The sequence below is a fragment of the Stenotrophomonas sp. LARHCG68 genome (assembly GCF_052871705.1).
In genome coordinates, this window is the sequence record NZ_JBIXJV010000003.1 from 449,283 (window position 1) to 644,871 (window position 195,589).

198 protein-coding genes, 14 tRNA genes and 1 other RNA gene (1 of these 213 running past the window's edge) are annotated in these 195,589 nt (G+C 66.7%); 69 read left to right on the forward strand and 144 right to left on the reverse strand.

Annotated features, from left to right (window positions below):
• The 4 genes from ACIPR8_RS13140 to murU all read left to right on the forward strand — a co-directional run.
• Nucleotides 1-1,205 carry the 3' portion of a M20 family metallopeptidase gene (locus ACIPR8_RS13140; protein ID WP_446541319.1) on the forward strand. 289 nt of this gene lie to the left of the window's left edge, so the window shows 1,205 of its 1,494 coding nt (coding positions 290-1,494); its start codon lies beyond the left edge, outside the window; the stop codon is at nt 1,203-1,205.
• Nucleotides 1,206-1,276: 71 nt separating this feature from the next.
• Entirely contained in the window at nt 1,277-1,549 is a 273-nt protein-coding gene (locus ACIPR8_RS13145; protein WP_313253911.1) for a GlsB/YeaQ/YmgE family stress response membrane protein, read from the forward strand.
• A 61-nt stretch (nt 1,550-1,610) separates the two neighbouring features.
• Complete coding sequence (locus tag ACIPR8_RS13150; RefSeq protein ID WP_446541320.1) at nt 1,611-2,621, forward strand: aminoglycoside phosphotransferase family protein; 1,011 nt, start codon at nt 1,611-1,613, stop codon at nt 2,619-2,621.
• The gene (gene murU / locus ACIPR8_RS13155) at nt 2,618-3,331 is read left to right on the forward strand and encodes an N-acetylmuramate alpha-1-phosphate uridylyltransferase MurU (protein ID WP_446541321.1); all 714 of its coding nucleotides are present in this window, start codon (nt 2,618-2,620) and stop codon (nt 3,329-3,331) included. Before ACIPR8_RS13150 ends, murU begins: the two co-directional genes overlap by 4 nt.
• A gap of 217 nt (nt 3,332-3,548) precedes the next feature.
• On the opposite strand, the gene hda is transcribed toward murU, so the two are convergent.
• From hda to ACIPR8_RS13170, 3 genes are read right to left on the reverse strand one after another with little or no spacing between them, the layout of a single operon-like run.
• Nucleotides 3,549-4,253, reverse strand: a complete 705-nt coding sequence (gene hda / locus ACIPR8_RS13160) for a DnaA regulatory inactivator Hda (protein ID WP_192286490.1) — start codon at nt 4,251-4,253, stop codon at nt 3,549-3,551.
• Complete coding sequence (locus ACIPR8_RS13165; RefSeq protein WP_132864744.1) at nt 4,250-5,425, reverse strand: AI-2E family transporter; 1,176 nt, start codon at nt 5,423-5,425, stop codon at nt 4,250-4,252. Before ACIPR8_RS13165 ends, hda begins: the two co-directional genes overlap by 4 nt.
• Entirely contained in the window at nt 5,422-6,555 is a 1,134-nt protein-coding gene (locus tag ACIPR8_RS13170; protein WP_446541322.1) for a DUF2066 domain-containing protein, read from the reverse strand. Before ACIPR8_RS13170 ends, ACIPR8_RS13165 begins: the two co-directional genes overlap by 4 nt.
• A 97-nt stretch (nt 6,556-6,652) precedes the next feature.
• Between ACIPR8_RS13170 and purM the strand changes: the two genes are divergently transcribed.
• The 6 genes from purM to ACIPR8_RS13200 all read left to right on the forward strand — a co-directional run bounded on the left by purM (nt 6,653) and on the right by ACIPR8_RS13200 (nt 11,012).
• Nucleotides 6,653-7,711, forward strand: a complete 1,059-nt coding sequence (purM, locus tag ACIPR8_RS13175; RefSeq protein ID WP_132864746.1) for a phosphoribosylformylglycinamidine cyclo-ligase — start codon at nt 6,653-6,655, stop codon at nt 7,709-7,711.
• 29 nt (nt 7,712-7,740) lie between these two features.
• On the forward strand, nt 7,741-8,184 hold the full coding sequence (locus ACIPR8_RS13180) for a hypothetical protein (protein ID WP_446541323.1): 444 nt from the start codon (nt 7,741-7,743) through the stop codon (nt 8,182-8,184).
• Nucleotides 8,185-8,227: 43 nt separating this feature from the next.
• Nucleotides 8,228-8,836, forward strand: coding sequence for a DUF2238 domain-containing protein (locus ACIPR8_RS13185; protein ID WP_446541324.1), 609 nt, complete (start codon nt 8,228-8,230; stop codon nt 8,834-8,836).
• On the forward strand, nt 8,833-9,492 hold the full coding sequence (gene purN, locus ACIPR8_RS13190) for a phosphoribosylglycinamide formyltransferase (RefSeq protein ID WP_446541325.1): 660 nt from the start codon (nt 8,833-8,835) through the stop codon (nt 9,490-9,492). Before ACIPR8_RS13185 ends, purN begins: the two co-directional genes overlap by 4 nt.
• Nucleotides 9,493-9,558: 66 nt before the next feature.
• The gene (locus tag ACIPR8_RS13195) at nt 9,559-10,335 is read left to right on the forward strand and encodes a DUF3108 domain-containing protein (RefSeq protein WP_446541326.1); all 777 of its coding nucleotides are present in this window, start codon (nt 9,559-9,561) and stop codon (nt 10,333-10,335) included.
• 2 nt (nt 10,336-10,337) lie between these two features.
• On the forward strand, nt 10,338-11,012 hold the full coding sequence (locus ACIPR8_RS13200) for a DUF3108 domain-containing protein (protein ID WP_446541327.1): 675 nt from the start codon (nt 10,338-10,340) through the stop codon (nt 11,010-11,012).
• 122 nt (nt 11,013-11,134) lie between these two features.
• On the opposite strand, the gene ACIPR8_RS13205 is transcribed toward ACIPR8_RS13200, so the two are convergent.
• From ACIPR8_RS13205 to ACIPR8_RS13215, 3 genes are read right to left on the reverse strand one after another with little or no spacing between them, the layout of a single operon-like run.
• Entirely contained in the window at nt 11,135-11,443 is a 309-nt protein-coding gene (locus tag ACIPR8_RS13205) for an EF-hand domain-containing protein (protein WP_132864752.1), read from the reverse strand.
• Entirely contained in the window at nt 11,440-12,714 is a 1,275-nt protein-coding gene (murA, locus tag ACIPR8_RS13210) for a UDP-N-acetylglucosamine 1-carboxyvinyltransferase (protein ID WP_446541328.1), read from the reverse strand. Before murA ends, ACIPR8_RS13205 begins: the two co-directional genes overlap by 4 nt.
• A gap of 41 nt (nt 12,715-12,755) precedes the next feature.
• On the reverse strand, nt 12,756-12,986 hold the full coding sequence (locus tag ACIPR8_RS13215) for a BolA family protein (protein WP_446541329.1): 231 nt from the start codon (nt 12,984-12,986) through the stop codon (nt 12,756-12,758).
• A gap of 53 nt (nt 12,987-13,039) precedes the next feature.
• Here ACIPR8_RS13215 and ACIPR8_RS13220 point away from each other — a divergent pair, with 53 nt between their 5' ends.
• The 16 genes from ACIPR8_RS13220 (at nt 13,040) to ACIPR8_RS13295 (ending at nt 25,747) form a co-directional block, all read left to right on the forward strand.
• A complete protein-coding gene (locus ACIPR8_RS13220) occupies nt 13,040-14,041 on the forward strand; it encodes a KpsF/GutQ family sugar-phosphate isomerase (protein WP_446541330.1) in 1,002 nt (333 codons plus the stop codon).
• A gap of 58 nt (nt 14,042-14,099) precedes the next feature.
• On the forward strand, nt 14,100-14,645 hold the full coding sequence (locus ACIPR8_RS13225) for a KdsC family phosphatase (RefSeq protein WP_132864756.1): 546 nt from the start codon (nt 14,100-14,102) through the stop codon (nt 14,643-14,645).
• Nucleotides 14,645-15,211 (forward strand): LPS export ABC transporter periplasmic protein LptC, encoded by a 567-nt coding sequence (gene lptC, locus ACIPR8_RS13230; RefSeq protein WP_132864757.1) that lies wholly within the window; start codon nt 14,645-14,647, stop codon nt 15,209-15,211. The genes ACIPR8_RS13225 and lptC overlap by 1 nt, the downstream gene beginning before the upstream one ends.
• The gene (gene lptA, locus ACIPR8_RS13235) at nt 15,189-15,716 is read left to right on the forward strand and encodes a lipopolysaccharide transport periplasmic protein LptA (RefSeq protein WP_132864758.1); all 528 of its coding nucleotides are present in this window, start codon (nt 15,189-15,191) and stop codon (nt 15,714-15,716) included. The genes lptC and lptA overlap by 23 nt, the downstream gene beginning before the upstream one ends.
• Entirely contained in the window at nt 15,716-16,435 is a 720-nt protein-coding gene (gene lptB, locus ACIPR8_RS13240) for an LPS export ABC transporter ATP-binding protein (RefSeq protein ID WP_192286500.1), read from the forward strand. The genes lptA and lptB overlap by 1 nt, the downstream gene beginning before the upstream one ends.
• Before the next feature lie 42 nt (nt 16,436-16,477).
• On the forward strand, nt 16,478-17,911 hold the full coding sequence (locus ACIPR8_RS13245) for an RNA polymerase factor sigma-54 (protein ID WP_446541331.1): 1,434 nt from the start codon (nt 16,478-16,480) through the stop codon (nt 17,909-17,911).
• 59 nt (nt 17,912-17,970) lie between these two features.
• Nucleotides 17,971-18,285: a ribosome hibernation-promoting factor, HPF/YfiA family gene (hpf, locus tag ACIPR8_RS13250; protein WP_132864761.1), complete on the forward strand. Its 315-nt coding sequence runs from the start codon at nt 17,971-17,973 to the stop codon at nt 18,283-18,285.
• Nucleotides 18,286-18,309: 24 nt separating this feature from the next.
• On the forward strand, nt 18,310-18,762 hold the full coding sequence (locus ACIPR8_RS13255) for a PTS sugar transporter subunit IIA (protein ID WP_446541332.1): 453 nt from the start codon (nt 18,310-18,312) through the stop codon (nt 18,760-18,762).
• Nucleotides 18,759-19,709, forward strand: a complete 951-nt coding sequence (gene hprK, locus ACIPR8_RS13260; protein ID WP_132864763.1) for an HPr(Ser) kinase/phosphatase — start codon at nt 18,759-18,761, stop codon at nt 19,707-19,709. The genes ACIPR8_RS13255 and hprK overlap by 4 nt, the downstream gene beginning before the upstream one ends.
• Nucleotides 19,706-20,584, forward strand: coding sequence for an RNase adapter RapZ (gene rapZ, locus ACIPR8_RS13265; RefSeq protein ID WP_446541333.1), 879 nt, complete (start codon nt 19,706-19,708; stop codon nt 20,582-20,584). The genes hprK and rapZ overlap by 4 nt, the downstream gene beginning before the upstream one ends.
• 76 nt (nt 20,585-20,660) lie before the next feature.
• Entirely contained in the window at nt 20,661-21,053 is a 393-nt protein-coding gene (locus ACIPR8_RS13270) for a PTS sugar transporter subunit IIA (protein WP_446541334.1), read from the forward strand.
• Nucleotides 21,046-21,315 carry an HPr family phosphocarrier protein gene (locus ACIPR8_RS13275; protein WP_132864766.1) on the forward strand — a complete coding sequence of 90 codons (270 nt, stop codon included), beginning with the start codon at nt 21,046-21,048 and terminating at the stop codon, nt 21,313-21,315. The genes ACIPR8_RS13270 and ACIPR8_RS13275 overlap by 8 nt, the downstream gene beginning before the upstream one ends.
• 46 nt (nt 21,316-21,361) lie before the next feature.
• The gene (gene ptsP, locus ACIPR8_RS13280) at nt 21,362-23,080 is read left to right on the forward strand and encodes a phosphoenolpyruvate--protein phosphotransferase (protein WP_446541335.1); all 1,719 of its coding nucleotides are present in this window, start codon (nt 21,362-21,364) and stop codon (nt 23,078-23,080) included.
• Nucleotides 23,081-23,198: 118 nt separating this feature from the next.
• Nucleotides 23,199-24,560: a magnesium transporter gene (gene mgtE, locus ACIPR8_RS13285; RefSeq protein WP_132864768.1), complete on the forward strand. Its 1,362-nt coding sequence runs from the start codon at nt 23,199-23,201 to the stop codon at nt 24,558-24,560.
• A gap of 114 nt (nt 24,561-24,674) precedes the next feature.
• Nucleotides 24,675-24,941 (forward strand): hypothetical protein, encoded by a 267-nt coding sequence (locus ACIPR8_RS13290; RefSeq protein WP_446541336.1) that lies wholly within the window; start codon nt 24,675-24,677, stop codon nt 24,939-24,941.
• 71 nt (nt 24,942-25,012) lie between these two features.
• Entirely contained in the window at nt 25,013-25,747 is a 735-nt protein-coding gene (locus ACIPR8_RS13295) for a tetratricopeptide repeat protein (protein ID WP_446541337.1), read from the forward strand.
• A gap of 84 nt (nt 25,748-25,831) precedes the next feature.
• On the opposite strand, the gene ACIPR8_RS13300 is transcribed toward ACIPR8_RS13295, so the two are convergent.
• Genes ACIPR8_RS13300 through ACIPR8_RS13310 form a run of 3 tightly spaced genes read right to left on the reverse strand, consistent with a single transcriptional unit; the run spans nt 25,832 to nt 27,828 of the window.
• Nucleotides 25,832-26,782, reverse strand: coding sequence for an aspartate carbamoyltransferase catalytic subunit (locus tag ACIPR8_RS13300; protein WP_132864771.1), 951 nt, complete (start codon nt 26,780-26,782; stop codon nt 25,832-25,834).
• 19 nt (nt 26,783-26,801) lie between these two features.
• Complete coding sequence (gene ruvX / locus ACIPR8_RS13305; RefSeq protein ID WP_446541338.1) at nt 26,802-27,269, reverse strand: Holliday junction resolvase RuvX; 468 nt, start codon at nt 27,267-27,269, stop codon at nt 26,802-26,804.
• Nucleotides 27,262-27,828, reverse strand: coding sequence for a YqgE/AlgH family protein (locus tag ACIPR8_RS13310; protein ID WP_192286508.1), 567 nt, complete (start codon nt 27,826-27,828; stop codon nt 27,262-27,264). Before ACIPR8_RS13310 ends, ruvX begins: the two co-directional genes overlap by 8 nt.
• A gap of 77 nt (nt 27,829-27,905) precedes the next feature.
• On the opposite strand from ACIPR8_RS13310, the gene ACIPR8_RS13315 reads away from it, so the two are divergent.
• Nucleotides 27,906-28,442, forward strand: coding sequence for a DNA-3-methyladenine glycosylase I (locus ACIPR8_RS13315; protein WP_446541339.1), 537 nt, complete (start codon nt 27,906-27,908; stop codon nt 28,440-28,442).
• Nucleotides 28,443-28,768: 326 nt separating this feature from the next.
• Here ACIPR8_RS13315 and ACIPR8_RS13320 read toward each other — a convergent pair whose 3' ends face one another.
• Both ACIPR8_RS13320 and ACIPR8_RS13325 read right to left on the reverse strand, forming a co-directional pair.
• Nucleotides 28,769-29,899, reverse strand: a complete 1,131-nt coding sequence (locus ACIPR8_RS13320; protein ID WP_132864775.1) for a PilT/PilU family type 4a pilus ATPase — start codon at nt 29,897-29,899, stop codon at nt 28,769-28,771.
• A gap of 114 nt (nt 29,900-30,013) precedes the next feature.
• A complete protein-coding gene (locus ACIPR8_RS13325) occupies nt 30,014-31,051 on the reverse strand; it encodes a type IV pilus twitching motility protein PilT (protein WP_132864776.1) in 1,038 nt (345 codons plus the stop codon).
• Between the two features lie 97 nt (nt 31,052-31,148).
• Here ACIPR8_RS13325 and ACIPR8_RS13330 point away from each other — a divergent pair, with 97 nt between their 5' ends.
• From ACIPR8_RS13330 to ACIPR8_RS13350, 5 genes are all read left to right on the forward strand, one after another.
• Nucleotides 31,149-31,811 (forward strand): YggS family pyridoxal phosphate-dependent enzyme, encoded by a 663-nt coding sequence (locus ACIPR8_RS13330; RefSeq protein ID WP_446541412.1) that lies wholly within the window; start codon nt 31,149-31,151, stop codon nt 31,809-31,811.
• A gap of 18 nt (nt 31,812-31,829) precedes the next feature.
• Nucleotides 31,830-32,675: a pyrroline-5-carboxylate reductase gene (proC, locus tag ACIPR8_RS13335; protein WP_446541340.1), complete on the forward strand. Its 846-nt coding sequence runs from the start codon at nt 31,830-31,832 to the stop codon at nt 32,673-32,675.
• 25 nt (nt 32,676-32,700) lie between these two features.
• Nucleotides 32,701-33,159 (forward strand): DUF4426 domain-containing protein, encoded by a 459-nt coding sequence (locus ACIPR8_RS13340; protein ID WP_132864779.1) that lies wholly within the window; start codon nt 32,701-32,703, stop codon nt 33,157-33,159.
• Nucleotides 33,160-33,428: 269 nt separating this feature from the next.
• Nucleotides 33,429-34,802 (forward strand): phosphatase domain-containing putative toxin, encoded by a 1,374-nt coding sequence (locus ACIPR8_RS13345; RefSeq protein ID WP_446541341.1) that lies wholly within the window; start codon nt 33,429-33,431, stop codon nt 34,800-34,802.
• A 73-nt stretch (nt 34,803-34,875) separates the two neighbouring features.
• Nucleotides 34,876-35,283, forward strand: a complete 408-nt coding sequence (locus tag ACIPR8_RS13350; protein ID WP_132864781.1) for a hypothetical protein — start codon at nt 34,876-34,878, stop codon at nt 35,281-35,283.
• Nucleotides 35,284-35,349: 66 nt separating this feature from the next.
• Here the strand turns inward: ACIPR8_RS13350 and ACIPR8_RS13355 are convergent, their stop codons facing one another.
• The 5 genes from ACIPR8_RS13355 to ACIPR8_RS13375 form a co-directional block, all read right to left on the reverse strand.
• Nucleotides 35,350-37,302, reverse strand: coding sequence for an alpha/beta hydrolase (locus ACIPR8_RS13355; protein ID WP_446541342.1), 1,953 nt, complete (start codon nt 37,300-37,302; stop codon nt 35,350-35,352).
• Nucleotides 37,299-38,324 carry a lipoprotein N-acyltransferase Lnb domain-containing protein gene (locus ACIPR8_RS13360; RefSeq protein WP_446541343.1) on the reverse strand — a complete coding sequence of 342 codons (1,026 nt, stop codon included), beginning with the start codon at nt 38,322-38,324 and terminating at the stop codon, nt 37,299-37,301. Before ACIPR8_RS13360 ends, ACIPR8_RS13355 begins: the two co-directional genes overlap by 4 nt.
• A 305-nt stretch (nt 38,325-38,629) precedes the next feature.
• Complete coding sequence (locus ACIPR8_RS13365; RefSeq protein WP_446541344.1) at nt 38,630-39,049, reverse strand: GNAT family N-acetyltransferase; 420 nt, start codon at nt 39,047-39,049, stop codon at nt 38,630-38,632.
• 293 nt (nt 39,050-39,342) lie between these two features.
• The gene (locus ACIPR8_RS13370; protein ID WP_446541345.1) at nt 39,343-39,768 is read right to left on the reverse strand and encodes a hypothetical protein; all 426 of its coding nucleotides are present in this window, start codon (nt 39,766-39,768) and stop codon (nt 39,343-39,345) included.
• Nucleotides 39,769-39,874: 106 nt separating this feature from the next.
• On the reverse strand, nt 39,875-40,294 hold the full coding sequence (locus ACIPR8_RS13375; RefSeq protein WP_446541346.1) for a VOC family protein: 420 nt from the start codon (nt 40,292-40,294) through the stop codon (nt 39,875-39,877).
• Nucleotides 40,295-40,445: 151 nt separating this feature from the next.
• On the opposite strand from ACIPR8_RS13375, the gene ACIPR8_RS13380 reads away from it, so the two are divergent.
• Nucleotides 40,446-40,613, forward strand: a complete 168-nt coding sequence (locus tag ACIPR8_RS13380) for a hypothetical protein (RefSeq protein WP_446541347.1) — start codon at nt 40,446-40,448, stop codon at nt 40,611-40,613.
• Nucleotides 40,614-40,779: 166 nt separating this feature from the next.
• On the opposite strand, the gene ACIPR8_RS13385 is transcribed toward ACIPR8_RS13380, so the two are convergent.
• The 15 genes from ACIPR8_RS13385 to ACIPR8_RS13455 all read right to left on the reverse strand — a co-directional run bounded on the left by ACIPR8_RS13385 (nt 40,780) and on the right by ACIPR8_RS13455 (nt 52,838).
• Nucleotides 40,780-41,418, reverse strand: a complete 639-nt coding sequence (locus tag ACIPR8_RS13385; RefSeq protein WP_446541348.1) for a DUF6988 family protein — start codon at nt 41,416-41,418, stop codon at nt 40,780-40,782.
• 321 nt (nt 41,419-41,739) lie between these two features.
• A tRNA-Val gene (locus ACIPR8_RS13390) sits at nt 41,740-41,814 on the reverse strand.
• 63 nt (nt 41,815-41,877) lie between these two features.
• Nucleotides 41,878-42,231 carry a PilZ domain-containing protein gene (locus tag ACIPR8_RS13395; RefSeq protein ID WP_192286521.1) on the reverse strand — a complete coding sequence of 118 codons (354 nt, stop codon included), beginning with the start codon at nt 42,229-42,231 and terminating at the stop codon, nt 41,878-41,880.
• Complete coding sequence (locus ACIPR8_RS13400) at nt 42,228-43,187, reverse strand: DNA polymerase III subunit delta' (protein ID WP_446541349.1); 960 nt, start codon at nt 43,185-43,187, stop codon at nt 42,228-42,230. Before ACIPR8_RS13400 ends, ACIPR8_RS13395 begins: the two co-directional genes overlap by 4 nt.
• Entirely contained in the window at nt 43,180-43,848 is a 669-nt protein-coding gene (gene tmk / locus ACIPR8_RS13405) for a dTMP kinase (protein WP_446541350.1), read from the reverse strand. Before tmk ends, ACIPR8_RS13400 begins: the two co-directional genes overlap by 8 nt.
• The gene (gene mltG / locus ACIPR8_RS13410) at nt 43,845-44,906 is read right to left on the reverse strand and encodes an endolytic transglycosylase MltG (protein WP_446541413.1); all 1,062 of its coding nucleotides are present in this window, start codon (nt 44,904-44,906) and stop codon (nt 43,845-43,847) included. Before mltG ends, tmk begins: the two co-directional genes overlap by 4 nt.
• Before the next feature lie 70 nt (nt 44,907-44,976).
• Nucleotides 44,977-46,332 carry an aminodeoxychorismate synthase component I gene (locus ACIPR8_RS13415; RefSeq protein WP_446541351.1) on the reverse strand — a complete coding sequence of 452 codons (1,356 nt, stop codon included), beginning with the start codon at nt 46,330-46,332 and terminating at the stop codon, nt 44,977-44,979.
• Nucleotides 46,333-46,485: 153 nt separating this feature from the next.
• A complete protein-coding gene (gene fabF, locus ACIPR8_RS13420; RefSeq protein WP_446541352.1) occupies nt 46,486-47,748 on the reverse strand; it encodes a beta-ketoacyl-ACP synthase II in 1,263 nt (420 codons plus the stop codon).
• Between the two features lie 130 nt (nt 47,749-47,878).
• A complete protein-coding gene (acpP, locus tag ACIPR8_RS13425; RefSeq protein ID WP_132864793.1) occupies nt 47,879-48,118 on the reverse strand; it encodes an acyl carrier protein in 240 nt (79 codons plus the stop codon).
• Between the two features lie 149 nt (nt 48,119-48,267).
• A complete protein-coding gene (gene fabG, locus ACIPR8_RS13430; RefSeq protein WP_132864794.1) occupies nt 48,268-49,011 on the reverse strand; it encodes a 3-oxoacyl-ACP reductase FabG in 744 nt (247 codons plus the stop codon).
• Nucleotides 49,012-49,100: 89 nt separating this feature from the next.
• Nucleotides 49,101-50,045, reverse strand: a complete 945-nt coding sequence (fabD, locus tag ACIPR8_RS13435) for an ACP S-malonyltransferase (RefSeq protein ID WP_446541353.1) — start codon at nt 50,043-50,045, stop codon at nt 49,101-49,103.
• An 82-nt stretch (nt 50,046-50,127) separates the two neighbouring features.
• Nucleotides 50,128-50,910, reverse strand: coding sequence for a serine/threonine protein phosphatase (locus ACIPR8_RS13440; RefSeq protein WP_132864796.1), 783 nt, complete (start codon nt 50,908-50,910; stop codon nt 50,128-50,130).
• A gap of 62 nt (nt 50,911-50,972) precedes the next feature.
• A complete protein-coding gene (locus tag ACIPR8_RS13445; RefSeq protein WP_132864797.1) occupies nt 50,973-51,938 on the reverse strand; it encodes a beta-ketoacyl-ACP synthase III in 966 nt (321 codons plus the stop codon).
• 88 nt (nt 51,939-52,026) lie between these two features.
• Nucleotides 52,027-52,224, reverse strand: coding sequence for a 50S ribosomal protein L32 (gene rpmF / locus ACIPR8_RS13450; protein ID WP_132864798.1), 198 nt, complete (start codon nt 52,222-52,224; stop codon nt 52,027-52,029).
• 104 nt (nt 52,225-52,328) lie between these two features.
• Complete coding sequence (locus ACIPR8_RS13455; protein ID WP_313254264.1) at nt 52,329-52,838, reverse strand: YceD family protein; 510 nt, start codon at nt 52,836-52,838, stop codon at nt 52,329-52,331.
• Nucleotides 52,839-52,953: 115 nt separating this feature from the next.
• On the opposite strand from ACIPR8_RS13455, the gene ACIPR8_RS13460 reads away from it, so the two are divergent.
• On the forward strand, nt 52,954-53,526 hold the full coding sequence (locus ACIPR8_RS13460; protein ID WP_446541354.1) for a Maf family protein: 573 nt from the start codon (nt 52,954-52,956) through the stop codon (nt 53,524-53,526).
• Nucleotides 53,527-53,558: 32 nt separating this feature from the next.
• Here the strand turns inward: ACIPR8_RS13460 and ACIPR8_RS13465 are convergent, their stop codons facing one another.
• The gene (locus ACIPR8_RS13465) at nt 53,559-55,403 is read right to left on the reverse strand and encodes a glycosyltransferase family 39 protein (protein ID WP_446541414.1); all 1,845 of its coding nucleotides are present in this window, start codon (nt 55,401-55,403) and stop codon (nt 53,559-53,561) included.
• Nucleotides 55,404-55,441: 38 nt separating this feature from the next.
• On the opposite strand from ACIPR8_RS13465, the gene ACIPR8_RS13470 reads away from it, so the two are divergent.
• From ACIPR8_RS13470 to ACIPR8_RS13485, 4 genes are read left to right on the forward strand one after another with little or no spacing between them, the layout of a single operon-like run.
• Nucleotides 55,442-56,395, forward strand: a complete 954-nt coding sequence (locus ACIPR8_RS13470) for an AAA family ATPase (protein ID WP_446541355.1) — start codon at nt 55,442-55,444, stop codon at nt 56,393-56,395.
• Nucleotides 56,396-57,352 (forward strand): DUF58 domain-containing protein, encoded by a 957-nt coding sequence (locus ACIPR8_RS13475; protein ID WP_446541356.1) that lies wholly within the window; start codon nt 56,396-56,398, stop codon nt 57,350-57,352. It abuts the gene before it with no gap.
• Nucleotides 57,349-59,310, forward strand: coding sequence for a transglutaminase family protein (locus ACIPR8_RS13480; protein WP_446541357.1), 1,962 nt, complete (start codon nt 57,349-57,351; stop codon nt 59,308-59,310). Before ACIPR8_RS13475 ends, ACIPR8_RS13480 begins: the two co-directional genes overlap by 4 nt.
• Complete coding sequence (locus ACIPR8_RS13485; RefSeq protein ID WP_132864802.1) at nt 59,307-59,834, forward strand: Slp family lipoprotein; 528 nt, start codon at nt 59,307-59,309, stop codon at nt 59,832-59,834. The genes ACIPR8_RS13480 and ACIPR8_RS13485 overlap by 4 nt, the downstream gene beginning before the upstream one ends.
• 69 nt (nt 59,835-59,903) lie before the next feature.
• Here the strand turns inward: ACIPR8_RS13485 and ACIPR8_RS13490 are convergent, their stop codons facing one another.
• The 5 genes from ACIPR8_RS13490 to dnaX all read right to left on the reverse strand — a co-directional run bounded on the left by ACIPR8_RS13490 (nt 59,904) and on the right by dnaX (nt 64,612).
• A complete protein-coding gene (locus ACIPR8_RS13490; RefSeq protein ID WP_446541358.1) occupies nt 59,904-61,202 on the reverse strand; it encodes a hypothetical protein in 1,299 nt (432 codons plus the stop codon).
• Between the two features lie 59 nt (nt 61,203-61,261).
• Nucleotides 61,262-61,612: a histidine triad nucleotide-binding protein gene (locus ACIPR8_RS13495; RefSeq protein WP_132864804.1), complete on the reverse strand. Its 351-nt coding sequence runs from the start codon at nt 61,610-61,612 to the stop codon at nt 61,262-61,264.
• A 51-nt stretch (nt 61,613-61,663) separates the two neighbouring features.
• Nucleotides 61,664-62,263: a recombination mediator RecR gene (gene recR, locus ACIPR8_RS13500; RefSeq protein ID WP_132864805.1), complete on the reverse strand. Its 600-nt coding sequence runs from the start codon at nt 62,261-62,263 to the stop codon at nt 61,664-61,666.
• Nucleotides 62,264-62,354: 91 nt separating this feature from the next.
• Nucleotides 62,355-62,675: a YbaB/EbfC family nucleoid-associated protein gene (locus ACIPR8_RS13505; RefSeq protein WP_132864806.1), complete on the reverse strand. Its 321-nt coding sequence runs from the start codon at nt 62,673-62,675 to the stop codon at nt 62,355-62,357.
• A gap of 5 nt (nt 62,676-62,680) precedes the next feature.
• Complete coding sequence (gene dnaX, locus ACIPR8_RS13510) at nt 62,681-64,612, reverse strand: DNA polymerase III subunit gamma/tau (RefSeq protein WP_446541359.1); 1,932 nt, start codon at nt 64,610-64,612, stop codon at nt 62,681-62,683.
• Between the two features lie 139 nt (nt 64,613-64,751).
• Here dnaX and ACIPR8_RS13515 point away from each other — a divergent pair.
• The 4 genes from ACIPR8_RS13515 (at nt 64,752) to ACIPR8_RS13530 (ending at nt 69,033) form a co-directional block, all read left to right on the forward strand.
• Nucleotides 64,752-64,844 (forward strand) — tRNA-Ser (locus ACIPR8_RS13515).
• Nucleotides 64,845-65,153: 309 nt separating this feature from the next.
• A complete protein-coding gene (locus tag ACIPR8_RS13520) occupies nt 65,154-66,110 on the forward strand; it encodes a hypothetical protein (protein ID WP_446541360.1) in 957 nt (318 codons plus the stop codon).
• Nucleotides 66,111-66,181: 71 nt separating this feature from the next.
• Nucleotides 66,182-68,545: a GH92 family glycosyl hydrolase gene (locus tag ACIPR8_RS13525; RefSeq protein WP_446541361.1), complete on the forward strand. Its 2,364-nt coding sequence runs from the start codon at nt 66,182-66,184 to the stop codon at nt 68,543-68,545.
• Entirely contained in the window at nt 68,542-69,033 is a 492-nt protein-coding gene (locus tag ACIPR8_RS13530; protein WP_446541362.1) for a GNAT family N-acetyltransferase, read from the forward strand. The genes ACIPR8_RS13525 and ACIPR8_RS13530 overlap by 4 nt, the downstream gene beginning before the upstream one ends.
• A 6-nt stretch (nt 69,034-69,039) precedes the next feature.
• Here ACIPR8_RS13530 and ACIPR8_RS13535 read toward each other — a convergent pair whose 3' ends face one another.
• On the reverse strand, nt 69,040-69,357 hold the full coding sequence (locus tag ACIPR8_RS13535; protein ID WP_446541363.1) for a DMT family transporter: 318 nt from the start codon (nt 69,355-69,357) through the stop codon (nt 69,040-69,042).
• A gap of 313 nt (nt 69,358-69,670) precedes the next feature.
• On the opposite strand from ACIPR8_RS13535, the gene ffs reads away from it, so the two are divergent.
• Nucleotides 69,671-69,767, forward strand: an RNA gene (ffs, locus tag ACIPR8_RS13540) — signal recognition particle sRNA small type.
• A 27-nt stretch (nt 69,768-69,794) separates the two neighbouring features.
• On the opposite strand, the gene ACIPR8_RS13545 is transcribed toward ffs, so the two are convergent.
• The 3 genes from ACIPR8_RS13545 to ACIPR8_RS13555 are packed head-to-tail and all read right to left on the reverse strand — an operon-like array spanning nt 69,795 to nt 71,687.
• Nucleotides 69,795-70,172, reverse strand: a complete 378-nt coding sequence (locus ACIPR8_RS13545; RefSeq protein ID WP_446541415.1) for a nuclear transport factor 2 family protein — start codon at nt 70,170-70,172, stop codon at nt 69,795-69,797.
• Nucleotides 70,169-70,936 carry an MBL fold metallo-hydrolase gene (locus tag ACIPR8_RS13550; protein ID WP_446541364.1) on the reverse strand — a complete coding sequence of 256 codons (768 nt, stop codon included), beginning with the start codon at nt 70,934-70,936 and terminating at the stop codon, nt 70,169-70,171. The genes ACIPR8_RS13545 and ACIPR8_RS13550 overlap by 4 nt, the downstream gene beginning before the upstream one ends.
• Before the next feature lies 1 nt (nt 70,937).
• Nucleotides 70,938-71,687, reverse strand: coding sequence for a 3-deoxy-D-manno-octulosonic acid kinase (locus tag ACIPR8_RS13555; protein WP_132866158.1), 750 nt, complete (start codon nt 71,685-71,687; stop codon nt 70,938-70,940).
• 22 nt (nt 71,688-71,709) lie between these two features.
• Between ACIPR8_RS13555 and ACIPR8_RS13560 the strand changes: the two genes are divergently transcribed.
• Complete coding sequence (locus tag ACIPR8_RS13560) at nt 71,710-72,756, forward strand: glycosyltransferase family 9 protein (RefSeq protein WP_446541365.1); 1,047 nt, start codon at nt 71,710-71,712, stop codon at nt 72,754-72,756.
• A gap of 61 nt (nt 72,757-72,817) precedes the next feature.
• Here the strand turns inward: ACIPR8_RS13560 and ACIPR8_RS13565 are convergent, their stop codons facing one another.
• Entirely contained in the window at nt 72,818-73,216 is a 399-nt protein-coding gene (locus ACIPR8_RS13565; RefSeq protein WP_446541366.1) for a DUF6165 family protein, read from the reverse strand.
• Nucleotides 73,217-73,808: 592 nt separating this feature from the next.
• Here ACIPR8_RS13565 and ACIPR8_RS13570 point away from each other — a divergent pair.
• A complete protein-coding gene (locus ACIPR8_RS13570; RefSeq protein WP_446541367.1) occupies nt 73,809-75,269 on the forward strand; it encodes an MFS transporter in 1,461 nt (486 codons plus the stop codon).
• A 296-nt stretch (nt 75,270-75,565) separates the two neighbouring features.
• Here the strand turns inward: ACIPR8_RS13570 and ACIPR8_RS13575 are convergent.
• Together ACIPR8_RS13575 and ACIPR8_RS13580 are read right to left on the reverse strand one after the other, a co-directional pair.
• Nucleotides 75,566-75,656, reverse strand: a tRNA-Ser gene (locus ACIPR8_RS13575).
• Complete coding sequence (locus ACIPR8_RS13580; protein ID WP_132864871.1) at nt 75,635-75,871, reverse strand: hypothetical protein; 237 nt, start codon at nt 75,869-75,871, stop codon at nt 75,635-75,637. The genes ACIPR8_RS13575 and ACIPR8_RS13580 overlap by 22 nt, the downstream gene beginning before the upstream one ends.
• Between ACIPR8_RS13580 and ACIPR8_RS13585 the strand changes: the two genes are divergently transcribed.
• Nucleotides 75,854-76,558: a PP2C family protein-serine/threonine phosphatase gene (locus ACIPR8_RS13585; RefSeq protein ID WP_132864872.1), complete on the forward strand. Its 705-nt coding sequence runs from the start codon at nt 75,854-75,856 to the stop codon at nt 76,556-76,558. The genes ACIPR8_RS13580 and ACIPR8_RS13585 overlap by 18 nt on opposite strands.
• Before the next feature lie 17 nt (nt 76,559-76,575).
• Here ACIPR8_RS13585 and dnaQ read toward each other — a convergent pair whose 3' ends face one another.
• The 3 genes from dnaQ to ACIPR8_RS13600 are packed head-to-tail and all read right to left on the reverse strand — an operon-like array spanning nt 76,576 to nt 78,244.
• A complete protein-coding gene (gene dnaQ, locus ACIPR8_RS13590) occupies nt 76,576-77,301 on the reverse strand; it encodes a DNA polymerase III subunit epsilon (RefSeq protein WP_313254034.1) in 726 nt (241 codons plus the stop codon).
• Between the two features lie 8 nt (nt 77,302-77,309).
• Nucleotides 77,310-77,762, reverse strand: coding sequence for a ribonuclease HI (gene rnhA / locus ACIPR8_RS13595; protein ID WP_132864874.1), 453 nt, complete (start codon nt 77,760-77,762; stop codon nt 77,310-77,312).
• A gap of 17 nt (nt 77,763-77,779) precedes the next feature.
• Nucleotides 77,780-78,244: a hypothetical protein gene (locus ACIPR8_RS13600; protein ID WP_446541368.1), complete on the reverse strand. Its 465-nt coding sequence runs from the start codon at nt 78,242-78,244 to the stop codon at nt 77,780-77,782.
• Nucleotides 78,245-78,444: 200 nt separating this feature from the next.
• Between ACIPR8_RS13600 and gloB the strand changes: the two genes are divergently transcribed.
• Both gloB and ACIPR8_RS13610 read left to right on the forward strand, forming a co-directional pair.
• Nucleotides 78,445-79,209: a hydroxyacylglutathione hydrolase gene (gene gloB, locus ACIPR8_RS13605; protein ID WP_446541369.1), complete on the forward strand. Its 765-nt coding sequence runs from the start codon at nt 78,445-78,447 to the stop codon at nt 79,207-79,209.
• The gene (locus ACIPR8_RS13610; protein ID WP_313254042.1) at nt 79,206-80,393 is read left to right on the forward strand and encodes a lytic transglycosylase domain-containing protein; all 1,188 of its coding nucleotides are present in this window, start codon (nt 79,206-79,208) and stop codon (nt 80,391-80,393) included. Before gloB ends, ACIPR8_RS13610 begins: the two co-directional genes overlap by 4 nt.
• 244 nt (nt 80,394-80,637) lie before the next feature.
• Here ACIPR8_RS13610 and ACIPR8_RS13615 read toward each other — a convergent pair whose 3' ends face one another.
• From ACIPR8_RS13615 to ACIPR8_RS13690, 16 genes are all read right to left on the reverse strand, one after another.
• Nucleotides 80,638-82,608, reverse strand: a complete 1,971-nt coding sequence (locus ACIPR8_RS13615; RefSeq protein ID WP_446541370.1) for a peptidyl-prolyl cis-trans isomerase — start codon at nt 82,606-82,608, stop codon at nt 80,638-80,640.
• 130 nt (nt 82,609-82,738) lie between these two features.
• Nucleotides 82,739-82,815: transfer RNA gene (locus tag ACIPR8_RS13620), tRNA-Asp, on the reverse strand.
• Between the two features lie 63 nt (nt 82,816-82,878).
• A tRNA-Asp gene (locus ACIPR8_RS13625) sits at nt 82,879-82,955 on the reverse strand.
• Nucleotides 82,956-83,036: 81 nt separating this feature from the next.
• A tRNA-Asp gene (locus tag ACIPR8_RS13630) sits at nt 83,037-83,113 on the reverse strand.
• A gap of 27 nt (nt 83,114-83,140) precedes the next feature.
• A tRNA-Val gene (locus ACIPR8_RS13635) sits at nt 83,141-83,215 on the reverse strand.
• 12 nt (nt 83,216-83,227) lie between these two features.
• On the reverse strand, nt 83,228-83,500 hold the full coding sequence (locus ACIPR8_RS13640) for an HU family DNA-binding protein (RefSeq protein WP_132862574.1): 273 nt from the start codon (nt 83,498-83,500) through the stop codon (nt 83,228-83,230).
• Between the two features lie 206 nt (nt 83,501-83,706).
• The gene (gene lon / locus ACIPR8_RS13645; protein WP_313254047.1) at nt 83,707-86,160 is read right to left on the reverse strand and encodes an endopeptidase La; all 2,454 of its coding nucleotides are present in this window, start codon (nt 86,158-86,160) and stop codon (nt 83,707-83,709) included.
• A gap of 140 nt (nt 86,161-86,300) precedes the next feature.
• Nucleotides 86,301-87,590 (reverse strand): ATP-dependent Clp protease ATP-binding subunit ClpX, encoded by a 1,290-nt coding sequence (gene clpX, locus ACIPR8_RS13650; protein WP_132862572.1) that lies wholly within the window; start codon nt 87,588-87,590, stop codon nt 86,301-86,303.
• 127 nt (nt 87,591-87,717) lie between these two features.
• On the reverse strand, nt 87,718-88,344 hold the full coding sequence (clpP, locus tag ACIPR8_RS13655; protein ID WP_132862571.1) for an ATP-dependent Clp endopeptidase proteolytic subunit ClpP: 627 nt from the start codon (nt 88,342-88,344) through the stop codon (nt 87,718-87,720).
• 67 nt (nt 88,345-88,411) lie between these two features.
• Nucleotides 88,412-89,707 carry a trigger factor gene (gene tig, locus ACIPR8_RS13660; protein WP_446541371.1) on the reverse strand — a complete coding sequence of 432 codons (1,296 nt, stop codon included), beginning with the start codon at nt 89,705-89,707 and terminating at the stop codon, nt 88,412-88,414.
• Between the two features lie 181 nt (nt 89,708-89,888).
• Nucleotides 89,889-89,973, reverse strand: a tRNA-Leu gene (locus tag ACIPR8_RS13665).
• A gap of 111 nt (nt 89,974-90,084) precedes the next feature.
• A tRNA-Lys gene (locus tag ACIPR8_RS13670) sits at nt 90,085-90,160 on the reverse strand.
• Between the two features lie 110 nt (nt 90,161-90,270).
• A tRNA-Lys gene (locus ACIPR8_RS13675) sits at nt 90,271-90,346 on the reverse strand.
• A gap of 79 nt (nt 90,347-90,425) precedes the next feature.
• Nucleotides 90,426-90,502, reverse strand: a tRNA-His gene (locus ACIPR8_RS13680).
• Between the two features lie 37 nt (nt 90,503-90,539).
• A tRNA-Arg gene (locus tag ACIPR8_RS13685) sits at nt 90,540-90,616 on the reverse strand.
• 45 nt (nt 90,617-90,661) lie between these two features.
• Nucleotides 90,662-90,738, reverse strand: a tRNA-Pro gene (locus ACIPR8_RS13690).
• A gap of 139 nt (nt 90,739-90,877) precedes the next feature.
• Here ACIPR8_RS13690 and ACIPR8_RS13695 point away from each other — a divergent pair.
• Complete coding sequence (locus tag ACIPR8_RS13695; RefSeq protein ID WP_132862569.1) at nt 90,878-91,639, forward strand: Bax inhibitor-1/YccA family protein; 762 nt, start codon at nt 90,878-90,880, stop codon at nt 91,637-91,639.
• Nucleotides 91,640-91,933: 294 nt separating this feature from the next.
• Here the strand turns inward: ACIPR8_RS13695 and ACIPR8_RS13700 are convergent, their stop codons facing one another.
• From ACIPR8_RS13700 to grxC, 3 genes are all read right to left on the reverse strand, one after another.
• On the reverse strand, nt 91,934-92,938 hold the full coding sequence (locus ACIPR8_RS13700; RefSeq protein WP_192286549.1) for an isocitrate dehydrogenase: 1,005 nt from the start codon (nt 92,936-92,938) through the stop codon (nt 91,934-91,936).
• 132 nt (nt 92,939-93,070) lie between these two features.
• On the reverse strand, nt 93,071-93,463 hold the full coding sequence (locus ACIPR8_RS13705; protein ID WP_192286550.1) for a carboxymuconolactone decarboxylase family protein: 393 nt from the start codon (nt 93,461-93,463) through the stop codon (nt 93,071-93,073).
• Nucleotides 93,460-93,750, reverse strand: a complete 291-nt coding sequence (grxC, locus tag ACIPR8_RS13710; protein ID WP_446541372.1) for a glutaredoxin 3 — start codon at nt 93,748-93,750, stop codon at nt 93,460-93,462. The genes ACIPR8_RS13705 and grxC overlap by 4 nt, the downstream gene beginning before the upstream one ends.
• 152 nt (nt 93,751-93,902) lie before the next feature.
• Between grxC and ACIPR8_RS13715 the strand changes: the two genes are divergently transcribed.
• The 5 genes from ACIPR8_RS13715 to ppx all read left to right on the forward strand — a co-directional run bounded on the left by ACIPR8_RS13715 (nt 93,903) and on the right by ppx (nt 101,564).
• Nucleotides 93,903-95,558: a M48 family metalloprotease gene (locus ACIPR8_RS13715; protein WP_446541373.1), complete on the forward strand. Its 1,656-nt coding sequence runs from the start codon at nt 93,903-93,905 to the stop codon at nt 95,556-95,558.
• Nucleotides 95,559-95,671: 113 nt separating this feature from the next.
• Nucleotides 95,672-96,361 (forward strand): phosphate regulon transcriptional regulator PhoB, encoded by a 690-nt coding sequence (phoB, locus tag ACIPR8_RS13720; protein ID WP_132862564.1) that lies wholly within the window; start codon nt 95,672-95,674, stop codon nt 96,359-96,361.
• 90 nt (nt 96,362-96,451) lie between these two features.
• Complete coding sequence (gene phoR / locus ACIPR8_RS13725) at nt 96,452-97,792, forward strand: phosphate regulon sensor histidine kinase PhoR (RefSeq protein WP_132862563.1); 1,341 nt, start codon at nt 96,452-96,454, stop codon at nt 97,790-97,792.
• Nucleotides 97,789-99,867, forward strand: coding sequence for a polyphosphate kinase 1 (gene ppk1 / locus ACIPR8_RS13730; RefSeq protein WP_192286553.1), 2,079 nt, complete (start codon nt 97,789-97,791; stop codon nt 99,865-99,867). The genes phoR and ppk1 overlap by 4 nt, the downstream gene beginning before the upstream one ends.
• Before the next feature lie 170 nt (nt 99,868-100,037).
• Entirely contained in the window at nt 100,038-101,564 is a 1,527-nt protein-coding gene (gene ppx / locus ACIPR8_RS13735) for an exopolyphosphatase (protein ID WP_192286554.1), read from the forward strand.
• A 33-nt stretch (nt 101,565-101,597) separates the two neighbouring features.
• Here ppx and ACIPR8_RS13740 read toward each other — a convergent pair whose 3' ends face one another.
• From ACIPR8_RS13740 to ACIPR8_RS13755, 4 genes are read right to left on the reverse strand one after another with little or no spacing between them, the layout of a single operon-like run.
• A complete protein-coding gene (locus ACIPR8_RS13740) occupies nt 101,598-103,661 on the reverse strand; it encodes a prolyl oligopeptidase family serine peptidase (protein ID WP_446541374.1) in 2,064 nt (687 codons plus the stop codon).
• Nucleotides 103,662-103,719: 58 nt separating this feature from the next.
• The gene (locus tag ACIPR8_RS13745) at nt 103,720-105,540 is read right to left on the reverse strand and encodes a hypothetical protein (RefSeq protein WP_446541375.1); all 1,821 of its coding nucleotides are present in this window, start codon (nt 105,538-105,540) and stop codon (nt 103,720-103,722) included.
• Nucleotides 105,541-105,553: 13 nt separating this feature from the next.
• On the reverse strand, nt 105,554-106,468 hold the full coding sequence (locus ACIPR8_RS13750; protein WP_192286557.1) for an ABC transporter ATP-binding protein: 915 nt from the start codon (nt 106,466-106,468) through the stop codon (nt 105,554-105,556).
• A 28-nt stretch (nt 106,469-106,496) separates the two neighbouring features.
• Entirely contained in the window at nt 106,497-106,907 is a 411-nt protein-coding gene (locus tag ACIPR8_RS13755; RefSeq protein WP_446541376.1) for a GntR family transcriptional regulator, read from the reverse strand.
• Nucleotides 106,908-107,101: 194 nt separating this feature from the next.
• Here ACIPR8_RS13755 and ACIPR8_RS13760 point away from each other — a divergent pair, with 194 nt between their 5' ends.
• From ACIPR8_RS13760 to lpxH, 3 genes are read left to right on the forward strand one after another with little or no spacing between them, the layout of a single operon-like run.
• Nucleotides 107,102-108,238, forward strand: a complete 1,137-nt coding sequence (locus tag ACIPR8_RS13760) for a glycosyltransferase family 4 protein (protein ID WP_192286558.1) — start codon at nt 107,102-107,104, stop codon at nt 108,236-108,238.
• Nucleotides 108,219-108,761: a phosphatase PAP2 family protein gene (locus ACIPR8_RS13765; protein WP_192286559.1), complete on the forward strand. Its 543-nt coding sequence runs from the start codon at nt 108,219-108,221 to the stop codon at nt 108,759-108,761. Before ACIPR8_RS13760 ends, ACIPR8_RS13765 begins: the two co-directional genes overlap by 20 nt.
• A gap of 46 nt (nt 108,762-108,807) precedes the next feature.
• A complete protein-coding gene (gene lpxH, locus ACIPR8_RS13770; protein WP_192286560.1) occupies nt 108,808-109,557 on the forward strand; it encodes a UDP-2,3-diacylglucosamine diphosphatase in 750 nt (249 codons plus the stop codon).
• 120 nt (nt 109,558-109,677) lie between these two features.
• Here lpxH and ACIPR8_RS13775 read toward each other — a convergent pair whose 3' ends face one another.
• From ACIPR8_RS13775 to ACIPR8_RS13805, 7 genes are all read right to left on the reverse strand, one after another.
• A complete protein-coding gene (locus tag ACIPR8_RS13775) occupies nt 109,678-110,112 on the reverse strand; it encodes a hypothetical protein (protein WP_446541377.1) in 435 nt (144 codons plus the stop codon).
• A 177-nt stretch (nt 110,113-110,289) separates the two neighbouring features.
• Entirely contained in the window at nt 110,290-111,159 is an 870-nt protein-coding gene (locus tag ACIPR8_RS13780) for a ferritin-like domain-containing protein (RefSeq protein ID WP_446541378.1), read from the reverse strand.
• Between the two features lie 75 nt (nt 111,160-111,234).
• Nucleotides 111,235-112,701, reverse strand: a complete 1,467-nt coding sequence (purF, locus tag ACIPR8_RS13785) for an amidophosphoribosyltransferase (protein WP_132862551.1) — start codon at nt 112,699-112,701, stop codon at nt 111,235-111,237.
• Nucleotides 112,702-112,734: 33 nt separating this feature from the next.
• Nucleotides 112,735-113,448, reverse strand: a complete 714-nt coding sequence (locus ACIPR8_RS13790; RefSeq protein WP_446541379.1) for a CvpA family protein — start codon at nt 113,446-113,448, stop codon at nt 112,735-112,737.
• A gap of 57 nt (nt 113,449-113,505) precedes the next feature.
• Complete coding sequence (locus ACIPR8_RS13795; protein ID WP_192286563.1) at nt 113,506-114,507, reverse strand: SPOR domain-containing protein; 1,002 nt, start codon at nt 114,505-114,507, stop codon at nt 113,506-113,508.
• Between the two features lie 66 nt (nt 114,508-114,573).
• Entirely contained in the window at nt 114,574-115,848 is a 1,275-nt protein-coding gene (gene folC, locus ACIPR8_RS13800; protein WP_446541380.1) for a bifunctional tetrahydrofolate synthase/dihydrofolate synthase, read from the reverse strand.
• A gap of 332 nt (nt 115,849-116,180) precedes the next feature.
• Nucleotides 116,181-116,825: a histidine phosphatase family protein gene (locus ACIPR8_RS13805; protein ID WP_132862547.1), complete on the reverse strand. Its 645-nt coding sequence runs from the start codon at nt 116,823-116,825 to the stop codon at nt 116,181-116,183.
• Between the two features lie 258 nt (nt 116,826-117,083).
• On the opposite strand from ACIPR8_RS13805, the gene ACIPR8_RS13810 reads away from it, so the two are divergent.
• Nucleotides 117,084-117,941: a hypothetical protein gene (locus ACIPR8_RS13810; protein ID WP_446541381.1), complete on the forward strand. Its 858-nt coding sequence runs from the start codon at nt 117,084-117,086 to the stop codon at nt 117,939-117,941.
• A gap of 93 nt (nt 117,942-118,034) precedes the next feature.
• Here the strand turns inward: ACIPR8_RS13810 and ACIPR8_RS13815 are convergent, their stop codons facing one another.
• Nucleotides 118,035-120,200, reverse strand: a complete 2,166-nt coding sequence (locus tag ACIPR8_RS13815) for a S46 family peptidase (protein WP_313254087.1) — start codon at nt 120,198-120,200, stop codon at nt 118,035-118,037.
• A gap of 136 nt (nt 120,201-120,336) precedes the next feature.
• Here ACIPR8_RS13815 and tdh point away from each other — a divergent pair, with 136 nt between their 5' ends.
• Entirely contained in the window at nt 120,337-121,371 is a 1,035-nt protein-coding gene (gene tdh / locus ACIPR8_RS13820) for an L-threonine 3-dehydrogenase (protein ID WP_165931098.1), read from the forward strand.
• Between the two features lie 235 nt (nt 121,372-121,606).
• On the opposite strand, the gene ACIPR8_RS13825 is transcribed toward tdh, so the two are convergent.
• From ACIPR8_RS13825 to ACIPR8_RS13850, 6 genes are all read right to left on the reverse strand, one after another.
• Entirely contained in the window at nt 121,607-122,359 is a 753-nt protein-coding gene (locus ACIPR8_RS13825) for a TorF family putative porin (protein WP_192286568.1), read from the reverse strand.
• Between the two features lie 117 nt (nt 122,360-122,476).
• Nucleotides 122,477-123,520 carry a sulfate/molybdate ABC transporter ATP-binding protein gene (locus ACIPR8_RS13830; protein ID WP_323438096.1) on the reverse strand — a complete coding sequence of 348 codons (1,044 nt, stop codon included), beginning with the start codon at nt 123,518-123,520 and terminating at the stop codon, nt 122,477-122,479.
• Nucleotides 123,521-123,529: 9 nt separating this feature from the next.
• Nucleotides 123,530-124,450: a sulfate ABC transporter permease subunit CysW gene (gene cysW, locus ACIPR8_RS13835; protein ID WP_446541416.1), complete on the reverse strand. Its 921-nt coding sequence runs from the start codon at nt 124,448-124,450 to the stop codon at nt 123,530-123,532.
• A 17-nt stretch (nt 124,451-124,467) separates the two neighbouring features.
• Nucleotides 124,468-125,304, reverse strand: coding sequence for a sulfate ABC transporter permease subunit CysT (cysT, locus tag ACIPR8_RS13840; RefSeq protein WP_446541417.1), 837 nt, complete (start codon nt 125,302-125,304; stop codon nt 124,468-124,470).
• Between the two features lie 24 nt (nt 125,305-125,328).
• On the reverse strand, nt 125,329-126,351 hold the full coding sequence (locus ACIPR8_RS13845; protein ID WP_446541382.1) for a sulfate ABC transporter substrate-binding protein: 1,023 nt from the start codon (nt 126,349-126,351) through the stop codon (nt 125,329-125,331).
• Nucleotides 126,352-126,363: 12 nt separating this feature from the next.
• Nucleotides 126,364-127,890 (reverse strand): OprO/OprP family phosphate-selective porin, encoded by a 1,527-nt coding sequence (locus tag ACIPR8_RS13850; protein ID WP_446541383.1) that lies wholly within the window; start codon nt 127,888-127,890, stop codon nt 126,364-126,366.
• A gap of 65 nt (nt 127,891-127,955) precedes the next feature.
• On the opposite strand from ACIPR8_RS13850, the gene kbl reads away from it, so the two are divergent.
• Complete coding sequence (kbl, locus tag ACIPR8_RS13855) at nt 127,956-129,170, forward strand: glycine C-acetyltransferase (protein ID WP_313254101.1); 1,215 nt, start codon at nt 127,956-127,958, stop codon at nt 129,168-129,170.
• A gap of 148 nt (nt 129,171-129,318) precedes the next feature.
• Here kbl and ACIPR8_RS13860 read toward each other — a convergent pair whose 3' ends face one another.
• From ACIPR8_RS13860 to ACIPR8_RS13875, 4 genes are all read right to left on the reverse strand, one after another.
• Nucleotides 129,319-129,606, reverse strand: coding sequence for a hypothetical protein (locus ACIPR8_RS13860; protein ID WP_132862539.1), 288 nt, complete (start codon nt 129,604-129,606; stop codon nt 129,319-129,321).
• 84 nt (nt 129,607-129,690) lie between these two features.
• Nucleotides 129,691-130,503 carry a pseudouridine synthase gene (locus ACIPR8_RS13865; RefSeq protein ID WP_446541384.1) on the reverse strand — a complete coding sequence of 271 codons (813 nt, stop codon included), beginning with the start codon at nt 130,501-130,503 and terminating at the stop codon, nt 129,691-129,693.
• A 27-nt stretch (nt 130,504-130,530) separates the two neighbouring features.
• Nucleotides 130,531-131,034, reverse strand: a complete 504-nt coding sequence (locus tag ACIPR8_RS13870; RefSeq protein ID WP_192286573.1) for a hypothetical protein — start codon at nt 131,032-131,034, stop codon at nt 130,531-130,533.
• A gap of 180 nt (nt 131,035-131,214) precedes the next feature.
• Complete coding sequence (locus ACIPR8_RS13875) at nt 131,215-132,318, reverse strand: OmpA family protein (protein WP_192286574.1); 1,104 nt, start codon at nt 132,316-132,318, stop codon at nt 131,215-131,217.
• 383 nt (nt 132,319-132,701) lie between these two features.
• Between ACIPR8_RS13875 and ACIPR8_RS13880 the strand changes: the two genes are divergently transcribed.
• Together ACIPR8_RS13880 and yczE are read left to right on the forward strand one after the other, a co-directional pair.
• Nucleotides 132,702-133,727: a zinc-binding alcohol dehydrogenase family protein gene (locus ACIPR8_RS13880; RefSeq protein WP_446541385.1), complete on the forward strand. Its 1,026-nt coding sequence runs from the start codon at nt 132,702-132,704 to the stop codon at nt 133,725-133,727.
• A 101-nt stretch (nt 133,728-133,828) separates the two neighbouring features.
• Entirely contained in the window at nt 133,829-134,449 is a 621-nt protein-coding gene (gene yczE / locus ACIPR8_RS13885) for a membrane protein YczE (RefSeq protein ID WP_192286576.1), read from the forward strand.
• A 40-nt stretch (nt 134,450-134,489) separates the two neighbouring features.
• Here yczE and ACIPR8_RS13890 read toward each other — a convergent pair whose 3' ends face one another.
• Nucleotides 134,490-136,469 carry an LTA synthase family protein gene (locus ACIPR8_RS13890; RefSeq protein ID WP_446541386.1) on the reverse strand — a complete coding sequence of 660 codons (1,980 nt, stop codon included), beginning with the start codon at nt 136,467-136,469 and terminating at the stop codon, nt 134,490-134,492.
• A gap of 252 nt (nt 136,470-136,721) precedes the next feature.
• Here ACIPR8_RS13890 and ACIPR8_RS13895 point away from each other — a divergent pair, with 252 nt between their 5' ends.
• The 3 genes from ACIPR8_RS13895 to ACIPR8_RS13905 all read left to right on the forward strand — a co-directional run bounded on the left by ACIPR8_RS13895 (nt 136,722) and on the right by ACIPR8_RS13905 (nt 140,328).
• Nucleotides 136,722-138,752: an oxidoreductase gene (locus ACIPR8_RS13895; protein ID WP_446541387.1), complete on the forward strand. Its 2,031-nt coding sequence runs from the start codon at nt 136,722-136,724 to the stop codon at nt 138,750-138,752.
• A 397-nt stretch (nt 138,753-139,149) separates the two neighbouring features.
• Nucleotides 139,150-139,608, forward strand: a complete 459-nt coding sequence (locus ACIPR8_RS13900) for a cell wall hydrolase (RefSeq protein WP_132862532.1) — start codon at nt 139,150-139,152, stop codon at nt 139,606-139,608.
• 102 nt (nt 139,609-139,710) lie between these two features.
• Complete coding sequence (locus ACIPR8_RS13905; protein ID WP_192286579.1) at nt 139,711-140,328, forward strand: glutathione S-transferase N-terminal domain-containing protein; 618 nt, start codon at nt 139,711-139,713, stop codon at nt 140,326-140,328.
• A gap of 78 nt (nt 140,329-140,406) precedes the next feature.
• Here the strand turns inward: ACIPR8_RS13905 and msrA are convergent, their stop codons facing one another.
• From msrA to msrB, 3 genes are read right to left on the reverse strand one after another with little or no spacing between them, the layout of a single operon-like run.
• Nucleotides 140,407-141,141 carry a peptide-methionine (S)-S-oxide reductase MsrA gene (gene msrA / locus ACIPR8_RS13910; protein ID WP_446541388.1) on the reverse strand — a complete coding sequence of 245 codons (735 nt, stop codon included), beginning with the start codon at nt 141,139-141,141 and terminating at the stop codon, nt 140,407-140,409.
• Nucleotides 141,142-141,155: 14 nt separating this feature from the next.
• Nucleotides 141,156-142,919, reverse strand: a complete 1,764-nt coding sequence (locus ACIPR8_RS13915) for a cytochrome c biogenesis protein DipZ (RefSeq protein ID WP_446541389.1) — start codon at nt 142,917-142,919, stop codon at nt 141,156-141,158.
• Between the two features lie 33 nt (nt 142,920-142,952).
• Nucleotides 142,953-143,456: a peptide-methionine (R)-S-oxide reductase MsrB gene (gene msrB / locus ACIPR8_RS13920; RefSeq protein WP_132862528.1), complete on the reverse strand. Its 504-nt coding sequence runs from the start codon at nt 143,454-143,456 to the stop codon at nt 142,953-142,955.
• A gap of 144 nt (nt 143,457-143,600) precedes the next feature.
• On the opposite strand from msrB, the gene ACIPR8_RS13925 reads away from it, so the two are divergent.
• Complete coding sequence (locus tag ACIPR8_RS13925; protein WP_132862527.1) at nt 143,601-144,320, forward strand: response regulator transcription factor; 720 nt, start codon at nt 143,601-143,603, stop codon at nt 144,318-144,320.
• On the forward strand, nt 144,317-145,807 hold the full coding sequence (locus tag ACIPR8_RS13930; RefSeq protein ID WP_446541390.1) for a sensor histidine kinase: 1,491 nt from the start codon (nt 144,317-144,319) through the stop codon (nt 145,805-145,807). Before ACIPR8_RS13925 ends, ACIPR8_RS13930 begins: the two co-directional genes overlap by 4 nt.
• A 27-nt stretch (nt 145,808-145,834) precedes the next feature.
• Here ACIPR8_RS13930 and ACIPR8_RS13935 read toward each other — a convergent pair whose 3' ends face one another.
• The 8 genes from ACIPR8_RS13935 to ACIPR8_RS13970 all read right to left on the reverse strand — a co-directional run bounded on the left by ACIPR8_RS13935 (nt 145,835) and on the right by ACIPR8_RS13970 (nt 154,692).
• Complete coding sequence (locus tag ACIPR8_RS13935; protein ID WP_446541391.1) at nt 145,835-146,896, reverse strand: suppressor of fused domain protein; 1,062 nt, start codon at nt 146,894-146,896, stop codon at nt 145,835-145,837.
• Nucleotides 146,897-146,985: 89 nt separating this feature from the next.
• A complete protein-coding gene (locus ACIPR8_RS13940; RefSeq protein WP_446541392.1) occupies nt 146,986-147,474 on the reverse strand; it encodes a hypothetical protein in 489 nt (162 codons plus the stop codon).
• A 132-nt stretch (nt 147,475-147,606) separates the two neighbouring features.
• On the reverse strand, nt 147,607-149,487 hold the full coding sequence (gene prpE / locus ACIPR8_RS13945; RefSeq protein ID WP_446541393.1) for a propionate--CoA ligase: 1,881 nt from the start codon (nt 149,485-149,487) through the stop codon (nt 147,607-147,609).
• A gap of 200 nt (nt 149,488-149,687) precedes the next feature.
• Entirely contained in the window at nt 149,688-150,308 is a 621-nt protein-coding gene (locus tag ACIPR8_RS13950; RefSeq protein WP_446541394.1) for an RluA family pseudouridine synthase, read from the reverse strand.
• Between the two features lie 50 nt (nt 150,309-150,358).
• Nucleotides 150,359-152,068 carry a hypothetical protein gene (locus ACIPR8_RS13955; RefSeq protein ID WP_446541395.1) on the reverse strand — a complete coding sequence of 570 codons (1,710 nt, stop codon included), beginning with the start codon at nt 152,066-152,068 and terminating at the stop codon, nt 150,359-150,361.
• A 43-nt stretch (nt 152,069-152,111) separates the two neighbouring features.
• Complete coding sequence (locus ACIPR8_RS13960) at nt 152,112-153,086, reverse strand: glycosyltransferase family 2 protein (RefSeq protein WP_446541396.1); 975 nt, start codon at nt 153,084-153,086, stop codon at nt 152,112-152,114.
• Nucleotides 153,087-153,096: 10 nt separating this feature from the next.
• A complete protein-coding gene (locus ACIPR8_RS13965) occupies nt 153,097-154,083 on the reverse strand; it encodes a malate dehydrogenase (RefSeq protein WP_446541397.1) in 987 nt (328 codons plus the stop codon).
• Between the two features lie 114 nt (nt 154,084-154,197).
• Nucleotides 154,198-154,692, reverse strand: a complete 495-nt coding sequence (locus ACIPR8_RS13970) for a peptidylprolyl isomerase (RefSeq protein WP_132862520.1) — start codon at nt 154,690-154,692, stop codon at nt 154,198-154,200.
• 221 nt (nt 154,693-154,913) lie between these two features.
• Here ACIPR8_RS13970 and typA point away from each other — a divergent pair, with 221 nt between their 5' ends.
• Both typA and ACIPR8_RS13980 read left to right on the forward strand, forming a co-directional pair.
• Entirely contained in the window at nt 154,914-156,743 is a 1,830-nt protein-coding gene (gene typA, locus ACIPR8_RS13975; RefSeq protein WP_192286591.1) for a translational GTPase TypA, read from the forward strand.
• A gap of 5 nt (nt 156,744-156,748) precedes the next feature.
• Nucleotides 156,749-157,222: a DUF2127 domain-containing protein gene (locus ACIPR8_RS13980; protein ID WP_132862518.1), complete on the forward strand. Its 474-nt coding sequence runs from the start codon at nt 156,749-156,751 to the stop codon at nt 157,220-157,222.
• An 81-nt stretch (nt 157,223-157,303) separates the two neighbouring features.
• Here the strand turns inward: ACIPR8_RS13980 and ACIPR8_RS13985 are convergent, their stop codons facing one another.
• From ACIPR8_RS13985 to tuf (ACIPR8_RS14200), 44 genes are all read right to left on the reverse strand, one after another.
• Nucleotides 157,304-158,677 carry a class II 3-deoxy-7-phosphoheptulonate synthase gene (locus tag ACIPR8_RS13985; RefSeq protein WP_446541398.1) on the reverse strand — a complete coding sequence of 458 codons (1,374 nt, stop codon included), beginning with the start codon at nt 158,675-158,677 and terminating at the stop codon, nt 157,304-157,306.
• A 31-nt stretch (nt 158,678-158,708) separates the two neighbouring features.
• A complete protein-coding gene (locus tag ACIPR8_RS13990; RefSeq protein WP_446541399.1) occupies nt 158,709-159,224 on the reverse strand; it encodes a disulfide bond formation protein B in 516 nt (171 codons plus the stop codon).
• A gap of 145 nt (nt 159,225-159,369) precedes the next feature.
• Nucleotides 159,370-159,756 carry a 50S ribosomal protein L17 gene (gene rplQ / locus ACIPR8_RS13995; protein WP_132862515.1) on the reverse strand — a complete coding sequence of 129 codons (387 nt, stop codon included), beginning with the start codon at nt 159,754-159,756 and terminating at the stop codon, nt 159,370-159,372.
• A 196-nt stretch (nt 159,757-159,952) separates the two neighbouring features.
• Nucleotides 159,953-160,951, reverse strand: a complete 999-nt coding sequence (locus ACIPR8_RS14000; RefSeq protein WP_132862514.1) for a DNA-directed RNA polymerase subunit alpha — start codon at nt 160,949-160,951, stop codon at nt 159,953-159,955.
• 54 nt (nt 160,952-161,005) lie between these two features.
• Nucleotides 161,006-161,635 (reverse strand): 30S ribosomal protein S4, encoded by a 630-nt coding sequence (gene rpsD, locus ACIPR8_RS14005; RefSeq protein ID WP_057633112.1) that lies wholly within the window; start codon nt 161,633-161,635, stop codon nt 161,006-161,008.
• 14 nt (nt 161,636-161,649) lie between these two features.
• Entirely contained in the window at nt 161,650-162,042 is a 393-nt protein-coding gene (gene rpsK, locus ACIPR8_RS14010) for a 30S ribosomal protein S11 (protein WP_054657227.1), read from the reverse strand.
• 13 nt (nt 162,043-162,055) lie between these two features.
• Nucleotides 162,056-162,412 carry a 30S ribosomal protein S13 gene (gene rpsM, locus ACIPR8_RS14015; protein WP_054663350.1) on the reverse strand — a complete coding sequence of 119 codons (357 nt, stop codon included), beginning with the start codon at nt 162,410-162,412 and terminating at the stop codon, nt 162,056-162,058.
• A 349-nt stretch (nt 162,413-162,761) separates the two neighbouring features.
• Nucleotides 162,762-164,117 carry a preprotein translocase subunit SecY gene (secY, locus tag ACIPR8_RS14020; protein WP_132862513.1) on the reverse strand — a complete coding sequence of 452 codons (1,356 nt, stop codon included), beginning with the start codon at nt 164,115-164,117 and terminating at the stop codon, nt 162,762-162,764.
• A gap of 7 nt (nt 164,118-164,124) precedes the next feature.
• Entirely contained in the window at nt 164,125-164,568 is a 444-nt protein-coding gene (rplO, locus tag ACIPR8_RS14025; protein ID WP_132862512.1) for a 50S ribosomal protein L15, read from the reverse strand.
• A 6-nt stretch (nt 164,569-164,574) separates the two neighbouring features.
• Complete coding sequence (gene rpmD / locus ACIPR8_RS14030) at nt 164,575-164,766, reverse strand: 50S ribosomal protein L30 (protein WP_005408214.1); 192 nt, start codon at nt 164,764-164,766, stop codon at nt 164,575-164,577.
• Entirely contained in the window at nt 164,759-165,301 is a 543-nt protein-coding gene (gene rpsE / locus ACIPR8_RS14035; protein WP_132862511.1) for a 30S ribosomal protein S5, read from the reverse strand. The genes rpmD and rpsE overlap by 8 nt, the downstream gene beginning before the upstream one ends.
• A 158-nt stretch (nt 165,302-165,459) precedes the next feature.
• Entirely contained in the window at nt 165,460-165,813 is a 354-nt protein-coding gene (rplR, locus tag ACIPR8_RS14040) for a 50S ribosomal protein L18 (RefSeq protein WP_132862510.1), read from the reverse strand.
• A 33-nt stretch (nt 165,814-165,846) separates the two neighbouring features.
• Entirely contained in the window at nt 165,847-166,374 is a 528-nt protein-coding gene (gene rplF, locus ACIPR8_RS14045; protein WP_446541400.1) for a 50S ribosomal protein L6, read from the reverse strand.
• Between the two features lie 15 nt (nt 166,375-166,389).
• On the reverse strand, nt 166,390-166,788 hold the full coding sequence (rpsH, locus tag ACIPR8_RS14050) for a 30S ribosomal protein S8 (protein WP_132862508.1): 399 nt from the start codon (nt 166,786-166,788) through the stop codon (nt 166,390-166,392).
• A gap of 217 nt (nt 166,789-167,005) precedes the next feature.
• Nucleotides 167,006-167,311, reverse strand: coding sequence for a 30S ribosomal protein S14 (rpsN, locus tag ACIPR8_RS14055; RefSeq protein ID WP_132862507.1), 306 nt, complete (start codon nt 167,309-167,311; stop codon nt 167,006-167,008).
• An 18-nt stretch (nt 167,312-167,329) separates the two neighbouring features.
• Nucleotides 167,330-167,872: a 50S ribosomal protein L5 gene (rplE, locus tag ACIPR8_RS14060; RefSeq protein WP_132862506.1), complete on the reverse strand. Its 543-nt coding sequence runs from the start codon at nt 167,870-167,872 to the stop codon at nt 167,330-167,332.
• Nucleotides 167,873-167,883: 11 nt separating this feature from the next.
• Entirely contained in the window at nt 167,884-168,201 is a 318-nt protein-coding gene (gene rplX / locus ACIPR8_RS14065; protein ID WP_132862505.1) for a 50S ribosomal protein L24, read from the reverse strand.
• 16 nt (nt 168,202-168,217) lie between these two features.
• A complete protein-coding gene (gene rplN / locus ACIPR8_RS14070) occupies nt 168,218-168,586 on the reverse strand; it encodes a 50S ribosomal protein L14 (protein WP_019186153.1) in 369 nt (122 codons plus the stop codon).
• Nucleotides 168,587-168,599: 13 nt separating this feature from the next.
• Nucleotides 168,600-168,869 (reverse strand): 30S ribosomal protein S17, encoded by a 270-nt coding sequence (gene rpsQ, locus ACIPR8_RS14075; RefSeq protein WP_132862504.1) that lies wholly within the window; start codon nt 168,867-168,869, stop codon nt 168,600-168,602.
• A gap of 11 nt (nt 168,870-168,880) precedes the next feature.
• On the reverse strand, nt 168,881-169,066 hold the full coding sequence (rpmC, locus tag ACIPR8_RS14080) for a 50S ribosomal protein L29 (RefSeq protein WP_054657204.1): 186 nt from the start codon (nt 169,064-169,066) through the stop codon (nt 168,881-168,883).
• Nucleotides 169,066-169,479 (reverse strand): 50S ribosomal protein L16, encoded by a 414-nt coding sequence (gene rplP, locus ACIPR8_RS14085; protein ID WP_057629593.1) that lies wholly within the window; start codon nt 169,477-169,479, stop codon nt 169,066-169,068. Before rplP ends, rpmC begins: the two co-directional genes overlap by 1 nt.
• A gap of 5 nt (nt 169,480-169,484) precedes the next feature.
• Nucleotides 169,485-170,219 carry a 30S ribosomal protein S3 gene (gene rpsC, locus ACIPR8_RS14090; protein WP_132862503.1) on the reverse strand — a complete coding sequence of 245 codons (735 nt, stop codon included), beginning with the start codon at nt 170,217-170,219 and terminating at the stop codon, nt 169,485-169,487.
• An 18-nt stretch (nt 170,220-170,237) separates the two neighbouring features.
• Complete coding sequence (rplV, locus tag ACIPR8_RS14095; protein ID WP_132866034.1) at nt 170,238-170,573, reverse strand: 50S ribosomal protein L22; 336 nt, start codon at nt 170,571-170,573, stop codon at nt 170,238-170,240.
• A 12-nt stretch (nt 170,574-170,585) separates the two neighbouring features.
• Nucleotides 170,586-170,855, reverse strand: a complete 270-nt coding sequence (gene rpsS, locus ACIPR8_RS14100) for a 30S ribosomal protein S19 (protein WP_132862502.1) — start codon at nt 170,853-170,855, stop codon at nt 170,586-170,588.
• Nucleotides 170,856-170,861: 6 nt separating this feature from the next.
• Nucleotides 170,862-171,689, reverse strand: coding sequence for a 50S ribosomal protein L2 (gene rplB / locus ACIPR8_RS14105; RefSeq protein ID WP_132862501.1), 828 nt, complete (start codon nt 171,687-171,689; stop codon nt 170,862-170,864).
• A gap of 10 nt (nt 171,690-171,699) precedes the next feature.
• Nucleotides 171,700-171,999, reverse strand: coding sequence for a 50S ribosomal protein L23 (gene rplW, locus ACIPR8_RS14110; protein ID WP_132862500.1), 300 nt, complete (start codon nt 171,997-171,999; stop codon nt 171,700-171,702).
• Nucleotides 171,996-172,601 (reverse strand): 50S ribosomal protein L4, encoded by a 606-nt coding sequence (gene rplD, locus ACIPR8_RS14115; RefSeq protein ID WP_054668595.1) that lies wholly within the window; start codon nt 172,599-172,601, stop codon nt 171,996-171,998. The genes rplW and rplD overlap by 4 nt, the downstream gene beginning before the upstream one ends.
• A 12-nt stretch (nt 172,602-172,613) precedes the next feature.
• Entirely contained in the window at nt 172,614-173,264 is a 651-nt protein-coding gene (gene rplC, locus ACIPR8_RS14120) for a 50S ribosomal protein L3 (protein ID WP_132862499.1), read from the reverse strand.
• 11 nt (nt 173,265-173,275) lie between these two features.
• Complete coding sequence (gene rpsJ, locus ACIPR8_RS14125; protein WP_010341589.1) at nt 173,276-173,587, reverse strand: 30S ribosomal protein S10; 312 nt, start codon at nt 173,585-173,587, stop codon at nt 173,276-173,278.
• 383 nt (nt 173,588-173,970) lie between these two features.
• A complete protein-coding gene (locus ACIPR8_RS14130) occupies nt 173,971-176,721 on the reverse strand; it encodes a M14 family zinc carboxypeptidase (RefSeq protein ID WP_446541401.1) in 2,751 nt (916 codons plus the stop codon).
• 288 nt (nt 176,722-177,009) lie between these two features.
• Nucleotides 177,010-178,200, reverse strand: coding sequence for an elongation factor Tu (gene tuf, locus ACIPR8_RS14135; RefSeq protein ID WP_192286596.1), 1,191 nt, complete (start codon nt 178,198-178,200; stop codon nt 177,010-177,012).
• Nucleotides 178,201-178,253: 53 nt separating this feature from the next.
• Nucleotides 178,254-180,395 carry an elongation factor G gene (gene fusA, locus ACIPR8_RS14140; RefSeq protein ID WP_192286597.1) on the reverse strand — a complete coding sequence of 714 codons (2,142 nt, stop codon included), beginning with the start codon at nt 180,393-180,395 and terminating at the stop codon, nt 178,254-178,256.
• A gap of 138 nt (nt 180,396-180,533) precedes the next feature.
• Nucleotides 180,534-181,001, reverse strand: coding sequence for a 30S ribosomal protein S7 (gene rpsG, locus ACIPR8_RS14145; protein ID WP_192286598.1), 468 nt, complete (start codon nt 180,999-181,001; stop codon nt 180,534-180,536).
• 10 nt (nt 181,002-181,011) lie between these two features.
• Nucleotides 181,012-181,386, reverse strand: a complete 375-nt coding sequence (rpsL, locus tag ACIPR8_RS14150; RefSeq protein WP_004145320.1) for a 30S ribosomal protein S12 — start codon at nt 181,384-181,386, stop codon at nt 181,012-181,014.
• Between the two features lie 230 nt (nt 181,387-181,616).
• On the reverse strand, nt 181,617-185,843 hold the full coding sequence (gene rpoC / locus ACIPR8_RS14155) for a DNA-directed RNA polymerase subunit beta' (RefSeq protein WP_192286599.1): 4,227 nt from the start codon (nt 185,841-185,843) through the stop codon (nt 181,617-181,619).
• 90 nt (nt 185,844-185,933) lie between these two features.
• Complete coding sequence (rpoB, locus tag ACIPR8_RS14160; RefSeq protein WP_446541402.1) at nt 185,934-190,124, reverse strand: DNA-directed RNA polymerase subunit beta; 4,191 nt, start codon at nt 190,122-190,124, stop codon at nt 185,934-185,936.
• Between the two features lie 346 nt (nt 190,125-190,470).
• Nucleotides 190,471-190,836: a 50S ribosomal protein L7/L12 gene (rplL, locus tag ACIPR8_RS14165; protein WP_192286600.1), complete on the reverse strand. Its 366-nt coding sequence runs from the start codon at nt 190,834-190,836 to the stop codon at nt 190,471-190,473.
• A gap of 63 nt (nt 190,837-190,899) precedes the next feature.
• Nucleotides 190,900-191,430, reverse strand: a complete 531-nt coding sequence (gene rplJ / locus ACIPR8_RS14170; RefSeq protein ID WP_132862492.1) for a 50S ribosomal protein L10 — start codon at nt 191,428-191,430, stop codon at nt 190,900-190,902.
• A gap of 580 nt (nt 191,431-192,010) precedes the next feature.
• The gene (gene rplA, locus ACIPR8_RS14175) at nt 192,011-192,709 is read right to left on the reverse strand and encodes a 50S ribosomal protein L1 (RefSeq protein ID WP_132862491.1); all 699 of its coding nucleotides are present in this window, start codon (nt 192,707-192,709) and stop codon (nt 192,011-192,013) included.
• A gap of 4 nt (nt 192,710-192,713) precedes the next feature.
• Nucleotides 192,714-193,142 carry a 50S ribosomal protein L11 gene (gene rplK / locus ACIPR8_RS14180; protein ID WP_054663281.1) on the reverse strand — a complete coding sequence of 143 codons (429 nt, stop codon included), beginning with the start codon at nt 193,140-193,142 and terminating at the stop codon, nt 192,714-192,716.
• A gap of 202 nt (nt 193,143-193,344) precedes the next feature.
• Entirely contained in the window at nt 193,345-193,905 is a 561-nt protein-coding gene (gene nusG / locus ACIPR8_RS14185) for a transcription termination/antitermination protein NusG (RefSeq protein ID WP_132862490.1), read from the reverse strand.
• 10 nt (nt 193,906-193,915) lie between these two features.
• Nucleotides 193,916-194,323: a preprotein translocase subunit SecE gene (gene secE / locus ACIPR8_RS14190; RefSeq protein ID WP_132862489.1), complete on the reverse strand. Its 408-nt coding sequence runs from the start codon at nt 194,321-194,323 to the stop codon at nt 193,916-193,918.
• Between the two features lie 50 nt (nt 194,324-194,373).
• Nucleotides 194,374-194,449 (reverse strand) — tRNA-Trp (locus ACIPR8_RS14195).
• A gap of 108 nt (nt 194,450-194,557) precedes the next feature.
• The coding region (gene tuf, locus ACIPR8_RS14200; protein WP_446541403.1) for an elongation factor Tu at nt 194,558-195,589 on the reverse strand (1,032 nt) is incomplete at its 5' end.

Below are 195,589 nucleotides of genomic sequence, written 5' to 3' on the forward strand. Positions count from 1 at the left end.
ACGGCCACCTGGACAAGCAGCCGGAAATGACCGGTTGGGACGACGACCTCGGCCCGTGGAAGCCGGTACTGCGCGGCGACAAGCTGTACGGCCGCGGTGGCGCCGATGACGGCTACGCCATCTTCGGCTCGCTGGCCGCCGTGCTCGCCCTGCAGGAGCAGGGCCTGCCCCACGCCCGCTGCGTGATCCTGATCGAAGCCTGCGAAGAATCCGGCTCCTACGACCTGCCGGCCTACGTCGACCACCTGGCCGACCGCATCGGCCAGCCGTCGCTGGTGGTCTGCCTGGATTCGGGCTGCGCCAACTACGACCAGCTGTGGTGCACCACCTCGCTGCGCGGCCTGACCGGCGGCAACTTCTCCGTGAAGGTGCTCAACGAGGGCGTGCACTCCGGCGATGCCTCCGGCGTGGTGCCGTCCAGCTTCCGCCTGCTGCGCCAGCTGCTGTCGCGCATCGAGGACGAAAAGACCGGGCGCATCCTGCTCGACGGCCTGCACACCGAGATCCCGGCCGAACGCCTGGAGCAGGCCAAGCGCGCCGCCGAGGTGGTCGATACCGCCATCTTCGACAAGTTCCCGCTGGTCGATGGCCTCAAGCCGATGAACGACGACCTGACCGAGCTGGTGCTCAACCGCACCTGGCGCCCGGCGCTGTCGGTGACCGGCATTGGTGGCATGCCGCCGCTGGAATCGGCCGGCAACGTGCTGCGCCCTGAAACGGCGGTGAAGCTGTCGCTGCGCCTGCCGCCGACCGCCAACGGCAAGGCCTGCGGCGAGCTGCTCAAGGAAGCGCTGCTGCGTGACCCGCCGAACGGCGCGCACGTCAGCCTGGACCTGGAAAAGGCCTCCACCGGCTGGAATGCGCCGGCGATGGCGCCGTGGCTGGAGAAGTCCATCGACGACGCCAGCCAGGCCTTCTTCGGCAAGCCGGCCATGTACATGGGCGAAGGCGGCTCGATCCCGTTCATGGGCATGCTGGGCGAGAAGTTCCCGGGCGCGCAGTTCATGATCACCGGCGTGCTCGGCCCGCACTCCAACGCGCACGGCCCGAACGAGTTCCTGCACATCCCGATGGGCAAGCGCGTGACCTCGTGCGTGTCCAAGGTGCTGTTCGACCACCACGCGGCCAGCCTGCGCGGCGAGACCAGCGGCTCCAAGGTGCATGCCGACAGCGGCACCCGCCACGGCGGCCACGGCTGCTGCTGAGCCCGGCCGGCTTGATGACGGACGCAGCCCGGCCTTGCTAGGCTGCGTCTTTCCTTCTGGCAGGCACGCACATGAGCGGACTGTTTGGCAGTGACAGCTGGCTGTACATCATCCTGATCGGCTTCTTCGTCGGCCTGCTGGGGCGGTTCTTCATGCCCGGCAACAACCGCATGGGCTGCCTGCTGACCATCGTGCTCGGCATTGCTGGTGCCGTGTTCGCTGGCTGGTTCGGCCGCGAGATGGGCTGGTACTCGGCGGGACAGCCGGCCGGCTTCCTCGGCGCCATCATCGGTGCAGTCGCCATCCTCGCCCTGCTGCGGCTGATCAGCGGCAACAAGCGCTGAGCCTTCCCGCCGCATTCCCTGGTTCCCGGCGTCGCAAGGCGCCGTTTTGACGCACCCGTCCATGACCGATCCCGCTACCGACCCGCTGCGCGCGCAGCAGCGCCTGCACTGGGCACGTACCGCCCTGGGCGATGCCGATGCCGCGCTGGAGCGCGCCTCGGTCGACGCCGGCTTCCGCAGCTACTGGCGTGCCACCGGCGCACGCGGCAGCCACATCGTGATGGATTCGCCGCCTGGGCTGGAAGACGTCACGCCCTGGCTGCGCATGCATGACCTGCTCGCCCCGCATGGCGTGCGGGTGCCGCAGGTGCTTGCCCGCGACGTCGACAACGGCTTCCTGCTGCTGGAAGACCTCGGCGTGCCCACCCTCGCCCGCCACATCAACGAAGACAACGCCGATGCCTGGTTCGAGGCGGCCTTCGACCAGTTGATCCGGCTGCAGTCGATCCCGGTCCCGGAGGGGCTCGGCGTGTTCGGCGAAGCGCTGTTGCAACGCGATGCCGGCCTGTTCGACGAATGGTTCCTGCGCAAGCACCTTGGCCTGCAACTGGACTGTGCAGAGGTCGACCGGCTTCAGCGGGTCCAGCGCCGCCTGATGGACAACGCGCTCGACCAGCCGCAGGTGCTCACCCACCGTGACTTCATGCCGCGCAACCTGATGCCGGTCGGCGACACGCTGGCGGTGCTGGATTTCCAGGACCTGGTGCGCGGGCCGATCGCCTACGACCCGGCCAGCCTGTTCAAGGACGCGTTCCTGAGCTGGCCGCTGGCACGCGTGGATGGCTGGCTGGCGCGCTACCACGCCCGCGCGCAGGAAGCCGGCCTGCCGGTGCGACCGTGGCCGTTGTTCCTGCGCGATGCCGACTGGATGGGCGTGCAGCGCCACCTCAAGATCCTGGGCCTGTTCGTGCGCCTGCGCGACCGCGACCACAAGCCGCACTACTACGCCGACGCACCGCGCTTCCTCCGCTACCTGGACGAAGTGCTGCCACGCCATCCGGAGCTGGCCCCGCTGCACGACCTGTTCGAGCGCCGCATCAAGCCTGCCCTGGCTGCCAAGGGCGAGGCATGAAGGCGCTGATCTTTGCCGCCGGCCTGGGCGAACGCATGCGCCCGCTGACCGACCACACGCCCAAGCCGCTGCTGCCGGTCGCCGACACACCATTGATCGAATGGCACCTGCAGCGCCTGGCCGCATTGGGGATCGACGAGGTGGTGATCAACACCAGCTGGCTGGCCGAGCAGTTCCCGCAGCAGCTGGGCGATGGCAGCCGCTGGGGTCTGCGCCTGCATTTCAGTTACGAAGGCCCAACGCCACTGGAGACCGGCGGCGGCATGTGCAACGCACTGCCCCTGCTCGGCGATGCGCCGTTCATCGCGGTCAATGGCGATATCTGGAGCGATTTCGATTTCGCGCGGTTGCCGTCCACGCTGGCGGGCCTGGCGCACCTGGTGATGGTCGACAACCCCGAGCATCATCCGCGCGGCGATTTCATCCTTGGCCAGGACGGCCAACTGCGCGACGACGGTGATGCCCCACGGCTGACCTTCGCCGGGATCGGCCTGTACCGGCCGTCACTGCTGCAGGACTGGCAAACCGTGATTGGTGATGTCCAAGGCAGCGACGCGGTGCCACCACGTTTCAAGCTGGCGCCGTTGCTGCGTGCGGCGATGGCGCTGGAAGCGGTCAGCGGCCAGCACCATGCCGGTGCCTGGACCGATGTGGGTACGCCGCAGCGGCTGCAGCAACTGGATGCGCGGCTGCGCGGCACTGGCGGCTGAGACTCGCGTTGCGGCAGTGGCGTGGCAGAGCGCTTACCCCTCCCCTTCGCTGCGCGAAAGGCAGGGGGCAAGAGCGGGTTTCGCTGCCATCTGTTCGACCGCGCGAAATCACCTCATCCCTTTCGCACAGCGAAGGGGAGGGCTGGGGAGGGGTGCGCGCTCCAACGACCAATAGAACAACAACACGGGAGTTCCATCCCAGCCCAGGCGGCCGGGCTTACTCGCCGCTACCCGCTTCCAGCACGCGCTTGAGGAACGGTACGGTGATGCGCCGCTTGGCCGCCAGCGATTCGCGGTCCAGTTTCTCCAACAGCGTCACCAGCCCGCTCAGGTCGCGGCCGGTGCGGTTCAGCAGCCAGTCCAGCGTGGCCTCATCCATCACCAGCCCACGCCGCACCGAACGCTCGCGCAGCACCGCCGCGCGGCCTTCGTCGTCGAGCGGGTCGAGCATGATGCGCCCGCATTGCGACAGCCGCGAGCGCAGGTCCGGCAGCACCAGCCCCAGCGCGTCGGGCGTGCAGCGCGCGGTGTACAGCAGGGTCACATCGGCCGCGCGCGCGCGGTTGTGGAACTCGAACAGGGTGACTTCCTGCTCGCGACGGCCGGCGATGTACTCCAGCCCGTCCAGCGCCACCACGTCATGGCCTTCCAGGGCTTCCAGCGCCTCGTCCAGGCGCTTGCCGGCCGCCTGCAGCGGCAGGTAGGCCGGGCGACGCCCGGCTTCCAGCGCGGCGGCACAGGTGGCCAGCGACAAATGCGTCTTGCCGGTGCCACCGGCACCGGCAAGGAATATCCAGTCGTGGCTGCTGCCGACGGCAAGCGCGCGCAACTGGGCCAGCGCGCCATCCGGCGCGCCGATGAACGTCTCGAATCGCTGGTCAGGCGGATAGCGCAAGGCCAGCGGCAACTGCGGCACACTCACTTCGGTTCTACATCCTTCGACACGATGGCCAGTTCCGTCGGGGCATCACTGCTCCGCGGGTCCAGCACGATCGTCGGCCCATGGCCTGCGTACAACTCACTCTGGCGATAACGTTCGTGCGCGTAGCGCAGCAGCACGTTGATCACGGCTGCCGCCGGCAGGGCCAGCAGCATCCCCAGGAAACCAAACAACTGGCCACCGGCCATCACCGCGAAGATCACCGCCACCGGGTGCAGGCCGATCTTGTCGCCGACGATACGTGGGGTCAGCACGTAGCTTTCCAAGAGCTGGCCGACGGTGAACACCACGCCCACCAGCACCAGCAGCTTCAGGTCGAACCCCTGCGCCTGCACCAGCGCGGCCAGCACCGCCATGACCACGCCGGTGGTCGCGCCCAGGTACGGGATGAAACTGATCAGGCCAGCCACGATGCCGATCAGCAGGCCCAGCTTGAGCCCCACCACCGACAGGCCCACCGCATACACCACGCCCAGCGCGATCATCACCGCGATCTGCCCGCGGATGAACGCCCCGAGCACCTCGTCCGATTCCTTGGCCAACCGCGAGACGGTTTCGATGTGGTTGCGCGGGATCACCGACGCCACCCGCTCCACCAGCTTGTCCCAGTCACGCAGGAAGTAGTACGCCAGGATCGGCAGCAGCGCCAGGTTGACCACCCAGGCCACCATCGCGAAACCCGAGCGCGACAGGTAGCCGAAGAAGGTGCTGGCCACGCCGCCGGCCTGCTGCCAGTGGCTGCGGATCCAATCGATCAGGCGGTCCGGGTCCAGCCAGCCCATCAGCTCAAGGCCGGTCTTGGCCTCGATCCACGGGATCGCCGTGCCCATCAACCAGGCCTGGCCCTGCGGCAACGCGGCCACCAAGGTGGTGATCTGGCGCTCGATCATCGGCACCAGGATCAGCAGCGCCAACACCAGCAACAGCACCATCAGCGCGAACACCATGACCACCGCGGTATTGCGCGAGCGGCCACGTGCCTCCAGCCGGTCCACCAGCGGGTCGCCCAGCCAACCCAGCATCAGCGCGACCACGAACGGGGTCAGGATCGGCGCCAGCAGCCACATCACCCACAAGCCGAACGCGGAGAGCACCATCCATTTCAGGCGGCGCAGGAACAGTGCGATTTCTGCTTCCGGGGTTTCGGTGCTCATCGAATGCGGTACTCGCCCTGCTTGCTGCCGGTGTCGGTGCCTTCGGTCGCATCGCCGTCCTGGACCGCCTGGCCAACCGGCTGCAGCGGCGAATTCTGGCCCAGCATGCGGTTCAGGCCCGGCAGGCCGGTCATCAGCTCCACGTCCAGCTCCAGCCGGTCACCGTTGGCCTGGACCGGGATGATCGACTTGACCACGGCCGCGCCCTGCAGCGCGGAGGCCGCCCGCAGGTAGTCGTCGGCACCGCGGATGCCGTTGATCGCGATGCGGTACGTGCCCGCCGCGCCGGCCACCGGGGCCTTGGCATAGCGACGCACCAACGCATCGGCGGCACCGTCGGCGCCACCGGCCATCGCGCGGCGGGCATCGCCATCACGGGTGGTCCACTTGGACAGTTCGCGGCCGTTGTCGACGAACACCCAATCGGCCTGCCAACCGCCACCGCCGGCGCGGTAGAGCTTGCCCACCAGCTGCATCGGCGGCGCGTAGCGCGCCGAGGCGCGTGCGACCGCGGTGGTGTCCTGGCGCCAGATCGCGCCGACCAGCGCCTGCTCGGCGGCGCCGCCGGCCGGCAGTCCCAGCCGGTAGCCGCGCTCGATCGCGCGGTCCAGCAACGGGCGGGCCGCATTGGCCTGCTGGGTGCCGACCAGGCGCGGGCCGCTGCCATCGTCGATGGCCAGCCAGATCACCGGCTTGGGCCGTGGCTGCGGCCAGACCGGCAGGCCCAGCGCGGCGACCAGCCCGTCCACATCGTCCTGGCGGAAGCGCGCGACCAGCATGGTCCGGTAGCTCGGCGCACCGCTGGCGCCGACGCTCTGGTCCTGGCGGTAGTCGTAGCTCTCGACCATGTCCTTGGCGCTGCGCAGCGCCTGCGCCACGCCCGGGCGGGTCATCGCGGCGCGGTCACCGGACAACTTGCCCAGCACCGCGCCCAGCGCGCGCGCCAGCGCACCGCCGCGGTCGGCGTCGCTCTGGCTGTTGACCGGCACTTCGGCCTCGTAGGTGCCGCTGGCATTGGCGACGTCCCCTTCGGTACGCATGCCCGACTGGGCCAGCGCACCGCCGCCCAAGGGCAGGCAGAGCGCCAGAAACAGGATTGTGACCAGGCTGCGACGCATTGAATATTCCATTGCTCGACGGTTCCGGGGGGAATTGTTGCCCGAATGGGGCCTTCGCGCCAACGTGGCCTGTTAAAATCGACCGTTCACCCCGCCAGCGCAGCCGACCGTGACCAGCACCCCGACTTCCGCCAACTCTCCCCTCACCTACCGTGACGCCGGTGTCGACATCGACGCGGGCAATGAACTGGTGGAGCGCATCAAGCCCTTGGTCAAGCGCAGCTTCCGCCCGGAGGTGATGGGCGGGCTGGGCGGCTTCGGCGCCCTGTTCGACCTGTCCAACAAGTACCGCGAGCCGGTGCTGGTGTCCGGTACCGACGGCGTCGGCACCAAGCTGAAGCTGGCCCAGCAGCTGGGCCGCCATGACACGATCGGCATCGACCTGGTCGCCATGTGCGTCAACGACGTGCTGGTGCAGGGCGCCGAGCCGCTGTTCTTCCTGGATTACTTCGCCACCGGCAAGCTGGACATCGACACCGCCGCCGCGGTGGTGGGCGGCATCGCCAATGGCTGCACCGAAGCCGGTTGCGCCCTGATCGGAGGCGAAACCGCCGAAATGCCGGACATGTACGCTCCGGGCGAATACGACCTGGCCGGTTTCACCGTCGCGGCCGTGGAAAAGAGCGAGCTGAAGGACGGCTCGGCCGTGCAGCAGGGCGACGTGCTGATCGGCATCGCCTCCTCCGGCCCGCACTCCAACGGCTACTCGCTGGTCCGCCGCATCTACGAGCGTGCCGGCAGCCCGGCCGAGCTGGTGCTGGAGAACGGCGTGAAGCTGGTCGATGCGCTGATGGCGCCGACCCGCCTGTACGTCAAGCCGCTGCTGTCGCTGCTCAAGGAACACGGCACCGCCATCCACGGCATGGCCCACATCACCGGTGGCGGCCTGACCGAGAACATCATCCGCGTGGTACCCGAAGGCCTGGGCCTGGACATCGACGCGCGCAGCTGGACGCTGCCGCCGGTGTTCCAGTGGCTGCAGCGCGAAGGCAACGTCGCCGACAGCGAGATGTGGCGTACCTTCAACTGCGGCATCGGGTTCGTGCTGCTGGTGCCGGCCGACCAGGTCGCCGCCATCAACGCCTCGCTCGACGCCCTGGAACTGGCGCACTGGCAGATCGGCGAGGTGGTCGCGGCCACCGGCACCGAACGCGTGCGCATCGGCTGAAGCCCCTCCCGACCCACAAGGTGCCACTCATGGACGCAGTGAACGCCCCCGTTCCGCCGCCACTCGACCTGCCCGCAGAGGACGCCAACCACCTGCGCCTGCTGTCGATCTTCCACTACGTGCTGGCGGGGTTCACCGGCTTGTTCTCGCTGTTCCCCGTCCTGCACCTGGTGCTGGGGCTGGCCATGGTGTCGGGCAAGTTGCCGGTGGACGCGAGCAACCCCAACGCGGAGCTCGAGCCGCAGCTGGTCGGCTGGTTCTTCGTCGCCTTCGCCGGCATCTTCATCACCTGCGGGCTGACCCTGGCCGGCTTCATGGTCTACGCCGGGCGCTGCCTGGCGCAGCGCCGGCGCCATACCTTGTGCCTGGTGGTGGCCGGCATCTCCTGCATGATGATGCCGTTCGGCACGGTCCTCGGTGTATTCACCCTGATCGTACTGTTGCGCCCCCAGGTCAAGGCGGCCTTTGCTTGAACCCTGTCCTGTCGCTGCCTTCCCCGCTGCGGGGCCGCCTCGCATGAACACCGCGAAGAAACTCGCCTTCGGCGCCGTGCTGGCGGTGTTCCTTGCCACCTGGATAAAGCCGTTGTGGCCGCTGGAGCAGTCACTGCACAGTTCGCTGACCATCCTTGGCCTGGCCGGCCTGTGGTGGGTGGACCGGCGCTGGCGCCTGGGAAATGGCGCCTTCATGGCGATCTGCGGCTTCATCGCCATCCATTGCATTGCCGCCCGCTGGCTGTACTCCAACATTCCCTATGACCAGTGGCTGCAGTCGCTGGTGGGCTGGTCGCCGGACGCCGCCTTTGGCTGGAAGCGCAACCATTTCGACCGGTTGATCCATTTCCTGTACGGGGTGTGCTTCACCCCGGCGCTGGTCCAGCTGGTCCGCCATGCCTGGCCGCGGCTCCGTTTCGGGCACGCCTTCACCCTCGCGGTGATGACGATCATGTGCTCGAGCCTGGTCTACGAGTGGTTCGAATGGGGCATCGCGCTGGCGCTGTCCCCCGACGCGGCCGAGGCCTACAACGGCCAGCAGGGCGATCCCTGGGATGCCCATGCCGACATGCTGCTGGCCACGCTGGGCAGCCTGCTGGTCTGGCCGTTGGCCCGCAAGGCGCTTGCATGAACACCCGTTCACGCATCGCCGTGCTGGCGTCCGGTCGCGGCAGCAACCTGCAATGCCTGCTGGACGCCATTGCCGGCGGCCAGCTGGATGCCGAGATCGTCGGCGTGCTGTCCGACAAACCGGCCGCGGCCGCCCTGGGAAAGGTACCGCCAGCCCTGCGCTGGGCACGCTCGCCGCGCGAATTCGACAACCGCGAGGCCTTCGACGCCGCGCTGGGGGATGCCCTTGCCGCCTGCCGGCCCGACTGGGTCATCTGCGCCGGCTACATGCGCATCCTCGGCGCCGCGTTCGTGGAACGCTTCCAGGGCCGCCTGGTCAACATCCACCCGTCGCTGCTGCCATTGCACAAGGGCCTGGATACCCACGCCCGGGCAATCGAGGCCGGGGATGCCGAGCACGGCGCCAGCGTCCACTTCGTGGTTCCTGAACTGGATGCCGGCAACGTCATCGCCCAGGCACGGGTACCGGTGCTGGCCGGCGACAGCGCCGAGCAGTTGGCCCGGCGCGTGCTGGCGGTCGAACACCCACTGCTGCTGGCAACCGCCCGGCTGCTGGCCGCCGGACGCGTAGCTGAACAGGGAGGCATCATCCAGCTGGATGGTCAGTCCCTGCTCAGCCCGCTACGCCTAGATTCCGACGGCACGCTGGCTGGCTGATCCCGACATGGCGCTGACCCGCGTGCTGGCATGATCCCTCCCTCCCCTTTCGCCTGACGGCTGCGCATGACCCTCAAACCCTTCAAATGGCTGGTGTTGGGCTCGTTGCTGGCGACCGCCGGAGGTCAGGCGCAGGAACAGGCGCCGGTCCCGCCGACGGTCGTCGCGCTGCCGGCGATGGAATGGACCCCGCCGCCGCTGGAGCCCTTCGTGGCCACCTACCAGGCCTTCTACAAGGGCAAGGAAGCCGGCGACGCCACCATGCGGGTGGTGCGCGGCGAAGGCACGCAGTGGCGCGTGGACATGGGCGTGCATGGCAAGCGCGGCTTCGCCAGCGTGCTCGGCCTGAACCTGGAGCAGAGCACCGTCTTCAACAACGAAGGCAACGTGTACACGCCACTGAGCCAGAGCACGGTCAAGAAGGCGTTGTTCCTGGGCAAAAAGGTCACCGGCACCTACAACTGGCAGACCGGCACCGCGCAGTGGCAGGGCGACCTGAAGAAGGAACGGCAGCAGCCGATCCCGCTGCAGCGGGGCGACCAGAGCGCGCTGCTGCTCAACCTGTCACTGATGCGCGATGCCATGCCCGGCAAGACACTGCAGTACCGTTTCGTCGACGTTGGCCGGGTACGCCAGCACGAGTACCGCGCCGCCGACGCCACCGAGAACGTGCAGGTCGGCGAGCTGAGCTACGACGCGCTGCGCGTGTACCGCACCAACGGCGGCAACGACGAGATGATCATGTGGATCGCAAACGGCGTGCCGACGCCGGTGCGTATCCTGCAACGCAAGGATGGGCAGGATGAGATCGACCTGCGCCTGATCGAATACACAGGAGCCTGAGCATGAAGACCCTCTTCCGTATCGCCGCCGCCTCGGTGCTGGCCATCGCCAGCCTCCCCGCCCTGGCGCTGGAGCCGTTCACCGCCAACTACCAGGCCAGCTACATGGGCATGCAGGCCAATGGCGTGATGACCCTGGCCAGCGAGGCGAACAACCGCTGGCGCTACAGCCTGCAGATCAAGAACCCGATGGCCGACCTGAGCCAGAGCACGGTGTTCGAGGAACAGGGCGGCACGCTGCGCCCGCTCTCCAGCCATGACCGCTCGGTGCTGCTGATCAAGCGCAAGCAGGTGGACGCGCGCTATGACTGGAACACTAACCAGGCCACCTGGACCGGTGACGTGAAGGCCGACCGCAGTGGCCCGATCAGCCTGCGCGCCGGTGACATGGACGCCCTGCTGATCAACCTGGCGATCGCCCGCGACCTTGCCGCCGGCAAGCCGCTGACCTACCGCATGGTCGACGACGGCCGCATCAAGCCGATGACCTACCGCGTCATCGGCAAGGAAAACGTCACCGTCGATGGCCGCTCGCAGGAAGCCACCAAGGTGTCGCGCGTGGACGGCAACAAGGAGCAGATCGCCTGGATCGTCCCCGGCATGCCGGTGCCGGCGCGCCTGCTGCAGCGTGAGAACGGCAAGGACGCGCTGGACCTGACCATCCGCTCGATCCACTGAGTCGTGCCCGCGGCTGGCCCCTCGGGGGCCGGGCGCAGGTCGCACCGCACGGTGACGACCGCCGCCCGGTCACCGCGACATGCAGAAATGCAAAAAAGAAGCCTCCTGTCCGGAGGCTTCTTTCATTCGGCGGCGTCCTTCTTGAACACCGTGCGGCAGTCGCGGCGGAATTCCTCACCGCTGCTGCGCCACACGAAGCTGCGGCATTGCCGGTTGCCTTCCTCGGTGTCCTTCACCTGCACGGCGTAGAAGGCCTGGAAGAACTCCTCGCCACTGACCTGGCCATCGCCATTCCAGTCCATCTGCTCCTTTTCCACGCCACGGGTGATCGCCACGCCGCTATACCAGCCCCAGCCCAGCCAGGCCAGGGCCATCAGCACCAGGACCAGCAATGCCTTGCGACGCGGGGTGAAACGGCCCTTGAGGATCATGACACGCGCCGGATGCTGGCACCGAGGGCACCGAGTTTTTCCTCGATGTTCTCGTAGCCACGGTCAAGGTGGTAGATGCGGTCGATGGTGGTGTCGCCCTCGGCCAGCAGGCCGGCCAGGATCAGCGAGGCCGAGGCGCGCAGGTCGGTGGCCATCACCGGCGCACCGCTCAGCCGCTCGGCGCCGCGGACGATGGCGGTATGCCCTTCCACCTGGATGTCCGCGCCCAGGCGCAGCAGCTCGTTGACGTGCATGAAGCGGTTTTCGAAGATCGTTTCCTTGATCACGCCCACGCCGTCGGCCACGCAGTTCATGGCCATGAACTGGGCCTGCATGTCGGTCGGGAAGGCCGGGTGCGGCGCGGTGGTGATGTTCACCGCCTTGGGCCGCTTGCCGTGCATGTCCAGGGTGATGGTGTCCTCGGTGGTGCTGATCTCGGCACCGGCCTCGACCAGCTTCTGCAGCACCGCGTCCATCGTGTCCGGGCGCGCGTTGCGCACGACGATGCGGCCGCCGGTCATCGCCGCGGCGACCAGGAAGGTGCCGGTCTCGATGCGATCCGGCAGCACCGCGTGGCGGCCGCCGTGCAGGCGCTCCACGCCCTCGATCACCAGCCGTGCGGTGCCGATGCCCTCGATCTTCGCGCCCAGCGCGATCAGGCAGTACGCCAGGTCGGACACCTCCGGCTCCATCGCCGCGTTTTCCAGGACGGTGGTGCCTTCGGCCAGCACCGCGGCCATCAGCACGTTCTCGGTGCCGGTGACGCTGACCATGTCGAACGTATAGCGACCGCCCTTCAGGCGACCGTCGACATGCGCCTTGATGAAACCGTTCTCGACGTTGATGTGCGCACCCAGCGCCTGCAGGCCCTTGATGTGCTGGTCGACCGGACGCGAGCCAATGGCGCAGCCACCCGGCAGCGACACTTCGGCCTGCCCGAACTTGGCCAGCAGCGGCCCCAGTACCAGGATCGAGGCACGCATGGTCTTGACCAGCTCATACGGCGCGACGTGCTGGTCCACGCTGCGCGGGTCCACCACCACCGCGCTGCCGCGCGACAGCGTGCCCTGGTCGATGGTGACCTTGGCGCCCAGCTCGCCGAGCAGCTTCACGGTGGTGATCACGTCGTGCAGGTGCGGCACGTTGGTGATTTCCACCGGCGCATCGGCCAGCAGGGTGGCGCACAGGATCGGCAGGACGGCGTTCTTGGCGCCGGAGATATGAACCTCACCGTTCAGCGCCTTGCCGCCGGTGACTACGATTTTTGCCATGGATGTGGAAGCCGGAATAGGGGAAATGGAGGTGCGCCGGCTCAGCCGGCTTCACCCGGGGTAACGGTCTTGAGCGCCAGCGCGTGGATCGCGCCGCCCATCAGGTCGCCCAGCGTCGCATAGACCATGCGGTGGCGGGCCAGCGGCAGCTTGCCGGCAAAGGCCTCGCAGACCACCGTCGCTTCGAAGTGAACGCCGTCTTCACCCTGCACGTCGGCACGGGCGCCGGGCAGCCCGGCTTGGATAAGGTTTCGGATGGTCTCGGCGTCCAAAGCGCTTTCCTAATAAAATGAACGTCCATTCTACTATTCCGAGTGGCGCCCGCATGGCTGCTTCCCCGCTTTCTCTCGATACCCTGCGTGATACCGACCTGGTCGCCAGTGGCCGGCGCGTGTTCGAGATCGAACGTACCGAGCTGGACCGCGTGGGGGGCCGCATCGGCGCCGAGTTCGCCGCCGCCTGCCGGCTGGTGCTGGCCTCCCCGGGACGGGTGGTGACCACCGGCATGGGCAAGTCCGGGCATATCGCGCGCAAGATCGCCGCCACCCTGGCCTCCACCGGCACCCCCTCCTTTTACGTGCACCCCGGTGAAGCCGGGCATGGCGACCTGGGCATGATCACCGAGGACGACGTGGTACTGGCGCTGTCCTACTCCGGCGAGTCGGACGAAGTGCTGATGCTGCTGCCGGTGCTCAAGCGCCAGGGCAACCCCCTGATCTCGATGACCGGCCGGCCCCAGTCCAGCCTGGCCAAGGCCGCCGACGTGCACCTGGACGTGAATGTGGACCACGAGGCCTGCCCGCTGGCCCTGGCCCCGACCTCCAGCACCACCGCCTCGCTGGCGATGGGCGACGCGCTGGCCTTGGCCCTGCTCGACGCGCGCGGCTTCACCGCCGACGATTTCGCCCGCTCGCACCCGGCCGGCAGCCTGGGCCGGCGCCTGCTGCTGCACATCACCGACGTGATGCACAGCGGCGCGGACCTGCCCAGCGTGCCCGAGGACGCCAGCCTGAGCCAGGCGCTGATGGAAATGAGCCGCAAGCGCCTGGGCATGACCTCGGTGGTCGATGCCGACGGCCGCCTGGTCGGCCTGTTCACCGACGGTGACCTGCGCCGTGCCCTGGACACCGACGTGGACGTGCGCACCGCCGGCATCGCCCAGGTGATGACCCGCGGCCCGCGCACCATCGGCGCCGACCAGCTGGCCGTGGAAGCAGCACGTTTGCTGGAGAAGCACAAGATCAACGGCCTGATCGTGGTCGATGGCGACAATCGCCCGGTCGGCGCCCTGAACATTCATGACCTGTTGCGGGCAAAAGTGGTTTAAACCCCGCACAATCCCCCATCTACCCCGAAATGCCCGCCGCAACGGACCTTGCCCGCTGATGCCCTATTCCCCGCTCGACCACTTCCCCGCCCCGCTGCACGCCGTGGCCGCACGTATCCGGCTGGCCTGCTTCGACGTGGATGGCACGCTGACCGACGGCCGCCTGTACTACGACCATGCCGGCAACGAGAGCAAGGCGTATTACGTGCAGGACGGGCTTGGGCTGAAACTGCTGCAACAGCACGGCATCCATCCGGTGTTGATCACCGCCCGCAACAGCCTGTCGGCCCAGAAGCGTGGTGCTGACCTGGGCATCGACACCCAGATCGCCGTCGGCGACAAGCTGGCCAGCGTGCGGGCGTTGTGCGAGCAGCACGGTATCGGCCTGGACCAGGTGGCCTTCCTCGGCGACGACCTGCCGGACCTGGCCCCGCTGGGCGCGGTCGGGCTGGCCGTTGCCCCGGCCGACGCCCACCCGTGGATCGCCGAACGCGTGCACTGGCAGACCCGTGCCGCCGGCGGCCGGGGCGCGGCGCGCGAGCTGTGCGACGCCCTGCTGGCGGCGCAGGGCAAGGTGGAAGCCGTGCTGGCGAGGTACGCCTGATGAACTGGCGCACCGTCCTGGGCGTCGGCCTGTTCATCGCCGCGCTGGTCACCGGCATTTCGGCCTGGCGCCATCGAACCGTGGCCGGCCCGGAACAGATCAGCGAGAACGTCAACGACTTCGTGCTCTCCAACTTCGAGATCATCAGCCTGGACGAGGAAGGCAAGGAGTCGGCCACGCTGCGGGCACCGGCGATGCAGCGCAAGCGCGCCGACCAGACCTCGACCATCACCCAGCCGCTGTTCCTGCTGCCCGATGATGCGGGCAACCACTGGGAGTTGCGCGCCGATACCGGCTGGGTCAGCCCCAAGGGCGAGGAGCTGCGCCTGCGCGGCAACGTGGCCGGTGACAGCCCCAAGGACGGCAAGACCCCGCCCACCACCTTCCGCACGACCTCGCTGGATATCTTCCCGAAGCAGAACCTGGCCCGTACCGAAGCCCAGGTCACCCTGACCCGGCCGGGCCTGAGCCAGACCGGCGTCGGCTTCCAGTCCAACCTGAAAACCCAGCAGTACTCCCTCCAATCCCGAGTCAAGACCCGCTATGAACCCAATGCTGCCCGCTAAGCTCGCGTCGATCACCCTGCTCGCCGCCCTGCTCGCACCTGGCCTGGCGTGGGCCAAGAGCTCGGACCGCAACCAGCCGATGACGATCGACTCCAACAACAACGACTGCAACTTCAGCGACAACGGCAAATGCCAGTTCCGCGGTGACGTGGTGATCGTCCAGGGCACGCTGGAGATCCACGCCGACAGCGCCGACGTGATCCAGCGCAACGGCGAGACCGAGCGGGTGATCCTGACCGGCAAGCAGGCCACCCTGAAGCAGCAGATGGATGACAACACCTGGATGAACGCCCGTGCCGACAACATGGACTACAACATCAGCAGCGAAGTGATCATCCTCACCGGCAACTACAACGTCGAGTCCGAGCGCGGCACCAATGCCGGCCAGCGCATGGTCTACAACACCCGCACCGGCGCGATGCAGAGCGGCGGCGACGGCACCCGCGTGCGTACCGTCATCCAGCCCAAGGCCAAGGCACCGGCCGCGCAGGGAGACAAGAAGTAATGCTCGTCGCCCAAGGCCTGCGCAAGCGCTACAAGAACCGCGAAGTCGTCAAGGACTTCGGGCTCACCCTGGAAGCCGGCGAAGTGGTCGGCCTGCTCGGCCCCAACGGCGCCGGCAAGACCACCTGCTTCTACATGATCGTCGGGCTGGTCGCCGCCGATGCCGGCAGCATCGTGCTCGATGGCCAGGACATCACCGCCGACCCGATGTACTCGCGCGCCAAGCTGGGCGTGGGCTACCTGCCGCAGGAGCCCTCGGTGTTCCGCAAGCTGAGCGTGGCCGACAACATCCGGCTGGTGCTGGAGCTGCGCGACGACCTCGACGCCGAGGGCCGCGAGCGCGAACTGTCGGCGCTGCTGGAAGAACTGCAGATCAGCCACGTCGCCAGCCAGGCCGGCGCCAGCCTGTCCGGTGGCGAGCGTCGCCGCTGCGAGATCGCCCGCGCGCTGGCGGCCAAGCCGCGCATGATCCTGCTCGACGAACCCTTCGCCGGCGTCGACCCGATCTCGGTCGGCGAAATCCAGCGCATCGTCACCCACCTCAAGCAGCGCGGCATCGGCGTGTTGATCACCGATCACAACGTGCGCGAGACCTTGGGAATCTGCGACCGGGCGTATATCCTCGCTGAAGGCAGCGTTCTCGCGCAGGGGGCACCGGAACAGCTGCTGGCCAACACCGACGTTCGCCGCGTCTACCTGGGAGACGCGTTCACCCTCTGAGCCTGCGGCCAACGTCACGCCCTTCCCCGGACGGAACCCGGCATGAAAGCTCGGCTGCAGACATCGATGGGACAGAGCCTGGTCATGACGCCCCAGTTGCGTCAGGCCATCCGGCTGCTGCAGATGTCCAGCACCGAGCTCGAACTGGAGCTGGTCGAGGCGGTGGAAACCAATCCCCTGCTGGAATGGGCCGAGAACGGCGACAACGCTGGCGACGACGAGGCCGCGCCGGGCGCGTCCAGCGATGAAGCCCCGGCCGACCTCGGCCAGGGCGACATCAGCGACGATGGCGACAGCTGGGAAGGCCGGGATGAGGACTGGAGCAGCGGCCACGGCGGTTCCTTCGACGAGGACGGCGACGGCGACAGCCGCGAACAGGCCGCCGAAGCCGACACGCTGGCCGACCACCTGCTCTGGCAGTTGCACCTGTCCCACATCAGTGCCCGCGACCGCGCCATCGGCGTGGCCCTGATCGATGCACTGGACGAGGACGGCTACCTGCGTGAGCCGCTGCCGGGCATCGCCGAAACCCTGCTTCCCGATATCCATGCCGACGAGGACGAAATCCTCGCGGTGCTAAGCCAGATCCAGCGCTTCGACCCGGCCGGCGTGGGCGCGCGCTCGCTGGGGGAATGCCTGTCCCTGCAACTGGATGCCCTGCCCGCCGACACCCCGGGCCTGGTGCTGGCCCGCGGCATCGCCGCCGGCCCGCTGGAGCGCCTGCCGCGCGCCGGCATCCCCGGCATCGCCCAGGAACTCAAGCAGCCCCTGGACGCGGTCGAGCAGGCCGTGCAGCTGCTGCGCTCGCTGGACCCGCGCCCGGGCAAGCAACTCGGCGAACTGACCTCGGACACCTACGTGGTGCCGGACTGCGTGATCTGGCGCCAGCGCGGCATCTGGCGTTGCGCGCTGGCCGGCCACGCCGGCCCCCGGGTGGTCATCCACCGCGGCTACGAACAGTTGATCCGCCGCTGTGGCGATGCCGACGCCAGCTACCTGCGCGCGCAGCTGCAGGAGGCCCGCTGGCTGCTCAAGAGCCTGGAGGCGCGCGGCGAAACCCTGCTGCGCGTGGTCGGCAGCCTGCTGCACCACCAGGCCGGCTTCCTGGAATTCGGCGAACAGGCCCTGCGCCCGTTGACGCTGCGTGAAATCGCCAGCGAACTGGACCTGCACGAATCCACCATTTCCCGCGCCATCGCCCGCAAGTACGTGCGCACCCCGCGCGGCACCCTGCCGCTGCGCGCGTTCTTCGCCTCCGGCATCGATACCGAGGGTGGCGGCGAGGCGTCCAGCACCGCCATCCAGTCGATGATCCGCAACCTGATCGATGGCGAAAACCCGCGCAAACCGCTTTCTGACGCGAAGCTGGCTGAGCTGCTCAAGACCAGTGGAATACCGGTGGCGCGGCGCACCGTGGCGAAGTATCGTGAAGCCATGAACATTTCTGCCTCCCACGAACGCGTCCGCATCGTCTGAAGCTTTCGCTGGCTGGGCAGAGGGTTCATGAGGCAACCCCGAACCACAGGAGGAATCCGATGCGTATCGAGACGTATGGCCAGCAGATCGAAGTCACTCCCGCCCTGAAGGAGTACGTGGAAACGAAACTGGAGCGGGTGGGACGACACGTCGACCAGCACTGCGAGATACGGGTGCAGCTGTCCACTCGCAAGCCTGACTTCCTCGTCGTCGCCACGGTGAATCTGCCCGGGCGCACCCTGCATGCCGACGCCGCCGGCTCGACCATGTATGCGGCCATCGACGTCCTTGCCGACAAGCTGGACCGGTTGGTCATCAAGCACAAGGAAAAACATCTTCCCCACGCATCGCATGCACTGCGCGACAATGGCTGACAGCAGCCACTCTCCGCACCAGACATGCCGTTGACCGACCTGATGGCGGCCGTGAGTACCCAGGTACTCGCGGCCGCTGATCGAGACAGCACCCTTCTTGCCGCCTCGCGCCTGCTGGCCTGTCGCGAAGCCGGCGCAGACAGCCTTTTTGACAGCCTGCGCGAGCGTGAACGCGTCGGCAGCACCGCCATCGGCCATGGCATCGCCATCCCGCATGGCCGCTCCCCTACCCTGCAACGGCCCCGTGGCGCCTTGCTGCGCCTGCAGCAGCCGGTCGATTTCGGCGGCGACGAGGGCGTGGACCTGGTCTTCGCCATGGCCGTACCCGAGCATTACACCCACCAGCACCTGATGCTGCTGTCCGAGCTGGCCGAGCTGTTCTCCGATGCCAGCGTCCGCCAGGCCCTGCGCGATGCGCCCGATGCCGAGGCACTGCAGCAGATCATCACCCAACCGCCACAGGCGCCCCGCGGATGAATACCAGCATCACTGCCCAGGAACTGTTCGACCAGCAGCGCGAGAAGCTCGACCTGCGCTGGGTGGCCGGACGCGAAGGCGCACGCCGCGAACTGGAGGCGGGCAACACCGTGTCACGGCGGCCGTCGCTGGCCGGCTACCTGAATACGATCTACCCCAACAAGGTCCAGATCCTCGGCACCGAGGAGCTGACCTGGCTGGATTCGCTGGACGCGCGCCAGCGCTGGGAGGTGATCGAACGGATCATCCAGGCCCACCCGATGGCGCTGGTCATCACCAAGAGCCATGGCTGCCCGGAAGACCTGCGTGCGGCCGCGGACGAATCCCAGACCCCCCTGTGGGTCTCGCCCAAGCGTGGCCACGAGCTGCTCAACCACCTCAGCTACCACCTGGCCCGGACCCTGGCGCCCCGCATCACCCTGCACGGGGTGTTCATGGAGATCTACTCCATCGGCGTGCTGATCACCGGCGAGGCCGGCTCGGGCAAGAGCGAGCTGGCACTGGAACTGCTCTCGCGCGGGCACCGGCTGGTCGCCGACGATGCCCCGGAGTTCACCCAGATCGCCCCGGACGTGCTCGACGGCACCTGCCCGGAACTGCTGCAGGACCTGCTCGAGGTCCGCGGCCTGGGCGTGCTCAATGTGCGCCAGATGTTCGGTGACACGTCTGTAAAGAAGAACAAGTACCTTCGCCTCATCGTCCACCTGACCAAGCCGATGACCGAACCCAGCGCCTATGGCTACGAACGCCTGACCGGCGATTCCGGCAAGCGCCACGTGCTCGACCTGGACGTGCCGCTGATCACCCTGCCGGTGATGCCCGGCCGCAACCTGGCGGTGCTGACCGAGGCCGCCACGCGTCTGCACATCCTGCGCACCAAGGGCATCGACCCGGCCGCCATGTTCATCGCCCGCCACAGCAACCTGTTGGAGCAACGCAGTCCATGAGCGCCTTACCGTCCCCGGTGCTGGTCATCGTCAGCGGCCTGTCCGGCTCGGGCAAATCGGTCGCCCTGAAGACCTTCGAGGACCTGGATTACTACTGCTCGGACAACATCCCGGTGAACCTGCTGCCGGAATTCGTGCGCGGGGTGCTCGGCCAGCGCAATGACAGCAGCCCACAACGACTGGCCATCGGTATCGACGTTCGTGGGCGCAGCGATCTGAGCCAACTGGGGAAGTGGCGCCAGACTGCCAATGAGTACGGCATCGATGCCCGCCTGCTGTTCTTCGAGGCCGACGACGACACCCTGCTGGCGCGCTATGCCGATACCCGCCGTCGCCACCCGCTCAGCCACCTCGGGCTGTCGCTGCCCGAGGCGATCATCCGCGAACGCGAGCTGACCGCTCCACTGCGCCGCGAAGCCGATGCGGTGATCGATACCACCCGGCTCAACGTGCACCAGCTGCGGCGCCGGGTCATCACCGAATTCGCGCTGAGCCAGCAGAGCAAGCTCTCGCTGCTGTTCGAGTCCTTCGCCTACAAGCGCGGCGTGCCGGCCGAGGCCGACTTCGTGTTCGATGCGCGCGTGCTGCCCAACCCGCACTGGGACCCGGAACTGCGCTCGCTGACCGGCCGTGACCGCGAGGTGCGCGAATACCTGGATGCCCAGCCGGAGGTGGTGCGCTATGTCGCCCAGCTGCAGGACCTGCTGGACACCTGGCTGCCCAAGCTGGGCAACGAGACCCGCGCCTACGTGACCGTGGCCTTCGGCTGCACCGGTGGCAAGCACCGTTCGGTGTACCTGGCCGAGCGCCTGGCCCGGCATGCCCGCGAACAGGGCTGGCCGGACGTGGCCACCTTCCACCGCGAGCAGGATTGAACCCCGTACTGAACGGCACACAGAAGACAGGTTTCGACGCTATCGCGGACTCATGGTGACCTGTTAACGTTCAGGGATGACCTGCGGCATTCTCCTCGTGACCCATCCCGGCGTCGGCACTTCCCTGCTGGAAGTGGCGACCACCCTGTTGCGGCAGTTGCCGCTGAAGACCGAAGCCTTCGAAGTCCCCTTCGATGCCGACCTCGACGCACTGCTGCCCGCGGCCTCGGCCGCGATGCGACGGGTCGAGGGTGACGAAGGCGTGCTGGTGCTGACCGACCTGTACGGCGCCAGCCCCAGCAACCTGGCCAACCAGCTGGTCCGGCTGGGCACCCCGGCCAGGCGCGTCTCCGGGTTGAGCCTGTCGATGCTGCTGCGGGCGATGAACTATCCGGAACAGGGATTGGACCAACTGCCCGCCACTGCGGCGGCGGGCGCTCGCAATGGAGTCATCGTCGACGATGCTTGAGAAAGAACTCACCGTATCCAACCGCCTGGGCCTGCATGCCCGCGCGACCGCCAAGCTGGTGCAGGTGGTATCGGCCTTCCGCGCCAATGCCACGCTGGTGGCCAAGGGCCGCGAGGTCAATGCCAAGAGCATCATGGGCGTGATGCTGCTGGCCGCCGGCCAGGGCACCCCGGTCACCGTCCGCGTCGATGGCGAGGACGAAGGTGCCGCGCTGGAAGCCATCACCGCCCTGTTCGAACGCCGTTTCGACGAAGACAACTGATGCGCGCGCTGCCGCCTCCCGCCGACACGCCAAGGGGCCTGCTGCCATGACCCGGCTGCACGGGCTGGCGGCGTCGCGTGGCACGGCCCTGGGACGTGCCCGTGTCCGCCTGCCGCACGTGCAGGAAACCGGCGAGAAGCGCATTGCCGCATCGGCCGTCGAACAGGAACTGGAACGCCTGCACCGCGCCACCGATGCGGCGCGCGCGGAGATGCGTGAACTGCGCAGCCGCCTGCAGGGCGCCCTGCCCGCCGAGGTCGGTGAGTTCCTCGACCTGCACGCCATGCTGCTGGACGACCCCGAACTGCTTACCGCACTGGATGAACTGGTGCGCGGCAAGCGCTACAGCGCCAGCCATGCGCTGCGCGTCCAGCGCGACCGCCTGGCGCAGGTGTTCGAGGGCATGGAGGACGCCTACCTCAAGAGCCGCATCGACGACCTGGACCACGTCATCGGCCGCATCCATTCGTTCCTGCACAAGCGCGCCACCCATGTGAAGGGGCTGGCCGGGGAGATCCTGGTCTGCGAGAACGTGGCCCCGTCCGAACTGGCCCAACTGCAGTCGCAGGGCGTGGTCGGCATCGTCAGCAGCGGCGGCAGCGTGCTCTCGCATAGCGCCATCCTGGCCCGCAGCCTGCACATGCCACTGGTAGTGGGCGCCAGCGCCGTGTTGAACAAGGTCAACGACGGCGACGTGATGATCCTGGATGGCGGCAGCGGCGAGATCGTCATCGAGCCCGCCTCCTCCGACCTGCGCCAGTACCGTGCGCGCCAGCGCGAGCTGGCCCGCGAGCAACGCGAACTGGGCCGCCTGCGCGCCAAGCCCACCCGCACGCTGGACGGCGAGGAAATCACCCTGCTGGCCAACGCCGAATCCCAGGACGACGTGGCCCAGGCGCATGCGCTGGGCGCACGCGGGCTGGGCCTGTACCGCACCGAATTCCTGTTCCTGCAGCGCAACCACCTGCCGGACGAAGAAGAACAGTTCCGCGCCTACCGCGACACCGTGCTCGGCATGAGCGGCCGGCCGGTCACCATCCGCACGCTGGACCTGGGTGCGGACAAGGCCGATCGCACCGGCCTGGTGATGGGCAACGAGGAGAACCCGGCGCTGGGCCTGCGCGGCGTGCGCCTGTCGCTGGCCAACCCCAAGGTCGCCGACACCCAGCTGCGCGCCATCCTGCGCGCCTCCGGCTACGGGCCGGTGCGCATCCTGGTGCCCATGGTCAGCAGCCGCGAGGAGATCATGGCGGTGCGCCGCCGGTTGTCGCGACTGGCCGCGCTGCTGCGCAACGATGGCCATGAAGTGGCCGAGAACATCCCGGTCGGGGCGATGATCGAGGTGCCTGCGGCAGCCATCGGGCTGGAATGCTTCATCGACCAGGTCGATTTCCTGTCGATCGGCACCAACGACCTGGTGCAATACCTGCTGGCCGCCGACCGCAACAACGAGGCGGTCAGCGAGCTGTACTCGCCGCTGCATCCGGCGGTGCTGCGGCTGCTGTGGCAGGTGATCGAGACCGCGCGACGCCACCAGACCCCGGTGGCGGTGTGCGGCGAGATCGCCGGTGACGCGCAGATGACGGCAATGTTGCTGGCGCTGGGCCTGACCGAGTTCAGCCTGCACCCCGGCACCCTGCTGGAGGTGCGCCGCGCCATCCGCGAAGTGGACCTCACCGGCCTGCGCGCGCAGGCACCGCAACTGCTGGCCGCCCGCGACCGGCGTGGCATCGAGCGCTGGATCAACGGCAACGCCCGCGACTGATTCCGATGCCCCGGCACCTGTGCATCGGCACGCCGTGCACGCGATAATGACGGGCTCAACACCGCCGATGCCGCATCCTTGCCCCGGATAGCGGCCTTTTCATTCCCGGGAGCAGCGCATGGCCGAAGCGGTACGCCACGACAAGACCGCACGACAGCTGCGTCTGCTTTCCGATGCGCTCGACAGCGGCCGGCTTGGCCCCGTACGCCGCCTGGTCAACACCCTTTCGCCGGCCGAGATCGGCAACCTGCTCGAATCGCTGCCGCCGGGCAAGCGCGAGGTGGTGTGGGGGCTGGTCGACGCCGAAGATGACGGCGAGGTACTGGTGCACGTCGGCGACGACGTGCGCGAGAGCCTGCTGGCGGACATGGACCCGGACGAGATCATCGCCGCGGTCGAAGACCTGGACATCGACGACCTGGCCGACCTGGTCGAGGACCTGCCCGACACCGTCATCGACGAAGTGCTCAAGTCGATGGACCGCGAGAACCGCGAGCGGCTCGAGCAGGTACTGTCCTATCCGGAAGACACCGCCGGCCGCCTGATGAACCCGGACGTGGTCACCGTGCGTGCCGACGTCAACGTCGACGTGGTGCTGCGTTACCTGCGCCTGCGCGGCGAGCTGCCGGACCATACCGACCACCTGTTCGTGGTCAGCCGTCGTCACCAATACCTGGGCCGGTTGTCGTTGGCCTCGCTGGTGACCCACGAGGACACCACCCCGATCAACCGCCTGATCGACGACGAGCAGCCGGCCATCGACGTCGGCGAGAGCGCCGACGAAGTGGCCCGCCAGTTCTCCGACCACGACTGGGTCTCGGCACCGGTGGTGGATGACAACAACATCCTGATCGGCCGCATCACCATCGACGACGTGGTCGACATCATCCGTGGCCAGGCCGAGCACCAGGTGCTGGGCGCGGCCGGCCTGGACGAGGACGAGGACCTGTTCAGCCCGGTCTGGCGCGCCATGCGCCGGCGCCTGATGTGGCTGTCGATCAACCTGTGCACCGCGTTCCTGGCCTCCAGCGTGGTCGGTCATTTCGAAGGCACCATCGACAAGCTGGTGGCACTGGCCGTGCTGATGCCGATCGTCGCCGGTCTTGGCGGCAACGCTGGCACCCAGGTACTGGCGCTGATGGTGCGCGGCCTGGCGCTGGGCCAGGTGGGCGCGTCCAACGCACGCACCCTGCTGTGGAAGGAACTGCGCGTCGCGCTGCTCAACGGCCTGCTGCTCGGCTCGATCCTGGGCCTGATCGTGCTGGCCTGGTTCCACATGCCAGGGCTGTCATTGGTGATCGCTGTGGCCCTGACCTGCAACCTGCTGTTCGCCGCCTCGGCCGGCGTGCTGGTGCCGCTGACGCTCAAGCGGCTGGGCTTCGACCCGGCGCTGGCCAGCGGCATCTTCCTGACCGCCGTGACCGACACGATGGGCTTCTTCACCTTCCTTGGTCTGGCCACGCTGGTGCTGCTGCATTGATTGCAGCAGGGCGTCGTACATCCGCGACGCCCCGGCGACCTGGCTGCCCGCGACCTCCCGGATGGCGTGAAGCCTGACGTACTACACTCCGCAGCCCATCCGCAGGCACCGCCCATGACCACCACCGTCACCGATTACTACCAGCCCGGCTGGCGCGACCAGAACCATGCCTGCCCGGCCTGCGAATGGCAGGGAAGCTCGCGGCAGATGGAGATGGAGCTGCACGACGAGCAGACCGAATACACCTGCCCGCAGTGCGAGTACCCGCTGCTGGTGGTGATGCACCCGTCGCTGCAGGAGGTCAAGGCCGCCGCCGATGCGGGCAACGAGGAAGCCCAGCAGCAGTTGGCCATCCTGGCGATGGCACCGCACGACAGCTGAGGCGAACCACTGGCAACGGCGACCACGGCGTGCAAAGCTCGCCGGCAACGCCACTGCACCGGGGGGGGGGTATGCGCCTGTTGTTGATCGTCACGCTCGGACTGTGCTGCAAGCTCGCCTTCGCACAGACCGAAACCGGCCCGTGGAAGCTGACCACCGCGCCGGTCGCCCCGCGCCCCGCCGAGCCGGGCCTGGGCAGGGAGTTACGGGCATCGGTCCAGCAATCGGTCGAGCAGAGCCTGAAAGGTGACAACGCGCAGGCGCGCGTTGCGTTGCTGGAGGTCGCCCAGCACTGCGATGCCTATCGGGCGGTCGCCGGGCGACATGCGGTGAGCTTCCGTACCCAACGACAGTACGAGCTGTACCTGGCCGACCACAACGACGGCACGCCGCTGGACTGGCTGGACATGGCCTGCGCCGATGCCTACAAGCAGCTGGCCTACATCGCCGTGGAGTACCACGACACCGACCAGGCCATGCAGTGGCTGGACCAGGCCCAGGCAACTGCCCCGTATGAGGCCGACGTGCTGACCGAACGCGGCATCGCCTTCAACCAGCGCAAGGACTGGCGTGGTGCGCTGGCCAGCTACCAACAGGCGCTGGAACTGACCCGCAGCCATCCCGAGGCCGCGCATCTGCAGGCATTGGCGCTGCGCGGCGTGGGGTTCTCGCTGATCGAGCTGGGCGACCTGCCGTCGGCACAATCCCATTACGAGCAATCGCTGGAACTGGAACCCGACAACCCGGTCGCGCTGCAGGAGCTGACCTACATCCAGCAGCTGCGGGAGCGTGCCGGCGGGAAGTGACGCCTAAGGTTGGGGGCGATCAACGGTGGAGCGGATGGAATCCTGGCTTCGCAGCCGAAACCGCTCCTGCTGCGGCAGCCGGCATCAACCCAGCAGGGTTTCCAGCACCGCCATGCGCACGGCCACGCCATTGGCGACCTGGCGCAGCACCCACGACTGCGGGCCATCGGCCACTTCGTCGGTCACTTCCACGCCGCGGTTGATCGGGCCCGGGTGCAACACCGCCGCGTCCTTGCCGGCACGCTTCAGGCGCTCGTTAGTCAGCCCGTACTGCGCGTGGTACTGCTCCAGCGACGGCACCAGCCCTTCTTCCATGCGCTCGCGCTGCAGGCGCAGCATCATCAGCGCATCGGCACCTTCCAGCAGCGCGTCGAAGTCCTGTCCGACCACGCAGCCCTTGAGGGTTTCATCATCGGGCAGCAACGACTGCGGGCCACACACGCGGATCTCGCCCACGCCCAGCGTGCGCATCGCGTGCAGGTCGGTGCGGGCCACGCGCGAGTGCTTCACGTCGCCGACGATCACCACCTTGAGCTTGGAGAAGTCCGGCCCCTTGGCCTGGCGCAGGGTCAGCATGTCGAGCAGGCCCTGGGTCGGGTGCGCGCTGCGACCGTCACCGGCGTTGACCAGCGCGGTGCCCTCGCCGGCCGCGGCGGCCAGCGCCGCCACCGCGCCGTCGTCCGGATGGCGGATGACGAAGCCGCGCACGCCCATCGCTTCCAGGTTCTTCAGCGTGTCGCAGGCGGTTTCCCCCTTGCGCGTGGACGAGGTGGAGGCATCGAAATTGAGCACGTCCGCGCCCAGCCGCTGCGCGGCGAGCTGGAACGAACTGCGGGTGCGCGTGGACGGTTCGAAGAACAGCGTGCACACCGCGGTGCCGGCCAGCACCGCGCGCTTGTTGCTGATCCGGCCCACCGCCGCGTCACGGATCTGGCCGGCGCGGTCGAGCAGCTGCAGCAGGGTCTCTCGGGGCAACCCTTCCAGGGTCAGCAGGTGGCGGAGGCGTCCTTGGTCATCGAGTTGCGCAGCAGTCATGGCGGGAGATCTTCGGCAGTCAGGAAATGGGGGTGGCGTCGTGCGGGGCCGACAGCCAGCGCTCGATGATGACCGCGGCGGCCACGGCATCGAGGTTGGCGGCATCGCGGCGGCGCTTGCGGCCTTCGGCACGTTCGATGGCAAAGCGATGCGCGGCCTCGACCGAGCTGGAGCGCTCGTCGACCAGCAGCACCGGCAACCTGTAGCGCTGCTGCAACTGCCGGGCGAAGGCATGCGCGCGCTTGCGGTTGGGCTGGTCCTCGCCTTCCAGGGTCAGCGGGTCGCCGACGATCAGGCCCTGCGGCCGCCACTCCTTGTGCAGGCGGTCCAGCGCGGCCCAGTCCGGTCCGTTGGCATGCACCTCGACCACGGCGATGGCGCGTGCACCGACGCCGAAGGCGCTGCCGATGGCCACGCCGATACGGCGCGAGCCGACGTCGAAGCCGAGTACGGTGCTGTCGGTGGACAGGCGGGCCGGCTCAGGCACGGCCGCTGTACCCGGTCAGGCGGAACAGGTCCACGCCGATCCGCGCGGCGGCCAGCTGCCAGCGTTCTTCCAGCGGCGTGGCGAACAGCAACGCCGCATCGGCCGGAACGGTCAGCCAGCTGTTGTCGGCCAGTTCCTGTTCCAGTTGTCCGGCGCCCCAGCCGGCGCACCCCAGGGTCACCAGCGCATTGCGCGGCCCCTGGCCGATGGCCATGGCCTCGAGGATGTCGCGCGAGGTGGTCAGGTACAGGCCGTCGGCAACGGTCAGGCTGGAATCCCAACCGCGCGCGTCGTCATGGATGACGAAGCCACGCTCGGTATGCACCGGCCCGCCATTGAGCACCGGCACCGCGCGCAGGTCACCGTCGTCGCAGTCGATCTCCATCTGTTCGAAGACCTCGCCCAGCGTGAAATCGGAGGCCTGGTTGACGACCACGCCCATGGCGCCGTTCTCGTCGTGCTGGCAGATCAGCGCGACGCTGCGCGCGAACGTGCCATCGGCCAGGGACGGTAGGGCGACCAGCAGGTGGTTGGACAGGGGCAGGGACAGCGCGGACATGCCCCAATTCTACCGATTACAGCCGCCTGCCGCTGTGTAATGGCGATAATCGTGGCTTCCCCGCTTGGGAGATGCCCATGACCTATTACTGTGATTTCGCTCCGGGCCACCCTGTACATGGCCCCTACCACGACCATGAGTACGGCTTTCCGCAGCACGCGGAAAGCGAGCTGTTCGAGCGCCTGCTGCTGGAGATCAACCAGGCCGGGCTCAGCTGGGAAACCATCCTGCGCAAGCGCGAGGGGTTCCGTGCCGCCTACGACGGCTTCGACGTGGACACCGTGGCCGCCTACGGCGAGGCCGACGTGGCGCGCCTGATGGGCGATGCCGCGATCATCCGCAACCGGCTCAAGGTGCAGGCCGCCATCCACAACGCGCAGGTGATCCAGGGGCTGCGCCGCTCCCATGGCGGCTTCTCGGCCTGGCTGGACGCGCACCACCCGTTGAGCAAGGCCGAATGGGTGAAGCTGTTCAAGAAGACCTTCCGTTTCACCGGCGGCGAGATCACCGGCGAGTTCCTGATGAGCCTGGGCTACCTGCCCGGTGCGCACCACGAAAGCTGCCCGGTGCATGCGCGCGTGCTGAAGCTCAAGCCGAAGTGGCTGCAGGGCTAAAGACCGGGTAGGAGCGGCTTCAGCCGCGAAGCGGGGATGGGTTGGAAAGCGCCTACCCCCTTCCCGGCCATCCCCTTTGCTTCGCGGGGAGATCGAGCGAAGAGCACCCCTCCCCAACCCTCCCCTTGCTGCGCAAAGGGAGGGGGCTGTCGCTGCGATCGATCAGGCGGCAGCAACACCATTTTCTGCGCAGTAATGCGGCCTCTCCCCCCCCCTTTGCGCAGCAAGGGGAGGGCCGGGGAGGGGTACGCCGTTCGCGCAATATTCCAAAACAAAAAGGCCAGTCCCGCTTCCGCAGGACCGGCCTTTCCACTCGCCTCCAGCCCTCAACGGACCTCGGCGATCTCCACACCATCCAGACCCTGCGACAGGGTCTTGGCATCGCCCCCCTGGGAGAGCTTGATGCGCAGGCGCACCTCGTTCTGCGAGTCGGCGTAGCGCAGTGCGTCGTCGTAGCTGATCTCGCCGGCCTGGTACAGCTCGAACAGGCTCTGGTCGAAGGTCTTCATGCCCAGTTGCACCGAGTCCTTCATCACTTCCTTGAGCTTGTGGATCTCGCCGTCGCGGATGTAGTCCTGCACCAGCGGCGTGCCCAGCAGGATTTCCATCGCCACGCGGCGGCCCTTGCCGTCGGGCTTGGGCACCAGCTGCTGCGCGACCACGCCCTTGAGGTTCAGCGACAGGTCCATCAACAGCTGGTTGCGACGGTCTTCCGGGAAGAAGTTGATGATGCGGTCCATCGCCTGGTTGGCGTTGTTGGCGTGCAGCGTGGCCAGCACCAGGTGGCCGGTTTCGGCGAAGGCGATGGCGTGGTCCATGCCCTCGCGGGTACGGATTTCGCCGATCATGATCACGTCCGGCGCCTGGCGCAGGGTGTTCTTCAGCGCCGCTTCCCAGCTGTCGGTGTCGATGCCCACCTCACGCTGGGTGACGATGCAGCCTTCGTGCTTGTGCACGAATTCGATCGGGTCCTCGATGGTGATGATGTGGCCGCTGGAGTTCTGGTTGCGGTAGCCGATCATGGCCGCCAGCGAGGTCGACTTGCCGGTGCCGGTGGCGCCGACGAACAGGATGATGCCGCGCTTGGTCATGGCCAGCGTCTTGATCACCGCCGGCAGGTTCAGCTCCTCCACGGTGGGAATGCGCGTCTCGATGCGACGCAGCACCATGCCCACCTGGTTGCGCTGGTAGAAACAGCTCACGCGGAAACGGCCCACGCCGGACACGCCGATGGCGAAGTTGCACTCGTGGGTTTTCTCGAATTCCTCGCGCTGGGCCGGCGTCATCACGTTCAGCACCAGGTCGCGGCTCTGCTGGCTGGTCAGCGGGGTCTGGGTGATCGGCGACAGCTTGCCGTTGACCTTCATCGACGGCGGCATGCCGGCGGTGATGAACAGGTCCGACGCTTTCTGGTGCGCCATCAGCTTGAGGAACGAGGTGAAATCAATGGTGCTCATGGCATGCTCCCTCGGAGCCAATAAGGGTGGTCACGAAACAGGGTTGCGACGACTGGAGGCAGGTTGCGGCCGGTGCCATGCACCGTTGCCGGGCCCCTGCCCCGCCTTGCCTGCTTACTCGAACAGCCGCTTGTCCTTGGCGTATTCCTTGGCCTGATTGCGGGTGATCAGGCTGCGCTTGACCAGGTCCTGCAGGTTCTGGTCCAGGGTCTGCATGCCCACCTGCTGACCGGTCTGGATGGACGAATACATCTGCGCCACCTTGTCTTCGCGGATCAGGTTGCGGATGGCCGGGGTGGCCACCATGATTTCGTGCGAGGCGATACGGCCGCCGCCCACCTTCTTCAACAGCGCTTGCGAGATCACCGCGCGCAGCGATTCGGACAGCATCGAGCGCACCATCGGCTTCTCGCCGGCCGGGAACACGTCGATGATACGGTCGATGGTCTTGGCCGCCGAGCTGGTGTGCAGGGTGCCGAACACCAGGTGGCCGGTTTCCGCGGCGGTCAGCGCCAGGCGGATGGTTTCCAGGTCACGCAATTCGCCGACCAGGATGATGTCCGGGTCTTCACGCAGCGCCGAGCGCAGGGCCTCGTTGAAGCCGTGCGTGTCGCGGTGCACTTCGCGCTGGTTGATCAGGCACTTCTGCGAGGTGTGCACGAATTCGATCGGGTCCTCGACGGTGAGGATGTGGCCGTATTCGTTCTTGTTGATGTGGTCGATCATCGCCGCCAGCGTGGTCGACTTGCCCGAGCCGGTCGGCCCGGTCACCAGGATCAGGCCCTGCGGCTGCTCGATCAGCTGGCGGAAGATCGGCGGGCAGCCAAGGTCTTCCAGCGTGAGCACTTCGGAGGGAATGGTACGGAACACCGCACCGGCGCCGCGGTTCTGGTTGAAGGCATTGACGCGGAAGCGCGCCAGCGACGGGATCTCGAAGGAGAAGTCGACCTCGAGGAACTCTTCGAAGTCGCGCCGCTGCTTGTCCGACATGATGTCGTAGACCAGCGCGTGCACCTGCTTGTGGTCCAGCGCGGGAATGTTGATGCGACGGACGTCACCGTCGACACGGATCATCGGCGGCAAGCCGGCCGAGAGATGGAGGTCCGAGGCCTTGTTCTTGACCGAGAACGCCAAAAGTTCAGCGATATCCATACGCCGCTATGTCCCCTGCGTTGCGAGTATCTGGAAGGTGTTTCCCCTGGCGGGCAGTATAGCCTTCCCGCGTAAGAGGTTGATGTCTTTGCAAACCGTGTCCCTGGCCTCACTCCAGCAGCAGATCGACGCTGTTTCCCGGCCTGGCCAGCCGGTCCGCCTGCTGGCCGTTTCCAAGCTGCAGCCGGCCGCGGCGATCGCCGCGCTGGCCGCACAAGGTCAGCGCGCGTTCGGTGAAAACTACGTGCAGGAAGCGGCCACCAAGATCCAGGAGCTGGCCGCGCTGGCGCTGGAATGGCACCTGATCGGCCACCTGCAGTCGAACAAGGCCGAGGTGGCCGCGCGCAGCTTCCACTGGGTGCAGACCGTGGACCGGCCCAAGCTGGTCGAGGCCCTGGCACGGCACCGGCCGCCGGCGCTGCCGCCGCTGAATGTGCTGATCCAGGTGAACATCGACGACGAGGACAGCAAGCACGGCTGCCAGCCGGCACAGGTCCCGGCGCTGGCCGAGGCCATCGCCGCGCACGCGCGGCTGCGCCTGCGCGGCCTGATGGCCATCCCGGCCCCGTTCCCCGAGCACGACAGGCGCCAGGCCGCCTTCACCCGCATGCGCGGCCTGTTCGACGCGCTGGCCGCCCGCCATGCCCACGTGGATACTCTGTCGATGGGCATGAGCAGCGATTTCGCCGAGGCCATCGCCGCCGGTTCGACCATGGTGCGGGTGGGTACCGCGCTGTTCGGCCAACGCCCGACTCCCTGATCCAACCGAGATTCCACGATGACCAGCACGCCGCACGCCGCCCTTCCCGACACCGACATCGCCTTCGTGGGCGGCGGCAACATGGCCCGCAGCCTGATCGCCGGGCTGGTCCGGCGCGGCATGCCGGCCACCCGCATCCACGTCGCCGAGCCGGTGCAGGCGCTGCGCGAGGCACTGCAGCAGGACTTCGGCGTGAATGTCCACGAGGACGCCGCCGGTGCCGCCGGCCAGGCCGGGCTGTGGTTGATGGCGGTCAAGCCGCAGGTGATGCGCGCGGTCTGCGGCGAGCTGGCCGCCCACGCGGCGGCACGGCAGCCGGTGGTGGTCTCGATTGCCGCCGGCATCACCGCCGGGCAGCTGGACCGCTGGCTGGGCGGCGACCAGGCGGTCGTACGCGCCATGCCCAACACCCCGGCCCTGCTCGGTGCCGGCGTGACCGGGCTGTTCGCCAACGCACGCGTCTCGGCCAGCCAGCACGCGCAGGCCGAACAGGTACTGGCCAGCGCCGGGCGCACGGTGTGGATCGACGAGGAAGCCAGGATGGATGCGGTGACCGCCGTGTCCGGCAGCGGTCCGGCCTATGTGTTCCTGCTGGCCGAGGCGATGGAGGCGGCCGCGCTCGAACAGGGCCTGCCCGCCGAGGCCGCGCGCACGCTGGTGCTGGATACCGTGCTCGGTGCCGCGCGCATGCTCACCGAAGCCGGCGAGGCGCCGGCCGAGCTGCGCCGCCGCGTCACCTCGCCGGGAGGCACCACCCAGGCCGCCATCGAGACCTTCCAGGCCGGCGGCTTCGAAGCACTGACCGCCCGCGCCATCGACGCGGCCACCCGACGTGGCCGCGAGCTCTCCGCCGCCAACGACTGACCCCACCGCCCACCCGGAGGTCCGCATGTCCCGGTTCCCGCTGCTGCTGTTGTCCGCCGTGCTGTCATTGGCCGCCTGCTCGGCGCAGGAAACCCCGCGCCCGGCCTCGCCGGTGCAGCCACAACCGGGGCATGCCGACCTGGGCAGCCTGCGCGTGCACTACAACCTGCTGCCCACGCTGGCCATGAACGAGGCGGTCGCCCGCAGCTACGGCGTCAACCGCGAAGCCGACCGTGCCCTGCTGGTGGTCGCGCTGCGCCAGCTCAGCAACGGCGAGGAGCTGCCGGCCGGCGGCAGCGTGCAAGCCACCGCGACCGACCTGTCCGGCCAACGCCAGCAGGTGCTGCTGCGTGAAGTCCGGACCGGCCCCTATACCGACCTGATCGGCGTGCTCGATGCCCATCCCCGCGACCAGCTGCGGCTGGAACTGCAGGTGGCTGCGCCAACCGCGCAGGGGACGGTGCGTTTCGCGCGAAATTTCTGAATCCGGCCGAAACCGGAAATGTGACGTCGGGGCCGGCCGGATGACATTGGCAGGACAAGGCCATGACCTATCGGCCAGCCACCTTTTCCCTTCCACATCAATTGGATAGCAGGGCTTTCGGACAACACCCGGCGCCCCCTCCCTATTCACGGATGTTGATGCGCGTCAACACAAAGTCAAATTGACAGGGATTTGAGGCAAACCATACTGCCCGCCTTTCCCTCTTCCGCCCGCGCCCGCCGGATGCGGTCTGCGTCGGACAAGGTTCCATGACCTCCCCTGTTCAAACTGCTGTCCCCTCGTTGCTGCAGCTGGAAGGCTGGGGCATGAGCCGTGGCCGCCGTACGGTGCTGGCCCACCTCGACCTGACCTTGGACCGCCCCGGCATCGTGGTGCTGATGGGTCCCGGAGGCACCGGCAAGTCCTCGCTGCTGCAGGCGCTGTCGGGCCAGCACAACGCCCACGGCGAACGCTGGGGGCGGCTGCTGTTCAACGGCGCACCGCTGGAGGCCGCGCAACGGCCGCCGGTGCTGGTCCACCAGCAGCCACGCGAACTGGGCTTCAGCGTGCAGGAAAACCTGGCCGCCGCGCTGCGCCAGCATCCCGGGGGCAGCCAGCACATCCTGCGCGAGGACATCGTCGCGCGCCTGCAGGCACTGGCCGCCGACGCCTTGGTCGAGCACCTGTCGCACAGGGTCATCGACCTGCCGCGCGTGCTTGCCCGCCAGTTGGCCATCGTCCGCGCGGCCTTCAGCGGCAGTCCGCTGCTGCTGATCGACGAGCCCACCAGCGAGCTGGAGCCACACGAAGCCGAGGTCGTGCTCGGCCTGATCGAGCGCCTGGGCCGTGACCATGCCTGCCTGGTCACCCTGCACCACCAGGGCCAGGCCCGTCGCATCGCCTCGCGGGTGATCCTGCTGGCCGGCGGCCACGTGCAGGTGGATGCCGACACGGCCGCCTTCTTCAGCAACGCCATGCAGCACCCGGTACTGGCGCAGTTCCTGCGCACCGGCAGCTGCCATGTGCCGGCGCCGGACGCGCGCGCCGAGGAACTGGCCGACAACGTGCCCCCCCCTGCCCCGCTGCAGGTCGCTCCCTCAGCGGAGGTTGCGCCGCCACCCGCTCCGGCACCCGTCGTGCAACCGGTCAGCCTGCCGGCGACGCCGTCGCGCCGTGGCCCCAATGGCTTCCATTGGCTGGTACCCGGCAAGCTCGCCGGTTGCCCGATGCCGGGCGTGGTATTCGCAGCCGACCACGACCTGGCCCTGCTGCGCGGCATGGGCGTCACCGTGCTGGTCAACCTGACCGAAAACCCGATGCCCGACGCGCTGCTGGCCCCGCACGGCCTGCGCAGCTACCACCTGGGCATCGCCGACCGCGGCGCGCCGCCGCTGCTGTGGGCCAAGCTGCTGCTGGCCAAGATCGAGGTGATGCTGCGCGAGGGCGAAGTCGTCGCCGTGCATTGCCTGGCCGGGCTCGGCCGCACCGGCATGGTGCTGGCGGCATGGCTGGTCCGCGAAGGGCTCACCGCCGACGAAGCGCTGCGCCGCCTGCGCACCCTGGAACCGGGCTTCGTGCAATCGCGCGAGCAGGAAGACCTGCTGCACGCCCTCGAAGAAAACCTGCTGATCCGCGCCTGCTGACCCTCCCTTTCCGCACGCGGGCCTCCCCGGCCCGCGCGCATTGCGTTTGCCTCCCCCTCAAGGAACCACCCCCATGTCCCTCGATACCACCCTGCAACAGGCCGTTGCCTCCGTTCCCGAATGCGTGGCCGCCGGTTACGTCGACATCAGCTCCGGCATGCTGCTCTCGGTCCGTACCGTCGATTCGCATCCGCGCGAAGTGCTGGACCTGGTCGCCGCCGCCACCGCCGACCTGTACCAGGGCCCGAACATCCGCAGCATCGAGCAGATGTTCCGCCGCGCCCGCGGCCTGCAGGAGCAGGAAGGCGCGCATTACTTCCAGGAAATCATCGTCAACAGCGAGAACCTGATCCACATCTTCATGCGCGGCAAGCGCTACCCGGACTACGTGATGGTGTTCGTCTGCCGCCGCACCGCCAACCTGGGCATGGCACTGACCCGCTCGCGGCTTGCGATGCCGGGCATCGAAGCGGCCATCTGACCCGCTTGCGCAACGAACAAGGCCACCTCGCGGTGGCCTTGTTCGTTGATGCCGGAGGTGGCGCGCTCAGTGCTGCACGCCGTCCACCTCGCGCAGGTCCTCGCGCAGGATGCGCCGTACTTCCAGCACCGCCTCCGGGGTTTCCTGCACGCTGTGGCCGGAGATCACCACCTTCTCCGACAGCGCGCCGTCCAGGTGCGCGCTCCAGTACGGCACCAGCCCGTCATCGGACTGCGCGGTGGGCACGTCGGCTTTGCGCTGGGCGATGATCGAGTGGTACTTCAGGCCCGGCGCGATCGGCAGGTCCGCCGACTTCTGGATGAAGGGGTCGCTGGCCTTGAGGTTCTCGATGCTGTTGCCGACCTGCGGTTCCTTCGGCTTCTTGCCGGCCTCGCCGGGCTCCTGCAGCTCCAGGAACACTTCGCCGAACTTGCCCAGGATGGTGAACGGCAACCGGACCAGCCGGCCGATCATCCGCCCCAATCTGTTGCCCGCCGCATCGGTGCCCTTGTGCGGGGACGCGATGAAGATCGCCCGCTCCACGTTCGGCTGCGGGGTGAAGTTCAGCAGCGGCCCGAGCCGGCCCTGCACCCGCGTCAGCCGCTCGCCCTCCAGCTTGAAGCGCTGCACCGCGTCGTTCCACAGCACATCGCCGGAACTGCTGAGCATCAGCCGCGCGATCACCCCGCCCATGCTGTGGCCGATGAACACCATGTCATGCGTGGCCGGCGCGGTGCCGTTGGGGTCGAAGTGCTTCAAGGTCTGGTTGAACGCGTTGCTCACCGTGTACCGGTTCAACGCAATCGGTGCGTTGGTCGGGTAGTACACCGACCACACCTGGTAGTGCCGCCGCATCTCCGGGTCGCCCATGATCTCGTTGGCCAGGTTCACCCAGGCCTCCGGGCTGCTGGCCAACCCGTGCAGCATGAAGATGATGCGGCGGTTCGGGTCGTACGGCTGCATCAGGTAGATATGCGGCTCGCGGATGCCCTCGCCGCGTCCAAACAGCGTGCGCAACGACTCGGTGGCGAACCCCGATTGGGCAAGCCACACGCCGTAGGCGGCGGTGAAGTTCGCCGCCAGCGGCACTTCCTGGCCGCGCAGCATGATGGTGCTGGTGAGGTCGGGCGAGTACGCCTCCAGGCGGATGTCGCGTGTGGCCAGTACTTCCTCCAGCGTGTCACCGCTAAAGTACAGCAGCGTGGTCGCGTTGATCGCCGGCATCTCGCTGAACACCGGCAGGGTCGGCCCGCCCTCGCCTTCCACCGGCACCGCCAGCGGCGCTTTCTCCAGCACCACCACCAGCTCGGCGCCGAAACCGTCGCGACGGTAGGAACTGCGCAGGCCGGCAAAGCTCACCGACGAGGCGGCCACCAGCTGGCTGGGGATGCCGGTCAGGTTGAGCTGGTCGAACTCGCTGCGGATGGTCCAGCGGTCCACCTGCACCGGCTTGGTCAGGTCCTCGCCTTCCAGCGCCCGCGCCTTGCTGCGCTGGAACACCACCGACGAGGCCTGCTCGGTGGCGTAGTTGTAGTAGTCACGCACCTGGGTGAGGCGGTCTTCCAGTGCCCGTTGCGCCGGCGTGCGGCCGCTGAAGAACAGGTACGCATAGGAATAGCGCGCCGTTTCCAGCCAGGCATCCAGTGCCGCGGGCGACAGCTCCGGCGGCTGCCCGGGCTTGGACTTGGGCGTGACCGCCAGCGCCTCCTGCATCCACAGCTCGGCCAGCGTCGAGAGCCGTTGCTCGGTCTGCAGCCCGTCGATGGTCGCCACGGTCTGCCGGCAGGCCGGCAGGTCCTTGCCGCAGGCACTGGCGGTCAGGCCGATCACCGACAGCGCTTCCTGCGACAGCGCGCTGAGCTTGCCGTCGGTCAGGATGTCACCGCGCTTGAGTGCCACGTGGTCGGTGGCGGTGACCGACTTCATCTTCACCATCGCGCAGCCGCTGGACAGCAGCAGCGCCGCGACCGCCATCACCGGCAGCAGCCGGCGCATCCATGCTTGCGCAGTGGGACTCATGGAACGTTTCCTTGGGGGGAGATACCGGGTACGCCCTGGCGTATCCGTGCCGAGAAATCGGGGCCATCATCGGCCTGGCGTGCCCGCTGGGTGATGCGGCCAAGCCGGTGCAGGTGCTCGTAGGGAACACCCGGGGTCAGCCCGCCGACATCCTGCGCATATTCGGCCAGGTAGCCGGAGGCCAACAAGCGGTAATCCAGCGGCAGGCCCGGCACGATGCGGCGCATCAGCTCGAACACCACCGTGGTGCAGTTGCTGGTAAGCGTGTTGTAGAACGCCGGGGCCTGCTCCAGCGCCTGCCCGCGCTCCACGTAGAAGCGCAGCAGCTCGCGCATCTTCTCCGGTGTCAGCCCCTGCAACCGGTACAGGTAGACATCCTCGCCGCGCACGTTGCTGCGCACCTGCACGATGTCGCGCTCGTCCGAGGCCACCAGCACCGCCTCGAACTTGCGGAAGAACCCGCCCAGCGCCGAGAACGACTCCCCCTGCTCCTTGCGGATCTCCAGCGAGAACACCAGCTGCCGGCCATCGGCGAAGCCGAAGGACACCAGCGTGTGGGCGATGGCCGGGCCCATCCAGTAGGACAGGATCATGTCCACCGACTGCACCTGCGACAGGTCGTACTCGCGCCGCTCCCAGCGCACGTCGTAATCGGTCTTGCTGCGCCACTGGAAGTCGCGCACGTTGTCGATCACCAGCCGATCGCCCTCGATGCGCGCGTGCAGCGGCTGGGCCACGTCGTCGGCCCAGTCACGATCCTGCTGCGGGGTGATGGTCGACCACCACGCCAGCATCAGCGCGAACACCCCGCCGAACACCGCCAGCGAATGCCAGCGCCGCCGGGGCGAAAAACCGGCGCGCACCGCCCATACGCTGGGCACGCACCACACCAGGATCGCCACTACCCGCGCCACCACGCTCCCGGGGAACTGGTACCACAGCGCGAAGCCGCCCCAGATACCCACCAACAGGCAACACAGCGCCAACATCGCTCCGCCCACACCACCCAACACGCGGCGCATGCGCTGCTTCCCTTCCTGGACCACACCCACCTCCGCACGACCGTGCACTGGCTATCGGCGGCTACCCACCGCCCTGGAATACCCTGCCCGCCAGGCCAGGGACACCGGCCCCTCGCGGGCGGGCGTAAAGATAGCCTGCTGAATGCGGAAAGCCGAGTGAAACCGCCCAGGGCCCTGCCCGCCGAACGGGAACCGGCGTCCCTGACCCGGAGGCCGGGACGAAACAACGGCCATTCCCCTCGCAGCGCAGCCCGGATAAACCCGGCGCACCGGGACCGGCAATCCCGCCACGCACCTCGCCCCGGTTAGCGCCGCAGGTACGCCATTCCCACCGAACGCGGGGCGGTGAGGACAAACCCGAACTGCGCATACAGGTCCTGCGCCTGCCCATCTGCGATCAAGCTGACATAGCCACTGGCCGGCACCTCGGCTTCGACGTACTTCATGATCTCGCCCATGATCCGCTTGCCCAGCCCCTGCCCCTGGTGCGCGGGCAGCACCGCGATATCCACCACCTGGTAGAAACAGCCGCCATCACCGATTACCCGCCCCATCCCGATCACCTCATCGCCGTGCAGCACCTGTACCGCGAACAAGGTATTGGGCAAGCCGCGCTCGGCCGCCGCATCGCTCTTGGCACTCAACCCGGCACCCACCCGAAGCGCGCGGTACGTCTGCACCGAAGGCGTCTGCAGCAGGCAGGAATAGGAAGCCGAAGGATTCATTCATTGCACTCGCGATGGGGGAATACGGGGCTGCAAGTAGACGCCGACTGGCGCCTGAAGTCGATGTGACGCCGGTGGGGCGCCAAGCTGAGCGCCCAGCGCCACTCGTTCGAGGGAACGCACGGCACCCGGACGCTCGACGTTCCGAGCACGCGGCCTGCAAGTCAGAGTGGGTGCCTCGCACCCGCATGCGTCATGGCGCCCCTGCGCTTACCGGCTACGCCACCCGCCGACGCTGGCCAGGCGGTTTCAACACGACAGTCCGCCGCAGACCAGCAGGGTGACGCCGCATTTCAGTGGATATTCGGCCCTTGGATCCCGTCCTCCAGCCACGCCTCGATCTGCGGCAACAACGCCACAACGGAGGCCGCCAACTGGTCGTACTGGCTTTGCTCACTGCCGAAAGCCTTGAAGCTGAAGCCGCGGAAATCCTTGTGCTGCTCGGTATCGATCAGGCGCTTTCTCGACAGCGGGTCCGTCTCGAATACCCTCTTCGGCGCTTCGCCGGACTCCGGATCAACCCAAGCGGCGGGAACGCGGCTGAACTCCAGGATGAAGCTGCCGCCATACGTCCAGTACTGGATCGACAGGAAGTCGCGGTGAGCGTCACTGGCGCGAACGAAGTGAGCCACGCCGCTGCCGCCGAAGCCGAGTTGGCGCAATGCGGGCAGCAGGACGTTCTTGATTGAAATGGCCATCAGTTGGCCGGGGGTTTTCACGCAGTCGCATCCCTTCATGAACCATTGCCGCAATCAGACCCCGGTACAGGCGCCTTTGCCAACATGAACCTGGCTCTGACCCCTGTTCCCGGAAACAAATCGCCCCTCAGTTTTCCGACGGCCCCTTCAGCTCGATCGTGTTCCCGTCCGGGTCGAGGAAGTACAGCGAAAGGCCATCGCCCTCGGCACCGAAATTGACCTCGGCCTTGCCCACCGCCGAGACGCCGTGCTGTTCAAGGTGAGCGACAAGACGGGCCTCATCGAACGGCTCGATGCGCAGGCAAAGATGATCGACATTCCGCCCCTCCTTCCCGGCCGCCGCGCCACCGCGCGACCCCAGCGGACCGTCCAGGCTCACCAGGTCGATCATCGACGCACCGGCACGCAGGTGAACAAGCCCCAGATGCTCACGCCGCCGGACAACCTCGCAGCCGAGTACGGCCCCGTAGAAACCAATGCTCCGCTCCAGGTCACCCACCCGGAACACCACGTGATCGATTCGCTGCACGACAAAGGGGTTTGGCATGGAAGGCTCCTGTGGGGGCCATTCTGCACGGTTCCAGTTCGGAACGTCATTCAGCAAGACATAGTTCTGTCCAACGTCCTCAACCCTCTCCAGCACACCGAGCAGCCTGCGTCGTTCGCAGGGACTCGAGCAGATACCGGCAGGTCATTACATGCGCGCGGACGCGGCATTCAAGATTCTTCCATATCAGCACGTCCGCGTCGGCGAAGTTGGCAAGAAACAGACGAATAATGACAACGCGGCAGTCATTGCGCGTGGTCGTCACAAATTCGCGACCAAAGCGCCGCCGGAGTTGAAGGTGGCGCGCAACGGCGAATAGCGCACGATGTAGAAGGGGATCGGCTGGCGAGTGCCCCCGTGAACAAAACCCCGGCAGCGGAAGCGACATAGGAAATCGCGAAACCGCGTCTAGCCAAAATTGGTCACGGTCAAGATGGACAGAAGTTTCGCAACGTTGCCAAGGCGCTGCCGGGGCCTTTCCTATTCTAGGCTTGGTGCATGCAATCTGACATCGCATTGCGTGTCGCTAGAAGCTGGTTGCTCCTAACTGGTTCGTTGGCGACGTGGGCAAGCAACTGCGCGGCAATGTAGGAGAGCGAGTTTGTTGTTCTGAGCATCCAAGCCAACAACTCAGGTTCAAAGCCGTCAAGCGATCTGACCATAAGCCTCAAACCACCATGCGTATATGAATTCAGAGCATCCCACGCTCGCTCTTTCAACGCCGACAGCGATTGTGCAAGCACGCGCTCCGCAGGCGACGCGGCCAGTTCCTCAAGCATTTTGTGGACATTGGGAAACTCAGCCGGCTCTTTCCGAGAATTGCTACCCGGCTGTGACCCGAACGAATCAATCCATTTATCGGGCGCAGCGTAGAACACCCATGACCCTCGCAGCACGGCCTCATATTGCAAACGCACAAGCGCCAAAGCTGACGTTGGATTGTCAACGGATAAGAGGTGCTGAAAAGCAGAACCATGCTCTAACGCAATGCGTCCATAGGAGAATGCAGCATTGTTGCGCGCACTGGGTGGAATAGCGCGCTCTGCTTCACCTTGCAATACGATGCGCAGCGCATTGTGAAAGGTGTCAGACCTATCAAGCAGCACGGCAATGTCTTTGATCACGCTAGCTACCTAAGTAGTACCCGCAGGAAGTTCTAATGCCAAAGTTCTATTCGCAGACATTCACCAAGAACAGCGGTCAAAGTCAGGTTGTGGAAGAACTCTGCTCTGCCGCCGCGGTTTTCGTCGCGCGACGAATACGGACGCGACGATTAGGTAGCAGCAAGCCCGCACTCCCCAGAAGACGTGCGGAACCCAACCCTCACCGATAGCCCGAAGTCGCGCTCTACATCGACAACACCCAGCAGAGCACTGGCTCCGATCTTGTATCGTAGATCCCGGGCAACAAAAAAGCCGGCACTGGGCCAGCTTCTTCTATTCGCTTGGTGGGCGGTACAGGGATCGAACCTGTGACCCTTGCCGTGTGAAGGCAATGCTCTACCGCTGAGCTAACCGCCCGTGTTGCGAGCCGCTCATTATAGGGGCTTGAGCGAGCACGTCAACGGTTTTCACAAACAATCTTCACATCGTCTGCGTGGGCTTGTCCGAGCCCGAGGTGCCGGCCAGCAGCGTCTCGATCTTGTTGCGGATGCCCTCACCGTCCACGCCGTCGGCCAGCTGCACGCCGATGCCGGCCTGGCGGTTGCCCTGCGCGCCCAGCGGGGTCACCCAGACCACCTTGCCGGCCACCGGCAGGCGCTCGCTGGAGTCCGGCAGGGTCAGCAGCAGGAACACTTCATCGCCCAGGAAATAGCGCTTGGGCGTGGGCACGAACACGCCGCCGTTCTTCACGAACGGCATGTAGGCGCTGTACAGCGCGGCCTTGTCCTTCACTGCCAGCGACAGGATGCCCTGGCGTGCGTTCATCGCACTCATCGATTGGTCCCCTTGGATTGCATCTGGTTGGCCGCGTTCCACGCCAGCAGCAGCTCTACCACGGCGAGGTCGGCGCGCACCGTGGTGCGCAGCAGGTCGCGGGTGCGGTTGGCCGCATCAAACCAGGCGGCCAGCTTGTTCAATCGCGCCGGATCGGTCAAGCCGTCGGCAGCCTTCTTCAGGGCCAGGTCGGCGGCATGGCGCAGGCGCAGGTCGGCGTGCTCGTCGCCGGTCCAGCGCTGGGCCAGTTCGACGCTGCCCAGCTTGCCCAACGACAGCTGCTCCAGCTCGCTGGCCACCTGCCGGCGCAGGGCCATGCCCTCGCCCTGCAGCCACCGGTCGGCCAGCGCCGGGTGGCCGCGCGCGGCTTCCAGCGCCTCGCGCGAGACGCCCTCGGTGTAGCCGCGCGCCTGCAGCCAGGCCAGCGCTTCCTCGCGCGGCGGCAGGCGGAACTCCAGCCGCTGGCAGCGGCTGCGGATGGTCTGCGGCAGCCGTGCTGGGTCGGCGCTCACCAGCCACAGGTAACGGCCGGGCGCCGGTTCTTCCAGCGTCTTGAGCAGGGCGTTGCAGGCGGCGCGGTTGATTGCATCGGCCGGATCGACGATCACCACCTGCGCCACCCCGTACTGCGGGGTCAGCGCCAGCTTCTGCGAGATCTCGCGGATCTGCTCGATGACGATCTCGGTGCGCAGCTTGTCGCCGGTCTTGTTCGGGATGAACGAGGTCAGCTGCAGGTCCGGATGGGTGCCGGCGGCGATCAGCTGGGCATTGCGCTGCCGGGCGGCGGCATCGACGCCATGCCCAAGCACGTGCTCGGCCAGCTTCAAGGCCACCGCGCGCTTGCCCATGCCCGCCGGCCCGCACATCAGCAGGCCGTGGCCCAGCCGCCCGGCGTCGAGCGCGGCCACGGTCTGGTCATAGGCGCGTTGCTGCCAGGGGGCGAAGGGCTCACTCATGCACGCGCTCCTGTTCAAGCCAGTGGCTGACCGCGCCGCGCACCTGGGCGGCGACGGCGGCCTGGTCCTGGCTGGCGTCGATCAGGCTGAAACGCTGCGGGTCGTTCTGGGCGCGCTGGCGGAACTGCGCACGCACGCGCTGGAAGAAGTCGTCCTGCTCGGTCTCGATGCGGTCCGGCCACAGGTCGCGGCCATTGGCGCGGGCGCGGCCGACGGCCACGTCCACGTCCAGCAGCAGGGTCAGCCCCGGCTGCAGGCCAACGGCGCGCTTTTCCAGGTCGGCGATCCACTGCGGGTCCAGGCCGCGGCCGGCGCCCTGGTAGGCGTAGCTGGAATCGGTGAAGCGGTCGCTGACCACGAACGCGCCGCGCTGCAGGGCTGGCCGGATCACCTGCCGCACATGCTGGGCGCGCGCGGCGAACACCAGCAGCAGCTCGGCTTCCGGCGATAGCGGCTCGCCGGCGATCTCCGCATCCGGCGTCAGCACCAGCCCGCGGATGCGCTCGGCCAACGGCGTGCCGCCCGGCTCGCGGGTCAACACCACTTCATGGCCCTGTGCCCGCAGCAGGTCGCGGATGGCGTTGATCGCCGTGGTCTTGCCGGCACCCTCGCCGCCTTCCAGGCTGACGAAACGCGGATGCCGGAGCAACGCTTGGTTCATTGTTGTACTGCCTCGTTGTTCTTCCCGCGCAGCCGCTGCAGGTAGCGTGCGACCGCGGCGTTGTGTTCGGCATAGGTGGCCGAGAACGCATGCGCGCCACTGCCGTCGCCCACGGCGACGAAGTACAGCGCATCCCCTGCCGCCGGCCGGGCGGCGGCGTGCAGGGCATCACGGCCCGGCATCGCGATCGGCGTCGGCGTCAGGCCGGCGCGCGTGTAGGTGTTGTAGGGCGTGTCGGTGGTCAGGTGCACCTTGCGGATGTTGCCGTCATAGGCGCTGCCGATGCCGTAGATCACGCTCGGGTCGGTCTGCAGGCGCATGCCCATCTTCAGGCGACGGGCGAACACCCCGGCAATCTGCGGGCGCTCGCTGGCCAGGCCGGTTTCCTTCTCGATGATCGATGCCAGCGTCAGCAGCTCGTACGGCGAGCTGAGCGGCAGGTCATCGACACGGTCGGCCCAGGCCGCGGCCAGTTCCTTCTCCATCGCGGCATGGGCGCGCTGGAGCACGTCCACGTCGGTATCACCGCGCTGGTAGACGTAGGTTTCCGGCAGGAAGCGCCCTTCCGGGTGCTGGTCCGGGAAGCCCAGCGCCGCCATCAGCTCGCTGTCGCTCATCTCGGTGGTGGTGTGCCGCAGCGGGTCGGCGCGGTTGAGCGCGGCGCGCAGCTGGCGGATGTTCCAACCCTCGACGATGGTCACCCGGTACTGCAGCACCTTGCCCTGGCGCATGTTGCGCAGCAGGGCCTCCGGGGTGGGTGCCGGTTCCAGTGCGTACTCGCCGACCTTGATCTTGCCGGCCGCATCCAGCTCCCGCGCCAGCCACTGCCATTGCAGGTCATGGCCTTCGTCGATGCCGGCCGCGCGCAGCTTGCCGAGCACGGTACTGAACGAATCGCCGGAAGCGACCACCACGCTGGGCTGGCTCGGGGTCAGCGGGGTCACGGCGAAATCCACCTGCCGCACCCACACCAGCGCTACACCCGCAGCGCCGGCCAGTGCCACCAGCAATACCACCACCGCCAGCACTGCCAGACATCCGCGCTTGGCACCCGCCATGGTCACCCCGATCAATTCAATCCGGTGCGCAGGATACCGCGTGGCCGGCAACGCCGGCCAAAGGCAGCCTTCATTCGACCGGATCCAGCGCCCGCAGCAGGCCGCGTGCCTTGGCCCGGGTCTCGTCCAGCTCCTTGGCCGGGTCCGAATCGACCACGATGCCGGCGCCGGTGCGGAACGTCGCCGCCGCGCCCTGCACCTCGGCGGTGCGGATCAGGATGTTCAGGTCCATGTCGCCGTCCCGGTTCAGCCAGCCGAAGGCACCGGTATAGGCCCCGCGCGCGGTCTGTTCCAGCTCGGCGATGATTTCCATGCAGCGCACCTTCGGGCAACCGGTGATGGTGCCGCCCGGGAAAGTGGCGGCGATCACCTCGCCCGGCGTCACCTCCGGACGCAGGCGGGCGCGCACGTTGCTGACGATGTGGTGGACATGGGCGTAGCTCTCCACCGTCATCAGTTCATCGACCTCGACGCTGCCGGCCGCGGCGATGCGGCCCAGGTCGTTGCGCTCCAGGTCGATCAGCATCACGTGTTCGGCACGTTCCTTCGGGTGGCCGACCAGCTCCTGGATGCGCGCGGCATCGTCGTCCCCGGCGAACCGCGGGCGGGTGCCGGCGATCGGCCGGGTCTGCACCACGTCACCGCTCACCGATACCAGGCGCTCCGGCGAGGAGCTGACCACCGCCCGCCCGGCGGCGACGAACAGGCCGGCGAATGGCGCCGGGTTGGCGGTGCGCAGGCGCGCATACAGCGCCTCCGGCGGCAGTGCCGCGTCGAAGTGCGCCTGCCATCGCCGCGACAGGTTCACCTGGAACACGTCACCGGCATGCAGGTAATCAATCACCCGGCGCACGCCATCGGTGAAACGCTGGCCGGCGTCTTCTGTGATGTCCGCCGGTGCCTGCCAGCGCGGCAGCGGCGCCAGCGCGGTGACGTCCTGCAGGTGCTGCTGCAGGTCGGCCAGCAGCCCGGCATGGTCGTCCTCGGCCACCGCCACGCAGCGCCCGCTGTCGCGCTCGCGCAGGATCGCGGCGGGGCAACGCAGGGCCACGGCGGACGGCAGGCCATCGGCGCGCGCCGGCAGGTTCAGGATCGGCTCGACCTGCCCGGCCAGTTCGTAATCCAGCAGCAGCGCCCAGCCGCCGCGGAACGGGAATTCAGCGAACAACGGCGCGCGCGCGGTGCGCAGTGCCTGCCAGTGCTGGTCAAGGACGTCGAGGAAGGTGCCGGCCAGCACGCTGCCGTCTTCACGATGCACCTGGCCATCGGCCTCCAGCCGCAGCTGCCCGCCGTCGGCGATCAGCAGCATGTCCCACTGGCCCTGCTTGCCGGCAGCGGTGGATTCGAGCAGGACGGGATAGCGATGCGGCGCGAGCCGATGCAGCCCCAGCAGGTCGGTGTCGGCGTGCAGGGGGAGGATGTGCATCGTGGGCCCGAAATGTCAGAAATGCAGGCTATTCCCTTCTCCCGTCTGCAGGAGAAGGTGCCCGGAGGGCGGATGAGGGGGAGCTGCTAAAGCCCTTAAAAAAGACGCCCTCACCCCAACCTCTCTCCCGCTTGCGGGAGAGGGGCTTAAAGCTTAGATGCGCTTGAACACCAGCGTGCCGTTGGTGCCGCCGAAGCCGAAGCCGTTGGACATCACCACGTCCACCTGTGCCTTGCGGGCCACGTTCGGCACGTAGTCCAGGTCGCAACCTTCGCCCGGCTCGTCCAGGTTGATGGTCGGCGGGATGATGCCGGTCTCCAGCGCCATCACCGAGAAGATGGCTTCCACGCCGCCGGCCGCGCCGAGCAGGTGGCCGGTCATCGACTTGGTGGAGCTGACCAGCAGCTTGTAGGCATGCTCGCCGAAGGCGGTCTTCATCGCCATGGTCTCGCCCAGGTCGCCCAGCGGCGTGGAGGTGCCGTGCGCGTTGAGGTAGCCCACCTGCTCCGGGGTGACGCCGGCGTCCTTCATCGCCGCAACCATGCAGCGGGCGGCGCCTTCGCCGTTCTCGCTCGGCGCAGTCATGTGGTACGCGTCGGAGCTTGCGCCGAAGCCAGCCAGCTCGCAGTAGATGCGTGCACCGCGCGCCTTGGCGTGCTCGTACTCTTCCAGGATCAGGATGCCGGCACCGTCACCCAGCACGAAGCCGTCGCGTTCCTTGTCCCACGGGCGCGAGGCCTTTTCCGGCGTGTCGTTGCGGGTGGACATGGCCTTCATCGCGCAGAAGCCGCCCAGGGCGGTCGGCGAGGACCCCCGCTCGGCGCCACCGGCGACCATCACGTCGGCATCGCCGTACTGGATCATGCGCATCGCCGTGCCGATGGAATGGTTGGACGTGGCACAGGCCGACACCGCCGAGAACGACGGCCCCTTCAGGCCGGTGATGATGCTCAGCTGGCCCGGCAGCATGTTGATGATGGTCTTGGGCACGTAGAAGGGCGAGATCTTCTTGCCCTCGTGGAACTCGATGGTCTGTTCCTCGATGCCCAGCAGGCCACCGATGCCGGCGCCGACGATGGCGCCGATGCGCTCGGCATTGGCCTCGGTGATTTCCAGGCCCGAGTCATGCAGCGCCATGAAGGCGGCACCCAGGCCGTAGTGGATGAACGGGTCCATCTTCTTGGCATCCTTGCCACTGACCCTGAACTTGCCGAACAACGGGTTGTCGGCGGTGATGTCGAAATCCTTGACCTCACCTGCGATCTTGGTGGTGAAACGTTCCAGATAGGCATCTGCAACGTTCGTCAGCGGGCCAATGCCCGAGCGGCCATTGATGATGCCTTCCCAGCTGCTGGCCAGATCATTGCCCAGCGGCGACACCATGCCCATGCCGGTAACGACGACGCGACGACTCATTGCGGATTCTCCTGGCCCCGTTCACGGGGGCGGGGGTTGAAGCGGTGAAAAGCACAGGGCCGCATCCGCGGCCCCATGGATTTGCAACGCGGGCGGAAGTTCATGCCGGCCGCGTTCTGTCAGGCGCGAATTACGCCTTGACGTGCGCCTTGACGTAGTCGATGGCAGCCTGGACGGTACCGATCTTCTCGGCTTCTTCGTCCGGGATTTCGCACTCGAACTCTTCTTCCAGCGCCATCACCAGCTCGACGGTGTCCAGCGAGTCTGCACCCAGGTCATCGACGAACGATGCGCTGTTGGTGACTTCTTCTTCCTTGACGCCAAGCTGCTCGACAACAATCTTCTTGACGCGTTCTTCGATGGTGCTCATTGGATATCGCTCCAGATGGAGTAGTGGTTCAAAAGACGCCACCACGTGGTGATGGCCGTGGGATAGTGTAGTGGAAAGCGCCGGGCCGATGCATTCTGGCAAAAAACCCCGGCGATCAACCACTTGGGTGCAGTCCCTGCACCACACGCTTACGGCATGTACAGCCCGCCGTTGACGTGGAGGGTTTCGCCGGTGATGTAGCTGGCCGACGGGCCGGCCAGGAAGCCCACCGCCTTGGCGATGTCCGCCGGCTCGCCGAGGCGGCCCAGCGCGACCTGGCCGAGCATCGCCGCCTTGGCATCCTCGGGCAGGTCCTTGGTCATGTCGGTATCGATGAAGCCCGGGGCGACCACGTTCACGGTCACACCACGGCTGCCGATTTCCTTGGCCAGCGACTTGGAGAAGGCAATGATGCCGGCCTTGGCCGCGGCGTAGTTGGCCTGGCCGGCATTGCCGGTCACGCCGATCACCGAGGCGATGTTGATGATGCGGCCCTTGCGCGCCTTCATCATGCCGCGCATCACCGCCTTGGAGGTGCGGTAGACGCTGGTCAGGTTGGTGTCGAGGATGGCCTGCCAGTCCTCGTCCTTCATGCGCATCAGCAGGTTGTCGCGGGTGATGCCGGCGTTGTTCACCAGGATGGTGATGGCGCCGAACTCCTTGCTGACCGCCTCGATCAGCGCGTCCACCGCGCCGGGCTCGGTCACGTTCAGGGCGCGGCCGTGGCCGCCCTGCGCGGCCAGGCGTTCGCCGATGGCGGCGGCGCCGGACTCGGTGGTGGCGGTGCCGATGACGGTGGCGCCCTGGGCGGCCAGTTCGTCGGCGATGGCGGCACCGATGCCGCGGCTGGCGCCGGTGACGAGCGCGATTTCACCCTGCAATGGCTTGCTCATGCGGTTTCTCTCTTCTTTCAGGCGGCGCCGCGGTGGCGGCAGCCGTTCACGGCCGGACGCAGGTTGCGCCCGCCCTCATGCCCATGGGATCAGTTGGCCCACTCTTCCAGCGCACCGGCGAAATCGGCCGGGGTCGCCAGCGAGCGGCCTTCGATGGTCTTGTCGATGCGCTTGACCAGGCCGGTCAGCACCTTGCCCGGGCCGCACTCGGCCACGCGGCTCATGCCACGGGCGGCCAGCGCCTGCACGCAACCGGTCCACTGCACCGGCTGGTACAGCTGCTGCACCAGCGCCTGGCGGATGGCATCCACGCCGTCATGCACCTTGGCATCGACGTTCTGCACCACCGGCAGCTGCGGCGCGCGCCAGTCCAGCCCGGCCATCACTTCGGCCAGGCGGTTGGCGGCTTCGCGCATCAAGGGGGTGTGCGAGGGCACGCTGACGGCCAGTTTCACCGCCTTGCGCACGCCCTTCTCGGCCAGCAGCGCCAGCGCGCGGTCGACCGCGTCGGCATCGCCACCAATGACGATCTGGCCCGGGGAATTGAAATTGGCCGGCACCACGACCTGGCTGCCCGCCGCTTCGGCGCAGACCTCCAGCACCATAGCGTCCTCGGCACCGAGCACGGCCGCCATGGCGCCGACGCCGGCCGGGGCCGCGTCCTGCATCAGCTGGCCGCGCAGACGCACCAGGTGTGCGCCTTCACGCAGCGACAAGGCACCGGCAGCGACCAGCGCGGTGTATTCCCCCAGGCTGTGCCCGGCCAGCACGGCCGGCTTGGCACCGCCCTGTGCGTTCCACAGGCGCCACACCGCGATGCTCGCCGCCAGCAGTGCCGGCTGGGTGAACTCGGTGCGGTTGAGCTGCTCTTCCGGGCCGCCCTGCGACAACGCCCACAGGTCCACGCCGGCGCCATCGGACGCCTCGGCGAAGGTTTCGCGGATGTGCGGGTGCAATTCAGCCAGTTCGGCCAACATGCCCAGGGACTGGGAGCCCTGGCCGGGGAACACGAAAGCGAGTCGGGAATCAGTCACGCGGTCATCTGCTGCACTTCGAAGCGGGGCATCATAAGCGCGAACCTGCCCGCTCGTCTGTACTGAAGCGTATGCAGGGTGCTCAGCCGAGCATGCCCAGCAGGTCGACCTGGCCGTCGATCAGCCAGTCCACGCAGACCACCGTCAGCAGCACCAGGCCCAGCGAAGTGGCCGCGTGCAGGGCGAAAATGGCCTGCGCCAGCACCCGGCCGGACCGGCCCGCCCGCTTCAACAGGCGCGCCAGTGACTGCAGCCGCGTGGTCACCTCGTTGGCCTGCTCGACCACCGGCCCCTGCGCCCGCTCCATCGCCTCGATCAGCAGGTCCTGCAGGACCTCGCCGCGGTGGTCGTAGTACTTGGCCACTCCGTAGCCGAACATCAGCCAGTCGCGCGCCTGCGCCGTGGGCAGGTCCATCACTTCCAGCGGGTCCTCCTCGAAATCGAGGAAACCGACGTTCTCGCCGTCCCAGGTCATGTTGCGCGGCAGCGGCTGGCCCAGGTAGGCCCCGCGCGCATGCGCGTCGGCAAGGGTGGCCATGGCGGCCTTCACCAGCCGGTCGCGGCCGGCATCATCGGCATCGCGCATGCATTGGTTGAAGGAGTCGCCGGTATGCTCCAGCAACAGGGCCGCCCGTCCCTCGCCGATGACGGCCGGGACGTTCACCCCCTGCTCGCGCAACTCGGCCAGGCGGCGCGCCTCGATGTCACGCGCCTGCTCGCCACCCCGGTGCGGCGGCGGCCGCAACGCGTCCATGCCGAAACGATGGGCGACAAGGTTCAGCAGGCCAAGGGCGAATGCCCGGCTGCCTTCACCGTAGTACTTGAGCCACGCACGCTGGCCCTCGATAAGAATGGCTTCTGCCATGACGCAACCTCCCGGATCACCCGTGCCGCCGCCTCACGCCGCGGCCGGCACGCAAACCGTGATCAGTAACGCAGCAACGCCGAACCCCAGGTGAAGCCGCCGCCGAAGGCCTCCAGCAGCAGCAGCTGGCCACGCTCGACCCGGCCGGAGCGGATCGCCGCATCCAGTGCCAGCGGCACCGAGCCGGCCGAGGTGTTGCCATGCTTGTCCACGGTCACCACCACCTGGTCCATCGACATGTCCAGGCGCCTGGCCGTGGCTTCGATGATGCGCAGGTTGGCCTGGTGCGGGATCAGCCAGTCCAGGTCGGACTTGTCCAGGCCGTTGGCCTGCAGGGTTTCATCGACGACCGAGTCCAGCGCCTTGACGGCGTACTTGAACACGTCGTTGCCCTTCATGTTGATCTTGCCGGGCTTGTCCAGGCCGACCGACACGCCGATCGGGTTCCACAGCAGCTCCTTCTTGCTGCCGTCGGCATGCAGGTGGGTGCTGAGAATGCCGGTGTCTTCGTCGGCCTTGAGCACGACGGCGCCCGCGCCATCGCCGAACAACACGCAGGTGGTGCGGTCGTTCCAGTCGACGATGCGGGTCAGGGTTTCCGCACCGATCACCAGCACATGCCTGGCGTCGCCGCTGCGGATGAATTTATCGGCCACGCTCAGGGCAAACAGGAAGCCCGAACATGCCGCATTGACGTCAAACGCCGCCGAGCCGGCCGCGCCGAGGCGCGCCTGGATCAGACAGGCGGTGGACGGGAAAATGATGTCCGGCGTGGTGGTCCCCACGACGATCATGTCCAGCTGCGAAGCCTCGATGCCGGCCGCCTCCAGCGCACGCACCGCGGCGTGATAGCCGAGATCGCTGGTGGTTTCGCCTTCGGCAGCGATATGTCGCTCACGGATACCCGTTCGCGACTGAATCCACTCATCGGTCGTGTCCACGATCTTGGTCAGATCGTCATTGGTCAACACTTTCTCGGGCAAGTAACTACCAGTGCCCGCGATCCTCGAGTAGATCCGCTTGCTCATGCTGTTTCCTGTTGCGCGAAGCCGCCCGAAGGCGGCCCCGGAAGAATCGGTGCAACCGCCGCCACGCGTACGTGGCGGCAGTCACGAATCAATCTTCTTCGACGACCGAGGACGACTTGGTCGTGATCACCTTCTTGCCACGGTAGAAACCGTCGGCGGTGATGTGGTGGCGCAGGTGCACTTCACCCGTGGTCGGGTCGGTGGACAGCTGCTTGGCGCTCAGGGCGTCGTGCGCACGACGCTGGCCGCGGCGGGACGGGGTAACACGGGATTTCTGCACAGCCATGGGATTGCTCCAAACTCGGTTCGTTTGCTTCGTCGTTTAATTGCACGGGACGCCAGCGTCCTGCACTACTCGCTTTCGCCGCAGCCGCCGACGATAACCGGCCGCTATTGTTTCTTCAGCGCCGCCAATGCCGCGAACGGATTGGCCTTGCTCTGTTCCTCTTCGGTCGCCGGCCAGTCACGTTCGACCGCCTCGCTCCCCGGTGCCAGCGCCACCACCGGCACCGCCAACACCAATTCATCCTCGACCAGTTCCAGCGGCTGCAGGTTGCCATCTTCCGGCACCAGCAGCGCTTCGTAATCCGGCGGAAGCGCCGATTCCTCTTCCTCGTCGCGGATCAGGCCCAGTCGCTGGCGGATCGCCACCGGCAGCAGGAAACGCTGCATGCTGCGCTGACAGATCAGCGGCAGCTCGGTATCGATGGTCAACTCGACATAGGCTACCTTCAACACCTCGTCGCGCCCAAATTCCAGTGCGTAATGGCACTGCCCTTCGGCATCGGCAACAAGGCCCTGCAGGCGGGGCAAATCGGACAAGGGCACCTGGCCGTCGAAGCACCTGCGTGCTGCGACCATCCGCCAAGCATCCAGCAATTCGGGCACGTTCGCGGACATAAGCTGCAGAATGTTAAGGACCAGGCCCGCCGCTGTCAAACCCGGCGGCAAGGAATCATTGTCACCACGGGCTGGTCGCAGCAGACTGCCACGCCCGGATCCGCCATTTTCCCACATGACCGACCTGATCCTCGCCTCCACCTCCCGCTACCGGGCCGAATTGCTGTCCCGGCTGCGGCTGCCGTTCAGCTCCATCGCCCCCCAGGTGGATGAAACCCCGCTGGCCGGGGAGGCACCGGCTGCGCTGGCCGCCCGTCTGGCGGCGGCCAAGGCGCAGGCCGTGGCGGCCGGACACCCGGGCGACTGGGTGATCGGCTCGGACCAGGTCGCCGAACTGAATGGGGCGCCGCTGGGCAAGCCAGGCGCCGTCGACGACGCCTGCGCGCAACTGGCCGCCATGTCCGGCCAGGAGGTGCGCTTCCATACCGCGCTGTGCCTGGACAATGGCCGCGAGCAACTACAGGCCATGGACGTCACCCGGGTCCGGTTCCGCGCCTTGAACCGCGAGGAAATCCGCCGCTACGTCGACGCCGAGCAACCATTGGACTGCGCCGGCAGCTTCAAGTGCGAGGGATTGGGCATCAGCCTGTTCGAGGCCATCCATTGCAGCGACCCGACCGCACTGGTCGGCCTGCCGCTGATCGCCCTGTCACAGCTGCTGCGGCGCGCCGGCTACGCGCTGCCCTGATCGCCGGCAGCGCAAGCACCCGGGAGAGCGCCCTACTCCACCACGAACGGCTGTTCGGCCCATTCCTCGACGCTGCCGTCCTTGCCGTGCAGGCGCATGCCCAGCCAATGCCGGCCCGGCGCCAGCGGGCGGGTATCCACCCTGGCGTCGAAGCCCACCGCCGGATGGTGCGGGTCATTCGTACCCGGCCACGCCTGGCGGATGTCGAAGACCCGTCCATAGACGGCATCACCGACACTGTGCCCGTCCACCAGCAGCTCCACGCGGTCCAGCCCGACACCGTCCTTGAATGCCCACCCCTGCACGTCGACCACGCCGCGCGCGACCGACGCACCGGCCGCCGGTACATCCACCCAGGCCATCGCCGGGGTGACGCACGGCCCCTCCTGGCGGGTTGCCGGTAGCCGGAACAGCAGGAACCGCTGGAAACCATGGTCCAACGACACCACCCGAGGCGGCGGCAGCGGCCCGACCAGTTCGCAGACCGCGTGATAGCGGGCCAGCAGGTCGCGGTAGCGCTGGTCACTGGGAGCCAGCACCAGCAACTGCGGGTTGTCGCGATGACCATCGCTGACCAGGCCCCACAGGGCCAGCTGCGCGGTACGCCCATGACGATCATTGAGCGGATGCGGCAGCACCTGGATGGACGGATCGTCCAGGCCGAACCCCAGCTCGGAACCCACCTTGAAACTGCCGGCCAGGACCGTGGTGTCGGCCGGCATGTGCTGCAACTCTTCGCGCACGGCCGCGGCCAGCGGTGACCAGCCGGCGAAATTGCGCGGGTAGTACTTGCTACCCGCCATCTCCTGGCGCAGGCCGGGCATGGACACGACCAGGTAATACCCCAGCGCGATGACCAGGCCGATCGCCGCCGTCACCCATACCGCGCGCCGCCACGCCTTCGGCCAATGCGTCAGCAGCACCGGCACCCCGACCAGCAGGGCCAGATATCCGGGTAGCGGCCAATGGAAGCTGATCCGCTCGGCATCGGTGAAGAAGCCCAGCAGGAAGATCAACGCCGTCGAGGCGGCGCCCACCAACGCGAAGTAGCGCCACTGCACGTGATGGAACCCACCCGTAGCCTTGCGTACGCCGCTGATGCCCACCATCACCATGGCCACGAACAGCACCGGCGTGACCATCAGCGGCTGTATCAGCAGGAACAGCAGACCCTCGCTGCTGAACACCCAGGGGTGGCGCTCGATGATCTGGAACTTCAGGCCAGCATCCTGGTTTTCCAGGTTCCACGCCATCAATGGCAGCCATGCCACGATGCCGGTGGCCAGCGCGATCCAGATCCGGGGATCACGCAATACACGCCGCCCTTCCGGCAACAGCACCAGGGCAATGAATCCCACGATGATCACGCCGAGGAACCGATAGTGACTCAGGGCCCCCACCACCAGGCCCAGCGCGAGCAGCAGCGCACCGCCGGCATCCACGCCGCGCAACAGCCGCGCACCCGCCCCGAGGCAGAGCAATGCCGCGATGGCCATCGGCACATCCGGCACCGCCAGGATGCCCAGCGTGGCCGACATCGGCATCAGCAACGCCAGGCAACCGGCCTGCCAGCCGATCCGCCCGCCGAACCAACGCCCGGTGATCCACGCCACCATCCACGGCAGCAATGCACCCAGCGCCAGGAATGGCAGGCGCACGCCGAGACGATGCCCGCCGGCCACTTCCACGCCCAGTCGCGTCAGCCAGGCCGTCAACCCCGGCAGGTCCGAATAGGCCGCCGCAAGATGCTGGCCTTCCTGCCAATAGAACGCTTCGTCGACGAACAACGGCAACCGTGACGCCACCAGGACCTTGACCGCCGTGGCCAACACCCACAACGTCAGGAACATGATGTAGGCGCGGCGCTCCCCCCTGATAGGCACTTACACTTCCTCAAAGTTGCAAGAATCGAGAGATGACCATGAGTCTGGCCACACCCGGAATGCTAACCGATGTCACGTTGCCCTCCCTGCACAAGGCGCAGGAACAGGTCAACGCCCTGCTGCTGGGCAAGGCGCAGGAAGTACGGCTGGCGTTTGTCGCCCTGTTGTCCGGGGGACACCTGCTGATCGAGGATCTGCCCGGGCTCGGCAAGACCACGCTGGCCCACGCCATGGCCTCCACGCTCGGCCTGCAGTTCCAGCGCGTGCAGTTCACCTCGGACCTGCTGCCGGCCGACGTGCTGGGCATCTCGGTCTACGACGCGCAGAGCCGCAGCTTCCAGTTCCATCCCGGGCCGGTGTTCTGCAACGTCCTGCTGGCCGATGAGATCAATCGCGCGCCGCCGCGCACCCAGAGCGCGCTGCTCGAAGCGATGGCCGAGCAGCAGGTCACCCTGGACGGCGTCACGCATGCATTGCCGGATCCCTTCTTCGTGATCGCCACGCAGAACCCGGTGGACCTGTCCGGCACCTTCCCGCTGCCCGACTCGCAGCTGGACCGCTTCCTGCTGCGCCTGACCCTGGGCTACCCGAATGCCCAGGCCGAACGCGCGCTGCTCAGTGGCGGCAGCCGCCGTGACCTGATCGCGCGCACCACGCCCCGCCTGTCCGACCAGGACATCCTGCAACTGCGCGAGGCGGTGGAACAGGTGCACGCCAGCGACGCACTGATCGACTACGTGCAGGCGCTGCTGACCCGCAGTCGCCAGCATCCGGGGGTGAAGGTCGGCCTGTCGCCGCGCGCCGGCATCGCGTTGTTGCGCGCGGCCAAGGCGCATGCGCTGCTGCTGGGCCGCGCGCATGTGGTGCCCGAGGATGTGCAGGCCTTGTTCATCGCCGTGGCCGGGCACCGGCTGGTCGCCGAGGCCGAGTCCTCGTCCGGCCCGACCCTGGCACGCGCCATCCTGCACAGCGTCAAGGTCGATTGAATGATCGACCGCCTGCGGCAGCGCCTGCAGTCACTGCAATGGCTGGCGCGCCCACGCCACCCCGAAGCGCTGCCGGTGCAACTGGACCGGCGCCGCATCTACGTGCTGCCGACCCGCTTCGGATTGTTCCTGGCCGCACTGCTGGCGGTGATGCTGCTGGGCGCACTGAACTACAACAACAACCCGGCGCTGCTGCTGGCCCTGGTGCTGGCCACCACCGCCATGGCCAGTGCCGTGTACGCCCACCTGCAGTTGTCCGGCCTCCGCCTGGAGGCGATGTCCGCCGAGCCGGTGGCGGCCGGCACCCCCATCCAGTTGCGGCTCGCGCTGTCACGCAGCGACAGCCGCAGCCGACGTGCGCTGCAGCTCGACCACGAACAGGTCCACGGCAACGCCAGCCTGGCCCAGGACAGCCAGGCCGAGGCCGACCTATGGCTGCCCACCACCGCGCGCGGCTGGATGGACCTGTCGCGCATCCGCGTCTCCACCACCCAACCGCTTGGCCTGGTACGTGCGTGGAGCTGGTTCTGGCCCGAAGCACCGCTGCTGGTCTATCCCACGCCCGAAGCCAACCCGCCGCCCCTACCGGATACCGGCAACCATTCCACGCGCACCCGGGTGCATCCGCAGGGCGACGAACTGCAGCAGTTGCGGCCCTATCGTGCCGGTGATGCACGCCGGACCATCGCCTGGAAGCACTCCGCACGCCGCGACACGCTGCTGGTGCGCGAGTACGAGCGCCCGGCCGGCACCGAACTGGTACTGGACTGGCAGCAGCTGCATGCACTGCCCCATGAGCGCCGCATCTCCCGCCTCGCACGCTGGGTGAACGATGCCGAACGCGAGGGCCGCCGTTACCAGTTGCGCCTGCCCGGCACCCCACCGATCGGCCCGGCCAGCGGCGATGCCCATCGCCACCTGTGCCTGCGCGCCCTTGCCCTGCTACCGCCCGCATGAAGCGCGACAACGCTCCTGACGCCAGCAACACCGCACGCAGCGGGGCGATGCTGACCACCGCCCTGGCCCTGTTGCCACTGTTGCTGCAGTTGCCTGGCGCGCTGGCAGGCGTGATCGCCGCGGCGGCGGTGATCGTGGCGGCGCTGTCCTGGCGGCATGCCTCGCCGCTGGTGCTGCGCCTGTTGCTGGTCGCGGCCATGCTGGTGGCGATCTATTGGCAGATGGGGGCTCGACCAGGTCGGGACACCGGTTGCGCATTGCTGGCGGCGATGCTGGCCATCAAGTCCAGCGAGCTGCGCAGCCTGCGCGATGCACGCAGCCTGATCGGCTTCGCGCTGTTCGCGCCCTTTGCCGCGTTCCTGCTCGACCAGAGTCCGACCACCCTGTTGCTGGCCGTGGCCGCAGTGACCAGCGCACTGCTTGCCCTGCAGCGGCTGGCCGATGAGGAAGCCGGCATCGCCCCCTTGCCCGTGACGGCCCAACTGCGCACGGTAGGCCGCCTGATGGCGCTTGCCCTGCCACTGGCGATGGCGGCGTTCTGGCTGGTGCCGCGCCTGGGCAGTCCGCTCTGGGGCATTCCCGAACGTGCGGTGGGCCGCCCCGGCCTGTCCGACAGCATGGACCCCAGCGCTTGGCTGGACTTGATGGCCGACGATGCGCCCGCCCTGCGCGCACAGTTCTTCGGCGCCACGCCCGCGCCCGAACAACGCTACTGGCGGGGGCCCGTGCTCAGCCGGTTTGACGGCCGCCTCTGGGTCCGGGCGGACGCTCGGCGCGACGCAGCGCCACCGCGCTTCAATGCCGATGCCACGCGCTGGGACTACCAGATCGAGTACGAGCCCACCGACAACCGCCAGCTCGTCGCCCTTGATCTACCCACCCACGCGCCGGAAGACGCGGAGATGGACGCCGAGTTCTCGCTCACCAGTGCCCGCCCGCTGTCCGCACTGACCCGCTGGCGACTGCAATCCTCGACCTCCCCGGTTTTTGCCGACGCACTCTCGCCCGGCGGGCGCCGGATGAACCTTCAACTGCCCGATGGCTTCAACCCTCGGACCCTCGCCCTGGCCCGGCAATGGCGCAGCGAGGCCGGCACCGATGATGCTGCCATCGTGCAGCGCAGCCTGGACTGGATCCATCGCGAGTTCGCCTACACGCTGTCCACGCCCTTGCCCGGGCGCCACAGCGTGGATGAGTTCCTGTTCGACCAGAAGCAGGGTTTCTGCCAGCACTTCAGTTCGTCCTTCGTGGTGTTGATGCGCGGCGCCGGCATCCCGGCCCGCGTGGTCACCGGCTATGCGGGGGGCGTACGCAACCGCTTCGGCGACTACTGGGTAGTCCGGCGGCTGGATGCCCATGCCTGGGCCGAGGTATGGCTACCCGAACGCGGCTGGGTGCGGGTGGACCCCACCGCCGCGGTCGCCCCGGAGCGCATCTACGACACCCTGGAAGACCGCCTCGCCCTTGATGGCGCTGCTGCTGACGGACTGGACCTGGCCGGTCGCTGGGACAGCATCGTGCAGTTCGGGGACTGGATGCGCCGTGGCTGGAACACCGCCTTCCTTTCCTTCGATGCCCAGCGCCAGCAGCACCTGCTGCGCCCCTTCGGCGTGGGGGAACTGTCGCCCTCGCAACTGGTTGCCTTGTTCTCCGGCTTCGCCGTAATCGCCATGGGAGGCATGGCCTGGCTGCTGGCACGCGGCGAGCGCCAGCGCGACCCGCTGCTGCGCGCCTGGCACCGGCTGGGCCGGCGCTATGCCCGCCTCGGCCTGGCCCGCGAGCCCCACGAGCCGGCCGGCGATTGGGCGCGCCGGGTGGAACTCCGCTACCCGGGCAGCGGTCTGATGGCACTCAGCAAACGTTTCGCCGACGCACGCTACGCTGGCGTCCTGTCCGACCACGTTTCATTATTGCGGGACCTGCGCAGGCACCGCCCGAAACCCGGAGCATCACCATGAACACCCGCATTGCCCTGATTGTCGCCGCCAGCCTCACGCTGGCCGCCTGTGCCACCGCTCCCAAGCCGCTGCAGGGGCAGTTCAGCACGGTTTCCCCGCGTGATTCGGTGGCGCAGAAGCAGACCGGTACGCCGGTGCGCTGGGGTGGTCGCATCATTGAAACCCTGCCGAGCCAGGGCGAGACCTGCTTCCAGATGATCGCCCGTCCGCTCACCGGTACCGGTCGCCCGAGCAGCACCTCCTCCGACGCCAGCGACGGCCGCTTCATCGCCTGCCGCGCCGGCTTCTACGACCCGGCGGTGTTCGAGCCGGGCCGCGACGTGACCTTCATCGGCCGCATCGATGGTTACCAGACCACCAAGATCGGCGAGTACGACTACCCACTGCCGAAGATCAACGCCGACGTGGTCTACCTGTGGCCGGTGCAGCGTGAAGTGGAAGTGGTGCCTGCCTACCCGTACGGCCCGTGGGGCCCGGGTTGGGGTCCCGGCTGGGGCTGGGGTTGGCGCGGCGGCTGGTGGTAAGACGCCCAGCGCTCACGGCAAACAGGAAACGCCGCCTCCGGGCGGCGTTTTTCGTGGCGGCAGGAGAACTCACTCCTGCCGGCGGATCGTCCAGTCGCCCTCGCGGGCATCAGGCCGCAGCACCCAGCCAGGCTTGAGGGTGAGCTCCCATCCCTCGCCCGCCCAGCCCTCGGCCGTTTGCCGTGCCCCGGCATGGGCCACTGACAGCCGCTTCCAGTCGCTGGACAACAGCCCGTCACCACGCACGTCCAGCACGCCCCAGTCGGCTGCCGCGCGGATCACCCCGTACACCGCACCCTGCGGTGGCAGCGGCGTCACCCGGTTCGGATCGAAACTGAAGCTGGCACCGTTCACCGGTACGCCCAGTACCGGGCCATCGACCAGCCGCGCACGCAGGGCCGCCACCACCTCGGCCTGCTGCCTGGCACGGGCGGCCTCCTCGGCCTCGACCTCGGCCAGCCCATGGCGCGCGCCAGCACGCCGGAACGCGGCGTCATCGGCGTCGATGGGTACCCCCAGGCCGACCGCAAGCAGCTGTGGCAATCCGTCCTTCCGGTTCCAACGGGTGCGCCAGTCCGGCGCGGCCCGGTCCAGCAGGACACCGTAGGCAGGCCCGGTGTAGTAGGCGAAGGAACGGGCATAGGCGGTCACGCCGTCGCCGCGGCGCAGGTGTTCGGCAAGGTGCGCTTCCCGCGCCGCATCCTGCGCGAGGATGCGGCCGGTGTACTCGGCGATGCCCTCATGGCGCTCCATCGCATCCTCGGCAGCGCGCGCCTCCGGGAAACGCGCCTGCCGCCAGCCCCGGAAGGTCAAGGCATCACGGCTGGCCCGTTGCCGCTGCGCCGCGTCCGTTGCCTCCATCGCGGCACGCAGCGCACGCAGCTCCAGCCGCAGGGCCGTACGCCCCTGCGCCGTCTCCAACTGGTCCTGATCGGCATGGGTGGCCGGCAGGCCGATCTGCGCCTGGATGCGGTGCCAGGCCTCGTGCATGAAGAGGATGGACTGCGCCACCGGATCTTCCGGCAGCGGCAGCATCAACATCGTCCAGGTACGCCCATTCCAATCCACCGCGGTGTTGGCCACCGGCACCTTGTCGGGCAAGCGGCCACGGAAGAGCGCGCCCTCGCGCTCCAGCGCGGCATCCACGCCGTCCATGTTGGCAATGAACTGGCGGCTGGCCGGGTCGGCCAACAGCACCGGCCCGCATAGGCTCACGCCCCAGGTCTTGCCATCATCGGCCGTACACAGCTGCTGCATGCGCTGGAAGGCCGCGCTGGCGACGGATGCCTCCGGCAAGCCGTGTGCGAATGCTGCCGACGGGAACAACACGAACAGCAGGCCAATGCGCCTGCAGATGCCTCCAGCCACCGAACACCCCCCCATGGCGGAACCGTGTTCCGCGCGTCGTCAAACCCAACGATGTCGGCTCACGCCGCGCCGAAATGCCCCAGCGGCGCGCCGGCCAGCAGATGCAGGTGGATGTGGAACACCGTCTGGCCGGCATCTTCGCGGCAGTTCATGACGATGCGGTAGCCGTTCTGCGCGAAGCCTTCCCTGCGCGCGTACTCGGCAGCAGCCAGGGCCAGCTTGCCCACCAGGTGCGCCTGCGAGGGCTGCAGGTCATCCAGGGTCGGGATGACGTCGTTCTTGGGAATGAACAGGACATGCACCGGTGCCTGCGGGGCGATGTCCTTGAAGCCCAGCACCTCGTCGTCTTCATAGACGATGTTGGCGGGAATCTCGCGGCGGATGATCTTGCCGAAAATCGTATCGGTCATGCGACGGCTCACTGGCGTTGAACGGCCTACAGCTTACCGCCCCGCCGTGGCTTATTCGCTGATTTCGCTGCGGCTGCCAAAGGCGTGCGACAAGGTGCCGCGGTCCACGTACTCCAGCTCGCCCCCCAGCGGCAGGCCCTGCGCCAGGCGGCTGGGCCGCACCTTGTTGCGGCGCGCCAGCTGCGCCAGGTAGTGCGCGGTGGCCTCGCCTTCGACGGTGGAATTGGTGGCGATGATCAGCTCGGTGACCTCGCCTTGCGCCAACCGGGCTTCGAGCTTGTCCAGCCCCAGCTCGCGCGGGCCAATGCCGTCCAGCGGCGACAGCCGCCCCTGCAGCACGTAGTACACGCCGCGATAGCTGGTGGCGTGCTCGATCGCCAGCCGGTCGGCCGGTGATTCGACCACGCACAGCGTCTGCCGCTCGCGGCTGCTGCTGGCGCAGACCGCACACACCGGGGTTTCGCTGAAATCCCGGCACTGCTCGCAGTGGCCGATCTTCTCGATGGCCTCGGCCAGCACCTCGGACAAGCGCTGGCCGCCGTCGCGTGCGCGCTCCAGCACGTGGTAAGCCATGCGCTGGGCCGTCTTCTGGCCGACGCCCGGCAACACACGGAAGGCTTCGATCAGTTGTTCCAGCAGCGGCAGGCTCATCGCGACAGGCTCTCTTCAAAACAAGCGCGCGAAGCCCGGAGGCTTCGCGACGCGGGTAACGCAGGTGCCGGCCCGGCCGGCGCCAGCATCATCAGAACGGCAGCTTCATGCCCGGCGGCAGCTTCATGCCGGCCGTGGCCGAACCCATGCGGCTCTGCGATTCGGCGTCGATCTTGTTGGAGGCATCATTGAAGGCGGCGGCGATCAGGTCTTCCACCATCTCCTGGTCGGACAGCACCGACGGATCGATGCGCACCTTGCGGCACTCCTTGGTGCCGGTCAGCGTCACGCTGACCATGCCACCACCGGCGCTGCCGGTGACTTCCAGCTTGGCGATTTCTTCCTGGGCCTTCTGCAGGTTCTCCTGCATCTTCTGGGCCTGCTGCATCATTTGGGCGATATTGCCGCGCATGGTTCTTACTCTTTGAAGGGACGGATGGAGTCGGCCACGACCCGGGCGCCCTGCTGGATCAGCTGCTGCACCTGGGGGTCGGCCATGAAAACGGCTTCGGCCGCGGTTTGCTGCTCACCGCGCTGGCGATCAGCGCGCTCGTGCAACGTCTCGGCCTGGACGTTGCCGGTTTCAATCACGATCTTCGGAGTGCTGCCCAAGGCCTGCGACAAGGCCTGCGCCAGCGTCGCCAACGCGCGCTCGGACTGCAGGTACTCAAAGCCCGGCAGCAGCGCCAGCTTCAGCACGCCGTTCTGGAAGCTGACGAACGCCGCGTTGGCCGCCAGTTCGCGCGACGGGCCGGACAGGCCGCTGTCGACGATCAGGTCCAGCCATTGTTCGGCGCTGTCCAGGGCGCGCCCAGTGCCGGTGGCCGCCGGCCTGGCGGCCGGGGCGATCTCGATTCCGCTCGGGCGCGCTGGCGCGGTCGGGGCCACCGGAACCGCCGGCGCGGCCTGACGTACCGGGGCTTCCTCGACCGGTTCGGACATCGCCATTTCCGCCGCCATCGCCTCGTCACGCGCGGCGGCTTCGGCCGCCTCCACCGCCCACGGCGGCAGGTCGTCATCGGCTACCTGCGACTTGGCCGGCGGCGCCGGCTCGGATGCGGCCACGACCGGCGCGACCGGCTTCACCGGTGCCACAGCCACGTCGGCCACGGCTGCAGGCGGTGCCACCGGCACCACGGGCTCAGCAACCGGCTTGGACGCAGTCACTGGCGCGGCAACGGCCGCGGCCGTCACACCGCTGCCCGTCGTTGCGGCACCGACCTGTTCCCCAGTGCCCTGCCCCGAGCCTTCCGGCACGGCCGGTACCGCGCCGGCCGGACGGAACGCCAGCATGCGCAGCACGGTCATTTCAAAACCGGCACGCGGGCTGGGCGCCAGGTGCAGGTCGCGACGGCCGCCCAGGGCCATCTGGTACCAGAGTTGCACTACTTCCGGGCGCAACCGCTGGCCGAAGGCCACCGCATCCACGCCCTCGCCCGGCACCACGGTGCCCGGGACCAGCTGCTGTACCTGGATGCGGTGCAGCGCCTCGGCCAGCGCGTCCAGCACGCCGCTCCAGTCCGGCGAGAAATCAGCCAGCGCCGCGACCACCTGCAGCAGCCGCGTGCCATCACCATCGGCCAGTGCGTCCAGCATCGCCGCCACCTGGGTGCGGTCGACCGTCCCCAGCATGGCGCGCACCACGTCATCGCGCAGCGCGCCACCGGCATAGGCGATGGACTGGTCCAGCAGCGACAGGCCATCGCGCAGCGAGCCATCGGCTGCACGCGCCAGCTGCACCAGGGCGCTGTCGTCGAACGCGATCTCCTCGGCGGTAAGGATGCGGGTCATCTGGCCGCGGATCTGCTCCTCGTCCAGGCGCTTGAGGTTGAACTGCAGGCAGCGGCTGAGCACGGTGACCGGCAGCTTCTGCGGGTCGGTGGTGGCCAGCAGGAACTTCACGTGCTCCGGTGGCTCTTCCAGCGTCTTGAGCAGGGCGTTGAACGCCGCCTTGGACAGCATGTGCACTTCGTCGATCAGGTAGACCTTGTACTTGCCGCGCGAGGGCATGTATTGGGCGTTCTCGATCACTTCGCGCACGTCATCCACGCCGGTATTGGAGGCGGCGTCGATTTCCAGCAGGTCGATGTAGCGGCCGGCGTCGATGTCCAGGCAGGCCCGGCATTGGCCGCACGGGTCGGCGCTGGTGCCCTGCTCGCAGTTCAGCGACTTGGCGAAGATGCGGGCAATGGTGGTCTTGCCGACACCGCGGGTGCCGGTGAACAGGAAGGCGTGGTGGACGCGGCCACTGTCGAGCGCATTGCTCAGCGCGCGGACCACGTGTTCCTGGCCCACCAGCTCGGCAAAACGCTTCGGACGCCACTTGCGGGCAAGGACGAGATAGGACATCAGGCAACCGTCTTCATCTGAAGCCCCATTGTGCCATGCCCACCCTGTCCGCCAGCACCCTGTTCAGGGGGTGCTTGTGGCCGGCGGCCAGTCCCTATAGAATCTGCGCCCCTGCTGAGGCATTACAGCGGCAGGATCCGGAGAGGTGTCCGAGTGGTTGAAGGAGCACGCCTGGAAAGTGTGTAAGCGTCTAAACCGCGCTTCGGGGGTTCGAATCCCCCTCTCTCCGCCAGATAACTGAAAAAGCCGTCCCTTGTGGGCGGCTTTTTCAGTTATGGGGCGGACAGCATGGGAGTTGAGAGCACCAACGGGTTCGACCGCCGGCGCAGCCGGTGGGACGGCGCAGCCGCCCGAAGGGTGAGGTGCGTAGCACCGAATCAATCCACCTCTCTCCGCCAGACAATAAAGAAAAGCCGCCCACTGGGCGGCTTTTCTTTTGCCCCAGGGAAAGCATGTGCTCCAGTCCTCTGGACTCGACCGAATTTGCCGGGCGCGGCGCCTTCAAGCACTAATAGGACGACCCACCGGACTGGGGATCACCATGCAGCACAAGACAGATTTCCTTCTCAGAGTCGGAAACCGATGGCGTGCGGCCCGCACGCATTATCGGGATCAGCTGATCAAGGAACTCTCCGCCATGTTTGATCAGTTCCATGACCTCGGATTGGCTGACCCGCATTTCTCCCAAAGATTGGCCACGGGCGGAGACAGTGAACACCAACAGCGCCTGGCAGAAATGCTGCTCGCCAAACACCTCCTGGACCGTGGGTTCACCCTTGCAAGCACCCATACGGGCCCAGACTTCAAAGCCACCAAAGACAACATCTCAGTGTGGATAGAACTTGTAACGCCTGAACCACGTGGAATCGCCCCGAATTGGCTCTCCATCGGGGACGACAACGGTGTATCGAGCTACCCGCACACGGAAATCGCCTTGCGCTATACGAGCGCACTCAAAGAAAAGCATGAAAAGCTGACGGGTTCAGCCCGAAATCAAGCAGGCTATCTGGGGAAAGGGATCGTCGGCAGCTCGGACCCGTACGTGATCGCCATCAACCAACACCTCCTGCAGAACTGTTTCCGTACATTGAATGGCATCAGCCAGATTCCGACGGCCTGCGAGGTCCTTTACTCGGTTGGTGCCCAGCGATTTCACATGGATAGGGCCACCGGCAGAATAGTCGACGCGGATCACTCCCACCGTCCGAGCCTGCACAAGGAGGGCCTGGATGGAAAAGTGGCATTCATCCCCGCGGACAACTTCCTCAATGCCACCTACAGGTCGGTATCAGCAGTAATGGCGCTGGATTTACAGGAAGAAGCCTTGATCACCACCGACCCCGGAACACCGAAAAAGGAGCACCTGGCGGCAGTCATTCATAACCTGCACGCGCTCAACCCGGTTCCCCCGCGATTCCTGCCTGCGCAGGAGCACTGGGTAGCGAAAATGTCCGAAAACGCTCTAGAGCTCCTCAAAGTTCACGGCATCCCTGCGTGATGCACCGCCAGATGTCGTTCCAACTTTGGCGTGCTAGTTTTTGAATTTAGACCGATCTAAAAAGGTGCAGGATGAAGAAGCTCGGCAGAACCCTGTTGGCACTGGCAACCCTTGCGGGCGCATTCACCGCCGCGCCCTCGCTATCCCGGGCCGCAGCTCCTGATGCCGGCCAATCGGCCTACGCCGCCGTCGACCCGTTCATCGGCACCGGTGGCGAAGGCCATACCTATCCGGGCGCCACGGTGCCTTACGGCATGGTCCAGCTCTCACCGGATACCCGCATCCAGTCGCGCAAGGACGGCTACGGCTGGGCGGCAGGCTACCGTTACGACGACAGCACCATCGTCGGCTTCTCGCACACGCATTTCTCAGGCACCGGCCATTCCGACCTGGGCGACCTGCTGCTGATGCCGACCACCGGCGCGCTCACGCTTGAACGCGGCAACCCCGACCAGCCGGGCAGCGGCTATACCTCGCGCTTCAACCATGACAGCGAGACCGCACAGCCCGGCTACTACTCCGTGACACTGGACGACTACAAGGTGCGCGCCGAACTCACCGCCAGCGCGCGCGTGGGCATGCACCGCTACAGCTTCCCGGCCGGCCAGCCTGCGCACGTGCTGCTGGACCTGCGCACCAGCATGTACGACTACCCGGGCAAGATCCTGTGGTCGCGCATCCGCGTGCGCCCCGATGGCACGGTCACCGGCTTCCGCGAAACGCGCGGCTGGGCGCCGGGCCGGCAGCTGTACTTCGCGCTGCGCTTTTCGCAGCCGCTTGCCGGCCATCAGTTGCATGACACCGAGCAGGACGTGGCCTACAAGGGCTTCCCGCCGCCGGCCGAAAAGAACCCGGCGCAGCGCGCGCAGATCGAAGGGCGGCAACTGGTCGCCGCTTTCGACGTGGCGCCGAATGCCGGCACGCCGCTGCTGGTCAAGGTGTCGATCTCGCCGGTCAGCGAAGACAACGCCATCGCCAACCTCGATGCCGAAGCACCGGGCTGGGACTTCGATGGCATGCGCGCGGCAGCCAGGCAGCAATGGAGCACCGCGTTGGGCGCGGTCGATGCCCAGGGCGACGCCGCGCAGCGCACCCGCTTCTATACCGCGCTGTACCACACCCTGCTCGGCCCGACGCTGTTCATGGACAGTGATGGCCGCTACCGCGGGCCGGACAATGCGGTGCACCAGGCAAAGGGTTGGACGAACTACTCGACCTTCTCGCTGTGGGACACCTACCGTGCCCTGCATCCGCTGACGACGTTGCTGCAGCCACCGCAACGCACCAACGACTTCGTCAACTCACTGCTCGCCTCGCGCCGCGAAAGCCCGTACGGCGTGCTGCCGGTGTGGTCGTTCCACGGCCTGGAGACGTGGTGCATGATCGGCTACCACGCGGTGCCGGTGATCGCCGATGCCTACATGAAGGGCATCCGCGGGTACGACACCGATGAAGCCCTGCAGGCCATGGTCGCCAGCGCCAACTACGGCCCGTACGACGGCATCGCGCAGTACCGCGAACTGGGCTACGTGCCGATCGACGAGGAAGGCGAAGCGGCCAGCAAGACACTTGAATACGCCTATGACGACTGGAGCATCGCGCAGGTGGCGCAGGCGATGGGCAAGGACGCGGTGGCCGGCGAGTTCAGCCGGCGCGCGGCCAACTGGAAGCACGCCTTCGACCCGGCCACCGGCTTCATGCGTGCACGCCAGCGCGACGGCAGCTTCCGCGAGCCGTTCGATCCCAGTGCCAGCGGCTACGGCAGCGATTACACCGAAGGCAATGCCTGGCAGTACTCGTGGTACGTGCCGCAGGATGTGGCCGGGCTGGCGGCAGCGCACGGCGGCCGCGAGCGCCTGCTGCAACGGCTGGACGCGGTGTTCGAGGCCAAGGTGGACCCGGCGATCTTCGCGCACATGGAGGACATCACCGGCCTGATCGGCTGGTACGCGCACGGCAACGAACCCAGCCACCACGTCGCCTACCTGTACGCCTACGCCGGCCAGCCGTGGCGCAGCCAGGCACGCCTGAAGCAGATCATGGACAGCCAGTACGCCGCGCGCCCCGATGGCCTGGCCGGCAATGACGACCTGGGCCAGATGTCGGCCTGGTACGTGTTCACCGCGCTGGGCTTCTACCCGGTCACGCCGGGCAGCAACCAGTACATCCTCGGCCGCCCGTTCCTGCCGCGCGCCACGCTGAACCTGCCCAACGGCAAGCAGTTCCGCATCGTTGCCGATGGGCTGGATGACGCGCACACCTATGTGGGCGGCGTCACCCTCAACGGCAAGCCCATGGACCGCGTATTCCTGACCCATGAAGAGATCCTGGCCGGCGGCGAACTGCAGTTCCGCATGCAGGCCGAGCCGAACACGCAGTGGCCTTCCGCGGCGGCCATCGCGCCCTATTCCCAGTCCGGCCCGGTGATTCGATGAACCCACCCGGCACCGCCACCACCCGCGCGCCTGTCCACGACGTGCGCGCTTACCGCGCGGCCGACGCTGCAGCCTGCCTGGCGTTGTTCGACGGCAATACGCCCGACTACTTCGCCCCCGGCGAACGTGCCGACTTCGCGCGCTTCCTGGACGCGCTGGCAGGTGAACACGGCTATCTGGTGATTGAAGCCGCGGGCCGGGTCGTGGCCTGCGGTGGCCTGACCCTCAGCCCGGACGGCACGGCGGGCTTCTGCTGGGGCATGGTCGCGCGCCAATGGCAGCGGCAAGGGCTGGGCCGGCAGCTGGCGCTGGCGCGCCTGCAACAGGCACACCAGCACCCGCAGGTACGCCAGGTGGTCCTGAGCACCAGCCAGCACACCGAGGCGTTCTACGCCGGGCTGGGCTTCCGCGTGACCGGCCGCGTGGCCAATGGCCACGGCCCCGGCCTGGACGCGGTGGACATGCGACTGCTGCTGGACGAGCGCTGAGCCGCCTCAGCTGCTGGACAACTTCATCAGCACCAGGCCGCTGACGATCAACACCGCCGCGCCGATACGCATCGCGCTGACCTGCTCGCCCAGGAAGGTGATGCCGATGACGAATGCACCGACCGCGCCGATACCGGTCCAGATGGTGTACGCCGTGCCCAGCGGCAGGGTGCGCATGGCCGCGGCCAGCAACCAGAAGCTGGCGATCATGCCGACGAGGGTGATGACGCTGGGGACCAGGCGAGTGAAACCATGGGACTGCTTCATCGCCAATGCCCAGACGATTTCCAGCACACCCGCGACCAACAGATAGATCCAAGCCATGACAGGGCTCCTTGAAGGGGCCAGGCCGTCCTGGATGGGTTCCCGCGATGGGGGAGGTCGTCCTCCGTTGTGGGGCGCATTCTAGCCAAGCCGGCCGGCGATGGCCGTCAACGCGGCGTCACGGGTTACACGGGGTTTACACACGGATCTGGCCGCGCAGCCCCGGCATGGGCTACAATCGCCGCGCACGACAGGACCTGCTCCAGTTTGTGTCCGGTCCGTGAGCTGCGGCGGCTGATGATCCCATCGCCCCAACACTTTCTGGATTGCGAATGGCCGCGCATTGCGCGGCCAAACCGTCTCTATGGTGGCCCCGTCGGCCCCTCGCGACGCTAGGTCGAAAATCCCGCCAGGGCCGGAAGGCAGCAACGGTATCGATCGACGCGGGCGCCGAGGTCAGCCGGCGGGGCCACCGCCTTTTTGCGGGGTTGCCGCGCTCAGCGCGCGGGCGTGGCCTGGTGGAAGCACAGCCGCCAGCGCGAACCGTGCCGCCGCCACAGCGAGCTGCGCTCGGCCCACGCGTCTGCCTGCCCGGCGTGGCGATAACGGCTGCGATAGCGCACCTGGGCAAGAAGCAGTGCCACCACGAAGTCCTTCGCCTCGATATCCACCTGCGCGCCTTCGGCGGGCAGGTGCCGCAACATCTGCGTGCGCGTGTAGCAGCGGCCGGACTGGCCGACCTCGCTGAAGTCTTCGTCCAGCAGGGCTTCCAGCCGTTGCCGGTCAGCCCGCACCTCGGCGGTATGCAGCGCCCGCTCACGCATTTCCAGCTCGGTGGCCAACGCCGCAGAGGTGGACAGGCCGTGCATGCTCAGGGCAAGGTCGCAGGATCGACCTGCGGACCGCTGCAATCGGCCAGTGCAATGCACTCACCCGGCTCCGCCACCCGATGCCCGCGTGCGCGCAGCGCCTGGCCATCAGCGGCGCTGGCGTAGTGGTAGAGCACCATGCGCGCCTGCGTGGCCGCGTCGTACTCCCGCTCCAGGTCGTCCACGCCGGTGTGCGATGGGTTGCCGTGCAGCCCGCAGTCGTGGGCGATCAATTCGTTGTCGCCGGCATACCGGGCCAGCATCTCCGGGATTGGCCGGGTGTCGCCACTCCATACCAGTGCGCCGGGCAGGCGCAGGCCATAGGCGGTCTCCGGCCAGTGGTGGCGCACCGGGAATGCCTCCAGCCGCACGCCCTGGTGCCAGAACGCGTCCCCGACCACGATCAGCTGGAACGCATCCCAGAAATTGGCACCACCTTCGGCCAGCACGTTCGGGTAGTCACCGATGCGCTTGTGCAGCAGCGGCACCACCGTGGCCGGCACGTACACACGCACCTTGCCGCGCCGCTGCCGGTTGAAGAAGGCATCCACGAACAGCCGCTCGAAGCCGGCCACATGGTCCAGGTGGACATGGGTGATGAACAGCGCCTCCGGCAGCGCGCCGTAGTGCGCGCGGTAGGCGGTCAGCCCCTCGCCACCGCAGTCGATGGTCAGCCATGGCTGGCCGTCGCGCTCGATCACCGCCATCGGCGAGCCCAGTTCCACCGCCGAGGCATTGCCGACGCCCAGGAAACGTACTGCCCAACTCATCTCACACGCCCCGGTTCCAGGCCAGATCGTAGGCACGGCGCAGCCGTGCATAGTCCTTCTCGACATCCTCGCGGCTGCGCTCGCCGCGCAGCTTGAGCAACGAACGCAGCAGGCGCTTGAGGTTGCGCTCGCGCCAGCGCGTGGCCGGAATGCGCAGCACGCCACGGTCGAAATCGATCAACCAGCCACGGCCATTGGCGTCGAACAGGATGTTATGGGCATTCAGGTCGGCATGGTCCAACCCGGCCCGGTGGAAACGGGCGATCAGCCGCCCGGCTTCTTCCCAGGGGGCGCCACGCCCGGCCACCTGCGCGCGGTCGGCCAGCGAACGCACGTCCTCCAGGCGCTCCATCAGGATCGCCGCCCGGTAACGCACGCCATCGCGCATGTAGAACGCGGCCAGCGGCTGCGGCACCGGCAGCTTGTGCGCGATGAGCTTCCGCATCAGCCGGAATTCGGCGAAGCTGCGGGTGCGGTCCGGGCCCTGCCACAGGTAACGGTCACGGCTGAACTTGGCCGCCACCCCACCGCGCAGGTAGTTGCGCAGTACGCAATGCCCGAACGGCGCATCCACGAACCACGCGCCGCCACGCCCGCCCTCGCCCACCGGCCGTGCCTTGTCGCCCCAATGCGCAGGGGAAAACAGCGTCGGCTCGGCTTGCCGCAGGCGTTGGCGGTCGAACAGAATGGCACCGTATCCACGACCTTCGCGGCACGGCGTCAGAGCTTCAGTGGCGTCGAATGCGACCATTCTTAGCGAGTCTAACAACACCATGCCTGCAACGTCCTCCCCACTGTGCCTCTTGCGCCTCTCGGCGCTGGGAGACGTGACCCATGTGGTGCCGCTGGTACGCACCCTGCAGCAGGGCCTGCCGGGCACGCCACTGCACTGGGTGATCGACAAGGCCGGCCACAAGCTGCTCGACGGGCTGCCGGGCGTGCATTTCCACGTCTACGACAAGAACACCGGCCTGGCTGGAATGCGTGCGCTGCGTCGCGAATTGCCGGAGGGGCGCTTCGAGGCCCTGCTGCAGATGCAGGTGGCGCTGCGTGCCAACGTGCTGTCGGCCTTCATCCCGGCCCGGCGCCGCATCGGCTACGACAAGTCACGTTCGAAGGACCTGCACGGGCTTTTCATCAACGAGCGCATCCCCGACCGCCCCGGCATCCACGTGCTCGATGCGATCGGCAGCTTCTGCGAGCCGCTGGGCCTGAAGCAGACCGAGGTCAACTGGGACCTGACCACGCCGGCCGACGCCCATGCGTGGGCCGCCGCGCAATGGCAGGACGATGGCCGCCAGGTGCTGATGATCTCGCCCTGCTCCAGCCACCAGCGCCGCAACTGGTACGCCGAGCGCTACGCCGCGCTGGCCGACCACGCCGCTGCCCAAGGCTGGCGGGTGGTGCTGTGCGGCGGCCGCAGCGACCTGGAACGCGACACCACCGACGCCATCCTCGCTGCGATGCAACACCCGGCCCTGGACCTGGTCGGCAAGGACACGCTCAAGCAGTTGCCCGCCCTGCTCGCCCGCGCCAACCTGCTGGTCACCCCGGACTCGGGGCCGATGCATATCGCCAATGCGGTCGGCACCAAGGTGCTGGGCCTGCATGCGGCCAGCAATCCGGCACGCAGCGGCCCCTATTCGGACCGCCGCTACTGCGTGGACCGTTACGACGACGCCGCCCGCCGCTACCTGCACAAGCCGGCCAGCGCGCTGAAATGGGGCACCAAGATCGAGTTCGACGAGGTGATGTCACTGATCACCGTCGAGGACGCCATCGCTGCCTTCGAGCGTTACCGCAGCGACCATGGCCACTGATCCGCCCAACGAAAAGGCCGCCCCCAGGGCGGCCTTTTCAATTGGCGCGGCTTCCTCCGGCTCAGCCGGCGCGGTAGTCCTGGTAGGACTTCTCTTCCACGTAGCTGGAGCCCAGCGCTAGGTTGATCGCCTTCTTGATCCGGGCGCGCTCGTCGTTCTGGAAGTAGACGCTGCGCGCCAGCTGCACGAAGCCGTCGTCGAAGGACTGCGCCTTCTCCTTCAGGCGGATGTCGTCCTCGATGTCCCACAACCGCTCGTTGACCCCCTTGAGCTCGCTGCGCAGCGCAGCGATGTCCTGCGCCGCGGCCGGGTGGGCCGCCCAGGTGCGGTCCAGCGCTGCCAGTTCATTGCGCACATTGGCCAGCTTGGCCACATCGCTCATCCGCTCGGACTTGATCTGCAGGATCGAGATCTTGTCGAGCAGCTCGCCAAAGGAAACGGGGACCAGGATTTCAGACATGGGGCACACCTGCGAAACGTGGCGCACAGTGTAGCCGCGCATGGCATCGCAGTGCCCCTCCCTGCTCCTCGGCCCGACCGCCGCCCGGCGTACCAGAGGCATTTGCCGCCCTTTTCCTGCACGGGCGGCAGGTCCCCGCAGCATCGCGGCATGCGTCCGGCGGTCCGCATCCACGCATTGCGGCACATCGTCGGGCGATGCTGCATTGCGGCGACGCGGGCCGCTGTGCACACGCCATTCCGGCCACGCGGCAGCGAACTTGGTAACGGCTGAAAGTCTTCGTTGACAGTGCCGACAAACGCTCTGTACAACCGTCGCCGGCTGGCTCGGACGGGCAATGCCATGACTGCACGCGGGGAAATCGGGGAACCGGGGGAGGTCGGCCAATGGCCTGACGGCCGCCACCGTCGCTTCCGACACCCGCCGCGTGGGTCGAGTCCAGATCATGCAGCTGGCCTTGCATCGCCCCACGGCACCGGGCACGCAATGTCCGCTGCACCCCTGCATGTGTGACGGACCGCGCCGGCAACTCCCGCAGGGGAAGCCGCACAGCACCGGGACACCTGCCCTCCTCTGCCGCGATGACTACTCCATGAGCCAAAAAACCCGCTGGTCCCAGTTTGCCGTCCTCATCACGGTGTTCTTCTTCTGGGGCTTCGTCGCTGCCAGCAACGACATCCTGATCCCGGTCTTCAAGAACGCCTTCCACCTGACCCAGGCACAAAGCCAGTACGTGGCGCTGGCCTTCTACGTCGCCTATACGGTGGGCTCGCTGTTCTACTTCTTCACCTCCAAGCTGATCGGCGCCGACGTGCTCAACCGCATCGGTTACAAGAACGGCATCAGCCTGGGCCTGTTGATCTCGGCCGTCGGCACCCTGCTGTTCTACCCGGCCGCCAACCTCGGTTCGTTCGGCCTGATGCTGTCGGGCCTGTTCATCGTCGGCCTGGGCTTCTCGCTGCAGCAGATCGCCGCCAACCCGCTGGCGGTGGTGATGGGCAACCCGGCCACCGGCGCGCAGCGGCTGACCCTGGCCGGTGGCATCAACAATTTCGGCACCACCATCGGGCCATTGCTGGTGAGCTTCGCCATCTTCGGCAGCGTGGCCTCGGGCAACACCGAAGCCAGCATCGAAAGCGTCAAGACGCCCTACCTCGTGCTCGGTGGCGTGTTCGTGCTGGTGGCGCTGCTGCTGAAGTTCTCGCCGCTGCCCAACCACATCGACCTGGATGCGCTGGCGGCCGACGAGGCCCAGGACAGCGACAAGCTCATCCACAAGCGCTCGGCATTCTCCTACCCGCAGCTGGTGCTGGGGATGATCGCGATCTTCCTGTACGTCGGCGTCGAGGTGTCCACCATCGCCAACCTGCCGGCCTACCTGGAATTGCCGGTCGACCAGGGCGGCCTCGGGCTGGACGTGTCGGTGATCGCCCCGTTCGTGTCGCTGTACTGGGCCAGCCTGATGATCGGCCGCTGGAGCGGCGCGGCCGGCGCGTTCGACGTCGGCAACAACGTCAAGCGCTGGCTGACCCTGCTGTTGCCGTACATCGCCTTCGGCCTGTTCCTGGCGGTCAATGCCATCGCCCGGCATGAGATCTCGCAGTTCTACGGCTACGCTGGCGTGATCGTGCTGATGATCCTGGCCACCCTGGCCAGCAAGGGCAACCCGGCGCGCATGCTGCTGTACTTCGCGCTGTGCGGCATCGCCGCGCTGCTGGTGGGCATGTTCACCACCGGCATGACCAGCGTGATCGCCTTCATCAGCGTAGGCCTGTTCTGCAGCACGATGTGGCCATGCGTGTTCACCCTGGCCATCACCGGCCTGGGCCGCAACACCAACGAGGGCAGCAGCCTGCTGATCATGATGATCATGGGCGGCGGCGTGGTCAGCTTCGCGCAGGGCGCGCTGGCCGACCGCATCGGCATCCATTACAGCTTCGTCGTCGGCGTGCTGTGTTTCTGCTACCTGGCGTTCTACGCGCTGCGCACCGTCGGCATCCTCAAGAAGCAGGGCATCGACCTGGACAAGCTGGCCGCCCAGGGCGGGCACTGACCGGCACGGCCCCGCGTGGAATGCCACCGGGTTGCACGCGGCCAGGTACCACCGCGCGATGAGGAAGGCCGCCTTCGGGCGGCCTTCTTCTACCTGGCGGATAGGGGATTGATTCGACGCTGCGCGCCTCACCCTTCGGGCGGCTTCGCCGTCCCACCGGCTGACGCCGGCGGTCGAACCCCGGCGGGGCTTCTCATCCCCCCGCGATCCCTCTCGCATGTTCCAGCCCCGGGCGGATACGACCCGAACGATGCCTCATGAAAAAAGCCGCCCGGAGGCGGCTTTTTTCATGTATCTGGCGGAGAGGGGGGGATTCGAACCCCCGAGGCGCTATAAACGCCTGCCTGATTTCGAGTCAGGTACATTCAACCGCTCTGCCACCTCTCCAGATGGTCCCGGCGAGCCGGGCTGCGAATGATAAGGGGCTTCGGCCAAGCCGACAAGCGCTTTTTCATCATCGAACCGATCAACGCCACGTCCGGCAACCTTTCCCGCAGCTGGCTGGCCCCCTGCCGCCGCTTGCCGTACACGTCCATGAACGCGATGATGCGGATTCTCCATACGCCGCGCCCTTCCGGGCACCCATGATCGAATTCGGACACCTCAGCCACGTCGGCCTGCGCCGCCAGCTCAATGAAGACACCTATTACGGTGACGGCGAGCTGGGCCTCTGGCTGGTCGCCGATGGCATGGGCGGGCATGCCTGTGGCGAGGTCGCCAGCGCGCTGGCACGCGAGACCATCGTGCGCGAAGTACGCAACGGCACCGCGTTGGCCCAGGCCATCCGCATCGCCGACGAGGAGATCATCCGCACCTCGCGCCGCCGCAACGACAGCCTGCCGATGGGCACCACCGTCGTGGCCGCGCGCGTGCAGGGCAACCGCTTCGAGGTGGCCTGGGTCGGCGACAGCCGCGCCTACCTGTGGCGCGACGGCAAGCTGGGCCAGCTCAGCCAGGACCATAGCTACGTGCAGGAGCTGATTGCCCAGGGCACGCTCACCGCCGAGCAGGCCCGCGCCCATCCACACCGCAATGTCGTCACCCAGGCGCTCGGCGTCACCGATCCGGCCCACCTCAACGTCGCCACCATGACCGGCGAGCTGCGCCCAGGCATGCAACTGCTGCTGTGCAGTGACGGCCTGACCGAGGAAGTGGACGACCGCAGCCTGGCCGAAACCCTCGGCCACGCCGACTGCAGCGCGCAGGAATGCGTGGACATGCTGGTCGCCGCCGCGCTGGATGGCGGCGGCTCGGACAACATCACCGCCATCCTCGTCCGCTGCCACTGAGGCAGCGGCTCCCGGCCTCAGGCCGGTTCGGGTTCCGGCGCGCGTTCGCCATCCCACCAGGCGTGACCAGCCTTCTTGCGGAGCTTGGCCAGGCGCGCCTCATGCGCCTCCAGCTCAGACGCCGTGGCCACCACCTGTGGCCGCGGCAACAGCACCGAAGCGTCGAAGGCCTGCATCGTGCCGGCGGCACTGGCCTTCTCCGCCTCGGGCTGGCCGAAGCCGATCTCTTCCTGGCCGGAGGTCAGCGCGATGTAGACGTCGGCCAGGATCTGGGCATCGAGCAGGCCGCCGTGCAGTTGGCGGTGCGAGTTGTCCACGCCCAGGCGCTTGCACAGCGCATCGAGTGAATTGCGCTGGCCCGGGAAGCGTTCGCGCGCCATCGCCAGGGTGTCGGTCACCGTCACCCGCTCGCTCAGCCGGCCCTTGCCGGCCAGCACCATCTCGTTCTCCAGGAAGCCCATGTCGAACGAGGCGTTGTGGATGATCAGCTCGGCGCCGTCCACGTAGGCCAGGAACTCATCGACGATTTCGTCGAAGCGCGGCTTGTCGGCCAGGAAGTCCAGGCTCAGGCCGGTCACTTCGGCCGCACCGGCCTCGAAGTCGCAGTCCGGCTTCATGTAACGGTGGAAGTTGTTGCCGCTGGGACGGCGCTCCAGCAGCTCCACGCAGCCGATTTCGACCACGCGGTTGCCTTTCTTCCATTCCAGGCCGGTGGTTTCGGTATCAAGGATGATCTGGCGCATGGCCTACCTCAGTTGCTTGCGGCGCCATCGCGCACGCGGATTGCTGCATCGCGGGCCAACTGGTCCACGCGTTCGTTGTCAGGGTCGCCATTGTGGCCCTTCACCCAGCGCCATTCGATCTGGTGCCGCTGGGTGGCGGTGTGCAGGCGCTCCCACAGGTCGCGGTTCTTCACCGGGTCGCCGCCGGCGGTCTTCCAGTTGCGCCGCACCCAGCCCGGCATCCACTCGGTGATGCCCTGGCGCACGTACTGCGAGTCGGTCTGCAGCATGATGTTGCACGGCTCGCTGAGTGCCTCCAGCCCGGCGATGGCCGCCATCAGCTCCATCCGGTTGTTGGTGGTGTGCGCTTCGCCGCCGCTCAGTTCCCGCTCGTGCGCCTTGTAGCGCAGCAGGGCCGCCCAGCCGCCCGGCCCCGGGTTGCCGAGGCAGGCGCCGTCGGTATGTATTTCGATTGACTTCATGTAGTTCCGTAAGTTGTTCAGGTCACGACCGGCCGCGACCAGCCTGCACGGCTGGCCTTGATCGGCCCGATCAGCGCCTCGGTGCGCTTCTCCGCCTCCAGCACGCACAAGGCGCGCAAGGCCGGCAGCCCGCTGCCCGGGGCATCGGCGGCCTGGCTCCACAGCGGCCCGTAATACTGCACGGTCTGGCAACGGATGCCATGCCGTTTCAGCAGCACGCGGCTGCGCGCCATCGAGGCCGGCCGCGCGCCCTGCCACTGCCAATGTGCCCGGTACGGGCTGTAGCGGTTGAGCAGCGTCATCCACAGGCGTCCGCCGGGCATCAGCACCCGCGCGCACTCGGCCAGCAAGCGGTCCAGGTCCTCCGAGGCCGCGTGCTGGATCACGATCGCGTTGAGGCCTTCGGCCGGCAATGGCAGCGGCAGTCCGCAATGCAGGTCGCCGAACCAGTGCCCGCCGTTGCCCTCCCGGTGCAGGCGCAATCCACGTCCCGCCGGACCGTTTTCGGGCCGCCATGCCGCATTGGGGGACAGCCACAGCCAAGGCTGTGAAGGCACGCCGTGCAGGCGCTGGAGCAGGTGCCGGTGCTCCCAATCCCGCATCGCCTGCGCCCCGGCCATCTCAAACCAGGGCGAGACTGCAGCTTGACGGGGGGACGGGGCGGCAGGCATTTTCCAATTCTATGCGACTGACCGCCCTGCCTGCATTCCAGGACAACTACATCTGGGCGCTGCAAACGCCCGACGATCGCGCCGTTTTCGTCGACCCGGGCGAGGCCGGGCCGGTGCTGGAGGCTGTCGCCCAGGGCATGCAGCCTGCTGCCGTCCTGCTCACCCATCACCACGACGACCACATCGGCGGGGTGGCCGAACTGCGCAGGCAGTGGCCGCGCCTGAGGGTGTTCGGCCCCGTGGATGAACGCATCGGCCTGGAACATGAACAGGTGGCCGATGGCGACCGGGTACAATTGTCCGGCTTCGACCTCTCGGTGATGGCGGTACCCGGCCACACCCGAAGCCACATCGCGTACTTCGGCCACAACCACCTGTTCTGTGGCGACATGCTGTTCAGCCTGGGCTGTGGGCGCATGTTCGAAGGTACGCCCGCCCAGATGCTGGCCTCGCTCAAGCGCCTGGCCGCCCTGCCCCCGCAGACATGGGTCTGCTGCGGGCATGAGTACACGCTGGCCAATGCCGTGTTCGCGCGGCATGTCGATCCCACCAACGCGGCATTGCAACGCCGCCAACAGGAAGCCTTGGACATGCGCAGCCGTTCCCGTCCCACCGTTCCCGCCGTACTGGCCAACGAACTGCAATGCAATCCCTTCCTGCGCACGGGCGAAGCCGTCATCCGTGACGCCGTCGCCGCCCACCTGGGCCAGTTCCCGGCCGACGAGGTGGACGTATTCGCCGGATTGCGGCGCTGGAAAGACGGTTTCCGCGCGTGAAGCGGGGCAGCCTCTCCCTGGTGCTCGGGCTGTTGCTCGGCGCCAGCGCCGCCGCCAGCGCCCAGTCGCTCCCCGCCGGCCTGAGCCAGAACCTGGCCACTGCCGCGGCCCTGCCGCTGGACCCGGACTCCCTGCCGCCTGCCACCACCCGCAACGGCCGCGAGATCTTCAGCAACTTCCGCGAAGGCCTGGCCGCACCGCAATGCGATGCCGAAGCCACCAGCCCGCGCTGGCGCAAGCAGTTCGCGCATGCGCCGAGCCGGCTGGGCAACATCGACGACGACGCCCTGCCGCTGTTCGGCTACGTGGTCGATGAACTGCGCAGCGCCGGCCTGCCCACCGAGTTCGCCCTGATCCCGTTCGTCGAGAGCGGTTACCGCCCGGGCGCCCGCAACAGCAGCGGTCCGGCCGGCCTGTGGCAGTTCATCGCCACCACCGCGCGCAACCACCGCGTGCCGATGGAAGGCGGCTACGACGGTCGCCTCTCGGCGGTGGACTCCACCCGTGCCGCGGTCCGCTACCTGAAAACCCTGCACGGCATGTTCGCCGGAGACTGGGAGCTGGCGGTGATGGCCTACAACGCCGGCGAATACCGCATCCTGCAGGCCCTGCGCCGCGGCGGCATGAACGCACAGAATGCCGACGCCAGCGCCCTGCCCGGCCTGTCCCCGATCACCTATTCCTACGTCGAGAAGCTGCATGCGCTGGCCTGCGTGCTGGAGCAGGCCGAAGGCGAACCCGACCTGATGGCCGCCCTGGATCGGCCGGTTCCGATCCTCAAGGGGCACACCCTGCCAGCCAACACCTCGCTGGCGGCCTGGTCGGCGCAGAACGCGCTGGACCCGGCCCGCATCGCCCGCCTCAACCCGGCCCTGACCGCCGCCCGCTCCGGCACCGCCGTACTCGCGCCGGCCCTGGCAGGCGGCGCCGTGGACGTCCCGGTGCTCGCCGCCGCCGAGCCTGCGCCCGCCGCAGCACCAGCACGCAACGCGCCGGCCGCTCCGCGCGCGGTTGCTTCGGCCAGCAGCAGCGCACGCCGCCACACGGTCCGCAATGGCGAATCGGCCTGGTCGATCGCCCGTCGCTACGGGATCCCGGTCAAGGCCTTGTTGTCGTTCAACAACCTCGATGCGCGCGCCGTCCTCAAGCCCGGCATGGTGCTGCGTTACGAAGAAGCGCGATAAGCCGCGCCCCTCCGATTGCAGAACGCCCGGCAACGCCGGGCGTTCTTTTGTCCGGCGGAGCGCCCTTGGGCGCGAAGCGGATCATCCCTGATCGAAAGCAGCGCCTTGCGGACACGGCAATGCGTTTACCCGCCTCGGCAGCCGCGGCGGCCTCGCGGTTGAAGCCGCTCCTGCGACAGGCGTGCAGGCCCCACAAAAAAGCCCGGCCATTGGCCGGGCTTTTCGTCTTCATCCCTTCAGGGAATCAGAGCTGCGATTCCTGCACCTGCACCTTGAAGCGCTTGCGCATGCCATCGACGTAGGCCTTGGCCGCAGCGGCACCATCAATCTGGCTGAGCTGCTGCTTGAGCATGGCCTGCTGCTGTTCCGGCACTTCGGCGGGGTTGCCCGGGGTCACCTTGGTCACCGCGAACAACGCATAGCGACCATCCTCGAGCGCGACCTTGCCGTAGCTGGGCTTGTCGGCAGTCGGCGGCGCAGCGCTGAACACGGCACGGTTGGCGACAGCGCTGGGCATCGGCGCGTTGCGCGGCAGGCCGGGGATCGGCATCAGCTGCAGCTTCTCCGCCTCGGCCAGCGCCTGCAGGGTTTGCCCGCCGTTCAACTTGGCCAGCAGTGCATCGGCGGCCTTGTTCGAAGCCTCCTCGACGCGGTGCTCACGCACCGCAGCGATCACCTGGTCACGCGCCTTGTCCAGCGGAATGGCCTGCTCCGGCGTATGCGCGGTAACGCGGATCATCACGCTGTGGTTCGGCGCCAGTTCGATCGGATCGCTGACAGTGCCATCCTCGACCAACGCATCGGAGAACGCCGCCTTCAGCACCGCCGGGTTGGTGGCGATGCCGCTGGCGGTGGCACGGCTGAACGGCGCAAGGGTCTGCACCGGCAGCCCCACCTCCTTGGCCGCCGGCTCCAGCGCGGTCGGATTCTTGTAGACCAGGTCCACCAAGCGACCGCTCAGGTCGTTGAACGCACGCTCGGTGTCGGCCTGCAGCTGCTCGGCCGCCAACTGGTCACGCACTTCCTCGAACGGACGGCCTTCGCCACCCTTGATCTCGCGCAGCTTCAGCACGTGGTAGCCGAACTCGGTCTTCACCGGCCCGACCACGTCGCCCGCCTTCATCGCGAACAGCGCATCTTCGAACGGCTTGACCATCACGCCCTTCTCGACCCAACCCAGGTCACCACCGGTGTCCTTGGAACCGGGATCCTGCGAATTGGCCTTGGCCAGTGCGGCGAAATCGGCCCCCGGCCGCTTGGCCTCGGCGGCCAGCTGGGTGGCCTTGGCCTCGGCGGCCTTCTGCGACGCCTCGTCGCTGCCGGCGCTGATCAGGATGTGCGAAGCCAAACGCTGGTCCGCCGACACGAAACGTGCCTTCTCGTCCTCATAGCGCTTGCGCAGCGTCGCCTCGTCCGCAGCAGCAGCTGGCGGCATCGCCGCCGCGTTGAGCTCCACGTATTCCAGCGACACCGTCTCCGGCTGCAGGAACTGCTTGGGATGGGTGTCGTACCACTGCTTGATCTCGGCATCGCTGACCGCGGCGGTGTCGGCCTCCGGGGCCGGCAGCAGCGCGAACTCGGTGTCACGGGTTTCACCCAGCAGCTTCAACAGGCGCTCGCTTTCGCCCTTGGTGGTGAACCCCGACTGCGCCAACGCATTGGGAATGATCGACTGCTGCAGGCTGGTACGCACCAGCTGCTCGAACATCGCCGGCGTGCGCGGCGGGTTGCCTTGCGCCAGGGTCAGTCGGTACTGGTCGCCATCGAACTTACCGTCGCGCTTGAACGCGTCGATGCTGTTGATGTAATCGCGCACTGCGGCGTCACCGACGACGATATGCGCATCTTCGGCGGCCAGGCGCACCACCTGCTCGTCGATCAGCTGGTCGAGCACGGCGCGCTTGCTTTCGGTGGTCTCGAACTCACGCGGGTCGAAGTTGTCGCCCTGCATTTCGCGCGCCTGCATGCGCGCCTGTTCGAAACGCGTCCGGAAGTCCTCGACGCTGATCTCGTGGTGGTTCCACAGGAACGACATCGGCCACCACGACGGCGCCGAGCGCCACCACGACGGCGGTGCCGATACCTTGGCCACGTTCTGTGCGCCGACGCCACCGAGGTAGCTGTTGTCGATCACGAACAGGAACGGGATCATCAGCAGGCCCATGATCACGGTAACGATCCAGCCTGAGGTCTTGTCGCGAAGTTTCTGCAGCATGGGAAAAATCAGGGCCTATTGGCGAGCCGGGCAGTGTAACCCGCTTCCCCCTTGACTCCCAAACAAGCCCTCCGCAGGCGGGCGGCCAAAGAAAAAGCCCCCGGCTTGCGCCGAGGGCTTTTGAGACAACTGGCGGAGCGGACGGGACTCGAACCCGCGACCTCCGGCGTGACAGGCCAGCATTCTAACCAGCTGAACTACCGCTCCACGTTTTGACCCGTCCACCGCCGGAAACCCGACGATGCGCGCTCCGGGGAGCGACTTGATTAATGGCGGAGCGGACGGGACTCGAACCCGCGACCTCCGGCGTGACAGGCCAGCATTCTAACCAGCTGAACTACCGCTCCGCATTAACTTTTTTAGTTTTCCTTCAACCAAAGTGGTTTCGAGAAAACAAGGCCCCCGATCGCTCAGGGGCCGGTATGAAGTGGCGGAGCGGACGGGACTCGAACCCGCGACCTCCGGCGTGACAGGCCAGCATTCTAACCAGCTGAACTACCGCTCCACTTTCAAACTTTTCGTTGGTGCTTATTGGTGGGTGCTGAGGGTTTCGAACCCCCGACCCTCTCCTTGTAAGGGAGACGCTCTACCACTGAGCTAAGCACCCCCGGTGAGCCGCTTAGTTTACAGCGTCCTTCAGGGCTTTACCAGCCTTGAAGGCAGGATTTTTTGCAGCGGCGATCTTGATCTCTTCGCCGGTCTTCGGATTGCGGCCGGTGCGCTCGGCGCGCTCGCGAACCTGGAACGTACCGAAGCCCACCAGAGTCACGGCATCGCCCTTCTTCAGGGCCTTGGTGATCTCGGCGATGACAGCGTCAACTGCACGGCCAGCCTCGGCCTTGGACAGGTCAGCAGCAGCGGCAACGCCATCAATCAATTCGGTCTTGTTCATTCTGTAAAACTCCCTTTGCGGCAAATCCGCGGAATAGTTGGGTGGGTCGCTGCCGCTATGGCAAGGCAACGACCGGAGATCCTGCATTCACACCACATCGCAGAACAGCGTGTGCGCGAGTGGCACTTTTATACCAGCGCCCCCCTACCCACGCAAGCTGAAAAGCCAATAACGGCGCGGGTTTCGGGGGGTTTTGCGTTCACATTTCAATGCTTGACGCGCGCACTCGGAGCTGCCTTGGACTTGCCACGGACAGTGACACGCTGCGCAGTTTTACGCGTCTTCTTCGGCGCCAGCGGCGACTCCAACGCGATGTCCAGCACCTCGTCGATCCACTTCACCGGGACGATCTTCAGATCGCGGGTGACGTTGGCCGGGATATCCGCCAGGTCCTTGCGGTTCTCATCGGGGATGATCACCGTGCGCACGCCACCGCGCAGCGCGGCCAGCAGCTTTTCCTTCAGGCCACCGATGGCGGTGACGCGCCCGCGCAGGGTGATCTCGCCGGTCATCGCCACCTCGGCCTTGACCGGCACCTTGGTCAGGGTCGACACCAGCGAGGTGACCATCGCGATGCCGGCGCTCGGGCCGTCCTTCGGGGTGGCACCGTCGGGCACGTGCAGGTGCACGTCGTGCTTCTGCAGGAAGTCCACGTCGATGCCCAGCGCCTGGGCACGCGCACGCACCACCGACAGCGCCGCGGTCGCCGATTCCTTCATCACGTTGCCGAGCTGGCCGGTCAGCGTCACCGCGCCCTTGCCTGGGATCAGGGTGGACTCGATCTGCAGCAGGTCGCCGCCGACCTCCGTCCAAGCCAGGCCGGTGACCAGGCCGATCTCGTTGGCTTCCTCGGCGCGGCCGAAGTCGAAGCGACGCACGCCCAGGTACTTGTCCAGGTTCTTGCCGTCGACCACGACCAGCGCCTTGGCCTTCTTGGCGCCCTTCCTGGCCTTCTTCTCCACCTGCGGGCCCGCCAGCGCGATCTCCTTGACCACCTTGCGGCAGATCTTGGCGATCTCACGCTCGAGGTTACGCACGCCGGATTCGCGCGTGTAATAACGCACGATGTCGCGGATGGCGTCCTCCTCGACCGACAGTTCCTCGGTCTTCAGGCCGTTGGCCTTGAGCTGCTTGGGAACCAGGTAACGCATGGCGATGTTGAGCTTCTCATCCTCGGTGTAGCCGGGGATGCGGATCACCTCCATGCGGTCCAGCAGCGGGCCCGGGATGTTGAGCGAGTTCGAGGTCGCCACGAACATCACTTCGCTCAGGTCCAGGTCCACTTCCAGGTAGTGGTCGTTGAAGGCGTTGTTCTGCTCGGGGTCGAGCACTTCCAACAGCGCCGAGGACGGGTCGCCACGGAAATCCATCGACATCTTGTCGATCTCGTCGAGCACGAACAGCGGGTTCTTGCTGCCGACCTTGTTGAGGTTCTGGACGATGCGGCCCGGCATCGAACCGACGTAGGTACGACGGTGGCCACGGATCTCGGCCTCGTCGCGCACGCCGCCCAGCGACATGCGCACGAACTTGCGGTTGGTGGCCTTGGCGATGGACTGGCCCAGCGAGGTCTTGCCCACGCCCGGCGGCCCGACCAGGCACAGGATCGGCCCCTTCATCTGCTTCACGCGCGACTGCACGGCAAGGTATTCAAGGATGCGGTCCTTGACCTTGTCCAGGCCGTAATGGTCGGCGTCGAGCGTGTCCTGGGCGACCTTCAGGTCCTTGCGCACCTTGGTGCGCTTCTTCCACGGCACGCCCAGCAGCCATTCCAGGTAGTTGCGCACGACGGCCGCTTCGGCCGACATCGGCGACATCTGCTTGAGCTTGTTGAGCTCGTTCTTCGCCTTGGCCTCGACGGCCTTGGGCATGCCGGCCTCGGCGATCTTGCGGGCCAGCTCGTCCAGCTCGCCCGGCGCGTCGTCCAGGTCACCCAGTTCCTTCTGGATGGCCTTCATCTGCTCGTTGAGGTAGTACTCGCGCTGGCTCTTCTCCATCTGCGACTTCACGCGGCCGCGGATGCGCTTCTCCAGCTGCTGCACATCGATCTCGCCATCGACCAGGCCGACCAGCATTTCCAGCCGGTCACCGACCTGCAGCGTTTCCAGCAGCTTCTGCTTGTCGGCCAGGCGCACGCCGATGTGGGCGGCGATCGTGTCGGCCAGGCGCGCCGGCTCCTCGATGCCGGCCAGCGTCTGCAGCAGCTCCGGTGGCAGCTTGCGGTTGGTCTTGACGTACTGCTCGAACAGCGACATCAGCGAGCGGGCGATCGCCTCGATCTCGCGCGGCTCGCGCGACTCGTCCGACTCCAGCTCCACGCCGTGGCCCTGCAGCGCGCCGTCCTGCTCGTAGACCTTGTCCACGCTCACGCGCGACAGGCCCTCGACCAGCACCTTGATGGTGCCGTCGGGCAGCTTCAGCAACTGCAGCACCTGGGCCAGCGTGCCGACGGTGTACAGGTCCGCCGCCGCCGGGTCGTCGGTCTCGGCCGACTTCTGAGCCAGCAGCAGGATGCGCTTGTCCGCCTCCATGGCGCGTTCCAGCGCCTGCATGGACTTGTCGCGTCCGACGAACAGCGGAATGACCATGTGCGGGAACACCACCACGTCGCGTAGCGGCAGGACCGGCAGGTCGAGGACTTCGAGTTGGGACTGCGCCATGGCGGGCTCCACTGAATTCGGGGAAGGCTGAATAAAAAAGCCGATGGCCCCGTTATGGGGCCATCGGCTGGGGGTTGCAAGAGGCGGAAAATCCCGCAGCTGAACCACAGAATCCCGGTTCAGCCCCCTCTGAGACTGGCTCAGTCGCCGGACGCGGCCTTGGCCGGTGCCGGCGGGGTCTGGTAGATGATGTACGGCTCGGACTTGTTCTCGATGACCGACTCATCCACCACCACCTTGCTGACGTTTTCCTGCGACGGCAGGTCGTACATGGTGTCCAGCAGGACCGACTCGACGATGGTACGCAGGCCACGGGCACCGGTCTTGCGCTTGAGCGCCTTCTTGGCGATGGCCGACAACGCGTCCGGACGGAACTCCAGCTCCACGTTCTCCATCTCGAACAGCTTCTTGAACTGCTTGGTGATGGCGTTCTTGGGCTCGGTCAGGATCTTGATCAGGGCCGGCTCGTCCAGCTCCTCCAGGGTTGCCACGACCGGCAGGCGGCCGACGAACTCCGGGATCAGGCCAAACTTGATCAGGTCTTCCGGTTCGACTTCGGCCAGCACCTTGCCCACTTCCTGCTTGCGCTCGGCACTCTTGACCTTGGCACCGAAGCCGATGCTGCTGGTTTCCGAGGAACGCTGCTGGATCACCTTGTCCAGCCCGGCGAACGCGCCGCCGCAGATGAACAGGATGTTCTTGGTGTCCACCTGCAGGAATTCCTGCTGCGGGTGCTTGCGGCCACCCTGCGGCGGGACGCTGGCCACGGTGCCTTCGATCAGCTTCAGCAGCGCCTGCTGCACGCCTTCGCCGGACACGTCGCGGGTGATCGACGGGTTCTCGCTCTTGCGCGAGATCTTGTCGATTTCATCGATGTAGACGATGCCCTGCTGCGCCTTCTCGACGTCGTAGTCGCACTTCTGCAGCAGCTTCTGGATGATGTTTTCCACGTCCTCGCCCACGTAGCCGGCTTCGGTCAGCGTGGTGGCATCGGCCATGGTGAACGGCACGTTGAGCAGGCGCGCCAGCGTTTCGGCCAGCAGCGTCTTGCCCGAACCGGTCGGGCCGACCAGCAGGATGTTGGACTTGGACAGCTCGACGTCGTCGCTCTTCTGACGGCTCTCGATGCGCTTGTAATGGTTGTACACGGCCACCGCCAGCGTGCGCTTGGCACGGTTCTGGCCAATGACGTACTGGTCGAGCACTTCGAGGATCTCGCGCGGCTTGGGCAGCGAGCTGCGTGCCGACTGCGCCTTTTCCTCAAGCTCCTCGCGAATGATGTCGTTGCACAGCTCCACGCATTCATCGCAGATGAACACGCTCGGGCCCGCGATCAGCTTGCGTACCTCGTGCTGACTCTTGCCGCAGAACGAGCAGTACAGAATCTTGCCGCTGCTGTCCCCGGAACGACCTTGCCGGTCTTCGCTCATGCTTCGCTTACCCAGTTGCTTCCCCCTCTGAACAGGGGGTTCGATTTCGAGAATAGCACAGGGCCGGATGGACGCCAGTCCAGTTCCGACCCTGCAAAAAATGCCGTATTTTCGGCCACTTGCACCGTTACCCGGCCTGGATCGACTCGTCCGGACGACGCTCCAGCACCTGGTCGACCAGACCATAGGCTACCGAGTCGGCCGCACTCTTGAAGTTGTCGCGCTCGGTGTCGCGCGCGATGGTCTCCAGCGACTGGCCGGTGTGCTTGGCCAGCACCTCGTTCAGGCGCGAACGCAGGGTCAGGATTTCACGGGCATGGATGTCGATGTCCGTGGCTTGGCCCTGGAAGCCGCCCAGCGGCTGGTGGATCATCACCCGCGAGTTCGGCAGCGCATAACGCTTGCCGGCCGCACCGGCCGCCAGCAGCAGCGCGCCCATCGAGGCGGCCTGGCCGACGCAGATGGTGCTCACGTCCGGCTTGATGTACTGCATGGTGTCGTAGATCGCCATGCCGGCGGTGACCACGCCACCGGGCGAATTGATGTAGATGCTGATGTCCTTTTCCGGGTTTTCCGCTTCCAGGAACAGCAACTGCGCCACCACCAGGTTCGCCATGTGGTCGTCGATCGGGCCGACCAGGAAAATCAGGCGCTCCTTGAGCAGGCGCGAATAGATGTCATAGGCGCGCTCGCCACGGCTGGTCTGCTCGACCACCATCGGAACCATGTTCAGGGCTTTGGCTCGGTTGTCCATTTCGTGAGGCACCTATTCTTGAGAAGTAACCCCCGCGCCGGAGCGCGGGGACGGAACGCCCGCCGGTTTACTGGCGGATGGCTTCCTGGAACGACAGCGCCTGCTCGGTGTGCTGGGCACGCTCGGCGATCCAGTCGATGACCTGCTCTTCCATCACGCGGTTCTGCAGGCCAGCCATAAGCTGGGGATCATTACGGTACATCTCAATGACCTGTTCCGGCTCTTCGTAGGTCGAGGCGATCAGGCGCATGGTTTCGTTCAGGCGCTTCGGGTCCAGGCGCAGCTCGTTCTTGCGGGCCACCTCGCCGACCAGCAGGCCGACCAGCACGCGCTTGCCGGCCGCATCCTTGAAGCCTTCATGGGCATCGGCCGGTACATCGCCCGGGTTGCCGCCCTGGCGGCGGATGGCATCGATCTGCTGGGCCAGCATCGAGCGGGCTTCACCCTCGACCAGGCGCGGCGGCAGCTCGACCGAGGAATAGGCGGCGATCAGCTGCTCGCCGACTTCGCGGCGCAGACGGTTCATCAGCGCGCCCTTGAGCTCGCGCTCCAGGTTGGAGCGGATGTCCTTGCGGAACTGCTCCAGGTCGCCGTTCTTCACGCCGAAGCTCTTGATGAAGGTGGCGTCCACTTCCGGCACGTCCTGCTCGGACACTTCCACGGCCTTGACCGTGACCTTGACCGACTTGCCGGCCAGCGCCGGCACGCGCCAGTCAGCCGGGAACTCGACGTCCAGGACCTTTTCCTCGCCCTTGGCCAGGCCGACCAGGCCCTTCTCGATCTGGTCGAACATCATGCCCTGGCCGATGATGATGGTGCCCTTCTCGGTGCCTTCTGCCGGCAGGCGCTCGTCACCGGCCTGCGACCAGGTTTCCAGGCCGACCAGGTCACCTTCCTGGGCGCCACGGGTGACCGGCTTCCAGGTACGGCGCTGCTGGCGCAGGTTCTCGATCATCTGGTCGATGTCGGCGTCGGTGATCTCGGCGGTGTGGCGGACCACGGTCAGCTTGGTCACGTCGACGTCACCGAAATCCGGGATCAGCTCGACGGTGGCCACAAAGTCGAACTCGCCTTCGCCGGCCTTGTCGATGCGCGGGTTGCCGGCGATGCGCAGCTCGTGCTCGCGCAGGGCGGCGTCGAAGGTTTCACGCAGCAGGCCGTCCATCGCCTCGGCGCGCACCTGCGGCCCGAAACGCTGCTCGATCACCTTGGCCGGCACCTTGCCCGGGCGGAAGCCCTTGATACGCGCGGTACGCGCGATTTCGCCCAGACGCCCGTTGATGTGGGTCTGCAGACGGTCGGCCGGCAGCGAGAAGCTCAGGCGGCGTTCCAGGTTGCCGGTGGATTCGATCGAAGCTTGCATGTTGACTCCTGCCACCGGTGGCGACGGCCCCCGGCACGATGTGGTGGTTGAAACGATCCCAGGCGGCGGATTTCCGCCGCAGCCCTCTAGTTTGGCCGATAACGGCCGGCACCGCCAGCAGTGGGGGGCCATTCAGGGCGGCAGGAAGCGCGCCCGGCGGCGGGCGCGGTGAACCGGGCAATGGTGCGAAAGGGGGGACTCGAACCCCCACGCCTTGCGGCACTGGAACCTAAATCCAGGGCGTCTACCAATTCCGCCACTTTCGCAAGGCCGGTTCAGGGGCGCCATTGTTGCAGGCCAACCCCGAAAGCGGAAGCCGGGACGAACGCGGCAACCGGCAATAAAAAAGCCACCGGATTGCTCCGATGGCTTCAATTTGGTGGGCTGTCAAGGATTCGAACCTTGGACCTATTGATTAAGAGTCAACTGCTCTACCAACTGAGCTAACAGCCCTGAAACTTCGGCGCGAATTGTACACCAGCGGTGTTTTTCGCACCAGCCCGAAAACACGGGGCTTACACTTAAAGAAAAAGCCACCGGATCGCTCCGGTGGCCTTTCAAAATGGTGGGCTGTCAAGGATTCGAACCTTGGACCTATTGATTAAGAGTCAACTGCTCTACCAACTGAGCTAACAGCCCTGAAAATCAGGAGGCGAATCTTAACGCATCCTTCTTTTTTTTGAAACCCCGAATTTCACCTCGGTGCTTCTTCATTCAGTGGGGTGGCTGAGGGGATTCGAACCCCCGACCACCGGAATCACAATCCGGTACTCTAACCAACTGAGCTACAGCCACCACTGAAACAACAACCTTGCCTACCGCTTGCGCCGATTGGCGCGCCCGACAGGAATCGAACCTGTAACCGCCGGCTTAGAAGGCCGGTGCTCTATCCAGTTGAGCTACGGGCGCTCAAGACCGGATCGTCGCACTCCGGTGCGCCTTGAGTGCATCGGATGGTCGGGGTAGAGGGATTCGAACCCCCGACATCCTGCTCCCAAAGCAGGCGCGCTACCAGACTGCGCTATACCCCGGCGGTGAATCTCTCCGGTGCCCCGGAAAGGTCGGCTATTGTCGGAACTGAAGCCGGATCTGTCAACGACAATTTTCACTTTCGTCGATACAGGTATGCTGGGCGGGATAAACCCTCCTCACCCAGCCATGGAGCATTGCATGCGCAGCGGCAATCCGGCCCTTTCCGAATCCACCTTCCTCGACCTTGGCAGCGGCACCGTCGTCTCGCGCGGCGCCGATGCGATGACCATCAACGGCACCGTCAACAAGACCGGCATCCTGCTGCTGCTGGCCGTGCTGACCGCCGCCTTCGCCTGGAACGGCACGATCAGCGACAGCGGCGAACTGCTGCCGGCCGCCAAGCTGTACCTGTGGGGCGGCATGATCGTCGGCTTCATCCTGTCGCTGGTGACGATCTTCAAGAAGACCTGGGCACCGGTCAGCGCACCGCTGTACGCCCTGGCCGAAGGCCTGTTCCTGGGCTCGATCTCGGCCATCTACGAGGTGCGTTTCAACGGCATCGTGTTCCAGGCCGTGATCCTGACCTTCGGCACCCTGTTCGCGCTGCTGTTCGCCTACCGCAGCGGGCTGATCAAGGCCACCGAGAACTTCAAGCTGGGCGTGGTCGCGGCCACCGGTGGCATCGCGCTGGTGTACCTGGCCACGATCGTGCTGGGCTTCTTCAACATCCAGATCCCCTACATCCACCAGTCCGGCCTGATCGGCATCGGCTTCAGCCTGTTCGTGGTGGTGATCGCGGCGCTGAACCTGGTGCTGGACTTCGACTTCATCGAAAGCGGCGTGGAAGCCGGCGCCCCGAAGTACATGGAGTGGTACGGCGCGTTCGGCCTGATGGTCACGCTGGTGTGGCTGTACATCGAGTTCCTGCGCCTGCTGTCGAAGCTGCAGTCGCGCAACTGAGCCGACCGTCATGCTGGAATCGAAGGGCGCCGCGAGGCGCCCTTCTTGTTTGTGTTTTCCTGCATTGATGGGGTGAGGACTGGCTTGTTGTCCGTGTATGCGGGGTTGTTTGCAGCGAAGAACTTCACCCCTCCCCTACCCTCCCCTTCGCCTTCGGCGAAAGGGAGGGGGCAATAGCGTCGGTTTCGCCGAAAGGGAGGGGGCTAATGCGTTGGCTTTGGTGGCGGACAGGCAAAAAGAAACGGAGCGCTTGCGCGCTCCGTTCTGATTGAACCACAAGCGTTGGCCGGTGGATCAGATGCGGCTGGCGATGGCCTGGGCGAAGCCCATGGTGGTGCCGGTGCCGCCCAGGTCGCCGGTCAGCGAATCCTTGGCTTCCATCGTGGCGACGATGGCCTTGCGCAGGCGCTCGGCGTTTTCCGGCTGGCCGACGTGGTCCAGCATCTGTGCAGCGGCCAGCATCAGCGCGACCGGGTTGGCCTTGCCCTGCCCGGCGATGTCCGGCGCGGTGCCGTGCACGGCTTCGAAGATCGCCGCGTCCTTGCCGATGTTTGCACCCGGGGCCAGGCCCAGGCCGCCGACCAGGCCGGCGCACAGGTCGGAGATGATGTCGCCGAACAGGTTGGTGGTGACCAGGATGTCGAACTGCTCCGGACGCATCACCAGCTGCATGCAGGCGTTGTCGACGATCATTTCCTGGAATTCGATTTCCGGGTACTGCGCGGCGACTTCACGGGCGACGTTCAGGAACAGGCCCGAGGTCGACTTGATGATGTTGGCCTTGTGCACGGCGGTGACCTTCTTGCGGCCGGTGCTCCTGGCCAGCTCGAAGGCGTAGCGCACGATGCGCTCGGAACCCTTGCGGGTGATGCGGGTGCCGGAGAACGCGGTCTCGCCGTCGGCGGACACTTCCTGGCCTTCGGCCAGGTAGGCGCCTTCGGTGTTCTCGCGCACCGTGATCATGTTGATGTTCTCGTAGCGCGACTTGGTGTTCGGGAACGAGATGGCCGGGCGCACGTTGGCGTACAGGTCGAACTGGCGGCGCAGGGCCACGTTGATCGAGCTGAAGCCGCCGCCCACCGGGGTGGTCAGCGGGCTCTTCAGAGCGACCTTGTTGCGGGTGATCGATTCCAGCGTGGCAGCCGGGATCAGCTCACCGTGCTTTTCCAGCGCGACCAGACCGGCGTCCGCATCTTCGTACTGCAGCCCGGTGTTGAGCTTGTCCAGTACGAACAGGGTGGCGTCCATGATTTCCGGGCCAATGCCATCGCCGCGGATGACGGTGATTGTCTGCGTCATTTGTTAGGTATTCCGAACAGGGAGGAGTGATAGCGCCATCCGGCTGCCCGGATACCGGCGCGTATGAAACAGTTTCAACTGTCAATTATGCCTGATCCGGCCCCCTCCCCCAACTGGACCATGGTCTGGGGTTCAGCCGTGGTCGTGCCCGGCCGGGGCCTCGGCGGCACCGCTCTCCAGCTGGTCCAGGAAGTCCACCGCGCGGCGCAGGTGCGGGATGACGATCGACCCGCCGACCACCAGCCCGACCGAGAAGGTCTCGAAGAACTCCTCGCGGGTCACCCCGGCCTCCTTGCACTGGGCCACGTGGTAGCTGATGCAGTCGTCGCAGCGCAGCACCAGCGAGGCGACCAGGCCGAGCAGCTCCTTGGTCTTCACGTCCAGCGCGCCGGCCTGGTAGGTCTGGGTGTCCAGCGCGAAGAAGCGCCGCACCACCTGGTTCGGCTCGGCCAGGATGCGCTGGTTCATGCGCTGGCGGAACTCGGTGAACTCGGCCACACGGTCCTTGTCGGTGGGCTGGCTCATGCGCCCTGCCCCGCCAGCAGCGGCTCCAGCTTGCCGGCGCGATGCAGGGCCATCATGTCGTCGTAACCGCCCACGTGGACCTCGCCGATGAAGATCTGCGGCACGCTGGTGCGACGGGTCAGGGACATCATCTTCTCGCGCTCGGCCGGGTCCAGGTCGATGCGGACTTCGGTCCAGGACTGGCCCTTGCTCTGCAGGAAGTTCTTGGCCGCCACGCAGTACGGGCAGACCGCCGTGGAGTAGATGGTGATCTCCGGCGCGCCTGCGCCATTGGCTTGGTTGCTCACGAGGAAACTCCCGACAGGAAATGTTGTCTGTATATGGTAGCTGGCGACTGGATTTTCCACGCCACCGACAGAACACTGCGGATTAACCTGTGCTTCACACCGCGGCACCCGTTCCCCGTCATCCTCCGCCCTGCCCCTTCCGGAGCTCCCGCTTGCGCACGCTTCTGCTCGCCACCGCTGTCACCCTGGCCCTGGCCACACCGCTGTCCCGGGCCGATGACACCAAGTTGCCGGACATCGGCTCATCGGCCGGCGAGCTGCTGACCCCGGCCCGGCAGGCCGAGTACGGCGGGATGATGCTGCGCGAGCTGCGCAACTACGGTTACCTGCTGGACGACCCGCTGGTGGACGACTGGCTCAACACCATGGGCCGGCGGCTGGGCTCCAACAGCGCCCAGCCGCAGCAGAAGTACACGTTCTTCATGATGAAGGACCGCCAGATCAACGCCTTCGCCACGCTGGGCGGCTATATCGGCATGAATGCCGGGCTGGTGCTGACCGCCGAGCGCGAGGACGAGGTGGCCGCGGTGCTGTCCCACGAGATCGCCCACGTCACCCAGCAGCACGTGCTGCGCGGGGTGGAGCGCGCCCAGCGCGACCAGATCCCGATCCTGCTGGGCATGCTGGCGGCGGTGATCGCCGCCCAGCAGGCCGGCGGCAATTCCTCCGGCGACGCCACGATGGCCGCGATCACCTCCGGCATGGGCCTGATGCAGCAGCGGCAGATCAACTACACCCGCTCCAACGAGTCCGAGGCCGACCGCCTGGGCATCCGCACCCTGGCCCGCAGCGGTTACGACGTGGATGCGATGGCCGGCTTCTTCGAGCGCATGTCCGCGGCCATGCGTGGCAACGAGGGCGGCTACTCGACCCCGGACTTCCTGCGCACCCACCCGGTCAACACCACCCGCATCAGCGAGGCCAAGTCGCGCGCCGAGCAGATGAAGAAGGACACCCTGCTGCTGACCACGCAGACGCCGACCGGGATCCACCAGGAACGGGTCAACCCGGCCATCCCCGATACCACCGGCGACCCGCTGTCCAGCAGCGGCAACCCGCTGCTGCCCTCCGGCCTGCAGCTGTCGCTGCCCAGCAGCAGCCTGCCGCGCGGGGCCACCGGCCAGTTCGACTGGGCCCGCGAGCGACTGCGCGTGCTCAGCGCCACCACGCCCTCGGAGCTGATCCGCGAATACGAAGGGCTCAAGCGCAGCCAGAAGAACGGCCTGACCGACGCCCAACGCTACGGCGTGGCGATCGCCCGCCTGCGCGACGGCGGCACCGCGGCCAAGCAGGCCCTGCAGGAACTCCAGCAGCTCGACGGCGAGTACCCCGACAACCTCTGGATCGAACTGGCGCTGGGCGAGGCGGAGTCCCGCAACGGCCAGTTCGCCCAGGCCAATGCCCGCTTCGACGCACTGACCAGGCGGCTGCCGCAGAACCGGCCGGTCGCGCTGACCTATGCGCGGGTGCTCAACGAACAGGGGGGCGAGGACGCCGGCAAGCGCTCGCAGGCGATGCTGCGGCCGTTGCTGGCCCGTTCCGGCGACGACCCTGTGTTCCAGGCCACCTTCGCCCGGGCCAGCGAACTGGCCGGCGACACCACCCGGGCCAGCGAAAGCTACGCCGAGGCCGCCTACCTGAACGGCCGTCCGGAACAGGCCCTGATCCAGTTCCAGGCCCTGCTCAAGCAGCCCAGCCTGGATTACGTCACCCGGGCCCGGGTCGATGCCCGGATCGAGTCGATCATGCCGACCGTGCTGGAAATGCGCCGGCTGGGCCAGCGTGACCCGGAGATGTCACGCAACTGACCGATGCTGCACGGGCGCCAACCGGCACGCCGCCCGCGCTGTCACAAACCCGTCATCAAACCGTAGTCTACTGGGCGCATTCCCGCTTGATGGGCACTAACGGTAGGCACGACGTGCAGAAACGCATCCTGATTGTCGATGACGAACCCGCGATCCGTGACATGGTCGCCTTTGCCCTGCGCAAGGGCGAGTACGAACCGGTGCATGCCGGTGACGCCCTCGAAGCCCAGACCGCCATCGCCGACCGTGTCCCGGACATGATCCTGCTGGACTGGATGCTGCCCGGCACCAGCGGCTTGGAACTGGCCCGGCGCTGGCGCAAGGAAGCGATGACGCGCGATGTGCCGATCATCATGCTCACCGCCCGCGGCGAAGAGAACGACCGCGTCGGTGGCCTGGAAGCCGGCGTGGACGACTACGTGGTCAAGCCGTTCTCGGCACGCGAACTGCTGGCGCGGATCCGCGCGGTGATGCGCCGCACCCGCGACGACGATGAGGACGGCAGCGTGTCGGTGGGCACCATCCGCATCGACGGTGCCGCCCACCGCGTATTCGCCGGCGACGTGCCGGTGCCGATCGGCCCCACCGAGTACCGCCTGCTGCACTTCTTCATGACCCACCCCGAACGCGTCTACACGCGCTCGCAGCTGCTGGACCATGTCTGGGGCGGCAGCGTCTACGTGGAGGAGCGCACCATCGACGTGCACATCCGCCGCCTGCGCAAGACGCTGGAACCGTTCGGTGCGGAAAACATGGTGCAGACCGTTCGTGGCGCCGGCTATCGGTTCTCCGCTTCGATCTGAGCGGTGATGCGGCCGGCAGGCCGTGCCATGCGCTTGATGCTATAACCCGGGTTCATCCGCATGAACCCTCCGCGCCACCCCGAGAACGCAATGCCCCGCCAATTCCGATCCGCCTGGTTGAAGACGCTGGCCACCGTGGCCGTGCTGTTGCTGCTGGCCGGATTGCTGGGGACGTGGACCGGTCATCCGGCCCTGTGCGTGGCGGTGGCGGCGCTGCTGGTCCTGACCTGGCACTACTGGCGACTGCGCCAGGTGCTGCTGCGCCTGACCGCACGCCAGCGCTGGGAGACCAGCAATGGGGTGGGCGTCTGGAACGAGCTGGACCGGCTGCTGTACCGCAACCAGCAGGAGATGCGCGTGCGCAAGCGGCGCCTGATCGAGATGCTGCGCAGCTATCGCGCAGCCGCCGCCGCGCTGCCCGACGCGGTGGTGGTGGTGGACCGCAACACCCAACGCGTGCAGTGGTTCAACGAAGCGGCCACCAGCCTGCTCGGCCTGCAGCACCCGGCCGACATGGGCGCGGCACTGGTCGAGCGCCTGCAGCCGCTGCCGTTGGCGCATTGGCTGGCCGGCGGCCGCAACGCCGAGCCGATCCTGGATGCCAATTCGCCGGTCGACCCGGGCATCCGCCTGCACCTGCGCCTGATCCCGTACTCGGACCACCACTGGCTGCTGGTGGCGCGCGACGTCACCAAGCTGCTGCACCTGGAACAGGTACGCCGCGACTTCGTGGCCAACGTCTCGCATGAGCTGCGCACGCCGCTGACCGTGGTGCATGGCTACCTGGACATGATGGACCCGGAGGACTTCCCCGATACCGGCCCGATGCTGTCGGAGATGCGCAAGCAATCCCAGCGCATGGCGCAGCTGGTCGAGGACCTGCTGACCCTGTCGCGGCTGGAATCGCAGCAGCACACCGAGCTGGAGACGGTGGCGATGACCTCGATGCTGGCCTCGCTCAAGCGCGAAGCCGAAGCGCACAGCCAGGGCCGCCACACCATCACCGTCGAGGACCAGGCCGGGGTGGACCTGGCCGGTTCCAACAAGGAACTGCACAGCGCCTTCTCCAACCTGCTGACCAATGCGGTGCGTTACACGCCCGCCGGCGGCAGGATCAGCCTGACCTTCGCCCGCGAGGGCAAGGGCGCGGTGCTGGCGGTCACGGACACCGGCTACGGCATCCCGGCCAACCACCTGCCGCGGCTGACCGAGCGCTTCTACCGCGTGTCCAGCAGCCGCTCGCGCGAAAGCGGCGGCACCGGGCTGGGGCTGTCGATCGTCAAGCACATCCTCGGCCTGCACCAGGCCCGGCTGGAAATCCGCAGTGAAGTGGGCCAGGGCAGCACCTTCGCCTGCCATTTCGATGCCGAACACGTACGTCCGCGCAGCAACTCCCCCTCGATCTCGTCCACGGAAGACTTCCCGGCATGAACCCGCCCTCCCCCGCCCCCGTCGCTGCCCCCGAACTGTTGCGAGATCCGGCGCTGTACATCAACCGGGAGTTGTCGCAGCTGGACTTCAACTTCCGCGTGCTGGCCCAGGCGAAGGACGAGCAGGTGCCGCTGCTCGAACGCCTGCGCTTCCTGTGCATCTCCTGCACCAACCTGGACGAGTTCTTCGAGATCCGCGCCGCCGCCGTGCGCCACGCGCAGGAGTTCGGCCTGCCGCCGGCGCCGGACGGGATGAGCCCGCAGGCCATCCTGAGCGCCATCCACGACCGTGCCGCCGAACTGGTGGACCAGCAGTACCGCTGCTGGAACGAAGTACTGCGCCCGGCACTGGCCGAGGCCGGCGTCGGCATCCTCGCGCAGAAGGCATGGACCGCGCGCCAGCACCGCTGGCTGCGCGCCTACTTCCGCAACGAGATCATGCCGGTGCTGTCGCCGCTGGGCCTGGACCCCTCGCACCCGTTCCCGAAGATCCTCAACAAGTCGCTGAACATCGTGGTCGTGCTGAAGGGCACCGATGCCTTCGGCCGCGCCGGCCACCTGGCGCTGGTACGCGCGCCGCGCTCGTTGCCGCGCATCATCCAGCTGCCCGAGTCGCTGGGCGGCCCGCAGAACTTCGTGCTGCTGTCGGCGGTGCTGTCGACCTTCGTCGACGAACTGTTCCCGGGCATGGAAGTACAGGGCGCCTACCAGTTCCGCGTCACCCGCAACTCCGAGCTGGTGGTGGACGAGGAGGAAGTGGAGAACCTGGCGCTGGCGCTGCGTGATGAACTGGTCGACCGCGGCTATCGCCCGGCGGTGCGCCTGGAGATCGCGCACGATTGCCCGAAGCCGATCATGCAGACGCTGCTGCAGAACTTCGGCCTGTCGGAGAACGCGGCCTACCGCATCAATGGCCCGGTCAACCTCAACCGCGTCATCCAGGTCTATGACCTGCTGCAGCGGCCGGACCTGAAGTACCCGCCGATGAGCCCGCGCGTGCTCAAGACCTCCGAAGGCATCTTCGAGATGGCCGCGCGCAACGACATCCTGCTGCACCACCCGTTCGACTCCTTCAGCACCGTGCTGGAGCTGATCCGCGAGGCGGCGGTGGACCCGAACGTGCTGGCGATCAAGCAGACCCTGTACCGCACCGGCAAGGACTCCGGGATCGTGGAAGCGCTGATCCTGGCCGCGCGCAACGGCAAGGACGTCACCGTGGTGGTGGAACTGCGCGCGCGCTTCGACGAAGAGGCCAACCTCGGCCTGGCCGACCGCCTGCAGGATGCCGGCGTGCAGGTGGTGTACGGCGTGGTCGGCTACAAGACCCACGCCAAGATGCTGCTGATCGTGCGCCGCGAGGGCCGCAAGCTGCGCCGCTACGTGCACCTGGGCACCGGCAACTACCACAGCGGCACCGCCCGCGCGTACACCGACCTGAGCCTGATCAGCGCCGATCCGGACATCGGCAACGACGTGCACCTGCTGTTCCAGCAGTTGTCCGGGCTGGCGCCGAAGATGAAGCTCAAGTGCCTGCTGCAGTCGCCGTTCACCCTGCACGCCGGCCTGATCAAGCGCATCGAGCGCGAGACCCGGCTGGCCCAGGAAGGCAAGCCGGCACGCATCATCGCCAAGATGAACGCACTCAACGAGGCGCAGGTGATCCGCGCGCTGTACGCCGCCTCACAGGCCGGCGTGCAGATCGACCTGATCGTGCGCGGCGCCTGCACCCTGCGCCCGGGCGTGGAAGGCGTCTCGGACAACATCCGGGTGCGCTCGATCGTCGGCCGCTTCCTGGAGCACAGCCGCGTGTACTGGTTCGGCAACAACGGTGCGCCGGAGCTGTACTGCGCCAGCGCCGACTGGCTGGAGCGCAACCTGCTGCGCCGCGTGGAAACCTGCTTCCCGATCCTGGACAGCGACCTGGCCAAGCGCATCTACCGCGAAGTGCTGCAGAACTACCTGGACGACAACCTCAACGCGTGGGACCTGCAGGCCGACGGGCGTTACCTGCAGTGCCAGCCGGCCCCCGGCCAGCCGCCGCATTCAGCCCAGCAGGCCCTGCTCGAAGCGCTGTAAGGCAGGGACCGGGGAAGCAGGAACGAGGAGTGGAGGGCCGCTGCTGCAGCGCCCTCCGGCGACATCGTCGCGCCCGCGCGGGCGGCGGCAGTGATCGGGCGAGCGGTGCGCCGCCTGTTTTTTCCCGTTCCTCACTCCTCTTCACTCCCTCCTGCCAGTACCATTCCGCCATGCCCCAGTCCTCAACGACCCCACCGCCCCTGCAGGACGGCGACCTGCTGGCCGCCATCGACCTCGGCTCGAACAGCTTCCACATGGTCATCGCGCGCTACCTGCTCGGGCAGCTGCGCGTGGTCGATCGCCTGCGCGAAACCGTGCGCATGGCCGACGGCCTGGACGGCAAGGGCGGCCTGTCCGCCGACGCCCGCCAGCGCGCGCTGGAATGCCTGGCCCGGTTCGGCCAGCGCATCCGCAACATCCCGCCCTACCGGGTGCGTGCGCTGGCCACCAACACCGTGCGCCAGCTGCGCTCGCCGCTGTCCTTCCTGATGCCGGCCGAGACCGCGCTGGGCCACGCCATCGAAGTGGTCAATGGCCGCGAGGAAGCCCGCCTGATCTACCTGGGCGTGGCGCATGCGCAGCCCCCGAAGCCGGGCCAGCACCGGCTGGTGATCGACATCGGGGGCGGCTCGACCGAGTTCATCATCGGCGAAGGCATGCAGACCCTGGAGCGCGAAAGCCTGCAGGCCGGCTGCATCGCCAGCACGCGACGCTTCTTCCCCGGCGGCAAGCTGAGCAAGAAGCGCTGGAAGGACGCACTCACCGAGATCGGCGCCGAGTTCCAGCCCTTCGCCAACAAGTACAAGGCGCTGGGCTGGCAGGAGGCGCTGGGCTCGTCGGGCACCCACAAGGCGATCAGCGAGATCTGCGCGGCGATGAAGCTGAGCAAGGGCGCGATCACCGCCGAGGCCCTGCCGCAGCTGCGCGAGGAACTGCTGCGCGCCAAGCACATCAACGACATCAACCTGCCGACCCTGTCCAGCGAGCGCCGCCCGATCATCGCCGGCGGCGTGCTGGTGCTGGAGGCGGCGTTCCAGTCGCTGGGCCTGCAGAAGCTGCTGGTCAGCAAGGCGGCGATGCGCGAGGGCATCCTCTACGACATCATGGGCCGCGCCAGCGACAACGACCCGCGCGACGAATCGGTGGCGGCGCTGACCCAGCGTTACGCCATCGACACCACCCAGGCCCTGCGCGTGGAAGCCACCGCGCAGCGCCTGTTCGAGCAGGTGGCCGAAAGCTGGAAGCTGGATTCGGACGATGCCCGCATGCTGGGCTGGGCCGCGCGCCTGCACGAGCTCGGCCTGATGATCGCGCACAGCGGTTACCACACCCACGGCAGCTACGTGATCGAGAACTCGGACATCTCCGGCTTCTCGCGGCAGGAACAGCAGATGCTGGCGGCGCTGATCCGCACCCATCGCCGCGGCGTGTCCAAGGCCGCGTTCGATGCCCTGCCCGAGCGCCTGCTGCTGCCGGCCAAGCGTACCGCCGCCCTGCTGCGGCTGGCGGTGCTGCTGCACCGCGCGCACGAGCCGGACCCGATCCCGACGCTGGAGCTGTCGGTGGACGGCAACACGCTGTCACTGGTCCTGTCCAAGGACTTCATCGACGCACGGCCGCTGCTGCGCGCGGACCTGGTCGGCGAAGCCGAAGGCATGCTTGGCCTGGGCATCAACTTCCGGCCGTTCGTGGCCTGACCTGCCGCACGCGGCGGACGGAAGCCAACGGGCTCATGGCGAGGGCGCCGGTTGCGCCAGGGCCGCGAACTCCGGCCCGGCCACCCGCAGGTTCTGCCGCAGGTAGGCGCGCAGGCGCTGGCCGGCGGGTTCGGGCACCGGCCCACCCAGATGCCGCTGCAGCATCGTTTCCATCGCGAACAGGTAGGCCTCGCGGGGGATCGGGTCGACCGGCGAATGCCCGCCTTCCGGGTCGACCAGCAAGGTGACCGGGGTGGCCTGCGCCTTCAGCGTGGCCACGTAATGGGTGACCTCGCGGATGGCCACGGTGCGATCCACGGCCCCGGCCATCACCAGCAAGGGCCGGCGCATCCGCGCCGCATTGGCCGATGGTGACTGCGCGTGCAACCGCGCCTGGGTCGCCGGCTCGGTGGCATCCAGTGACAGTGCGCGCAGCGTCTGCCGCAACGAACGATCGGGCAGGTCCCCTTGCTCGCCGGACATGACCAGCCAGCGCATCGCCCAGCCCAGGTCCGCGGGCGGTGCGCCAGCCACGCCGACCTTGAACAGCTCCGGCTGGAAGGTCAGCCCCAGCAGCGTGGAATAGCCGCCGAAGGAATGGCCGACGATGCCGACGCGCTGGGGATCGCCGATGCCCTGCGCCAGCAGCCAGCGCACGCCGTCGACCACGTCCTGCTGCACGCGGCCATTGCCGTAGTCGCCCTGCGGCGCGAACGTGTACGCGCGGCCATGGCCGGTGGAGCCGCGGAAGTTGGACTGGAACACCACGTAGCCGCGATTGGCCAAGAACTGCGCCACGCCATCGAAGCCGGGGCGGAAGTGGCTGATCGGACCGCCATGGACCTGTGCGACCAACGGCGCCCGCGCCGGATCCACGCCCGGCGGCAACAGCACGAAGCCATGCACCTGCATGCCATCGGAGGCGCGGTAGGACACCGCAACCTTGCGCGAGAGCTGGCTTTCCGGCGGTGCCTGCCCGGCCACCGCGGGCGCATCGAGGATGCGCCGCAGCCCGCCGCGCCGTGCGTCGTACAGGTACCACTGCGGGTCGCGCAGGGTCGCCGCGCGCGCGGACACCAGCCACGTCGAGGATGCGCCGGCGGCCTGCACGCCGATGTCGCGCCCCGGCAACTGGCGGGCGATGGCCGCCAGTACCGGCGCCGCCGCGCCGATGCCTTGGGTGGTGGCCACGGTGCTGCGGTAACTCGCCGCCACGGGCTGCTGGCTGGCCGGATCGAGCACGACCTCGTCCAGGTCGGCCTCGTGGCGCGGATCCTCGTGCAGCGTCCGCAGCGTGTCATCGGCCTCCAGGCGCAGCACGCGGCGGAAGTTGCCGCCGGGGTTGCCGTCCAGCAGTAGGCTGCCGTCGTCCATCGCCGCCAGCAGGTTGACCCGTTCCAGCGGCTGCAGCCGCAATACCGCCCGCAACCGGCCATCGGGCTGCACCCGGTACAGGGCGTCGTGATCGCCATCGAAGCGCGCCAACGCCACGATCCGCCCGGCCGCGTCCAGCGCGACGTCGTGGACCCAGTGCGCGTCTTCGCGCAGCACGCTGCGCTTGCCCTGCGCGTCCATGCGGACGATCCGCCAGCGCTCGCCATCGCCGGCCACCACGCGCTCGCGCAGCAACACGGCCGCCGGCTGCGAAGGATCGACCTTCATCACCTGGCGCTGCTCCACGCCGCCCAAGGGGGTGCGCATGCCGCCGGCCGAATGCACCGGCACCATTGCCAGCGAACGCGGTGCACGCAGGAACAACCAGCGGCCATCGCGTGACCAGGACAGTTGCCGCGCCTGGGTACGGCCCACCAGAACCCTGGCCGCACCACCGGCGGTGGGCAGCACCATCAGGCTGCGCGTCTGGCCCTGTTCGCGCAGCCAGGCCACCTGGTCACCGCCCGGCGACAACCGCACGGCGGCGAGTGCACGGTCTTCCAGGAACGCCGCGCGTGGCAGACGCGCTGCGGGCGCCAGCGCGCGTTGCGCGGTGGCGGCGCTGTGCAACGTGGGGTCCTGGACTGCCGCCGGCACGTCCACGGCCACGCTCATCAGCACAAGCAGCGCCAGCGCCGCGCAGGCGTCACGGAACTTGCTCATCATCATTCTCCATGGGTTTCCTGCCCGTTTCCGCACCACGGGAACGGCACCGTTGCGTTCAGGCGATGGCCGCGTGCGTCGACGCAGCGGGTACCGGCAGCGGTTCGCGGCGCGGATACATCAGCCACAGACTGACCAGCGCCGGCAGGCCGACCACGCCGCACAGCAGTACCCATGCCCAGCGTTCGCGCGGCGAATGCGATTGCCGTGCGCTCACCCAGATCGCACCCAGCAACGACGCCAGGCAACCGGCCAACGCCAGCCACACCATTCCGGTTGGAACCGGCTGCGGGGGCGCACGCAGTGGATCCGGCGCCGCATACAGGTCCTGCGCACCGAGGCACAGCGTGCGCAGCACCGGCGACAGCCACCAGATGCGCGCCGGATAGGCCGGTGGCAGGTCGACCTGCAGCGCGCGGCGGGCGACCGGATGCACGCGCCCCTCGCCGTCGACGCGCAGCACCTGCTGGAACGGTTGCTGCAGCTCGCTGGACCACACGCCCCAGGTGTAGGTGAACGACACCAGGTAGCCATCCAGCAGCTCGATCATGTCCACCCGGCTGAGGTTGCCCACCGCCGCCGGCATCGGCACGCGCAGCAGCGGCTGCATCCGGTCCAGGCCGTTGGCCGCTTCGCGCCCGGGATAGAAGTAGGCCGCGCGGTCACTGAGCGCCATCACGTTGTCCCCGGCCGGTGCGGGCGGGCTGGCCATCACCTCGCCCTGCGGCAGACGCACGCGTTCGAAGATGCGCTGCTGCTCGCTGTCGTACTGGTAGGCCGCATTCGCGTTGAACAGGTAACCGTCGTCGTACTGCAGCGTCGGTGCCGGGAACGTCGCCTGCGCGGGACCCGCACCCAGCACACCGCGCGCGCGGCCGTCCAGCGTGCCGTAGCCCACGAAGCGCATGCCGTCGTGCGTGAACACCCAGCGCACCCTGTGTTCGGCGTCGTCGAACTCCATCGGCGCCACGTTGGTCAGCTCGCCCCGCCGCGGCAGGCTGCGCAGCGGGTAACGGGTGACCACGTCGGACAGGGCGATCTGTTCACGCCACAGCGCCGCGTCCGGGTCGCGGCTGTCGGCGATGCCGGACAGCAGGATGTCCTTGCCCTGAGCACGTTCGGCCTCGATGTAGCCGCCCTTCGGCGGCACCGGCATGTTGAGCGGATGCGTGCCGGAAAGCGTCCAGGTCATCTCCACGGCGAAGCCCAGCATCCAGATCAGGAAGTAGGCCCCGACCTGCACCGGCAGCGCGGTCAACACCACCGCGGCGAAGCTGCGCGGCGGTGCCACCGGATCGGGGCGGAAGGCGATCGCCACCAGCACCACCAGCAGCGCCAGGATCGACAGCTGCACCGCGAGCATCATCACGCCGGAGGCCTGCGCGAACATCAGCAGCACCGGCAACACCACCACCGCGAACGAATGACGGCGGTTGGCGACCATCGCATAGGCACCTGCGGCGTAACCGATCAGGCCGATCAGCCAGGCCGCGACCGGCAGCATCCAATGCCGCAGGTCCACCACCCGCGCGGTCATCGTGTCCTGGTACAGGGCCACCAGCGCGATCGGCAGCGCCATCGCCACGAACAGCAGCACGGCGCCGGCGCCCCCCAATGCCGCGGCGATGCGCAGGCGGTGCATCGGCCGGTGCAGCAGGCTGAGCCACTGGTTCGGCCGGCGGTAGCTGCCCATCTGGTACAGGCCCAGCAGGGTGCCCGATACCGCATAGGCCACGCTGAAGACCTGGTAGACCTGCAGCGGCTGCTGCGCCAGGTCGACCAGCCGGGTCAGGAACCCGAGGATGCCCGCATGCACCACCGCCGCGGCGATGGTCCACAGGCGAAAGCGCTGCAACTCGCTCTTGAACAGATCGATCATGATCGTGGGCTCCTCAGGCCGCCGCGGGGGCGGCATGGTTCTTGGCCAGGAAGGCATTGACGGCACGGTCCAGGCTGACCGCCATCGACTGCACGTTGCGTGCGCCGCACGCGCGCAAGAAGCGCTCGAAGCCTTCGTCCTGGTCGAGCACCAGGTAGTGGTGCAGGCCATCCAGGCGCTGCACTTCCAGCAGGCCCGGCACGGTGCGCGGGTCCGGCCCCTTGAACGGGACATCGGCGACCCAGTGGCTCACCCGCGCGGTGAAGTCCTCCGGGGCGGACATGTGCTTGAGCTGCCCGCGCTCGAGGATGATCAGGTTGTCGGCGACCCGCTCGATCTCCTCCATCTGGTGCGAGCAATAGATCACCGTGCAGTCATCGGCCGCATTGCTGTAGAGCAGCGACTCCAGGAACGCACGCTTGGCGACCACGTCCAGGCCCAGCGTCGGCTCGTCGAGCACCAGCAGTTCCGGCCGCTGCGCCAAGGCCAGCGCCAGGTTGAAGCCGGCGCGTTCGCCGCGCGAGAGCTGGCCGATCTTCTGTTCCGGCAGCACGTGGTAGTGGCCGATCACGCCATCGAAGGCCTGCTGGTTCCAGCGGCGGTACTGGTGGCGCTGCATCGCGGTCACCTGCGACACCCGCATCCAGCCCGGCAGGGTGTGCTCCTCGTTGACGAAGCCGATCCGTGCGCGATCGGCCGGGGTCAGCTGCTGGCTGTCCTTGCCCAGGATGCACGCCTGCCCGCTGCTGGGGGGCATGAAGCCGAGCAGGACCCGGAACAGGGTGGACTTGCCGGCGCCATTGGCACCGACGATGGCATGGATGCGCCCGCGCGGGATGGCCAGGTCGAGCCGGTCCAGCGCCAGCTTGCGGCCGTAACGCCTGCTCAGCGCCCGGGTTTGGATCACGTAGTCGGTGTCGGTGTGCATGTCGGTTCCAATGCCGCGCCGGGGCGGCTCAGGCGGTCTTGCGGGAGGCCAGCTGCTGCAGTTCGTGGGCCAGGCGGGCCTCCACGGCTTCGTCCGGGAAGCCCAGCGGGATCACGTCGTTGATGAAGCGGCCGATGGCCTCGTCGAGCCGGCGCTCACGCTCGGCATCGGACAGGCGCTGGCGGGGCGCAGCCACGTACAGGCCCATGCCCTGCCGGGATTCCAACCAGCCCTCGGTGGTCAGCTCGGCGTAGGCCTTGGCCACGGTGTTGGGGTTCACCATGAGTTGCTGGGCTAGGCCGCGCACGCTGGGCAGCTGCGCACCGGGCGCGAGCGCGCCGGTGGCGATCTTCATCCGTACCGCGTCCACGATCTGGCGCCCGATCGGGCGGGGATCGCCGGTGGCGATCTGGATCATCAATGCCTGGGTGCGTGCCATGTCCTTGTCCATCAACTGTACTAGTTGAAATAGTACAGTTAGATCAGCCGGTGCCGTCAAGCCCCGTCCGACGAAACGCCCGCAGGACGACCCGAACCGGTGCCCGCGGCGACGAACGTCATGGGCCAGTCATCCACACGACACGCATTGGTCACCGCCGGTGCCCACGCTGTCGGCAAAACGGAGGCACTGCCATGCGCTATGCGATCGTCACCGAGACCTATCCGCCGGAGGTCAACGGCGTGGCCTTGACCGTGCAGAGCCTGGAACAGGGCCTGCGCCGCCGCGGCCATGACGTCGAACTGGTCCGGCCACGGCAGAACCAGGACCCACCGGCCGCGTACGAGCTGCTGGTGCGCGGTGCGGCATTGCCGCGCTATCCCGGCCTGCGCTTCGGCCTGCCCGCCCCGCAGCGCTTGGCCCGGCAATGGCAGCAGCAGCGCCCCGACGCGATCTACATCGCCACCGAAGGCCCGCTCGGCTGGTCGGCGATGCGCGCCGCACGCCGGCTCGGCATCCCCGTCGCCTCCGGGCTGCATACCCGCTTCGACGAGTACCTGCAGGACTACGGCGCGGCATGGCTGCAACCGGTCGCGCTGGGCTGGATGCGGCGCTTCCACAACCAGGCCGATGCGACGCTGGTGCCGACCAACGAACTGCAGCAGTTCCTGGCCGCGCAGGGCTTCTCGCGGGCACGCCTGCTGGCACGCGCGGTCGACGGCAGCCAGTTCGACCCGCAACGCCGCGATGCCGCCCTGCGCGCGCAGTGGGGCCTGCCGGACGATGGACTGGCGGTGATCCATGTCGGTCGCATCGCCGCGGAAAAGAATCTTGGGCTGGCGGTGAAGGCGTTCCGCCGCATCCAGCAGGTCAAACCGGACGCACGCTTCGTCTGGGTCGGCGATGGCCCGCTGCGCGAGAAGCTGGCCAGCGAGAACCCGGACTTCATCTTCTGCGGCATCCAGCGCGGCGAGGCATTGGCACGGCACTTCGCCAGCGGCGACCTGTTCCTGTTCGCCAGCCGCAGCGAAACCTTCGGCAACGTCACCCTGGAAGCCATGGCCAGCGGCGTGGCGACGGTTGCCTTCAATTACGGTGCCGCGCGCGAACACCTGCGCAGCGGCCATAGCGGAGTTGCCGTGGAGAACGAGGAAGGCTTCATCAACGCGGCCGTGCAGCTGGCCGGTGATGAGGAGATGCGCACCACCCTGGGCGCCAACGCCAACCGCGCGATGCAGCGGCTGCACCCGGAGCAGGTGGTCGCCGAATTCGAAGCCCTGCTCGATGAACTTGCCCTGCGGAGACGTGCCCATGTCGTTGCTGCCGCCTGAAGGTATCGCCGCCCGCGAGGCACGCTGGTGCCGCCGCGCCAACCGCTACGGCCGCCGCCGTGGCATCCGCATCGTGTTCTCCACGCTGAGCCGGCTGGGCGATGGGGTGTTCTGGTACATGCTGATGGGCGCCCTGGTGCTGGCCGATGGCCTGGACGGCCTGCAGGCCTCGATCCACATGGCCATCACCGGGGCCGTCGCACTGACCCTGTACAAGGGCCTCAAGCGCTGGACGCGCCGCCCGCGCCCGTTCGCCGCCGATGTACGCATCCGCGCCTGGGTCGCGCCGCTGGACGAGTACAGCTTCCCCTCCGGCCACACCCTGCATGCGGTGTCCTTCACCGTGGTGGCGCTGGCCTACTACCCGTGGCTGGCACCGCTGCTGGTGCCGTTCACCGCAGGCGTGGCGATGTCGCGCGTGGTACTGGGCCTGCACTACCCCAGCGACGTCCTGGCCGCCACCGGCATCGGCCTGCTGCTGGGGACCGCCTCGCTGCAGCTTTCGCCGCTGCTCGCTGGCTGAGGCCGGCGTGCGCGCGTGGCCGCCGCGCACGCCCTACAATGCGCGCATGACCACGTTGTTCATCTCCGATCTGCACCTGGACCCCAGCCGTCCAGCCATCACCGAACTGTTCCTGGCCTTCCTGCGCGATGAAGCCCGGCAGGCCGAGGCGCTGTACATCCTGGGCGACCTGTTCGAAGCCTGGATCGGCGATGACACGCCCTCGGCCGCCGCCGATGCGGTGGCCACGGCGCTGCGCGGGATCAGTGATGCCGGCGTGCCGGTGTACTTCATCCGCGGCAACCGCGACTTCCTGGTCGGCAACGACTACGCGGCACGTGCCGGCATGCGCATCCTGCCGGACCCGGCGGTGATCGAGCTGTATGGCAAGCCGGTGATGCTGCAGCACGGCGACCTGCTCTGCACCGACGACGTCGCCTACCAGGCCTTCCGCGCGCAGACCCGCGATCCGGCGTTCATCGCGCAGTTCCTGTCGCAACCGCTGGAAGCCCGCATCGCCTTCGCACAGAAAGCGCGCGCGGCCAGCCAGGCGCGCCAGTCGGAGATGAAGCAAGGCGACCGCGCGCAGTTCGAGACCGTGACCGACGTGGCCCCGGCCGAAGTGGCCGCCACGTTCCAGCGCTATGGCGTGGACACGATGATCCATGGCCACACCCACCGCCCTGCGATCCACACCCTGCAGGCCGGCGATCACGCCTGCACGCGCATCGTGCTCGGCGATTGGTACGAACAGGGTTCGGTGCTGCGCGTGGATGCCGACGGCTACCGGCTGGAAGCGTTGTTCGCATCCCCCTGATGCGATAGCGCCGGGCTCTGCTTGGCCGTGAGCGTCGCCGCCCACGTCCAAAGCCCCCCTCCCCTTTCCCGTGGCAAAGGGAGGGGGCAAAGCATCACTCAGGTGGCGTGATAGCAGGCGTCAGGGCGCTTCCACCGGCACGGCCGGATCGCGGGCGCAGCCTTTGAAGGTGTCCTTGCCCAGCACGAACTCAGCCGTGAACGGGTGGCTGAGGTCGGACATGCCGTCCGAACAGGTCGCCCGTTCGATGGTCAGGCGGAATGCGTTGTCGCCCTCGCCGCCCTGCACCTGCAGCAGCCCGTCGACCAGGCTGCGCGTACCTTCGAAATGACGCGGCGCGTCCTGCGTCTCCGGCGTGGTGTAGTCCAGCGTGCCGCCTTCCACGCGCACGCCCCAGAACGGCTCGGTGCCCGATGCCTGCAGCACCTGCGGGAAGTCAGTGCCTGCCGCGACGACCGGCTCTGCCGCCGGGGCCGGGGCTGGCGCGGGGGTTTCAGCCACCGGCGGCGCCGGCTGGCTGCAAGCGGCCAACGTGGCCAGAAGCACGAGTCCCATGTATGCCTGCTTCATCCATTTTCTCCTTGGTGGGCAGCGGTGAAGGTGGCTACCTTCGCATCCCAGCCTGTGACGGCACGTGACTGGCGTCAATCGGACGGGCGCTGAAATCCTGCTTCATCGGGCGATGCCCCCAGCCGGCGGGTGACGGGATTCCTCCCCGTCCGCACGCCAGCCTCAGCCGGCCTGCTCGACCAGGTTGGCCAACTCGTCCTCGTCGAAGCCGGCCAGCAGGCGGGCCTCGATGTTGAACGGGCCATGCAGGTAGCCACCGGCGTACTCGCGCAGCAACTGCTTGAAGCGCGCGCGTGGCTCGACGCCGGCGCGTTCGCAGTACCAGCGGTACCAGCGCGAACCGGCGGCGACATGCGCCACTTCCTCGCGCAGGATCACTTCCAGCACGTCGGCGGTGGCCTCGTCGCCGAGCGAACGCAGCTTGGTGATCATCGCCGGGGTGACATCCAGGCCGCGCGCCTCGAGCACGCGCGGCACCAGGGCCATGCGCGCCAGGCCGTCATGCGCGGTCTTCTCGCACATTTCCCACAGCCCGTTGTGGGCGGGGAAATCGGCGTAGTCATGGCCATGCGCCAGCAGGCGCTCGCGCAGCAGCATGAAGTGGCGCGACTCGTCATCGGCGCAGCTCACCCAGTCGGCGTGGAAGCTGCCGGGCAGCCCGCGGAAGCGATACACCGCATCCCAGGCCAGGTCGATGGCGTTGAGTTCGATGTGGGCGATGGCATGGATGAAGGCCGCCCGCCCTTCCACCGAGCCCAGGCCACGGCGCGGCAGGTCACGCGGATGCACCAGCACCAGCTGCGACGGCCGGCCCGGCATGCGGATCGGCTCGGGATCGGGGGCGTGTGCGGGCAGCTTCAGGGTGCCGCTGCGAAAACGCGCGGCGTAGTGCTGGGTGAGCGCGACTTTCTCTAGCGGGTCGGCGGCGGCCAAGCAGATGCAGGCGGCGTCGAGCAGTGAAAAACCGGCAGCTTCGGGCGGTGGCAGGAATGGTGTGCCTGCAACTGCAGGCTGTGCTTGTTGCGGGTTCATGGGTGCTCGCATGGTGCCGCTTCTGTTCTGCCCTCTCCCCAACCCCTCTCCCGCAGGGAGAGGGGCTCAAGCGGGTCAGGCGCGGCGCAGCGTCTTGGCTTCGTCCGAACGCAACTGCTGGATGCGCTCGAAGTAGCCCGGCTCGATGCCGGTGACGTAGTGGCCGTTGAAGCAGGAGGAGTCGAACTCCTTCAATTCCGGGTTGCCTTCGCGCACGGCCGCTTCCAGGTCTTCCAGGTCCTGGTAGACCAGCCAGTCGCAGCCCAGGTGCTGCTCGATCTGCTCGACGCTGCGCTGGTTGGCGACCAGTTCCTCCACCGCAGGCATGTCGATGCCGTAGATGTTGGGGTGGCGCACCGGCGGTGCGGCGCTGGCCAGGTAGACCTTGCGTGCACCGGCGTCGCGCGCCATCTGCACGATCTGCTGGCTGGTGGTGCCACGCACGATCGAGTCGTCGACCAGCAGCACCACGCGGTTGCGGAACTCCAGGTGGATCGGGTTGAGCTTGCGGCGCACCGACTTCACCCGCTCGCCCTGGCCCGGCATGATGAAGGTACGGCCGACGTAACGGTTCTTGACGAAGCCCTCGCGGTACTTCACGCCGAGCACGTTGGAGATTTCCAGCGCCGCATCGCGCGAGGTGTCGGGGATCGGGATGATGGTGTCGATGTCGTGGTCCGGGCGCAGGCGCAGGATCTTCTCGCCCAGCTTCTGGCCCATGCGCATGCGCGCCTTGTGCACCGAGACGTTGTCGATCATCGAATCCGGGCGCGCGAAGTACACGTACTCGAAGATGCACGGGGTCTGCTGCGTGTTGGTCGCGCAGATCTCGGTGAACAGCTCGCCGCGTTCGGTGATCACCACCGCTTCGCCCGGGGCCACGTCACGCACGCGCTCGAAGCCGAGCACGTCCAGCGCCACCGACTCGGAGGCCACCACGTACTCGTCGCCTTCGGCGTGGCTGCGCTTGCCCAGCACCAGCGGACGGATGCCGTGCGGGTCGCGGAAGGCCACCAGGCCCAGGCCCAGCACCACGCTGACCACCGCATAGCCGCCCTTGCAGCGACGGTGCACGCCGGCCACGGCGCGGATCGCCGCTTCCGGGGTGAGCATGCGCTGCGCGTCCAGCTCGTAGGCGAACACGTTCAGCAGTACTTCGCTGTCCGAATCGGTGTTGATGTTGCGGCGGTCGGCCTCGAACACCTGGCGACGCAGTGCCTCGGTGTTGATCAGGTTGCCGTTGTGCGCCAGCGCGATGCCGTACGGCGAGTTGACGTAGAACGGCTGCGCCTCGTCGGTGCCTTCCGAGCCGGCGGTGGGATAGCGCACGTGGGCGATGCCGATGCGGCCCTGCAGCAGCCCCATGCGACGCTCGTCGAACACGTCACGGACCAGGCCGTTGCCCTTTTCCACGCGCAGGCGGGTGCCGTTTGCGGTGGCGATACCCGCGGCATCCTGGCCGCGATGCTGGAGGACGGTCAGGCCGTCATAAAGCTGCCCGGCGACGTTCTGGTTGCCGACGATTCCGACGATGCCACACATGTTGCGCGATCTCCGCTGGGCGCAGGCGCCCGGTTAACGTGAAGGTGGCCGTGCCTGGCCCTGTGCCCCGTCCCGCGTGGAGTCGGGGTGACCCGGGCGCACCTGCGCCGGATCGATGTTGGAGGGCAACGCCCCCGCCGGGTCCACGGACCCACCTGCGCCGGGCTGCCCGGCTGGCGGCTGTCCGCTGCCCGCGTCTGTCTCGTTCGGTCGCGCATTATCGCCTGCCAGCACCGACTTGCCCAAGTCCATCAACACGTCGTGCGGCAATTCAGTCAGGTCCGGCGGCTGCGGCAGTTTTCCACGCAGCCAGCCCGCCATCGGCTGCAGCGGCGGCAACAACACCGATTGCTGCCATTCCGGCTTGCCGGGCATCGAGGTGAAGCCCAGCACCAGCACCACCAGGACCGCCAGCAGCACGCCGCGGACCACGCCCAGGCCGAGGCCCAGCAGGCGGTCCGGCCACTTCAGCAGGATCGTGGAATCGACCAGGCCGCGCAGCGCCATGCCCAGCAGCATCAACGCCAGCAGCGCACCGACGAAGGCCAGCACGTAGCCGCCGGCGTACTCACCGACGGTGGGCTGGCTGCCACCGGACAGCACCCGCGCCACCTGTTCACCGAAATGGAACGCCGCCCAGCCCGAGACAACCCAGGACACCACGCCCAGCACGGTCGCCAGCAGGCCGCGCATCAGCCCGATCAGGGCCGACAGGGCGATCACGGCCAGCAGGATCAGGTCAATCACGGCAGGCCCGGTCCGGTCCCGGCGCGGTATGGGCCGGGACGGCAGTCATCGCTCGCATCAGGGATGCGGACGGACCATACCCGGGATGCCGACCTTGGCGGCCACCTGGGCCTTGAGCTGGTCGGCCTCGGCGCGGCTGGCCACCGGCCCGACCCGGACGCGGTTGAGCGTGCCGTTGTCGGTACGCACCTGCTCGACGAAGGCGCTGAAGCCGGCCGCGCGCACGCGGTCACGCAGCGCATTGGCCTCGGTCGGCTGCGAGAACGCGCCCAGCTGCACCGCGAAACCGACGTTGCTGGCGGCCGGGGCGGCCGGGGTGCGCACGTCAGGACGCGCCGGGGTGGTCGCCACCGGCTTGGGGGCCTCGGGTTTCGGGGCCGCCGGCTTGGGGGCTTCCGGCTTGGGCTCCGGACGCGGCGTGGCGGCCACCGGGCGTGCCGGTTCGGCCGGCAGCGGCTCGCTGCGCACCGGGGCCGGCGCAGGCGCCGCGGTCGCGGTGCTCGGTGCCGCCGGGGTCTCGGCCGCGGCATTGAGCACCACCACCTGCGCATTGACGTCGTTGCGGACCTTGCCCGCTTCCAGTCGCACCAGTTCGGCCTGGGCGCGGTCGGCGTACGGCCCGATGCGCACGCGCCATGCCGGGCGACCGTTGATGGTGTCGGCCTGGCTGAAGCCCGGCAGGTTGGATTTCTTCAGGTGCGCGATCACCGCATCGGCATCGGCCTGGGTGGCGTAGGCACCGAAATTGACCGCGTAGTTGCCTGCCGCCACGGCCGCGGGCAGGCCATTGGCCGGCTGCGTGGCCGGCGCCTGGGCGGTAGCGGTTTCCGGGGCGGTGGCCGGCATGCCCAGTGCCCCGCCGGCCGGTACGCTCGGTGCGACCAGCGGCAGCTCACGGGTTTCGAACTGGCCCGCGGCCGGGGCCTCGGGCGCCTGCAGCGGGACATCCTGCACACCGCTGTCCGGTGCCGGCCCCTTGACCAGCATGGGCAGGAAGATCACGGCCAAAGCCACCAGAACGATGGCACCAATCAGTCGCTGTTTCAGAGGAGTATCCACAGATGGCTTACGAGCGGCGTGGCGGAATGCCCCGGCGATTATATGCGTGGCGTCCGGCGCACGGCCTCAGCCAGCTGAACGAAGCAATGGCAGGGCGTCGGCGACGGTGTGGAACGAACCGAACAGCAGCACCCGGTCGCCCTCGGCCGCCTGCGCCAGTGCCGCATTCAGGGCCGTCGCCACGTCCTTGGACAAGGACGCCGACGCTGCCGGGGTCTGCTGCAGGCGCTGCTGCAACTGCGCCGCACTCTGTCCACGCGCGCCGTCCAGCCCGGCCAGGAACCAGCCATCGACCTGCGCCTGCAGGGCCTGCACCACGCCCTCGGCATCCTTGTCGGCCAGCGCGGCATAGACCGCCAGGGTACGGCCAGCGACCGGCTGCGACTTCAACGCCGCGGCCAGCGCGGCGGCGGCCTGGGGGTTGTGGCCGACGTCGACCAGCACCTCCACGCCCTTGCGCTGGAAGCGCTGCAGGCGACCATCGATGGCCGCCCCGGCCACGCCCTGTGCCCAGGCAGCGCGCGGCACCGGCTTGTCCAACGCGCGCAGCGCGGCGATGGCGGTGGCGGCGTTGTTGCGCTGGATCGGTGCCCACAGTGCCGGCTGCGGCAGTTCGATGCGGAAGGAGACATCGCGCCAGCGCCAGCGTTCGGCATCGATCGGCTCGGCGAAGAAGTCGCTGCCGAAGCGGATCGCGTTGGCGCCCAGCACGTAGGCACGCCGCAGCACGCTGGAGGGCGGGTCGATCTCTCCCAAAATCACCGGCTTCCAGCCACGGAGGATGCCGGCCTTTTCCTCGCCGATGGCCTCGCGGTCGGTGCCCAGCCAATCGGCATGGTCGATGTCCACCGTGGTGATCACCGAGACATCGGCATCGATCAGGTTCACCGCGTCCAGGCGCCCGCCCAGGCCGACTTCCAGCACGGCCAGATCCAGCTGCGCCTGCGCGAACACCCACAGCGCGCACAGGGTGCCGTATTCGAAATAGGTCAGCGGGGTGTCGCCGCGGGCATCCTCGACCGCGTTGAAGCCCGCCACCAGGGTGGCATCGTCAACGTCGGCGCCATCGATGCGCACGCGCTCGTTGTAGGCCAGCAGGTGCGGCGAGGTGTAGGCCCCCACCTTCCAGCCGGCGGCTCGGGCGATGGATTCGATGAAGGCCACGGTCGAGCCCTTGCCGTTGGTCCCGCCGACCACGATGCTGCGCTTGCCTGGCTGCCCCAACTGCATGCGTGCGGCGACCTCGCGCACGCGCTCCAGCCCCATCGCGATGGACTGCGGGTGCTGCTGTTCGATGTGGGCGAGCCACTGGCCAAGCGTGGCGGGACGTGCGGAAGACATGCGGGACGTTCTCGGATCATGGGCCGGCGCGACGGCCGGCAGCGCGTTGCGCGCGGGAAAGGCGTCCATGATACAGCGGGCCTTTCGGATGCCCCCATCCCGCCGTGCGGACCACGTTCGGCACGGACGTGACCGACGACACCCAAAGCACCCCTCCCCCGCCCTCCCCTTGCCTGCGGCACAGGGAGGGGGCAAGAGCAGCAGTGCCTCGCCACGTTCGGCAGGGGTGTGGCCGATGACACCCCAGGCCCCCTCGTCCCGCCCTCCCCTTGCCTGCGGCGAAGGGAGGGGCACAGAGCAGCAGCGCCGGGCTGGATCAGGGTGACGTGGCTTTACAGCGCGCGGTGCTTGGCCTCGCCGAAGAACGGGGTGTGATGCGCGCAATCGTTCAGGCGCACCACTTCCAGATGCTCCACGTCCGGGCCTTCGAGCAGGTTGAGCGTGGTCGGGGCCTGGCGGAAGGTCCACAGCTTGGCGATCGGCAGGCCCAACACCTTGCACAGGATCACCCGGTTGACCGCGTCATGGGCAACGACCAGCAACGTGTCGTCCTCGCCCAGGCCTTCGGCGGCCTTGGCCAGTCCGCGCCAGCTGCGGTCCAGCACCTGGCGCAGCGATTCGCCGCCCGGCATCAGCACGGTATCCGGCTCCTCGCGCCAGGCGCGCAGGCGGGCCGGATCCTTGTCGTGGATCTCGCTGGCGAGCAGGCCTTCCCACTCGCCATGGGCGATTTCCTGCAGGTCCGGCTCGGTCAGCAACATCTCTGCGCGGGCGCTGCCCAGCGCGGCCTTGGCCGTGCTCTGCGCGCGGCTCAGCGGCGAGGCGACGGCGCGGGTGATCTGCACATCCGCCAGGCGCTCGCCCAAGGCCTTGGCCTGGGCCTGGCCCACCGGCGAAAGGGGAATGTCGATCTGGCCCTGGTAGCGGCCTTCGGCGTTCCACGGCGTTTCGCCGTGACGGGCAAGCAGGATGCGCATGCAGCAAGTTCCATTCTTGGGTGTGGGGCCCGCCCGGTGCTGGCAGCGGGAGGCGCATCATAGCCCGAGCAGACGGTGACGCCGCCCACGGTTTCCTTCGATACGGATCCCCCGCGGCGCCCGGATCCGGCGCATCACCGCAACAGACCACAACATGCGTGACACAGTCGCGCGCCTGTTCCTCGCGTACGATAACGGCTCCCTATCGGTGCCACGGTGTCGCATGAGGGCCAGCACCCTCCACGCCCCCGACGCGGCATGAGCAGCCCTTCCCCACCTTCGACTCCCGTCCCCGCTGAATTCCGCAACGAACGCCGCGATCGCTGGTTCGCGGCGCTGATCAGCCTGCAACTGCACCTGCTGATGCTGGTGCTCCTGCTGCACTCCAATCCACCGGTGGTTTCCTCGCCGCAAGGCGCTTCCGGCGGTGGCGGGCGGGTCAAGGTCGATTTCGTCGGTGAAGCGCCGCCGTCGCCGCGACCGGCGCAGAAGCCGCCGCAGCCCAAGCCCAGCACCACCCCGCGCGCGCAGCCCAAGCCGCTGGCCCAGCGCCGCAGCGAGGACCGCAAGCCGGTGCCCGAGGCCCGTTACATCGAGCCGCCCAGCGCTCCGGAACCGGACAATACGCAGGCACCGGTGCAGGCGCAGGCCGAGGCCACCCCGGCGACGGCGGAAGCTCCCTCGGACAGTGTGCAACGCCGTCCGCAGACCTGGACCGGGCGCCCGCCCGGCTGGGTGGAGAAGCCCACCGTCCCGGAAGACGGGGTTTCCAGCGGCATGGGCAACCGCACCGGCAACCACGTCGACCGCAGCGGCGGCGAGCCCTCCATGGAAGTGGGCGGCTACCAGATCATCTACGACCTGATCAGCGACACCAAGCTGCGCACCTGGATGGAACAAGGCAAGACGGAACTCTCCATCCCGCTGCCCGGCACCACCTACCTGATGGTCTGCCCGGCCGAAGTCGCCCTGCGCCGCGGCTCCAGCAAGTGCCGCATGGTGCCGGCCGGCTCACCCGAGCTGAAGGACATCGGTGACGCACGCGACTTCGTCATCGTGATGTACGTCTACCGCTACGGTGAACTGCTGTGGCGTGGCCCCGGGCCGTATCGCTGAGGCAGGTGACTGCGGCCGGAGCCCCCTGCCCCACACGCAGAAGGCCCGGGCAGTCTCCCGCCCGGGCCTCCATTCAAGCGAACCGACGCGCGCTTACTTCGACGCGTCGTCCATTTCCTTCAGCAGCTGCGGCGCCGGCGCCACTTCCTGCATGATCCAGCGCATGTAGCGCTCGTCCACCGAGATCATGCGGGTCATCACCGGGTCGAACACCCAGTTGCTGGCGACCGATTCCCAGATGCCGTCGAAGGCCAGGCCGACCAGGCGACCGTGCGCGTCGAGCACCGGCGAGCCGGAGTTGCCGCCGGTGATGTCCAGGTCGGACAGGAAGTTCACCGGCACGCTGCCCAGGCGGGCATCCTCGAAGCCGCCGTAACGCTTGGCCTTGACCGCATCGATCAGTGCCTTCGGCGAATCGAACGGATCGGCACCGGTTTCCTTGGCGACCACGCCTTCGACATTGGTGAAGGACGGCTGCACCTTGCCATCCAGGCCGGTGTAACCCTTCACGTTGCCGAAGGTGATGCGCAGCGACAGGTTGGCGTCCGGGTAGACGAACTCGCCCTGGCTCTTCTTGTAGTCGGCGATCGCCTGCAGGAACAGCGGACGCGCCACCAGCTCCTCGCCGGTACGCACCTTGCGCTGGTGCTCGATCTCCAGCAGCGCCGGCATCACCGCCACCGCGTACTGGATGGCCGGGTCGGTGCTGGCCTCGAAGGCGGCCTTGTCGGCATTGAGCCACTTCAGGCGTTCGTCCAGGTTGCCCAGCTTGGAGCCGTCCAGGCGCGCGACGGTCGCGTTGACCGCAGCGGCGTCGGTGCCACCGATCCACGTATCGAATGCGGCCAGGTGCTGGTTGGCCGGCAACTGCGCGTACTGCTGCAGCCAGTACTGCTGGAACTGGCGGTCCATCGCCGCCACGTAGCGGCGGTCCATCTGCTTCAGGCCACCTTCGATGGCCGGCAGGTCACGCTCCTGGTAGCCCTCTTCGCGCTGCGCGTCCGGCTTGGCCTTCTCGATGGCCAGACGGTACAGGCGCACGGCGGTGCCCAGCGTACCGGTACGGTTGAGCATGGCCAGGTTGAGGTCACGGGCCTGGTTGGCGCGCGACTGCAGGCCCAGTGCCTGCAGCTGGGCATAGGCATCGGCCGCCGGCTGGCCGGCGGCGCCGCGCCCGCGCAGCCATTCCAGCACCGCCGCTTCCTCGCGCTGCTTGTGCGCCAGCACGTTGTTGCGCTTGAAGCCGTCCAGCTGGCCGTCGTAGTTCTTGCTGGTGTTGTTCCAGCCGGCCATGCTGGCGGCGTACTTCACCGCGATGTCCGGGTTGTCCTTGCTGGCCGCCTCGACCATCGCGATCTGTTCCTTGTAGGCCTTGGCGATGCTCGGGTAGGTCCAGTTGGCGGTGTTCTCGAACTCGCTGACCAGCGCGTAGCGGTCGGTGCGGCCCGGGTAGCCGGCCACCATCACGAAGTCACCCTCGCCCAGCGGCTGGTTGGCCAGCTTCAGCCAATGCTTGGGCTGGTACGGCACGTTGTCGGCGGCGAACGCGGCCGGCTTGCCGTCCTTGCCGACGTAGGCGCGGTAGAACGAGAAGTCACCGGTGTGGCGCGGCCACATCCAGTTGTCGATGTCGCCACCGAACTTGCCGACGCTGCCCGGGGGCGCATAGGCCAGGCGCACGTCCTTGATTTCCATGTTCTTGAACAGGCGGTAGGTGTTGCCGCCGGAGAAGCTGTACAGGGTGCAGCTGTAGGCGTCGTCGCTTTCGCACTCGGCGATCAGGCGCTTTTCCAGCGCTTCCAGCGCCTCGGTGCGCTTGAGCGGGTCGCGGCCGGCGCCGGCGATGGCAGCCTTGGCCTGGGCGGTGACGTCGGTGATGTCATCGAGCACGTAGATGCGGGCGTTCGGGCCGGCGCTCAGCTCGTCCTGCTGGGTCGGCGCGTTGAAGCCATCCTTGATCAGGTTCTTCTCGGCGGTCGAATTCAGCTGGATCGAGCCGTAGGCGCAGTGGTGGTTGGTGACCACCAGGCCCTGCGGCGAGACGAAGCTGGCGGTGCAGCCGCCCAGCGCGACCACCGCGCCCATCGGGTCGCCGGTCAGGTTGGCCAGCTGTTCCGGGTCCAGCTTCAGGCCGGCCTGCTTGAGCGGGCCGGCGATCTCCGGCAACTGCTGCGGCACCCACATGCCTTCAGCGGCCTGGGCGGCCTGGGCCATGCCCAGCCCGGCGACGATGGAAAACGCAAGCAAATTCACGCGCATGAGGCAGTTCCGAAAGGTTGGAACGGCCGATTGTAACGATTGGAACCGCCAGCTTCCCCTGCCATCGGTCAGTACGGGGCGGTTACGGCGTCGGGCATATAATCGCGGCTCTTTTTCACACTGCGGTTTTCCTGCAATGGCACAGACGATGAAGGCGCTGGTGAAGCGCGAAGCGACCAAGGGCATCTGGATGGAAGAGGTGCCGGTGCCCACGCCCGGCCCGAACGAAGTGCTGATCAAGCTGGAGAAGACCGCCATCTGCGGCACCGACCTGCACATCTACCTGTGGGACGAGTGGAGCCAGCGCACGATCAAGCCGGGCCTGACCATCGGCCACGAGTTCGTCGGCCGTATCGCCGAGATCGGCCCGGGCGTGACCGGCTATGAAATCGGCCAGCGCGTCTCGGCCGAGGGCCACATCGTCTGCGGCCACTGCCGCAACTGCCGTGGCGGCCGCCCGCACCTGTGCCCGAACACCGTCGGCATCGGCGTCAACGTCAACGGCGCCTTCGCCGAGTACATGGTGATGCCGGCCAGCAACCTGTGGCCGATCCCGGACCAGATCCCGTCCGAGCTGGCCGCCTTCTTCGACCCGTACGGCAACGCCGCGCACTGCGCGCTGGAATTCGACGTGATCGGCGAGGACGTGCTGATCACCGGTGCCGGCCCGATCGGCATCATCGCCGCCGGCATCTGCAAGCACATCGGCGCGCGCAACGTGGTGGTCACCGACGTCAATGATTTCCGCCTGAAGCTGGCCGCCGACATGGGCGCCACCCGCGTGGTCAACGTCGCCAACCAGTCGCTCAAGGACGTGATGAAGGAACTGCACATGGAGGGCTTCGACGTGGGCCTGGAAATGAGCGGCAACCCGCGCGCGTTCAACGACATGCTCGACTGCATGTACCACGGCGGCAAGATCGCCATGCTCGGCATCATGCCCAAGGGCGCCGGCTGCGACTGGGACAAGATCATCTTCAAGGGGCTGACCGTGCAGGGCATCTACGGCCGCAAGATGTACGAGACCTGGTACAAGATGACCCAGCTGGTGCTGTCCGGCTTCCCGCTCGGCAAGGTGATGACGCACCAGCTGCCGGTGGACCGCTTCCAGGAAGGTTTCGACCTGATGGAGCAGGGCAAGGCCGGCAAGGTCGTGCTGAGCTGGAACTGATCGCCCGCGCGATACACACGAAAGGCGCCGCAAGGCGCCTTTCGTACATCTGCAGCAGCCCCGTAGGAGCGGCCTTGGCCGCGAAGCAGATGGTGTTCCAGGTGGCAGGCATGCCTGTCGCGGCATGGACGCCATGCTTCGCGGCCAAGGCTGCTCCTGCCGATGAAATAAAAAAGGCGCCTTCCGGCGCCTTTTTCATTACACATCAAACAAGGATCAGGGCACGAAACAAGGATCAGGGCACGTCCACCGACACGGTGAACACCACGCCCGGCTTGTAGGTGTCCGACTCGCGGCGCAGCGCCGGCGCGTCCGAACCGAAGGTGTCGTAATAGCCCAGGGTGGCGGTGGCCGGGCCAAAGCCCTTGGAGACCGACACCGAACCATCGTAGTAGTCCGAGCGGCGCGGCCATTCGTTTTCCTTGGCCTTGATGGTGGTGTAGCCAACCGAGGCGCCGACCGAGAAGCCGGTATCGCCGATGTCATAGCTGGCTTCCACGGCGCTGTAGGTCTGCTTGGCGTCGCTGTTGCTGTAGTCGTCGGCATAGCCGAGCAGGCCGCTGACGGTCACCGGGCCGTTCCAGGTCACCTTGGCCAGGTATTCGTTGTAGTCGATGTTGCCGTAGCCGGAAGACGAACCAACGTAGGTGTAGCGGTTCACGCCCAGGTCCAGGTTCCAGCTGTCGGACAGGTCCTTGTTCCAGCCGACGGTGTAGTCGACTTCGAAGTTCGGGCCGCCTTCGCCGAAATCGACGTTGGAGCCCCACACGCCGGCATACAGGCCGAACGGAGCGGTGTAGGTGGCACCGGCCTGGAAGGCAGCGCTGTTGTCGCTCTGCGACACGCCACGGAACACGTAGTCGGTGGTCACGCCGTAGGTAAGGCTGAACGGGGAGCTCGACTCCTCGCTCTCCTGGGCGCAGACGGCGAACGGAACGGACAACAGGGCGGCGCAGGCTACGGCGACAAGGCGCTTGCTGTGCATCATGCGGATCTCCAGGCAGTGGGGGGCGTCGGCCGGCGGCAGCGCCGGTTCACGAATTTTTAACCACAATGATATTGCGATGCAACATCCACCGCCCCCACGCACACGCCCCTGCCCTGTTCAGCCGCCTTCGGCGGCGAACACACCGTAGCGGCGCGCCGCCAACCGGATGGCCTGCCCGGAGGCATAGGCCGGGCTGCCGGGCGGCAGTTCGACCTCCACGTCCGCCGCGCTTCCCTGCAGCTGCGCCCGCAGCCGTTGCCGCGGCCCGCTGCGCTGCACCGAGCCGACCGTGGCGGGCCAGTCGCCTTCGGCGTCCACCACCAGATCCTCCGGCCGCACGAAGACCTCCAGCGCCTCGGCATCCGGCAGCGCCGCCGTCCGCGGCCACCGCGCGCCCGCCACCTCCAGCACCGGCCCCTGCAACCGCGCCGGCAAGCGGTTGGCCTCGCCGACGAAGCCATACACGAACGGCGACGCCGGCCGGTCGTAGACCTCGCCGGGCGTACCGACCTGTTCGATGCGGCCCCGGTTGAGGATCGCCACGCGGTCGGCCAGCTCCAGTGCTTCTTCCTGGTCGTGGGTGACGAACACGGTGGTCAGGCCGGTGCGGTCATGGATCTCGCGCAGCCAACGGCGCAGGTCACGCCGTACCTGCGCATCCAGCGCACCGAACGGCTCATCGAGCAGCAGCACCCGCGGCTCGATGGCCAACGCGCGGGCCAGGGCCACGCGCTGGCGCTGGCCGCCGGACAGCTGCGCCGGATAGCGCCCGCCCAAGCCTTCCAGCTGCACCAGCGACAGCAGTTCCTCCACCCGGGCGTTGATGCGCGCCTTCGGCCAGCGCTCGGCACCGCGCCGCACCTCCAGCCCGAAGGCGATGTTGCCGCGCACGTCCAGGTGCTTGAACAGCGCGTAGTGCTGGAACACGAAGCCGGCCCGGCGTGCCTGCACGCTCAGGTTGGTGGCGTCCTCGCCATCGAACAGCAACTGCCCCTGCTCGGGTTGCTCCAGCCCGGCGATCGCACGCAGCAGCGTGGTCTTGCCCGAGCCGGACGGGCCCAGCAGCGCCAGCAGCTCGCCGCTGCGGATGTCCAGGCTCACGCCATCCAGTGCCGGAAACGCACCGAAACGCTTGCCCAGGTGTTGGATGCGGATGTTCATCGTGACTCCTCAGTGGCGGTGCGCGGCGGACAGCGATTGGCCGTGGCGCCATTCCAGGTAAGACTTCAGCACCAGCGTCAGCAACGCGGTGCCGGCCAGCAGCGAAGCACAGGCAAATGCCGCGCTGTAGGCGTACTCGTTGTAGAGGATCTCCACGTGCAGTGGCAGCGTGTTGGTGCGCCCGCGGATGTGGCCGGACACCACCGACACCGCGCCGAACTCACCCATCGCCCGCGCGCTGCACAACAGCACGCCGTACAGCAGGCCCCAGCGGATGTTGGGCAGGGTTACCTTCCAGAACATCTGCCAGGCGTTGGCGCCGAGCGTCAGCGCGGCCAGTTCCTCGTCGCTGCCCTGCTGCTCCATCAGCGGCATCAGTTCGCGGGCGATGAACGGGAAGGTCACGAACACCGTGGCCAGCACGATGCCGGGGATGGCGAACACGATGCGTGGCAGCTGCAACAACATGTCGCCCAGCACCGGCAGGTGCAGGCGCAGGCCGTCCTCGATCAACGGCCAGAACCAGCCATCGCGCCCGAACAGCAGGATGAACACCAGCCCCGCCACCACCGGCGACACCGAGAACGGCAGGTCGATCAACGTCACCAGCCAACGCTTGCCCGGGAAGCTGTGCTTGCTGACCACCCACGCCGCCGCCACGCCGAACACCAGGTTCAACGGCACCACGATCGCGGTGACCAGCAAGGTCAGCTTCACCGCGGACAGGGCGTCCGGTTCGCTGATCGCCACCCAGAACGCCTGCACGCCGCCGCGCAGCGCTTCGACGAACACCAGCAGCAACGGCAGCAGCAGGAACGACAGCAGGAACCCCAGCGCACCGAGGATCAACAGCACCTGCACCCCGCGCGGCTCGCTGGTCACCTGCTGCCGCGCACGCACCTTTTCACCCTGCTCCACCTGCACCGGCAACTCCAGGACCTGTTCGTTCATCGCGTGCCCCGCCGTTGCAGCCAGGCCTGCAGGCTGTTGACCAGCAACAGCACCGCGAAGGACAGCAACAGCATCGCCCCGGCAATCGCGGTGGCGCCGGCGTAATCAAACTCTTCCAGGCGGATGGTGATCAGCAGCGGCGCGATCTCGGTACGGTTGGGCAGGTTGCCGGCGATGAAGATCACCGAGCCGTATTCGCCCACGCCGCGTGCGAAGGCCAGCGCGAACCCGGTCAGCATCGCCGGCCACAATGTCGGCACCACCACCCGCGTGATGGTCTGCAGGCGCGAGGCACCCAAGGTCGCCGACGCCTCTTCCAGCTCGCGCTCGGCCTCGGCCAGCACCGGCTGCACGATCCGCACTACGAACGGCAGGCCGACGAACACCAGCGCCACGACGATGCCCAGCGGCGTGTAGGCGATCTTCAGGCCCAGCGGTTCCAGCCATTGGCCCAACCAACCCTGGCCGCCGTACAACGCGGTCAGGGCGATGCCGGCCACCGCGGTCGGCAATGCGAAAGGCAGGTCGATCATCGCGTCGAACACGCGCCGGCCCGGGAACGAATAGCGCACGAACACCCACGCCACCCATGTCCCCATCACCGTGTTGAACGCAGCGGCGGCAAAGGCCGTGCCGAAGCTCAGGCGCAGCGCGGCCAGCACGCGCGGCTCGGTCCAGATCTGCCAGATCCCGGCCAACCCCAGTCCGGAGGCCTTGAGGAACACGCCGGCCAACGGGATCAGCACGATCAGGCCCAGCCAGAACAGCGTCACGCCCATCCCAAGGCCAAAGCCGGGCAGGACCCGGCGTGGGCGCCGCACGCGCGGCGGCAGTGCTTCAGCGCTTGCGGCCACCGCTTACTTGCTCGCCTGGATCTGGTCGAACAGGCCACCGTCGGCGAAGTGCTCGGCCTGTGCCCGTTCCCAGGAGCCGAACGCCTGGCGGATGGTGACCAGCTGCACCTGCGGGAAGCGCGCGATGTCGGCCGGCGCGGCGTACTGCGGGTTGCGCGGCCGGTAGTAATGGCGGGCGGCGATGCGCTGCCCTTCCGGCGAGTACAGGTACTGCAGGTAGGCCTGCGCCACCTCGCGGGTGCCATGGCGGTCGACGTTGCGGTCCACCAGCGCCACCGACGGTTCGGCCAGGATCGACTGGCGCGGCACCACGATCTCGAACTTGTCCGGGCCCAGTTCTTCCTGCGCCAGGAAGGCCTCGTTCTCCCAGGCCAGCAGCACGTCGCCGATGCCGCGCTGCACGAACGTGGTGGTCGCGCCGCGCGCGCCGGTATCGAGCACCGGCACGTTGCGGAACAACGCGCGCATGTAGTTCAGCACCTTGTCGCGGTCGCCCTTGAAGATATGGTCGGCGTAGGCCCAGGCGGCCAGGTAGTTCCAGCGCGCGCCGCCGGAGGTCTTCGGGTTCGGCGTCACCACCGACACGCCGCTGCGCAGCAGGTCCGGCCAATCGCGGATGCCCTTCGGATTGCCCTTGCGCACCAGGAACACGATCGTGGAGGTGTACGGCGCGCTGTTGTCCGGCAGGCGGCTTTCCCAGTTCGCCGGCAGCAGCTTGGCCTTGTCGGCGATCGCGTCGACGTCATAGGCCAGGGCCAGCGTCACCACGTCGGCCTCGATGCCATCGATCACCGCACGCGCCTGCTTGCCCGAGCCGCCATGCGAGGTTTCGATGCCGACGGTGTCGCCCTTGGTTTCCTTCCAGTGCTTGGCGAAGGCGGCGTTGAAATCACGGTACAGCTCGCGCGTGGGGTCGTAGGAAACGTTGAGCAACTGCACGTCACGCGCGACGGCGGTGCCGGCTCCGAGGGTCAACAGCAGGGCCAGCGTGGCCACGCCGATGCGGGGGAGGAAGGAATGCTTCACGAAGGCTCTCCGTCAGAAGGAAACTTGCAGGCGCGAGAAAACGGCTTTTTCATCCGGCAGCCGTGCGGCGCCGGCCGTGGCATCGAAGCGGCTCTGCAGGTAGTTGGTGGCCAGCTTGAGGTTCGGCGTCAGGTACCAGTTCGCCCCCACCGTCCAGGCGCGGATGTGCGAGGCCGAGGTTGCCGGATCGGCGTAGAACGGGAATGCCGCCTCGTCGATCTCCAGTTCGCCATAGCGCGCGGTGAGCTCGAACGCACCCAGCCCGCCGTTGACGCCAAACGGGCGCGACGGTGTCACTCCGCGGTAGCTGGCGTCCTCGCCGCTCAGCACGTAGCTGGCCGTGGCCTGCCAGGCGCGGTGTTCCAACGCCGTGCGCCGTGCATCCCGCGCCACTTCCTGCCGCGAGGCGATGTACTCGGCCTGCAGGCCGAAGCCATTGCGGTAGAACCACCCCTGCGGCGACCAGCGCAGCGTGTCGCCGTCGGCGATCACCGCGCTGCGGTAGTTGAAGAACGTCGCCTGGCCGGGCGAGCGGTAGCGCGGCAGGAAGTTGTTGCCACTACCATGCTTCTGCCCGGCGCTGGCCCCCAGGCCGAAGCCCAGTCCTGCCCACGCGCTGTCCGTGCCCTTGAGCGGCTCGAAGAACACACGGCCGGCATACTCGAAATCATCGTCCGGATTGCTGGTCACCGCATCACGGCCATCGACCGTGCCGTTGAACACGCCCACCGCATAACTGAAACGGCCCTTGCCCAGCTCACCCTGCAGTTGCACGCCCAGGTCACGGTTGGGCGCCAGCTCGCTGACCAGCGCCCGCTCGACGTCCACCAACGCGGCCGACGACTGCAGGCGTTCCAGCCCGACCGGCGAGGTGAACTTGCCCACCCGCAACGTGTAGGCCGGATCGAACCGCAGATCCGCATAGGCATCCACGATGGTGGCGCTGTCTCCGGCGAACTCCGGGGTGAAGCGATAAGCCACCAGCTTGCCCAGCGAACCTTCCAAGGTCGGTCGTGCGGTACGCAGCAGGAAGGTGTCGTTCTGACTGCTGTTGCCGACGAACACGCGGGCATCGCCCTGCAGCAGGCCGCGCAGCTTCAGTTCGTAGTTGCCATCGCCGGACTTGAACGAAGCCCCCTTCTGGTCGACGGTGATCTTCGGCGCGGCCTTGGCTGCGGCCACGCGTTCCTCTTCCTGCAGTTCCAGGCGACGTTCAAGGATGCGCAGGCGCTGGTCCAGATCGGCCAGACCGGCACCTTCGGCCGGCGTGCCGTCGGACACCCCGGCCAGACGCTCCAGACGTTCCAGACGCTGCTGCAGCTGCTCGACCGTCAACTGCTGCGCCTGTGCCGATGACCAGGCCCCACACACCGCCAGGGCCAGGCTGAGGGACAACAGCTTCCTGGTCGGCAGGGTGAACAGGGGGCGTGGCGCGGTCATCGACGGCTCCTGGCGGGCATTGGGCAGGCTGCTGATGCTGCGGGCGCACACGTCCGGGGAGAAATGACTTACGGCGCGGCGCTTATAGCCATCGCGCATGACGCCCGCCGCGCTCACCCCGGTGCCGGTAAAATCGGCCTTCCTTTCCGCCGCAAGACCCTGCCATGACCGCAACCGCGAACACCTCCCCGCTCACCCGGCACTACGCCGAGGAACTGGACACCATCCGCGCGCAGGGGCTGTTCAAGTCCGAACGCATCATCACCAGCCCGCAGTCGGCCGAAATCACCCTGGACGATGGCCGCAGCGTGCTGAACTTCTGCGCCAACAACTACCTGGGCCTGGCCGACCACCCGGACCTGATCCAGGCGGCCAAGGATGCGCTGGACACGCACGGCTTCGGCATGGCCTCGGTGCGCTTCATCTGCGGCACCCAGGACCTGCACAAGCAGCTGGAGAAGCAGATCGCCGAGTTCTTCGGCAAGGACGACACCATCCTCTACGCCGCCTGCTTCGACGCCAACGGCGGCCTGTTCGAACCGCTGCTGGGCGAGAACGACGCGATCATCTCCGACGCGCTCAACCACGCCTCGATCATCGACGGCGTGCGCCTGTGCAAGGCCAAGCGCTTCCGCTACGCCAACTGCGACATGGCCGACCTGGAAGCCCAGCTGCAGGCCGCCGACGCTGCGGGTTGCAAGACCAAGCTGATCACCACCGACGGCGTGTTCTCGATGGACGGCTTCATCGCGCCGCTGGACGAAATCACCGCGCTGGCCAAGAAGTACAACGCGCTGGTGCACATCGACGAATGCCACGCCACCGGCTTCCTCGGCGACACTGGCCGTGGCTCGGCCGAGGTGAAGGGGGTGCTCGACAAGATCGACATCATCACCGGCACCCTCGGCAAGGCCATGGGCGGTGCACTGGGTGGCTTCACCTGCGCCAGCGCCGAAGTGGTCGAACTGCTGCGCCAGCGCTCGCGCCCGTACCTGTTCTCCAACTCGCTGCCACCGCATGTGGTGGCCGCCGGCATCAAGGCCTTCCAGATGCTGGCCGCAGCCGACGACCTGCGTGCCACCCTGCGCGAGAACACCGCGTATTTCCGCGAAAGGATGACCGCCGCCGGTTTCGACGTGAAGCCGGGCGTGCATCCGATCAGCCCGGTGATGCTGTACGACGCGCCGCTGGCGCAGAAGTTCGCGCAGCGCCTGCTGGAAGAAGGCATCTACGCGATCGGCTTCTTCTTCCCGGTGGTGCCCAAGGGGCAAGCCCGCATCCGCACCCAGATCAGCGCCGCGCACAGCCGCGCCCACCTGGATCGCGCGATCGATGCCTTCACCCGCATCGGCAAGGAACTGGGCGTGATCAAGGGTTGATCCAGCCCCACCGCGACAAACGAAAACAGGCGCCCCAGGGCGCCTGTTCTTTTTCTGCTGGTGCGGCGCCGGGTTCCGCTGGCGCCTTACCGATTTGCCCGGGCATCGCCTGCCAGGCCTGGCCCGTCACACCAGGCCCTCACCTGCATCAGTTCTTGGCCGCCGCGTCCGCCGCTGGCGCGCCCTTGGCCACGCGGATGCCGTTGGCCTTCATCCAGGCGTCGAACTGGTCGGCGCTCATCCTGTTCTCGCCCTGCTGCATCAGGAACCGGTAATTGCCCAAGGCATCCTTCTCGGCGGTCGGTTCCTGCACGGTCACCGTGATCGGCTTTTCCTCGACCTGTGCCACCGGCTTGCCCGACGACGCGCAACCCACCATCGCCGCCAACGAACCCATCAACACCGACACTCCGGATACGCGGATAAGAGCTTGCATGACCATCACCTCTGGAAAACTGAGGGCCAGTCTAATCTATCACTGCAACAAATCCAGCTATTTCACTGAATTCTATGGAATAAATCAGCCACCAGGTGCGCGCAGCGCATTCAGCTCCGCGGCATCCAGCTCCCGCCACTGCCCCTTGCCCAGCGTCCCCAGTTGCACCGGGCCGATCGCCACCCGCATCAACCGCAGCACGTCGAAGCCCAGCACCTTGAGCAGCCGGCGGATATGCCGGTTGCGGCCTTCGTCGAGCACCACTTCCAGCCAGGCGTTGCGTCCGCCCTGCTGCAGCACCCGCACCGAATGCGCGGCAAGGTGCTCACCGGCATCGTCGATCCCTTCGTGCATGCGTGCCAGCTGCGCCGCATCCGGCACGCCGTCGATCTGCACGCGATAGGTCTTCAACGGCCCCGTCGCCGGGTCGGTCTGGCGCGCGGCCCACTCCGGGTCATTGCTGAAGAACAGCAGCCCTTCGCTGGCCTTGTCCAAGCGCCCGACCGGCGCCAACCACGGCAAGCCCGCCCCGTCGAAGCACTGGTATACCGTCTGCCTGCCCTGCTCGTCCTGCACCGTGGTCACCAGGCCACGCGGTTTGTTCAGGGCGATGTAGAGGCGTCTTTCCGCCACCAGCGGCTGGCCATCGAGCAGCACCACGTGGCGTCCGGCAACCACGGGGAACTCCGGGTCGCGCACCAGGCGCCCATCCACGCTCACCCGCCCCTCCAGCACGCGCCGGGCCGCTTCGCTGCGCGAGCACACCCCGGCCTTGGACAGCACCCGCGCCAGTCCGTGCCGCACCTGCGTCGCCGCGGCGCCCTTGGCCGAATGCAAACGCCCGCCTGGCTTGGCCGGGCGGGCGTTCGAGGAAGACGTGGGCTTGCGCGGACGCATCAGCAGCGGCGCACGGCGCCTTCGTCCTTACTTGGTTTCGGTGGCCGGCTGCGCTGCCGGTGCCGCCTCGGCGGTGGCGGCCGCATCCGGGGCCGGGCGCGCCTTGACCACGCGCACGCCACGCGCCTTCATCCAGGCATCGAACTCCTCGGCGGTCATGCGCTTGCCGTTCTGGCTCATGTCAAAGCGCCACGGCGTGTTGTCGAACTCGGTCTGCGGCTTGTAGGCGGCCGGGTCATTGGCATTGATCGCCGGGCGGGCCGGGATCGCGCTGGCGACGTTGTTGCAGCTTTCCACGCGCAGGCGCATCAGCACGCGGTCCAGCGACTGCTCCTCGCCACCGGCCGAACTCAGCACGCCGGACGGCATGCCCAGCTGGCCCGGTCGCACGTACAGCTCCGAGGCAACCGGGGCGATCACCGTGGCCGGCAGCGGAGCAGGCTGCATCGACGGCGCCGAGCAATCCACTGCTGCGTGGGCGGCCGGCACAGCGGCCAGCACGACGAGACCAGCCAGGGCGATACGCAGCATCAGCAATTCCATTAGCGAAGAGAACGCGGCGAGTGTAGGCAGCCCCCGCACCGCTTTCAACCGCTACGTGCAGCTGTCTGCGGCTGACTGCGATCCACGTCATGCCATGCACGGTGCCGGCGCAAAAAAACAAGGCCCGGCTTTCGCCGGGCCTTGCATTGCATCAAGTGAAGCGTCCGATCAGTTCTGGACGTTCAGCTCGGTGCGGCGGTTCTTGGCGCGACCTTCCGGGTTGTCCGAACCATCAGCATTGGTGTTCGGAGCAATCGGACGGCTCTCGCCGTAGCCGATCGGGCCCTGCAGACGCGAAGCCGACACACCGTTGGTGGTCAGGTAGTCGTACACGGCCTTGGCGCGGCGCTCGGACAGCTTCTGGTTATAAGCGTCGGTACCCTTCGAGTCGGTGTGACCGGCAACTTCAACGCGCAGATCCGGGTAACGCTTCAGGATCTCGGTGGCCTCGCTCAGGATCGCAACAGCGTCCGGACGCAGGGTGGCCTTGTCGAAGTCGAAGTTCACGCCCTTCAGGTCGATGGAGACCGGCACCGGGCAACCGTCCGGACCGATGGTCTGACCCGGCTGCGAGTTCGGGCACTTGTCGTCGCAGTTGTTGACGCCGTCACCGTCGTCATCCAGGTCAGCGCAGCTCGGAGCAACCGGAGCCGGTGCCGGAGCAACAGCAGCAACCGGGGCCGGGCCCAGCGGGATCACGACGCCGACCGAAGCCAGCACGTCGCCGAACCAATCCTGGTCGTCGCCAGCCAGCGACGGAGCGATGCTCTTGTCGTCGAAGTCAGCGCGGTAGGCCAGTTCGGCACGAACGGCAACACGCTTTTCGAAGGTGGTCTGCAGACCGACGCCGACCTTGGCGGCCAGGTTGCCGTCCTTGCGGTCCAGCAGGTTGCCGGCCTGGGTCAGGTACTCTTCTTCAGACTTCTGGTAGCCCAGGCCTGCCAGCAGGTACGGGTTCCAGCCACGGCCTTCCTGGATGAAGTGGCGACGCAGGTCCAGCGAGACGCCGTACTGCGACCAGTTCTGGTCCTGGTTCTTGTCGAAGTTCGGGTTCTGGTAGTTCAGCTCACCGTCCAGCGACCAGTTCGGGCTGATGAACTTACCCAGGCCCAGCGTGGCGAACGGGGCATCGTTGGTGCCGCGATCGCCGTCCTGGAAGTTGAAGCCGGCCGAACCGGTCAGGTACCAGCGGTCGTCGAATTCCTGGGCCGAAGCGGCCTGGGCGAAAGCCAGACCACCGAGCAGTGCGGCGGTAAGGATCTTCTTGTTCATGAAATACAGCTCCTTGTTTCGGGGGTATGAAACCGGTAGAGGCATGGTCCAGCACAGCGATATCGTTCGTCGCGTTCAGAGACGGCCGTTTCCGCACGCCATCGCGGTGCACATTATGCGCTGGGCCGTGAAGGCGATGTTAACGGTCATATAACAAATTGCGCGACCACCAGACCTCTACGTGTCCGGCTGAGCGCACCGTATACAGCTTCATCAACCCGTGCAAGAGCCTGACACAGCAGGGTTTCCCGGCTTTTTGCTGCAATGCGGTCAATTTCGTCCGTTAAGCCCGTGAAAATACTGGAATGCCGTCGCAGTTACCGCCAGCTGAACCGTTTGCTGAGTATGATCCGGCGATCCCCCCTGCAACGGAACTTTCCCGCATGAAAGCGATCGGCCTGACCCGTTACCTGCCCATCGAAGATCCCGATTCGCTGCAGGACCTGTCCGTGGACCCACCTGCCAGCCCGCAGGGACAGGACATCCTGGTCCAGGTACAGGCGGTATCGGTCAATCCGGTGGACACCAAGCTGCGCGCGCCCAAGGCCGGTGAGGAAAGCCCGGCCCGCATCCTGGGCTTCGACGCCGCCGGCACGGTGGTGGCGGTCGGCCCGGAGGTCACCGCGTTCGAGGTCGGCGACGAGGTGTACTACGCCGGTGACGTGACCCGCCCCGGCTGCGACGCGCAGCTGCAGCTGGTCGACGAACGCCTGGTCGGGCGCAAGCCCACCACGCTGGACTTCGCCGAAGCCGCCGCGCTGCCGCTGACCACCCTGACCGCCTGGGAGCTGCTGTTCCAGCGCATGCCGTTCCAGCTGGATGGCCGCCGCAATGCCGGCAGGACCCTGCTGGTGATCGCCGGCGCCGGCGGCGTCGGCTCGATCGCGATCCAGTTGGGCCGGCATGCCGGTTTCACCGTGGTGGCGACCGCCTCGCGCGAGGCCAGCGTGCAGTGGTGCCGGCTGATGGGGGCCGAACACGTCATCGACCATCGCCAGCCGCTGGCCCCGCAACTGCGGGCACTGGGCATCACCCAGGTGGACGCGGCACTGAACCTGGCCGACACCGACCTGTACTGGCAGCAGCTCGGCGAGCTGCTGGCGCCGCAGGGTCATGTCGGCCTGATCGTCGAGCCGTCCGGCGCGCTGCGCATCGGCGACCCCTACAAGGCCAAGTGCATCGGCATCCACTGGGAAATGATGTTCGCCCGTGCCCGCTTCCGCACCGCAGACATGATCGAGCAGCACCGCATCCTGACCCGCGCTGCCAGCCTGATCGATGCCGGCGAACTGCGCACCACGCTGACCGGGCGGCTCGGCAGCATCAACGCCCGGAACCTGCGCCAGGCGCACCAGCAACTCGAGTCCGGCCGCACCATCGGCAAACTGGCGCTGGAAGGCTGGGACTGACCCCGCCGCGTTGCAGCCTGCCAGGCGGCGTCGCCGGACGATGCCGCCTCCCCTCCTGCAGGGCCGTCGCACGCGCGGCGGCCCGCCACTGGTCGACGTCCATGCCCCGCCTGTTCTTTCCCCGCCTGCTGCAACTGCTGCTCGGGCTGTTCCTGTTCGGCATCGCCTCTGCGCTGATGATCCGTGCCAGCATCGGCATCGCCCCGTGGGACGTGCTCAGCCAGGGCGTTTCCCTGCGCAGCGGGCTGTCGTTCGGCTGGGTCACCAACCTGATCGGCGTGGCAGTGCTGCTGATGTGGCTGCCGCTGCGCCAACGCCCCGGGCTGGGCACGGTACTCAACGTGCTGCTGATCGGCCCCAGCGCGCAGCTCGGCCTGAACCTGCTGCCGCCGGCCAGTGGCCTGGTCTGGCAGGTCCTGCTGTTCGCCGCCGGCCTGCTGCTGATGGCGCTGGCCACCGGCCTCTACATCGGCGCCCGATTCGGCCCGGGCCCGCGCGACGGCCTGATGACCGGGCTGCATGCACGTACCGGGTGGCCGATCTGGAAAGTGCGCACCTTGATCGAAGCCAGCGCGCTGCTGCTGGGATGGTGGCTGGGCGGCAACGTCGGCTGGGGCACGCTGGCCTTCGCCGTATTCATCGGCCCCCTGTGCGGGCTGACCCTGCCGCTGTTCGATCGCCAGCGCGCGCTGTCCCCTGCCGCGGACGGCCGCCGGGCCTGAGCCCGTTCGCGCGGCATTGCCCAAGGCAACACACCGGACCTCAGCGCCGCTTCTGCAGCACCTGGTCGCGGATGTACCAATCGCGCAATGCCACCCCGGCGGCGACGCGGCGTGCGCGGGCCGCGCTCGCCGCGTCCGGTGCGACGCCTTCGACGGCCAGGTGACGGGCGTCCTTCCACGCATGCAGTTGGGGGGTGGCGAGCGGCCACAGCACGCCCTGCGGAATGTACAGGCGATCGAACTGGGCCAGTGCATCGCCGCCGTCCCCGGCGGCGCCCCACAGGTTGCGACCGGTGGCGAAGTACGACTGCCCCGGCAATGCCAGCGACACCACCGTCGGGATCAGGTCGGCATGCCCGGCGAAGGCGCGGGTATCGGGCACGCTGCCCGCGGGAGCGAAGGCCTGCGGCACCCGCAGCCAGGCGAACACGCGGTCCACGTCGACCTGCTCGGCCGGCAGGTCGTAGCGGTAGTGGGTCCGCAGGTTGTGGTCGCCGGCCGCGGCGATGATGGTGCGCTCGCCGAGCGGGCTTTCCCGCAACGTCTGCAGGAACGCACCGAACTCGTCGGCCTGGTACTGGTAGGTGGTCAGCATGCGCCGCAGCTCGGCGGTGTCGGGCAGCGCGCGCGGGCCCAGTGCCGCCGGATCCTGCGGCAGCGCGCGGTGCGCGGTGTCCAGTTGGAACGGCGGGTGGTTGCTGGTGGTCAGCAACACCAGGAACAGCCGCTCGCCATCGGCATCGGCCTTGGCCAGCAGCGCCTGGGCGAAACGGAACAGCCAGGCGTCATACAGGCCCCACTCGGTGCCATCGGCCTTGGGGAACTGCTGGCGGATGTCACGCGCGTCGTAGACGCGGTCGAAGCCCTGGCGGGTGAACGTGGTGCCGATCTCGCGCCAGTCGCTGCCACCGCCGTAGACGAAGGCGGTGCGGTAGCCGGCGCGCTTGAACGGCAACGCGGCGGAACTGTCGAAGGTGATGCGTGCGTTGCGGCCGACGGTCAGCGGCGTGATCGGCGACCCGAGCAGCAGGTTCTCCAGTTCCGGGTGGGTCCCGTTCTGGCCGGCGATGAAGTTGTCGAAACGGTAGCCATGGGCGAGCTCGCCACGCAGGCGTCCCAGCATGTCGTTGCCGGGGCCGTCGCTGTACAACAGGTCCTGGCCGAATGACTCCAGCAACCCGACCACCACGTGCGGCGAACTGGACAGCGGGCGCGGCGTGCCGGGCGCGGTCGGGAACAGCGCGGCCCGCACATGGCCCGGTTCACCGGAAGGCAGGCCCGCGGCGTGGGCCGCTTCCTGCAGGCTGGCGAAGCCGAGCCGGTGCACGCCGACCAGCGGGTCGGTGCCGACGTCGGTTTCCTTGGCGCGCACGCGTGCGGCGCGGTAGAGCGTCAGCGGCGCGTTGAGCACCAGCGCATTGACGAACGGGTCGGCCGAGACGGTGACGTCGCGACGCACCAGCGGGAAGGTCCCCACCGAACCGCGCGCCAGCAGCAGCAACAGCACGCACTGCACGACCAGCACGGCGGCCTTGCCCCAGCCACCGGACCCGGCCGGCCAGCGCAGGCCCAGCCATTGCCCCAGCCGCGGTACCAGCCAGCCCAACGCGAGGCCGGCAACCAGCAGGGCCAGCACGCCGGGGACGACCGGGTAATCGTCCCAGACGGTCTGCAGGATCGCCCCGGTATCGTCCTCGAACATGCCGAAGACGATCGGGTCGAACCGCGTCTTGTAGAAGGCGTAGTAGAAGTGCTCGCAGATGGACAGCAGCGCGAACAGCAGCAGGATCGCGACCAGCAGCCATTGCGCGCAGCGCACCGCCTGCTCGCGCCGGCCCGATAACCACAGCGGTGCGGCCAGCAGGGCCACCAGCAGCGCGGACACCGCGCCGGCCACCAGGTCATAGCGCATGCCCTGCCACAGCACCGGCCACAGCAGCTCGCTGCCCCGGCCCGCGCCGGCATAGGCCAGCCACATCGAGACCCGCGCCACCGCACCGAACATGGCAATCCCTGCCACCAGCAGCCACAAGCGCGGGAACAACCTCGCCCCTGCGGGCGAAGAAATCTGTGTATTCAAAATAGTGACGCCCCTGTCCTGCCAGCGCTGGAACCCGGCCGGCCGGCACGGATTGTAATCCGTTGGCAACAACCATTTGCTAGGCAGGGCGCCTTCCCCGCCGGCGGTTCCGGCGGGGTGCCAGGGCGAGGATTGAGAAAAGGCGGTCTTGCCCCTCAGAATGGGGGCATTCCGTACGCAAGCGTATCCAAGATGACGCCAGCCACCGACACCGCCTATCCGCACCTGTTCGCACCGCTGGACCTGGGCTTCACCCAGCTCCGCAACCGCATCCTGATGGGCTCGATGCATACCGGCCTGGAGGACCACAGCCGCGACTTCCCCAAGCTGGCCGCCTATTTCGGCGAGCGCGCGGCCGGCGGTGCGGCGCTGCTGGTCACCGGCGGCTTTTCACCGAACATCGCCGGCTGGCTGGCGCCGTTCGGCAGCAAGCTGTCCTGGCCCTGGGAAGTAGGTCGGCACCGCCCGGTCACCGCGGCGGTCCACGCGCACGGCGCCAAGATCTGCCTGCAGCTGCTGCATGCCGGCCGCTACGCCTACCACCCGTTGCAGGTGGCCCCCTCGAAGCTGAAGGCACCGATCAACCCGTTCACCCCGCGCGCGCTGAGCAGTTGGGGCGTGGACCGCCAGATCGCCAGCTACGCCCGCGCCGCCCGGTTGGCCCGCGAGGCCGGCTACGACGGCGTGGAGGTGATGGGCTCGGAGGGCTACCTGATCAACGAGTTCATCGCCCCGCGCACCAACAAGCGCAGCGATGCCTGGGGCGGCGACGCCAGCAAGCGCATGCGCTTTGCCGTGGAGATCGTGCGCCGCATCCGCGAGGCCTGCGGCCCGGACTTCATCATCATCTACCGGTTGTCGCTGCTGGACCTGGTCGAGGACGGCAGCAACTGGGAAGAGATCCTGCTGCAGGCCAAGGCCATCGAAGCGGCCGGGGCCACGATCATCAACTCCGGCATCGGCTGGCACGAGGCGCGGGTTCCGACCATCGCCACCTCGGTGCCGCGCGCGGCGTTCACCGGCGTGACCGCCAAGCTGCGGCCGCACGTCAACGTGCCGGTGGTGGCGGTCAACCGTATCAACATGCCGGACGTGGCCGAACGGGTGCTGGCCGATGGCCACGCCGACATGGTCTCGCTGGCACGCCCGTTGCTGGCCGACCCGCACTGGCCGGCCAAGGCCCGTGCCGGGAAACCGGAGACCATCAATACCTGCATCGCCTGCAACCAGGCCTGCCTGGACCACATCTTCGTCAACAAGCGCGCCACCTGCCTGGTCAACCCGCGCGCCGCGCACGAGACTGAACTCGTCTACCGCCCGACCCCTGCGCCCAAGCGGGTAGCGGTGGTTGGTGCCGGTCCGGCCGGCCTGGCCTGCGCCACGGTCGCGGCCGAGCGTGGCCACCAGGTCACCCTGTTCGATGCCGCCGGCGAGATCGGCGGGCAGTTCAATGTCGCCAAGCGCATCCCGGGCAAGGAAGAGTTCCACGAGACCCTGCGCTACTTCCGCCATCGCCTGGCCGACACCGGCGTGGACGTGCGCCTGGACACCCGCGCCGACGCCGCCACGCTGGCCGGCTTCGACGAGGTCGTGGTCGCCACCGGCATCCTGCCGCGCCGGGTGGACTTCCCCGGTGCCGATCACCCGATGGTGGTGAGCTACCTGGACGTGCTGCTGGGCCGGGTCCACGCCGCCGACAAGGTGGCGATCATCGGCGCCGGCGGCATCGGCTTCGACGTCGGCGAGTTCCTGGTCCACGAAGGCCCTTCGCCGGCGCTGGACCCGGCACGCTGGATGGCCGAATGGGGCGTGGACCCGAGCTTCAGCAACCGGGGCGCGCTCACCCGGCCGCAGCCCGAAGCGCCGGCCCGCAAGGTCTGGCTGCTGCAGCGCAGCCCGGGCAAGCCCGGCGCGCGCCTGGGCAAGACCACCGGCTGGATCCACCGCGCCACGCTCAAGGCCAAGGGTGTGCAGATGCTGGGCGGGGTCGAGTACCTGGGCGTGGACGACCACGGCCTGCGCATCCGCGTGGATGGCCAGGAGCAGTTGCTGGACGTGGGCACCGTGGTGATCTGCGCCGGCCAGGAGCCACAGCGCAGCCTGGCCGCCGAGCTGCAGGCGCAGGGCCGCAGCGTCCACATCATTGGCGGTGCCGACGTCGCCGCCGAACTGGACGCCAAGCGGGCCATCGACCAGGGCAGCCGGTTGGCCGCGGCACTCTGAGGGGCCGTGCACGCCGGGCAACCCGTCCGGCGGCGCCGCGTCACCGGCCCGTGCGGCACGCACTGCCGTCTTTTCCGTGATGCAAAGCACAGTCACGGCCCGGGCGGTGGGGTCGAAAACGGTCCCGCCGGCCGGTTCCGGCCCCTGCAACAAACCTGAATGTCAAGAATCCGCATTCAGGAAAAGTTTGGGATCGCCCCCCTACCTTGCGCGCACTTCTCGCTCACCCACCAGTTCCGGTGAGCAAGGCGCGGCCCTCCCCGATCTGATCGAGGGCCGCCCACGGGGCGGCCCCGATGCCACGGCCGCCTCCCCATAACGCCAAGTCGCGGTTGTCCCTGGTTCCATCCGATATCCGGAACCCGGCGGCCGTGGCCCACACGGAGCAAGGAGATTTATGAAACTGGCCTGGATTCTCTGGCTGTCGCAGATGTTGCCGCAGCCGGCAGCCGACTCGTTGTGCCTGAGCACCACCGTTTACCTGGAAGCCCGCGACCAGACCCTGCGCGGCCAACAGGCCGTCGCCGAAGTCGCCCTGCGCCGCCTCGACAGTGGCCTGTGGGGGGACTCGATGTGCCAGGTGGTGACGGCACGCAAGCAGTTCGCCCCCACCCTGGTGGCACCGGGTACCCAACTGCGCAATGACGACGCCTGGGCCGAAGCCGTCGACGTGGCCTTCGCCGCCGAGCGCAACTGGGCGCTGCCGGCCGGGGAGCGCAAGGAGATCGTGCCGGGCGCCAGCCACTTCGCCGCCCACGCCATCGCCAGCCCGAGCTGGCGCAACGCCTACCAGGTGGCCACCATCGGCGGGCACACCTTCTATAAGGTGCAGTCGCTCAAGCCGCGTTCGTCCTGAGCCCGCGTCCCAGCGTCCGGACAGTGCGTGCCACCGCGCCATCACCGGTCATTCCCCGGTTGTGGCGATAATGCGGGTCCATTCCTTTCCTCCAGGACCCGCATGAAGCTCTACACCAAGCCAGGCGCCTGCTCGCTGGCCGACCACATCACCCTGATCTGGTCCGGCCTGCCGTTCGAGGCGGAGGTTGTCGACTACGCCACCATGAAGTCGCCGGAATTCCTGGCCAGGAACCCGGCCGGTGCGGTGCCGGTGCTCGAGGACGACGGCTGGGTGCTGACCCAGAATGCCGCCATCCTGCACTACATCAGCGGCAAGGCCCCTCAGGCCGCGCTCGATGGTGGCAGCGACCTGCGCACCCGTGCCGAAGTGGACCGTTGGCTGTCCTTCGTCAACGCCGACGTTCATCCGGCCTTCCACCCGATCTTCGGTTCGACCAAGTACCTGGGCGACGAGGCGGCCATCGCGCTGACCCAGCAGAACGCGCGCGAGAAGCTGCGCGGCTACTTCCAGCGCATCAACGATCGCGTGGCACAGGTCGACTGGCTGGGCGGCACCCCGCGCCCGTCGATCGCCGATGCCTATGCCTTCGTGACCCTGCGCTGGGCCCGTGGCACCAAGGTCGACCTGAGCGGCCTGGACGCACTGGACCGCTATGAGCAGCGCCTGCGCGCCGACGCCGCGGTGCAGGCCGCGATGCAGGCCGAAGGCCTGAGCTGAGCCCCGCGCCACCACGCACATCACGGGCCGCCGGTACAGTTGCCGGCGGCCCGTTGCGTTTTCGGCGCCCGCGCCGGCTCAGCGCACCGACACCGTCATCATCAGCTGCGGCGTCTGCCGGTAAAGGGCCGGGTACTGCTGCCTGAGCGCCTCCACCTTCGGCAGGTCGTTGATGCGCACGTACAGCGCATCCGGATGCAGCGCGAGGTAGTTCTGGTGATAGCCCTCGGCCACGTAGAACGCCTTGCCTCCGTCCACGCGGGTGGCCAACGGCGCGGGGAACACGCCACTGCGCTGCAGCTGCGCGATGTACGCCAGGCTCGCCGCACGCATGCCCGCATCGTCGGCATAGATCGCCGAACGGTACTGGCTGCCATGGTCCGGCCCCTGCCGATTCAACTGGGTCGGGTCGTGCACCACCGAGAAGAACACCTGCATCAGCTGCGCGTAACTGACCTGGGCCGGGTCATAGGTGACCTGCACCGCTTCGGCATGGCCGGTGCTTCCGCTGCTGACCCGCGCATAGTGGGCGTCGGCAGCGCTGCCACCGATGTAACCGGACACCGCGCTCTGCACGCCCTTCACGTGCTGGAACACGCCCTGCACGCCCCAGAAGCAGCCACCGGCAAACACCACCCGGGCGTGCCGCATGCCAGGCTGGTGCAGGTCCGCCGCGCCGGCGGCGGCCGGCACCGGGACCTTGGCCGGCGCCGCCTGCACCGGCCGGCCCATGCCCAGCGCCATCGCCACCAGCAGGCCGGCAACGGCCATCGCGATGCCGCCGGCCACCCATTTTTCCGTTGCGATCTTCATCGTCTGCTCCCGGTTCAACCAAAGGTGAAGGCGTAGGCACGCACGTCCGGATCCTGGAATTCGATCTCGAAGCTGCGTTCCTGGACATCGCCGTGTTGGCGGATCAACTGGTACAGGCGGTTCTCGTCGACCACGCCCTCACCGCTGGCCGATACGTCGCCACCGGCGTCGGCGCCCGGGGCCTTGCCATCGATGCGCACGCGGAAGCGCACCGGATGGGCCGGGTCGCGGGGCGCCAGCACCAGATGCAGGTCACGGGCATGGAAGCGGAACACGATGCGACCGCCGCGCTGCTGCAGCTGCGCGTCTTCGCCCTCCACTTTCCAGCGGCCGGCGAGCGCCCACTGGTTGAGCTGCAGCGACGTCGGCGCCCGGTAGTCAGCCACCTGGCCGGGCTTCTGCCCGCCCGGCGAGGCAAAGTGCTCGGCGCGCGCATGGCCGATGTAGGTTTCCGGCGACCGCAGGTTGTCCATGTCCGCCTGCAAGGCCACGCCTTCCTGTGCGCCACCCATCATGGTCGGCGCCTCGCCGGGCAACGGGTTGCCCGCCTCGCGCAGCAGCTGGCGGATGATCTGCTCGGAGTTGGCGTAGTCGCCCTCACCGAAGTGGTGGGCACGGATGCGCCCCTGCGCATCGATGAAGTAGTGCGCCGGCCAGTAGTGGTTATCAAAGCCGCGCCAGATCGCGTAGTCGTTGTCGATGGCCACCGGATAGGTGATGCCCAGTTCCTTCACCGCACGCTCCACGTTGTCGCGGTCACGTTCGAAGGCGAACTCCGGTGCATGCACGCCGATCACCACCAACCCGTGGTCGCGGTAGCGCCCGGCCCACTGCCGCACGTACGGCAGGGTGCGCAGGCAGTTGATGCAGGAATAGGTCCAGAAATCGACCAGCACCACCTTGCCGCGCAGCGTTGCTGCCTCCAGCGGCGGGCCGTTGAGCCAGGCCGTTGCACCGGCCAGCGAAGGCAATGCGCCCTCGACCGGCAGTGCCGCACCCGCGCCGGGGTCAGCGGCCATCATCATCGCCGGCCCCGCCCCGCTGGCAGGCGTGTGCCAGCGGTCCAGCAGGCCCTGCTCCAGCCGGGTGGTACTGGGCGTGGAGGCACGGGTCAGCAGCCCGGTGTCCCAGCCCATCGCGATCGCAACCACCGCCAGCAATGCCGCCGCGCCCAGGCCCCGCCGGATCCACTCGCTGGTCCCCAGCCGCCGCTTCAATGCCGCGAACACGCGCCCGCCGACCCACACCGCCAATCCCAGCGCAGTGGCCGCGCCCAGCGCATAGGCCAGCAACAGCCCGGAGGTGCCGGCATTGGCGCCCTGCAACGCCGCGCCGGTCAGGATCAGGCCGAGGATCGGCCCGGCACAAGGCGCCCACAACAGGCCAGTGGCCACGCCCAGCAGCAGCGAGGTCATCACCCCGCCCCGGCCGGCATCGGCGGCACTGTCAGCCACCGTGCCCAGCCGCGCGCCCAGCCGCTGCAGCGGCGACAACAGGCGGTCGGCCAAGGCCGGCCACAACAACGCCAGCGCGAACAGCGCCATCACCACCAGCGCGATCCAGCGCCCGACCTGGTTGGCCTGCACCACCCAATGGCTGCCGACCGCCGCCAGGCTCGCCACCACCGCGAACATCAACGCCATCCCCAGCAGCAACGGCAGGCCGCTGCGCAGGAACGGCCGGTCGGCCCGGGCGAACACGAACGGCAGCACCGGCAGGATGCAGGGGCTGAGCAGGGTGAGCACGCCACCCAGGTAAGCAAGCACGAACAGGAGCATGGAGGAATCCTTGTCGGGGAACGTAGACGGCGCTCAGGCCGCCATGAACTGCAGGGCCACGCCGTTCATGCAGTAGCGCAGGCCGGTCGGGCGCGGGCCGTCATTGAAGACATGGCCGAGATGGCCCCCGCACCGGTGGCAGTGCACGGCCGCACGCACCATGCCGAAGCTGGTGTCGCGCGCCTGTTCCACCGCGCCGTGCAGCGGTGCCCAGAAACTGGGCCAGCCGGTGCCGCTGTCGAACTTGGTGGCCGAGGAAAACAGCGGCAGCGCGCAACCGGCGCAGGCAAACGTGCCGCGCCGATGCTCGTCGTTGAGCGGGCTGCTGAACGGCCGCTCGGTGCCCTGCCCGCGCAACACCGCGTACTGCCCCGGCGTCAGCAGCTGCCGCCATTGCGCGTCGCTGTGCATGACCTCGAAGCGGTGCCCGGTGGCGGCGGTCGCCGGCGCGGCACGGCCGCAGCCACTGAGGCCGAACAGGCTGGCCGCGGCCAGGCTGCCACCGATGCCCAGCAATCTGCGACGGGTGAGGGACATGGCCAATCTCCTGGCAGGGATGATGTGCCCATGCTGTGCCCGCGACGGTCAACGAATCCTCACGCAGAGTTAAATTTTCCGTGACACATCGCCGCCGCTATCCATCGACAATGGCGCCATCTCCCCGCTGGCTCCGACCTGCCGATGAGCAGTGCAAAACGTGTCCTGATCGTCGAGGACGATGCCCACATCGCCAACCTGCTGCGCATGCACCTGCGCGACGAAGGCTATGACGTCACCCACGCAGCCACGGGTGACGAAGGCCTGCGCCTGCTCGAGGACCAGCAATGGAGCGCGCTGGTGCTGGACCTGATGCTGCCCGGTGTGGACGGGCTGGAGATCTGCCGGCGTGCGCGTGCGATGACGCGCTACACGCCGATCATCATCACCAGCGCGCGTGCCAGCGAGGTGCACCGCATTCTTGGCCTGGAACTGGGCGCCGACGATTACCTGGCCAAGCCGTTCTCGATGCTGGAACTGGTGGCACGGGTCAAGGCGCTGCTGCGCCGTGTCGAAGCCATGGCGCAGAACGCCCGCATCGATGCCGGCGAGATCGAGACCGCCGGCGTCCGCATCGACCCGGTGGCACGCACCGCCCAGGTGGACGGCACCCCGCTGGACCTCACCCCGCGCGAGTTCGACCTGCTGTACTTCTTCGCCCGTCACCCGGACCAGGTGTACTCGCGCATGGACCTGCTCAACCAGGTCTGGGGCCATCGCCACGATGGCTACGAACACACCGTCAACACCCACATCAACCGCCTGCGCAACAAGATCGAACGCGACCCGGCCGAACCGCGGCGCATCCTCACCGTGTGGGGGCGCGGCTACAAGCTGGCCAGCGACGACGGGAGCACGGCATGAACCGGCTCACCCTCTCCCAGCGCCTGTCGGTGGTGTTCTGCGCATTGCTGCTGGTGTGCTGCGGCGCGTTGGCGTGGATACAGATGCGCAGCACGCGCATGCACGAGCAGGAAACCGTGCAGCGCCTGTCGCGCGGCCTGGCCGAGCACATCGCGCGCCGCGGCGAATTGATGGATACCGGCGGCATGCGCGAAGGCGAGGTCCGCGCGCTGTTCGGCAAGCTGATGGCGGTCAACCCCAGCGTCGAGGTCTACCTGCTCGACGACCAGGGCCGCATCCTCGGCCACGACGCGCCGGATGGGCACCTCAAGCGCGACCGCGTCGACCTGGCCCCGGTGCAGGCGCTGCTGGCTGGCGCGGCCTTGCCGATCCTCGGCGACGACCCGCGCAGCCTCGGCGGGCGCAAGGTGTTCAACGCCGCGCCGCTGGTCGTGCAGGGCCGCCAGGTCGGCTACATCTACGTGGTGCTGGTCGGCGAACAACACGAGGCATTGGCCGCGAACGTCGCCGCCAGCACCAGCCTGCGCACCACGTTGTGGTCGCTGGCCATCGTCGCGGGGGTCGGCCTGCTCGCCGGCGTGATCGCCTTCCGCTGGGTGACGCGGCCACTGCGCCAGCTCACCGATGACATCCAGGCCTTCGACATGGAAGCCGGCGCACCGGCCAGGCTGCCTGCACCGCGCGCCCCGCGGCCGGGCGAGCGCGATGAACTCACCATCCTGCAGCACAGCTTCACCCACATGGCCCAGCGCATCGGCGAGCAATGGCAGCAACTGCGCCAGCAGGACCTGCAACGACGCGAGCTGGTCGCCAACATCTCGCACGACCTGCGCACGCCGCTGTCCTCGCTGCATGGCTATCTGGAAACGCTGGCGCTCAAGGACGCCACGCTCAGCCCCGAGGAACGCCAGCGCTACCTCGCCATCGCCCTGTCACAGAGCAACAAGGTCGGCCGGCTGGCGCAGGCACTGTTCGAATTGGCGCGGCTGGAGCACGGCGGCGTGGTGTTGGACCTGCAGGCGTTCTCGCTGCCGGACCTGGTCCAGGACGTGTTCCAGAAATTCGAACTGGCCGCGCAGGCGCGCCGGCAATCGCTGCGCGCCGGGATCCCGGCCGGGCTGCCCGCCGTGGAGGCCGACCTGGGACTGATCGAGCGCGTGCTGACCAACCTGCTCGACAACGCCATCCGCCACACGCCGGAAGGCGGGCACGTGCAGGTGACCCTGCAGGCCGTTGCCGGCGAGGTCCAGGTCAGCGTTTCCGATACCGGCCCGGGCATTGCCCCGGAGCGGCGCGCGCAGTTGTTCAGCACGCCGCCGGCACTGGGCAGCCAGCGCCCGGACAGCGGCGGGCTGGGTCTGTTGATCGTGCACCGCATCCTTCAGTTGCACCACCGCCGGATCACGCTCGCCGACAGCGACGAAGGCGCGCGCTTCGAGTTCTCGCTGCCGGCCGCCGGAAGGCACCCGCGCCCGTCCGGCAACTGACCGCCGTCCATCGCCGGCGGCCATGCCTCAACCAATCTCGCGGATCACCTCACCCTGCCCGTCGCGCAACAGCGTCGGCCGTACCTCCACCTGCAAGCGTCCGCCCGGCAGCGGGTAGAGGCCGCGCTCGGGCCGCACGCTGGCCAGCATCGCCGCCAGGCTGGCATCGGACAGCACGCAGCGCACACTGTCGACGTCACTCTGGACATCGTCGGCGACACCCGGCTCGAAGCGCCACTGGCGGTCATTGGCCAGTATCAGCAGCGGTTTGTCGTGATGCAGGCGCAACGGCAGCAGTTCCAGCACGCTGGCGACCTGGCCGGCGCCCAGCACCAGCGTGGTCAGTGGCCCTTCGACCGACCAGTCCAGCATCTCCACGAACAACATGCCGGTGCTGGAGCCTTCCCGCTGGCTGCCTGCCTCCAGTTGCGCCGCCACCGCCGGATCCTCCAGCAGCGAGGGCCGCGCCAGCTCGGTGATCCACAGCGGCATCGCCGGCAGGAACACGTCCAGCACGCCCTGCGTGGACCAACGCTTGACCGCCGCCATCTCCTCGTCGGTCAGGCCGACCAGCTGCAGGAACGCGAGCCGGCCGTTGGCGCTGGGGATCGGCGGCAGCTGCGGGTCATTCACGAATGCCAGGTGGCGCAGCTGGGTCGGGCTGTCCAGCGCGATCGGGCCATTGGCATCGAGGTGGTGCCCGGCTTCGAACACGTTGCCACTGCTGAACACATAGCGCGCGAGGTTCTGCAGCAGGTTCATCGGCCAGCTCGGCGGGGTGCCTTCACGGTGTTCGCCAGGTTCGGCGGCCAGCCGGAAGGTCAGCTCGAAGCCGAAGCCGCTTTCCTCCAGATCCTCGCTCTGCTTGTCGTACAGCTCGGAGAACCCATAGGTGACGTAATGCCAGTGCGGCTGCGGCGCATCGTTCCAGTAGATGCTGATCCCATCCAGCGGATCATTGCCACCGAGCGTATGCGACACCACGGTGCCGTAGTGCTTTGGCTCCTGCCCCGGGTACAGCGCCGCCAACGCGGCGTTGATGGCATCCCATCCCGCAGTGCTGATCCCGCCGTTGTCCTGCTGGTCCATGCCTGCTGCTCCACTGGGTACGAGCGGCCATGATAGTGCCCGTGCGGTGGATCGCCGGCATGCGGCGCGGCCGTCCGGCCGCGCGGCGGTCAGGCCAGTACCTTGGCGCGCGTCTCTTCCAGCCAACGGCTGGCGAATGCCGGGCTCTTGGCCTTGCCCAGCGCACCGGCCACGTCCGGCCACAGCTGTTCCAGCCCAGGTGCATCGCGGCAACGGTCGATCCTGAGCTGAATCATGTAGCCCTTCAGGCCCAGGTGCTTGCGTACCGTTTCGGACATCCAGTCACGCAACTGCTGGTAGCGCAGCGGATCGTCGCCCAGATGGCTGGTCAGCGGAGCCACCGGCGCCGCCGGTGCCCGATCGACGCTGCCACCGACCACTTCGATCAGCCCCAGCGCCGAGAGTTGTTCAAGCACGTCATCCGGCGCACGCAGCCCCAGCGCCATCTGCCGCAGTTCGTTGCCGTCACGCTGCCCGTCCACCAGCAGCAGTACCGACCGCAACCCTGCGGCCAGGCGCAGGCCACGGTTCTCGATTTCCTGGCGGCCAGCGGCCGTCTTGGCATGGATCAATGCCATTCCCCCTCCTCGGTTGTGCATCGCAAACACGGCACGCGCCATTGACCCGGGGCCCCCGCCCCGGATCCGCTTACCTGTACACGTACCGCCCCCTTGCGATCGCCGCCCTTGCGGCCCACCGGCCCGGCTGCGCTAGGTCCCCAGCGCGCGGCGGATTTCCTCCAGAGCGCCCGGGTCGTCGAGTGTCGACAGGTCCCCCGGGTCGCGCCGTTCCGCCAATGCCTGCAACGAACGCCTCAGCAGCTTACCCGAACGCGTCTTGGGAAGCGCATTGACGATATGCACGTGGGCCGGACGGGCCACCGCTCCCAGCGAGCCGGTCACCCGTTGCACCATCTCCGCGGCCAGCCCCTCGACCTCCTCGGCCGTGGCGGCCTGCTTCAGGGTGACGAACACCAAGGGCACCTGGCCCTTGAGCTCATCGTGCACGCCGATCACCGCCGCCTCGGCCACCCGGGGATGCCCGGAGATGGCCTCCTCGATCTCGCGCGTGCCCAGCCGGTGCCCGGCCACGTTGATCACGTCATCGGTACGGCCAAGGATGAAGGTGTAGCCGTCCTCGTCGCGGATCGCCCAGTCCAGCGAGCTGTACAGCAGCTCCTTGAAGTGGCTGAAATAGCTCTTGAGGAAGCGCGCGTCGTCGTTCCAGACCGTGCTCATGCATCCCGGCGGCAGCGGCGGCTGGATCACCAGCACGCCCTTCTGGCCCGGTGCCACTTCCGCCCCGCTCTGCTCGTCGATCACCTTCATCCGGTAACCCAGGTTGGGGAAGCCGGGGGAGCCGAACTTCACCTGCTTCATCTCCAGCCCCGGCAACAGGGTCAGCGCCGGCCAACCGGTTTCGGTCTGCCAGTAGTTGTCGATCACCGGCTTGTGCAGCGCACCGCTGATCCACTGCGCGGTCGGCTCGTCCAGCGGCTCGCCGGCCAGGAACAGGTACTTCAGCTCGGACAGGTCGTGGCGATGGATGAAGTCCACGTCGTGCTTCTTCAACACGCGGATGGCCGTGGGCGAGGAGAACATCGTGCGCACGCCGTACTGCTCGCACAGCGCCCACCAGATACCGGCATCCGGATGGACCGGCAGGCCTTCATACAACAGCGACGTGCAGCCACCAATCAGCGGCCCGTACACGTTGTAGGAATGCCCCACCGCCCAGCCAACATCGGACGTGGAGAACATCACCTGCCCCGGCGCGCAGTCGAACACCGTGCGCATCGACTGCGCCATCGCCACCGCATAGCCCCCCACGTCACGCTGCACGCCCTTCGGCTTGCCGGTGGTGCCCGAGGTATACAGCAGATAGCTGGGCTCGTTGGATTCCAGCCACTCCACCGGCACCTCCGCCTCACCCACCTGCGCGCGCAGCGTGGCGTAGTCCTCGTCACGGCCGGGCACCTTCGGCTCGGCGGCATCCAGCCCGCGCGAGACGATCAGCACCTTCGGCGGCGGGGCCTGCGCTTCCGCACAGGCGGCGTCGACCATCGGCTTGTAGGGGATCACCTTGCCGCCGCGCATGCCGGCATCGGCCGCGATCAGCAGCTTCGGCTGGGCATCGTCGATGCGCAGCGCCAGGTTGTGTGCCGCGAAGCCCCCGAACACCACCGAATGCACCGCGCCGATGCGCGCACAGGCCAGCATCGCGAACACCGCCTCGGCCATGTTCGGCATGTAGATCACCACCCGGTCACCACGGCCGACCTCCAGCCGCTTGAGCACCGCGGCGAAGGCGTTCACTTCGCGGTACAGCTCGCGGTAGGTGATCTCGCGGGTGATGTTGGTCTCGGTGGAAATGGCGACCAGCGCCAGCTGGTCGGCACGTTCGGCCAAGTGTCGATCGACCGCGTTGTAGCAGAGGTTGGTTTCACCACCGACGAACCAACGCCGGAACGGCGGATTGGAGTAGTCCAGGATCTGCTGCGGTGGACGATGCCAATGGATCGCCTTGGCCTCCTCGGCCCAGAACGCCTCCGGCGCTTCGATGGAACGGCGGTAGATCTGCTCGTACTGCATGACACCCTCCGGAACCTGCCTGGCCTGAGCCGAGCATAGTCCGGAGGACAGGGGCCGCTCCCTGCGACGATGGTCGTACGACCAAAGCCGGCCCTTACCCCAACCCCTCTCCCGCGTGCGGGGCTAGTGCCGTACGCGCCGCAGCAATTCGAGCCCCTCTCCGGTGAACGGGAGAGGGGTTGGGGTGAGGGCCAGCAGGCTCAGGATCCCTGGAACGGGCTCCGCGAAACAAACGCCATCATCTCCCCACTCACCGGATGCACGAACTGCAACCGGCACGCATGCAATTGCACCCGCTCGGCCGGCTGCGCCCCGTACATCACGTCACCCACGATCGGGTGGCCCAGGCTGGCCATGTGCAGCCGCAGCTGGTGGCTGCGCCCGGTCACCGGCTCCAGCTCCACCCGGGTGCGCTGCAGCTGCAGGTCACGGTCCAGCACCCGCCAGCGCGTCAACGCCGGCTTGCCGCGCTCGAAGTCCACCATCTGCCTGGGCCGGTTCGGCCAATCACAGATCAAAGGCAACGCGACTTCACCGACATCCCCTCCGATCACCCCCTGCACCACGGCCTCGTAGCGCTTGCTGACCACGCGCTTTTCGAACTGGGCCGACAACGCCGCCTGCATCACCTTGCCGCGCGCATACAACATCAGCCCCGAGGTCACCTGGTCCAACCGGTGCACCGTCAACGCATCCGGATACAGCACCTGCAGGCGCGACACCAGGCAATCCTGGTTCTCCGGCAGGCGGCCGGGCACGGACAGCAACCCGGCCGGCTTTTCGGCGACCAGCAAGGAGTCGTCGAGATGATGGAGCTTCATTCAGACACCCTTCCTGCAACGCGCAGATCCGCCCTGTTGCCCGGCCCACCTCATCTGCGTTGGACTGCCTCGACCAGGTAGACCTCCACCTGCTGCGGTGTCGTCGGTCGTGCCGCTTCTTCAGCACTGGGCGTCGGCGCAAGCACGTCGGCCTGTTCGCCCGCCACGGTTCGTGGCAGCCAGGACTTGCCACGCAGCGCCCGTGGAGACAGCAACCCGTATCTCCCCACGAGCGTGAGTTTCATCTGTCCGGAAGCAACTCCGCTCTGTACGGCGGCCACCCACGGGAAGGCCTTCGGGTCATCCATGTACGCGCCATTGCCCGCCACCAGAATGGGAAGTTTCCCCACCACGGGTGGCTGATAGCCGAAATCGTCCCCGCGTAGATCAGCGCCACTGTGAATTGCCGTCATCAAGCGATTGCTGCCATCGTCCCGAACCGGCATCAGCAACGCCCGGCAACGGTTCTGGTCAGTGGACGAGCCACTGTGCACATCATGGAAGGGAATGCCGGGGTAACGCCTGCGCATATCTCTCTCCGCCTGGCGGAAGGCTTCCTTGGCGGGGGCATCGTAGATCAGGCCACGCTCATGCCGCTGCCGATAGGGAGCACTCAGCAGAACAAGCAAGCACAGCCCCATTGTTGCCACCGGGATCCACGCAGGCATCAGCAGGCGCCCCTGCCTGATCACCACGGCCCCAAGGTGTGCCACCAGAATGGCCGCAGGAATGATGCTGGGTGCGTAGTAGCGCTGCTGCATCACCGGCAGCAAATAGCTCTTCAGCGATGCCGAACCGAAGGTGAAATACAACAGCGGCCACAACCAGAATCCCACCAATGCCAGCCACGTCAGTGCCTGCGCCCAGGACATCCGGCCGCGCAACCAGCTGGCGAACAATTGCAGGGTCGACAGCCCGGCAAGCACGCACAGAAGGGTCGTATACCCCCCCAACACCATCTTCAGAGTCTTCAGGCGATCAATGACGCCGTGCCCCTGAGAGTCGGCAAAACCGGCCAGGTCATGCGGTACCAGCAGGCTGCCCACGCTGGAGTACCACTGCCCGGCCACGGCTTTGAACAGCAGCGCCTCAAGGCCCAGCAGCAACAGGAAGCCCGCTGCTGCAAGCGCCACGTCACGCAGGAAACGCCCCCATCCTGCCTTTGCCCCAGCCAGTATCATTACGGCGGCGACAACCGGCATCAGGACCAGGCCGCTTTCCTTGATCGTGAATGCCAGCGCCATGCTCAGGCCCAGCAGGAATGCAGCGCCCCTCGAGTCGCGTTGCGCCCCCTCGGTCGATGGAACCACCTGATGCACCCACCGGCACAAATACAACAGGCCAACAATTAGGAACAGGGTGGAGGACAGGTCCGGCAACATCGCGCCGGCATATAGGAAAAACACTGGCTGCGCGGCGGCCAGCGCCATTCCCGCGATGGCGGCCCACCGCCCCAGGAACTGCCGCGCAGCCAAATAACCCGCGAGCCCGAGCACGATGAACAGCAACGCATAGGGAACGATCATCCATTCCAGGCTGGCGTCCGGCCGGTACAGCATTGCGCCAGGCAACAGGAACATCGCGCGCCGTTCAGCCAACGAGGCAACCGAAATTGGCTCCCCAACCGCGACCTTGATCGCACCGATCAGATACCGCGTGTCGTCACTGCAGTACAGACCGGTGAAGAAAAAGTAACCCACCAAGGCGAAGCCGAGCATGACCATTGCGGCATATGGCGCCTCTTGTTTCAGTTCCCGCATATCCCCTCCAGGAAAGCGCAGATGCCGGCACCAGCCGGCCGTTTCAACGCGACAGACGATGCATGGCCCGGCGCGGGATCCGGCTGTAATCGAAGGCAAAGAAACCCTGCAACAACACGAAACCGACGATCGCCGAGATGCTTACCACTGCGATTGTTCCTGCGGGCGACTCGATGTCGCGCACCACGTTGTGAGCCCACGTCCACCCGCCATGGACCAGCGCGAACGCAAGCAACCCCACGCCACCCAGCAACTGCACGGAGGCCAGGCTGAAGTCACGCAGGAAATATTCATAGAAGACCCGCTTCAGGAAATTGCGCACGTGCGAGCGTGCGAAGCGCGGGATCTCACGAGCCGGGTTGAGGCTGGAATGCTCGCCTTCGTAGACCGCCCGCATCGGCACATCCAACACCACCGCATCCACCAGATGCAGACGGAACAGCAGGTCGCTTTCGAAGAAGTACCGTTTTTCCAGCTTGTCCAGTTCGACTTCACGCAGGCAGTCGGCATGGATCGCGGTATAGCCATTGGTCGGGTCGAACAGGTTCCAATAGCCGCTGGACAACTTGCACAGGAAGGACAGGCCTGCATTGCCGATCAGGCGCACCGGCGGCATCGCCGCCACGTCACGCACGTGGAAGAAGCGGTTGCCTTTGGTGTAGTCCGCGTCACCGGCCAGGATCGGCTGCACGAAGCGCGGGATCAGCGTCGGATCCATCTGCCCGTCCGCATCCAGCTTGACGCAGACCGTGGTGCCAAGCTCCAGCGCCTTGCGGTAGCCGGCGACCATCGCGCCACCGACGCCTTGGTTGCGCTCATTGAAGACCACGTGCACCCGCGGATCGGTGCACTCGGCCTGGACCCGGAGTCCCGTGGACTCCGGGCAGGCATCATCCACCACGACGACAAGGTCCACCCCGTCATCGATCTGGGAGAGGACTCCCAGGATCGAGCCGCTCGCGCGATAGGCCGGGATTACAACGGCGATGATCGCCTTCGCAGCTCGATTTTCTTCCATGGGAACAGGCTCAGCCCAGCAGGTCGGCCACGCCGGCGCGCTCTTCTTCCAGCTCACCCAGGGTGATGTCGATGTACTTCTTGGAGAAGTCGTCGATCGGCAGGTCCTTGATGATCGTGTACTGGCCGTTCTCGGTGGTCACCGGGAAACCGAACACCACGCCTTCGGGGATGCCGTAGGAGCCATCGGACGGCACGCCCATGGTCACCCACTTGCCGTTGCTGCCCAGCACCCAGTCATGGACGTGGTCGATGGCGGCATTGGCGGCCGACGCGGCCGAGGACAGGCCACGGGCGGCGATGATGGCCGCGCCACGCTTGCCGACGGTCGGGATGAAGGTGTTGGCGTTCCATTCCTGGTCGTTGATCAGCTCGGCCACCGAGGTGCCGCCGGTGGTGGCGAAGCGGTAGTCCGGGTACATGGTCGGGCTGTGGTTGCCCCACACGGTGAACTTCTCGAAGCTGTCCACGGTCTTGCCGGTCTTGGCAGCCAGCTGGCTCAGGGCACGGTTGTGGTCCAGGCGCAGCATGGCGGTGAAGTTCTTCGGATCCAGGTCCGGGGCCGACTTCATGGCGATGTAGGCATTGGTGTTGGCCGGGTTGCCGACCACCAGCACCTTCACGTCACGCTTGGCAACGGCGTTCAGGGCCTTGCCCTGCACGGTGAAGATCTTGGCGTTTTCCAGCAGCAGGTCCTTGCGCTCCATGCCCGGGCCGCGCGGACGCGCGCCGACCAGCAGGGCCACGTCGACGTCCTTGAAGGCCACCAGCGGGTCGGCGGTGGTCACCACGCCGGCCAGCAGCGGGAACGCGCAGTCTTCCAGTTCCATGACCACGCCCTGCAGGGCGGCCTGGGCCTTTTCGTTGTCGATCTCGAGCAGCTGCAGGATGACCGGCTGGTCCTTGCCGAGCATTTCGCCGGAGGCGATGCGGAACAGCAGGGCGTAACCGATATTGCCGGCAGCGCCGGTTACGGCAACACGAACGGGTGCTTTCATGGGGGTTTCCTCTGCTAAGAAGCGTTTTGTGGGGTCAAACCCGGCCGCCGCCGCACGGCGGAAACCGGGCCTCAAGCAAAAACGGCCGCCTGCACGGCGACCGTCGAATCCGGATCAGGCCGAGAGGATCTTGTTCCACTCAGCGACGCGGTCGGCCTTGGCGGCCAGCACGGCGTCGACATCGCCCTCGATGGTGATCTTGTTGATCGCATCACCCTGCTTGACCGCATCGACCACGTCCAGACCTTCAAGCACCTTGCCGAACACGGTGTGCTTGCCGTCCAGCCAATCGGTCTTGATGTGGGTGATGAAGAACTGGCTGCCGTTGGTGTTCGGGCCGGCATTGGCCATGGACAGCACGCCGCGCTCATGGCGCACGCCGTTGTTGGTCTCGTCCTCGAAACGGTAGCCCGGGCCGCCGCGGCCGGAGCCTTCCGGGCAGCCGCCCTGGATCATGAAGTCGGCGATCACGCGGTGGAACGCCAGGCCGTCGTAGAAGCCGTGCTTGGCCAGGTTGACGAAGTTGGCGACGGTCAGCGGCGCCTTGTCGGCGAACAGCTCGACCTTGATCGGGCCGCGGGACGTATCGAAGTGGGCGATCAGGGACATGTGGATCCTTGGGAAGTGTGTGTTTCCAGAGCCGCCTAGTTTACACCTCACTTTCCGCCCTCGCCCCCTGCCCAGCCGCCGGAGGCTGGCCTGGCGGGAGGCGTCAAGGCTTGCTGAATGGGCCATTCCGCCGGTCACACGGATTTTTCGCGAAACGTCATTGTCGACGTATAATGTTGAACTCATTTCTCCAAATCCGGCGCCGACTGGCCCCCTTTCGCATGTCCATCGAAAATCTTCGCAACATCGCCATCGTCGCCCACGTCGACCATGGCAAGACCACCCTCGTCGACCAGCTGCTCAAGCAGTCCGGCACCCTGTCCGAGCGCACCGTGCTGGCCGAGCGCGTGATGGACAGCAACGACCAGGAAAAGGAACGCGGCATCACCATCCTGGCCAAGAACACGGCCATCAAGTGGAATGGCAACCGCATCAACATCGTCGACACCCCCGGACACGCCGACTTCGGCGGTGAAGTGGAGCGCGTGCTGTCGATGGTCGACTCGGTGCTGATCCTGGTCGACGCGATGGACGGCCCCATGCCGCAGACCCGCTTCGTCACCCAGAAGGCCTTCGCGATGGGCTTCAAGCCGATCGTCGTGGTCAACAAGGTCGACCGCCCGGGCGCCCGTCCGGACTGGGTCATCGACCAGGTGTTCGACCTGTTCGACAAGCTCGGCGCCACCAACGAGCAGCTGGACTTCCCGATCGTCTACGCCTCGGGCCTGAACGGCTACGCCGGCCTGGAAGACACCGTCCGTGACGGCGACATGACCCCGCTGTACGAAGCGATCATGAAGTACGTGCCGGTGCCGGAAGTCGAGGCCGATGGCCCGTTCCAGATGCGCATCAGCCAGCTGGACTACAACAACTTCGTCGGCGTGATCGGCATCGGCCGCATCCAGCGCGGCAAGGTCAGGAAGAACCAGCCGGTCATCGTGATCGACCGTGAAGGCAAGAAGCGCCAGGGCAAGGTCCTGCAGGTGCTGGGCTTCATGGGCCTGGAGCGCATCGAGGTCGAGGAAGCCCAGGCCGGCGACATCATCGCCATCTCCGGCATCCAGGAGCTGACCATCTCCGACACCGTCTGCGCCCTGGACAACCCCGAAGCGCTGCCGGCCCTGACCGTCGACGAGCCGACCATCTCGATGACCTTCCAGGTCAACAACTCGCCGTTCGCCGGCAACAAGGACCTGTCCGGCGGCAAGTTCCTGACCAGCCGCCAGCTCAAGGAGCGCCTGGAGCGCGAGACCGTGCACAACGTGGCACTGAAGGTCGAGCAGCTCGAAGACGCCGACAAGTTCCTGGTCTCCGGCCGTGGCGAACTGCACCTGTCGGTGCTGATCGAAACCATGCGTCGTGAAGGCTACGAGCTGGCCGTCTCGCGCCCGGAAGTGATCATCAAGGAAATCGACGGCCAGATGATGGAGCCGATCGAGCAGCTGGTGGTGGACATCGAAGAGCAGCACCAGGGCGGCGTGATGGAGAAGCTCGGCACCCGCAAGGCACTGCTGGAGAACATGGAACCGGACGGCAAGGGCCGCGTGCGCCTGGACTTCAAGATCCCGGCGCGTGGCCTGATCGGCTTCCAGAACGAGTTCAAGACCCTGACCCAGGGTTCGGGCCTGCTGTTCCACGTGTTCGACCACTACGGCCCGAAGGAACAGGGCGCCATCGCCAAGCGCCTGAACGGCGTGATGATCGCCAATGCCCCGGGTGCCACCCCGGCCTACTCGCTGGGCCCGCTGCAGGAACGCGGCAAGCTGTTCGCCGCTGAAGGCGACAACGTGTACGAAGGCCAGCTGATCGGCATCCACTCCAAGGACAACGATCTGACCGTCAACGCGATCAAGACCAAGCCGCTGACCAACATGCGCGCTTCGGGCAAGGACGACGCGATCCAGCTGACCCCGGCCATCAAGTTCTCGCTGGAACAGGCCCTGGACTTCATCGATGACGACGAACTGGTCGAAATCACCCCGAAGGAAATCCGCCTGCGCAAGAAGCACCTGACCGAGAGCGACCGCAAGAAGGCCTCGCGCGCGGGCTGATCCACTTGGCCGGCAACACGCCCTACAACCCGGATCCGCATGCGCATCCGGGTCTGGCAGCCATCGCGCTGCTGGAAGCGGGAAAGGCCGTCCTGGCCTTTCTCGCCGCCGCTGGCCTGGAAATCTCCGGGCCGGCGCCGCTGCGCACCATCATCAATGCGCTGATCCTGCGCATCGGCGGCGATCCCGAACAGGGCTCGTTCTCCTCACTGCTGAACCTGATCACCCCCGACACCGTGCACCTGGGCGCCGCCGCCCTGGTCGGCTATGGCCTGCTACGCGTGCTCGAGGCCTGGGGCCTGTGGCGCGCCAAGGCCTGGGCTTCCTGGCTGGGCTGCATCTCCGCCGCCCTGTACCTGCCACTGGACGTGTACGCCATCATCAAGCACCCCGGCTGGGCCTCCTGGCTGCTGCTGGCGGTCAACGTCCTCGTGGTCTGGGTCCTGGCCCGCGATATCGGCAAGCGCCGCAAGCACTGAGCCGCGCCTGGTCGTGCCGAGTCATGCTCGGCATGGGCCTTCCCCGCAAAGCGTCAGCGGCGCATGGCCCCGCTCCAGGCTCTAGCGAACGCCCTGCTTGCGCACGATCGCCATCGCGATCTCCAGCGACTGCTCGTAGTTCAAGCGCGGATCAACACTGGAACGATAGGCACGCTCCAGGTCACGCTCGGTCAGCTCTCGCGCGCCGCCGGTGCACTCGGTGACGTCCTCCCCGGTCAGCTCCAGATGCACGCCGCCCAGGCGCGTACCGGCCGCGGCATGCAGGTCGAACGACAGCTCGACCTCGTTGCGGATGTTGTCGAAGCGGCGCGTCTTGAAGCCATTGCTGGTGCTCTCGGTATTGCCATGCATCGCATCGCACACCCACAGCACCCGCCGGCCGTCGCGCTTCACCGCGTCCAGCAAGGGCGGCAGCTTCCCGGCGATCTGCGTCGCGCCCATGCGATGGATGAAGCTCAGTCGGCCCGGCTCATCGTCCGGGTTGAGCACGTCGATCAGGCGCAGCAGCTGGTCCGGCTGCACCGACGGCCCCACCTTGATCGCGATCGGGTTGCGAACGCCGCGCAGGTACTCCACGTGTGCACCGTCCAGCGCGGCGGTACGCATGCCGATCCACGGGTAATGCGTGCTGAGGTTGAACCAGCCGGTCTGGCGCGGCACCTGCCGGGTCAACGCCTGCTCGTAGGGCAACAACAGCGCCTCGTGCGAGGTGTAGAAATCCACCCGGTTGAGGTTGTGCACCTGCGCGCCGGAGAGCGTCTCCATGAAGCGCACCGCATCGCCGATCGAGGCCACCATCTCCTGGTACTCCCCGGCCAGCGGCGAGCAGCGCATCCACGCCAGGTTCCAGTACTCGGGGTGGTGCAGGTCGGCGAAGCCTCCATCGATCAACGCCCGCACGAAATTCATCGTCAGCGCCGAGCGCGAGTGCGCGGTGATCATCCGCTGCGGGTCCGGCACGCGCGCGGCCTCGGTGAACTCCGGTGCATTGATGACGTCACCGCGATAGCTGGGCAGGGTCACGCCATCGCGTGTCTCGGTATCGGCAGAACGTGGCTTGGCGTACTGGCCGGCGAAGCGCCCGACCCGGATCACCGGCTTGCGCAGGCCGTGCACCAGCACCAGGCTCATCTGCAGCAGCACCTTGAGCCGGTTGGAGATGGTGCCCGACCCGCAGTCGGCGAAGTTCTCGGCGCAATCACCGCCCTGCAACAGGAAGCGCTTGCCCTCCTGCGCCTCGGCCAACTGCTGCTTGAGCGCGAAAATCTCCCAGGAGGTCACCAGCGGCGGCAGTTGCCGCAACTCGGCCAGCGCCGATTCCAGCGCCGCCGCATCAGGATAGGTCGGCATCTGCAGCGCCGGCCGGCCACGCCAGCTGTCGGGCGCCCAGGTTGAATCGATGGCGGCCACGGGCTGGGAGGGGGACAAACTCATGGGAATTACCGTTTCAGTACGTGGGAAATAGTCAGAACAGGCGCGTCTTGCGCGCGCGGAAGCCGGCATACAGGGCACCCAGGCCCAGCAGCACGAACCACACCAGGCTCCACATCGGCATGCTCAGGCCCAGGAACGTCCAGTCGATGTTGCCGCAGTCACCGGTGCCGGTCAGCACGGTGCGGAACACCTCGAACGGGCCCATCGTTTCGGCCAGGAAGCTCAGCGGCGGACCACAGCTGCTGCCCAGGTCCTTCGGCAGCAACTGCACGTAGACGTGGCGCCCGGCAATGCCCATGCCGACGGCTGCGGCGAGGAACACCAGCACGCCATAGAACGCGCGCCCGCCACGGCTGGCCGGCCCGTGCAGGGCGCCGAGCAGGAACAGCACGCCCACCGCCGCAAACGCGATCCGCTGATAGATGCAGAGCGGACACGGCTCCAGGCCCATCTTGATCTGCATGAAGATCGCGAACGCCAACAGCCCGGCGCAGATCAGGAAACCGGTCAGGCACTGGGCCCGAAAACTCCACCGCAAAGGATTCATCACATCAACCCGTTTCAACCATCCGGCAAGAGTACCAGCCCGGCCGCAGTGCAACAGCACCTGCTGCCATGACGACTTCCCATAAGCAGAAAGCCCGGCCAAGGCCGGGCTTCTGTTTCATCCCTTGCAGGATGGAAGGTCGCGATTACTCGGCGACTTCTTCGGCAACGGCGGCCGGACGGTCGACCAGCTCGACGTAGGCCATCGGAGCGTTGTCGCCGGCACGGAAGCCGCACTTCAGCAGGCGCAGGTAGCCGCCCGGACGGGTGGCGTAGCGCGGGCCCAGGATGGTGAACAGGTTGCCGACGGCTTCCTTGTCACGCAGGCGGGCAAAGGCCAGGCGGCGGTTGGCGACGGAGTCGACCTTGGCCAGGGTGATCAGCGGCTCGGCAACGCGGCGCAGTTCCTTGGCCTTCGGCAGGGTGGTCTTGATCAGCTCGTGCTTGAACAGCGAGGCGGCCATGTTCTTGAACATCGCTTCGCGGTGGGCGCTGGTGCGGCTGAACTTACGGCCAGACTTCTGGTGACGCATGGGACAGATTCCTTAGATTGAATGATGAGACGTTGGACTTCGTTGTCGCCGTCGTGGCGTTGCTGCATGGACTGCGGATGGTCCTGGCCGCCCTATCCCTGGACGACCGGCGCAGCGGCCTTGTCAGCCGTCAGCGCGGGTACTGCCTACAACATTCCCCCGCATGGTCACCCATGCGGGGGAACAGATGCTGCTATCAACCAAGCATGCCGTGAGCGGCGACACCGGCCGGCGGCCAGTTCTCCAGCTTCATGCCAAGCGACAGGCCACGCTGGGCCAGCACTTCCTTGATTTCGGTCAGCGACTTCTTGCCCAGGTTCGGGGTCTTGAGCAGTTCCACTTCGGTCTTCTGGATCAGATCACCGATGTAGTAGATGCTCTCGGCCTTCAGGCAGTTGGCCGAACGCACGGTCAGTTCCAGGTCGTCGATCGGGCGCAGCAGCACCGGATCCACGCCGTTGTTGGCCGGCTTGGCCGCACCGCGATCGCGGTGGGTGAAGTCACCGAACACCGACAGCTGATCGCTGAGGATGTCGGCCGCGGTGCGGACGGCTTCCTCGGCATCGATCGTGCCGTTGGTTTCGATATCGATGACCAGCTTGTCCAGGTCGGTACGCTGCTCGACGCGGGCCGCTTCCACCGAATAGGCGACGCGACGGACCGGCGAGAACGAAGCGTCCAGCACCAGACGACCGATCGCACGCGACTCTTCGTCCGGACGGCGGCGCGAGGCAGCCGGCTGGTAGCCGAAGCCACGCTCGATCTTCAGACGCATGTTGATCGCCGCGTCCTTGGTCAGGTGGCAGATCACGTGGTCGCCGTTGATCACTTCGACGTTATGGTCAACCTTGATGTCGGCAGCGGTCACGATGCCCGGGCCCTGCTTGGACAGGGAGAGCGTGGCGCTGTCGCCGGAATGCATGCGAATGGCCACGTCCTTCAGGTTCAGCAGGACTTCGAGCACGTCCTCCTGCAGGCCTTCCAGCGTGGTGTACTCGTGAAGCACGCCGTCGATCTCGACTTCGGTAATGGCGAAGCCCGGGATGGACGACAGCAGCACGCGACGCAGGGCGTTGCCCAGCGTATGCCCGTAACCACGCTCCAACGGTTCGATCACGACCTTGGCGCGGGTCTCGGTAAGGCGTTCGATCTGCGGACCGCGAGGACGCAGAACCTGGTTTGCGGTAACCGTCATGTTGCGGGTTCTCCTGCGAACCTCCGGTGCAACCCGGAGGTTCTCCATTGTGAATTACTTCGAATACAACTCGACGATCAGCGCTTCGTTGATATCCGCAGGCAGGTCGGCGCGATCCGGAACGGCCTTGAACACGCCGCTGAACTTCTTCGAATCGACTTCGACCCACGACGGGCTGAGGTCGTGCTGTTCAGCGACAACCAGGGCTTCCTGGACGCGCAGCTGCTTGGCAGCCTTCTCGGACAGGGCGATCGCATCACCAGCCTTGACCTGGTACGAAGCCAGGTTCACCGACTTGCCGTTGACCGTGACGCCGCGGTGCGAGACCAGCTGACGGGCAGCCGGACGGGTCACAGCGAAGCCCATGCGGTAGACGACGTTGTCCAGACGGGTTTCCAGCAACTGCAGCAGGTTCTCGCCGGTGTTGCCCTTCTTGGTCGAGGCCTTCTTGTAGTAGTTGCGGAACTGACGCTCCAGCAGACCGTAGATACGCTTGACCTTCTGCTTTTCACGCAGCTGGGTGGCGTAGTCGGACAGCTTGCCCTTGCGGGCGGTCGCGCCGTGCTGGCCGGGCTTCTGCTCCAGCTTGCACTTGGAGTCCAACGCGCGGGCCGGGCTCTTCAGGGAGAGGTCGGCGCCTTCGCGGCGGGCGAGCTTACAGGTAGGACCGATATAACGAGCCATTTCTTATCGCTCCTTTAGACGCGACGCTTCTTCGGCGGACGGCACCCGTTGTGCGGGATAGGCGTCACGTCGATGATGTTGGTGATCTTGTAGCCGACGTTGTTCAACGAACGCACGGCCGACTCACGGCCCGGACCCGGACCCTTGATGCGGACTTCCAGCGACTTCAGGCCGTAGTCCAGCGCAGCCTTGCCAGCCTTTTCGGCGGCAACCTGGGCAGCGAACGGAGTCGACTTACGCGAGCCACGGAAACCGGCGCCACCGGAGGTCGCCCAGGACAGTGCATTGCCCTGGCGGTCGGTGATGGTCACGATGGTGTTGTTGAACGAAGCGTGAACGTGGGCAACGCCGTCGGTGACGACGCGCTTGATCTTCTTCTTGGTCTTAGCAGCAGCGGGCTTAGCCATTTTCTAGGGTCCCTTACTTCTTCAGAGCCTTGCGCGGACCCTTGCGGGTGCGAGCATTGGTCTTGGTGCGCTGGCCGCGCAGCGGCAGGCCGCGACGGTGACGCAGACCGCGGTAGCAGCCCAGGTCCATCAGACGCTTGATTGCGATGCCGACTTCACGACGCAGGTCGCCTTCGACGATGTACTTGCCCACTTCAAGGCGCAGACGGTCGATTTCCGGCTCCGACAGGTCGCGGATCTTGGTGGTCGAAGTAACGCCTGCGGCTTCGCAGACCTTCTTCGAGCGGGTACGGCCGATGCCGTAAATGCTTTGCAACCCGACCCAGACATGCTTCTGGGCTGGCAGGTTGACGCCTGCAATACGCGCCATGACGCGGTTCTCCAGCTGAGTGATGGCCGAATACGCACCGACAGGCGCGCCAATCCGGCAGGATGGATCAAAAAAGTGAACTAGCGATACTAACAAGGTCTTGGTTTGCTTGGAAGCCCGTGGAACACAAGGTTCCATGGACCCGGCATGGGGAGTGTGCCCATGCTCCGGCGCCGGATGTGCCTGGCAGGAAGGTTGCCCTTCAAGCCGCCCGCGCTACTCCCGCGCGGAACAACCACATCGCACCCCCACCCAAGACCGCTGCGGGGACCGCCCTTCTGTCTGGAAGGCCTGCCCCGGGTACCGGGGCGGCCTTGACCGCTATGAAGCGGAAAGTATACCGGGTGAATCAGCCGCGTGCAAAACCGCCGCGGTTGCCGCCCTTCAGGTTCGCCTTCTTCAACAGGCTCTCGTACTGGTGCGACATCAGGTGGGCCTGGATCTGGGCGATGAAGTCCATCACCACGACCACCACGATCAGCAGCGAGGTGCCGCCGAAGTAGAACGAGGCATTGAGCTGCGTGCGCATGATTTCCGGCAGCAGGCAGACAATGACCAGGTACAGCGAGCCGGCGGCCGTCAGGCGGGTCAGCACGGCGTCGATGTACTCGGCCGTGGCCTTGCCCGGACGGATACCCGGGATCAGCGCACCCGACTTCTTGAGGTTGTCGGCGGTTTCCTGCGAGTTGAACACCAGCGCGGTGTAGAAGAACGCGAAACCGGTGATCAGCGCGGCGAACACGATCATGTGCAGCGGCTCGCCCGGACCCAGCGCGTTGGCGACCTTCTGCAGCCAGGTCGCGGAGCTGGCCTGGCCGGACCACATCGCCAAGGTGGCCGGGAAGGCCAGGATGCTGGAGGCGAAGATGGCCGGGATCACGCCCGCCATGTTCAGCTTCAGCGGCAGGAACGAGGTCTGGTTCATGTACGCATTACGGCCACCCTGACGGCGGGCGTAATTGACGGTGATGCGGCGCTGGCCGCGCTCGACGAACACCACGAAATAAGTGAAGGCCAGCACCACCAGGGCGATGATCAGCAGCGAGATGAAGCTCATGCTGCCGTCGCGGAACGCTTCCACGGTGTGGATCACGGCGGCCGGCAGGCCTGCCACGATGCCGGCGAAGATGATCAGCGACACACCGTTGCCGATGCCACGCTCGGTGACCTGCTCGCCCACCCACATCAGGAACATGGTGCCTGCGGTCAGCGCCACGATGGCGGTGAACACGAAGGCCAGGCCCGGGGCGTACACCACCGGGGCACCGCCCGGCGACAGCTGGTTCTGCAGCGCCAGCGCGATACTGCCGCCCTGCACCACCGCCAGCAGCACCGCGCCGATGCGCGAATACTGGGTGATCTTGCGACGACCGGACTCACCTTCCTTCTGCATCGCCTTGAGCGCGGGGAAGATGTGGACGGCCAGCTGCATCACGATCGATGCCGAAATGTACGGCATGACGTTCAGCGCGAAAATGCTGAAACGGTGCAGGGCGCCGCCCGAGAACATGTTGAACATGTCCACGATACCGCCGCCCTGCGCCTGCATCAGCGCAAGCATGGCATCGGGATTGACGCCCGGCACCGGCACGTAGCAGCCGATGCGATAGACGAGCAATGCCCCGAGTACGAACAGAAGACGCTGGCGAAGTTCCGTGAACTTGCCCATCCCGCCCGCGAGGTTACCGATGCCAGCTTGCGCCATGTTCCAGTTACTCCTGTACGCTGCCGCCGGCAGCTTCGATCGCAGCCTTGGCGCCGGCGGTAGCCGCAACACCCTTCAGGGTGAACGCCTTGGTCAGCTCGCCCTTCAGGACGACCTTGGCCTTCTTGGCAGTGGACGGGACCAGCTTGGCGGCACGCAGTGCCGCGAAGTCGATCTCACCCGCTTCCAGACGGTCCAGGTGGTAGGACAGCACTTCAGCGGTGTCCTTGGCCATCTTGGAACGGAAGCCGATCTTCGGCAGACGGCGCTGCATCGGGGTCTGGCCGCCTTCGAAGCCAGCCTTGATCTTGCCGCCACCCTTGCGGGCGAACGAACCCTTGTGGCCGCGGCCGGCAGTCTTGCCCAGGCCCGAGCCGATACCGCGACCGACGCGGGTACGCTCGGTGCGGGCGCCCGGTGCCGGGCTCAGTTCATTGAGACGCAGAGTCATGGTCGATTACTCCTCAACCTGGACGAGGTACTGAACCTTGTTGATCAGGCCGCGAACCTGCGGGCTGTCCTTCAGTTCACGCACATCGTTGAGCTTGTTCAGGCCCAGGGCACGCACCGACAAGCGGTGACGCGACTGGGTTCCACGCAGGCCGCGCACCAGGCGCACCTTCACGGTCTTGTTGGACTCATTAGCCATGGTTGAGTTCCTCCACCTTCTTGCCGCGCTTGGCCGCGATGCGAGCCGGCGACTGCGCAGCAGCCAGGCCCTTCACGGTGGCACGCACCAGGTTGATCGGGTTACGCGAACCGGTGGCCTTGGCCAGCACGTTCTTCACGCCAACGGCTTCCAGCACGGCGCGCATGGCACCGCCGGCGATCACGCCGGTACCTTCGGAGGCCGGCTGCATGAACACGCGGGCTGCGCCGTGACCATCCTTGATGGTGTGCCACAGGGTGCCGTTGTTCAGGTCAACGTTGACCAGGTTCTTGCGCGCCTGCTCCATCGACTTCTGGATGGCGACCGGCACTTCGCGGGCCTTGCCATAACCAAAACCGACCTTGCCTTCGCCGTCGCCGACCACGGTCAGGGCGGTGAAGGTGAACTGGCGACCGCCCTTGACGGTCTTGCTGACGCGGTTGACCGCGACCAGCTTCTCGATCATGCCGTCGTCGACTTTCTCTTCGCGGTTACGGTCGCGATCGCGACCCCGCTGCTGACGTTCTTCTGCCATGTTGATTCCTTGATTGGTTGGGTATGTACGGCTCGGGGCCGCTTATGGTTGTGGTTTACAGCGGTGTTTCACCGGCAACTGCAGAAGAGTTGCCGACGCCCGGTACAGCCCGTACCGGCAGGCAGGCGGAAAGGGGCGCAAGGCCCCTTCCCTATTCCTTAGAACTGCAGGCCGCCTTCGCGGGCAGCTTCGGCCAGAGCCTTGATGCGGCCGTGGTAGCGGTAGCCCGAGCGGTCGAAAGCGACCTTCTCGATACCGGCAGCCTTGGCGCGCTCGGCGATGATCTTGCCGACCTTGGCAGCAGCGTCGCAGTTCTTGCCGTTCTTCAGGCCTTCCTTGACGTCGGCCTGGGCGGTGTTGGCCGAAGCCAGCACCTTGGAGCCGTCGGCAGTGAAGATCTGCGCGTACAGGTGCTGGCCGGTACGCAGCACCGACAGGCGAGCAACGCCCAGGGTACGGATGTGCGAACGGGTCGACTTGGCGCGACGCAGACGGGCGATGTTCTTGTTCATGTTCTTTATCCTCGAAAGCTGAAAACCTAGGAATTAGGCCTTCTTGGCTTCCTTGCGAATGATGACTTCACCGGCGTACTTCACACCCTTGCCCTTGTAGGGCTCCGGCGGACGGTAACCGCGGATCTTGGCAGCGACTTCACCGACGACCTGCTTGTCGGCGCCCTGCACGACGATTTCCGTCTGCGTCGGGGTCGACAGGGTGATGCCTTCCGGCGCCACGAACACGACAGGATGCGAGAAACCCAGCGACAGGTTCAGGTCCTTGCCCTGCATGGCAGCGCGGTAACCCACGCCGACCAGCTCGAGCTTGCGCTCGAAACCTTCGGACACGCCCTGAACCATGTTGGCCAGGATGGCGCGCACGGTGCCGGTCAGGGCATCAAAGGAGATGTCCTTCGGGTTCAGGGTGATAACGCCGTTGGCGATGGAGATTTCAACGCCGGCGGCCTTGTTCAGCGACAGGGTGCCCTTCGGGCCCTTCACGCTGACGGATTCCGGCTGGATGTTCAGTTCAACGCCCTTGGGCAGGTTGATCGGCTTCTTGGCTACGCGGGACATAGTGGACTCCTTCCCTTAAGCCACAAAGCACAGGACTTCGCCGCCGACGCCCTGCTGGCGCGCCTGCGCATCAGTCATGATGCCCTTGGAGGTGGAAATGATGGCGATGCCCAGGCCGTTGAGGACCTTCGGCAGCTCGGACTTGCCACGGTACTGGCGCAGACCCGAACGCGAGAAGCGCTTCAGGGTAGCGATGACCGGCTTGCCCTCGAAGTACTTCAGGACGATTTCGAGCTCGGCCTTGTTGTTTTCCAGCTTGTTGACGCGCAGGTCGGCGATGTAACCCTCGTCCTTCAGGACCTGGGCAATTGCCACCTTGATCTTGGACGACGGGGCTTTCACCGTCTGCTTGCCAACCGCGGCCGCATTCTTGATGCGGACCAGCAGGTCGGCGATGGGATCAGTCATGCTCATGTAGATACCTTTGAGTGCACCGATATCCGCTTTCGCGAAAATCTCGTGTTTTCCTGGGATGGGCCAGGGCCCTTAACGCACCGGCCAGCCCATTTCGGGCAGGCAAGAAGCGGGATTATACGACAAAAAGTCCGACTTGCGTCGGACTCTTTGAATTACCGTCAGGTTGCCCTTCCGGTGACCTGGCCGGGCCTTGCGGCCCGGACCGGGTTGTTGCTTACCAGCTGGCCTTGCGCAGGCCCGGCACGTCGCCGCGCATGGTGGCTTCGCGCAGCTTGTTGCGGCCCAGGCCGAACTTGCTGTACACGCCACGCGGACGGCCCGACAACTCGCAACGGTTGCGCTGGCGGCTCGGCGACGAATCGCGCGGCAGCTTGGACAGCTTGGTTGCGGCTTCGATCTTCTCTTCGTAGGTCGCGTCAACGGAGGACACGATCTTCTTCAGAGCTGCACGCTTGTCGGCGTACTTCTTGGCCAGCTTTTCCCGCTTGATGTCGCGGTTGACCATGGAGGTCTTTGCCATTTCGGTATCCTCGACGAATCAGTTACGGAACGGGAACTTGAACGCTGCCAGCAGCGCCTTGGCTTCCGCGTCGGTCTTGGCGGTGGTCGTGATGGCGATATCCATACCGCGGATCGCGTCGACGGCGTCGAAGTCGATTTCCGGGAAGATGATCTGTTCCTTCACGCCCATGTTGTAGTTGCCACGACCGTCGAACGAACGACCCGACACGCCGCGGAAGTCACGCACGCGCGGCAGCGAGATGTTGATCAGGCGGTCCAGGAACTCGAACATGGTGTCACGACGCAGCGTGACCTTGCAGCCTATCGGCCAACCATCACGGATCTTGAACGAAGCCACCGAGACGCGCGACTTGGTGACCACCGGCTTCTGGCCGGTGATCTTGGTCATGTCGGCAACGGCGTTCTCAAGAACCTTCTTGTTGGTCGCAGCTTCGCCCACACCCATGTTCAGGGTGATCTTGACCAGGCGCGGCACTTCCATCGGATTGGTGTAGCCGAACTGCTTGGTCAGCGCCGGCACCACTTCTTCCTTGTAAAACTTTTCGAGACGGGAATTCATCAATTCATTCCTCAGGCGTCGAGCGCCTCACCGCTGGAGCGGAACACACGCAGTTTGCGTCCATCCTCCAGCACCTTGAAGCCAACGCGCTCGCCCTTGCCCGTTGCCGGGTTCAGGACATTGACGTTGGAGATATGGATCGAAGCTTCACGCTCGACCACGCCGCCGGCAACGCCTGCCTGCGGGTTCGGCTTGGTGTGGCGCTTGACGATGTTCACGTTGGCGACGACCACGCGGTCGCCGTCGACGCGGACGACTTCGCCCTGCTTGCCCTTGTCCTTGCCGGTGTTGACGACGACCTGGTCGCCCTTCTTGATACGGTTAGCCATGATTATCTCCTGGCGCTCACAGAACTTCGGGAGCGAGCGAGACGATCTTCATGAACTTCTCCGAACGAAGTTCACGGGTCACCGGCCCAAAGATGCGGGTGCCGATCGGCTCTTGCTTGTTGTTGAGCAGGACCGCGGCGTTGCCGTCGAAGCGGATCAGCGAGCCGTCGGCGCGACGCACACCCTTGCGGGTACGCACCACGACGGCGTCATACACTTCACCCTTCTTGACCTTGCCGCGCGGAATTGCGTCCTTCACGGTGACCTTGATGATGTCGCCAATGTGGGCATAACGGCGCTTGGAACCACCCAGCACCTTGATGCACATCAGTTCCTTGGCACCGGAGTTGTCCGCGGCGTCGAGGTAGCTCTGCATCTGGATCATGATTCAGATCTCCTTATTCAGCCGCACGCGTGATGACTTCCACCACGCGCCAGTTCTTGGTCTTGGACATCGGAGCAATTTCGGTCACGCGCACGATATCGCCTTCGTTGCAGGCGTTCTCGGCGTCGTGTGCGTGCAGCTTGGTCGAACGCTTGATGTACTTGCCGTACAGGGCGTGCTTGACCTGGCGCTCCACCAACACGGTGACCGTCTTGTCCATCTTGTTGCTGACGACACGGCCTTCGACCGTGCGCAGCGTCTTGCTTGCGTTATTTTCGCTCATAGCAGCCATCCTTACTTCGTGCTGCCGATCAGGTGCTTGACGCGAGCAATCTCGCGGCGCACCCGGCGGGTTTCATGGGTCTTCGGCAGCTGGCCGGTGACCTGCTGCATGCGGAGCGAGAACTGCTCCTTACGCAGGTCGGTCAGGTGGGCCTTGAGTTCGTCAGCCGACTTCTCGCGGAGTTGTTTGATGTCCATCAGCGCACCGTCCGGGTCACGAAAGTGGTGGTCACCGAGAGCTTGGCAGCGGCCAGGCGGAACGCCTCGCGCGCCACTTCCTCGGTAACGCCCTCGACTTCATAAATCATGCGGCCGGGCTGGATCTGAGCGACCCAGTATTCCACGCCACCCTTACCGGCACCCATTCGGACTTCGATGGGCTTCTTGGTGATGGGCTTGTCGGGGAACACGCGGATCCACATCTTGCCGCCGCGCTTGACGTAGCGGCTGATCGAGCGGCGAGCCGCTTCGATCTGACGCGCGGTCAGCTGACCGTGAGCGGTTGCCTTCAGGCCGTATTCGCCAAAGCTGACGGCATTCGCGCTCCAGCTCAGGCCGTCGTTACGGCCCTTGAACATCTTGCGGTATTTGGTTCGCTTGGGTTGCAACATTGCCGTTACCTCGCTTCACGAGCCGGGCGCGACGGACGGTCGCCACGGTCGCCGCGATCGTTACGATCGTTGCGCGGGCTGTCGTCCTGCTTTTCCTGGCCAACCTGGGAGAAATCAAAGACTTCGCCCTTGTAGATCCAGACCTTGATGCCGATGATGCCGTAGGTGGTGCTGGCTTCAGCGAAACCGTAGTCGATGTCAGCGCGCAGGGTGTGCAGCGGCACGCGGCCTTCGCGGTACCACTCCGAACGGGCGATTTCGGCGCCGTTCAAGCGGCCAGCCACGTTGACCTTGATGCCCAGGGCACCCAGGCGCATCGCGTTGCCGACCGAACGCTTCATCGCGCGGCGGAACATGATGCGACGCTCCAGCTGCTGCGCGATCGACTCGGCAACCAGCTGTGCATCCAACTCAGGCTTGCGAACTTCGGTGACGTTGATGTGCGCCGGGACGCCCATCATCTCGCTCACTTCCTTACGCAGCTTTTCGATGTCCTCACCGCGCTTGCCGATCACCACGCCCGGGCGGGCGGTGTGGATCGTCACGCGTGCGGTCTTGGCCGGACGCTCGATCAGGATCTTCGAGATGCCGGCCTGAGCCAGCTTCTTGCGCAGCATTTCGCGCACTTTCAGGTCGGCTGCCAGGTAACCAGCGAACTCGGCCTTGTTGGCGTACCACTTGGAGTTCCAGTCCTTGGAAATACCGAGGCGGATACCAACCGGATGAACTTTATGACCCATGGTCTTTATCCTTTCCGCTTACTTGCCGGCGCCCACAACCACAGTGATGTGGCTGGTGCGCTTGAGGATGCGGGTACCGCGGCCTTTCGCCCGCGCCATGAAACGCTTCAGGGTGGGACCTTCATCAACCATGATGGTCTTGACCTTCAGCTCGTCGACGTCAGCGCCCTGGTTGTTTTCGGCATTTGCGATAGCCGACTCCACCACCTTCTTGATCAGGTGGGCAGCCTTCTTGTCCGAAAACTTCAGCAGGTTGACCGCACGCTCGGCCGGAAGGCCACGGACCTGGTCAGCGACCAGACGTGCCTTCTGCGGGGAGATGCGCGCGGTGCGCAGGATTGCTTTCGCTTCCATTGTCATCTCTCCTTACTTGCCCGACTTCTTGTCAGCGCCGTGACCCTTGAAGGTCCGGGTGACAGCGAATTCGCCGAGCTTGTGACCGACCATGTTCTCGTTGACGAGAACCGGGACGTGGTTCTTGCCGTTGTGCACGGCAATCGTGAATCCAACCATTTCCGGCAGGATCATGGAGCGGCGCGACCAGGTCTTGATCGGCTTCTTGCTGCCCGCAGCGGCCTCCACCTTCTTGACAAGGTGGTGATCGACGAACGGGCCCTTCTTGAGTGAACGTGCCATGGTCGATTAGCCCCTACGATCGCGGACGATGAACTGCTGAGTGCGCTTGTTATGGCGCGTCTTGTAACCCTTGGTCGGGACACCCCACGGGGTGACCGGATGCGGGTTACCCTGGCCGGCCTTGGCCTCACCACCACCGTGCGGGTGGTCAACCGGGTTCATGGCCGCACCGCGGACGGTCGGCTTGACGCCGCGCCAACGCTTGGCACCGGCCTTACCCAGCTTCTCGAGGTTGTGCTCGTCGTTGCCGACTTCACCAATGGTGGCGCGGCATTCGACCGGCACCTTGCGCATTTCACCCGAGCGCAGGCGCAGGGTGGCGTAGATGCCTTCACGAGCAACCAGCTGCACGCCTGCACCAGCAGCACGGGCGATCTGGGCGCCCTTGCCCGGCTTCAGCTCGATCCCGTGGACGGTGGTACCGACCGGGATGTTGCGCAGCGGCAGGGTGTTGCCGGTCTTGATCGGGGCGTGAGCACCCGAGATGACCTGGTCACCCGCCTTGAGGCCCTTCGGGGCGATGATGTAGCGACGCTCGCCGTCGACGTAGCACAGCAGGGCGATATGGGCAGTGCGGTTCGGATCGTATTCGATACGTTCCACGCGTGCCGGAATGCCTTCCTTGTTGCGCTTGAAGTCGATCAGACGGTAGTGCTGCTTGTGACCACCGCCCACGTGACGGGTGGTGATGCGACCGTGGTGGTTACGACCACCGGACTTGCTCTGCGGCTCCAGCAACGCTGCGTGCGGTGCGCCCTTGTGCAGATCGGGCGTGACCACGCGCACGGCCGAACGACGGCCTGCGGAGGTGGGCTTGAATTTCATCAATGGCATGGGATGTACCTCAGGCCTTGGCCGTTACATCGATGGACTGGCCATCGGCCAGACGCACGTACGCCTTGCGCCAATCGCCGCGACGGCCAGCGCGGTTACGGAAGGACTTGTTCTTGCCCTTGACGTTGACCACGTTGACGGCCTCGACCTTGACGTCGAACAGCTGCTCAACCGCGGCCTTTACATCGGCCTTGGTGGCTTCGTTCGAGATCTCGAAGACGTACTGGTTGGAGAGTTCCTGCAGGCGCGCGGTCTTTTCGGAGACTCGCGGAGCGCGCAGCACGCTGAAGATTTTTTCGTTGCTGCTCATGCCAGCCACTCCTCGACCTTCTTGACCGCGTCAGCGGTGATGACGACCGTGTCGGCACCGACCAGAGCGACCGGATCCAGGCCCTGGACGTCACGCACCTGCACGTAGGGCAGATTGCGGGCCGACAGGTACAGATGCTCGGAAGCCTCTTCGGTGACGATCAGCGGACGCTTGCCCACTTCCAGGCCAGCCAGCTTGCCGATCAGACCCTTGGTGCTGGTCGCTTCCACGTCGAAGGACTCGACGATGGTCAGGCGGCCCTGGCGGTTCAGCTCGGACAGGATGGCGCACATGGCGGCGCGATACTGCTTGCGGTTGACCTTCTGCTCGAAGCTGCGCGGCTTGGCCGCGAAGGTGACACCACCGCCGACGAAGATCGGAGCGGTCAGGGCACCGTGACGTGCGCCACCACCCTTCTGCTTCTTCGACTTCTTGGTGGTACCAGCCACTTCAGAGCGCGTCTTCTGTGCCTTGGTGCCGGCGCGAGCGGCGTTGCGGTAAGCAACGACGACCTGGTGAACCAGATCTTCGCTGAAATCGCGGCCGAACACGGCTTCGGAGACCGAGACCTTGTTGTTGCTACCCGTGATAACGAGTTCCATCGTCATCTCTCCTTATGCCTTGCTCGCCGGACGCACGATCACGTCACCACCGGCTGCGCCAGGCACGGCGCCGCGGATGGCAATCAGACCACGCTCGACGTCGACCTTGACCACTTCCAGGTTCTGCGTGCTCTGCTGCACGGCACCCATGTGGCCGGACATCTTCTTGCCCGGGAAAACGCGACCCGGGGTCTGGCGCTGACCCAGCGAACCCGGCGCGCGATGCGACAGCGAGTTACCGTGGGTTGCATCGCCCATACGGAAGTTGTGGCGCTTGATGGTGCCCTGGAAGCCCTTACCCTTGGTGACGCCCTGGACGTCAACCGTCTGGCCGACTTCAAAGATGTCTGCCTTGATTTCGCCGCCGACGGTGAAATCACCGACCTGGGCGTCTTCAACGCGGAATTCCCACAGGCCGCGGCCCGCTTCCACCTTCGCCTTGGCGAAGTGGCCGGCTTCCGGCTTGTTGACCAGCGCAGCGCGACGGGCGCCGACGGTCACCTGCACGGCGCTGTAGCCGTCGGTTTCGACGGTCTTGATCTGCGCGATGCGGTTCGGGGTGGCTTCAATCAGGGTCACCGGGATGGAGCGACCATCTTCGGTGAAAACGCGGCTCATGCCGGCCTTGCGGCCCACGAAGCCCAACGAATACTTCTTCGTCATGGTCGTAGTCCTCAGGTCAGCTTGATCTGCACGTCGACGCCGGCAGCCAGTTCGAGCTTCATCAGCGCGTCCACGGTCTTGTCGTTGGGGTCGACGATGTCGAGCACGCGCTTGTGCGTGCGGGTCTCGTACTGGTCACGCGCGTCCTTGTCGACGTGCGGGGAGACGAGAATGGTGTAACGCTCGATCTTGGTCGGCAGGGGGATCGGGCCACGCACTTGCGCGCCGGTCCGCTTTGCCGTTTCAACGATCTCGCTGGCCGAACGGTCGATCAAGCGATGATCGAACGCCTTCAACCGAATCCGGATCTTTTGGTCCGCCATGACGGTGTTCCTATAGGTCTAAAGAGCGACGGGACTGGCCTCTGTGTGTACCAGCCCCCATGAAAACGACGGTCGGCGCCAAAGCACCTCCCGCCAACGAGAATCCCTTCAAAACAGCAAGGCGGCCCGGTTACCCGGCCCGCCCCAGACATCTTCAAACGCACAGAAAACACCCCGTATTACCGGAGTGCCCCATGCGACCTGTCCTTGTCTGGCGAATACGAGGTACGTCCTGTGCCTCATTTCGCTGGTTGCGAGGGCCATGAAAACCATGGCCTTCGCGAGTGGTCGTGCATTCTGTCAGTATTTTCCGGCACTTGCAAGTCAAGCCCCGGCGACGTCACCAACGCTTCAGGTTCGGGCCAGCCAGGCGAGCCCCGCCCCTATTCGTGCGCAGCGGTCCCGGTGGCGCCAGCCTGCAGCAGGCTGTTGAACAGCAGCTTGAACGAGGCATGGGTCTGGGCCCGGAAGGTGATGTCGGTCCCGAAGAACGTCAACCGCCCTGCCCCCATCCCGGCTTCGGCCGCCAGCACGCCGCCCTGCAGGTGTTCCTGGCCCCAGGCCCAACCGCTGCGCAGCGGCCTGGGGCCGTCGAAGCGCAGCAGCGGCTGGATGTCGGCGCGGCCGGCGGGCAGATCCAGCACCGGCGCATTATCCCAGCGACCGTCGGAGAAATACACATCCAGCCGTGCCGGCAGCCCCCAATTCAGCGGCTGCCCCTTGTCCACCGCCACCTCCAGCACACTGCCGGGGATGTAGTACTCCCGCTGGCTCAATGGCTTGAGTTGGCCGGCAGCATCGGGCTTGCGCAGATGGCTGGCCACCGGCAGCCCCAGCTGGAACGCCAGGCCACTGGAAGAACCGGTCGCGACCACGTGGCCGCCCTGCCCCATGAACTGGCGCAGCGCCGCCACCGCAGGCTCACCCTGCAGTTCGCCCAGCATGGAGCGATACTCCGCCGGGATGGCCGCCGGATCCGGCGAAGCCGGCGTACGCCCGGCCTTGCCCTCGATGGCCAGCTCGGCCGGCAGCGGCAACGCGCCACTGGGCAGCAGCAGGACGTCGAAGCGCTGGCGCAGGTCCCCGGCCAGGATCTGCTGCGGGTAGACCACTTCGTAGTCGAAGCCGAAGTTCTCCAGCACCAGCCGCGTCCAGCCGGACACCATCGAACCACCATAGCGGTCCCACAGCGCGATCCGCGGCGCGCGCAGCGGCGCTTCAGACACCACACCGGCAGGCGCAACGGCGGCGGCCACACCCGTCCCCTGCAGGGCCACCGCCAGTGCGTCAGCCTCGACCCCGGCAACCAGGAAGGCGCCATCGCGCGACGGCACCCGGCTGACCCGGGCCCCGGCCTTCAGCAGGCGATTGACCGCAATGACCGCATTGTTGACCCGCGCATCCAGCAACCAACCGCGGGACGACGCCGGCACCGGCACATCGGCCGGCGCCTGCAACTGGCCGACGGGCAGCGCCGCGAACGGACCCTCGAAGGCCTCCAGCACCCGGTCGAAGGCCACGCCCATCTGGAAGGCCAGGGTCCAGCCCGCCGAATCGTACGGAGCGATCGGCGGCCCGCCTTCATACTCGAAGTCGTGCGGGTGGTCCTGTGGCTCGAACATGTCACGCACATGGGCACGGAACGCCTGATCGGCACGCACCACGAACGAACCGGCCGGATACGACTTGCCGGCCACCACGAATGCACGCGATGCGCGCTGCACCTCCACGCCAGCCAGCTGCAGCGCGTTGACGAAGGCCACCGCGGTGGGCAGGTCGGCCTGGTCGGCCGGAATGATGTAGCCACGAGCATCACGCTGGTCCGGGCGCTGCAGCCACTGAGCCACCTGCCGCGGCCCCAGCCCATCCTGCGACGCGCCTGTTGCAGAGACCTTGGCCTGCGCAGCCGCTTCGGCCAACCGCGTCGGGCTGGCGGTCCAGGTGTCGGTGCTGCCGCGCGCGATGGCATTGCGCCCCATCCAGTAGATGTTCCACAGCAGCTGCTCGCGGTGACGCGAGGCGTAGTCCAGCAACGCCCAGTTCGCGGTCAGGCTGTAATCGATGGATTGGCGGAAATGCCAGGTCTGCGCCGCCACCGGCGCCGGCAGGTTGCTGTCCGGCAATTGCCGCTCCGGTAGATAAGGGATCTGCATCGGCGTCGGATTGCCGACAATCTCGGTCAGCACGCCCAGCATGTTGTGGAAGTACGGCATGGTGCGCAGCCCGCCGTTCCACCAGGTCGAGTACACGCTGCCGCCCTTGGACACCGCGCCAGGCTTGTTCTCCTGCAGGTAGCGCAGGTTCATCGCCGAACCCAGCGCCTCCAACCCCACCGGGATCATCGGGTCGATGTTGTAGTTGTACGGGTCGCGATACGGCGGTATCACGATCACCGTTCCCTTCGGCGCGGCCTGGTGGTGGTTGTAGACGATCTGCGGGTACCACCGCGTGTACATGGCCAGGTTCATGTTGCGCGTTTCCTGCAGCGCCGCCATGTAGAAGTCACGGTTGTTATCGTGCCCGGCGTATTTCTGGTAGAGCCGCTGCGGCTTGTCCAGCACCCGCTTGGCCGGCACCGGCTCGCGCATGTACCAGTCCGAATACAGCTCCTGGCCGTCGGGGTTGGCATGTACCAGCAGCACGATGGTGTCATCGAGGATGCGGCGGGTCTCGGCATCATCACGACTGGCCAGCTGCCACACCGTCTCGATCAGCTGGTGCGGCCCGACCGTCTCGTTGGCATGCAGACCGCCGTCGATCCAGACCACCGCCTTGCCCTGCTCGGCCAACGCACGCGCAGCCTGCGCGTCGTCACGCGCCCGCGCCAGCCGCTCGGAGATGCCGCGGTATTCCTCCAACCGTGCAAGATTGGCCGGCGAAGAGGCGATCAGCATCAACTGCGGGCGCCCTTCGGAACTCTTGCCCAGCTCCACCAGGCGGAACCGGTCCGAGCTGGCCGCCACCTTGCGAAAGTACGCCTCGGTCTGCGTGTAGTTGGCCAGCATGTAGTCGTCGCCGATGTCGAAACCGAAGTGTGACTTCGGTGATGGCACGGCCGCCTGCAGCGAACCCACGCCCGCCAGCGCCAGCCCGGCCACCAGCAGTGAACGCCGCAGCGTCTCGAAAAAGCCCATCCCAGTTCCTCCCTAGCAATCATCGGACAGTACCACCGGCGTGTCCGGATGATCCGCTGCCCTGTCAGAGAGAAAGAGGAACAAAGGCGCCGCTTCCGCCATTCGCACGCCCAAGACGGAGCAACCGGCGCGATGCCCGCCCACTCATCCAGAATCCCACAGCACCCCTCGACATGCCGATGCCGGGCGCACCTCCCCACCTGCGCATGCGGCCCTGGACGAAAAAAAAGGGCGACCCGAGGGCCGCCCTTCTCTCAACACCTGCTTCCGGAAGGAAGCGTGGCGCTATTACTTGATGATCTTCGAGACCACGCCGGCGCCGACGGTACGGCCGCCTTCGCGGATGGCGAAGCGCAGACCTTCGTCCATTGCCACCGGGTTGATCAGGGTGACAGCCATCTTCACGTTGTCGCCCGGCATCACCATCTCAACACCTTCCGGCAGCTCGACCGCACCGGTGATGTCGGTGGTACGGAAGTAGAACTGCGGACGGTAGCCCTTGAAGAACGGGGTGTGACGGCCGCCTTCGTCCTTCGACAGCACGTACACTTCGGCGTCGAACTGGGTGTGCGGGGTGATCGAACCCGGCTTGGCCAGAACCTGGCCGCGCTCGACGTCGTCACGCTTGGTGCCGCGCAGCAGCAGACCGGCGTTGTCGCCTGCCTGGCCCTGGTCCAGCAGCTTGCGGAACATTTCCACGCCGGTGACGGTGGTCTTCTGGGTCGGACGGATACCGACGATTTCGATTTCTTCGCCGACCTTGATCACGCCGCGCTCGATACGACCGGTCACCACGGTGCCGCGGCCCGAGATCGAGAACACGTCTTCCACCGGCATCAGGAACGGCTTGTCGACGTCACGCTCCGGGGTCGGGATCCAGCTGTCCAGCGCCTCGACCAGCTTCAGGATGGCCGGCACGCCGATGTCGCTCTGGTCGCCTTCCAGCGCCAGACGGGCCGAACCGTGCACGATCGGGGTGTCGTCGCCCGGGAAGTCGTACTTGCTCAGCAGCTCGCGCACTTCCATCTCGACCAGTTCCAGCAGCTCGGCATCGTCCACCATGTCGGCCTTGTTCAGGAACACGACGATGTACGGCACGCCGACCTGACGCGACAGCAGGATGTGCTCGCGGGTCTGCGGCATCGGGCCGTCAGCGGCCGAGCACACCAGGATCGCGCCGTCCATCTGGGCGGCACCGGTGATCATGTTCTTGACGTAGTCGGCGTGGCCCGGGCAGTCAACGTGGGCGTAGTGACGGCTCTCGGATTCGTACTCAACGTGCGCGGTCGAGATCGTGATACCACGAGCCTTCTCTTCCGGCGCGGCGTCGATGGACGAGTAGTCCTTGAACTCGCCGCCGAAGCGCTCTGCACCGATCTTGGTCAGTGCGGCGGTCAGGGTGGTCTTGCCATGGTCAACGTGGCCGATGGTGCCGACGTTGACGTGCGGCTTGGTACGTTCGAACTTGCCCTTGGACATGTTTCTATTCCTTGATTAGCTGATTTTTGTTTGGAGAGCCTGAGTCAGATGACTCAGGCCTTCTTCATGACAGTTTCGGCGATGTTGGTCGGCGCCGGCTCGTAATGGTCGAATTCCATCGTGAAGGTCGCGCGACCCTGGGTCTGCGAACGCAGCGCGGTGGCGTAACCGAACATTTCGCCCAGCGGAATCATCGCGTTGATGATGCTGGCCGAACCGTCACCGGTGGTGCCCGAACCCTGCAGCACGCCACGACGGCGGCTCACGTCGCCCATCACGTCACCCTGGTAATCCTCCGGGGTCACGATCTCGACCTTCATGATCGGCTCCAGCAGCACCGGCTTGGCCTTGGCGAAGCCCTGCTTGAAGGCCATCGACGAGGCGAGCTTGAACGCCATTTCCGAGGAGTCGACGTCGTGGTACGAGCCGAACACCAGCTTGACCTTGACGTCCACCACCGGGAAGCCAGCCAGCGGACCGCTGGTGATGGTTTCGCGCAGGCCCTTTTCCACGGAAGGAATGAATTCCTTCGGGATCACGCCGCCGGTGATGTCGTTGATGAACAGGAAGTCGTCCTTGATGGCGGCAGCCAGCTTCGGATCGGCGCGGTCTTCAGCGGTGATCGGCGACAGCTCGATCACGACGTGACCGTACTGACCCTTACCACCGGACTGCTTGGCGTGCTTGTAATCCGACTTGACGTCAGCCTGCTGGATGGTCTCGCGGTACGCGACCTGCGGCTTGCCGACGTTGGCTTCAACGTTGAACTCGCGCTTGAGGCGGTCAACGATGATGTCCAGGTGCAGCTCGCCCATGCCCGAGATGATCGTCTGGCCGGATTCTTCGTCGGTCTTCACGCGGAACGACGGATCTTCCTGCGCCAGGCGGCCCAGTGCCAGACCCATCTTTTCCTGGTCCGACTTGGTCTTCGGCTCGACCGCCATCGAGATCACCGGCTCCGGGAAGGTCATGCGCTCAAGCACGATCGGTGCATCGATCGAGCACAGCGTGTCACCGGTGGTGGTGTCCTTCAGGCCCACGGCAGCAGCGATGTCACCGGCCAGAACTTCCTTGATTTCCTCGCGGTTGTTCGAGTGCATCTGCAGGATGCGGCCGATGCGCTCCTTCTTGTTCTTCACCGAGTTCAGCACGGTGTCGCCACCGGTCAGCACGCCGGAGTAGACGCGGAAGAAGGTCAGCGCGCCGACGAACGGGTCGGTGATGATCTTGAACGCCAGCGACGAGAACGGAGCCTTGTCGTCCGACTTGCGGGTCATCTCGATGGTGTCGTCGTCGACGTCCACGCCCTTCACGTCCGGCACGTCGACCGGCGACGGCAGCAGCTGGATCACGCCGTCGAGCATGGCCTGCACGCCCTTGTTCTTGAACGCCGAGCCGCAGAACATCGGCACGATCTCGGTGGCCAGGGTACGAACGCGCAGCGCCTCGATGATTTCAGCCTCGGCCAGCTCTTCGCCGCCCAGGTACTTTTCCATCAGCTCTTCGCTGGCTTCGGCCGCGGTCTCGATCATGAAGGTGCGGGCTTCTTCAGCCTTCTCCACCAGGTCGGCCGGGATGTCGCCGTACTCGAACTTCATGCCCTGCGAAGCCTCATCCCAATGGATGGCCTTCATCTTGAGCAGGTCGACCACGCCCTTGAAGCCTTCCTCGGCACCGATCGGCACCTGCATCGGCACCGGCACGGCGCCCAGCTTGGCCTTCAGCTGGTCACGGACCTTGAAGAAGTTGGCACCGGTACGGTCCATCTTGTTGACGAACGCGATGCGCGGCACGTGATACTTGTTGGCCTGGCGCCACACGGTTTCCGACTGCGGCTGGACGCCACCGACGGCGCACAGCACGAACACGGCACCGTCGAGCACGCGCAGCGAGCGCTCGACTTCGATGGTGAAGTCAACGTGCCCGGGGGTGTCGATGATGTTGAAGCGGTGCTCCGGGAGGGACTTGTCCATGCCCTTCCAGAACGCGGTGGTGGCAGCAGACTGGATCGTGATGCCACGCTCCTGCTCCTGCTCCATCCAGTCCATGGTGGCGGCACCGTCATGCACTTCACCGAGCTTGTGGCTCTTGCCGGTGTAGAACAGGATGCGCTCGGACGTGGTGGTCTTGCCGGCATCGATGTGAGCCATGATGCCGAAGTTGCGGTAACGCTCGATGGGAGTAGTACGGGCCACGGGGAGCCTCTCAAATTTCTTGGAATTCGGATGGCCGAACGCCGCCTTGCGGCGGCCTTCGGATTGAAGCGGCGCTCAAAGCGCCACAAGTGACACCAGATGGGTGTCAGGGGCCCTGTTTCCAAGGCCCCTTCGAAATCACCAGCGGTAGTGGGCGAACGCCTTGTTCGCTTCCGCCATACGGTGGGTTTCTTCACGCTTCTTGATGGCGCCGCCACGGTTTTCCGACGCGTCCAGCAGCTCGGCTGCCAGCTTGCGCGGCATGGTGTTCTCACCACGCTTGCGAGCCGAGTCGATCAGCCAACGCATGGCCAGGGCCATCTTGCGCGAAGCGCGCACTTCGACCGGCACCTGGTAGGTGGCACCACCGACGCGACGGGACTTCACTTCGACGCCCGGAGCGACGTTGTCCAGTGCCTTCTGCACCAGCTCAACGGCGTTCTGGTTCTTCTCGCTGATCACATCCATGGCGCCATAGACGATCTTTTCAGCAACGGACTTCTTGCCGCTCAGCATCACCATGTTGATGAAGCGGGCGATGGTTTCACTTCCGTGCTTCGGATCGGGCAGGACCGAACGCTGGGGGGTATTACCTTTACGGGACATGTCTTACTCCTCAGGCCTTCGGACGCTTGGCGCCGTACTTGGAACGCGCCTGGCGACGCTTGGCAACGCCAGCGGCGTCGAGCGAGCCACGGACGGTGTGGTAACGCACACCCGGCAGGTCCTTGACGCGACCGCCGCGGATCAGGACCACGGAGTGCTCCTGCAGGTTGTGGCCTTCACCACCGATGTAGGAAATCACTTCTTCCTGGTTGGTCAGGCGGACCTTGGCAACCTTGCGCAGAGCCGAGTTCGGCTTCTTCGGAGTGGTGGTGTAGACACGGGTGCAGACGCCACGGCGCTGCGGGCACTTGTCGAGGGCCGGGGAGGCACTCTTGTAGGTGGTCGCTTGCCGAGGCTTGCGTACCAGCTGGTTGATCGTCGCCATCAGTAGGTTCTTCTGATTGGGGCCGTAAAAACGGCCAAGGATGCGGAAAATGTAAAGCAGGCCAAATTTTTGGCCTGCTGAGACAGACGATTGTAGCAACTTGTCAAGTAGGCAGTCAAACACCCACCCTCCAAGCCAGCCCTGATCCAGGACTGTTACAGGGGCGCCTCCATGTACCCCGTTCAGGTTGAGCGGGCCGGCCCGCGAGCGGACCGGCCAGCCCCACTATCTTACTCCTCGCCGCCCGTTGCCTGCTCGGCTTCCGGCGACGCGGTTTCAACATCGGCAACCGCTGCCGTGCCGGCCAGGGTCTGGATTTCCGATTCCGTCAGGCCCGAGGCACCGCGACGACGCTTGGCGTGGTACGCCAGGCCGGTACCGGCCGGGATCAGGCGACCGACGATCACGTTTTCCTTCAGGCCGCGCAGGTTGTCGGCGGTGCCGCGCACGGCAGCCTCGGTCAACACGCGGGTGGTTTCCTGGAACGAAGCGGCCGAGATGAACGATTCGGTTGCCAGCGAGGCCTTGGTGATGCCCAGCAGGACCGGATCGAACTGCGCCGGCAGCTCGTTGCGGGTGGCCAGCTTGGCATTTTCCTCGATGACGCGCTGGCGTTCAGCCTGCTCGCCGTTCAGGAACTTGCTGTTGCCCTGGTCGGTGATTTCAACCTTGCGCAGCATCTGACGCGAGATCACTTCGATGTGCTTGTCGTTGATCTTCACGCCCTGCAGGCGGTACACGTCCTGGATTTCCTTGACCAGGTAGCGCGCCAGCTCTTCCACGCCCTTCAGGCGCAGGATGTCCTGCGGGCTCGGCTCGCCGTCCACGATGGTTTCGCCGCGGGTCACGTGCTCGCCTTCGAACACGATGATCTGGCGGTACTTCGGGATCAGCTCTTCGTGCTCGGAACCATCGGTGTCCTTGATGATCAGGCGCTGCTTGCCCTTGGTGTCCTTGCCGAAGCTGATGATGCCCGAACGCTCGGCCAGGATCGCCGGATCCTTCGGCTTGCGTGCTTCGAACAGGTCAGCAACGCGCGGCAGACCACCGGTGATGTCGCGGGTCTTGGACGCTTCCTGCGGGATCTTGGCGACCACGTCGCCCACGCCCACCGGGGCGCCGTCCTGCAGGTTGACGATCGAACGCGGCGGCAGCAGGTACTGCGCCGGCAGGTCGGTGCCCGGGATGGTCAGGTCATTGCCCTTGCCATCGACGATGCGGACCAGCGGACGCAGATCCTTGGCCTGCGAGCCACGACGCTTCGGATCGGTGATTTCACGCGAAGCCAGGCCGGTCAGCTCATCGGTCTTCTCGATGACGGTGATGCCGTCGACGAAGTCGATGAAGCGCACGAAGCCAGCCACTTCCGACACGATCGGGTGGTTATGCGGATCCCAGTTGGCCACGGTCTGGCCAGCCTTGATCTCGGCACCGTCCTTGACGGTGATGGTGGCGCCGTACGGCAGCTTGTAGCGCTCACGCTCACGGCCGTGCGGGTCGAGCACGGAGATTTCGCCCGAGCGCGACACCGCGACCAGCGAACCGCTGACCTGCTCGACGTGCTTGAGGTTGTTGAACTTGACCGAACCGGTGGTCTTGACGGTGATGTTGTCCACCGCCGCCGCACGCGATGCCGCACCACCGATGTGGAACGTACGCATGGTCAGCTGGGTACCCGGCTCACCGATCGACTGCGCGGCGATGACGCCGACCGCTTCACCGATGTTGACGATGTGGCCACGGGCCAGATCGCGGCCGTAGCAGCGCGAGCACACGCCGAACGCCGACTCGCAGGTGATCGTCGAGCGGACCTTGATGGTCTGCACGCCGGCTTCTTCCAGCTTGTTCACCCACTGCTCGTCGAGCAGCGTGTTGCGGGTCACGATCGGATCCTCGTCGTTGCCCGGCAGGAACACGTCCTCGGCAACCACGCGGCCCAGCACGCGGTCCTTCAACGGCTCGACCACGTCGCCGCCTTCCACGATCGGGGTCATGGTCAGGCCTTCGACGGTGCCGCAGTCGACTTCGGTGATCACCACGTCCTGCGCCACGTCGACCAGACGACGGGTCAGGTAACCCGAGTTCGCCGTCTTCAGCGCGGTATCGGCCAGACCCTTACGGGCACCGTGGGTGGAGTTGAAGTACTCCTGCACGTTCAGGCCTTCGCGGAAGTTCGCCTTGATGGGCGTCTCGATGATCGAGCCGTCCGGGCGGGCCATCAGGCCGCGCATGCCGGCCAGCTGACGGATCTGCGCCTGGCTACCACGCGCGCCGGAGTCGGCCATGATGTACAGCGAGTTCATCGACTTCTGGTCGACGATCTTGCCTTCCGAATCCTCGACCTTCTCGGTACCGATGGTTTCCATCATCGCCTTGGCGATGCGCTCGTTGGTGCGCGACCAGATGTCGACCACCTTGTTGTAGCGCTCGCCCGCGGTGACCAGACCGGACTGGTACTGTTCCTGGATTTCCAGCACTTCCTGCTCGGCTTCGCCCAGGATGCCCTTCTTCTCGTCCGGGATCAGCATGTCGTCGATACCGATCGACACGCCGGCGCGGGTTGCGTAGGCATAACCGGTGTACATCAGCTTGTCGGCGAACACCACGGTGTCCTTCAGGCCAAGCAGACGGTAGCTCTGGTTGATCAGGCGCGAGATGTTCTTCTTGGTCATCTCGGTGTTGCACAGCTCGAACGGCAGGCCCTCGGGCATGATCTCGCTCAGCAGCGCACGGCCGACGGTCGTGTCCTGGATCGAGGTCTTGGTGACCTTGTTGCCTTCCTCGTCGCGCTCGACCTGGGTGATGCGCACCTTCACCTTGGCGTGCAGCTCGACCAGACGGTTGTCGTAGGCGCGCTTCACTTCGTCGGTGTTGGCGAACACCATGCCCTCGCCCTTCTTGTTCACCAGGGCGCGGCTCATGTAGTACAGGCCCAACACCACGTCCTGCGACGGCACGATGATCGGCTCGCCGTTGGCCGGCGACAGGATGTTGTTGGTGGACATCATCAGCGCACGCGCTTCGAGCTGGGCTTCCAGCGAGAGCGGCACGTGGACGGCCATCTGGTCACCGTCGAAGTCGGCGTTGAACGCGGTGCAGACCAGCGGGTGCAGCTGGATCGCCTTGCCTTCGATCAGCAGCGGTTCGAACGCCTGGATGCCCAGACGGTGCAGGGTCGGCGCGCGGTTCAGCAGCACCGGATGCTCGCGGATGACTTCTTCCAGGACGTCCCAGACTTCGCCTTCCTCGCGCTCGACCAGCTTCTTGGCGGCCTTGATGGTGGTGGCCAGGCCACGACGCTGCAGCTTGGCGAAGACGAACGGCTTGAACAGCTCCAGCGCCATCTTCTTCGGCAGGCCGCACTGGTGCAGCTTGAGGTACGGACCGACGGTGATCACCGAACGGCCGGAGTAGTCCACGCGCTTGCCCAGCAGGTTCTGGCGGAAGCGACCCTGCTTGCCCTTGATCATGTCGGCCAGCGACTTGAGCGGGCGCTTGTTGGTGCCGGTGATGGCACGGCCGCGACGGCCGTTGTCCAGCAGGGCGTCAACCGATTCCTGCAGCATGCGCTTTTCGTTGCGCACGATGATGTCCGGCGCGTTGAGCTCCAGCAGGCGGCGCAGGCGGTTGTTGCGGTTGATGACGCGGCGGTACAGGTCGTTCAGGTCGGAGGTCGCGAAGCGGCCACCGTCCAGCGGCACCAGCGGACGCAGGTCCGGCGGCAGCACCGGCAGCACGGTCATCACCATCCATTCCGGACGGTTGCCCGATTCCAGGAAGGCTTCGACCAGCTTGATGCGCTTGGTCAGGCGCTTGAGCTTGGTTTCCGAACCGGTCGAGGCGATTTCCTCGCGCAGGCGGACCATCTCGGCCTGCAGGTCGATGGTGCGCAGCAGTTCATAGACGGCCTCGGCGCCCATGGCGGCGTCGAAGTCATCGCCGTGCTCCTGGCGGGCCTGCAGGTACTGTTCTTCGGTCAGCAGCTGGCGGCGCTCCAGGGCGGTCAGGCCCGGCTCGGTCACCACGTAGGCTTCGAAGTACAGCACGCGCTCGATGTCGCGCAGGGTCATGTCCAGCATCAGGCCGATGCGCGAGGGCAGCGACTTGAGGAACCAGATGTGGGCGACCGGCGAAGCCAGGTCGATGTGGCCCATGCGCTCGCGGCGCACCTTGGCCAGGGTCACTTCGGTTCCGCACTTCTCGCAGACCACGCCGCGGTGCTTCATGCGCTTGTACTTGCCGCACAGGCACTCGTAGTCCTTGACCGGTCCGAAGATGGCGGCGCAGAACAGGCCGTCACGCTCCGGCTTGAAGGTACGGTAGTTGATGGTTTCCGGCTTCTTCACTTCGCCGAAGGACCACGAACGGATCAGGTCCGGCGAGGCCAGCGCGATCTTGATCGCGTCGAAGTCCAGCGTCTGGCGCTGCTGGTTGAAGAGGTTGAGCAGGTCTTTCATGGTGTTCTCCGAAAGGAGGAAATCTTTGTCGATGGGCTGTCAGGTCGCTGCTGGCGGCGCTGCTGCATCACTGCAGCAGCGCCTGCCCGATCAGTTGTCTTCCAGTTCCATGTTGATGGCCAGCGAGCGGATTTCCTTCACCAACACGTTGAAGGATTCCGGCATGCCCGCGACCATCTCGTGCTCGCCGTCGACGATGTTCTTGTACATCTGGTTGCGGCCCTGCACGTCGTCGGACTTCACCGTCAGCATTTCCTGCAGGGTGTAGGCCGCGCCGTAGGCTTCCAGCGCCCAGACTTCCATTTCACCGAAGCGCTGGCCACCGAACTGCGCCTTGCCGCCCAGCGGCTGCTGGGTGACGAGCGAGTACGGGCCGGTCGAACGGGCGTGCATCTTGTCGTCGACCAGGTGGTTCAGCTTCAGGTAGTGCATGTAGCCGACGGTGGTCTTGCGGTCGAATGCTTCGCCGGTGCGGCCGTCGAACAGCTGCATCTGGGTCTTGCTGCCGTTGAAGCCCAGCACCTCGGTCTCCGGGGCACCGTCCGGGTAGGCGAGGTTCAGCATTTCGCGGATCTCGTCTTCCAGCGCACCGTCGAACACCGGGGTTGCCATCGGCACGCCGTCGGTCAGGTTCTTGGCCAGGTTGATCAGTTCCTCGTCGCTGAACTGCGTCAGGTCGACGCGCTCACCGGCCAGGGCCGAGTCGTGGTTGTAGACCTTGCCCAGGAACTCACGCAGCTCGCTGACGGCGCGCTGCTGCTCCAGCATGCGCTGGATGCGCTTGCCCAGGCCCTTCGCGGCCCAGCCAAGGTGCACTTCCAGGATCTGGCCGATGTTCATACGCGACGGCACGCCCAGCGGGTTCAAGCAGATGTCCACCGAGGTGCCATCGGCCATGTACGGCATGTCTTCGACCGGCACCACGTTGGAGACCACACCCTTGTTGCCGTGGCGGCCTGCCATCTTGTCACCCGGCTGGATGCGACGCTTCACGGCCAGGAACACCTTGACCATCTTCAGCACGCCCGGTGCCAGGTCGTCGCCCTGGGTGATCTTGCCGCGCTTGTCGGCGAAGCGGCGCTCGAATTCCTTCTCGTGTGCCTGGATCTGCATCTGGGCACGCTCGATGGCTTCGGCTGCGTCGTCGTCCTTCATGCGCAGGGTGAACCAGTCGGACTTCTTCAGGCCGTCCAGGAACGCGTCGGAGATCACGTCGCCCTTCTTCAGGCCGGCGCCGCCGTTGACCACCTTGCCCACGATCTGCGAACGCAGACGGGCGTAGATGGCGCCTTCCAGGATGCGGAACTGGTCGTCGAAGTCCTTCTTGACGCGCTTGATCTCGTTCTCTTCGATCTGGCGGGCGCGCTTGTCCTTCTCGATGCCGTCGCGGGTGAAGACCTGCACGTCGATGACGGTGCCGTCCATGCCCGGCGGAACGCGCAGCGAGCTGTCCTTAACGTCCGAAGCCTTCTCGCCGAAGATGGCGCGCAGCAGCTTCTCTTCCGGGGTCAGCTGGCTTTCGCCCTTCGGGGTGACCTTGCCGACCATGATGTCGCCGGCGCGCACTTCGGCACCGATGTACACCACGCCGCTCTCGTCCAGGCGGTTCAGCGCCTGCTCGGAGACGTTCGGGATGTCGGCCGAGATTTCCTCCGGCCCCAGCTTGGTGTCACGCGCGACGCAGGTCAGCTCTTCGATGTGGATCGTGGTGTAGCGATCCTCTTCCACCACGCGCTCGGAAAGCAGGATGGAGTCTTCGAAGTTGTAGCCGTTCCACGGCATGAACGCGATCAGCATGTTCTGGCCCAGCGCCAGTTCACCGATGTCGGTGGACGGGCCGTCGGCCAGCACGTCGCCACGCGCGATCACGTCACCCACGTTCACCAGCGGACGCTGGTTGATGCAGGTGTTCTGGTTCGAGCGGGTGTACTTGATCAGGTTGTAGATGTCCACGCCGGCGTCGGCGGCATCGGTGATCTCGTTCTCGTTGACCTTGACCACGATGCGGCCGGCGTCGATCTGCACGATCTCGCCACCACGACGGGCGTTCACGGTCACGCCCGAGTCACGCGCCACGGCGCGCTCGATGCCGGTACCCACGAGCGGCTTCTGCGAACGCAGGGTCGGCACGGCCTGGCGCTGCATGTTCGCGCCCATCAGTGCACGGTTTGCGTCATCGTGCTCCAGGAACGGGACCAGCGCCGCGGCGACGGACACGGTCTGCATCGGCGAGACGTCCATGAAGTGGACTTCCGCCGGCGGCTTGAGCAGCGACTCACCCTGGTAGCGGCACGGCACGAACAGCTCGGTGAGCATGTTCTTGGGGTCGGTCAGGGCGTTGGCCTGGGCGATCACGTACTCGTTTTCCTCGATCGCCGACAGGTACTCGACGTCGTCGGTGACCTTGCCGTCCACGACCTTGCGGTACGGGGTTTCCAGGAAGCCGTACTTGTTGGTGCGTGCGAACACGGCCAGCGAGTTGATCAGGCCGATGTTCGGGCCTTCCGGCGTTTCGATGGTGCAGACGCGGCCGTAATGGGTCGGGTGCACGTCGCGCACTTCGAAACCGGCACGCTCGCGGGTCAGGCCGCCCGGGCCCAGTGCCGAGACGCGGCGCTTGTGCGTCACTTCCGATAGCGGGTTGTTCTGGTCCATGAACTGCGACAGCTGCGAGGAACCGAAGAATTCCTTGATGGCAGCGGCGACCGGCTTGGCGTTGATCAGCTCCTGCGGGGTCAGGCCTTCGGACTCGGCCATCGACAGGCGTTCCTTGACCGCGCGCTCGACGCGGACCAGGCCCACGCGGAACACGTTCTCGGCCATTTCGCCGACCGAACGCACGCGACGGTTGCCCAGGTGGTCGATGTCATCCACCACGCCACGGCCGTTGCGGATCTCGGTCAGCACCTTGATCACGTCCAGGATGTCGGACGATTCGCCGTGGGCGCCAACCAGGCGCTTGGATTCTTCGTCGTTGCGCTCGCCGAAGTACTTGCTGTCGTACAGCACGGCTTCGCCGGTGACTTCCTTGCGGCCGACACGGCGGTTGAACTTCATGCGGCCGACCGTGGACAGGTCGTAGCGCTCGAAGGTGAAGAACAGGTTGTGGAACAGGTTCTGCGCGGCGTCCTTGGTCGGCGGCTCGCCCGGGCGCATCATGCGGTAGATCTCGACCAGGGCTTCCAGCTGGGTCTTGGTCGGGTCGATGCGCAGGGTGTTGGACAGGTACGCGCCACGGTCCAGGTCGTTCACCCACAGGGTGCCGACCGCATCAACGCCCGCCTTGCGGAAGTTCTGCAGCTGCTCGTCGCTGATCTCGTCGTTGGCCTGGGCCAGCAGTTCACCGGTGTTCGCATCGACCACGTCGTGCGACAGGATGCGGCCGACCAGGTAGTCGTCCGGCACGGCCAGGGCGGCGATGCCCGAGGCCTGCAGCTGCTTGATGTGGCGCGCGGTGATGCGCTTGCCGGCTTCCACGATGACCTTGTCACCGTCGGCCAGGTCGAAGCCCAGGGTTTCACCACGCAGGCGCTCCGGCACCAGCTCCAGCTGCACGCCTTCGTCCGGGTTGATGTGGAACGTGTTGATCTCGAAGAACTCGGCCAGCATCTCTTCGTTGCTGTAGCCAAGCGCGCGCAGCAGGATCGACACCGGCAGCTTGCGGCGACGGTCGATACGGGTGAACAGCGCGTCCTTCGGGTCGAACTCGAAGTCCAGCCAGGAGCCGCGGTAAGGAATGATGCGGGCGCTGTACAACAGCTTGCCCGAGCTGTGGGTCTTGCCACGGTCGTGGTCGAAGAACACGCCCGGCGAACGGTGCAGCTGCGACACGATGACACGCTCGGTACCGTTGACGATGAAGGTGCCGTTTTCGGTCATCAGCGGGATTTCGCCCAGATAGACCTCCTGCTCCTTCACGTACTTGATCGCCTTGGTGGACGACTCGCGGTCGTAGATGACCAGGCGCACGGTCACGCGCAGCGGCGCGCCGTAGCTCATGCCGCGCTGGCGGCACTCACGCTCGTCGAACACCGGGTCGCCCAGCTTGTAGCCCACGTACTCCAGGGCGGCATTGCCGCTGTAGCTGGAAATCGGGAACACCGACTTCAGCGCGGCGTGCAGGCCGTGGTCGGTGCGCTTGGCCGGGTCGACGTTTTCCTGCAGGAAATCGCGGTACGAGTCGACCTGGATGGCCAACAGGAACGGCACCTCGAGGATCGAGCGCTGCTTGCCGAAATCCTTGCGGATGCGCTTTTTTTCGGTGTACGAATAGGACGTCATGAGGTCTTCCACCTTGTTGTGCGGGCCGTGCGTCCACGACCCGTAGGGAAACTTGAAATTGTCAGTTGGAAGTCGCTGGTATTGCCGGCACCAGCACGCCTTCTCCCGCTACTTCCAACTGCCAACTCGCTTGTGCCCGTGTTCGCTCATTCCCGGAGGAGGCGGCGACGGACACCTGCCACGTTGGACTTTCTACATCTACTGCCTGCCGGGCGTGGCCCGGCCCTACCCGTCCTGGTGCCCGGCCAAGCCCGGCATCACAACGTTTGAAACGACCAAAGGCCGGGGGTTTACACCCCCAGCCCTGGCTGCATCGCCGCGAAACAATGGCGACGCAAGGAACTGATTACTTCAGCTCGACGGTCGCGCCGGCGGCTTCCAGTTCCTTCTTGAACTTGTCGGCTTCTTCCTTCGAAGCGCCTTCCTTCACGACGCCACCGGCTTCGGTCAGGTCCTTGGCTTCCTTCAGGCCCAGGCCGGTGATGGCGCGGACGGCCTTGATGACGTCGACCTTCTTGGCGCCGGCGTCCTTCAGGATGACGTTGAATTCGGTCTGCTCTTCAACCACAGCGGCCGGGCCGGCAACGGCAACGGCAACCGGGGCAGCGGCGGAGACGCCGAACTTCTCTTCGATGGCCTTGACCAGCTCCATCACTTCCATCAGGGACTTCTCGGCGATGGCGTCGACGATCTGTTCGTTGGTAAGGGACATTTTGATTACCTTTGGAGAATATTCTGGATTGAGGTTCCGGACGGAACCACGGGGACGTCGAACTTAGGCGGTTTCAGCGGCCGGCTCGGCAGCTGCTGCTGCACCACCGTCCTGCTTTTCACCGACAGCCTTGACGGCGCGCGCGAACATGGTGACCGGCTCGGTCAGGACGCGGGCCAGCATGGCCAGGGCCTGATCACGGGTCGGCAGCGATGCCAGCACTTCGACGTGGCTGGCCGGGAAGATTTCCCCGCCGATTGCCACGACCTTCGCCTTCAGCTTGTCGTTGCCCTTGGCTGCATCCTTGATCAGGCGACCGGCTGCGCCGGGCTCCTCGAGCGAAAACGCGTACAGCAGCGGACCGACCATCTGGTCCTTTGCAACTGCGAAATCGGTGCCTTCAACGGCGCGCGCGGCCAGCGTGTTCTTGACAACCTTCAAGAAAACGCCGGTTTCGCGGGCCTGCTTACGCATCGCGGTCATCTGGGCGACCGTGGTGCCAGCGTATTCGGCTGCGATCAAGGAGTGGGCCTTGGCGGCGACGTCTGCCAGTTCGGCGACTACTTCTTGCTTCTGGGACAGATTGAGAGCCATTGCACTCCTCCGTTAAAGCGGGGACCGGGAAGGGTGATCCGGTTTCGGCCGGAAGCGAAGCCGCCTCCACACCGCACCCACATCGAATCCCGAATCCCTGCTTCAAACAAACTCCGCTCACGGCTCCCTGCCGCTTACGGTCCATGGCAGCATCCTTCCTGGACGCCGGGAACATCGGAACGATGCTCCTGTGGTGGCCGTTCTAGACCTGGAGTGGGCCAACCCGGGTTACCCCAGACGTGCGTTAAACCAGAAAACTCCAGAAGGGCATCACCATCTACGCAGGGTGATCCACGAGTGGATCGATTAAGCGATCCCGCTATGCCGGCGGCGACTCCTTGCCAGATCGAGCTTCCGTGCCCGTCGCCGGTATGCGCTGACCGCGCCTGCGGTCTTTGACGGCTATCGCGTCGGCGGACCGGCGCGATGCCTTCAAATGTCCAGCATCGCCCTGACGGGTGACACTGCTGTTGCGGTCCCGTGGAAGCAGCATCCGGCGGCATGGCCGGGCTCGGGTGCTGCTACCGCGGAGGTACTGCATTCATGGCGCCGCGTGCCGGCAGGCACGCGGGCCACCACATCACTTCAGGGTCAGCGACGACTGGTCGACGGTGACGCCCGGGCCCATCGTCGAGCTGACCGAAACCTTCTGCAGGTAGGTGCCCTTCGAGGTGGCCGGCTTGGCCTTGATCAGGTCCAGCAGCAGCGCCTGCAGGTTCGACTGCAGCGCGGCGTTGTCGAAGCTGGCCTTGCCGATGGTGCAGTGGATGATGCCGGCCTTGTCGGTGCGGTAACGCACCTGACCCGACTTGGCATTCTTCACGGCTTCGGCCGGGTTCGGCGACACGGTGCCAACCTTCGGGTTCGGCATCAGGCCGCGCGGGCCCAGCACGGTACCCAGCTTACCCACGACGCGCATTGCGTCCGGGGTCGCGATGACCACGTCATAGTTCAGATCGCCGGCCTGCATCTTCTCGGCCAGGTCGTCCATGCCGACGGCTTCGGCGCCAGCGGCCAGGGCTTCGTCAGCCTTGGCACCGGCCGGTGCGAACACGGCGACGCGGACCGACTTGCCGGTACCGGCCGGCAGCACGGTCGAACCGCGCACCTGCTGGTCGGACTTCTTGGCATCCACGCCCAGACGCACGGCCACGTCGATCGACTCGACGAACTTGGCCTTGGCGGCGGTCTTCAGGATGTTGATCGCTTCTTCGAAGGCGTAGGCCTTGCCCGGAACGACGGCGGCCTTGATGGCCTTCTCACGCTTGGTCTGTGCCATCAGATTAACCCTCCACCACCAGGCCCATGGAACGGGCAGAGCCCGCGATCGTACGCACGGCGGCGTCCAGGTCAGCAGCCGTCAGATCCGGCTCCTTCGCCTTGCAGATTTCTTCAAGCTGCTTGCGGGTGACCTTGCCCACCTTGTCGGTGTTCGGGCGCTTGGAACCGGAAGTGATACCGGCAGCCTTCTTGAGCAGCACGGTGGCCGGGGTGCTCTTGGTGATGAAGGTGAAGGTACGGTCCGAGTAGGCCGTGATGATCACCGGCACCGGGATACCCGGCTCCAGCTTCTGCGTGGCGGCATTGAACGCCTTGCAGAATTCCATGATGTTCAGGCCGCGCTGACCCAGCGCAGGACCCACCGGCGGCGACGGATTGGCCTGACCGGCCTTCACCTGCAGCTTGATGTAACCGACAACTTTCTTTGCCATTTTTATGCTCTCCGGGTGCTAGCGCCTTTCGACAACAGGCTCCCCATCGGACCGGGAATCACGCGTCCCGGCATTCGCGTTTTGAAATCCTTGAATCGCACCAAAGGCCACCTCGCGGCAGCCTTCGATTCAGCCCCATGACAGGGAGCCGGCAATTCTAGCAGTTTTTTCGACCTCAACCTGAACAGGCCAGGCCGCGAACTCAGACCGCCTTTTCGACCTGGCCGAACTCGAGCTCGACCGGGGTAGCGCGACCGAAGATCAGCACCGAGACGCGCAGGCGGCTCTTCTCGTAGTTGACCTCTTCCACCACGCCGTTGAAGTCATTGAAGGGACCTTCGGTGACACGGACCATCTGGCCCGGCTCGAACAGGATCTTCGGACGCGGCTTCTCGACACCTTCCTGAACGCGATCCAGGATGGCTGCGGCCTCTTCGTCACGGATCGGCAGCGGACGGTCGGCAGTGCCGCCGATGAAGCCCATCACCTTGGAAGTATCCTTCACCAGGTGCCAGCTTTCGTTGTCGATGCGCGGGATGCCGGCTTCTTCGTGGGTCTCGATCTGGACCAGCACGTAACCCGGGAAGAACTTGCGCTCGGAACGGCGCTTCTGGCCGGAGCGCATTTCGACCACTTCTTCGGTCGGGACGAGCACGTCGCCGAAGCGGTCCTGCATCTCGTCGCGCACAATGCGATCGCGCAATGCCTGCGCCACCGACTTCTCAAAACCTGAATAGGCGTGAACGACGTACCAACGCTTCACTGTTATCTCCTCAACGACCCAGGAACCACTGGGTCAGCTTCTGGATCGCGAAGTCGAACCCACCCAGCAGCAGGCTCAACACGATCACCACCACGATCACCACCCACGTCATGCGGATGGCCTCCTGGCGGGTCGGCCACACGACCTTGCGCAGCTCGAAACGGGATTCGGAAAGGAATTCACGCGTCTGACGGCCCTTGGCGGTCAGCATGAACACGGCGCCACCGGCGACCAGTCCCACCACCACAGCCAGGGCACGCAGCTGGCCCGACCAGGCACCCAGCTGAGCCGCCTTTTCCGGCGAGGAGAACCAGAACCAGACGAACAGACCCGCCAGCACCAGCAGCGCGGCGCCAACATACTTGACCATATCGCCGCCGGAAGCAGCGGACTTGGAATGTTCGATCTTGCTGTTCATCCGACTCTTGTTGCTGGTGCGACCAAGGTCACTGGATAGAGATGTGCAAGTGGCACGCCAGGAGGGACTCGAACCCCCAACCTGCGGTTTTGGAGACCGCTGCTCTGCCAATTGAGCTACTGGCGTATGACTTGACTTGTTTACACGTCCCTTAGACGGCGAAGGCGGACCGAGGTTCCCGGCCCGCCGTTCGCGTAACCAGCAGCAGAGTTACCGCTGGGTACTGCAGGCTTATTACTTGATGATCTTCGAGACCACGCCGGCGCCGACGGTACGGCCGCCTTCGCGGATGGCGAAGCGCAGACCTTCGTCCATTGCCACCGGGTTGATCAGGGTGACAGCCATCTTCACGTTGTCGCCCGGCATCACCATCTCAACACCTTCCGGCAGCTCGACCGCACCGGTGATGTCGGTGGTACGGAAGTAGAACTGCGGACGGTAGCCCTTGAAGAACGGGGTGTGACGGCCGCCTTCGTCCTTCGACAGCACGTACACTTCGGCGTCGAACTGGGTGTGCGGGGTGATCGAACCCGGCTTGGCCAGAACCTGGCCGCGCTCGACGTCGTCACGCTTGGTGCCGCGCAGCAGCAGACCGGCGTTGTCGCCTGCCTGGCCCTGGTCCAGCAGCTTGCGGAACATTTCCACGCCGGTGACGGTGGTCTTCTGGGTCGGACGGATACCGACGATTTCGATTTCTTCGCCGACCTTGATCACGCCGCGCTCGATACGACCGGTCACCACGGTGCCGCGGCCCGAGATCGAGAACACGTCTTCCACCGGCATCAGGAACGGCTTGTCGACGTCACGCTCCGGGGTCGGGATCCAGCTGTCCAGCGCCTCGACCAGCTTCAGGATGGCCGGCACGCCGATGTCGCTCTGGTCGCCTTCCAGCGCCAGACGGGCCGAACCGTGCACGATCGGGGTGTCGTCGCCCGGGAAGTCGTACTTGCTCAGCAGCTCGCGCACTTCCATCTCGACCAGTTCCAGCAGCTCGGCATCGTCCACCATGTCGGCCTTGTTCAGGAACACGACGATGTACGGCACGCCGACCTGACGCGACAGCAGGATGTGCTCGCGGGTCTGCGGCATCGGGCCGTCAGCGGCCGAGCACACCAGGATCGCGCCGTCCATCTGGGCGGCACCGGTGATCATGTTCTTGACGTAGTCGGCGTGGCCCGGGCAGTCAACGTGGGCGTAGTGACGGCTCTCGGATTCGTACTCAACGTGCGCGGTCGAGATCGTGATACCACGAGCCTTCTCTTCCGG

Bases quoted from the DNA above. Each gene is read 5' to 3' on its own strand.
- ACIPR8_RS13145 (WP_313253911.1), top strand. From the start codon at position 1,277: ATGAGCGGACTGTTTGGCAGTGACAGCTGGCTGTACATCATCCTGATC.
- ACIPR8_RS13150 (WP_446541320.1), top strand. From the start codon at position 1,611: ATGACCGATCCCGCTACCGACCCGCTGCGCGCGCAGCAGCGCCTGCAC.
- murU (WP_446541321.1), top strand. From the start codon at position 2,618: ATGAAGGCGCTGATCTTTGCCGCCGGCCTGGGCGAACGCATGCGCCCG.
- ACIPR8_RS13165 (WP_132864744.1), bottom strand. From the start codon at position 5,425: ATGAGCACCGAAACCCCGGAAGCAGAAATCGCACTGTTCCTGCGCCGC.
- ACIPR8_RS13170 (WP_446541322.1), bottom strand. From the start codon at position 6,555: ATGGAATATTCAATGCGTCGCAGCCTGGTCACAATCCTGTTTCTGGCG.
- ACIPR8_RS13180 (WP_446541323.1), top strand. From the start codon at position 7,741: ATGGACGCAGTGAACGCCCCCGTTCCGCCGCCACTCGACCTGCCCGCA.
- ACIPR8_RS13185 (WP_446541324.1), top strand. From the start codon at position 8,228: ATGAACACCGCGAAGAAACTCGCCTTCGGCGCCGTGCTGGCGGTGTTC.
- purN (WP_446541325.1), top strand. From the start codon at position 8,833: ATGAACACCCGTTCACGCATCGCCGTGCTGGCGTCCGGTCGCGGCAGC.
- ACIPR8_RS13195 (WP_446541326.1), top strand. From the start codon at position 9,559: ATGACCCTCAAACCCTTCAAATGGCTGGTGTTGGGCTCGTTGCTGGCG.
- ACIPR8_RS13200 (WP_446541327.1), top strand. From the start codon at position 10,338: ATGAAGACCCTCTTCCGTATCGCCGCCGCCTCGGTGCTGGCCATCGCC.
- ACIPR8_RS13205 (WP_132864752.1), bottom strand. From the start codon at position 11,443: ATGATCCTCAAGGGCCGTTTCACCCCGCGTCGCAAGGCATTGCTGGTC.
- murA (WP_446541328.1), bottom strand. From the start codon at position 12,714: ATGGCAAAAATCGTAGTCACCGGCGGCAAGGCGCTGAACGGTGAGGTT.
- ACIPR8_RS13220 (WP_446541330.1), top strand. From the start codon at position 13,040: ATGGCTGCTTCCCCGCTTTCTCTCGATACCCTGCGTGATACCGACCTG.
- ACIPR8_RS13225 (WP_132864756.1), top strand. From the start codon at position 14,100: ATGCCCTATTCCCCGCTCGACCACTTCCCCGCCCCGCTGCACGCCGTG.
- lptC (WP_132864757.1), top strand. From the start codon at position 14,645: ATGAACTGGCGCACCGTCCTGGGCGTCGGCCTGTTCATCGCCGCGCTG.
- lptA (WP_132864758.1), top strand. From the start codon at position 15,189: ATGAACCCAATGCTGCCCGCTAAGCTCGCGTCGATCACCCTGCTCGCC.
- lptB (WP_192286500.1), top strand. From the start codon at position 15,716: ATGCTCGTCGCCCAAGGCCTGCGCAAGCGCTACAAGAACCGCGAAGTC.
- ACIPR8_RS13245 (WP_446541331.1), top strand. From the start codon at position 16,478: ATGAAAGCTCGGCTGCAGACATCGATGGGACAGAGCCTGGTCATGACG.
- hpf (WP_132864761.1), top strand. From the start codon at position 17,971: ATGCGTATCGAGACGTATGGCCAGCAGATCGAAGTCACTCCCGCCCTG.
- ACIPR8_RS13255 (WP_446541332.1), top strand. From the start codon at position 18,310: ATGCCGTTGACCGACCTGATGGCGGCCGTGAGTACCCAGGTACTCGCG.
- hprK (WP_132864763.1), top strand. From the start codon at position 18,759: ATGAATACCAGCATCACTGCCCAGGAACTGTTCGACCAGCAGCGCGAG.
- rapZ (WP_446541333.1), top strand. From the start codon at position 19,706: ATGAGCGCCTTACCGTCCCCGGTGCTGGTCATCGTCAGCGGCCTGTCC.
- ACIPR8_RS13270 (WP_446541334.1), top strand. From the start codon at position 20,661: ATGACCTGCGGCATTCTCCTCGTGACCCATCCCGGCGTCGGCACTTCC.
- ACIPR8_RS13275 (WP_132864766.1), top strand. From the start codon at position 21,046: ATGCTTGAGAAAGAACTCACCGTATCCAACCGCCTGGGCCTGCATGCC.
- ptsP (WP_446541335.1), top strand. From the start codon at position 21,362: ATGACCCGGCTGCACGGGCTGGCGGCGTCGCGTGGCACGGCCCTGGGA.
- mgtE (WP_132864768.1), top strand. From the start codon at position 23,199: ATGGCCGAAGCGGTACGCCACGACAAGACCGCACGACAGCTGCGTCTG.
- ACIPR8_RS13290 (WP_446541336.1), top strand. From the start codon at position 24,675: ATGACCACCACCGTCACCGATTACTACCAGCCCGGCTGGCGCGACCAG.
- ACIPR8_RS13295 (WP_446541337.1), top strand. From the start codon at position 25,013: ATGCGCCTGTTGTTGATCGTCACGCTCGGACTGTGCTGCAAGCTCGCC.
- ACIPR8_RS13300 (WP_132864771.1), bottom strand. From the start codon at position 26,782: ATGACTGCTGCGCAACTCGATGACCAAGGACGCCTCCGCCACCTGCTG.
- ACIPR8_RS13310 (WP_192286508.1), bottom strand. From the start codon at position 27,828: ATGTCCGCGCTGTCCCTGCCCCTGTCCAACCACCTGCTGGTCGCCCTA.
- ACIPR8_RS13315 (WP_446541339.1), top strand. From the start codon at position 27,906: ATGACCTATTACTGTGATTTCGCTCCGGGCCACCCTGTACATGGCCCC.
- ACIPR8_RS13320 (WP_132864775.1), bottom strand. From the start codon at position 29,899: ATGAGCACCATTGATTTCACCTCGTTCCTCAAGCTGATGGCGCACCAG.
- ACIPR8_RS13325 (WP_132864776.1), bottom strand. From the start codon at position 31,051: ATGGATATCGCTGAACTTTTGGCGTTCTCGGTCAAGAACAAGGCCTCG.
- proC (WP_446541340.1), top strand. From the start codon at position 31,830: ATGACCAGCACGCCGCACGCCGCCCTTCCCGACACCGACATCGCCTTC.
- ACIPR8_RS13340 (WP_132864779.1), top strand. From the start codon at position 32,701: ATGTCCCGGTTCCCGCTGCTGCTGTTGTCCGCCGTGCTGTCATTGGCC.
- ACIPR8_RS13345 (WP_446541341.1), top strand. From the start codon at position 33,429: ATGACCTCCCCTGTTCAAACTGCTGTCCCCTCGTTGCTGCAGCTGGAA.
- ACIPR8_RS13350 (WP_132864781.1), top strand. From the start codon at position 34,876: ATGTCCCTCGATACCACCCTGCAACAGGCCGTTGCCTCCGTTCCCGAA.
- ACIPR8_RS13355 (WP_446541342.1), bottom strand. From the start codon at position 37,302: ATGAGTCCCACTGCGCAAGCATGGATGCGCCGGCTGCTGCCGGTGATG.
- ACIPR8_RS13360 (WP_446541343.1), bottom strand. From the start codon at position 38,324: ATGCGCCGCGTGTTGGGTGGTGTGGGCGGAGCGATGTTGGCGCTGTGT.
- ACIPR8_RS13365 (WP_446541344.1), bottom strand. From the start codon at position 39,049: ATGAATCCTTCGGCTTCCTATTCCTGCCTGCTGCAGACGCCTTCGGTG.
- ACIPR8_RS13375 (WP_446541346.1), bottom strand. From the start codon at position 40,294: ATGCCAAACCCCTTTGTCGTGCAGCGAATCGATCACGTGGTGTTCCGG.
- ACIPR8_RS13380 (WP_446541347.1), top strand. From the start codon at position 40,446: ATGCGCGCGGACGCGGCATTCAAGATTCTTCCATATCAGCACGTCCGC.
- ACIPR8_RS13395 (WP_192286521.1), bottom strand. From the start codon at position 42,231: ATGAGTGCGATGAACGCACGCCAGGGCATCCTGTCGCTGGCAGTGAAG.
- ACIPR8_RS13400 (WP_446541349.1), bottom strand. From the start codon at position 43,187: ATGAGTGAGCCCTTCGCCCCCTGGCAGCAACGCGCCTATGACCAGACC.
- tmk (WP_446541350.1), bottom strand. From the start codon at position 43,848: ATGAACCAAGCGTTGCTCCGGCATCCGCGTTTCGTCAGCCTGGAAGGC.
- mltG (WP_446541413.1), bottom strand. From the start codon at position 44,906: ATGGCGGGTGCCAAGCGCGGATGTCTGGCAGTGCTGGCGGTGGTGGTA.
- ACIPR8_RS13415 (WP_446541351.1), bottom strand. From the start codon at position 46,332: ATGCACATCCTCCCCCTGCACGCCGACACCGACCTGCTGGGGCTGCAT.
- fabF (WP_446541352.1), bottom strand. From the start codon at position 47,748: ATGAGTCGTCGCGTCGTCGTTACCGGCATGGGCATGGTGTCGCCGCTG.
- acpP (WP_132864793.1), bottom strand. From the start codon at position 48,118: ATGAGCACCATCGAAGAACGCGTCAAGAAGATTGTTGTCGAGCAGCTT.
- fabG (WP_132864794.1), bottom strand. From the start codon at position 49,011: ATGAGCAAGCCATTGCAGGGTGAAATCGCGCTCGTCACCGGCGCCAGC.
- ACIPR8_RS13440 (WP_132864796.1), bottom strand. From the start codon at position 50,910: ATGGCAGAAGCCATTCTTATCGAGGGCCAGCGTGCGTGGCTCAAGTAC.
- ACIPR8_RS13445 (WP_132864797.1), bottom strand. From the start codon at position 51,938: ATGAGCAAGCGGATCTACTCGAGGATCGCGGGCACTGGTAGTTACTTG.
- rpmF (WP_132864798.1), bottom strand. From the start codon at position 52,224: ATGGCTGTGCAGAAATCCCGTGTTACCCCGTCCCGCCGCGGCCAGCGT.
- ACIPR8_RS13455 (WP_313254264.1), bottom strand. From the start codon at position 52,838: ATGTCCGCGAACGTGCCCGAATTGCTGGATGCTTGGCGGATGGTCGCA.
- ACIPR8_RS13460 (WP_446541354.1), top strand. From the start codon at position 52,954: ATGACCGACCTGATCCTCGCCTCCACCTCCCGCTACCGGGCCGAATTG.
- ACIPR8_RS13470 (WP_446541355.1), top strand. From the start codon at position 55,442: ATGACCATGAGTCTGGCCACACCCGGAATGCTAACCGATGTCACGTTG.
- ACIPR8_RS13475 (WP_446541356.1), top strand. From the start codon at position 56,396: ATGATCGACCGCCTGCGGCAGCGCCTGCAGTCACTGCAATGGCTGGCG.
- ACIPR8_RS13480 (WP_446541357.1), top strand. From the start codon at position 57,349: ATGAAGCGCGACAACGCTCCTGACGCCAGCAACACCGCACGCAGCGGG.
- ACIPR8_RS13485 (WP_132864802.1), top strand. From the start codon at position 59,307: ATGAACACCCGCATTGCCCTGATTGTCGCCGCCAGCCTCACGCTGGCC.
- ACIPR8_RS13495 (WP_132864804.1), bottom strand. From the start codon at position 61,612: ATGACCGATACGATTTTCGGCAAGATCATCCGCCGCGAGATTCCCGCC.
- recR (WP_132864805.1), bottom strand. From the start codon at position 62,263: ATGAGCCTGCCGCTGCTGGAACAACTGATCGAAGCCTTCCGTGTGTTG.
- ACIPR8_RS13505 (WP_132864806.1), bottom strand. From the start codon at position 62,675: ATGCGCGGCAATATCGCCCAAATGATGCAGCAGGCCCAGAAGATGCAG.
- dnaX (WP_446541359.1), bottom strand. From the start codon at position 64,612: ATGTCCTATCTCGTCCTTGCCCGCAAGTGGCGTCCGAAGCGTTTTGCC.
- ACIPR8_RS13520 (WP_446541360.1), top strand. From the start codon at position 65,154: ATGCAGCACAAGACAGATTTCCTTCTCAGAGTCGGAAACCGATGGCGT.
- ACIPR8_RS13525 (WP_446541361.1), top strand. From the start codon at position 66,182: ATGAAGAAGCTCGGCAGAACCCTGTTGGCACTGGCAACCCTTGCGGGC.
- ACIPR8_RS13530 (WP_446541362.1), top strand. From the start codon at position 68,542: ATGAACCCACCCGGCACCGCCACCACCCGCGCGCCTGTCCACGACGTG.
- ACIPR8_RS13535 (WP_446541363.1), bottom strand. From the start codon at position 69,357: ATGGCTTGGATCTATCTGTTGGTCGCGGGTGTGCTGGAAATCGTCTGG.
- ACIPR8_RS13550 (WP_446541364.1), bottom strand. From the start codon at position 70,936: ATGAGTTGGGCAGTACGTTTCCTGGGCGTCGGCAATGCCTCGGCGGTG.
- ACIPR8_RS13555 (WP_132866158.1), bottom strand. From the start codon at position 71,687: ATGGTCGCATTCGACGCCACTGAAGCTCTGACGCCGTGCCGCGAAGGT.
- ACIPR8_RS13560 (WP_446541365.1), top strand. From the start codon at position 71,710: ATGCCTGCAACGTCCTCCCCACTGTGCCTCTTGCGCCTCTCGGCGCTG.
- ACIPR8_RS13565 (WP_446541366.1), bottom strand. From the start codon at position 73,216: ATGTCTGAAATCCTGGTCCCCGTTTCCTTTGGCGAGCTGCTCGACAAG.
- ACIPR8_RS13570 (WP_446541367.1), top strand. From the start codon at position 73,809: ATGAGCCAAAAAACCCGCTGGTCCCAGTTTGCCGTCCTCATCACGGTG.
- ACIPR8_RS13585 (WP_132864872.1), top strand. From the start codon at position 75,854: ATGATCGAATTCGGACACCTCAGCCACGTCGGCCTGCGCCGCCAGCTC.
- dnaQ (WP_313254034.1), bottom strand. From the start codon at position 77,301: ATGCGCCAGATCATCCTTGATACCGAAACCACCGGCCTGGAATGGAAG.
- rnhA (WP_132864874.1), bottom strand. From the start codon at position 77,762: ATGAAGTCAATCGAAATACATACCGACGGCGCCTGCCTCGGCAACCCG.
- gloB (WP_446541369.1), top strand. From the start codon at position 78,445: ATGCGACTGACCGCCCTGCCTGCATTCCAGGACAACTACATCTGGGCG.
- ACIPR8_RS13615 (WP_446541370.1), bottom strand. From the start codon at position 82,608: ATGCTGCAGAAACTTCGCGACAAGACCTCAGGCTGGATCGTTACCGTG.
- ACIPR8_RS13640 (WP_132862574.1), bottom strand. From the start codon at position 83,500: ATGAACAAGACCGAATTGATTGATGGCGTTGCCGCTGCTGCTGACCTG.
- lon (WP_313254047.1), bottom strand. From the start codon at position 86,160: ATGGCGCAGTCCCAACTCGAAGTCCTCGACCTGCCGGTCCTGCCGCTA.
- clpX (WP_132862572.1), bottom strand. From the start codon at position 87,590: ATGAGCGAAGACCGGCAAGGTCGTTCCGGGGACAGCAGCGGCAAGATT.
- clpP (WP_132862571.1), bottom strand. From the start codon at position 88,344: ATGGACAACCGAGCCAAAGCCCTGAACATGGTTCCGATGGTGGTCGAG.
- tig (WP_446541371.1), bottom strand. From the start codon at position 89,707: ATGCAAGCTTCGATCGAATCCACCGGCAACCTGGAACGCCGCCTGAGC.
- ACIPR8_RS13695 (WP_132862569.1), top strand. From the start codon at position 90,878: ATGCGCAGCGGCAATCCGGCCCTTTCCGAATCCACCTTCCTCGACCTT.
- ACIPR8_RS13700 (WP_192286549.1), bottom strand. From the start codon at position 92,938: ATGACGCAGACAATCACCGTCATCCGCGGCGATGGCATTGGCCCGGAA.
- ACIPR8_RS13705 (WP_192286550.1), bottom strand. From the start codon at position 93,463: ATGAGCCAGCCCACCGACAAGGACCGTGTGGCCGAGTTCACCGAGTTC.
- phoR (WP_132862563.1), top strand. From the start codon at position 96,452: ATGCCCCGCCAATTCCGATCCGCCTGGTTGAAGACGCTGGCCACCGTG.
- ppk1 (WP_192286553.1), top strand. From the start codon at position 97,789: ATGAACCCGCCCTCCCCCGCCCCCGTCGCTGCCCCCGAACTGTTGCGA.
- ppx (WP_192286554.1), top strand. From the start codon at position 100,038: ATGCCCCAGTCCTCAACGACCCCACCGCCCCTGCAGGACGGCGACCTG.
- ACIPR8_RS13740 (WP_446541374.1), bottom strand. From the start codon at position 103,661: ATGAGCAAGTTCCGTGACGCCTGCGCGGCGCTGGCGCTGCTTGTGCTG.
- ACIPR8_RS13745 (WP_446541375.1), bottom strand. From the start codon at position 105,540: ATGATCGATCTGTTCAAGAGCGAGTTGCAGCGCTTTCGCCTGTGGACC.
- ACIPR8_RS13750 (WP_192286557.1), bottom strand. From the start codon at position 106,468: ATGCACACCGACACCGACTACGTGATCCAAACCCGGGCGCTGAGCAGG.
- ACIPR8_RS13755 (WP_446541376.1), bottom strand. From the start codon at position 106,907: ATGGCACGCACCCAGGCATTGATGATCCAGATCGCCACCGGCGATCCC.
- ACIPR8_RS13760 (WP_192286558.1), top strand. From the start codon at position 107,102: ATGCGCTATGCGATCGTCACCGAGACCTATCCGCCGGAGGTCAACGGC.
- ACIPR8_RS13765 (WP_192286559.1), top strand. From the start codon at position 108,219: ATGTCGTTGCTGCCGCCTGAAGGTATCGCCGCCCGCGAGGCACGCTGG.
- lpxH (WP_192286560.1), top strand. From the start codon at position 108,808: ATGACCACGTTGTTCATCTCCGATCTGCACCTGGACCCCAGCCGTCCA.
- ACIPR8_RS13775 (WP_446541377.1), bottom strand. From the start codon at position 110,112: ATGGGACTCGTGCTTCTGGCCACGTTGGCCGCTTGCAGCCAGCCGGCG.
- ACIPR8_RS13780 (WP_446541378.1), bottom strand. From the start codon at position 111,159: ATGAACCCGCAACAAGCACAGCCTGCAGTTGCAGGCACACCATTCCTG.
- purF (WP_132862551.1), bottom strand. From the start codon at position 112,701: ATGTGTGGCATCGTCGGAATCGTCGGCAACCAGAACGTCGCCGGGCAG.
- folC (WP_446541380.1), bottom strand. From the start codon at position 115,848: ATGTCTTCCGCACGTCCCGCCACGCTTGGCCAGTGGCTCGCCCACATC.
- ACIPR8_RS13805 (WP_132862547.1), bottom strand. From the start codon at position 116,825: ATGCGCATCCTGCTTGCCCGTCACGGCGAAACGCCGTGGAACGCCGAA.
- ACIPR8_RS13810 (WP_446541381.1), top strand. From the start codon at position 117,084: ATGAGCAGCCCTTCCCCACCTTCGACTCCCGTCCCCGCTGAATTCCGC.
- ACIPR8_RS13815 (WP_313254087.1), bottom strand. From the start codon at position 120,200: ATGCGCGTGAATTTGCTTGCGTTTTCCATCGTCGCCGGGCTGGGCATG.
- tdh (WP_165931098.1), top strand. From the start codon at position 120,337: ATGGCACAGACGATGAAGGCGCTGGTGAAGCGCGAAGCGACCAAGGGC.
- ACIPR8_RS13825 (WP_192286568.1), bottom strand. From the start codon at position 122,359: ATGATGCACAGCAAGCGCCTTGTCGCCGTAGCCTGCGCCGCCCTGTTG.
- ACIPR8_RS13830 (WP_323438096.1), bottom strand. From the start codon at position 123,520: ATGAACATCCGCATCCAACACCTGGGCAAGCGTTTCGGTGCGTTTCCG.
- ACIPR8_RS13850 (WP_446541383.1), bottom strand. From the start codon at position 127,890: ATGCGCGATGGCTATAAGCGCCGCGCCGTAAGTCATTTCTCCCCGGAC.
- kbl (WP_313254101.1), top strand. From the start codon at position 127,956: ATGACCGCAACCGCGAACACCTCCCCGCTCACCCGGCACTACGCCGAG.
- ACIPR8_RS13860 (WP_132862539.1), bottom strand. From the start codon at position 129,606: ATGCAAGCTCTTATCCGCGTATCCGGAGTGTCGGTGTTGATGGGTTCG.
- ACIPR8_RS13865 (WP_446541384.1), bottom strand. From the start codon at position 130,503: ATGCGTCCGCGCAAGCCCACGTCTTCCTCGAACGCCCGCCCGGCCAAG.
- ACIPR8_RS13870 (WP_192286573.1), bottom strand. From the start codon at position 131,034: ATGCTGCGTATCGCCCTGGCTGGTCTCGTCGTGCTGGCCGCTGTGCCG.
- ACIPR8_RS13875 (WP_192286574.1), bottom strand. From the start codon at position 132,318: ATGAACAAGAAGATCCTTACCGCCGCACTGCTCGGTGGTCTGGCTTTC.
- ACIPR8_RS13880 (WP_446541385.1), top strand. From the start codon at position 132,702: ATGAAAGCGATCGGCCTGACCCGTTACCTGCCCATCGAAGATCCCGAT.
- yczE (WP_192286576.1), top strand. From the start codon at position 133,829: ATGCCCCGCCTGTTCTTTCCCCGCCTGCTGCAACTGCTGCTCGGGCTG.
- ACIPR8_RS13895 (WP_446541387.1), top strand. From the start codon at position 136,722: ATGACGCCAGCCACCGACACCGCCTATCCGCACCTGTTCGCACCGCTG.
- ACIPR8_RS13900 (WP_132862532.1), top strand. From the start codon at position 139,150: ATGAAACTGGCCTGGATTCTCTGGCTGTCGCAGATGTTGCCGCAGCCG.
- ACIPR8_RS13905 (WP_192286579.1), top strand. From the start codon at position 139,711: ATGAAGCTCTACACCAAGCCAGGCGCCTGCTCGCTGGCCGACCACATC.
- msrA (WP_446541388.1), bottom strand. From the start codon at position 141,141: ATGAAGATCGCAACGGAAAAATGGGTGGCCGGCGGCATCGCGATGGCC.
- ACIPR8_RS13915 (WP_446541389.1), bottom strand. From the start codon at position 142,919: ATGCTCCTGTTCGTGCTTGCTTACCTGGGTGGCGTGCTCACCCTGCTC.
- msrB (WP_132862528.1), bottom strand. From the start codon at position 143,456: ATGTCCCTCACCCGTCGCAGATTGCTGGGCATCGGTGGCAGCCTGGCC.
- ACIPR8_RS13925 (WP_132862527.1), top strand. From the start codon at position 143,601: ATGAGCAGTGCAAAACGTGTCCTGATCGTCGAGGACGATGCCCACATC.
- ACIPR8_RS13930 (WP_446541390.1), top strand. From the start codon at position 144,317: ATGAACCGGCTCACCCTCTCCCAGCGCCTGTCGGTGGTGTTCTGCGCA.
- ACIPR8_RS13935 (WP_446541391.1), bottom strand. From the start codon at position 146,896: ATGGACCAGCAGGACAACGGCGGGATCAGCACTGCGGGATGGGATGCC.
- ACIPR8_RS13940 (WP_446541392.1), bottom strand. From the start codon at position 147,474: ATGGCATTGATCCATGCCAAGACGGCCGCTGGCCGCCAGGAAATCGAG.
- prpE (WP_446541393.1), bottom strand. From the start codon at position 149,487: ATGCAGTACGAGCAGATCTACCGCCGTTCCATCGAAGCGCCGGAGGCG.
- ACIPR8_RS13950 (WP_446541394.1), bottom strand. From the start codon at position 150,308: ATGAAGCTCCATCATCTCGACGACTCCTTGCTGGTCGCCGAAAAGCCG.
- ACIPR8_RS13955 (WP_446541395.1), bottom strand. From the start codon at position 152,068: ATGCGGGAACTGAAACAAGAGGCGCCATATGCCGCAATGGTCATGCTC.
- ACIPR8_RS13960 (WP_446541396.1), bottom strand. From the start codon at position 153,086: ATGGAAGAAAATCGAGCTGCGAAGGCGATCATCGCCGTTGTAATCCCG.
- ACIPR8_RS13965 (WP_446541397.1), bottom strand. From the start codon at position 154,083: ATGAAAGCACCCGTTCGTGTTGCCGTAACCGGCGCTGCCGGCAATATC.
- ACIPR8_RS13970 (WP_132862520.1), bottom strand. From the start codon at position 154,692: ATGTCCCTGATCGCCCACTTCGATACGTCCCGCGGCCCGATCAAGGTC.
- typA (WP_192286591.1), top strand. From the start codon at position 154,914: ATGTCCATCGAAAATCTTCGCAACATCGCCATCGTCGCCCACGTCGAC.
- ACIPR8_RS13985 (WP_446541398.1), bottom strand. From the start codon at position 158,677: ATGAGTTTGTCCCCCTCCCAGCCCGTGGCCGCCATCGATTCAACCTGG.
- ACIPR8_RS13990 (WP_446541399.1), bottom strand. From the start codon at position 159,224: ATGAATCCTTTGCGGTGGAGTTTTCGGGCCCAGTGCCTGACCGGTTTC.
- rplQ (WP_132862515.1), bottom strand. From the start codon at position 159,756: ATGCGTCACCAGAAGTCTGGCCGTAAGTTCAGCCGCACCAGCGCCCAC.
- ACIPR8_RS14000 (WP_132862514.1), bottom strand. From the start codon at position 160,951: ATGACGGTTACCGCAAACCAGGTTCTGCGTCCTCGCGGTCCGCAGATC.
- rpsD (WP_057633112.1), bottom strand. From the start codon at position 161,635: ATGGCTCGTTATATCGGTCCTACCTGTAAGCTCGCCCGCCGCGAAGGC.
- rpsK (WP_054657227.1), bottom strand. From the start codon at position 162,042: ATGGCTAAGCCCGCTGCTGCTAAGACCAAGAAGAAGATCAAGCGCGTC.
- rpsM (WP_054663350.1), bottom strand. From the start codon at position 162,412: ATGGCGCGTATTGCAGGCGTCAACCTGCCAGCCCAGAAGCATGTCTGG.
- secY (WP_132862513.1), bottom strand. From the start codon at position 164,117: ATGGCGCAAGCTGGCATCGGTAACCTCGCGGGCGGGATGGGCAAGTTC.
- rplO (WP_132862512.1), bottom strand. From the start codon at position 164,568: ATGACTCTGCGTCTCAATGAACTGAGCCCGGCACCGGGCGCCCGCACC.
- rpmD (WP_005408214.1), bottom strand. From the start codon at position 164,766: ATGGCTAATGAGTCCAACAAGACCGTGAAGGTGCGCCTGGTGCGCGGC.
- rpsE (WP_132862511.1), bottom strand. From the start codon at position 165,301: ATGGCAGAAGAACGTCAGCAGCGGGGTCGCGATCGCGACCGTAACCGC.
- rplR (WP_132862510.1), bottom strand. From the start codon at position 165,813: ATGAACAAGAACATCGCCCGTCTGCGTCGCGCCAAGTCGACCCGTTCG.
- rplF (WP_446541400.1), bottom strand. From the start codon at position 166,374: ATGTCCCGCGTAGCCAAGAAGCCGATCAACCTGCCCAAGGGCGTTGAA.
- rpsH (WP_132862508.1), bottom strand. From the start codon at position 166,788: ATGAGCATGACTGATCCCATCGCCGACCTGCTGGTCCGCATCAAGAAT.
- rpsN (WP_132862507.1), bottom strand. From the start codon at position 167,311: ATGGCAAAGACCTCCATGGTCAACCGCGACATCAAGCGGGAAAAGCTG.
- rplE (WP_132862506.1), bottom strand. From the start codon at position 167,872: ATGAATTCCCGTCTCGAAAAGTTTTACAAGGAAGAAGTGGTGCCGGCG.
- rplX (WP_132862505.1), bottom strand. From the start codon at position 168,201: ATGGCTAACCGTATCAAGAAGGGCGACCAGGTCGTCGTCAACACCGGC.
- rplN (WP_019186153.1), bottom strand. From the start codon at position 168,586: ATGATCCAGATGCAGAGCTACCTCGACGCCGCGGACAACTCCGGTGCC.
- rpsQ (WP_132862504.1), bottom strand. From the start codon at position 168,869: ATGAGCGAAAATAACGCAAGCAAGACGCTGCGCACGGTCGAAGGCCGT.
- rpmC (WP_054657204.1), bottom strand. From the start codon at position 169,066: ATGGACATCAAACAACTCCGCGAGAAGTCGGCTGACGAACTCAAGGCC.
- rplP (WP_057629593.1), bottom strand. From the start codon at position 169,479: ATGTTGCAACCCAAGCGAACCAAATACCGCAAGATGTTCAAGGGCCGT.
- rpsC (WP_132862503.1), bottom strand. From the start codon at position 170,219: ATGGGTCATAAAGTTCATCCGGTTGGTATCCGCCTCGGTATTTCCAAG.
- rplV (WP_132866034.1), bottom strand. From the start codon at position 170,573: ATGGAAGCGAAAGCAATCCTGCGCACCGCGCGCATCTCCCCGCAGAAG.
- rpsS (WP_132862502.1), bottom strand. From the start codon at position 170,855: ATGGCACGTTCACTCAAGAAGGGCCCGTTCGTCGATCACCACCTTGTC.
- rplB (WP_132862501.1), bottom strand. From the start codon at position 171,689: ATGCCATTGATGAAATTCAAGCCCACCTCCGCAGGCCGTCGTTCGGCC.
- rplW (WP_132862500.1), bottom strand. From the start codon at position 171,999: ATGAGCAGCAACGAAAAAATCTTCAGCGTGCTGCGCGCTCCGCGAGTC.
- rplD (WP_054668595.1), bottom strand. From the start codon at position 172,601: ATGGAACTCGTTATCACGGGTAGCAACAACAAGGTCTCGGTCTCCGAA.
- rplC (WP_132862499.1), bottom strand. From the start codon at position 173,264: ATGACGAAGAAGTATTCGTTGGGCTTCGTGGGCCGCAAGGCCGGCATG.
- rpsJ (WP_010341589.1), bottom strand. From the start codon at position 173,587: ATGGCGGACCAAAAGATCCGGATTCGGTTGAAGGCGTTCGATCATCGC.
- ACIPR8_RS14130 (WP_446541401.1), bottom strand. From the start codon at position 176,721: ATGGGCTTTTTCGAGACGCTGCGGCGTTCACTGCTGGTGGCCGGGCTG.
- tuf (WP_192286596.1), bottom strand. From the start codon at position 178,200: ATGTCCAAGGGCAAGTTCGAACGTACCAAGCCGCACGTCAACGTCGGC.
- rpsG (WP_192286598.1), bottom strand. From the start codon at position 181,001: ATGTCCCGTAAAGGTAATACCCCCCAGCGTTCGGTCCTGCCCGATCCG.
- rpsL (WP_004145320.1), bottom strand. From the start codon at position 181,386: ATGGCGACGATCAACCAGCTGGTACGCAAGCCTCGGCAAGCGACCACC.
- rpoC (WP_192286599.1), bottom strand. From the start codon at position 185,843: ATGAAAGACCTGCTCAACCTCTTCAACCAGCAGCGCCAGACGCTGGAC.
- rpoB (WP_446541402.1), bottom strand. From the start codon at position 190,124: ATGACGTCCTATTCGTACACCGAAAAAAAGCGCATCCGCAAGGATTTC.
- rplL (WP_192286600.1), bottom strand. From the start codon at position 190,836: ATGTCCCTTACCAACGAACAGATCGTCGACGCCATCGCCGAGAAGTCC.
- rplJ (WP_132862492.1), bottom strand. From the start codon at position 191,430: ATGGCTCTCAATCTGTCCCAGAAGCAAGAAGTAGTCGCCGAACTGGCA.
- rplA (WP_132862491.1), bottom strand. From the start codon at position 192,709: ATGGCACAGACCAAGCGTGAGAAGGCCATCAAGGCCGCCGTCGTTCCG.
- rplK (WP_054663281.1), bottom strand. From the start codon at position 193,142: ATGGCAAAGAAAGTTGTCGGTTACATCAAGCTGCAGGTGAAGGCCGGT.
- secE (WP_132862489.1), bottom strand. From the start codon at position 194,323: ATGAACAGCAAGATCGAACATTCCAAGTCCGCTGCTTCCGGCGGCGAT.